Genomic DNA, 230686 nt, shown 5'->3' with positions numbered 1-230686 from the left:
GGTCCGGCTGTGGGGTCGCGATGCCGACGTCGCGCACGAGGTCACGACGTCCCGCACCAACGAGAAGTACCTGCCCGGCATCTCGCTGCCCGCGATGACTGGCACCACCGACGCCGCCGCGGCGCTCGCCGACGCGCAGATCGTCGTCGTGGCCGTGCCGTCGCAGGTGGCCCGCGCCACGCTGACCGCTCTGCGCGCGCTCGTCGAGCCCGACGCCGTGATCGTGTCGCTGATGAAGGGCGTGGAGCTCGGCACCGACGAGCGCATGAGCCAGGTCATCGTCGAGGCGCTCGATGTGCCGTTGTCGCGCGTCACCGTCGTGTCCGGGCCGAACCTGGCGCCCGAGATTGCCCAGCGTCAGCCCACGGCGACCGTGGTGGCGTGCTCCGACGAGGCCGCGGCCCGGTTCGTCGCGGACGCCTGCTCCAACGCCTACTTCCGGCCGTACACCAACGACGACGTGGTCGGCGTCGAGCTGTGCGGGGCGGTGAAGAACGTCATCGCGCTGGCCGTCGGCATGGCGCAGGGGCGCGGCTTCGGGTCGAACACCGTCGCGACCGTCATCACGCGCGGCCTGGTGGAGATCACCCGGCTCGGCCTGGAGCTCGGCGCCGACGCGGAGACCTTCGCCGGCCTCGCGGGCATGGGCGACCTGGTCGCCACGTGCACGTCGCCGCTGTCGCGCAACAACACCCTCGGCCGCCACATCGGCGAGGGGATGTCGCTCGAGGAGGCCGTCGCGGCCACCGGTACCACGGCGGAGGGCGCCAAGTCCTGCCGCTCGGTGCTCGACCTCGCCGGCAAGCACGGCGTGGACATGCCCATCACCCAGGGCGTCGTCGCCGTCCTCTACGACGGGCTGCCCGTCGAGGAGATGGCGCGCGGGCTGCTCTCCCGCCCGCAGAAGTCCGAGGGCATCGACGCCTGACACCCTTCCGGGTGCCCGGCCGTCAGTCGTCCGGCCCGTGCTCGACGTCGACGACGACGCGCGCCGGGTCCTCCAGAGCGAAGACGCGGAACGGCGGCGGCTCTCCCGCGTCGCCGTCGTCGACGCCCACGAACGCCGTGGTGTACCCCTCGAACCAGGACCGGTAGACGACCTCCTCGACCGACTCGGCGGGATCGGGGTCGATCGTCGCCCCGTCATACTCGGCCGGGCCGGTCTCCAGCTCGCCCGGCATGGCCATGCCCGAGAGGCGCACCTGCAGCACCCGGTCGCCGTCGACGGCGACCGGCTCGCCGCTGCCGTCGTCCGTCGCGGCGTCCACGTACTCCACGCTCCAGCCGGGCGTCCCCGAGCCCTCGAGGTCGAACACCACCCGGTCGAAGCCGTCGTGCGTCCCGAGCCGCACGTCCGTCACGACGAGTGCCGCGTCCCCGCTCGGGTCGTGGGTGTCCGGGGTGGCGTCGGCCGCGAACGGCACGTCGTCGGTGGGATCGTCGCCGCTGGTGTCGTCGGGCGCGTCGTTGTCAGGGTCGTCGTCAGGGTCGTCGGCGTCGTCGTCTGGGCTCGTCGACGCCGTCGCGTCGTCGTCCGCGGAGTCGCTCGGCGCGGAGCCGGGGCCGTCGACCTCAGGGCCGTTGTCCGCGCACCCGGCGAGCGCGAGGGCGAGCAGCGCCGCCGCGAGCGCCGCGGCGCCCGGACGGGTCCTGATGCTGGTCATGGCGTCTCCCGGGCGTCGGCCGCCGCGCGGACGGGTCGGCACGACCGTAGGCGCAGCCGGGCGGGTCCGCATCGCGTGCCGGCGCCTGCGTGCCGGCCCGGCATGCGTGGCGCCAGGTCCGTCGGGACGGTCGGTGCTCGTCGGTGCTCGTCGAACGGCTTCGCCGCTACGGTGGCCCCATGGCCCAGACCCGGACGGACCGTCCCGCCCTCGTGTTCGACGTGCTCGGCACACTGGTGGACCAGGCGGGCAGCCTGGCCGCCCTGGTGATCCAGGAGGCGGGCGTCGACGCCGCGGGGGCGGGCCGGGTGGTCGCACGCTGGCTCGGGCTCGTGGCGGAGCAGGAGCGGGCGGTGATCGACGGCCGGCGGCCGTTCGCGCCGAGCCACGAGCTGGACGCCGAGGCGCTGGCTGCCCTGGTCCGCGAGGGTGCCCTGCCGGCGCGCGCCGCCGAGGGCCTCGCCGCGGCGGGCGAGCGCGTCGAACCGTGGGCGGACAGCGTGGCCGGCCTCGACCGGCTCGCCCACGACTTCACCGTGATCGGCCTGTCCAACGCGAGCCGACGCACCCTCGCCGGGCTGAGTACCGGCACCGGCCTGCGCTGGCACCAGGTGCTCTCGGCCGAGGACGCCGGCACCTACAAGCCCGACCCCGCCCTCTACGCGGCGGCCGTGGCCGCCGCCCCCGCGGGGTCCGGCCCGCCGATCATGGTCGCCGCGCACGCGTGGGACCTGCGTGCGGCCGCCGCGGCGGGCATGCGGACGGCCTACGTGCCGCGGCCGCAGGGCGACCCACCGAGCTCGGACGACACGTTCGACGTGCACGCCGACGACCTCGACGACCTGCACGCCTGGCTCGCCGGCGTCGACCTCACCAAGGCGCTCCGCTAGGCGGCAGGGCGCAGCGCCCGGTCGAGGTCGGCCCAGAGGTCCTCGACGTCCTCGACGCCCACGGACAGGCGCAGCAGGTCCTCGGGCACGGTCACCGACTCGGTGGCGAACCGCCGCCGCCGCTCGAGCATCGACTCGACGCCGCCCAGCGACGTCGCGGGGAGCCACAGCCGTACCGCGGCCACGACGGCGTCCGCCGCGGCGGCCCCGCCGTGCGGGCGCACGCCGAGCACGGCGCCGAAGCCGTTCATGAGGCGGGCGGCGCGCTCGTGCCCCGGGTCGCCGGGCAGCGAGGGGTGGCGCACCTCGGCCACGCCGGGGTGGCGGGCGAGGCGCCCGGCCAGCTCGGCCGCGTTGGCGTTCGCCCGCTCCACGCGCAGGTGCAGGGTGCGCAGGCCGCGCAGGGCCAGCCACACCTCCATCGGGCCGGGGATCGAGCCGTGCAGGGTGCGGTAGGCGCGCAGTCCCGCCGCCAGGTCGTCGTCGCGCGTGACGGCGGCGCCGAGCACGACGTCGGAGTGCCCGGCCAGGTACTTGGTCACCGAGTGCACCACGATGTCCGCGCCGAGCTCGAGGGGCCGCTGCCCGAGCGGGGTGGCGAACGTGTTGTCGACCACGGACCGCACGCCGCGCTCGCGCGCGGCGGCGAGGACCGCCGGGAGGTCCGCGACCTCGAGCATGGGGTTGGTGGGTGACTCGGCCAGCAGCACGTCCGCGCCGTCGAGGGCGGCGACCACCTGGTCGGTGTCCGCGATGTCCACGCGGCGCACCTCGACGCCGTGCCGAGCGGCGAGGTCGTCGAGGTAGCCGAGCGACACCTGGTACGCGTGCCGCGGCGCGACGACGACGCCGCCCGCGGGCACGTGGCCGAGGGCCGCGATGACGGCCGCCATGCCGGAGCCGAAGACGACGCCGTGCGGCGCGCCCTCCAGCGCCGCCAGGGCCTCCTCGAACGGGTGCCAGGTCTCGGTGTCCATGCGCGTGTACAGCAGCTCACCCGGCGCCGAGATCCCCTGGTTCACGTAGGTGGAGCTGAACACGACAGGCGGGTTCACCGGACCCCCCTGCGTGCGCGCCGGCCGTCCGGCGGTGACGGCGAGGGTGGCGGGGGACAGACCGTGCTGCTGGTCGTGCGTCATGGGCGCAGATTACGTCGTCGGCTCGACGAGGCGCGCGAGCAGCTCGACCAGCAGACGCTCCACGAGCGGTGGGGGCAGCGCCTCCACGAGGGCGAGCAGCGGCGCCATCGGGCCGACGCCGGGGCTGTCCCCGGTCGCGACCCGCCCCAGCCCGATCGCGTCGAGCAGTGCGGCGGCCGTGGCCGAGTCGAGGGTGCCGCCGAGCGCGGCGCCCGCGCCCAGCGGCGGCAGCGCCCCGAGGAGGGCGGTGACGTCCGGCCGTGGCCGGCCGCGCACGTCGTGGGCGGCGGCCTCGAGCACAGGCACCAGCTCGCCCAGCACACCCTCGGTCACGGGCGTGACCGTGAGGTGGGTGGTGGGAGGCAGACGGCTGCCGTCGCCCTGGGTCAGGCCGGGCTGGGCCTGGAACGTCCAGCCCCGCGCGGCGACCGCGTCCGACCACAGGTGCGGGTCGACGCGCCGGTCGGCGGGGACGGCATCGTCGGTGGCGACGGCGAGCAGCGGGCCGACCGGGTCGCCCACCACCCGCAGTCCCTCGACGCCGTCGACGGCCTCGCGGAGGGCGAGCGTGGCCCGGCGGGCGCGGCCGGCGAGCGTGGCGAGCCCGTCCGTGCCGAGGGCGCGCAGGATCGCCCACGCCGCGGCGAGCGGGCCGCCCGACCGGGAGCCGAGGAGCGTCGGGTTGACCACCGGGTAGCCCGGCCAGCGGGTGGTGGCGAAGTACTGCGCGCGCTGCCGGTCGCGGTCGCGGTGCAGCAGCACCGACGCGCCCTTGGGGGCGAAGGCGTACTTGTGCAGGTCGGCGCTGAGGCTCGTGACGCCCGGCACCCGCAGGTCCCAGGCGGGCAGGCCGGGCCAGAAGGGCAGCGCGAACCCGCCGATGCAGGCGTCCACGTGCATGGGGACGCCGGCGGCAGCGGCGAGCGCCGCCACCTCGGCCACCGGGTCAAGGGCGGCGTGCGGGTACGACGGAGCGGAGACCACGACGAGCGCGACGTCGTCCGGGCCGTCCGGGCCCGCCGTCAGTCGGGCGCCGAGCGCGGCGGCGTCCACGACGCCCGTGGGCGGCACGGGCACGAGGTCGAGCTCCAGCCCGTACAGGTGGGCGGCCTTGTGGAACGCCGCGTGCACGGTGACCGGGGCGACCAGCCGGGGCCGGGCGGCGCCCGGTCGCTGCCCGCGCGCCGCGAGCCAGGTGTCGCGCGCCGACTGCACGGCGAGCAGGCAGCTCTCGGTGCCACCGCTCGTCACCGTGCCGACCGTGTCCTCGTCGCCGCCGAGCAGGTCGCGGGCGAACGCGACGACGTCCCGCTCCAGCGCCGCGACGGAGCCGAACGTCGTCGGGTCCAGCCCGTTGACCGGCTGCATGGCGCGCACCGCGGCGGCGGCGAGCTCGTCGAGCTCGGGGACGCCCGGGTCGTAGACGTAGCTGAGCACGCGCCCGCCGTGGGTGGGCGCGTCGTGGGCGCGCAGGGCGGCGAGGGCGGCGAGCACCGCCTCCGGCGCCTGCTCGAGGTCCAAGCGGTCGGGCGGGACGGGACGGTTCACGACGCCTCCAGGCTGTCGGTGGGTTCGGCGGGGTTGCTGCGGACGTCGATGTCGCGGCGGCGCAGCGGGTAGCGCGCGAGCGACGCAAGGCTGGCCCCCACGAGCACGGCGGGCAGCAGGCTGAAGGCGGCGACGATGCCGAGCACCGCCGCGGGCGGCTGGACGACCACCTGGGCTCCGGTGGACTCCACGTAGCCGGTCGCGGCGAGCACCACGGTCAGCAGGGTGGTGCCGAGCGCCATCCCGGTGGTCTCGCCCGCCGTCCACACGCCGCCGAAGGCGCCGGCCCGGTCCGTGCCCGTGGCCCGGGCGTCGTGATCGATGACATCGGGCAGCATCGCCATCGGGAGCGACTGCATGCCCGCGTACGCCGCGCCCGCCAGGGCGACGGGTGCGTACACCCACGCGCCGGGCCACCACGCGAGGGGGAGCAGGCCGAGGGCGGCGACGGCGAAGAGCGAGGACGCCACCGCGAACGCGCGCTCCTTGCCGGCCCGCCGCGCGAGCACCCCCCACAGCGGCGTCACGAGGAGCGCCGGGGCCACGAGTGCCCCGAAGAGGAACGTCACGGCGCCCGTGTCGTGCAGCACCCAGGTGGCGACGTACTGGGCCCCCGCGAGCATCGCCCCGGTGGCCAGCGCCTGGAGCGCGAAGGTGCCGAGCAGCGTGCGGAACGGCCGGCTCGTGCGCAGCAGGGCCAGCCCCTCGCGGTAGTGGGCGGCGATGCCGGCGCGGGGTGCGACGGGTCGCGTGGCCGCGGGAGGCCCGGCCGAACGCTCGACGGTCGAGGCCACCAGCAGGCCGGCCCCGAGCGCCGCCGCTGCCGTGGCCGCCATGAGCAGGTAGCCGAGTCGCTCGTCGCCGTCCCCGAGGTCGCGCAGGGCCGGGCCGCCGCCGCCGAACAGCAGGATCGCCGCCGTCAGTACGACGACCCGGGCGGTGAGCAGGCGGGTGCGCGCGTCGTAGGTGCCCGCCAGCTCGGCCGGCAGCGCGATGTACGGCACCTGGAACAGGCTGAAGGCTGTCGCCGCCAGCAGGAACGCCACCAGCACCCAGACGGCGCCCGCCCCCGGGGCGAGGCCGGCCGGCACGGCGAACGTGAGCGTGAAGAACACGGGCAGCGCCACACCGCCGGCCACCATGAGCCGACGGCGGCGACCGGTGCGCCGGCGCTCGCGGTCGCTCGCCGCGCCGATCAGCGGGTCGATGACGACGTCCCAGACCTTCGCGGCGGTGACGAGCAGCCCGGCGACGGCCGCCGCGACGCCGAGCGTGTCGGTCAGGTAGAAGACCAGCACCAGCCCGGGCAGCGTCGCGAAGCCGCCGGTCCCGACCGAACCGACCGCGTACCGGGCCACGGTGCCCCTGCGCAGCGTCATGACGCGGGATGCTAGCGCCTCCGCGCCCACCGAGTTGTCAGGGCCAGGGTGACGGCAACCTTCGCGTGGTCCTGACAACTCGCGATCCTGCTGAGTTGTCAGGGCCAGGGTGACGGCAACCTTCGCGTGGTCCTGACAACTTGGGTGGCGGGCTCAGTCCTCCAGCGGGCCCAGGACGGACTGCGCGACCGTCGAGTGCGCGGACTCGTCGTCGGACGGGTGGAAGATCCCGGCGAGCACGTCGCGGTAGAGGCGGCCGAGCTCGGACCGGTTGAAGTACGTGGACCCGCCCGAGCAGCGGATGGCCTCGTCCACGACCTGCCGCGCGGTCTCGGTGACGCGCACCTTGAGCCCCGCCGTCGAGCGGAAGAACCCCGCGCCTGATCCGGACTGCACGTCGACCTGGGCATCGACCTCGCCCGCCACCATGTCGAGCTGCGGCCACAGGCCGTCGAGGGCGAGCGCGGCCGTGCCGATGCGCCACCGGATGTCCGGGTCCTGCGAGTACGCCTTGCCGGTCTTCATCGACCGGCGCCTGTTCACGGCCTCGACGGCGAGGGCCAGCGCCCGGTCCGCGATCCCCAGGTAGACGGACGCGAGCAGGATCTCGAACGACGTGAAGATGCCCAGCACGTACGGGTCGAGGCTCGGGCCCGGCGCGATGCGCCGCAGCACCCGGTCCGCGGACGCGTGCGCGCCGTCGAGCACCGTGGTGCACGACTGCGACGCCCGCATGCCGAGCGTGTCCCAGTCGTCCTTGATCTCGAACCCGCCGCCGTCGCGGGTGACGAACGCGTGCACGATGCGCGGGTCGTCGGGGTCGGTGGCATCGTCCAGACCCATCACGCCCAACCGGGTCCAGCCGGGGGAGTTGGACGTGAAGATCTTGGTGCCGTGGAACGAGTAGCCGCCCTCGCCGTCGGGGCGCGCCTCCGTGCGGGAGCCGAGCAGCACCAGGTCGTTGCCGGCCTCCGAGTAGCCGAAGCCGAAGACCTCGCCGTGCGCGGTCTCCTCCAGCAGCCAGTCGAGGGAGCCGTCGCCGCGCTCGTGCAGGAACCTGGCGACGCCCACCCACACGTGATGCATGTTCACGGCCAGCGCCGTCGCAGGTGCCGCGCCGGCCAGCCGGGCCTGCTCGCGGGCCGCCTCGCGCAGCGTGAGCTCGGCGCCGCCCAGGTGCTCGGGCACCATCGCCTGCAGGTACCCGGCGGCCTTGAGGTCGGCGAGGTCGTCGGCGAAGAAGGCGTTCTCGCGGTCGTACCCCGCGGCCCGGCCGCGGATCGTCTCGAGCAGCTCGTCGGTAAGGATCTGGCGGGGCGCGTCGAACGGTGAGGGCGCAGGCATGCCCTCACCGTAGCCCGTGTTGTGGGGGCGGGGGGGGGGGGGGGGGGGGGGGGGAGGGGGGACCCAAAACAAGCCCAAAAAACAGGGATAGGGGGGGGGGGAAAGGGGGAGGGGNGTTGTGGGCGCGAGTTCGGGGACTATTCGGCCGCGAATTGTCCCCGAACTCGCGCCCACAACACTGGGCCTGGGTCAGGCGGACGCGGGGGCGGGCTGCGGCAGCAGCCGTCGCAGCACGTCGGCGAGGGTGATGACGCCCAGCGTCCGTCCGTCGCGACGCACCAGCGCGAGCTGCTCGCCCGCCCCGCGCAGCAGGGCGATCGCGGCGTGCACGGTGGTCGTCCCGTCGAGCACGAACAGTTCGCGCGCCACCGGCACGACGGGGGCGTCGTCGGCCAGCAGCAGCGTGTCGCGCACGTGCACGACGCCCCGCACCCCGTCGTCGGCCCCGCTGCCGTCCCCGTTGTCAGCCCCGTCCGCAGAGCGGAGCAGGATGCGCAGGTGCCCGGACGCGACCGAGGCCGCGCGGACGTCCGCCGCCGTCGCGCCCGCGGGCACCGTCGTCGGGCGTACCCCGGGTGGCAAGAGCGTGTCGACCGTGAGGGTCTCCAGCTCCAGCGCGCCCGCGATCTGCGACGAGTACGCCGCGTCGAGGGCGCCGACGTTGGCCGAGTGCTCCACCAGGTGCCGCAGCGTCGCCGGGTCGTGCCCGACGTCGATGTGGTCCACGGGCTCGACGCCCACGGCCCGCAGGCAGCGGTTCGCCTGCGCGTTGAGCCAGCGCAGCACGGGCCGCGTGAGCCACATGAACCCGCGCATCGGCAGCGCGAGCAGCGTCGCCGACGCCTCGGGGTGCGCGATGGCCCACGACTTCGGGGCCATCTCGCCGACCACGAGGTGCAGGAAGGTCACGAGGATCAGCGCGAGCACGAAGCCCACGACGTCGGCGATCCAGTACGGCGCGCCCCACGCCGCGAACAGCGGTGTGAGCCAGTGGTGCACTGCCGGCTTGGTGACGGCGCCGAGCGCCAGGGTGCACGCGGTGATGCCGAGTTGCGACCCGGCGAGCAGCAGCGTCAGCTCGGAGGAGCTGCGCAGCGCCGCCCGCGCGGAGCGGCTGGTGGGCGCGGCGTCCTCCAGGCGGTGGCGGCGCGCGCCCAGGAGGGCGAACTCCACCGCCACGAAGAAGGCGCTGAGCGCGATGATCACGACGGTCGCGGCGACCACGATCCAAGGGTTGCTCATCGTCCGGCCTCCTTCGTCCCGTTCGTTCCGTTCGTCCTGCCGGTCCCGGCCTCGTGCGCCGTGGACTCGACCGAGCCCTCGAACAGGCGCACGCGCACCAAGTGCGGCACGTGCCGCTCGACGGCGAGCACCTCCGCCTCGATGCGGCGCCCCACGGGCTCGTCGTGCGCGAGGTCGGCGGGGTCGGGCGGCAGCTCGACGGTGACATGGTCCCCGGCGCGGGGGAGCGCCCCGAGCTGCGCGATGAGGAGCCCGGCGACCGTCTCCTGGTCGCCGCGCGGCAGGTCGTGCCCGAGGGCGCGCTCCGCCTCGTCCAGGTGCACGTCGCCGCCCATCACCCAGGTGTCGTCGCCCTCGGGCGTGACCGTGGCGGGCTCCGCGGCGTCGTGCTCGTCCGTGATCTCGCCGACGAGCTCCTCCGCGAGGTCCTCGAGGGTGAGCACGCCCGCGAAGCCGCCGTACTCGTCCACGACGACGGCGATCTGGTTGCGGGTGCGCGTCAGCTCCGCGAGCGCGTCCGGGAGCGCCATGAGCGTCGGGAGCACGGTGACGGCGCGCATGAGGTCCGTCACGGGGGCGTCGTCGGGCAGCCCGGTGCGGAGCAGGTCCGTGAGCTGGACGACGCCGAGCGCCTGGTCCTCGCCGTCCACCACCGGGTAGCGCGAGTGGCCGCCGGCCATGAGGGTGCGCAGCTCGCCCACCGCGAGTCCGGGCTCGACCGTCCCGACGCGCGAGCGCGGGATCATCGCGTGCTCGACGTCGCGGGACGGGAAGTCGAGGATCCGGTCCAGCAGCATCGAGAGGTCGTCGGGGAGGTCGCCGCTCTCGCGGGAGTCCGCGACGATGTGCTCGAGGTCGCGGGCCGTGGCGGAGTGCTCGACGTCGTGCACCGGCTCGATGCGCAGCACGCGCAGCAGGGCGTTGGACGTCTTGTCGAAGACGGCGATCAGCCAGCCGAGGGCGGTCAGGTACGCCGTTGTCGAGCCCGCCAGGCGCAGCGCCGTCGGCTCGGGGCGGGAGATGGCGAGGTTCTTGGGGAACAGCTCGCCGAAGAGCATCTGCACCAGCGTCGACATGAGCAGCGCCGCGACGGTACCGACGGCCACGCCGACCCCGGTCGGGACGCCCACCCCGCCGAGCAGGGTGCCGAGGGAGTCACCCACGAGCGGCTCCGCGACGTAGCCCACGAGCAGGCCGGTCACGGTGATGCCGAGCTGGGCACCGGACAGCACGAACGACGTGCGTCGGGTGACGGCGAGGGCGCGCTGCGCGGTCACGTCACCGGCCTCCGCGCGGGCGGTGAGCCGGGAGCGGTCCACGGTCATGTAGGCGAACTCCTGGGCGACGAAGTACGCCGTCGCCGCGGTGATCACGAGGATCACGAGGATGCCGAGGAGAAGGGAGAGTACGGCGCTCATCTGGCGTGCACCTCCGCGCGTCGGGGCTCTGCGGAGCCCGGACTATGGCTGGGGTCGTCGGCGGGCGCGGCGTTCTCTTCCGCCGCGGGCGCCGCGAGGTCAATCGTGTCTTCCACGATGCCCGTAACGCGGTGGGTGCGCGGATGGTTCCCGGCGCTACGCTCCGGTGCACCACGGTCGACGAAGACCGTGCCGGCACGAAGGGACCGCCCGCATGGTCAACAGCAGCGCCAACAGCAGCGCCAACAGCAGCGCCAACATCAGCGTCATCCGCAGCCCGCACCCCGACGTCGAGATCCCGGACGGAAAGCTCTGTTGACTACAGCCGGCTAGAGCCCATCGGGCCTGGGAGCCAGCACCCCTGTCACCTGCTCGGCGTTCCCACCGAACACGGGCTGCATCGTGGCCAGTTCCTCATCAGTTCGTAGCAGCTCCGGTTGAGCGAGTGGCGCCAGGGCGTCGATCACATCGACCACCGGGAATTGGCGCCTCGTCACGAGCTTGCGCGCGACGTGGCGCTGGGCAGTCATCGGAAGCGCGACCTCTTTCGGCAGGTTCGCATCAGCCGCAAGGAACGCCTGGACGACCTCCCAGGCGAGATAGAAGACCTCGACGAAGGCGGCATCGTATGGAAGTGGGCAGACGACAAGGTTGCGTCGGTCGTCAAGACGGATCGCATCTGAGGCGCCCTCCTGCGACGGAACGATGCCGACGCGCAAGCCACGTGCCCCCTCGAGCTTCGCGGGGTTGATCTTGACCGTGGTGCCAACCCACCGATCGTCGAACCGGGAGCCAAGGAACAGGTCCGCTTTCCACAGGCCAGCGATGCTCTGGGGAAGGCCGTTTCGCGCACCCTGCCTCCGGAATGCCGCGGCAGCCGTCGAGAGGTGCCGCCGCAGCTTGACCGGGTGCCCACGGAGCCCGCTCATGAGCCGCGACTCCGATGTGAGCGCCTCGGCTGCCGTATCGATCAGTTGCTGCGCGCCACTTTTCTCCGCACCGAACAGGATGGACCCGACGTCTTGCGTCGAGACCTTGCACCGCTTCAGGGCATCGGCCACCCTTTCGACCGTAGACGCCTCCCCCCTGGCGATCGCATCGTGGACCGCGTACTCGAAGCAGATGCCGCAGTCGCCGTCACCAGGCCTGAGCAGGCGGGGAAGCATGAACAGTGGAACCTGCTCGTACCCACCGATGGCCGCCACCACCTCGCCCTTGAGCGAGTACAACGTGCCCTGAAGGATCGGCCTCACGATCGCCGTCAGGGCGGACACATGGTCTGCAACAGGGCTCAGTTGCTGTTCAGTGCGGATGTCCACGCCACGAGCCTAGGGCGACGGCCCTAGCTGCGGCGGGTGACTTTTCCGCGGGGCGGGGCCAGTCGGTCGCCGACGGCTCCATGTATCCCGTTCGGACGTCAGCCTGTACGACTTCCTCTTCGCCCCGCTCGACGACGCCGACGACGCCGTCCTCGACCGGGTCGCCCTGCTCGACGGCCCGAGCGGCGCCGAGACCACCTACCGCGACCTGCGCTCGCAGGTCGACGGGATCGCCGGCGCGTTCGCCGACCGGGGCCTCGGCGTCGGGGACGTGGTGGCCCTGCACAGCCCGAACGTCCCCGCGTTCGTGGCCGTCTTCCACGGCCTCCTGCGGGCCGGGATCACCGTGACCACGATCAACGCCCTGGCCTCGGCCCGGGAGGTGGGCAAGCAGCTCGAGGCGTCGGGCGCGAGGGCGCTCGTCACGGTCTCCCCGCTGCTCGCGGCCGCCGAGGCCGGGGCCGACGCCGCGGGCCTCGCTGCGGCCGACGTCGTCGTGCTCGACGGCGCGGACGGGCACCCGTCCCTGCCCGAGCTGCTGGGCGGCGGGCACCCGGCGCCGGATGTCGCGTTCGACCCGGCCACGCACCTGGCGGTGCTGCCGTACTCCTCCGGCACCACGGGCCTGCCCAAGGGCGTGATGCTCACCCACCGCAACCTCGTGGCGAACGTGCTGCAGACCGACGCGTACATCCCCCTCACCCCCGACGACGTGGTCCCGGCGGTGCTGCCGTTCTTCCACATCTACGGGATGACGGTGCTCATGAACGGCGCGATCTACCGGCGGTCCGCGCTGGTGACCCTGCCCCGGTTCGACCTGGCGGAGTACCTGCGCGTCATCGAGCAGCACCGGGCCACGGTGCTCTTCGTCGCGCCGCCCATCGCGCTGGCCCTGGCCAAGCACCCGGCGGCGGCCGGCCGCGACCTGTCGAGCGTGCGCATGCTCATGTCGGGCGCGGCGCCGTTCGACGAGCACCTCGCCGCGGCGGTCGGGCGGCGCATGCCGGGCACCCGGGTGCTGCAGGGCTACGGCATGTCCGAGATGTCGCCGGTCTCGCACATCATCCCGATCGGCCGCACCGACGTGTCGCCCGGCACCGTCGGCATGCTCGTGCCGAACATGCTGGCCAGGATCGTGGACCCGGCCACGGGCGCGGAGATCGAGCAGCCCGCCGAGGGGGTCAGCGCGCCCGGCGAGCTGCTGTGCGCGGGGCCGAACGTCATGGTCGGGTACCTCGCGGACGAGCAGTCCACCCGCGACACGCTCGAGACCGACGGCTTCCTGCACACCGGCGACATCGTGACCGTCGACGCCGACGGCGCGTTCTGTGTCGTCGACCGGCTCAAGGAGCTCATCAAGCACAAGGGCTACCAGGTGGCGCCGGCCGAGCTGGAGGCGCTGCTGCTCACCCACCCGCAGATCGCGGACGCCGCGGTGATCGGGATTCCCGACGCCGAGTCGGGAGAGGTGCCCAAGGCGTTCGTCGTGCAGGCCGACGGTGCCGAGCTCACGGCCGAGGACGTGCAGGCGTTCGTCGCCGAGCAGGTCGCCCCGTACAAGAAGGTGCGGGCGGTGGAGTTCGTCGAGCAGGTGCCCAAGTCCGCGGCGGGCAAGATCCTGCGCAAGGAGCTGCGCGCCCGCTGACCGATCCGCGAGGGCGTTCCTCCGGTAGATTGGGCGCGATGTCCGACGCCACCACCGCCTCCGTCCCGGTCGTCCCCGCGCCCGGCGACGCCCCGCGCAGGATCCGCGTCGCCGTGCTCTTCGGCGGCCGCTCCGGCGAGCACGCGATCTCCGCCTTGACCGCCAGCGGTGTGCTGCGCGCGATCGACCGCGAGCGGTACGACGTGGTGCCGGTCGGCATCACGCGCGAGGGTCGCTGGGTGGTCGCCGCCGACGACCCCGAGCGGTGGCAGATCGCCGACGGCCGCCTCCCCGAGGTCACCGCCGACTCCGGCGCCGAGGTGGTGCTCTCGCTCACGCAGGGGGAGAGCACACTGCGGGTGCTGGAGCACGGGCAGGTGCCGGGGGTGCTCGGCGAGGTCGACGTCGTCTTCCCGCTGCTGCACGGCCCGTTCGGCGAGGACGGCACCCTGCAGGGGCTGCTCGAGCTCGCGGACGTGCACTACGTCGGCGCGGGCGTGCTGGCCTCCGCCGTGGGCATGGACAAGCACTTCATGAAGCTCGTGCTGGCGGGCCAGGGCCTGGCCATCGGCCCATACGTCGTCATCCGCCCGCAGGACTGGGAGCGGGACCGCGCGGCGAGCCTCGCCGCCGTGCGGCCGCTCGGGCTGCCACTGTTCGTCAAGCCGGCGCGGGCGGGGTCCTCGCTCGGCATCACGCGCGTGGACGACCTCGCCGACCTGCCCGCTGCCGTCGAGGCCGCGCGCGAGCACGACCCCAAGGTGATCGTCGAGGCGGCGAACGAGGGCCGCGAGATCGAGTGCGCCGTGCTCGGCGGTCGCGACGGAGCGCCGCCGCGGGCGTCGCTGCCCGGCGAGATCGTCGTCGACCACGACAGCCATGCGTTCTACGACTTCGAGGCGAAGTACCTGGACGAGGCGCACGTCGACCTGCGGTGCCCCGCCGACCTGCCCCCGCACGTGCTCGAGGAGGTGCGCGACATCGCCGTGCGGACCTTCGAGGCCATTGAGGCCGAGGGGCTGTCCCGCGTCGACCTCTTCGTGACCCCCGACGAGCGTGTGGTCGTCAACGAGATCAACACCATGCCGGGGTTCACGCCGTTCTCGATGTACCCCCGGATGTGGGAGGCCTCGGGCGTCACCTACCCCGAGCTGGTGGACGAGCTCATCCAGCTCGCCCTGCAGCGCCCCACCGGCCTGCGCTGACCACCGAGGTAGTCCCGGATCCCGCGAGGTAGTTCGCATCTCCGCGAGGTAGTTCGATCGGGGCCGAGGTAGTTCGCGCTACGGCAGCACGCTGCGGCCGATGTCGCCCGGGTTGTAGGCGACCTCCCAGCGGAAGCCGTCCGGGTCCGCGAAGTAGCCGGTGTACCCGCCCCACTCGCGCTCGACCGCGTCGGCGACGCTCGCCGCGCCGGCCCGCCGCGCGTCGTCGAGCACGACGTCGACCTCCGCCGTCGTCGCGACGTTGTGCGCGAGCGTGACCGGCGGCGTGCCGCCGCGCGTGACCGCGCCGATCTCCTCGGTCGCGAACGACTCGGCCCACAGCGACAGGACGAGGCGATCGCCCACCCGGAACATGAGCACCTCGCCAGGCGCCTCCAGCTCCGGATCCCAGCCCAGCCCGTCGACGTAGAAGCGGCGGGTGGCGGCAAGGTCGCCGACGACGAGGGTGATGAAGCTCACGCGCTGGTCCATGGGCGCCACCCTTGCACGGGGCTCCGACAGCTGACCAGCGAGGTCAGGTGCATTCGGCGGTCTGCTCGACGGTGCTCACGGCCTGCGCGAGATCCCCGACGAACGACGTCGAGTGGCCGGCGGTGACCGACGGGGGCACCACGACCTCGACCGCGGGCTCGCGCCCGTAGGTGGTGAACCGCCAGGTGCCGTCGTCGCCGGCCTCGACGATCCAGTCGATGGTGCCGGAGCCCGACTCCACCTGCTGGCAGTCGGGCGACGGCCCGGGCGGCGTGACCCCGCAGCGCAGGGTGACTGCGGCGCCGGGCTCGCCCCACGCGGCGGTGGCCTGCGCGGTGGTCTCCGCCTTGTCCAGGTCCCCGGCGAGCACGTCCGGCAGCGCGAGCATGACGGGCGCGCACGCGGGGTTCGCGGCGTCCTCCGCTGGGGTGACGCCGATGGTGGTGGCGCACGCGGCCAGCGGGACGACGAGGACGCACAGCGCGGCGGCGCGGGCGGCGCGGCCGGACATCAACGGGCGGAGCACGGCGCCCACGCTACCGGGCGGGATGCGCCCGGTCACCGCCTACAGTCGTGCCCGTGACCGACGCCACCCGCCCGCTCGTGCGCGACCTGTCCGAGGACGAGCTGCTCGCCCGGATCTTCCCTCTGCTGTCCGCCGGCTCCGCGACGCTCCTCGGCCCCGGCGACGACGCGGCGGTGGTGGCCGCGCCCGACACACGGTTCGTGGTGACGACCGACGTGCTCGTGGAGGACCGGCACTTCCGGCGGCGCTGGTCCGACGGGTACGACGTCGGGGTGCGGGCGGCGGCGGCGAACCTCGCGGACGTGGCAGCGATGGGCGCCCGGCCGACCGCGCTCGTCGTCTCCCTCGTGGTCCCCGGCGACCTGCCGGTCGACTGGGTGACCGGCCTCGCGCGCGGCCTCGAGGAGACGTGCGCCCCGGTCGGCGCCGCCGTCGTCGGCGGCGACCTGTCCGGCGGCGACGCCGTGGTGGTGGCGGTCACCGCCCACGGGGACCTGGAGGGTCGTGACCCGGTGACCCGGTCGGGCGCGAGGCCGGGCGACGTCCTGGCCTATGCGGGCCGCCGCGGGCTGTCGGCCGCGGGGCTGGCCCTCCTCGACGCCGGTGCCGCGGCGCCGGCCGACGGCGCGCGGGTCGAGACCGGAGCTCCGGAGCGCGGGCCGCTCGGGGAGTGCGTCGCGGGCTATCTGCGCCCGGAGCCGCCGCTGGCGGCCGGCCCGGAGGCCGCGCGGCACGGCGCCACCGCGATGCTCGACGTCTCGGACGGGCTGCTGCGCGACGCCGGCCGGCTGGCGCGCGCGAGCGTCGTGCGGATCGACGTCGACAGGGCGGGCCTCGCAGCCGACGTGGACCGGCTGGCGCCGGCCGCGCGGGCGCTCGGTCGCGACCGCGATACGGCCCTCGCCTGGGTGCTCTCCGGAGGCGAGGACCACGGCCTGCTCGCCACGTTCGCGCCGGGCGCGGAGCTGCCGTGCGGGTTCCGCAGGATCGGTACGGTCGGGCACGCGGTGCCCGGGAGGCGCGGCGTCACCGTGGACGGCGAGGCCCCGGGATCAGCCACGGGTTGGGATCACTTCGCTGGTTGAGCCTGTCGGAACCGCTGGTTGAGCCTGTCGAAACCTGGTCTCGACAAGCTCGACCGGCGGGCATTCGACAAGCTCGACCGGCGATGCGTCAGCCTCGGCGGTAGCGGACCTCGGTCACCGGGGTGTCGCCGATGTCGTCCATCCGCTCCACGCCGTCGGGCTGGAAGCCGTGCCGACGGTAGAAGTGCCGCGCGCGCTCGTTCTGGGACAGCACCCACAGCGACATCGGGACGCCGTCCGGCACGTCGGACAGGACGGTCCGCATGAGGTCGCGAGCGACCCCGCGGCCCCACGACTCGGGGTCGAGGTAGATGGCGTAGAGCTCGAGGTCGCCGTTCTCGGCGTCCTCGTCGCGGGAGGGTCCGAAGCTCGCGAATCCCAGCAGGCGGCTGTCTCCCTCGGCAACCAGCGTCGTGCGGGAACCTTCATCGAGGATCTGCTGCCACTGCACGGCCCGCTCCGAGACGTCGAGCGAGTCGAGATACTCGGCCGGCAGCACGCTCGCGTACGCGCCCTTCCAGGACGTGACGTGCACCTGGGCGATCCGCCCGGCGTCGGACACGTCGGCGGGCCGGATCTCCACGTCGCTGTCGGTCTGCACGATCATCTGCCCAGGGTGCCACGTCCACACACCATCAGCCAAGACTGGTTGGTGAAAGCTTCACGAATTCTTTGCCGATGGCGGCGGTGGACCGGGCGGGGCACACACCAGGTGTGCGGGCACAGCGAGACGCCCGCCGGGATGATCCCGACGGGCGTCTTGCGGAAAACGTCGCAAGCACCGGGCACGGCCGGTGCGAGGCTCAGGCCTGGCGCGTGACCTTGCCGGCCTTGAGGCACGAGGTGCAGACGTTGACCCGCTTGGGGGTACCCGCGACCACGGCACGCACGCGCTGGATGTTGGGGTTCCAACGGCGCTTCGTGCGGATGTGGGAGTGCGAGATGCTGTGCCCGAAGCCCGGGCCCTTGCCGCAGACGTCGCAGTTGGCAGCCACGGTCTCTCCTGAATCGTCGTGACACGTCCCGCGCCAGGGCAGCAGGACGTGAACTCGGTAGTTTGGGGGAGCCCGGGACCACCCGGGCAACCACACAAGGGTAGCCGATCTGTGGAGTGCCCCTCAACGTGGGGCCGGTCACGGCTACCGTGGGGGCGTGCAGCAGCCCGAGCCCCTCGACGCCGCCGTCGTCCGCGCCTGGGTGCGCATCACCGTCGAGGCCCTGGCCACGGCCCGCGCCGAGCTCGACCGCGCGAACGTCTTCCCCGTGGCCGACGGCGACACCGGCACCAACATGTACCTCACGGCCCGGGACGCCGCGGCCGCCGTCCATGCCGCGCCCGCGACCGCCGGTGGCGCTCGGCTGCTGCGGTTGGCCGCGCGGTCCGCGCTCCTCGGGGCCCGCGGGAACTCCGGGGTGATCCTCAGCGAGTGGCTGCGCGGGCTCACGGTCGCCGCCACCCGGGGCGACAGCCTTGCCATCGCGCTCGACGTCGCGGCCCGGACGGCGCGCCAGGCCGTGGCCCACCCCGCGCCCGGCACGATCCTCACCGCCGCGGAGTCCGCGGCGGCCGCGGCCAGGCATGTCGAGGCGGGAGGGATGGTCGGTCCACCCGGTGCCCCGGTCTGGCTCTCCACGATCGACGCGGCGTACCGCGGCGCCCGCGAGGCGGCGCTGCGCAGCGTGGGCGCGCTGGAGCCGCTGCGCACGGCGGGGGTGCTCGACGCGGGCGCGTGCGGCCTCGTACTCGTGCTCGCCTCCCTGGCCGCGGCGCAGCGGGGCGCCGCCGAGGGCGTGTCGGAGGCTGGCGGCACCATGACGCCCGTGCTGCTGGACATCGACCTGCATATCGACGGGCACGGTCACGGGGACCCGGCTTCCGGGGGGTCCGTGCCGGGCGCCGACGAGGCATCCGCCGACGACACCGACGTGACCCACGTGGGCCACGCGGTCGGCGACGGTCCGGCCGACGACGTCGAGCTGATGTTCGTCCTGGAGCGATCGGCGTCGGCGGTCGGCTTCCGCCCGGGCGCGGTCGCCGACGCGCTCCGCGCGGACCTCGACGACGTCGGCAGCTCCGTGGTGGTCGTGGGGGGCGGCGACGAGAGCGACGACGCCGAGCGATCCCTGTGGCAGGCGCACGTGCACACCGCCGACCTCGATGCTGCGCTCGACGTGGCGCGGCGGTGGGCCTCGCGTGGGGCGGTGTCCCGCGTGTCCGTACGCCACCTCGCCGTCCCGCCGGACCGCTGGGCGGTCGTGGTCACGACGGCCGCCCCTGCGCTCGCCGCCGAGCTCGCCCGTGCGGGCGCCGTCGTGGTGCTGGACCTGGACGTCCGCCCGACCGCGGTGGACCTGGCCGCCGCGGCGCTCGGGGCGGGCGCCCCCCGCGTGCTCGTGCTCGCGCCCGAACAGCTGCTGGACGGGCTGGCCGACGGCTCGCGGGCCGAGGCCGAGGACCCGGCCGAGATGCCCGAGATCGTGCGCGTCCCCGCGCCCGTCGACGCCCACCTCGTCGCGGGGACGTCGGCGCTGGCGGCGGCGCTCGACGACACGCAGGAGGGGGACGTCGACGTCCCCGCGGTCGTCGGGTCCGTCGTCGCGGGGCTGCGGGTCGGCGGCGGCCCGGCGGTCACCGTCGGCGCGATCGTCAAGCGGCTCGTCGCGGGGTCCCCGACCGCCATCGTGACCCTGCTGCCGGACGACGACGTGCCCGATGCCACGATGGAGATGCTCGCGGTGCGGGCGGCCGAGGTGTCCGGCGGCGCGGACGTGGTCGTCATGCGCACCGGGCGCCCCGGGGGGCACGTGGCGATCGGCGTCGAGCCGCACCAGCCGCAGCAGCCGTTCGCTGCGGAGGCGACGGGGGACCGGCGGTGACCGGCCGGGAGTCGGAGGCCCTGACCAAGGTCCTGGGCGCCCGTAGCGCCGGCCCGCTCGCCAAGCTGGGGCTGACCACGGTCGGGGACCTCCTCCGCCACTACCCCCGCCGGTACGGGGACCCGGGCACGCTCACGGACATGGACCGGCTCGCCCTGGGGGAGCACGTCACGGTCATGGCGCGCGTCGCCCACGCGACCATGCGCACGATGCGCTCGCGGGCGGGGGCGATGCTGCAGGCGGTCGTGACGGACGGCCGCCACGAGCTGGCGCTGACGTTCTTCGCGAAGCGCGCCGGCGCGCTACGTCCGCACGAGGAGAAGCTGCGCCCCGGCCGGGTCGGCCTGTTCACCGGCGTGGTCAGCGAGTACCGGGGCACGCGGCAGCTCACGCACCCGGACTACGTGCTCGTGGGCGTCGATGCGGACGACACCGAGGCGGCGATGTTCGAGGCGAGCCGCCCCATCCCGATCTACCCGGCGTCGTCCTCGGTGCCGAGCTGGCGCATCCAGAGGGCCGTGCGCACCGTGCTCGACCCGCTGATCGAGGCCGACGTCGAGGAACCCGTGCCGGCCGAGGTGCGGGCCCGGCTGGGCCTGCCGGGCCGCCTCGACGCGCTGCGCGCGATCCACGCACCCGACGACCAGCCGACGTGGCAGCGGGCGCGACACCGGTTCCGCTTCGAGGAGGCGTTCGTGCTGCAGGCGGCGCTCGCGCAGCGCCGGGCCCACGCGGCACAGGAGGAGGCCACGGCCCGCCCGCCCCGGGTGCCGGGCGAGCCGAGCCTGCTGGCCGACTTCGACGCCGCGCTGCCGTTCACGCTGACGGACGGGCAGCGGTCGGTCGGCGAGGACCTGGAGCGCGAGCTCGCGCAGCCGCGGCCGATGCAGCGGCTGCTGCAGGGCGAGGTCGGCTCCGGAAAGACGGTCGTCGCGCTGCGCGCCATGCTCCAGGTGGTCGACGCCGGCGGGCAGGCGGCGCTGCTCGCGCCTACCGAGGTGCTGGCGGCGCAGCACGCCCGCACCCTGCGCACGCTGCTGGGTGACCTCGCGGAGGGCGGGCTGCTCGGCGGCGCGGCGCATGGCACCCGGGTGGCGCTGCTGACCGGCTCGCTGGGTGCGGCGGCCCGCAAGGAGGCGCTGCTGCAGGCGGCGGGCGGCGAGGCCGGGATCGTCGTGGGCACGCACGCCCTGCTCGGCGAGCAGGTGCAGTTCGCCGACCTGGGCCTGGTCGTGGTGGACGAGCAGCACCGGTTCGGCGTCGAGCAGCGCGACTCCCTGCGGGCCAAGGGCCGCGTGGCGCCGCACCTGCTCGTCATGACGGCCACCCCCATCCCGCGCACGGTCGCGATGACCGTCTTCGGGGATCTCGAGACGTCATCGCTCACCGAGGTGCCGGCCGGTCGCGCCGGGATCACCTCCCACGTGGTGCCCGCCGGCAACCCCCGCTGGATGGAGCGCACCTGGACGCGGGTGCGCGAGGAGGTGGACAAGGGGCACCGCGCGTACGTCGTGTGCCCCCGCATCCACCCCGACGCCGACCTGCCCGCCGGCGGGGCGAAGGCGCGCGACGACTTCGACGACGTGCCGGACCTGCTGGAGCTCGTCGACGCCGAGGGCGCCGCGGGCGACCGGCCGCCGCTGCGCGCCGTGCTCGAGGTCGCGGAGATGCTGCCCGAGACGCCGCAGCTCGCGGGGGTCGAGGTGGGCGTGCTGCACGGGCAGATGGCGGCCGCCGACAAGGAGTCCGCGATGACGCGCTTCGCCGCCGGCGAGGTGCCGGTGCTGGTCTCCACGACCGTGATCGAGGTCGGGGTCGACGTGCCCGAGGCGACCGTGATGGTGGTGTTCGACGCCGACCGCTTCGGCCTGTCCCAGCTGCACCAGCTGCGCGGGCGGGTCGGGCGCGGATCGGCGCCGGGCCTGTGCCTGCTGGTGTCGACGGCGCAGCCAGGCACGCCGGCAGCGGCACGCGTCGAGGCGCTCGCGGAGACGACGGACGGGTTCCGCCTCGCGACGCTCGACCTCGAGCTGCGCTCCGAGGGCGACGTGCTCGGCGCCGCGCAGTCGGGCCGGTCCAGCTCGCTGCGGCTGCTGCGGGTGGTGCAGGACGCCGACCTCATCGGCGAGGCGCGCCGCGAGTCGTCGGCGGTGGTCGACGCCGACCTCGAGCTGGGTGCCCACCCCGAGCTGCGCGCGGCAATCGAGGCGCAGCTCGACGACGAGCAGGAGGAGTTCCTCGAGCGTGCCTGACCCCGGGCGCGGGCTCATCACGTCCGGCGTGCGGCGGCGGATACGCTCGGCCGCATGACGAGGATCGTGGCCGGCCGGTTCGGCGGGCGCACCCTGCAGGTGCCGCCGAAGGGCACGCGGCCGACGAGCGACCGGGTTCGCGAGGCGATCTTCTCCCGGCTGGAGCACCTCGACGTCCTGGAGGGCGCCCGGGTGCTCGACCTGTACGCGGGCTCGGGCGCGCTCGGGCTCGAGGCGGCGAGTCGGGGTGCGGCCGAGGTCGTGCTCGTCGACGCGGCCCGCAAGGCGGCGGACGTGGCACGTCGCAACGTGGCCGTGCTCGGCCTCCAGCGAGAGGTGCGCGTCGTGGCGGACACGGCGGAGCGATTCGCCGCGGGCGCGGCCCCCGCCGTCGAAGCCGCCTCGGACCGGGGGTTCGATCTCGTCTTCCTCGACCCGCCGTACGACGTGCCCGAGGACACGCTCGCCACCGTCCTGGGCCACCTCGCCGCGCCGGGGGTGCTGGCGCCGAGGGCCGTCGTCGTCGTCGAGCGGTCGGGCCGCAGCCCCGAGCCCGTGTGGCCCGCCGGCCTGGCGGCGTTCGCCCGCAAGGACTACGGCGAGACGGCCGTGCACTACGCCGAGCCCGAGCCTCTGCCCGCAGACGGCGAGCCGACGTCAGCCCGCTGAGCGCGGGGCGTACCGCTCGTCGCCCTCCAGGGTGCCCACGGGCACGGCGGCGAGCGCCCCGGCGTCGGCGGGGTCGACCAGCGACACCGACTCCCCGGACGCCGCGTCGAGCAGCCGCCGGGTCGCCACGTCGTCGGACAGCGACCCCTCGCAGGCCGCGAGGTGCTGGGCAAGGAGCCGGCGCACGGGCTCGGCGGGGACTGCGGTCGACCCGTCCTCCCCGAGGGCGACGAGCAGCATCGCCGGGACGCGAGGCGAGCCCGCCCCGCCCATCCCCGGCTGGAAGTAGGGCAGCGCCAGCACGCGTGCGCCGTGCCGCGCATAGAAGCGCAGCCGGGCGGCGGGGTCCCCGTGCTGCTCGTGCGCGTCGTGGTGGCCCGGGTGCTCCACCTCGGCCAGCACGAGCGCCGGGCGCAGCTCGTCGCGCCAGCCGGCGACGGACCGCGACAGGAGGTGCCCGCCGACCCCGCCCCCGCGACCGCCGGGTGCGATGGCGAGGTAGTCGACGAGCAGCACTCGCGTGTCCGGCGACCACGACGCGACGATCCCGGCCACGACTTTCCCGCCGCGCACCACGCCGTAGGCGATCTGCGCGCCGGAGGTGATGCCCTCCCGCAGGTCGTCCAGGGGCATCAGCTCCGCGGGCGGGAACGACGGCGCGAGCACGTCGTGCCACAGCGAGGCGACCTGGTCCGCGGTGTCGAGGCGAACGACGTCGGGCATGCCCACATGGTGTGCCCGGATCGGGGCAGCGGCACCCCGACGGGGCTCCCCGGGATCGCGCCACCCCTGTACTAGCGTGACCGCGTGAGCATCGCCGTCTGCCCCGGGTCGTTCGACCCGATCACCCTGGGCCACCTCGACATCGTGCGGCGCGCGCGTCGCATGTTCGACGTCGTGGTGGTGGGCGTGGCCCGCAACGCCGCCAAGAACGCGTTGCTGGCGCCGGAGCAGCGGGTGGAGCTTGCCCGCGACGTGCTCGCGGCCGACCCGGAGACCGCCGACGTGCGGGTCGAGGTCGTGCCGGGACTTCTCGTCGACTTCTGCCGGGAGGTCGGGGCGGTCGCGGTGGTCAAGGGGCTGCGGGGCGGGGCCGACTTCGACTCCGAGCTGCCGATGGCACTCATGAACCGGCACCTGACCGGCGTCGAGACGGTCTTCGTGCCCGGTGAGCAGCGCTACGCGCACGTCGCGTCGTCGCTGGTCAAGGACGTGGCCCGGTTCGGCGGGCCCATCGACGACCTCGTGCCGCCCGGGGTCGCCGACGCGGTACGTGCGGCGCTGGCCAGATGAGCCGGACCAAGGAGCAGGGATGAGCGAGACGACCGAGACCACCCCGACGGGCGGTCTGCTGGAGATCCTGGACGACCTGGCAGCGTTGGTCGAGAACGCGAGGTCGGCGCCGCTGTCGACCAACGTCAAGCTCGACCGCGACCAGGCGCTGGGGCTCGTGGACGAGCTGCGCGACGCGCTGCCCACGCAGGTCGCGCGGGCGGACGAGGTGCTCGCCGCGGCCCGGGACAGGCTGGACGACGCGCACCGTCAGGCGGAGGAGATCGTCGCCTCCGCCCGCGCCCGCGCGATCGAGCTGGTGCAGTCGGAGCAGGTCGTGGTGCAGGCCGAGTCGCGGGCGGCGGAGATCGTCGCGGAGGCGGAGCGCCGGGCGGCCGGGCTGCGCACCGACGCGGACGCGTACTGCGACGGCAGGCTCGCCGACTTCCAGCAGGACCTGGACGCCCTGTCCGGCCAGGTGCAGGCCGGCCGGGAGAAGCTTGCCGAGCGCCTTGACGAGCGGTCGCCGCGCGTGCGGTGGGACGCGGTGGCCGACCCTCGTTGGCCGGAGGGCAAGCCGTCCTGAGCGCGTGCCTGACCACGAGCTCGACGGCCACGGCGTGAGAGGCGGGTCACGTCCGGGCGTGCTGCGACCCGTCGCCACGATGGCCTAGACTAGGTCGCTGGCCCGAGTTCGGGCCGCCCCCCACCTGCCTTACAGTCCCTGGAGCCTGCCATCGCCACCGCGAAGCCCTCACCGCTCGTGCTCGACACGCACGTGCTGTCGCGGCGACCCGGAACGATGACTGAGGTCGCGCGCGTCGTGCCCGCCCCGGCGGACATGGGTACCGCCGTCATCGGCGTGCCCGAGGGCGACGACCTGACCCTGGGCCTGCGGCTCGAGTCGGTGCTGGAGGGGGTGCTGGTCTCCGGCGTCGTGCGCGGCACGGCGGTGGGGGAGTGCGTGCGCTGCCTCGACCCGGTGTCCCGGCAGGTGACCGTGCACGTGCAGGAGCTCTTCACCTACCCCGAGAGGGCGCAGGCGGCGGAGGACTCCGGCGACGACGACGCCGAGGACGAGGCCGTGCTGGTCGACGACCTGGCCGACATCGAGCCGGCGGTTCGGGATTCGCTGGTGACTGCACTACCATTTCAACCGCTGTGCCGTCAGGACTGCCCTGGCCTGTGCTCCGTCTGCGGGGCGCGGCTGGCCGAGGATCCTGACCACCATCACGACCTGGTCGACCCTCGTTGGTCGGCACTGCAGACCATGCTCGAGGAGTCGAGCGTGTCCGACGAGACGAAAGAGAGCTAGCCGTGGCTGTTCCGAAGCGCAAGATGTCGCGCAGCAACACCCGGGCGCGTCGCTCGCAGTGGAAGACCACCGCGGCCGCCCTCACCACGTGCCCGAACTGCAAGGGGCAGAAGCTGTCCCACGCCGCGTGCCCCACCTGCGGCACCTACAAGGGCCGCCAGTACGCCGAGGCGCTGCGCACCGAGCACGCGGGCTGACATGCCTGCACCCGGCACCCGGCCGCGGCCGGAGCCGACCGCTCTTCTCGAGAAGCTCGGGGTCCGACTGGACCCCGAGCTTCTCGTGCTTGCCCTGACGCACCGCTCCTTCGCGCACGAGGCCGGGGGCATCCCGACCAACGAGCGCCTCGAGTTCCTCGGCGACACCGTGCTGGGGCTGGTCGTCACGGAGGCCCTGTACCGGCGCCACCCCGACCAGTCGGAGGGCGAGCTGGCGAAGATGCGCGCGGCCACGGTGTCGCAGCGCGCCCTCGCCGCGATCGCGCGCGAGCTCGACCTCGGCGGCTATGTGCTGCTGGGCAAGGGCGAGATCCGCACCCGGGGGTTCGACAAGGACTCGATCCTCTCGGACACGGTGGAGGCGCTGATCGGCGCGACCTACCTGTCGCACGGCCTGGAGCCGGCCCGCGAGCTGGTGCACCGCCTCGTCGACACCACGCTGGAGGCGGCGGCCGACCTCGGCGCCGGCCTGGACTGGAAGACGTCGCTCCAGGAGGCCACCGCCGTGCGCGGGTTCGGCGCGCCCGTCTACGAGGTGACGGGCGAGGGGCCCGAGCACGCGCGCGTCTTCCACGCCCAGGTGACGGCAGGTCCGGTGCTCGGCCTCGGCACGGGCTCCGCGAAGAAGCACGCGGAACAGGCCGCCGCCGAGGAGGCGTACCGCGCGCTGCAGGCGCTGCCGGTGCCCGCCGCTGACACCGGTGCCTGAGCTCCCCGAGGTCGAGACCGTCCGCGACGGTCTCGACCGCTTCGTCGTCGGCGCCGTCGTGCGCGCCGTCGAGGTGTTCCGCGACTACTCCGTGCGCCGCCACGACGGCGGCGCCGCCGGCTTCGCCGACCAGCTGCGCGGCCGCCGGCTCGCGGCCGCGGTGCGTCGGGGCAAGTTCCTCTGGCTGCCGCTGGTCGAGCCCGTCTCGTCGGTTGAGCCTGTCGAAACCATGCCCGGCGCGGCGCTGCTCGCCCACCTCGGCATGTCCGGCCAGCTGCTGGTGCGTGACCCCGCCGTCGCGGGGGACTGGGCGCACCCGCACCTGCGCGTCCGCCTGCATCTGACTGGCGCTCCCTCGGGCGCCACCTTCCTCGACTTCGTCGACCAGCGCACGTTCGGGCACCTGCTGGTCACGGACCTGGAGCCCACGCCCGACGGCGCGCCCGGCGGGTTCGGCAGCGTTCTGCCCGCCGTGCCGGAGCCGGTGGCGCACATCGGCCGCGACCCGCTCGACCCGGCGTTCGACCTCGACTCCGTCGTGGCCGCGATCCGGCGGCGCCGCACCGGGATCAAGCGCGCGCTGCTCGACCAGACGCTGCTGTCCGGCGTCGGGAACATCTACGCGGACGAGGCGCTCTGGCGCGCCCGCCTGCACTTCGCCCGCGCGACGGACCGGCTGCGCCCGGTCGAGGTGCGCCGGGTGCTCGACGCCGCCACGCAGGTCATGACGGACTCCCTGGCGCAGGGAGGTACGAGCTTCGACTCCCTCTACGTCAACGTCAACGGCGAGTCCGGGTACTTCGCCCGCGGCCTGGCGGTCTACGGGCGGGAGGGCGAGCCGTGCCTGCGGTGCGGCGCGCCGGTGCGCCGGGACGCGTTCATGAACCGCTCGTCGTACACCTGCCCCGTCTGCCAGCCGCGGCCCCGCCAGGGTCGCTGGTAGCCGTAGCGGCGCCGGTCAGCGCCCGACGACGTTGCGCAGCCCCGCCGCGCCGTCGGCCAGCCACGCCCGCAGCTGCGCGGTGACGAACGTGGCCGCCCCCTGCGGGCGCCCGCCCGCGACGTGCGGCGTGAGGATGAGGTGGGGCGCGTCCCACAGCGGGGAGTCGGCCGGGAGGGGCTCGGTCTCGGTGACGTCGAGGGCCGCGCCGGCGATCGTGCCGTCCCGGAGGGCCGCGACCAGCGCGTCCTCGTCGACGGTGGCGCCTCGACCGGCGTTGACGAACCGCGCGTGGGCGGGCAGCAGGCCGAGCACCCGCGCGTCGAGGGCGTGGTGCGTGGCCGGCGTGGCGGGCAGCAGCGAGACGAGCAGGTCGGTGGTGGGCAGCACCTCGTCGATCGAGTCGACCACGGGGAATCCGTAGCGTTCGCCCGCCGACGACGCCACGCCGGTCACGCGCGCGCCGAGCGCGGCGAGCAGCGGCGCCAGGACGGCGGCGATCGACCCGAAGCCCCAGATGGTCACCCGTGCGTCGTGCAGCGTGAACCGCGCCTCGTCGTTCGCCTGCTCCCGGCCCAGGTCCCGGTCCCAGACGTGCTCGCGCTGGGCGGTGAGGGTGCGGTCGAGCCGCCGCACCGACGCGAGCACGAGGGCCAGGGTGTGCTCGGCCACGGTCGCGTCGTGCAGGGAGCGGCCCGAGGAGATCGCCACGTCGGGCGCGAACCCGGCCGCGAGCGCCTGGTCGGGCCCGGCGTTGAGCGTCTGCACCCAACGCAGGCTCGTCATGCGCCGGGCGGCATCGTCCAGCACCCGCTGCGGGCTCGACCACGTGACCAGCGCATCGGCGTCGGCGTGCTCCTCGGGCACCGGGTCGCGCATGACGTAGTGCGCCACCTCCACCCCTGGGACGTCGATCGTCAGGTCGAAGGGCACGTTGCCGGGCACGAGGATCTTCACGCCCGGCGACGCTACCAGCCGGCCGTTCGAGGGACGGGCCGGGCGAACCAGCGTTCGTCGAGGGGAGGAACATCGCGACCGTCGCGCCGAGGACCGCCGCCACGTGTACCAGGCGCACTGCGGCGAACGCGGGCGCCGGCTCGCCCCCCGGACCCCGCGGCGTCGAGGAACCCGGCCCCCTGCGTGAGCCCGGCCGCGGCGGGCACCACCATGGACGCCGGCCCCACCCCGGACAGGAGGACGGCGAGGGCGACCCGCGCGAGGCGACCGCGAGCGTCTGCATGCCGCGACGCTATGCACGCGCGCCGAGGGTGCTGTCCTCCGGGCACGGTAGGGCCGGCCCACGAAGCGCTGTCCCAGGTGGTGACGCGGCGGGTGCGGCACGATGAGCCCATGACGACAACGATGTCGACCGCCGCGCAGGGCAGCACCCCCCGTACCGACGCCCGCTACGACGCCGTCGTGGTGGGCGGCGGGCACAACGGGCTCACCGCCGCCGCGTACCTCGCCCGGGCCGGGCGCAGCGTGCTCGTGCTGGAGCGGCTCGACCACGTGGGCGGCGCCGCCGTGTCCGCGCCGGTGTTCCCGGGAGTCGACGCGCGGCTGTCCCGGTACTCGTACCTGGTCTCGCTCCTGCCGCGGCGGGTGATCGATGAGCTGGCCCTGCCGATCACGCTCCGCCGCCGCCGCTACTCGTCGTACACGCCCGTCGGCGGCGCCGGCCTGCTCGTCGACACGGGGGACGACGACGCGACGCGGGCCTCGTTCGGCGCGATCGGGGCGCCGGCGGCGGACCACGACGCGTGGCGCCGGCTGGGCGCCGCCACCGGCAGCCTCGCGCGGCGGCTGTTCCCGACCATGACCGAGCCGCTGCTCTCGCGGGCCGAGGCCCGGGCGCTCGTGGACGACGACGAGACGTGGCGCGACGTCGTCGAGCGCCCGCTCGGCGCGATGCTGCCCGCTCGGTTCGCGTCGGACGTCGTGCGCGGGGTCGTCGCCACGGACGGGCTGATCGGCACGTTCGCCGACCTCGACGAGGCGTCGCTGATCCAGAACCGCTGCTTCCTCTACCACGTGATCGGCCGCGGCACGGGCGACTGGGACGTGCCGGTGGGCGGCATGGGCGCCGTCTCCGGCGCGCTGCGGGACGCGGCACTCGCGGCCGGAGCTACCGTCGTCACCCGCGCCGAGGTGACCGCCGTCGACCCGGGCAGCGACGGCGACGCGCAGGTCTCCTGGGCCGACGACGAGGGACGCACGCATGCCGCGGCCGCCCGCGTCGTGCTCTCGGGCGCGGCCCCGACGACGCTCGACCGGCTGCTAGCCGCCGCCGGCGCCGGCCCCTCGGGCCGGTCCGCCGCCGAGGCGCCCGAGGGCGCGCAGCTCAAGGTCAACATGCTGGTGCGCCGGCTGCCGCGCCTGCGCGACGGCGTCGACCCGGTCGCGGCGTTCAGCGGCACCTTCCACGTGAACGAGTCGGCCGACCAGCTCCGGACGGCGTACGCCCAGGCCGCCGCCGGCGCGATCCCCGACCTGCCGCCGTGCGAGATCTACTGCCACTCCCTGACCGACCCGACGATCCTCGGGCCGGAGCTGCGCGAGTCGGGCGCCCAGACCCTCACGCTCTTCGGCCTGCACATGCCGGCGCGGCTGTTCCGCGGCGATCCCGACGCCGCCCGGGAGCGGGCGCTCGCCGCGACGCTCGCGTCCCTCGACGCCGTGCTGGCCGAGCCGATCGAGGACGTGCTGCTGCACGACCCCGACGGGCGTCCCTGCCTCGAGGCGCGCACCCCGGTCGACCTCGAGGGCGACGTGGGGCTCCCCGGCGGCCACATCTTCCACCGCGACCTGTCGTGGCCGTGGGCGGACGACGCCGCCGACGGCGCGGGCGGGGACCTGGACGCCCCCGGGAGCTGGGGCGTGGAGACGACGCACCCGCGCGTGCTTCTGGCCGGCGCCGGCGCGCGGCGCGGCGGGGGGGTGAGCGGCGTCCCCGGCCGCGCCGCGGCGATGGCGGCGCTGGGTGGCCGCTGGGTAGCGCCCTGATTCCCCACCTGGAAGGATGCGGTCCTCGACGGCGAGCGAAGGCGGGTGCGGCTGATGGGTTGGTACGCGGCGGCGATGGGCGCTGTGGGCGCGTTTGCGCTGGCGGGAGCGATCACGGCCGTGCCGGTGCTGGTCGCGCCGCGCGTGCGGTGGCACTCTGGCTGGTTGCGGGCCGCCGTCCTCCTCGTCGTGGCGCTTCCCGCCCTCGTGGTCAGCCGCGAGGTCGGGCTCGTGCAGTACGCGCTGCCCGCCTTCGTCGGAATGAACGTCGGGGAGTGCCTTGCCTGGGCCCACATCGCCCGCGAGCATCCTCTGTTCACCGGCGAGGGGTACGGGTACCGGGGCCGGGTCCTGAGGCTCCTGACCAGGCTCGACGGCGCCTACCGGGTGACGGCCGACTACAGGGCGGCGTTCAGAGCCACGGGAGCAGACCGTCCGGTCGGCCGGCCGTAGCCGACCGCTTCTGTCGACGTTGCATTCGAAGCCGGGCTAGCGGATCTCGACCCGCAGCAGCCGCCGCATGCCGACGCGAGCGGCAGACCCACCCACAGCAGCACCCCGGTACCGAGCTGCGCTCAGCGGGCGTCGCCGGCCGCGCGCTCCTGGTCGGCCGCCCAGGCGTAGCCCGGGTCGTCGCGGAGCAGGTCGCGGTGCGGGCCGCGCGCGACCACGGCTGCCGGGCCGCCGTCCGGGGGCGCGCCGAGCAGCAGCACCTCGTCGGCGACCTCGAGGGGCGTCAGGCGGTGCGACGCGACCACGACGGCGCGCCCGGTGTCCCGGGCGTGGCTCGCGAGCGTCCCGACCAGGGCGTCGGCGGTGGTCGCGTCGAGATGCTCGGCCGGCTCGTCGACGAGCAGCACCCGCGCGGGGGCGAGCAGGGCGCGCGCGACGAGGAGACGCCGCCGCTCCCCGCCGGAGACGTCCGCCCCGTCGGGACCGAGCATCGTGTCCAGGCGGTCGGGCAGGGCGTCCAGCCAGCCGTCGAGGCCGACCGCCGTCAGGGCGTCGTGCGCCTCGGCCTCCATGACGTCGGGCCGCGCCACCCGCAGGTTCTCCAGCACGGTGGTGCCGAACAGGTGACCGTCCTCGGCGACGAACAGCGCGTCGCCGGCGTGTTCCCCCGGAGGCCGCACCGTGCCGGCGACCGGAGGCAGCAGGCCCGCGGCCGTGAGCAGCAGGGTCGTCTTACCCACGCCGGACGGCCCGGCCAGGGCGACCACCGACCCGGGGTCCAGGCGCAGCCTGACGCCGACCACGACTACGCGGTCGTCCCAGCCCGCGGCGACGTCGTCGAGGGCCAGCAGCGCGGGCGGGGGTGGCGGAGGCGAGGCCGGGGCGCCGGCGCCGGCGGGGAGCAGCGCGACGAGCCGGCGGGCGGCCTCGCGCGACCGCCGCAGCTGCACGGCGGCGGCGGGCAGGGTGGTCGTGGCCTCGAAGACGGCGAGCGGCGTGAGCACGATGACGGCCAGCTCGACCGGGGCGAGCGTCCCGGCGGCGACGGCGGGGATGCCGAGCAGGAGCGAGCAGAGCACGGCCAGGGTCTGCGCCGCCGCGTCGATCGCGGCCGAGGTGCCGGAGATCCGGGCCCCGTCGTCCGTGCTCCGGGTGAGCCGGGCGTCGGCGTCGCGCAGCGCCGAGAGCCGCGCGTCGAGCCGGCCCGCGACGCGCAGCTGCTGCCCGTCCTCGAGCAGCTCGAGCGAGCGTGCCGTCACCTCCGCGCGCGCGGCCGCGCCCCGCCGCTCCACGGAGTCGGCCGAGCGCGCCGCGAGCCACGGGGCGAGCACGCCCGTCAGCAGCAGGCACCCGAGGAGCGCGAGGCCGGCGGCGGGCAGGAACGCGCCGACGAGGATCACCGAGCCCAGGCCGACGCACGCCGCGACCCCCGCGGGGATCAACGCGCGCACGACGACGTCGCCGACGGCGTCGACGTCCGCGCCGACGCGCGCCAGCAGGTCTCCCCGGCGCAGCGCGAGCAGCCGGGTCACGGGGCCGCGCGCCATCTCGTCGTAGAGGTTCGCGCGCAGGGCGGCCATGCCGCGCAACGCCACGTCGTGCGACGCGAGCCGCTCGAGGTAGCGCAGCACCCCGCGGCCGGTGCCGAAGGCGCGCACCGCCACGACGGCGACCGAGAGCTGCAGCACCGGCGGCATCTGCGACGCGCGGGCGATGAGCCAGGCTGCGGTGGCCGAGAGCCCGACGGCGAAGCCGAGCGCGAGTGTGCCCAGCGCCACGGCGCGCGCGACCCGGGTCCAGCGCACCTCGAGCAGGGGAATCACCCGGCGCAGCGGGTCAGGGGAGCTCGTGCCGGCGCTCATCGGGCTGCCACCTCCTCGGCCTCGACGTCGACCACCTGGTCCGCGAGGGTGAGCAGCGACGCTCGGTGGGCCACGACCACGACGGTCCGGCCCGCGTCGCGCCACGCGCGCACCGTGTCGAGGACCACCTGCTCGCCGCGCGCGTCGAGATGGGCGGTGGGCTCGTCGAGCAGCACGAGCGGCGGGGGAGCGGTGCCGGGCTCCGCGCTGTCGAGCTCCGCGCTGTCGAGCAACGCGGCGGCGAGCGCCACCCGCTGCCGCTGCCCGACGCTCAGCCCGGTGCCGCCGAGTCCGACGGGCGTGTCCCAGCCCTGCGGCAGCTCCGCGACGACGGCGTCCAGGCCGGTCGTCCGCGCCGCGGCGGCGAGCGCGTCGTTCCCGACGGCGCGGCCGTCGGTCACCACGTCGCGCAGCCGCCCGGGCGCCGGCGCCGGTCGCTGCGGCACCCACGTGATCTGGGGCCACCACGTGGCGGGGTCGACGTCGGCGAGATCGGTCACCCCGTCGACGGTTCGGTCGACCGTCCCGCCTGCCGCGGCAGCGTGGGGCTCGAGCAGGACCCGCCCGGCGTCGGGCCGCAGCAGGCCGAGCAGCACGAGCGCGGTGGTCGACTTGCCGGCCCCGCTGGGCCCGCGCAGCGCGACGACGCGCCCGCCGCCGGGCAGCCCGGTGCCGAGCGGCACCCGCGCGGTCAGCCCGGCCGGCGCGGACACGCCGCGGTCGCCGGCCCGCACGCTCACGCCGTCGAGCACCAGGGTGGCGCCCGCGAGCGGGGGCGCGGCGAGCGTCCCGGCCGCGGGCACCGGCTGCTCGAGGACGGCGAACGCGCGGTCGGCGGCGGCGAGCCCGTCGGTCGACGCGTGGAACTCCGCCCCGACGCGGCGCAGCGGCAGGTACACCTCGGGGGCGAGCACCAGCACGGCGATGGCCGGCACCAGCGCGATCATGCCCTCGACGAGCCGCAGGCCCACGCCCACGGCCACGATCGCGACCGACAGCGTGGTGAGCAGCTCGAGCACCATGCCCGACAGGAACGCGACGCGCAGCGTGCCCATCGTGGCGCGCCGCGAGGCGTCGCCCAGCGCCCGTACCCGGGCACCCGGGCCGATCTCCCGGCCGAAGGCGCGCAGGGTCGGCAGGCCCGCCAGCAGGTCGAGCACCTGGGCCCCGAGCCGGGAGATGGTGCGCAGCCGCCGCTCCGACGTCCCCGCCGTCATGACCCCGACGAGCCACATGAACAGCGGCACCAGGGGCAGCGTCACGACGCAGATCACCGCCGAGACCCAGTCCAGCCCGAGCACCACCAGCACGAGCGCGGGGGTGAGGATCGCGGTGAGCAGGAGCTGCGGCAGGTACCGCACGAGGTACGGCCCCAGGTCGTCCAGCCCGCGCGTCGCGAGGGTGGCCGTGGCCGCGGCTCCCGGGGCGTCGTCGCCGGGCGCGCCGCGCGGGCCGAGGGCCACGGTGTGCGCCACGACCTGCCCGCGCAGCTCGGCGACGACCTGCGCCGCGGCCCGCTGCGCATAGCGCTCCTGCGCCCACGCGATGGCGGCCCGCACGACGAGCGCCGCGACGAGCACGCCCAGCCACGGCGCGACGTCGGACAGGGCGAGCGGCGCGCCGGCGCTGCCGGCCGTCACCGCGGGCCCGAGCGTGTGCGCGATGGCGAACGCCTGGACGACGATCACGCCGGCGGCCGCCACGCCGAGACCCGCGGTCAGGGCGACGTACCACCGGGCGGCGCGGGCGCGCTGCAGCAGCCGCGGGTCGAGGGGTTTCATCGTGGTGTATGTATACCGCTCAGAACGCCGCGTCCTTGATCTTCTGCCACGACAACCCGCCCGGCGCGGGGATGTCCTTGGTGGACAGCCGCCGTCGGAAGACCCAGTACGTCCACGCCTGGTAGGCGATGACCAGCGGCGTGAGGACCAGGGCCACCCACGACATCACGGTCAGCGTGTACGGGGTCGAGGCCGCCTCCGCCACCGTGAGCGACACCCCGCCGTCGACGGCCGGGATGACGTCCGGGTACATGGAGCCGAAGATCAGCACGACGGCGCTCGCGATGGCCACGGCCGAGAGTGTGAACGCCACCCCCTCCCGGCGGGCCCGCGTCGCGACGACGACCCCGATCAGCGAGAGGGCGGCGACGGCCACGGGCACCCACGTCCAGGCCACCGAGAACGCGACCTGCGCCCAGATTGCCCAGCCGCCCGCCACGACCACGGCGGCGACCGCCAGGCCGGACGCGAGCCGGCTCGCCCGCTCGCGGATGTCACCGTCGGTCTTGAGGGCCACGAAGACGCTGCCGTGCAGGAGGAAGAGGACGAGCGTGGTGAGGCCGCCCACGATCGCGAACGGGTTGAGCAGCGCCCAGAACCCGCCCAGGTACTGGAAGTCGGCGTCGAGCAGCAGGCCGCGTACGAGGTTGCCGAACGCAACGCCCCACATGACGGCGGGGATCCACGACCCGAACTGGATCGCGAGGTCGCAGCGGCGCGCCCACCGGGCGTCGGCGATCTTGCCGCGGTACTCGATGGCCACGCCGCGGGCCACGAGCCCGACGAGGATGATCAGCAGCGGCAGGTAGAAGCCGGAGAACATGGTGGCGTACCACTCCGGGAAGGCCGCGAAGGTGGCGCCGCCGGCGGTGATGAGCCACACCTCGTTGCCGTCCCAGACGGGGCCGATGGTGTTGATCAGGACACGGCGCTCCTTGTCGCGCCGCACCTTGTCGCCGCGCGGCAGGATCGACAGCAGCATGCCGACGCCGAAGTCGAAGCCCTCGAGCACGAGGAAGCCGGTCCACAGGACGGCGATGATCACGAACCACAGGATCGCGAGGTCCACGGGAGTCTCCAGTCTCGTTCTCGGGCGGTCAGTACGCGAAGGACAGCGGGCGGTCGGCGTCGTCGTCGTCGGTGTTCGCCTCGGGCGACTCGTCGCGCACCGAGTCCGGCACGCCCTCGATGGTGTACCGGTGCATGAGGCGGTACCAGACCACCGCGAGCACGGCGTAGATGACGGTGAGCACGATCATCGAGGTGAGGATCACGCCGGGTGGGACGGCGGTGGACACGCCGCGGTCGGTGAGCATCCGCACCTGGTCGATGCCGGTCGGGTTGGGCGCCACGACCCACGGTTGCCGGCCCACCTCCGTGAAGATCCAGCCGAACGAGCAGGCGATGAACGGCGTGGGGATGGCGAGGATGCCGAGCCTGCTCAGCCAGACGTTGTCGCTCACCCTGCCCTTCCTCGTGAGCCACAGCGCCACGAGGGCGAGCGCCGCGGAGAAGGCCGCGAAGCCGATCATCAGGCGGAACGACCAGTAGGTGACGGCGAGCGGCGGGGTGTAGGTGACCGGATCGCCGTTCACGGTCGTGTCGCCGTAGCGCTCGGTGTACTCCTCCTGCACGTCGTAGACGCCGGGCAGGAAGGACTCGGGGCCGGTGAAGTGGCCGGTGCCGAGATAGCTCGCGACGTAGGGGATCGTGAGGATGTGCCGCACGCCCTCGCAGCCTTCGTTGAGGTTGCCGATGGACAGGATGGAGAACGACGCGGCCTCCTCCCCCTCGCACAGGGCCTCGGCGGAGGCCATCTTGCCCGGCTGCTGCTCGAACATGAGCTTGCCCTGCACGTCGCCGGACCAGATCACGCCGGCGCCGGCGACGATCATGACCCACGCACCGAGGACCACGGCCGGGCGGTAGACGGTGCGGGCTCTCTCGATGTTCTCGAGCTTCTTCGTGCGGGCCAGGCGCACCATCCACCAGGCGCCGATGCCGCACACGAAGGTGCCGGCCGTGAGGAAGGCGGCGGAGATGGTGTGCGGGAAGGCGGCCCACAGCGTGTTGTTGGACAGGACCGCCCCGATGGACTCCATCTCGGCGCGCCCGGTCTCGGGGTTGTAGATCGTCCCGACGGGGTGCTGCATCCAGGAGTTGGCCGCGAGGATGAAGAAGGCCGAGAGGTTGGTGGCCAGGGCGAACAGCCAGATGGCGGTGAGATGCACCTTCTTGGACACGCGGTCCCAGCCGAAGATCCACAGCCCGAGGAACACGGACTCCACGAAGAACGCGGCCAAGGCCTCCATCGCGAGCGGCGCGCCGAAGACGTCGCCGACGAAGCGGGAGTACTCGCTCCACGCCATCCCGAACTGGAACTCCTGCCAGATGCCGGTGACCACGCCGAGCGCGAAGTTGATGAGCATGAGCTTCCCGAAGAACTTGGTCAGCCGCAGCCACCGTTCCTTCTTCGTCACGACCCAGGCCGTCTGCATCGCCGCGACCAGGGGAGCGAGCCCGATGGTCAGCGGGACGAAGATGAAGTGGTAGACGGTGGTGATGGCGAACTGCCAGCGAGCCAGCGCGAGGGCATCCACGGGATCTCCTGAAACTCGTGCGATTCGTCTTCTGACGGTAGGTCCGCCGTCCTGCGGGTGCACGACCGGGGGCCATGCCTCACGGACCATGCTCGTGAAGACCTTCACGATCTTGGTCGTGAAGGCATTCACAAGTCAAACGTGATCCGGGCGCGGCGTGCCGAGCGGGCGGTTGGTCACGCGGCGGGGAGCGCGGGATGCGATACTGGTCCGAGGCCGTCGGGGCCCACATCCCCGGGTGGCTCACGAGTTCGCAGTACTCGCGATCCGCACGCGATGCCGCAGCCGGGCGTGATGAGGCCCGGTGGCGGGCGTCCGCGAAGAACGCGATGCTGCAGCCGGAACCGAGACTTCCGTCGGCCGGTGCGCTGAGCAGCGCCGCCGTCCGATGACGACCACCGGTGGCCCGCACGTGTGGGGGCGGGGCCGCCGGAGCTGGAGCGCCTTTCGTGACGTCCGACACCCCGACCGACGCAGGATCCCGCGAGCAGGTCGAGGCCTCGACCGCCGCACAGCCGCCGCGCAAGCCCGTCCGTCGCCGCGCCACCCGCGCGGCCGCCGCCCCGAAGGCCGAGGCGGCGACCCCTGAGGCAAAGGCCGAGGCGGCGACCCCTGAGGCAAAGGCCGAGGCGGCGACCCCTGAGGCAGCTGCTCCCGAGGCTGTGGCCCCGGAAGCGGTGCCCACGCGGGCGCCGGCCGAGCCGGCCGCCACCGGCGGTGCCCCGGCGGCTGCGCCTCGCGCCGACATCGTCCTGCCGGAGCGGTCCTCCGCCCCTGACGACGCCCCCGCCGTCGCCGCGTCGCTCTCCGACATCGTGCTGCCCCATGGCCCCGGTGGCCGCGCCGACGACGCCGCGGACACGGCACCGCAGAAGCCCGCGCGCACGCGGCGCCGGGCAACCCGCACCACGGGCGCGCAGCGCACCGAGACGGCGACCTCGGCTCCCGAGACGCCCGCGGCCGCGACCCCGGAGGTCGCCCCGGACGCGGAGCCCGAGCAGCCGGCGGCCGCCCCGAAGGGCCGCAAGCGCGCGGCGACCACCCGGTCGCGCCGGGTCGCGGAGCCGGCCGAGGCGACCGCCACCGAAACCGAACCGACCACCACCGGGCCGACCACCACCGAGGCGACCACCGCCGAGCCGGTCGGCACCGAGCCGGTCGCGTCCGACGCCAACCAGGCTGGCGAGGAGCCGACCGTCCCCGCGAAGGGCGCGGCGAAGAAGGCCCCCGCGAAGAAGGCCGCCGCGAAGGGCGGCGCGCGCAAGTCCGCCGCCTCCCCGGACGTACCGGTCACCGAGACGGGCGCGGCGACGAGCGCCGCGACGAGCACCGCACCGAAGGGCCGCCGGACCACCGCGGCCGAGCCCGCGACGGACGCCACCGAGACGGCTGAGCAGACCGCGCCGCGTTCCCCGGCCGCCCGGGGTGGCGGGTCGGCGATCCCGCGGCTGGCGACGACGGCGGTCCTGTTCCAGGCGCCGGACCTCTCCGGGCGCCGCTCGCGCCGCGCCCAGGCGCCGGCGGGCCCGCCACGCCCGCACGAGACGCCCTCGTTCGCGACACCCGAGCCGGCACCCGAACACGCGCCGGTGCCGGCGGCGGCCGAGCAGGCCGAAGGAACGCCGGAGCGTCAGAGCGGGTCGGCGAAGACCGCCGGGGAGGCCCCGAGCAAGGCTCCCCGGTCCAGGCGGTCCACCAGGACCGCGTCGAAGGCCGCGCCGGCCGCCACTCGGTCCGACGAGACGCGCGGCGCCGAGGCACCCGCCGCCGAGGCACCGGCCGCTGAGGCCGTTGTCGACGAGGCCGTTGTCGAAGCGATCGCCATCGAGGCTGCCGCTGAGTCCGCGGCGGACGCGACTCTCGCCGACCTCGAGCTCAGCGAGGACGAGGTGGCCGCGGTCGACGAGGTCGGGGTCATCGAGTCCGAGCTCGTGGCCGAGGGCGTCGAGCTCGTCGACCTGGGCCCGGAGGACCTGGACGACGAGGACGCGGAGGGCGACGAGATCCGCCCGCGCCGGCGTCGGCGCCGTGGCGGCCGGGGTCGCCGTGGTGGCCGCCGCGGCGACGGCGAGTCGGAGCCGGGCGACGAGGGCTTCGACGAGCCCGCGCCCGAGGCTGCCGGCGAGGACGACGAGCCGTCGGACGAGCCCTCGGACGAGCCGTCGGACGAGCAGGGCGACGACCGGGCCGACGAGTCCGAGGACGAGGGTGGCGACTCCGCATCGGGCCGCCGCCGTCGTCGGCGTCGCCGCGGTACCCGTGCGGAGCGCGCCGAGGCCACGGTGGCGCGCACGCGCGACCGTGACGAGGTCACGGCGCTGAAGGGGTCGACGCGGCTGGAGGCCAAGCGGCAGCGGCGGCGCGAGGGCCGCGACGCGGGCCGTCGCCGGCAGATCATCACGGAGTCGGAGTTCCTCGCCCGCCGCGAGTCCGTCACCCGGTCGATGGTGGTGCGCGAGCGGGACGGGCGCACCCAGATCGCGGTGCTCGAGGACGGCGTGCTCGTGGAGCACTACGTCTCGCAGCAGTCGCAGGCGTCGATGGTGGGCAACGTCTACCTCGGCCGAGTGCAGAACGTGCTGCCCAGCATGGAGGCGGCGTTCGTCGACGTCGGCAAGGGGCGCAACGCCGTCCTCTACGCCGGCGAGGTGAACTGGGACGCCGCCGGCCTCGAGGGCCAGCCGCGCCGCATCGAGGAGGCGCTGAAGTCCGGCGACCCGGTGCTCGTGCAGGTCACGAAGGACCCGATCGGGCACAAGGGCGCGCGCCTCACCTCGCAGGTGACGCTCGCCGGCCGGTACCTCGTGTTCGTGCCCGGGGGCGGCATGACCGGGATCAGCCGCAAGCTGCCCGACACCGAGCGCAGCCGGCTCAAGAAGATCCTGCGCGACGTCGTGCCCGAGGGCGCGGGCGTCATCGTGCGCACCGCCGCGGAAGGGGCGAGCGAGACCGAGCTGCGCGCCGACGTCGAGCGGCTCGAGGCGCAGTGGGCCTCGATCGAGAAGAAGTCCGCCTCCGCCAGCGCCCCGGCGCTGCTGCAGGGCGAGCCCGACCTCGCGATCCGCGTGGTGCGCGACATCTTCAACGACGACTTCACGTCCCTGCAGATCCAGGGCGGGGCGTGGGACGAGATCTCGCAGTACGTCGACGAGCTTGCCCCGGACCTGCGCGAGCGCGTGACGAAGTGGACCGATAACACCGATGTGTTCGCCGTGCACCGCGTCGACGAGCAGCTCGCCAAGGGCATGGACCGCAAGGTCTGGCTGCCCTCGGGCGGCTCGCTGGTCATCGACCGCACCGAAGCGATGACGGTCATCGACGTCAACACCGGCAAGTTCACCGGCGCGGGCGGCACCCTCGAGGAGACGGTCACCCGCAACAACCTCGAGGCCGCCGAGGAGATCGTGCGCCAGCTGCGGCTGCGCGACATCGGCGGCATCGTCGTCATCGACTTCATCGACATGGTGCTCGAGTCGAACCGCGACCTCGTGCTGCGCCGCCTGGTCGAGTGCCTGGGCCGCGACCGCACCAAGCACCAGGTGGCGGAGGTGACGTCGCTCGGACTTGTGCAGATGACCCGCAAGCGCGTGGGCCAGGGCCTGGTCGAGGCGTTCTCCGAGACCTGCGAGCACTGCAAGGGCCGCGGTTTCATCGTGCACAGCGAGCCGATCGAGAAGGGTGGAGCCCACCAGCACGGCGACACCGAGCCGGCCGAGGGGCCGAAGCGCTCGCGTCGCAAGCGTGGTGGCAAGCAGGCCGAGCCCGCGGCCGTGGAGCACGTGGAGGTGCCGACCCTCCCCGAGGACCGGTCCGAGGCGCGTGAGGCGGTCAAGGCCACGCTGGCGACGATCGCCGCGGCCGCGGCGCACGCGCACGAGCACGACCAGAAGGACGGCGACCAGGACGGCGACCAGGACGCCGGCCAGGAGGTCGGTCAGGAGGTCGGTCGTGAGGACGGCCAGGACGGCGGGTACGACGCCGTTGCCGTCCCGGCTGGGGCCGCGCCCGAGCAGCCCGCTCGGGTCTCGCCGGACTCGGTCATCGAGCTGCCCGAGCGGGGTGACGAGCCCGTAGCGCACAAAGGAGCCGGAACCGCGTCGGTTCCTGAGCCGGGTGCTGGCGAGGCTGCGGAGCAGGGACTGACCGACAGCTGACCGGCGGCCCTGGCGACGGGGCAGACCACAGTGACGCCGGCCGAACCGGCGAGGGCGGGCGCCCGACCGAACCTGGTCGGGCGCCCGCCCTGTCACGTGCGGGGTGTCACCGGCCCGGTGTCATCGGCGGGCGGGGTCGTCCTCCGGGATGCGCCGGTAGAAGTCGCCGATCGTGGCGGAGAAGAGCTCCGGCCGCTGGGCGTTCCACAGGTGCCCGACGCCGGGGACCACCTGCAGCTCGGAGCCGCGGACCCCCGCCGCCAGCCGTCGCGCCGCGGGCAGGTTCGCCCGGTCCCGGGAGCCGCACAGGACGAGCGTCGGCATGCGGATCTCGCCGAGCCGCCCGACGGTGTCGATGCCGGCCAGGGAGCGCAGCACGGCGAGCCAGTCGCCCTTGGTCAGGCCCATGCGCGGCGGGACGCCGGGCGGCAGCATCCGGACGGCCGCGCGCTGCACCGCCATGAGCGTGCGGTTCGGCTGCACCTGGCTGCCGGACAGGACGAGCGACGCCACCCGGTCGGGGTGGTCGAGCGCGAGCTGGGTGGCCGTCATCGCGCCGAGCGACAGGCCGCAGACGTGCACGCGGTCCAGGCCGCGCGTATCGAGGTCGTCGACGAGCCCTCGTACCGCGGCGTCGAAGGTGAACGGGACCCGCTCCGCGCCCTCGATCCCCGCGATCGGCGGGGCGAACCCGGCGAACCCCGGGGGAGGGGACGTCAGCTGGGAGTCCCATGAGGACGGGCCGGAGCCCAGCGCGTGCAGGAACATGACGGTCTGTGTGGCTTCGGTCACGCCGACCAGGCTAGCCGGTGCTTGACTGGCGTCCATGGACGACGACGGACGGCAGGGGCGGCTCGAGGTGATCGCCGGCCCGATGTTCGCCGGCAAGACGGAGGAGCTCGTGCGCCGCGTGCACCGGGCGCAGGTCGCGCGCCGCGGCGTCCTCGTCGTCGCGCACGAGCTCGACACGCGCAGCGGACCCGGTCGGGTCGCGTCCCACTCCGGCCTCGAGGTGGCGTCCCGCACCGTGCGCTCGGCGGCCGAGATCCCCGGGCTGGTGGCCGACGACGCGGGCACGGAGCTGGTCGCGATCGACGAGGCGCAGTTCTTCGGCGACCCGCTGGTCGACGTCGCGGTGTCGCTGGCCGATGCCGGGCTGGTGGTGGTGGTCGCCGGCCTCGCGGTGACGTTCGACGGGCGCCCCTTCGCACCCGTGCCGGGGCTCATGGCCGTCGCCGAGTCGGTCACCAAGCTGACGGCGGTGTGCGCGGTCTGCGGGCGCGACGCGGCCTTCCACGTCCGTCGGCGCGAGGGCGGCGAGCCGGACGACGCCCTGACGCCCGTGGCCGGCCACGTGGGCGGCACGGAGTCGTACGAGGCGCGCTGCCGACGGCACCGGGGACCCGAGGAGCCGGCGACCCGTCAGTAGCCGCGCATGGACTGGCGCGCCGGGCAGTCGAACGGGTCGCGGGCGGCCAGGCCGACACGGTTGAGGTAGCGCACGACGATCACGTAGGAGCCCAGCATCGTCGTCTCCGTGTAGGGCATGCCGAGGTTCGTGCAGTGCTCGCGGACGATCAGCCGGGCGCGCGCCAGGTGGGGGCGCGGCATGCTCGGGAAGAGGTGGTGCTCGATCTGGAGGTTGAGGCCGCCCATGAGCACGCTCATCCAGGCGCCGCCCCGGATGTTGCGGGACGTGATCACCTGCTTCGACAGGAAGTCGATCCGGCTGCCCTCGGGGATCATCGCCATGCCCTTGTGGTTGGGCGCGAAGGTCGCGCCCATGTAGACGCCGAACACGGCGAGCTGCACCCCGAGGAACGCGAAGCCCAGGCCGAGCGGCAGCCACCAGAAGATCACCGCGGTGTAGATGGTCAGACGCACCAGGATGGTCACCAGCTCACGCCGCCGGGCGGCGCGGTCCTCGGGCGGCCCCGACAGCAACGAGCGCACGGACGTGACGTGCAGGTTGAGTCCCTCGAGCGTCAGGAGCGGGAAGAACAGCCACCCCTGCCGGCGCGTGAGGGCGCCGAGGAACCCGCTGTGCTCCCGTGCGGCCTCCTCGGTGAAGGAGATGACGCCGGGCGCCACGTCCGGATCCTTGCCCACGTGGTTGGGGTTCGCGTGGTGGCGGTTGTGCTTGTTCATCCACCACGAGTAGCTGATCCCGACCACGGCGTTGGCGAGGAACCGCCCGACCCGGTCGTTGGCGGGCCCGGAGGCGAAGACCTGGCGGTGCGCGGTCTCGTGCGTCACGTAGGCCAGCTGCGTGAGGATCACGCCGAGGGCGGCCGCGATGATCAGCTGGAACCACGAGTCGCCCAGCAGGACGAACCCGGTCACGGCCCCGCCCAGCGCGACAGCGAGCGCGATGCCGACGCCGAGGTAGTACCCGTACGCCCGGCGCAGCAGCCCGGCCTCCCGGACGGTGCGCGACAGCGCGCTGTAGGAGCTCGTGTGCGGTGCTCGGGCGAGCCGGTCGGCAGGCGCAGAGTCTTCGACGGCCGTGGCTGAGGTCATGCGGGCCTCGCAATGGTCGAGTCGACTTCCCAGCCGATGTGATGAGCGGTCGCTCGGTCGTGCGGATGTTTCCAGCCTACGGGGCCGTAGGTTCCGGGCAAGGGGGCTGTCCCCCGAGCGCACGGATCCGCGCGAGCAGGCGTTCCGACGTCGCGTCGTCCGCCGCGGCGAGGATCCCGCGCCCGCCGCGTACCGGGCCGCCGTCGAGGTCGGTGACGAGGCAGCCGGCGGCCTCGCAGAGCGCGACGCCCGGCAGGAAGTGCACGCTGCCGGCGGCGTCGGCGCCCGTCACGTACGCGGCCTGGCGCCCCGTCGCGACCCATGCGAGCGCGAGGGACGTGGACGCGACCCGGACCGCGAACGAGGCCCGCGCCTCGTCGTCGGCGACGAGTGCCGCGCACCCGCCTTCGTTGTCGATGTCGACGTTGAGCATCCTGCTGTCCGCCGAGGGGACGAGCTCGACGTCGAAGGCACCGTCCGTGGCGCTGCCCGGGCCCTGACGCCCGGCCCGCGTCCCGTCCGTCCAGAGCACCTCGCCGGTCAGCGGGTCGATGACCGCCGCCGCGACGACACGCTCCTCACCATCGACGCTGTCGTCGGTGCCGGACCCGGCGCGCTCGGTGAGCGCCACGTTGACGCCGAACGACGGGACGCCGGCGGCGAAGTTGAGCGTGCCGCACAGCGGATCCACGTACCAGCGCCGCCCGGAGTCCCGCCCGGAGTCCCCGGCGGACGAGCCGAGCTCCTCGCCGATGATCGCGTCGCCAGGCCGCGCCGCGTCGAGGACCGCGCGGATCGCGCGCTCGGCCGCGAGGTCCGTGTCGGTGGCGAAGTCCTGCGCGCCCTTGGCATACCGCGTCACGGGCCGCCGGAACGCGGCACGGACGACGGCCGCGCCGGCCAGCGCCGCGCTCACCGCGACCTCGGCGTCGGGGGTCTCGACGTTCGGGATCTCGCGCCGGTGTCTCGTCACGGTCGGCATCCTGGCACGACGCCGGGAGGCACGGTGCGACCTGGTGCTGCGCCGCTCAGGCCTCGTCCTCCACGAGCGGGACGAACGTGTAGGCGCCGTGCTCCGAGGTGCGCACGGCGCCGTGGTGGTCACGGGTCACGAGCAGCATGACGTGGCGCACGGGGACCACCATGCGGCCGCCGGGCGCCACCTGGTCCACGAGGTCGCCCGGCAGCCTCGTGGCCGCCGCCGACACCAGGACGCGGTCCCAGCCGCCGGGCCGTGGTGCGCCGAGCACTCCCGGCACGGCGGGCTCGACGCGGGCCCACGTCATCCCGGTGCGCAGCACGTTCGCCGCGCCCCAGGCGGCGATGTCGGCATGCCGTTCCAGGCCGAGCACCTCCCCGCCCGGGCCGACCAGCCGGGCGAGCAGCGCCGTCGTCCAGCCGGAGCCCGCGCCGACGTCGAGGACGTGCGCGTCGGCCGGCACGGACAGCAGCCGGAGCATCGCCGCGACCGTCGAGGGCTGCGAGCAGGTCTGGCCGTGGCCGATCTCGATCGGCCGGTCGTCGGTAGCCCAACGCACCCCGCCGCGCGGCAGGAACCCGCGCCGGTCGACGTCGTGCAGCGAGGCGGCCACGACGTCGGCGACGCCGCCGGCGCCCGTCGGCAGGCCGGCAGACCGTCTGCGTCCCGTCATGCCCCCATCGTGTCCCCTCCGCGCGGGCGGCACCGGGCGGGGCGAGGATCGAGGGACCCCGCGAGAGGGCGACGATGCGGAACATCGCCGGACCGTGATCGAGCACCTGCCCTCGGTCGGTGGGCCATGTCACGGTCCCGTCGCCCGGGGAGGGTTTGAACCGGCTCGCCTCGTCGCGTAGTCTTGGACGCTGGCGCGCCCTCGGTGTGCCAGTCCCGTATGCCCAGGACGCACCGCACTCGACCGCCGCGGCGGGCCGAGTTGCAGACGAAGTCGGTGACGAACGTCGTGCGGCATGCCCAGACCAGGAGAGATGAGCAGCAACGTGGTGTACGCGATCGTCAAGGCCGGTGGCCGACAGGAGAAGGTGTCCGTCGGGGACATCGTCGTCATGAACCGGGTCAAGGCCCAGGCCGGCGACATGGTGGAGCTGCCGGCTCTGCTGCTGGTGGACGGGGAGAAGGTGACCACCGACGCCGAGAAGCTGGCGAAGGTCAAGGTCACCGCCGAGGTCGTGCGGGACGAGAAGGGTCCCAAGATCACGATCCTCAAGTACAAGAACAAGACCGGCTACCGCAAGCGCCAGGGTCACCGCCAGCCGCTGTCCCGTCTCAGGGTCACCGGCATCAAGTGACTTCCCGTCGGGCCGAGCGCGACATCCCGCAGCACGGCCCGCGGTACTGATCCCTCGTTCTTCGCAGAAAGCAGGTCTGAAAGATGGCACACAAGAAGGGCGCGAGCTCCTCGCGCAACGGTCGTGACTCGAACTCCCAGCGCCTCGGCGTCAAGCGTTTCGGCGGCCAGGTCGTGAAGGCCGGCGAGATCATCGTCCGCCAGCGCGGCACGCACTTCCACCCCGGCGAGAACGTCGGCCGTGGCGGCGACGACACGCTGTTCGCCCTGCAGGCGGGCTCGGTCGCCTTCGCGACGCGTCGCGGCCGCAAGGTCATCGACATCGTCTCGGCCGAGGTCTGAACCTCACCGAAGTACTTCGACTCGCCCGAGTTTTTCGACTCACCCGAGTCCACGACGAGGGGCGCACCGTCGCGGTGCGCCCCTCGTCGCTTGCCTGAGAGGATCTGACATGGCCAGCTTCGTCGATCGCGTGGTGCTGCACGCCTCAGGCGGTGACGGTGGGCACGGCGTCGCGTCGATCCGCCGCGAGAAGTTCAAGCCGCTCGCCGGCCCCGACGGGGGCAACGGCGGCGACGGCGGCAGCGTGAAGCTCGTCGTCGACCCGCAGACGACGACGCTGCTCGAGTACCACCACTCGCCGCACCGACATGGCACCAACGGCACCCAGGGCATGGGCGACGACCGGGACGGCGCCAAGGGTGAGGACCTCATCCTGCGCGTCCCGGACGGCACGGTCGTGAAGGACCGCGACGGCGAGGTGCTCATGGACCTCGTGGGCGCGGGCGCGGAGTTCATGGTCGCGCAGGGCGGGCGCGGCGGACTCGGCAACCGGGCGCTGGCATCCCCGCGGCGCAAGGCCCCGGGCTTCGCGCTGCTCGGCGAGCCGGGCGATGAGCGCGACGTCGTCCTCGAGCTCAAGTCGATCGCCGACGCCGCCCTCGTCGGGTTCCCGAGCGCCGGGAAGTCGTCGCTGGTCGCGGCGATCTCGGCCGCGCGGCCCAAGATCGCCGACTACCCGTTCACGACGCTCATCCCCAACCTCGGCGTCGTGCAGGCAGGCGACACGCGGTACACCGTGGCGGACGTCCCCGGGCTGATCCCGGGCGCCAGCGAGGGCAAGGGCCTCGGCCTGGAGTTCCTGCGGCACGTCGAGCGCACCGCCGTCATCGTGCACGTGCTCGACTGCGCCACCCTCGAGCCTGGCCGAGACCCGGTCAGCGACCTGGACGTCATCGAGGCCGAGCTCGCCGCCTACGCGGGCGACCTGGGCATCGAGGGCGGCCGCGTGCCGCTCGCGGAGCGCCCGCGCCTCGTCGTGCTGAACAAGATCGACGTGCCGGAGGCGCGCGAGCTCGCCGAGATGGTGCGCGCGGACCTCGAGGCCCGCGGGCTGCAGGTCTTCGAGATCTCGACCGCCACGCACGAGGGGCTGCGCCCGCTGACGTTCGCGCTCGGCGAGCTGGTCGAGAAGGCCCGCGCCGCGGCGCCGAAGCCGGAGCCTGCGCGCACCGTCCTGCGCCCGCGCGGGGTCGACGAGGCCGGCTTCACGGTCACGGCGAAGCGGGAGCACGAGGGCACCTACTTCGAGGTGCGCGGATCCAAGCCAGAGCGCTGGGTGCGCCAGACGGACTTCAACAACGACGAGGCCGTCGGGTTCCTGTCGGACCGGCTCGCCAAGCTGGGGGTCGAGGACAAGCTCCTCAAGGCCGGCGCCGTGGCGGGCGACGAGGTGCGCATCGGCGACCCGCGCAACGCCGTCGTCTTCGACTGGGAGCCCACGTTCACCACAGGGCCCGAGCTGCTCGGCGTCCGCGGCACCGACCTGCGACTCGATGAGAGCCCGCGACCGACGCGCTCCGAGCGGCGTCGCGAGTTCACCGAGCGCATGGACGCCAAGACCGAGGCGCGGCGCGAGCTGTGGACCGAGCGCGAGTCCGGCCACTGGACCGACCCGGACGCCGACTGACGCCACCAGCGATGATGGGGACGTGAACGTCGCCACCTCCCGCGCCAGCGTCCCGTCGGCGCACCGCGTCGTCGTCAAGATCGGGTCGTCGTCGCTCACCGGGCCGGACGGCCACCTCGACGTGGCGGCGCTGCGCACCCTGGTCGACGTCCTCGCGGACCGCGTGGCCGCCGGCGGGCAGGTCGTGCTCGTCACGTCGGGCGCGATCTCCGCGGGCATCGGGCCGCTGGGTCTCGCCGCCCGGCCGCGCGACCTCGCGACCATGCAGGCCGCGGCGATGCTCGGCCAGGGGCAGCTCGTGGCCCGGTACACCGAGGCGTTCGCGCGGCACGGCCTCAAGGTGGGCCAGGTGCTGCTCACCGCGGAGGACACGGTGCGCCGCTGGCGCTACCGCAACGCGCAGCGCTCGCTCGAGCGCCTCCTCGCGCTCGGCGTCGTGCCGGTGGTCAACGAGAACGACGCCGTGACGACCGACGAGCTGAAGTTCGGCGACAACGACCGCCTCGCCGCGCTGGTGTCCCACCTGGTGGGCGCCGACGCGATGGTGCTGCTCACCGACGTGGACGGCCTGCACGACGCGCCCCCGTCACGGCCCGGCGCGCGCCGGATCGCGCACGTGGCCGACCTCGCCGAGGTGGCCGACGTCGAGGTCACGGCGCGCGGCAGCGCCATCGGCACGGGCGGCATGGTGACCAAGCTCGAGTCCGTGCGGATCGCGACCGGCGCCGGGGTGCCGGTGGTCCTCACCAGCGCCTCCCGGGTGCGTCAGGCGCTGGCCGGCGAGGACGTCGGGACCTTCTTCGCCGCGACGGGGCGCCGCACGTCGGCCCGCCGGCTCTGGATCGCGCACGCCGCCCGCACGCGGGGACGGCTGCACCTGGACGACGGTGCGGTGCGGGCGGTGCTCGGCGGCCGCGCGTCGCTGCTGCCCGCGGGCGTCACCCGGGTCGAGGGCGCCTTCGACGCCGGCGACCCCGTGGACCTGGTGGGCCCGGACGGGACCGTCGTGGCGCGCGGGCTCGTCGCGTTCGACTCCACCGAGCTGCCCGCGCTGTTGGGCCGCTCGACGTTCGACCTGCGCGCCGAGCTGGGGGAGGGCTATGACCGCGTGCTCGTGCACCGCGACGACCTGGTGCTCGGGCCCGGCCGCTGAGCGGCGGCTGCCGGCCCCGTCCCTCCTGGTGAGAGGGGTCTGCCGCTGCGCGCCGCAGCGTCGTACTCTCGGGGGATGACCACGACCCTCACGGAGGATCAGGCCGCCGGGAGCTCGGGAGGCGCCGATGTCGCGGCCGCCGTGCACGACGTCGCGCAGCGGGCCAAGGTCGCGTCCCGGACGCTCGCCACGGCCACCCGCGCCACCAAGGACGCGGCCCTGTTGGCGCTCGCGGCCGCGCTGGAGGAGCACGCCGACCGGATCGTCACGGCGAACGGCGCCGACGTCGCCCGGGGCCGGTCGCACGGCCTCTCGGACGGCCTGCTCGACCGGCTCGCGCTCACCCCGGGGCGCGTGGGCGCGATCGCCGACGCGCTGCGGGAGCTCGCGGGCCTGCCGGACCCGGTAGGCGAGGTGGTGCGCGGCCAGACGCTGCCGAACGGTCTGCGGCTGCGCCAGCTGCGCGTGCCGATGGGCGTGGTCGGGATGATCTACGAGGCGCGTCCCAACGTGACCGTGGACGCGGCGGGCCTCGCGCTCAAGTCCGGCAACGCCGTCATCCTGCGCGGGGGCAGCGCCGCGGCGTCGTCCAACGCCGTGATCGTGGACGTGCTGCGCCGGGCGCTGGAGGCGCGGGCGCTGCCCGCCGACCTCGTGCAGACGATCGACGCGTACGGGCGCCCGGGCGGCGTCGCGCTCATGCAGGCGCGCGGGCTCGTGGACGTGCTGGTGCCGCGCGGCGGGGCGGACCTCATCCGCACCGTCGTCGAGTCCTCGACCGTCCCGGTCATCGAGACCGGCGTGGGCAACGTGCACGTCTACGTGGATGCCACGGCCGACGTCGCCGAGGCGGTCGAGATCGTCATGAACGCCAAGACGCAGCGCGTCGGGGTGTGCAACGCGGCCGAGACGCTGCTGGTGCACGCCGACGCTGCCGACGCCTTCCTGCCCGCGGCCCTCGCCGCCCTCGGGGGAGCGGGGGTGGTGCTGCACGGCGACGCGCGCGCGGCGGCGCTCGCGCCCGAGGCCGTCGAGGTGCTCCCCGCGACCGACGCCGACTGGGCCACGGAGTACCTCGCGCTGGAGCTCGCGGTGCGCGTCGTGGACTCGCTCGACGAGGCGATCGAGCACATCCGCACCTGGTCGTCGGGGCACACCGAGGCGATCCTCACCCGCGACCTCGCCGCCTCCGAGCGGTTCGTCGCCGAGGTCGACTCGGCGGCCGTCATGGTCAACGCCTCGACCCGCTTCACCGACGGCGGCCAGCTCGGCCTGGGCGCCGAGATCGGCATCTCCACCCAGAAGCTGCACGCGCGCGGGCCGATGGGCCTGGCCGAGCTGACCACCACCAAGTGGGTCGTGCACGGCGACGGGCACGTACGGGCATGACGGCCTCTACGACGATCACTACGACGACCACCATGATGCCCGTCCGGCTCGCGCGCCCTGCGTGAGAGACTGACCCCCGACCGCACCCCGCCGCACACCACGCACAGGAGGAACCCGTGCTGCACACCGCCGTCCAGGTGGCCCAGGAGGCCACCGAGCACGCCGAGACGATCTCCCCGATCGCGATGGGACTCCTCGCCTTCGGTGGCCTCGTCGCCGCGCTCGTGGTGACGTACGCCTTCCGCAACGTGTCCAACCGCCACTGACGACCGCCGTCCGGCCAGCGTGAACAAGCCGTCGTCGCAGCCGCGTCGTCCGCGCCTGGGGGTGATGGGCGGAACGTTCGACCCCGTCCACCACGGGCACCTGGTCGCCGCCAGCGAGGCGGCGGCACTGCTCGACCTCGACGAGGTCGTCTTCGTCCCCACCGGGAAGCCGACGTTCAAGCAGCACCAGCACGTGTCCCCGGCAGAGCACCGCTACCTGATGACGGTGATCGCGACGGCGTCGAACCCCCGGTTCACGGTGAGCCGTGTCGACATCGACCGGCCAGGTCTCACGTACACCGTCGACACGCTGCGGGACCTGCACGACGAGCGCCCCGACGCCGACCTGTTCTTCATCAGCGGCGCCGACGCGATCGAGCAGATCCTGACCTGGAAGGATGCCGCCCACCTCTGGGAGATGGCACACTTCGTGGCTGTCACGCGGCCAGGGCACCAGCTCATGGTGGACGGCCTGCCCCACGACGGGGTCACGACGCTGGAGGTTCCGGCGCTGGCGATCTCGTCGAGCGACTGCCGTCGACGGGCGCAGGGCGGCCACCCGGTGTGGTACCTGGTGCCGGACGGAGTGGTCCAATACATCGCCAAGCACGGTCTGTATCGAGGTCTCGATGAGTGACAACAACCCGTCCCGCCCGCTGACCCGCCGCGAGATCCGCGAGCGGGAGCAGGCGGCCGCCGCTGCCGCCCAGGGAGGCGCGCCCGCCGCGCCGCCCCCCGGCGGCCCGCCGGCCGCCGGCTATGCGCGGCCCGCCTCTTCGGGGCCCGCGTTCGGCCCGGCCGACACGTCGTCCGCCGCGCCGGCCTCCTCCCGGTTCGCCGCGCCGGGGACGAGCGCCCCGTCGCGACGGTCGCTCCGGGAGCAGAGCCCCGGGGCCCCGTCCCCGGCTCCCGCTCCGATGGTGCGGCCGCCGTCGGCCTCGGCTGGGTTCCGTGGGCTCGACGAGACCGGTCGCCTGGCCCCGATCCAGCGCCCCACGGGCGAGATGTCCCGGGCCGTGGCTCCCGCGCCGTACGCCCGCCCGGCCGCGCCCAGCGCGCCGCCGTCCCCGGCACCCCAGGCGCCGACGCGGAGCTCGTCGCGACGCAGCTTCGACGCCACCGGCACGGGCACGTCGCTGCCCCCGCTGGCCACGCCGCCGGGCGGCGCCGCGACCCCGCCCGCGGCGACGCCGCCGGCCACCGTGGCACCCCGCCCGGACGGCCCGACGCGGCGCTCGCCCTTCACGACGCCCGGCGCCGAGTCGCCGTTCGGCAGGACGCCCGCCGCCGCCCCGGCACCTGCGGCCCCGGCCGCGTTCGCGGGTCCGAGCGCCTCGGCGCCCGCCTCGTCGGCGCCCGCGCTGCCGTGGGCGAGCACCACGGTCGACCGCCCGGCATCCGTCCCTCCCGTCCGCTCCGCCTCGGGCGCGGCCGCGGCGACCGCCGCGCCGACCCGCCCGGCGGCGTCGCCGTTCGACGCCCTGGTGGCGTCGGAGCAGCCGGTCCGGGCGCGCTCGGCGGCGCCGGTCGGCCCTGCCGTCGACGAGGACGACGAGGAGGACTGGGACGAGCCGGAGGCGTCGTACACCTGGCTGCACTACATCGTGCTCGTCGTCGTCGCCTTCGTCCTGGGCCTGCTGCTGTGGAAGCTGCTGCTCGACGGTCCGGACGACCAGGACTTCACCACCGACGCGGCCCCCGCCGCGCCCACTCTCACGCTCACGCACGAGCAGCTCGGAGCCATTGAATGACCGCAACCCCCCGCGCCGTCGAGCTGGCGGTCATCGCCGCCAGGGCCGCGTCAGACCGCAAGGCCCAGGAGATCATCGCGCTCGACGTGAGCGAGCAGCTCGTGCTGACGGACGTCTTCCTCATCGCGTCCGGCACCAACGAGCGGCAGGTCTCGGCGATCGTGGACGCGGTCGAGGAGGCGATGATCAAGGCGGGCGCGAAGCCGATCCGCCGCGAGGGCAAGTCCCAGGCGCGGTGGGTGCTGCTCGACTTCGGCGACGTGGTGGTGCACGTGCAGCACGCCGAGGACCGCGTGTACTACGCGCTCGAGCGGCTGTGGAAGGACTGCCCGACCGTCGATCTGCCGGAGGACGCCCGCGGCGGCGACGGCGCGGCGGCCGCCGCCGAGTTCGGCGACGGAACCGGCGACGGCGCGATCCGCCTGGCCGGCGACGACCTGTGACGGCTGGCACCGTCGTCCTCCTGCGCCACGCGCGCACCGCGTACAACGCGTCGCTCCGCCTGCAGGGGCAGATCGACATCCCGCTCGACGACGTCGGCCGCTGGCAGGCGACCGAGGGCGGGGCCGCCCTCGCGTCGTCCCACCGTGCGACGCGCATCGTGTCCTCCGACCTGGGCCGGGCCGTCGAGACGGCGACCGCCTACGCGGACGCGCTCGGAGGTGCCCCGGTGCACACCGACGCCCGGCTGCGCGAGCGCGGCTTCGGCGCGTGGGAGGGCCTCCTCGCCGAGGAGATCAAGGAAGGCTGGCCCGACGAGTACGCGGCCTGGCGCCTCGGCGCCGAGCCCGTGGGCGCGGGCGCCGAGTCGAAGGCTGCCGTCGCGGAGCGCATGGCCGGGGCGGTCACGGGGCTGGCGGAGGAGCTGGCGGAGGACGACACGCTCGTCGTCGTCTCGCACGGCGCGGCGATCTCGCTGACCGTCACGGCCCTGCTCGGTCTGGACCCGGCGTCCTGGCGCGGCCTGGCGGGCATGCACAACGTGCACTGGTCGCACCTGCACCGGGCGGGGGAGGGCGCGGTGCCGGCGTGGCGCCTCGTGGCGCACAACGTGGGCGCCGGATATCCCCTGGATCAGTGGCAGGCGGGCCCGGACTGGAATTTGGAACCTGGCCCGAAGTCTGCCTAAGATATCGACGTTCCAACGGGTTTGGGCCCGGCGGAATCCACCGAATCAATCGAATCGCCCGGCCGTTCCGCGGCCGCGAGAGTCGGTTCTCGGGGCTGTGGCGCAGCTGGTAGCGCACCTGCATGGCATGCAGGGGGTCAGGGGTTCGAATCCCCTCAGCTCCACCCTGAGAGAGAAGGCCCTGGTCCGCGTTCTGCGCGGAGCAGGGCCTTCGTCGTTCCCGGGGCTCGGCCGGCTCGGCGTGCGGGTGACGCGGGGCCGCGCAGACTCGGGTGCGAGGAGGCGCCCGGATGGCCTGGCAGGAGCACGACTTCGACGCCCTGTACGCCGGGGACGTCCCGCCGCCGTGGGAGATCGGGCGACCGCAGCCGGCGCTGCTCGCGCTGGTGCACCGGTCCGTGCTGGCCGACCCCGTGCTCGACGCCGGGTGCGGGACGGGCGTCCTGGCGATCGCCGTCGCGCGGATGGGGCACCGCGTCGTCGGGTTCGACGCGTCGTCGCACGGGATCTCCCGTGCCCGCGAGCGGGCCGCGGGGGCGATCCTCGAACCGCCGGGATCGGTGAGCTTCGAGGTGGCCGACGCCCGGCGCCTCGACCGGCTCGACCTGCGGCCCGGGACGGTCCTGGACTCCGGCCTCCTGCACACCCTCGACGAGGCCGGCCGCCGCGACTACGTGGCCGGGCTGGCGGCGATCTGCGACTCGGGCGCGCTCGTCGCCGTGCTGGCGATGTCCGTGGACGCCGGGCTCGGCTGGGGCCAGACCACCGACACGCTGCGGGACGCGTTCCCGGCTTCGGAGTGGACGGCGACCCAGGTCGCGGACGCCGCGATCTTGGCGCGCCCGCAGGACGAGGAGGCCCGCCTGCCCGCGCTGCTCCTCACGACCCGGCGCGCGTGAGCCCGTCGCGCTCGTGCGAGCACGTGCCGCACGTCGCGCGCGACCGTCACCGCCTCGGGGAGGCGCCGGTCGAGATCCAGCGCCTACGCGACGAGCGCCAGCTCCGCGGCGCCGCGGCGCCTCGCGGTGCCCGAGGTCCTCGGCGACGCGCTCCATCTGGGCGAACCGCATCGAGTTGTCCAGCGCGACGGCGGCGTGGGCGCCGATCGAGTCGACGACCGCCACCTCCTCCGCGCTGAAGCGCCGCGGTCGCCGCTCAGCCGCCGTGAGCGCCCCGACGACGCGGCCCGCCACCCGGACGACGTCCCGGTGGACGCGGGCGACCGTCTACGCGGACATGTGGGTGGACCCGGACGACGACCCTCGCGCCCCCGGCGGCCGGACCGTCACGGTGGGCCTGCCCGACCCCGCCGATCACCCGTGACGATCGACCGGAGACGATCGCGAGACGGTGCGGGCGCGACGGGGCCGGTGCGGTAGGAATGGTGCGTGCCGTCCTCGCCCCTGTTCCCGCTGCGCAGCGTCGTCCTGGGTGCGTTCCTCCCCACCCTCGTGCTCGAGATCGGCATCGGCGCGATGCTGCCGGTCGTGGCGGTCACCGCCACGGGCCGCGGCGCCAGCCTCACCGTCGCCGGCCTCGTGGCCGCACTGTTGCCGATCGGCAAGATCGCCTTCGATCTCCCGGCGGGCGCGCTCGCCCAGCGGCTCGGGGACCGGACGGCGATGCTGCTCGCGGGCACCGTCGCTGCCATGGCGTTCACGACCGTGGCGCTCACCTCCGCGCTGTGGGGGCTCGCGGCCGGCGTCTTCGCGCTGGGCGCGTCGAACGCCGTCTTCAACCTTGCGCGGCAGGCGTACCTCACCGAGATCACCCCGCCTCTGCGGCGGGCGCGCGTCCTGTCGACGCTCGCCGGGGTGCACCGCATCGGCCTGTTCCTCGGCCCGTTCGCCGGGGCCGCGGTCATCGCGGCGACCTCCCTGCGCGGCGCGTTCTGGCTCGGCACCGTCGCCGCGCTGCTCGCGGTGCTGGTGCTCGTGGTCGTGCGCCCGGAGGAACGGGCGGACGTCGCCGCGGACGCACGCCGCGAGGGCGGGCGCCCGCCGCGCGTGTCGATCGTGAGCGTGGCACGCGAGCACCGGCGCCTGTTTGCGTCGCTCGGGGTGGCGATCCTTCTCGTGAGTGCGGTGCGCGGCGCGCGCCAGACCGTCATCCCGCTGTGGGGCGAGCACCTCGGATTCGACGCCGAGGTGACGTCCCTGATCTTCGGCGTCTCGGGGGCACTCGACATGCTGCTCTTCTACCCGGCGGGCAAGGTGATGGACCGGTTCGGGCGGCTGTGGGTGGCGGTGCCGTCGATGCTCACGATGGCGGCCGGGCTCGCGCTGCTGCCCTTCGCGCACACGATCGCGGGCGTCACCGTGGTGGCGGCGGTGCTGGGCGTGGGCAACGGCATGGGCTCGGGCATCGTCATGACGCTCGGCGCGGACGTCGCGCCCGCCGACACGCGGCCCATCTTCCTCAGCGTGTGGCGCCTCTTCCAGGACACGGGCGACGCGCTCGGGCCGCTGGTCCTGTCCGCGGGGGCGGCGCTCGGGTCGCTCGCGGCGGGGGTGTGGGCGACGGCCGCCCTCGGCGCCGGGTCCGCCGGCGCGCTGGCACGGTGGGTGCCGCGCTACTCACCGCTCGCGAACCTCGTGCGGCGCCGCCGCAGGTCGGGCTGACGCGCGGTGCGCGCCGAGCGATGCACGCCGAGGCCCGAGCGCCCGGGCGCGACGTCCACCCGCAGCTCGCCGCGCGCGTCGTAGTCCCCGCCGTCCTGGCTCCGGTAGGGCACGTCCGGGCCGTCGGGCAGGGCGAGCAGCCGCTGGCGCAGCCCGTCGACGATCGTGGCGTAGCGCGCGTCGTCGACCCGGTTCGCGCCGGGCACCAGGACCGGCTCGGCCACCTGCATCCCCGTGTACCAGAAGGTGCCGTGCAGCAGCGGGAACAGCACCTCGGTGAGGTCGCCGTGCAGTCCGCGCGGCCCGAGCCCGGTGCCCGCACCCACGGTCACGACCGCCAGCGCGCGCCGACCCGCCAGCACGCCGTCGCCGTAGCGCCGGGTGCGGCCCGTCGGGGCGTCGCGGACGCCGTACGCGTAGCCCTGCACCAACACGCGGTCGAGCCAGCCCTTGAGGATGGCGGGTGTGCCGTGCCACCACAGGGGGAACTGCAGCACCACCGTGTCGGCCCAGGCGAGCTTGGCGTGCTCGGCCCGGATGTCGGGGGCGAGGGCGCCGCGGCGCAGCGCCCTCTCCGACGCGGCGGCGACCTCGAGCCGGTCGTCGGGGCACGCCTCCGTGCCGAAGTCCGCCGCGGTGACCACGGGGTTCCAGCCCATCGCGTACAGGTCCGACTGGACCACCTCGTGCCCGGCCCCGAGCAGCGCCCGGACCCCCTCGTCGCGCAGCCGCGCCGTGAGGGAACGCCGCTCCGGGTGGGCGAGCACCCACAGGACCTTCATCGCCCGTGCTCCTCTCGTCGGGCCCGCCGGTCGGACCGTCATGCTCAGGCTGCCCGGCCCGGCCACGAGCGACCAGTGGCCTGATTGCCACCTTGTGCAAGGATTGGGCCATGCCGACGACAACCCGATCGCGTAGGCACCTGGTCGCGGTCCTCGTGCGCGACGGCGTCATGCCGCTGGAGCTCGGCGCGGTGCACCAGCTCTTCGGCGTGGCGCGCGGCCCGGACGGCGGGCCGCTCTACGACGTGCGCACCTGCGCCGCCGCCCCCGGCACGGTGCGGACGGACGCGGACTTCGCCGTCGAGGTCGCGCACGGCCCCGAGCTGCTCGCGACGGCGGACACCGTGGTGGTGCCGGCGTCGCACGAGCTGGACGACGCCGATGACCCGGCCCCCGACGCGGCGGTCGCGCTGCTCGAAGCCCTCTCGCCGGGCACGAGGATCGTGTCGATCTGCACGGGGGCGTTCGTCCTCGCCCGGGCCGGGCTGCTGGAGGGCCGGCGCGCGACGACGCACTGGCTGTCGGCCGAGCGGTTCCGTCGGAGCTTCCCCCGGGTCCTCCTCGACCCCGACGTGCTGTTCACCGAGGACGGGCGGGTCTTCACCTCCGCGGGCGAGGCTGCGGGCATCGACCTGTGCCTCCACCTGATCCGCTCCGACCACGGCGCCGCGGTCGCGAACGAGGTGGCGCGCCGCACCGTCGTCCCGCCGTTCCGCGACGGCGGCCAGGCGCAGTACGTGGACCTCCCGGTGCCGGAGCCGGGCGGGGAGGCGACGGCCGAGGCACGGGCCTGGGCGCTGCAGCACCTGGAGGGGGCGCTGACCCTGGCGGAGCTCGCCCGGCACGCCGCGATGAGCCCGCGCACCTTCACCCGTCGGTTCCGCCGGGAGGTGGGGCTCTCGCCGGGGGCCTGGATCGCGCAGCAGCGCCTGCTCCGGGCCCGTGACCTCCTGGAACGCACCGACCTGACGGTCGACGCGGTCGCCCGCCGCGCAGGGTTCGGGACCGGCGCATCGCTGCGCCAGCACTTCGCCCGGACGCTGGGCGTGGCACCCGCCGCCTACCGGTCGACGTTCGGGCCGGGCGCGCGAAATCAGAACGTGACGAATGCTCACCCTCGAGTTCCTTGACGGGGACCGGTCCGGGCACCTACATCTTGGAGATGGAGGTCTTCGAGAAGTGGGAATCAGAGATCCGGGGCTATAGCCGCACCTACCCCACGGTCTTCGCCTCGGCGTCGAACGCGCGGCAGGTCGACGAGGCCGGACGCAGCTACATCGACTTCTTCGCGGGTGCGGGGGTGCTGAACTTCGGGCACAACAACCCGCGCATGAAACGGGCGATGATCGCCTTCCTCGAGGCCGACGGCGTCGCGCACAGCCTCGACATGGCCACCACCACGAAACGCGACTTCATCTCGGCGTTCGTCGCGACGGTGCTCGAGCCGCGCGGCATGACGATGAAGCTGCAGTTCATGGGCCCCACCGGGACCAACGCGGTCGAGGCGGCGCTGAAGCTGTCCCGGCGCGTCACCGGCCGCCGCGAGGTAGTGGCCTTCACCCAGGGGTTCCACGGCATGACCCTCGGCTCGCTCGCCCTCACGGGCAACGACGCCTTCCGCCGGGCCGCGGGCGTGCCGCTGGAGAACGTGCACCGGCTGCCGTTCGAGACGTCGCCCGGCGGCGGCCTCGCGTCGCTCGAGGCGTACCGGGCCCAGCTCGCCGACGTCTCGAGCGGGCTGCTGCCGCCCGCGGCGTTCGTCGTCGAGACCATCCAGGCCGAGGGCGGCGTCAACGTCGCCAGCGCCGAGTGGCTGCGGGCCGTGCAGCAGCTCGCGCGCGACGTCGGCGCCCTGTTCGTCATCGACGAGATCCAGGTGGGCTGCGGCCGCACCGGCAGCTACTTCAGCTTCGACGGCATGGGGCTCGACCCCGACATCGTGTGCCTGGCCAAGGGCATCGGCGGCTACGGCACCCCGCTGGCCATGAACCTCAACAAGCCCGAGCTCGACGCGCAGTGGGCGCCCGGGGAGCACACGGGGACGTTCCGCGGGCAGGGGCTGTCGTTCGTCGCCGGGCGCGAGGCGCTCACCTACTTCGACGACGACACGCTCATGACCGAGGTCCGCGCCAAGACCGAGCAGATGGAGACCGCGCTGCGAGCCCTGGCTGACGAGCTCGGCGAATCCGACGGGCGCGGCTTCGCCGTCCGCGGCCGCGGCATGATCCAGGGCCTCGACGTCGTGGACGGCGCGCTGGCGAAGGCGGTCGCGACGCGCTGCTTCGAGACGGGCCTGCTCATCGGCCCCTGCGGCAGCGGCGGGCGCGTGCTCAAGCTCATCCCACCGCTGACGATCCCCGACGACGACCTGACCGAGGGCCTGGGGATCCTCGCCACGGCGGTGCGCGACACGATCTGACGAACCCGCACCGAACACGCACCGAACACACCCCGAACCGAACTGGACCGAACCGAACCGAACCGAACCGAACCTCAGGAGGCCGGAATGCGGCAACGCGACGACATGACGTTCCCGTTCCAGGAGTACGCCCGGCGCCTGGGGGACCTGCGCCGCCGCATGGCGGACCGGCTGCTGGACGCGGTGGTGATCAGCGACCCGGAGAACCTCATGTACCTCACGGACTACCAGACCACCGGGTACTCGTTCTTCCAGGCCCTGGTGGTGCCGCTCGAGGACGAGCCGTTCATGATCACCCGCGCGATGGAGGAGTCGAACGTCCACGCCCGCACGTGGGTGGAGCTCACGCGGCCGTACCCGGACAGCGGGGACGCCATCCAGAGCCTCGTGCAGTCGCTGCGCGAGTTCGGCCTGCACACCAAGGACGTGGGGTACGAGCGCAACAGCTACTACTTCCCGGCCTACCACCAGGACTACGTGCACAGCTCGTTCCGCGAGGGGCGGCTGCTGGACTGCTTCGGGATCGTCGAGGAGGGGCGCATCATCAAGTCGCCGGACGAGATCGCGATCATGCGCCGGGCGGCGCACGCGACCGAGGTCGGCATGCGGGCGGGGATCGAGGCGTGCGTCGCGGGGGTCACCGAGAACGAGATCGCGGCCGAGCTCTGCGCGGCCATGTTCCGGGCGGGCGGCGAGTTCCCCGCCGTCATGCCCTACGTCGCGTCCGGGCCGCGCACCATGATCGGCCACGCCACCTGGGAGGGGCGCGTCGTGCAGCCGGGGGAGCACGTGTTCCTCGAGGTCGGCGGGTGCTTCCGGCGCTACCACACGGCGATGATGCGCACCGTCGTGCTCGACGAGCTGTCCCGCTCGATGCTGGTGGCCCAGGAGCGCATGAAGCTCGCCCTCGCGGAGGTCGAGGCCGCCATCCGCCCCGGGCTGACCGTCTCGGACGCGGACAACATCGTGCGGAACATCATCTCGGACAACGGGGTGCAGGCACAGCTCATCACCCGCTCCGGCTACTCCATCGGGATCGCCTTCCCGCCGAGCTGGGACGAGGGCTACATCACGAGCCTCAACCAGGGGAACCCCTCGATCCTGCGCGAGGGCATGACGTTCCACATCATCCCGTGGATGTGGGGCGTCGACGGCGACAAGACGGTCGGCATCTCCGACACGATCCACGTCACCGCCGCCGGGTGCGAGTCGTTCTTCACGCTGGACAAGGACTTCACCGCCAAGCCGGAGCACGCGGCGGCGGTCGCGCTGTCGGACGAGGAGCAGGAGCCCACGCCCATCCGCCCCGAGGTCGCCTGACCCGAGGACCGATCGATCCGTCGAAGATGACGAACAGTCGACGCTGACGAACAGGTCGACGCTGACGAACGAGGAGGTGGCACGTGCTGACCGTGACCGATCCGAGCACCGGCGAGGTGGTGCGCGAGGTTCCCGCCGCGAGCCACGCCGAGGTGGACGCCGTCCTGACCGCAGCCGAGGAGGCCCGCGCCGCCTGGGTGGACCGGGGGATCGAGGGCAGGGCGGAGGTGCTGCACGCCGTCGCCGCGCACCTGCGCGCGCACGTCGACGACCTCGCCCCGCTGATGACGCTGGAGATGGGCAAGCCGATCAAGGAGGCGCTCGGCGAGGTCGAGAAGGCGGCCTGGTGCGCGGAGCACTACGCCGACCACGCCGCCGCGTACCTGGCCGACGAGATCATCGCGTCCGACGCCACCCGCAGCTACGTGCAGCACCTGCCGCTCGGCACGGTGCTCGGCATCCTGCCCTGGAACGCGCCGTTCTGGCTCGCCCTGCGCTTCGCCGCCCCCGCGCTGATGGCGGGCAACACCTGCGTGCTGAAGCACGACCCGCACGTGCCCGGGTGCGCGGCGGCGATCGCGGACGTCTTCGCGCGGGTGCTCGAGGAGGCGGGCGCACCCGAGGGCGTGTTCGGGAACCTGCCGCTGGAGACGTCCGCCGTGGCGGACGTGATCCGGGACCGGCGGGTGCAGGCGGTGTCGTTCACCGGGTCGTCGCGCGGGGGCGGCGCCGTCGCGGCCGTCGCGGCGGGGATGATCAAGCCCGCGGTGCTCGAGCTCGGGGGGTCCGACCCCTGCGTGGTCCTGGCCGACGCCGACCTCGACGCGGCCGCCGACACGATCGCGCTGTCGCGCATCATCAACGCCGGGCAGTCCTGCATCGCGGCCAAGCGCATCATCGTCGAGGCCCCCGTCTACGACGCCTTGGTGGAGCGGCTCCGGCAGCGGCTCGCGGTGCTCAAGATGGGCGACCCGAACGACCCGGCCACCGACGTCGGCCCGATCGCGCGGGCCGACCTGCGGGAGAACCTGCACCGGCAGGTCACGGAGACCGTGGGAGCCGGCGCCCGGCTGCTGCTCGGCGGCGAGATCCCGGACGGGCCGGGGTACTTCTACCCGCCCACGCTGCTCGCGGACGTCACCGACGAGATGACCGCGGCCTGCGAGGAGACCTTCGGCCCGGTGATGGCGGTGATGCGGGCGGCGGACGCCGACGAGGCCGTCGCGATGGCCAACGACACCGACTACGGCCTTGCCGCGAGCGTCTGGACGACGGCGGAGCGGGGCGAGCGGCTGGCCCGCCGGATCGAGGCGGGCCAGGTGTCGGTGAACGGCATCGTGAAGACAGACCCGCGCCTGCCCAGCGGCGGGGTCAAGCGCTCCGGCTACGGCCGGGAGCTCGGCCCGCACGGAATCAAGGAGTTCGTCAACGCCCAGCAGGTGTGGGTCGGCCCGCGCCGAGCCTGACGAGGCCACGTCGGGGGCGGGCCCCTCCAGGTTCGTGCCGGGCGGCTCAGGGCTTGGGGATGCTCGTGACGGTGGTGAGCAGGAAGACGGTGTCCTCGAGCGCGAGGACGGCGTGGCGCTCGTGGGTCAGCACGCGCAGCTGCCCGGCGCCCACCTCCTCGTTCCCGTCGAGGGCGGTCACGCGCAGGCGGCCGTGCAGCACGAGGATCGACGCGGCGGGCGGGGAGTTGTGCTCGCCGAGCTCGACCCTCTCGACCAGGGCGAGGACGGTCTGGCGCAGCGGCCCGTCGTGCACCACGATCTCCGCGCTGCGGCCGTTCTCGGCGGCGCGAGCGTGCTCGAGGTGGGTGGCGGTGAGTGCGTCCAGGTCGACCATCGGGGCTCCATCCGTCGTGCGGCGCGGGCCGCGTCGGTGCGACCGGCCGACCTCACCGTACCCAAGCGTCCGCGCGAACGGTGCCGTGGGTGCGCGGCCGGTTCGCGACCTTGCGAGCGTCAGGCGACGCCCTCGAGCATGCCCAGCCGCGCGAACGCCTGCGCGACGCCGCCCTCGGCGGGCCCGGGGACGACGAGGTCCGCGGCGTCGAGGAGGGCGCTTGGCGCGCCCTCGATCGCGACCGCGGTGCCCGCGTACTCGAGCATCTCGACGTCGTTGTACCCGTCGCCCACTCCCACGACGTCGGCCGGCGTGATCCCCAGGCGGTCGACGACGACGGCCATCCCGACCGCCTTGTGCACCCCGGCGAGGTGGATCTCGCCGGCGTTGTCGCCGGTGTCGGCGTACGAGGAGGGCAGGATGCCGACCTCCGGCCCGAGCTCCGCGCGCAGCGCCGCGATCGGCACGGGCGAGTCGAAGTAGCTGATCTTCGCGTAGCGGACGCCGGACAGGTCGCCCGGCATCCGCAGCACGTCGAGGATCTCGTGGGGGGCGGCGTCGCCGCGGCGCGCCAGCCGCGCGTCGAGGCCGACCGGCCCGTACACGGCGTCCGGCGTCTCGAGCAGGTACGCGACGTCGTGCGCGTCGAGCACGTGCCGCACCCGGGTGGCCAGGTCGTCGGGGAACCGGAGGTCGGACGCGACCTCGCCGTCGATGCGCACGAATGCGCCGGCCGTGGCCACGATGCCGTCGAACCCGGCCTCCAGCAGGGAGGCGGGCAGCATCGACTCCGGGCGGCCGGTGCACAGCAGCACCCGGTGCCCGGCCCGGCGCGCGGCGCGGACCGCCTCGGCGTGCGCGGGCGGGACCCTCCCGTGGTCGGCGTACGTGCCGTCCACGTCCAGGAACGCCACGCGCGCCCCGCTCTTCCAAGAACCTGACACGCAGACCTCCTGCAGCTCGACGGTGTCGCGGGCACCGACGAGCCTAACGGCGCCTGTCGGTGCGCCGTGTTTGGCTTCCGACCGTGACGACGAGGACGGAGCAGGACGCGATCTGGGCGATGGTCCGCGCCGAGCGTGCCGCCCTGGCCGACGACCTGGCCGCCCTGGACGGCGACGCCTGGCGGACGCCGTCGCTCTGCGCGGGGTGGGACGTCGAGGATGTCGTCGCCCACCTGACCGCGGGGGCGAGCGTCGGGCGGTGGGCGTGGTTGCGCAGCATCGTGGGCGCCCGGTTCGACGCGGACCTGCACAACGCGCGCCGGATGGCGGAGCACCGCGGCGCCGACGCGGCGGGCACCCTGCGGCGCTTCCGCGCGGTCGTGGACAGCCGGGTCGCGCCCAGCGGGGACACGGCGGCCTGGCTCGGCGAGGTCGTCGTCCACGGTCAGGACGTCCGGACGCCGCTCGGGATCGCGACGACGCCCTCCGTCCCGGCCGCGACCCAGGTCGCGAGCTTCTTCGCGCGGCGGGACTTCACCGTCAGCAGCCGGAGCGCCGTCGCCGGCCTGCGGCTGGAGGCGATCGACGGGCCGTTCGCGCACGGCACGGGGCCGGTGGTCCGCGGCACCACCCTCGACCTGACGATGGCGATGGCCGGCAGGGCCGCTTTCTGCGACGAGCTGTGGGGCGAGGGCGTCGCCGTCCTGCGGGAGCGGATGCCCGCCGCGCGCTGACCGCGGGCGGACGCCCACCGCCGTCAGCGGCTGAGCGAGGTCTCCCCGCACAGGTGCACGGGCAGCACTACGTGGGCACGTACGTGGCCTGGGGCGTGAACAGCTCGGGCTGGTTCCAGGTTCCAGCGGCAGATCGTCGAGTCCATCAAGAACGCGGGGTTCAAGTGACGCCTCGGTGACTTCTGGGGGACTCCTTGAGATTCATCGGATCTCTGCTAGAAATGGTTCGGTCACATCGTGAGGCAAAGGGGCTTCCGCGTGAGCGCGACACCGACCCGTCCCGGGGACACCGACGCAGCCCTGCTGCGCGCCACCGGGGTCAGCAAGACCTTCCCGGGCGTGCGGGCGCTCGAGGACGTGCACCTTGAGCTGCGGCACGGGGAGGTGCTGGCGCTGGTGGGCGAGAACGGCGCCGGCAAGTCCACTCTCATGAAGATCCTGTCGGGCCTCGAGGCGCCGGACGCCGGCACCCTCGAGATCGAGGGGGAGCCGTACGCGCCGCGCGGGCCGCGGGCCGCGAACGAGCTGGGGATCAGCACGATCCACCAGGAGTTCCACCTCATGCCCGACCTGTCGGTGGCGCAGAACGTCTTCGCCGGCCGGGAGCCGCGCCGCGTCGGCTTCATCGACGACGGCGCCCTGGTGCGGCGGGCGGGCGAGCTGCTGACGCGGCTCGGCATCCCGCTCGACCCGCGCCGGCGCGTGTCCGGGCTGAGCGTGGCCGAGCAGCAGATGGTGGAGATCGCCAAGGCGCTCTCCTTCGACACGCGGGTGCTGATCATGGACGAGCCCACCGCGGCCCTCAACGACGCCGAGGTGCAGGCCCTGTTCCGCCTGGTGCGCGACTTCGTCTCGCCGCGTACCGGGGTCGTGTACATCTCGCACCGCATGGAGGAGATCAAGGAGATCTCCGACCGGATCACGGTGCTGCGCGACGGCCGGTACATCGACACGCTCGACACGCCCGCCACCAGCACGCGCGACGTCATCGCCCGCATGGTCGGCCGCGAGATCACGACCGACGTCCGCCCCGAGCCCGCCCCGCCGGACCGCCCCGTGGTGCTGCGTGTCGAGGGGCTGAGCACCAAGAAGCTGTTGCGCGACGTGTCCTTCGAGCTGCACGAGGGCGAGATCCTCGGGTTCGCGGGGCTCATGGGCGCCGGCCGCACCGAGGTCGCGCGGGCCGTCGTCGGCGCCGACCCCAGCACGGGCACGGTCGAGGTGCGCGGGCACCCGGTGACGATCCGCAACCCCGCCGACGCCGTCCGGCACGGCATCGGCTACCTGTCGGAGGACCGCAAGCGCTACGGGCTGCTGCTCGACCAGGACGTCGGGTGGAACGTCATGCTCTCCTCCCTGCGGCGCGAGACGCGCGCGGGCTTCGTGCGCGACGGGGCGGTGCGGCGCACCGCCGCGATGATGGTGGGCCGCCTCGGCATCAAGACGCCCTCGCTGCGGCAGCGGGCCAAGAACCTGTCGGGCGGCAACCAGCAGAAGATCGTGCTGGCCAAGTGGCTCGCCCGGGACTGCGACGTGCTCGTCGTGGACGAGCCCACCCGCGGCATCGACGTCGGCGCCAAGGAGGAGATCTACGCGCTGCTGCGGGGTCTCGCGGCGCAGGGCAAGTCCATCGTCATGATCTCCTCCGAGCTGCCGGAGGTGCTGCGCATGGCCGAGCGGATCGTGGTCATGTGCTCCGGCCGCGTCACCGGCGTGCTGGCCAACGCGGACGCCACCCCGCACCAGATCATGGAGCTCGCGACGCGGTTCGACGCCGACCACACCCTCGCTTCGACGGGAGACGCTCGATGACTTCCCCGACCGCCGCGCCCGACGCCGCCGTGCTGCCAGAAGGCCGCCGCAGCGGGATCGGCCCCCGCTACCGCCAGCAGGTCCAGCAGCTTCTCGCCTTCGGCGGGCTGGTGGTGATCTTCGCGTTCTTCTCGTTCGCGAGCCCGTACTTCCTCGCGTGGCCCAATATCAAGGGCATCCTGCTCGCCACCGCCGTCACCGGGATCATGGCCCTGGGCGCCACGTTCGTCATCGTGACCGGCGGCATCGATCTGTCGGTGGGCACCGGCATGACGCTGTGCGCCGTGATGACGGGCGTCTTCCTCACCCACCTGGGGCTGCCGCTCGCGGTCGGGGTGCTCGGCGGCATTGCGACCGGTGCGCTGCTGGGCCTGGTCAACGGGCTCAACGTGTCGTTCCTCAAGATCCCGCCGTTCATCGCGACCCTCGCGATGATGATGGTCGCGCAGGGCCTGTCGCTGATCATCTCGGGCACCAAGCCGATCTACTTCTCGGACGTGGCGGGTTTCTCCCAGATCGCGCTCGGCGAGCTGATCCCGGGCCTGCCCAACGCCGTGCTCCTCTTCTTCGTCGCGGCCGTCGTGGCCGGGGTGCTGCTGAGCAAGTCGCTCATCGGGCGCTACGCCCTGTCGATCGGCTCGAACGAGGAGGCGACCGCGATCTCCGGCATCCCCGTGCGGCGCTGGAAGGTGGCGGTCTACACGCTCGCGGGCGTGTTCACCGGCCTCGCGGGCGTGGTCATGGCGTCCCGCCTCAACTCCGCGCAGCCCGGGCTGGGCCTCGGCTACGAGCTGGAGGCGATCGCCGCCGTGGTCATCGGCGGCACCTCCCTGCGGGGCGGGCGGGGCACCATCCTCGGCACCGTGATCGGCGCCCTCATCATGAGCACGCTCACCAACGGCCTGCGGATCATGTCGATCCCGCAGGAGTGGCAGAAGGTCGCGGTGGGCATCGTGATCCTGCTGGCCGTGTACACCGACATCCTGCGGCGGGGCAAGGACGCCTGACCGCTCGTCACGAAGGAGCGCCATCCTGATGTTCACCCGACCGAAGTTCCCGAAGTCGGCACGGAAGTCTGCACCGAAGTACGTCGCCGCCACGGCCGCCGCCGGCCTCCTGCTCGCGCTCGGGGCCTGCAGCTCCGACGACGGCGGCGGGGGAGGCGGCGAGGGCGGCGACAGGCCGTACGTCGCGCTGGTCTCCAAGGGCTTCCAGCACCAGTTCTGGCAGGCGGTCAAGAAGGGCGCCGACGACGCCGCGACCGAGCTCGACGTCGAGGTCACGTTCGAGGGCCCCGAGACGGAGACCGAGGTGGACAAGCAGCTGTCGATGCTGCAGACGGCGCTCGACAAGAGCCCGGACGCCCTGGGCTTCGCGGCCCTCGACTCCGAGGCCTCGATCCCGCTCATGACGGACGCGCAGACGCGGGGCATCCCGGTGGTCGCGTTCGACTCGGGCGTGGACTCCGACGTGCCGCTCACGACCGTCTCGACCGACAACGTCGCCGCCGCGGCGGAGGCCGCCACGCACATGGTGGAGCTCACCGGCGGGGAGGGGAAGATCGCCGTGCTGGGGCACGACCAGACCTCGCAGACCGGCCAGCAGCGGGTCAGTGGGTTCGTGGACTACATCGAGTCCGAGGCGCCCGGCATCGAGATCGTGGACGTCCAGTACGCCGGCGGCGACCAGCTCAAGTCGGCCGACGCCGCGAAGTCGATCCTGCAGGCCAACCCCGACCTGGTGGGCATCTACGGCACCAACGAGGGCGCGGCCACCGGCGTCGTGAAGGCGGTGCAGGAGCTCGGCAAGGCGGGCGACCTCACGGTGATCGGCTTCGACTCCGGCAAGGCGCAGCTCGACGCCATCAAGGACGGCACGATGGCGGGCGCCATCACCCAGAACCCCGTCGGGATCGGCTACCAGACCGTGAAGGCCGCGGTCGCGGCGATCGACGGCGAGGAGGTCGAGCCCGTGATCGACTCGGGCTTCTTCTGGTACGACAAGGACACCATGGACGACCCGGAGATCGCCGAGGTCCTCTACGAGTGATCGGACGAGTGGTCGGACGAACGCTCAGGTGACGGCGCCGAGCTGCCACGGGATGAACTCGTCGGCCCCGAGGTCGAGCTCCTCCGAGACGGTCTGCTCGCCGGAGGCGACGGCGAGGATCTTCTCGAAGAGCTCGTCGCCGACCGCCTCGACGGACAGGCCGGTCTCCACGATCCGGCCGGCGTCGAGGTCCATGTCCTCGCGCATGCGGCGGTAGGTGTCGGAGTTGGTCGCGACCTTGATCGACGGCGACGGCTTGCAGCCCAGCACCGAGCCCCGGCCGGTCGTGAAGACGACGACGTTGGCGCCGCCCGCGACGATGCCGGTCACGGAGACCGGGTCGTAGCCGGGCGTGTCCATGAAGGTCATGCCGCGCTCGGTGACGGGCTCGGCGTACTCGTGCACGGCGACGAGGTCGGCGGTGCCCGCCTTGGCGACGGCGCCGAGCGACTTCTCGAGGATGGTCGTGAGGCCGCCGGCCTTGTTGCCGGGCGACGGGTTGTTGTCGAGCGTGCCGCCGCCGGCCGCCGCGTAGCCCTGCCACCAGTCGAGCCGGTCGAGGAGGCGCTGGCCCACCTCGCGCGAGACGGCGCGGCGCAGCAGCAGGTGCTCGGCGCCGAACACCTCCGGTGTCTCGGCGAGGATCGACGTGCCACCCTGCGCCACGAGCAGGTCGGACGCGTGACCCAGCGCCGGGTTGGCGGTGATGCCCGAGAACCCGTCGGAGCCGCCGCAGTTGAGCCCCAGCACGAGCTCGGAGGCGGGTGCCTCTTCGCGGCGCAGCGCGTCGATGCCGGGAAGCATCTCCGTGATCGCGGCGGCGCCGGCGCGCACGGTGGCGCGGATGCCGCCCGTGTCCTGGATGGTGAGGGTGCGTACCGGCAGTTCGTCGCGCAGCGTCAGCCCGTCGAGCACGGAGGCCGCGGGCAGCATCTCGCAGCCGAGGCCGACCACGAGCAGGCCCGCCATGTTGGCGTGCGACGCGTACCCGCGCAGCGTGCGGAGCGTGACCTGCGCGCCTTCGGACGTGGGCACGAGCCCGCAGCCGGTGTCGTGCGTGAGCGCGACGACGCCGTCCACGTGGGGGTACGCGTCGAGCACCGGGCCGCGGAACTGGTCCGCGATCATCCGCGCCGTGGACGCCGAGCAGTTCACCGAGGTGAGGATCCCGACGTAGTTGCGGGTGCCCCAGCGCCCGTCCGACCGGCGGTAGCCCTGGAACGTGCGGCGCCTGGCCGGCGCCGGGAGCGTGGTGCGGGCCGTGCCGAACTCGTACTCGCGGGCGGTGTCGTCCATCCCGAGGTTGTGCGCGTGCACGTGCTCTCCCGGGGTGATGTCGCGCTTGGCCCGCCCGATCGACTGCCCGTACTTGCGCACCTCGAGGCCTTCCGCCACCGGCCGGACGGCGAGCTTGTGGCCCCGCGGCAGGGTGGAGGCCGTCGTGACCTCGGCGCCGTCCGCGAGCCGCACGGTGGTCCCGGCGGGCACCTGGCGCGTCGCCACGGCCACGTCGTCGGCGGGGCGCAGCAGCAGCGCCACGTCGGCGAGGTCGACGACGCCGTCCGGCGGGGTCTCGGACGGTCCGCCGGTGGCGGCCAGCGGCAACAGCGGGTGGTGCGTGGCGGTGCTCATCGGATCACGACCTCGGGATCGGTGCGTTCGGGCAGGGCAGGGGGGCTCAGGGGTGCGGGGGCCGTCGACGCGCGGACCACGAGCTCGACAGGGAGCCGGCGGTGCACGGCACCCGTGCCGGCGTCCGGCACGGGTGCGGCGAGCAGGTCGACGGCCTCGCGCCCGGCGCGGGCGAGGGGGACCGCGACGGTGGTGAGCGCCGGGGTCACCAGCGACGCCGCGGCGACGTCGTCGAAGCCGACGACCGAGACGTCCTGCGGGATGGCCACGCCGCGGGCGTGCAGGCGGGCGAGGACGCCGAGGGCGACGAGGTCGTTGAAGCACAGCACCGCGGTGGCCCCGGCGGCCAGCGCGAGGTCGGCGGCCTGGACGCCGCCGCCGTGGGTGGGGCGGAAGCTGCCGAGGTCGAGCACGTCGCCGGAGCCGTCGGCATGGTCCCCGCCAATGTCGGCGAGGGCGGCGAGGGCGCCGCGGCGCTCGCCGTCCGACCAGGACGTGCGCGGACCGCCCGCGTAGGCGACGGTGCGGTGGCCGAGGGCGCGCAGGTGGCCCACGGCCTGCCGCACGCCGTCGGGGATGTCGAAGGAGACCGACGCCGCGCCGGGCGTCTCGCGGTTGACCAGTGCGACCCGGCCGCCGGCGACCCGGTCGCAGAGGAGCTCGCCGAGCGCGGCGGCCGGCATCCGCGGCGAGCAGAGCACGAGGCCGTCCACGCGGTCGCCGAGCCGGGTGACGACGTCGCGCTCGACGGCGACGTCCTCGTCCGTGTCGGCGACGAGCACCTCGCGGCCGGTCTCGCGGGCGCGGGCCTGCACGCCCTTGGCGACGGCGGCGAAGAACGGGTTGGCCAGGTCCGGCACCACGAGGCCCACCGTGCCCGTGCTCCCCGTGGTCAGGGCGCGTGCCGCGGGGTGCGGGCGGTAGTCGAGCGCCTCGGCCGCGCGCGCCACCTGCTCCCGGTTGGCGGGCGAGACGTGCGGCGCGTCGCTGAGGGCGCGCGACGCGGTGGCGAGCGACACACCCGCCTCGCGCGCGACGTCGCGGAGCGTGACCACGAGGCCTCCTGAGGAATCTGGGGGCTGGAACCGGTTCCAGCGCGTTCCAACCTAGCGGTTCACCGGGCGGGTCGGAAGCCTCGTGACGACGCGACGACGGCAGGTGCCGGGCGCGCCCGCCGGGCATAGTGTCGTCGCGTCGCGGCGCGAGCACAGTCGTGGCGGCGGACGACAGGCGGCGGAGGACGGGCGGTGGAGGAGCGGATCGTGACAGGTGAGGGCGTCCGGGACGACGCGGTCCTCGTGGGCGAGCGGCACCGGTTGGTCGGGCTGGCGTACCGGATGCTCGGGACGATGGCCGAGGCCGAGGATGCGGCCCAGGAGGCGTTCGTCCGCTGGTACCGGCTCGACGGGACGGAGCGGTCGGCGATCGCGAACCCGGCGGGTTGGTTGACCCGGGTCACGAGCCGGGTGTGCCTGGACGTGCTGGGAAGCGCGCGGGCACGCCGCGAACGATACGTGGGGCCGTGGCTCCCGGAGCCGGTGCCCGGCGACCTGTGGGCGCCGGACGACGCGGCGGACCCGGCGGAGCGGGCCGTCCTGGACGAGTCGGTGAGCACCGCGCTCCTGGTGGTGCTGGAGGCGATGACGCCGGCCGAGCGCGTCGCGTTCGTGCTGCACGACGTCTTCGGGTACTCGTTCGCCGACGTGGCCGACGTGCTGGGGCGCACGCCGGCGGCGGCCCGACAGCTGGCCAGCTCGGCGCGGGCCCATGTGCGGGCCGGCCGGGCGGGCGGCGTCGACGCGGGGGAGCACGACCGCGTGGTCGCGGCGTTCGCGCGCGCGGCCCGTGGCGGCGACCTGACCGCCCTGACGGCGTTGCTCGACCCGTCGGTCGAACTGCGATCCGACGGCGGCGGCGTCGTGCGCGCGGCCCTCAACCCGGTCCACGGGCCGTCGAAGGTGTCGCGGTTCCTGCTCGGGGTGCTGGCCAGGCAGGCCGACGCGCACCTGGAGCCGCGGACCACGCCGGACGGGGCGGCGCTGGCGTTCGTGCGCGACGGGCGCGTCACGGGCGTGGTGAACGTCGCCGTCGTCGCGGGACGGGTCGCCTCGGTGTGGGTCCAGTGGAACCCGGGCAAGCTGTCCCGCTGGAACCCGCCTCCCCGGCCGGCCTGACATCGCGCCCGGCTGTGTCGTCAGGCTCTCGTCAGGCTCATGAGGGCCGATCGACCGGAGGAGAACCATGCAGGCCATCGTCGTCGACGACCAGGAAGCCGGTGTGGCCGGCATGGCGCTCGCCGAGCGCCCGACGCCCCACGCGACGGAGAACGACGTGATCGTCCGGGTGCACGCGTCCGGGTTCACGCCCGGCGAGCTCGAGTGGCCCGGGACCTGGACCGACCGGGCGGGGCGGGACCGCACCCCGAGCATCCCCGGGCACGAGCTGTCCGGCGTGGTCGCCGGGCTCGGCTACGGGACCACCGGCCTCACGGTGGGCCAGCGCGTGTTCGGCCTGGCCGACTGGACCCGTGACGGCACCCTCGCCGAGCTCGTCGCGGTCGAGGCGCGCAACCTGGCCCCGCTGCCGGTGGACGTCGACCACACCGTGGCGGCGAGCCTGCCGGTCTCCGGCCTCACCGCCTGGCAGGGCCTGTTCGTGCACGGGCGCCTGCAAGCGGGCCAGAGCGTGCTGGTACACGGGGCCGCCGGGGGCGTGGGCTCGGTCGTGACGCAGCTCGCCTGCGACGTCGGCGCGCACGTCATCGGCACGGGGCGCGCCCGCGACCGGGACCTCGCGCTCGACCTCGGCGCCCACGACTACCTGGACCTGGAGCACGAGGACCTCGCGGACGTCGGGGAGGTCGACCTCGTCTTCGACGTCATCGGCGGGGACGTCGGGGTCCGCTCCGTCCCGCTGGTGCGCATGGGCGGCACCCTGGTGACCATCACCGGGCCGCCGGAGGCACGACCCGCCGACGGGCGCGCCGTCTTCTTCGTCGTCGAGCCCGACCGGGCGCAGCTTGCCGGGCTCGTCGGCCGCGTGCGGGAGGGGCGCCTCCGGACGGTGGTCGGTGCGGTCGTCCCGCTGCAGGAGGCGCCGGCGGCGTTCGCCGCCCCGCGTCGGGTCCCCGGGAAGACGATCGTGCGGATCGGCGGCTGAGCCGTACTGCCGGGCACCCGACCGGGGTCGGGCCGCGCGGGTCCCGCCGTCAGGCGGGCTCGCCGACGAGCCACCGGAACCATGCGTCGGGCACGTCCTCGTCCAGGCGGCGCACCTCGTCGCCGGCGAGGACGCCGGTGGTGACGAGCCCGGTCGCGACGATCCGCGCGACGGCGCCCGCCCCGGGCGGGTTGAAGTGGGTGTTGTCCCGGCGCCCGTCGTCGGCGTGGAAAGAAGTGGTGCAGGGTGCGCTCCGGTCCGAGCTCCTGCCACAGCGCGAGCGAGTCGCGCTGCACGTCCACCAGGGGCACGTCCTCGCGCGCGGCGAGCGCACGCATCGCGGCGGGGTACTCGCCATGGGCGGGCACGGCCCGGCCGGCGTCGTCGAACCCGCGGCGTTCCACCGACGTCGCTAGCACCGGGCGCGCCCCGGCGGCGCGCGCGGCCTCGAGGTAGCGCGCCAGGTGCTCGGTGTAGGAGGTCCACGGCTCGGTGTATCGCTCGGGGTCCGCCGCCTTCGCGTCGTTGTGGCCGAACTGCACGAGGAGCACGTCGTCCGGCCTCAGGTCGCGGGCCAGGGCGTCGAGCCTGCCCTGCACGACGAAGCTCTTGGCGCTGCGCCCGTTGCGGGCGCGGTTCGCCACGGCGACCGAGTCGACGAGGTACCAGGGCAGGGCCATGCCCCAGCCCGTCTCGGGCGCGGCGGCCCGCCCCTTGGGCGCGGCGGTGAGTCGCCGGCGATGTGGACGGTGCACGTGCTACCGGGCATGTCTCGGGTCCTCGATCCGTCGGCCACGCCGCAACCCGAGCGGGAAGCGCTTGCCGGTCACCCTGGCCCGGGGACGACACGGCCCGGCCACGCGCATTCGCGCACGTCCAGGGCGTACCGTCAGCGTGGAGCCGCCTGGTCCTGTGCCCCGTCGCGCGCCTGTCTCTCGCGTGCCTGTCTCTGAGGAGTCGAAGATGCCCCGTCCACCGTTCCCGGCCCCCGTGCTCGACCTGCTGCGCCGCCCCCAGCCCGCCGTGATCGGCGTCGTCCGTCCGGACGGCAGCCCGGTGACGGCGGCCACCTGGTACCTGCTCGAGGAGGACGGCGAGGGCGGCGGACAGGTGCTGGTCAACCTCGATGCCACGCGCAAGCGGGTGGAGCACCTGCGAGCAAACCCGCACGTGAGCCTCACCGTGCTGGACGACGACTGGTACACGCACGTGACGCTGCTCGGTCGCGTCACCGCCTGGCGCGACGACGTCGACCTCGCGGACACCGACCGCATCGCGCGCCACTACACCGGCAACCCGTACGCGGCGCGCGAGATGGCCCGCGTCACGGCGGTGGTCGACGTCGACCGTTGGACGGCGTGGGGCGCGCTGCGTGGCGCGGGTGGTGGCGCGGCCGACACCCCGTCCGACACCGCGCGCTGAGGGAGGGCGCCATGCGTCTCGGCGTCCCCCGCGCGGCGGGCGCGGACCCGCGACTCGTCGCCGTCACCCCCGACGCCGCGCGCCGGCTCGTGGACCTCGGCCACGACGTCGTCGTGGAGCCCGGCGTCGGCGACGGCGCCCGTCTGCCCGCCCACGAGTACGTGGCGGCGGGGGCCCGCGTGGCCGACCGCGCCGACGTGTGGGCGGCCGACGTCGTCGTGACGCTGCAGGCGCCCGACGCCGCCGAGCTCGACCTGCTGCGCCCCGGCGCGACGCTGGTCTCGCAGCTCGCCCCCGCGACGAGCCCGGAACTGCTCGGCGCGCTCGCCGCCCGGGGCGTCACCGCCCTCGCGCTCGACGCGGTGCCGAGGATCTCCCGCGCGCAGGCGCTGGACGTGCTCTCGGCGCTGTCGAACGTGGCGGGCTACCGCGCCGTGATCGAGGCCGCGGAGGAGTTCGGCGGCATGTTCGCCGGCCAGGTGACGGCGGCGGGCACCACGCCGCCCGCGCGGGTCTTCGTCATCGGCGCGGGCGTCGCCGGCCTCGCGGCGATCGGCACGGCCGTCAGCCTCGGCGCCGAGGTCTACGCCTTCGACGTGCGGCCCGAGGCGGCCGAGCAGATCGAATCGCTGGGGGCGCGCGTCGTGCGCGCGGCCGACGCGACGCAGCAGGTCAGTGCCGACGGCTACGCCAGCGCCCAGAGTGCGGACCAGGAGGCGGCGGCGCTGCGCGCGTACGCCGAGCAGACCGCGGCGGCCGACGTCGTCGTCACGACCGCCCTCGTGCGCGGCACCGCGCCCACCACGATCACCTGGGCCATGCTCAACGCGATGCGGCCCGGCTCGGTCGTGGTCGACCTCGCGGCCTCCGGCGGGGGCAACTGCGAGGGCACGGAGCCCGGCCGGCGGGTGGTGACCGACCGCGGCGTCGTGGTGCTCGGGTACACGGACCTGCCCGCCCGCCTGCCGCAGCACAGCTCGCGGCTGCTCGGCACGGTGGTCGTCAACCTCCTCACTCTGCTCACGCCCGGCGCGGACGGCCGGGTCGAGGTGGACCTCGACGACCCGGTGGTGCGCGGCATGACCGTGGCCACGGGCGGGCAGGTGCTGTGGCCCCCGCCGCCCGTGCAGGTCTCGGCGGCGCCCGCCCCCGAACCACCGGAGGCCGAGCCGGCCCCGGCTGCCCCCGCGGGGCTGCGCCACCGCCGCCGGACCGTGCTCGCCGCCCTGGCCGCGGTGCTCGTGGGGCTGGTGGTCGCAGCGTCGCCGCCCGACGCCGTCGGGCACTACACGGTGTTCGCGCTCGCGGTCGTCGTCGGCTTCTACGTCATCTCGAACGTGACGCACGCGCTGCACACGCCGCTCATGGCCCAGACCAACGCGATCAGCGGCATCATCATGGTCGGCGCGCTGCTGCAGATCGGCGACTCCTCGCCGGTCGTCACGACGCTCGCCGTCGTCGCCGCGGCGCTGGCGAGCGTCAACGTCTTCGGCGGGTTCCTCGTCACGCGGCGGATGCTCGGCATGTTCCGTCGCGAGGACGCGGATCCCGGTGCGGCACCGGCGGCCGACGTGCGGGGCGGGGGTGCGTCATGACGGTGACGGCGATCGCCCAGGCCGTCTACCTCGTCGCCGGCGTGCTGTTCATCCTGTCCCTCGCGGGGCTGTCCGCCCAGGAGTCGGCGCGCCGCGGCACCGTGCTCGGCATGCTCGGCATGGGTCTGGCGCTCGCCGCCACGGTCGCGCTGGCGCTCGAGCGCTCGGAGCGCCCGTGGCAGGTGACCGCCGGGCTGATCCTGCTGGTGTTCGTGGTCGGCGCGGCCGTGGGGTCGTGGCGGGCGCGGCGCGTCGAGATGACGCAGATGCCCGAGCTCATCGCGCTGCTGCACTCGTTCGTGGGGCTGGCGGCCGTGCTGGTCGGGTTCGGGTCGTTCCTCGCTGAGCCGGCGGTGGGTGCCGCGGGCGCCGGCGTGGACACCGTGCACCGCGTCGAGGTGTTCCTCGGGGTGCTGATCGGTGCGGTGACCTTCACCGGCTCCGTGGTCGCCTTCGGCAAGCTGTCCGGGCGGCTGCCGTCGGCGCCGCTGACGCTGCCCGCGCGCCACCTGCTCAACCTGGTGGCGCTCGTCGCGTGCGGCGGCCTGCTCGCCTGGTTCCTCTCGGCCGGGCCGGGGGTGGGGGCCGCCCTCGTGCCGCTGCTGCTCATGACGCTGGTCGCGCTCGCGCTGGGCTGGCACCTGGTCGCGGCGATCGGCGGGGGCGACATGCCGGTCGTCGTCTCGATGCTCAACTCGTACTCCGGCTGGGCGGCGGCCGCCGCCGGGTTCACGCTCGGCAACGACTTGCTCATCGTCACCGGCGCCCTCGTGGGTGCGTCCGGCGCCATCCTCAGCTACCTCATGTGCCGGGCGATGAACCGGTCGTTCTGGTCGGTGGTGCTCGGCGGCTTCGGCACGGGTGCCGGTACCGGCACAGGCTCCGGCACCGCTCCGGGCGCCGACGCCGGGGGCGAGGTGCGCGAGACGACGCCGGACGCGGTGGCCGGCCTGCTCACGGCCGCCCGGTCAGTCGTCGTCGTACCCGGCTACGGGATGGCGGTGGCGAAAGCGCAGCACCCGGTCGCGGACCTGGCCCAACGGCTGCAGGCGCGCGGGGTGACGGTGCGGTTCGGCGTGCACCCCGTGGCGGGGCGGCTGCCGGGCCACATGAACGTGCTGCTCGCGGAGGCGCGGGTGCCGTACGACGTGGTGCTCGGCATGGACGAGATCAACCCGGACCTGCCGGGCACCGACGTGGTGCTCGTCGTCGGCGCGAACGACACGGTGAACCCGGCCGCCCAGGACGCGCCGTCGTCGCCCATCGCGGGGATGCCGGTCATCGAAGCGTGGAAGGCGCGCGACGTGGTGGTCTTCAAGCGCTCGCTCGCCACCGGCTACGCGGGCGTGCAGAACCCGCTGTTCTTCCGGGAGAACACCCAGATGCTCTTCGGGGACGCCAAGGAACAGGTGGAGAAGATCATCCAGTCGCTGTGACCGTCAGACCCGTGAGCTCGCGCTGATCGTCAGAGCCGCGAGTCCGCCTGCGACTCGTACACCGCGGCGTCGAGCACGCCGTCGGCGTGCAGGTACGGCGTCGCGTCCGGGACGGGCGTGGCGTCGATCGTGCTGGCGTCGCCGGGGACGTCGTCGATGCTCGGCATCACGGACGCGAGCTCGGAACGCCACTTGGTGAACCGGAACGGGAAGCACTTCTCGAGCAGGTCGACCATGGCGGACGCGGCGGTCGATGCGCCGGGGGAGGCGCCCAGCAGGCCTGCGATCGAGCCCTCGGCGCCCGTGACGATCTCGGTGCCGAACTGCAGCACGCCCTTGCCGCCGGCGTCGCGCTTGATGACCTGCACGCGCTGCCCGGCGGTGAGCTTCTCCCAGTCCTTGGGGCGTGCGGCCGGCATGAACGCCTGCAGGGCCTGGAACTTGGTCTCCGGGGACGCCGCGAGCTGGCCCACCAGGTACTGGGTGAGGTCGAGGTTCTTCAGCCCCGCGCCGAGCATCGACGTGAGGTTGTGCGCCCGCAGCGAGGTGATCAGGCCCAGGTACTTGCCCTGCTTGAGGTACTTGGGGCTGAAGCCGGCGTACGGGCCGAACATGAGGTAGGTCTTGCCGTCGACCACGCGGGTGTCGAGGTGCGGCACCGACATCGGCGGCGCGCCGACGTCGGCTTTGCCGTAGACCTTGGCCTGGTGCTGCGCCACGAGCTCCGGGTCGGAGGTGCGCAGGAATTCGCCCGAGATGGGGAAGCCGCCGAAGCCCTTGATCTCCGGGATACCCGCGGACTGCAGCAGCGGCAGCGCGCCGCCGCCCGCGCCGACGAACACGAACTTGGCGGTGACGGTGCTGGTGCGGTCGACGGCGTTCCAGGAGCGGTCCTTGACGCGCAGGCGCCAGCGGCCGTCCTTGGTGCGCTTGAGGGTCTTCACCTCGTGCTGCAGCGTGAGCTCCGCGCCGTTCGCGACGAGGGCGTCGACGAGCTGGCGGGTCAGGTTGCCGAAGTCGACGTCGGTGCCCGAGGTCGACCGGGTGGCGGCGATCGGCTCGTCGGCGTCGCGGTCCGCGGTGAGCAGCGGCGCCCAGCGGCCGACGGTGGCGCGGTCGGTGCTGTACTCCAGGTCGCGGAACAGCGGGTGCACGCGGAGGGCCTCGTGGCGCCGGCGCAGGTAGTCGACGTTCTTCTCGCCCCGCACGAACGTCATGTGCGGCGTGCGGCTGAGGAACGAGTCGTCCTTGAGGCGGCCGGTGGCGAGCAGGTGCTGCCACAGCTCACGAGAGATCTCGAACTGCTCGTTGATCGCCACCGCCTTGGTGATGTCGATCGAGCCGTCCTTGCGCTCCGGCGTGTAGTTCAGCTCGCAGAGGGCGGCGTGCCCGGTGCCGGCGTTGTTCCAGGGGTTGGAGGACTCCTGGGCCACCTCGTCGAGCCGCTCGTAGATCCGGATCGACCACGTCGGCTCGAGCTTCTGGAGCAGCGTGCCGAGAGTGGCACTCATGATCCCGCCGCCGATGAGGACGACGTCGACGTCGTCCCCTTGCGGGGTCACCTGGGCCGGGAGACGGGTCGTAGCACGCGAAGTCACCGGCCCACCATACGTCGTGCGTGAAAACTGTCACAAACAGTGAGAGCAACCTCACACAGGCCTGTGACCTGCAGTGATGTAGGTCACATCAGCCTCGGATGACGGGCCAGGTCAGGGCGTCGGGGCGGTCGACGACGGCCACGGCCCGAGCTCCGGCAGCGGCACCGCGGCGCCCTCGCGAGCGGCCGAGACCGGCCCGCCCGCCTCGCGTCCGGCGAGCCAGGCGGCGACGTCGCGCATGTCGCCGACGAGCTCGACGCGCGCGCCGGCGCCCTCCGGCAGCCGGATCGACAGGAAGTCGCGTAGGTGCGCGCAGAACGCGTCGTCCCACGTGTCGTATCCCAGGGCCGACGACCCCAGGCCTGCCGTCGCGTCCACGGCGTGGATGCGCGCCTCGCGCCACCAGGCGAGCAGCGCGTCGGCGAGGGTGCCGTCGCGGTACGCGACCGGCGCCGACCAGAGCCCGTCGCCCGGCTCCGGCCAGGCGGCGGCGGCGCGGGCGCGTGCCGCGGAGAGTGCGGCGACGTGCTCGGGCATCGAACGCCTCGCCCCCGCCTCGATGCCGGCGTCGCGCCCGGCCCTGCCGCCGTCGTAGGGAGCGACCTTCTCGCCGCGGGCGGCGAACTCCGCCTGGCGGGCGAGCGCGGAGGCGACGTTCGCGACGTGCGAGAGCACGTGCCCGCGGGTCCAGCCCTCCAGCGCAGACGGCTGCGCGCCGCCGTCATCGGGGAGCGTCTCCGCGACGGCGATCAGCGCGCCGAGCGCGGCGTCGGCGTCGGACAGCGCGTGTGCGAGGGCGGCGTCGATCCCGACGTCGGGGCGGTTCACGGCCACAGCAGCTCCTTGGTCCAGGCGGGGGCGATGTCGTTCTCGGGGTTCGGGGTGCTCGCGTAGCGCAGGCGGGACTGCCCCGCGTCGTCGCTCGCCTGCCAGAACTCGACCGAGGCGGGCGCGAGTACCCAGGAGGTCCAGGTGGGCGCCGTGAGCTCGGGGTCTGCCTGTGCCTCGGCAAGCCGGTCGGCGAACGTCGACCAGTACTCCTGGCGCGAGCCGAGCGGCTCGCTCTGGTGGCCCACCAGACCGGCGGCGCGCGACCCGTCCGGACGTGCCCGGAAGTCCGCGCCGCCCGCCTCCGGACCTGCCGACGTGGCGCGGCCCGTGATGCGCACCTGGCGCCCGAGCTCCCGCCAGAAGGTGGTGAGCGACGCGTGCGGGTTCGCCGCAAGGTCGCGGCCCTTGGGGCTGGACCCGTGCCCGGCGAACCACCAGCCCTCGCCGGTGACGTCCTTGATCACGAGGGTGCGGGCGTGCACGCGGCCCTCGGCGTCCGCCGTGGACAGGGTGGCGGCGTGCGGGGCGCCGATCCCGGCGTCGAGGGCGTCGTCGAACCAGCGCGCGAACATCTCCTGCGGCGTGGCGGGCGCGGTGGCGAGGTCGTCGAGGTCGACGCCGAACGGCGGCAGGCCGGGCGGGAAGGTGGGCAGCGCGCGCAGGCGCTCACGGAAGGTCATGCGGTCTCCTGTCGTGCGGTGTCGTGCGGTGTCGTGTCGTGTCGTCCCGTGTCCGCCAGGATCGTGACGAACCCGCGGACGGCGGCGCGCATGGCCTCCGGGTCGCCGGTGGCGCGGGCGAGCACGTACCCGCCCTGCACGACGGCGACGGCGGCGTGCGCGCGGTCGCGGGCGTCGTCGTCGGGCAGCCCGGCCTCGCGGAGGGTGGCCGCGACGGTGTCGAGCAGCCGGACGAAGTAGGCGGTGACGACGTCGCGCAGCCCGTCGTCGTCCATGACCGCCTGGTCGCTGGTGAGGCGGCCGACCTTGCACCCGGCGAGGGCGTCGCGGGGCCGCTCGACGTAGGCGATGACGCGATGGAGCGCATCGCCGATGTCGGTGGTCCCGTCGCCCTCCAGGTCGCGTCGCGCCGCGGTGAGAGCCTCCTCGACGGTGGCGCCCACGGCGGCGACGGCGAGGTCGTGCTTGGTGGGGAAATGGTGGTAGAGGCTGCCCTGCCCCACCCCGCTGGACTGCAGCACCTGGCGCGGGCTGGTGGGGCCCACCCCCTGTGCGGCGAACATCTCCTGCGCGGCGGCGACGAGCCGCTCACGCGCGTCGGTCGATGTGCTCATGACATCCAACATACCTACCTCTAGGTACGTTGGCTAGGGCCAGCCTGAGACGGACCCGCGGCGCGGTCGGAACGGGTCAGAAGTAGTCGCGCACGTGCACCTGGCGCCCGCCCCACAGGGCGTCCCACACGGCGTCGTGCCCGGCGGGCCCGGTGAGCCCGCCCGCGAGCCGCAGGTTCGCCGTCGACTGCGCGCCCGCGTAGGACTGCGCCAGCCCGGCCGAGGTGAAGGTGGGCCGGTCGCCGGTGCTGGCGTCGGCGTCGGGCACGACGCGCGCGCGCCCGTCCGCGACGTCCAGGGTCCAGGCCCCCTCGAGGTCCGGGGTGCGGGGGTCGGCCACGGCGAAGGGCACGCGGGCGCTGACCGGCGCGAGCCGCGCCGCCCCGAGCGCGCCGGCCACGTCGAGCAGGCGCAGCATGTACGGGCGGCTGCTCGTGGTGGCGGCGTGGTCGGGCAGCACGAGCCGTGACACGTCGGCGCCGGACCAGGAGCCCGACGTCGCGAGCTGCACGCCGCCGGCGACGGACGCGAACGAGCCGAGCACCCGCCACAGGGCGCGGGCCGCGTCGGGGTCGAGGGCGACGAGGTCGTCCACCTCGATGGTGTTCGTCCGGTCGTACCCGGACCCGCGGGACCAGCTCGCGAAGCCGAGCACCTGCTCACCCGGCCCCGCGCCGGCGACGGCGAGGCTCACGCCCGTGTAGTCGGCGTCGGGCCCGACCATGTCGCCCGGCTCCATGGCGAACGGCGGCTCGGCGCGGGACAGGGACCCGTTCTGCGCACGGGCCCAGGTCTCGTACACGCGGGCGATCGCGGGCACGTCGGTCGCCGTCGCGCGCCGGGCCCGCACGCCGTCCGCCGGTGTGCGCACCGTGGCGAGCGCCGACATCGGGACGTGGACGTCGTCGAACGAACCGACCACCTCGTACCCGAGGCTGCGGTAGACCCCCGCCGACGTCGGGTAGAGCGTCGAGATCAGGTCGCCCTGCGCGCGGGCCTCCGCCAGGGCCGCGGCGACGAGCGGACGCAGGAGGCCCTCCCCGCGTCGCTCCGCCGCGATCGTGACGCCCGCCAGGCCGGCGGTCGGGACTCGCGCGGCGTGGAACCACGAGGTGAAGGACCGCACCCCCAGCTCGGCGACGAGCTCGCCGTCGTCCGTCACCACCCACGGCCGGCTGTTCGGCGCGGGCCAGGCGTCGGGATCAGGCGCCGGCGCCGGGCGGGTGGGGACGCCGAACGCCTCGGCGCCGAGGCGGCGGGCGGCGGGGACGTCGGCGAACGTGCTGCGGCGGATCTCGAGGGTCACGACGGCGACGCTAGCGCGGCCCGGCCAGGGCGTCACCGCGATTTGCACCGTAGCGTGGTCCGCGTGGCCGTGACCTCGCTGCAGCGGCGCGTGCTCGTCGTCGCGATCCTCGCCTCGTTCGTGTCGTTCCTCGACGGCACCGTGGTGAACGTCGCGCTGCCCGCCATCGGGGACGAGCTCGGCGGCACCGGCGAGGCGCGGCTCAGCCTGCAGCAGTGGGTGGTGGACGGCTACCTGGTCACGCTCGGCTCGCTCATCCTGCTCGCGGGCTCGCTGTCGGACCTGTACGGGCGGCGCCGGGTGCTGGTGGCCGGGCTGCTTGGCTTCGCCGCGGCGTCGGTGCTGTGCGCCCTCGCGCCGACGGGACCCGTGCTGGTGGGGGCCCGGTTGCTGCAGGGCGTGGCCGGCGCCCTGCTGGTGCCCAGCTCGCTGGCGCTCATCATCTCGACGTTCGACGGCGAGTCGCAGGGGCGGGCCATCGGACGATGGACGGCGTGGACGGGCACGGCGATGATCGTCGGCCCGTTCGTCGGCGGCGGGCTCGTGGACCTGCTGTCGTGGCGCTGGGTGTTCTGGATCAACCTGCCGGTCGTCGTCGTCACGATCGTGCTGCTGCGCACCGTGCCCGAGGTGCGGGACACGACCGGGCGCCGGCTCGACGTGCCGGGGGCGGTGCTCGCCGCGACCGGGCTGGCGGTGGCCGTCTTCGGGCTGATCGAGCGGACCTGGGCGGCCGTCGTCGTCGGCGCCGTGCTGCTCGTCGGGTTCGTGGTGTACGAGCGGCGCGCACGCGACCCGATGATGCCGCCCCGCCTGTTCGCCGCGCGCAACTTCGCGTGGGGCAACGTCGCGACGTTCGCCGTCTACGGTGCGCTCTCGCTGGGCGGGTTCGTGCTGGGGTTGTTCCTGCAGCAGGTCGCGGGGTACTCGGCCACGGCCGCCGGGGTGGCGCAGCTGCCCTCGACCGTCGCCATGCTCGCGCTGTCCACGAGGTTCGGCACCCTCGCCGCCCGCCACGGGGCGCGTTGGTTCATGACCGTCGGCCCGATCGTCGCCGGGGCCGGCTACCTGCTGCTCCTCACAATGGACGCGGACGCGACCTACCTCACGCAGGTGCTGCCGGGCATGCTGGTGTTCGGGCTCGGGCTGTCCATCACGGTGGCGCCGCTCACGTCCGCGATCCTCGGGGCGGCCCCGCCCACCGACGCGGGGATCGCGTCGGCGGTGAACAACGCCGTCTCGCGCGTGGCGGGCCTGCTGACGGTCGCGTTCGCGGGGGTGATCCTCGGCGGGGTCCTCGACGTCGCGTCGTTCCACCGAGCGTTGCTCGTCACGGCCGGCCTGCTCGTGCTCGGTGGCCTGGTGAGCATGGTCGGGATCCGGGACGTGCGACGGCCGGGCGTCACAGGGGCAGCTTGAACCCCTCGTGCGACTGCGCGTACCCGAGCGACCGGTAGAAGCGGTGCGCGTCGGGGCGCTGCTTGTCCGAGGTGAGCTGCGCCAGCACGCAGCCGCGCTCGCGGCCACGGGTGTGCGCGTGCTCCATCAGGGCGCGGCCCAGCCCCTGCCCGCGCAGGCGGGCGTCGACTCGCACCGCCTCGACCAGCAGGCGGGTGGCGCCGTTGCGGGAGATGCCGGGCACGAACGTCAGCTGCATCACGCCGACGACCTCGCCGTCGAGCTCTGCGACCACCAGCTCGTCGTTCGGGCTCGACTCGATCGCGTCGAACCCGGCCTCGTGCGCCGGCCCGTAGCTGCCGGTGCGCGCCGCAGCCACGGCGTCGTCGGCGATGAGCTCGACCACGCGCTGCAGGTCGGCGCGCGTGGCGGGGCGGAAGCGGATGCGGGCGGCGGGGGAGTCGGGCACGGTTCGGAAAACTACCAGCGCCGGCCCGCACCGGGTGGTACTTTCGGCGCTGCGCACCGGCGACGACGGAGTGCGCGCCGATGGTAAGTGTGACAACGAGGGAGGTGAGTCCGATCCGTGCGTTGACAGGTCGGGGCTCCCTCCCGCGCATCGCCTAGGGAGCGCCCGCAGAGCATCCCGAAAGGCAGGTGGCGCCATGCGCTTCCGCAGTGAGACGTCGTCGGACGGCGTCCGTGAACAGCTCTTCCTCCTCGACGACATCCCCGGCGTGCTGTGGTCGCCGGAGGTCGGCGTCGGCCCCCGGCCCGTGATCCTCATGGGGCACGGCGGCGGGCAGCACAAGCGGGCTCCGGGCGTCGTCGCCCGCGCCCGGCGCTTCGTGTCCGAGTGCGGCTTCGCCGTCGTGGCGGTCGACGTGCCAGGCCACGGCGACCGGCCGAAGGACGCCGAGCTCGATCGCATCGCGACCCGGAACCGGGAGAGCGTCGACGCCGGGGAGGACCTCGCACCCCTGGTCGCCGCGTTCCAGGCGCGCGTCGCGCGCCGCACCGTCCCGGAGTGGCGGGCCGTGCTCGACGCCGTGCAGCGGCTCGAGCAGGTGGGGCGGGGCCCGGTCGGCTACTGGGGCGTGTCGCTGGGTTGCGGCCTCGGCGTCCCGTTCGTCGCCGCCGAGCCGCGGGTGCGGGCGGCGGTGCTAGGGCTCGGCGGGGCGCTGGTGTCCGCGCAGGACGTCGGCCGGATCAGCGTGCCGGTCGAGTTCCTGCTGCAGTGGGACGACGAGCGGGTGCCGCGGGAGCAGGGGCTGGCTCTGTTCGACGCCCTGGGCTCGGCGGAGAAGACGCTGCACGCCAACCCCGGCGGGCACGGCGAGATGCCATCGTTCGAGATCGACTCCACCGTCCGCTTCTTCGCCCGGCATCTCGCGCCGGCCCAGGCCGAGGACTGGTAACGCCGGTCGTCCACCCGGACGGCGCGAGTCGGCCAGCGTGCTGACCGGTCAGCGACCGAACCGGGTCGCGAGACCGTCGAGCACGCAGTCCAGCCCGAACGCGAACTCGGCGTCGGGGTCGAGCTCCTCGGCCTCGTGGACGCGGCGGGCGAGCATCGGGTGCTCGCCCGCCGCGAGGACCTCGGTGAGGTAGGGGCCGACGCTGCGCTTCCACTGCTCCTCGGTCAGGCCGGTGCGCTGCTCGGCGCGGCGGCCGGCTTGCTGGGTGGCCACCGATCCCAGCACGAACGCGTGCACGGCGACGAGCGCCTGCGAGGCCAGGGTGATGTCGGGCGTGAGCGCGACGGCAGCCGCGAGCGCGGACTCGGTGCGCCGCAACGAGCTCGGGCCCAGCGAGGGCCTGCCCGTCAGCTCGCCTGCCAACCACGGGTGCCGCAGCAGGGTCGCGCGCGTGGCGTGCGCGAACGCGGCCAGGTCGGCGCGCCAGTCCTGCGTGGGTTCGGGGAGCGGGTCCTCGCCGTGCGCCGCGTCGACCATCAGGTCCACCAGCTCGTCGCGGTTGGTGATGTAGCGGTAGAGGGTGGCCGTCCCGGAACCGAGGTCGCCCGCGACCCGGCGCATCGACACGGCGGCCATGCCCTCCGCGTCGGCGACGGCCAGCGCGGCGGCCACGTACTGCTCCACCCCCGGCGCGCGTCGGCGCGGTGCGGGGCGCGGCCTGGTCCACACGGACGCGTGAACGGGGGAGGAATCAGGGTCGGTCATCGGGCGGTGCCTTTCCTCGTTGACCGGCATCGTACCTTCTGGCTACGTTGTAGCCATGACAGATACGGCGTATCCAGAAGTGCCGGTGCTCGTGGTCGGAGGGGGTAGCGTCGGGCTGCTCGCGTCGGCGCTGCTCTCGCACCACGGCGTCCTCGCGGTGCTCGCCGAACGCCGTCCCGGGCCGTCGATCCATCCGCGGGCCACCGGCATCGGGCCGCGCACCGTTGAAATCCTCCGCGAGCTGGGGCTGGACTCCGCCGTGGACGCCGTCGCGGTCGACCTCCGGGGGAACGCGGGCAAGGCGGTGGCGCGGACCGTCGCCGAGATCGGTGCGGGCGACGTCGCGACCGTGCCCATGGCGGCGCTGTCCTCCGCCGACGAGCTGGACACGACGCCGTTCCGGCTGCGCGGGGTCTGCGCGCAGGACCGCCTCGACGCCGTGGTGGCGGCCGACCTGGCGCGCCGCGGGGCCGACCTGCGCTGGTCGACCCGCGTGGTCGGCATCGCGCAGGACGCCGACGGGGTCGACGTCGAGCTGGAGGGGCCCGACGGCCGCTATTCGCTGCGCTGCGCGCGCGTGGTGGCCGCGGACGGCGCGCGCAGCGCCGTGCGGACCACGCTCGGCGTGGGCACCTCGGGGCCGGGCGACCTGGGCACGTCGAAGATCAACATCCTGTTCCGCGCCGACCTCCGCCGCTACCTGCGGGGGCTGTCCTTCGCCACCTGCACGATCACCACGCCGGAGGCGCCAGGCCTGCTGGTGACCGTGGACGGCGAGACGAACTGGGTCTTCCACGTCGACTGCGACGTCGACGGCGGCGAGCGCCCCGAGGATTTCACGCCCGAGCGCTGCGCCGCCGTCGTGCGCGCGGCGGTCGGCGACCCCGACCTCGACGTCGAGGTGCGCAGCGTGCTCCCGTGGCGGCCGCGGAGCTCCCTGGCCGACCGCTTCGCCGTCGGCCGCGTGTTCCTCGTCGGCGACGCCGCGCACACCGTGTCGCCCCTGGGCGCGTTCGGCCTCAACACCGGCGTCGCCGACGCCCACAACCTGGCGTGGAAGCTGGCCGCCGTCCACCGCGGCGAGGCGGGCGGCGGCCTGCTCGACACCTACGCGCAGGAGCGCGAGCCGGTCGCCGCGGCGACGGTCGCGCAGGCCGCGCTCCGGTACGCCGACCCCCGGCTGCACTGGGGTCGAGGGCCCGAGGTCGACGCCGCGAGGGCGGCGGCGGGGGTGTGGGCGGCGCCGGTGGTGCACCTCGGCCAGCGGTACGACTCGGCCGCCGTGGTGGACCCGCGGCCGGAGCTCCCGTCCACGGTGGACCTGGCGGCAGCGCTGGACGGGTCGCCGGGTTCGCGGGTGCCCCACGCCTGGGTCGACGGGGCCTCCACGCTCGACCTGGTCGCGTCCCGATGGACCCTGCTGGTGGGCGCCGCGGGCGACCGGTGGCTCGCTGCCGCGGCGGACGTCGGCATCCCGGCGCACCAGCTCTCCGCGCCGTGGCTGCCCGACGGCGGTGCCGCGCTCGTGCGACCGGACGCGATCGTCGCGATGCGGGTGACGACGCCGGTCCCGGACCCGGCGCGGTTCCTCGCCGACGTCCTGGACCGGGTGCTCGCCAGGGCGGTCACGGTACCGACCGCCGGGTCGTGAGGCTGAGGGCCAGCGCCAGGGCGACGAGGAGGAGCCCTGCCGCGGGGGCCTGGGCGAGCGCGGCGCCGGGCCCCCACGCGTCGGCGGCGCGGCCGGCGAGCGACGCCCCCAGGACCGACCCCGCGGCGCTGGCGGAGTTGTTACACGTGAAGGCCTGGGTGAGGAGGCCCGGGCGGACGGCCCGCTCCGTGAGGACGGCCAGCAGGACGAGCGTCGGGGGCACGGCCGCCCCCGAGGCGGCGGCCGCCAGGCCGAGCCAGGCAGCGGACGGCGCGACGGGGAGCTGCAGGGCCGCGCCGGTCAGGGCGGCCGTGGCGACGACGAGCTGGCGGTGCGCCGGCGCGTCGTGCCGGCGTAGCCCGTAGAGCCAGCCGGCCAGCAGGCCGGTGAAGCTCGACGCGGCGATGATCGGCGCCGCCGCGCCGGGCACGCCGTGGCCGACGGCGAAGGCGCTCACGGAGACGCCCATGGTGCCGAAGTAGAGCCCGATGGCCAGGTTGAGCAGCACGAGCAGGGCGACGGCCGGCTGCAGCAGGCCGCGCCCGCGCGCGGGCGGTTCGTCGTGCCGGCGCCGGGCAGGAGGGGCGGTGCGACGCTGCGCGGCGAGCGCTGCGCCGCCGCCGAGGATCAATGCCGTAGCCGTGGCGCTGGCCAACGGGGCGTGGCCGGTGGCGCCGAGCGACGCGGCCAGCACCGGGCCGACGAGGAAGGCCGTGGCGTTGGCGACGGACTCCAGCGAGAACGCGGTCGGCAGCTCGTCGGCCCGCTCGCCGCGCAGCAGGTGCGCCCAGCGCGCGGACGACAGGGCGCCGAGCTGGGGGACGACCGCGCCGGCGCACGTGGCCGCGACGATCGCGGCGACCGGGCTGGAGGAGGCGAGCACAGCGGCGACCGCCGCGCCGTGGGCAGCGAGGGCGAACGGGAGCACGCGGGTCTGGCCGAACCGGTCGACGAGCCGGGCGAGGAAGGGGCCGACCACGGCCTCGGCCACGGCGAACCCGGCGGTGGCGAGGCCGGCGGTGGCGAACGAGCCGGTGGTGTCGTGGAGCAGCCAGACCAGGCTGAGCCCGGTCGGCGATCCCGATGCGGCCGACGGTCGCGGCGAGGAAGAAGGCGGCGGCGCCGGGGGTGCGCAGCACGGAGAGGTAGCCGGAGGTGCGAGGCATGGCGGGTGTCCTCGTCGCCGCCCGGCGGGGCGGGGCCAGGTGAGCCGCCGGCGCCTGGTGCTGAAGGTGCGGCTCGGGCCCGCCGAGGGCGTCCAGAGCTGCGGGAGGAACGGGACACGCGCCCTCACCGCCGCCACGACACCGGGCGGAAGTACATCGCGGCCCGGACCAAGGCGGGCCCGGGCGACCGGCACCGACGCTAGCAGGACGACGCGCGCTGCGCGCCGACGCTGGGCGAGGCCGGTGGGGGTCAGCGGACCGCGTCCGCGCCCCCCGAGGCCACGTAGGCCGCCACGACGCTCCCCGGCTTGCGCGCGGCCTGGTCCCGCAGGCACCCTCCGACGAGCTCGCGGACGTCGAGACGCGGCCAGCGGGCCTCGTGGTCGGCCCGCAGGCCGGCGCGCCACTGGTCGGCGCCGCGCCCGCTGACGTCCGCGCCCGTCGACCGGGCCAGCAGGTGCCCCTCCGGCCGGTCGGCGGCCAGCAGCGTCGCGCGCACGGCGTGGTGGACGAGCGCCGGCGGGGAGAAGCGCTCCAGCACGTCGAGCGCCGCCCGCACGGGTGCGGTGGCGGGCAGGTCGCGGGTCATGGCTCCGGACACTAGCGCGGAGCGCGGCTACCGCCCTTCTGCCGCGGGCAGAACCCGTGCCGCGGGGTGTCGAGGTGCGCCAGGGTGGGGGCATGAAGCTGCTGGTGCTGGGTGGGTCCGTGTTCCTGTCGAGGGCGGTCGCGGCGGACGCCGCGGCGCGCGGCCACGAGGTGGTGGCCGTCAGTCGCGGGCGTTCGGGAGACGTGCCCGAGGGTGTGCGCCACGTGGTCGCCGACCGCGACGACGCGTTCCCGGCGGCGCTCGCCGCCGACGGGTTCGACGCGGTGGTGGACGTGTCGCGCACTCCGTCGCACGTGCGCAAGGCGGTGGCGGCACTGCCCGCCGCGCACTGGGTGTTCGTCTCCACGGTCAACGTGTACGCCGACGACGCGGACCCGGCCGGCCCGGGGGCGGGGCGCCTGCGCGAGCCCGAGGCGGCCGACGTGGACCCGGCCTCCGGCTCGGAGGCGTACGGGGCGATGAAGGTCGCGTGCGAGAACCTCGTGCTCGAGGGCGTCGCGAGCGCGGCGGTGGTGCGGCCCGGCCTGATCGTGGGGCCCGGCGACACGAGCGGGCGGTTCGCCTACTGGCCCGCGCGGATGCGCCGGGTGCTCGACGACGCGGCGACGGACGACAAGGCGACGGAGGTGCTCGCCCCCGGCGACCCGGCCGACCCGACACAGGTGATCGACGTGCGTGACCTCGCCGCCTGGATCGTCGACCTGGCCGAGCGCCGCACGGAGGGCGTGTTCGACGGCGTCGGCCCGGTGACGACGGTCGGGGAGCTGTTGTCCGAGGTGGCCCGCGGGTGCGGCGTCGAGCCCCGGTGGCGCTGGACGGACAGCGAGGCGCTCGACGCGGCCGACGTGCGCCCGTGGTCGGGGGAGCGGTCGCTGCCGCTGTGGCTGCCCCGCCCGGAGTACGACGGCATGCCGGCGCACGACGCCTCGCCGGCGCTCGCGGCGGGCCTCTCGCCGCGACCCGTCGCGGACACGGCGCGCGACACTCTCGCCTGGCTGGCGGCGACGCCCGACGCCGTCGTGACGGGCCTGACGGCGGCCGAGGAGGCCGAGGTGCTGCGCGTCCTCGGCGAGGAGCCCAAGATCCCGACCGCCTGAGTGGTTTTGGTCACGATCACGCACTCGCGAGTCGTCCGGGGTTACGGTCGAAGAGTCAGCGCCCCGACCCTCACCAGGGCCGCAGGGCGGTCGTTCGTCCCGTCAGGGCGTCGTCTCGCGTGATCCGCGTCCCCGCCCCTCGGGCGTGGTTGCGAAGGAGGGTCGGGCATGACGTTCGACGGCAAGGTGGCGCTCGTGACGGGCGGCGGTTCGGGCATCGGCGAGGCGATCAGCAAGGAGCTTGCGGCCCACGGCGCCAAGGTCGTGGTGACGGATATCCGGCTCGACGCCGCGCAGCGTGTGGCGGACGAGATCAAGGCGTCCGGCGGCGAGGCGGCGGCGTTCGAGCAGAACACCGCGGTCAAGGAGGACTCGGCCAAGGCCGTGGAGTTCGCGCGCCAGACGTTCGGCGGCCTGAACTACGCCGTCAACAACGCCGGGATCGGTGGCAAGCCGGCGCCCGCCGGCGAGACCGACCTGGACGACTGGGACCGCGTCATCGGCATCAACCTCAACGGTGTGCTGTACGGGATGCGCGCCCAGATCCCGGCGATGCTGGAACAGGGCGGCGGCGAGAGCGCCATCGTCAACATGGCCTCGATCCACGGCACCGTCGCGGCGATCGGCAGCGGCGCGTACACCGCGGCGAAGCACGGCGTCGTCGGCATCACCAAGAACGCCGCCGCCGAGTACGGTGCGCAGGGGTTGCGGATCAACGCCGTCGGCCCCGGCTACATCAAGACGCCGCTGGTCGAGTCCAGCCTCTCGCCCGAGGCGCGCCAGGCCCTCGAGGCCAAGCACGTGCTCGGCCGGCTCGGCACCGCGGAGGAGGTCGCGACGGTCGTGCGGTTCCTGCTGTCCGACGACGCGTCCTTCGTCACCGGCGCGTACTGGCTCGTGGACGGCGGATACACCGCCGTCTGACCCGCGCCCGCCGGATGCCGAACAGGCGGTTGACACCGGTTTCGGGCTGATATTTCGCTCGAAACGGTGTCAACCGCCTGTTCGGCGCTCCGGGGAGTCAGTCTCCGGCGGTGAGCTCGGCGGCGATCTCGTCGACGATGTCGAAGCCCTCCTGGACGCCGCCCTCCATGCCGGACTCCACGATCGCGTCCCGCACCTCCGAGCTCGGCGCCCGGGTGACGAGCGTGAGCGTGGTGCGACCGTCGCGCTCGGCGAAGGTGTACGTGTTGAGCGTGGCCGCCGACTCGCCGTCGGGCATGCCCTCGAACACCTCGGTGTGCACGAGCCGCTCCGTCGGCACCACCTCCTGGAACTCGCCGTGGAAGGCGACCTCGAAGCCCTCGTTCGCCTGCATCGCGTAGCGGTACGTGCCGCCCGGGCGCAGGTCGATCTCGACGCTGGTGACGGTGCCGTGCTGGCCAGCCCACCAGCGGGCGATGAGGTCGGCCTCGGTGAACACCCGCCACACGGCGGCCGTTGGGGCGGCGAACTCGCGCGTGATCTGGATGTCGGTGTCGTTCGGCAGCGTCAGGACCGCGCTGCCCCTCCGGGATGACGATGTCGTGCTGGTCATGGCTCTTCTCCTCGCTCGTGTCCGGTTGCTGGTCCCGCTAGGTGTTCCGTGATTCGTCCACCTCGTCGAGCAGCTCGTCGATGAGCTCGAACCGCTCCTCCCACAGCCGCTCGTACCGGCCGGCCCAGGCGTGGATCTCCTGCAGGGGCCGTGCGTCCGTGCGGTAGAGGCGCCGACGACCGTCGTCGCGCACCTCGACCAGCCCGACCTTCCGCAGCACCCTGAGGTGCTTGGAGACCAGCGGCTGGGCGATACCGAGCAGGTCGACGAGCTCGCCGACGCTGAGCTCGCGGGAGGCGAGGGCGTCGAGGATCTCGCGGCGCCGGGGCTCGGCCACCGCGTTGAACGCGTCTGTCGTCGTTGCTGCTCGTGCCACTCCCTCAACATATACCGATATGGGAATGTGTCAAGGGTTGCGTCACCCGGTGGGGTTGCAACGAGCCGCCATCGTGGCGATCAGGCCGACGTCGGGGCGCCACGGTTCGAGGTTCCAGGTGTCCTTGTCCGGCGCCCCGATCGCATGGCACTCGAGCTGGTCGCGCATCGTCGGGACGTCCGCCTCGGGCTCGGCGGACGTGATCTCGGACCATGCGAGGTCGACCCCGGCCTGGCCGGCCGTGCGCGCCCAGCCGGTCGGGGTGACGGCCAGCGAACGGCCGCCCTCGCGGTCGCCCCAGTCGGTGCCGTCCACCGCCCGCGTGCCGAGGACGGTCGTGACCGTGTCCGTCTCGTCGCTGCCGGTCTCGTCGCTGCCGGTCTCGTCGCTGTCGGCGCCGTCGCCCGCGGTCCCGGAAGCGCGCAGCTCCAGGTGCGTGTCGTCGACGGCGACGAGCCGCGCGCCGCGGGGGGCGGTGAGCCCGCCGACGGCCGTGTCGCCGTCGCGCACCGTGACGCTGCCGTCCGGGTTCGTCGCGAACGTGCCGCGCGAGGTCAGGGCGATCTCGGGCGCCTCCGCGGCTGCCGGGTCGGCTCCCGGCGCCATGCTCACCGTCACGGTGCCGGCATCGGGGGAGACCTGCACCCGGGGGTCGCCGGGCGTCGCGCCCGGCACCGTCACCCGCAGCTCGACGTCGCCCGCCGTCACGGCCGTGCTTGCCGCGTCATCGGCGGGCGGCGACGGGGTGGCGCTCGACGCGGACGTCGGCGTCGTCGGTGTCGTCGGGCCGGCGGACGGCGTGGCCGGGCCGGAGGTGGTGCACGCGGCCAGCGCTAGCAGCAGGGCAACAGCCCCGGCGGCGGCGCGCCTCGCGGAGGGGCGCGGCGACGGGCGGCGTGGGTGCACGTGCCCAGTGTCCGCCAGGTGTGTCCGCCAGGTGCGGTCGCGCCGGTGCGGGTCTGGCCGAGCTACTCCACCAGCACGACCTCGTGCGGCGAGGTGTTGAGCCGCACGGCCGCATCGGGGGAGTCGTCCAGGCCCGGCACCCCGGCCGGGAACGCGACGACGATGTCCTCGATGCGGACGCCGAAGTCCCCGGGCAGGTAGATCCCCGGCTCGACGGAGAAGCACATCCCCGCCTCGATCGGCGTCCGCTCGCCCTCCACCATGTAGGGCGGCTCGTGCGTCGTCAGCCCGATGCCGTGCCCGGTGCGGTGCACGAAGTACTCGCCGTACCCGGCGTCGTCGATGACGGCGCGGGAGGCGCGGTCCACGTCCTGGCAGGTCGCGCCCGGGCGGACGGCGTCGACGCCCGCCTGCTGGGCGGTGCGGACGACGTCGTGCACCTCCTGCTCGCGGTCGGTGGGGGGTCCCACGTGCACCGTGCGGGTGGTGTCGGAGCCGTAGCCGTCGGCGAGCCCGCCGAAGTCCATCACCACCATGTCGCCCTCGCGGATCACGCGGTCGCCGGCGTCGTGGTGCGGGTCGGCGCCGTTCTCGCCCGCGCACACGAGCGTGAAGTCGACCTGCTCGTGCCCGCGCTCGCGGAGCAGGGCGTCCAGGTCCGCGGCGACCTCGCGCTCGGCGCGGCCCGCGAACCGGCGGGTGACGATCTCGGCAAAGACGGCGTCCGCGCCGGCGCCGGCCGCCGCGAGGCGCGCCACCTCCGCGGGCGACTTCGCCGCGCGCAGCATCGGCAGCACCGTCGTGACCGCCGCGTATGACGACGCGGGCAGCGTGCGCTGCAGTCCCAGCACGTGCATCGCCCACGCGGCGTCGCTGATCGCGTACCGCCCGTCCGGGCGCAGCAGCCGGCCCGTGACGGCGTGCTCGTCCTCGCCGTCCGACCACGCGACCGCCTCGATGCCGCCCACCGCGCCGACCTCGAGGTCGTGCGCCTCCAGGCGAGGGACGACGGCCACGGCGTCGCCGTCGGCGGGAAGCACGAGCATCGTGAGCCGCTCGAGCTCGGCGGCGGGCGTGTAGCCGAGGAAGTAGCGCAGGTCCGGGCCGGGGGTGAGGAGGATCCCCGCGAGCCCGGCCTCGGCGGCCTGGGCGGCGGCGCGGCGGCGACGGTCGGCGTACACGGAGGCGTCGAAAGGCGTCATGCGCCCAGGGTGCCACCGCGGGGTCTCGCGAGCAGAGCGACCGGCGGCCTCAGACCCGCACGACGATCTTGCCGCGCACGTGCCCGCCCTCGCTGGCGCGATGCGCCTCGGCGGCGTCCGCGAGGTCGAACACCTGCGCCACCTCCACGGAGACCCTGCCGGCGTCGATCAGCGCGCCGAGCGACTCGAGGTCGGCCGCGGACGGGCGCACCCAGACGTAGTGCCCGCCGTGGTCGTCCCGGGCCGCGTCGTCGACGACGGACGTGATGGTGCCGCCGTCGGCGAGTACGGTGGCGCTGGTCGGGACGGCGTCCCCGCCCACGTAGTCCAGCGCGACGTCCACGCCGCCCGGGGCGAGCGCGCGGACGCGGTCGGCGAGGCCGTTGCCGTACGTCACCGGCTCGGCGCCCAGGCCGCGCAGGAAGTCGTGGTTGCCCTCGCTGGCCGTGCCGAGCACCCGGGCCCCCAGCGCGCGGGCGATCTGCACCGCGAACGCGCCGACCCCGCCGGCCGCGGCGTGCACCAGCACCGTCTGCCCCTCGCGGACGCCGGACCGCTGGATCGTCTGGTACGCCGTCAGGCCGGCGAGCGGCACCGCGGCCGCCTCCTCGAACGTCAGCGAGGCGGGCTTGCGTGCGAGGGTGCGCACGGGTGCCGCGACGAGCTCGGCGAAGGTGCCGCCCTGCACCACGTCTTTGCGCACGTAGCCGTAGACCTCGTCGCCCACGGCGAACTCGGTGGCGTCCAGGCCCACCCGCTCGACGACCCCCGCGACGTCCCACCCGGGCACGACGGGGAAGAAGGTGTCGAGGATCGCGTCCAGGTAGCCGTCGCGGACCTTCCAGTCCACCGGGTTGACGCTCGCTGCCCGGACGCGGACCAGCACCGAGTCCGGGGCGACCTTGGGGGTGGGCTGGTCGGTCAGCTCGAGGACGTCGGCGCTGCCGTACTGGCTGTAGGTGATGGCTCGCATGACGGACGCAACCCCGGCTGGGCCGCGGAACTTCCCGGGACCGGTCGGACGAGCACGTCTCAGGGCTCGACCCGGACCTCCTCGGGGCGCTTGTCGTCGCGCCAGCCCCGCCACACGGAGTGCCGCAGCCGCGGCGGTGACTCCGGGTCGCCGGGCTCGCCCGTCCAGTCGCCGTAGCTGACCTCGGCGACCCGCTCCGGGGCGGCCCACCGCGCGTGCACGGCCTCCGGCCGGGGCACGCCGTCCAAGGGCGGGTCCGCGACGGGCCGTAGGCGCCGGACCACCTCGCGTCGCTCCGACTCCTTGAACCCGGTGCCGACCTTGCCCACGTACTGCAGCGCGCCCTCGGCGTCCGGTACCGCCAGCAGGAGCGACCCGGCCACGCGCGCGTCCTCCTGGCCGGTGCCGGCGTGCAGCGGCCGCCAGCCCACCACGACGACCTCCTGCGTGCGGGCGTGCTTGACCTTCAGCCAGTCGCGCGACCGGCGGCCCGGCTGGTACGTGGACCCGCGCCGCTTGGCCACCACGCCCTCCAACCGCATGAGGCGGGACGTCTCGAGCGCCTCGTCGAGGTCGCCGTCCAGGGCGTCGGGCACGTGCACCGGGGGGCGTGGCGTCACGACCCGCTCGAGCGTGGCCCGACGCTCGGTGTACGGGGCCTGCTCGACGGACCGGCCGGCCACCCGCAGCGCGTCGAAGAGCACCAGGTCGACCGCCACCCGGCGGCGCGCCTTCTCGACGTCCCGCGGCTTGACGAGGTTCGCGCGCTGCTGCAGCCGGCGGAACTCCGGGCGCCCGTCGGCGTCGAGGGCGACCACCTCGCCGTCGAGCACCACGGGCAGGTCGTCGGCCTCGACCATGTCCGCCAGCGCCTGCAGCTCCGGGAACGTGGGCGTGAGGTCCTGCCCCGAGCGCGACGTGAGCCGCACCCGGCGGTCGCCGTCCCGATCCGTGCCGGCCGGGAACACCTCGACGACGGCGCGGAAGCCGTCCCACTTCAACTCGAACGCCCAGTCGTCCGGGTCCAGCCGGGCCAGCTCCGCGGGCGGCGCCGTCGTGGCGAGCATCGGGCGCGGCGCCTCGACGCTCGTACTGGGCTCGCGACGCCCGGTCCGCTCCGGCGCCTTCGTCCGCCCGCTCGGCTCGGCCCGCTTCGCAGGGGGCTCGTCGTCGCCCGGCTGGTCCTTGGTGCGGTGGATCAGCCAGGAGTTCTCGTTGCCGTCGCGGCCGCCGGTGCGGATGAGCGCGAGCCGCCGCGAGCCCCGCCGCTCGCTGTGCAGCGTGACGATCACCTCGGCGTCGCGCCACTTCTCGAGCTCGTACGTGCCCGCGTCCCAGATGGTCACCTCGCCGCCGCCGTACTCGCCGGCCGGGATGGTGCCCTCGAACGAGCCGTACTCCAGCGGGTGGTCCTCCGTCTGCACGGCGAGGTGGTTCTGCTTGGGGTCGGTGGGCTCGCCCTTCGGCAGTGCCCAGCTCACGAGCACGCCCTCGTGCTCCAGCCGGAAGTCCCAGTGCAGCCGGCGCGCGTGGTGCTCCTGGATCACGAACGTCGGCGCCTTGTCGGTTGAGCTCGTCGAAATCACAGCCTCGGTTTCGACAGGCTCAACCAGCGGGTTGGTTTCGACAGGCTCAACCAGCGGGTTGGTTTCGACAGGCTCAACCAGCGGATCGGTGTCGACAGGCTCAACCCCCGGCTCCGGGGTCTTGCCCGGGTCGCGCTTGGACCGGTACGTGCCCAGGCGGTCGGCAGGCGCGCGCTCGAACGTCGCCAGGCGCTCGGGCGTCGGCTCGAGCTGTGACAGGTGGCCGGCGACGAGCGGCTCCAGGAGGTCGCCGTCGCGCTCCAGCCGTTCGATCACCTCGGCGTAGGTCAGCTGCCGCAGGCCGGGGTCGTCGAGCTCGCCCCACGTGCGGGGCGCGGCCACCGTGGGCTCGTCGCGCCCGCGCAGCGAGTACGGCGCGATCGTCGTCTTGGCGCCGTTGTTCTGCGACCAGTCCACCAGTACCTTGCCCGCGCGCAGCGCCTTCTTCATGTCGCTGACGACGAGGTCCGGGTGCTCGGACTCGAGGTGCCGGGCGAGCTCCTTCGCGACGGCGGACACGGCGTCGGGCGTGAGCTCCGACGACTGCCCGACCGCGCTCGGCGTGAGCGCCGCGTACAGGTGGATCCCCTTGGAGCCGCTGGTCACGGGCAGGGGGTCCAGGCCCATCCCGACGAGGATCTCGCGGGCCAGCCGCGCCACCTCGGCGCACTCCGGCAGCCCCGCGCCGGGGCCGGGGTCCAGGTCGAGCACCAGCCGGTCCGGGGGGAGCGGCGTGCCCGTGCGCCCGAACTGCCACTGCGGCACGTGGATCTCCAGCGTGGCGGTCTGGCCCAGCCACGTGAGCGTGGCGAGGTCGTTGACGAGCACGTAGTCGTTGGTCGACGTGCGGTGCCGGATGGCGCGCCGGGGCACCCACGACGGCGTCGAGGCGTCCAGGTTCTTCTGGAAGAACATCTGCCCCGCGACGCCGTCGGGCCAGCGCTTGCGCGTCGCGGGCCGGTGCGCCGCGTGCCGCAGCAGCGCGGGTGCCACCTGCGCCAGGTACTGCAGCACCTCGCCCTTCGTGGTGCCCGTGGCCGGGTAGTACACCTTCTCCAGGTTGGTCAGCTGCAGGCGTCGGCCCTCGACCGTGACGGCCTGGGGCGGGCTCGACGACGTGCGTGCCATGGCCACATCGTCGCGCGAGGTCGCCCGGCGCGCGCCTCAGGCGGTGATCGCGGCCACCCGGTCGAGCCAGGAGCGGTAGTGGCTGCCGAACGGCTCGACGCCGTCACGCAGGGCGGTCGTCACGCGGCCGCCGCCTCGGCGTGCTCGATGACGTCGGCCGGGTAGCCGTAGCGCACCCGGTGGTCCGCGAACTCGTCCTCGTCGTCGACGAAGACGGACATGTCCTCCCGGATCCTGCACACGTCGAGGTCCAGGTCCACCATGGTCACCTCGTCAGGCCCGTCGCCGGGGCGCGACCAGGTCGCCGGGGTGGCGACGTCGCAGTAGGCGTCCAGGTGCGCCGGCGCCGCCTGGAACTCGGCGGTCCACCACGCGTCGCGGGGGACGAGCATGACCCGCGCCTCCTCGGCCGTGAAGACGCCGCGTCTGTCGCCCCTGTCGTAGGCCGTCCCGACCCGGGCGCCGAGCCAGACCCCGAACTCGTCCTCGCCGAGCCGCGTCATGGAGTAGTGCCAGTGCAGGCTGCCGTCGAACTTGCGCACCACGACCCGGACCTCGTCGTCAGTCATCGCCGGAGGCTATCGATGTCGCCTGCGATGACGGTCGGACGGCGCACCGCCGGGGGTGACAGAGTGTCCCGCGTGACGGCCGCCTACCTCTCCTCCCTGTTCTCGCTGGACGGCCGCGTCGCCGTCGTCACCGGCGGCAGCTCCGGCATCGGCCGCGCCATCGCCGGGGCGCTCGCCCGCGCCGGCGCACGCGTCGTCGTCCTGGCGCGGGGCGAGGCCGCGCTCGCGGACACCGTGGACGAGCTCGCGGCCGAGGGCTGTCGCGCCGCCTGGGTGAGCGGCGACCTCGCCACGCGCGACGGGGTGCGCGCCGCCGCCGCCGAGGCGGCCGCCGTCTTCGGCGAGCCGGACGTGGTGGTCAGCTCCGCGGGCATCAACCTGCGCCCGCCGATGGCCGAGATCGACGACGCCACCTGGGACGCGACGATGGCGGTGAACCTCGAGGCGCCGTTCCTGCTGGGGCAGCGGTTCGGCCCCGGCATGGCGGAGCGCGGCTTCGGCCGCTTGATCCAGGTGTCCTCACAGCAGGCGCACCGGGCGTTCGTGCAGTCCGGTGCGTACGGGGTCTCGAAGGGCGGGCTGGAGTCGCTCGCGCGCTCGCAGGCGGAGGCGTGGTCGTCCCACGGGGTCACGGCGAACACGCTGGTGCCGGGCTTCGTGCTGACGCCGCTCAACGCGCGCCTGCAGTCCGACCCGGCGCGGGTCGAGGCGCTCGCGGCCCGCACGATGGTGGGGCGCAACGGAGTGCCCGGCGACTTCGCCGGGGCCGCCGTCTTCCTCGCGAGCGACGCGTCCGCCTACGTGACCGGCCAGGCCCTGCACGTCGACGGCGGATTCTCCGTGCACTGACCCCCTGGGGGTATGGTGCTCGCCATGACCGACACCACCCCGACCGACCTCAATCGCCCCGCGACCCTCACCATGTACGGCGCCACCTGGTGCGGAGACTGCCGCCGCGCGAAGCGTGTGCTGGACACCCGCGGCGTGGAGTACGTGAACGTGGACCTCGTGGCCGACCCGACGCGGGCCGACGACGCCGAGGCGATCAGCGGCCGCAAGAGCATCCCGGTGGTGGTCTTCCCCGACGGCGAGTTCTTCGTCGAGCCCACGGACGCGGAGCTCACCGCCAAGCTGGACGCCGTCGGCCTCTGAGCCGTTCCTGGTGATCGTCACTTCCGGCGGATCGTCACTCCCAGCGGAACCACACCGCCGCGGCGCCCCCGGCCACGACGATGCTCGCGACGAGGCCCACGAGTGCCGACCCGGGCACGGCAGCGCCGGCCCACGCCGCGCTGAGGCCGTCCACGGCGGCCCCGAAGGGTAGCCAGCCGCCCAGCGTCGCGAGCGCGTCGGGCAGATTCTGCCGCGGCCCGAACATCCCGCCGAGCGCGGCGAGGCCGAAGAACGCGCCGAGGCCGAGCGCGACGGCGGAGCCGGGCGTGGGGGCCACCGCGGCGACCAGCATCCCGACGGCGTACATCGCCGCAACGGCCAGTGCCAGCATGCCGACGGCCGTCCAGGGCGCCGCCGGCACGGACGCGCCGAGCCAGACGAGCGCGACGCTGAGCGCCAGGGCGATCCCGAGCACGATCTGCGCCACGCCGACGAGCGCCTGCGCGCCGAGCATCAGCGCGGGGGAGGCCGGCGTGACGCCGAGGCGACGCAGGATGCCCGAGCGCCGGTAGTACGCGAGGAAGCTCGGCATGTTGATGACGCCGACGGTCGCCACGACCATCGTCAGGGTCAGCGGGATCACGTAGACGTCGAGGACGGTGCGCCCGCCCGTGCCGGGGATCACCTGGTCGACGTCGAGGGCGAGGCCGTTCATCACGAGGATGAGCAGCGGCATCCCGAGCGGGATGACCAGACCGGCGGTGTCGCGCGCGACCATCTTCGCCTCGGCGACGGTGAGGGCCAGCCACGCGCCGGGCCCCGGACGGGGCGGCCGGGCCGTGGCCCCGTGCTGCCCCTCGTGCGTGGTGCCGTCGTGGTCGTGCTGGGTGGTGACGTGGGTGGTCATGCCGCCTCCAGGGGGCTTCCGGTGAGGGCGAGGAACGCGTCGTCGAGCGTGGGGCGGCGCAGGTACGTCTCGGTGGCGAGGACCCCGGCGTTCGCCAGCGCGGAACCCACCGCGTGCAGCAGGTCGCCGTCCGGCGTGCCGGCACCGGTCACGGTGAGCCGGGGGCCGGCGGCGTCGACGTGCTCCACCCCGGGCAGCCGTGACAGGAGGACGGCCGCCGTCGGGTCGTCGGTGCGCAGGGTGACCCGCGGGCGCAGCCCGGCCCGGTCGATCAGCTCGGCGGCGGTGCCGCGTGCCACGACCCGGCCGGCGTCGAGGATCGTCACGTGGTCGCACAGCCGCTCCACCTCCTCCATGAGGTGGCTGACCAGCAGCACGGTGACGCCGTCCGCACGCAGGTCCTCGACGAGTGCCCACATGCGGCGCCGGGCCTCCGGGTCCAGGCCGGTGGTCAGCTCGTCGAGGATGACGGCGCGCGGCGCGCCCACGAGGGCGATCGCGATCGACACCCGCTGCTGCTGCCCGCCCGACAGCTTCTCGAAGCGCGTGTCGCGGGAGTCGCCGAGCCCGACGCGCTCGATGAGGAGGTCGGGGTCGACGCCCCGCCGGTAGAACGACCGGTACAGGTGCACGAGCTCGCGCACGGTGAGCGCCCCGTGCATGTCCGCGCCCTGCAGCTGGACGCCGAGGACGGCGCGCACCCGCCGCCGGTCGGCGCGCGGGTCGAGCCCGAGCACGCGGACCTCGCCGCGGTCGGGGGTGCGTGCCCCCGCGAGGAGCTCCATGGCGGTGGACTTGCCGGCGCCGTTGCGGCCGAGCACGCCGGCCACCTCGCCCGGGGCCACGGACAGGCTCACGTCATCGAGGGCGACCACCGGGGGGTGGCCGCGGCGCCGGGTGCGGTACGTCTTGCGCAGGTGCTGCGCCACGAGTGCGGTCATGGCGGCGACGCTACGGACGGGGCGGGGCCGGCCGCGCGTGCCGCTGGTCACGACCTCGATCCATGACCTGTGGCACGGTCGCGGCGGCGCCGTGCCGGATAGCGTGGGCCCATGCGCCGGCTGGGACCTGAGGAGACGTCCGGGCTGACGATCTTGGTCGTCTGCCTGGCGATCGTCGTGCCTGTGCCGTTCGTCGCGCCCTCCGACCGGTTCCTGGTGCCGCTGACCGTGTGGGTGCTGCTCGCGGTGGCATGGTTCGCGGCGACCGCCGTCGCCGTGCTGCGGCCGTCCAGAAGCGTCGGCGCCGTGACGGCGCTCGGGGCGCAGACCCTCCTGACGGGCGCCCTCGTCGTCACCGTGCCGGGGATCGGCTGGCTGCCGATCCTGCTCGTCTTCGGCGCGGCCGTGAGCACGTACGTCGGGCCGACGGCGCTGACGGTCGCCGTCATCGGTGCGAACACGGCGGCGCTCCTGGTGTCCGCCGTCGTCGCCCCGGGGCCCGTGAGCGCCATCGAGCTCGCCCTGGGCGCGGGCCTGTACCTCCTGCTGCAGGTCGCGAGCGCCGCGGTGAGCGTGGCGCTGCAGCGCGAGCAGCGGATGCGCACCGAGCTGACCGTCGCGCACACCGAGCTCGCGGCGGCGGCGGTGCTGGGGGAGGAGGCCACCCGGGCCTCGGAGCGGCTGCGGATCTCCCGCGAGCTGCACGACCTCATCGGCCACCAGCTCACCGTGCTCACCCTCGAGCTGGAGTCGGCCGCCCACCTGCCGGGCGAGCGCGGCGCGGAGCACGTCGACCGCGCGCGGACCGTCGCGCGCGAGCTGCTCGCCGACGTGCGGGCCACGGTGGGGGAGCTGCGCCGTCGTGCCCCCGACCTGCGCGAGGCGCTCGTCGCGGTGGCCGGCGCCGTCCCGCACCCGCGCGTGGAGATCGCCGTCGCCGACGACGTCGTCGCGGACGAGGAGCAGACGGCCGCGCTGGTCCGGGTCACCCAGGAGGTCGTGACCAACGCCGTGCGGCACGCCGAGATGGCCACCGTGCTGCGGATCGCGGTGCGCACGGGCGACGCCGGCGCCCTGACCCTGGTGGCCCGCGACGACGGGCTCACCTCGGGCCCCGTGCGGCTCGGGAACGGCCTGGCCGGTATCGTCGAGCGCACCGAGGCGCTCGGTGGCGGGGCGACCTTCGACGCCTCTTCGGGCTTCACGGTCGAGGCGCGGCTCGCCGGGCGGGCGGCGTCGTGAGCACGGGCCAGGCCGCGGGCGAGGGCCAGGCCGCGCGCGAGGGCCGCGTGCGCCTCGTCCTCGCCGACGACCAGACGCTCGTGCGGCACGGCATCCGCAGCCTGCTCGAGATCGCCGGCGACGTGGACGTCGTCGCCGAGGCCGAGGACGGCGAGTCCGCCGTGGAGGCCGTGCGCGAGCACGAGCCCGACGTCCTGCTGCTCGACCTGCGCATGCCCGGCCGCGACGGCATCTGGGCGCTCGAGACCCTGCAGGCCGAGGGGCCGGAGGTCGCCGTCCTCGTCCTCACGACCTTCGACGACGACGCGCTGGTGCTGCGGGCGCTGCAGGCCGGCGCGCGGGGCTACCTGCTCAAGGACGTCACGCTGGAGCAGCTCGCGGACGCCGTGCGGACCCTGGCCGCGGGCGCGACCCTCGTGCAACCGGCGGTCACGGCGCGGCTGCTCCGCGCGGTCCGCTCCGCGCCGGCGCCCACGGAGGCGGTGATCGTGGTCGACCTCACCGAGCGGGAGCGGGAGGTACTGAGGCTGATGGCGCAGGGCTGGTCGAACCGGGAGATCGCCGGCGCGCTGTACCTGGCCGAGGGCACCGTGAAGAACCACGTCTCGGCCGTGCTGCTCAAGCTGGGGGCCAAGGACCGCACCCGTGCCGTGCTGCGGGCGTTGCGGACCGGCCTGCTGGGCTGAGCAGCACTCGGGGGATACTCGGGGGCGTGGAGATCCCTGCCGTCTGGTCCGTCGTCCTGATCGTCGCCGCCGTGTGGAACCTTGTGGTGTGGCCCCAGTTCTGGCGCCGGGTGGCCAAGGACCCGCGCGCCCGCGACGACGCCGGCCGCGCCACCCGCTTCTTCACCGTGCACGCCGTCCTGGTGGGCGTCTCGGTCGTGCTCGCTGTCCTCGTCGGTGTGGTCGGGGTGCTCGGCCTCGTCGGCTGAGTCTCGCCCGGCGCTGGCGCCTTCCTGCTGGTCGCGTGACCATGGACGCATGAGGGCCATCTGGAAGGGTGCCGTGACCTTCGGTCTCGTCAACGTGCCGGTCAAGCTGTACAGCGCGACCGAGGACCACGACGTGCCGCTGCACCAGGTGCACGACGAGGACGGCGGGCGCATCCGCTACAAGCGCGTGTGCGAGCTGGACGGCGAGGAGGTGGCCTACCAGCACATCGACCGCGCGTACGACGACGGCGAGCGCACGGTGGTGCTCACCAAGGACGACTTCGCGGCGCTGCCCGCCGAGGCGAACCGCGAGATCGAGGTGGTCGAGTTCGTGCCGAGCGACCAGATCGACCCGATCATGCTCGACCGCACCTACTACCTGGAGCCGGACTCCAAGAGCCCCAAGGCGTACGTGCTGCTGCGCCGCACCCTGGAGGAGACGGACCGCACGGCGATCGTGAAGTTCGCGCTGCGCCAGCGCACGCGGCTCGCCGCGATGCGGGTGCGCGACGAGGTGCTCGTGATGCAGACGCTGCTGTGGGCGGACGAGGTGCGCGAGGCGGCGTTCCCGTCGCTCGACGGTTCGGTCAGCGTCTCGGACCGGGAGCTGGCGATGTCGGGCCAGCTCGTCGCCAGCTACGAGGACGACTTCGCGCCGGAGGAGTACGAGGACGAGTACCAGGTGCAGCTGCGCCAGCTCATCGACGCGAAGATCGAGCAGGGCGACGCGCTCGACACGTCCGAGACCTTCGGCGAGCAGCCGGAGAAGCAGGATGCGGACGTCATCGACCTGATGGAGGCCCTGCGGCGCAGCGTCTCGGGATCGAAGGGCGCGTCGAAGGGCACGGCATCGAAGAACACCGCGTCGAAGAACACCGCGTCGAAGAACACCGCGTCGAAGGGCACCGCGTCGAAGGGATCGGCCGAGAAGGACGAGGGGAAGAAGCCCGTGTCGAAGAGCACGGCGAAGAAGGCGCCCGCCAAGAAGTCGACGCCCGCGAAGAAGACCCCGGCGAAGAAGGCGTCGTCGTCGTCGACGCCGCGCCGGAAGACCGGCTGACGGGCGCTCAGGCCCCGGCGGCCCCGGAGGTCGTCGATGCGGCCCGGGCGCCGGCAATCTCGCGCACGAGGGTGAGCAGCTCGTCGATGTCGTGGTCCGCGAGGCCGGTCGCCCCGACGGACGCGAGCGCGTAGAGGCCCTCGCCCATGAGGGAGACCGCGCGGGCGAGCACCGGGTCGCCCAGCTCGTCGCGCACGGCCTCGGTCCACGCCGCCTGCGCCTCGTCCAGGACGTCGCGGGCGCGCGGGTACGGGCCCTGGGCGAGGCGTGAGACGGCGAGGTAGACCACCTCGAACTCGCCGTCGATGACGGACGAGGTGCGCAGCAGGTAGTCGGTGGCGCCCTCCTGTGCGCCGCGCATCGCGTCGACGTCGGCGGCGGTGAGCACGCCCAGATGGTCGAGGAGCCCGTCGACGAGGGCGTCCTTGGAGGGGAAGTGGTAGAGCAGCCCGCCCTTGGAGACGCCGGCCCGCTCCGCGACGGCCTCGAGCGTCGCCGCGCGCTCCCCGGACTCGACGAGGAGGTCGGCGAACGCGCGCAGGACCTTGGCGCGGGCGGCAGGGGGTGGGGGCATGTGGACAGCCTAGCGGCGGACTGTTACTGTACCGGCTGGACGGTGCGGAAGTTCGACGTCAACATGTCGCCCCGGCCGTCCCGCTGTGTGAAAGGCACCTCATGGTTCAGACCCAGGTGACGACGCACCCCACCTTCTCGGCCACGAGCCGCCCCGCCACCGCGCGCCCCGCCGGCGCCGGGCGACGCTGGGCCGCCCTCGTCGTGCTGATGCTGCCGGTGCTGCTCGTCTCGATCGACAACACGGTCCTCAGCTTCGCGCTGCCGCAGATCTCCAAGGCCCTGGCCCCCGGCGGCACCCAGCTGCTGTGGATCGTCGACGTCTACCCGCTGGTGCTCGCCGGCCTGCTCGTGCCGATGGGCTCCGTCGCGGACCGCGTCGGCCGACGCCGCCTGCTCCTCGTCGGGGCGGTCGGCTTCGCCGCCGTGTCCGCGGTCGCGGCGTTCGCCCCGACCGCAGGCGCGCTGATCGCCGCGCGCGCCGGCCTCGGCTTCTTCGGCGCGATGCTCATGCCGTCCACGCTGTCGCTGCTGCGCAACGTGTTCACCGACCGCGACGAGCGCCGTCTGGCCATCGCGATCTGGGCGGCGGGCTTCGCCGCAGGCTCGGCCGTCGGGCCGATCGTCGGCGGGCTCCTGCTCGAGCACTTCTGGTGGGGCTCGGTCTTCCTGCTCGCCGTGCCCGTGCTGGCGTTGCTGCTCGTGCTCGCGCCGGTCTTCGTGCCCGAGTCGCGCGACCCCGCGCCGGGCCGCCTCGACCCGGTGTCGATCGTGCTCGCCATGGCCACGATGGCCCCGGTCGTGTACGGCATCAAGACGCTCGCGAAGGGCGCCCTGCCGTCGCTGGGGCTCGCCGCGATCGCGGTGGGGCTCCTCATGGGGGTCCTCTTCGTGCGACGCCAGCTGCGCCGCCGCGACCCGATGCTCGACGTGCGGCTGTTCGCCGTCCCCGCGTTCACCGGCAGCGTGCTCGTCAACCTGCTGTCCGTGTTCTCGCTGGTCGGCTTCCTGTTCTTCGTCTCGCAGGACCTGCAGCTCGTGATCGGACTGTCGCCCGTGCGGGCGGGCCTCGTGCTCCTGCCCGGCACCGTGGCGATGGTGGTCGCCGGCCTGGGCGTGGTGCGCGTGGTGCGCAGCGTGCGGCCCTCGCACGTCGTCGCCGCGGGCCTCGGGCTGTCCGCCGTCGGCTACCTGATCACCGCCCTGACGGCCGGGCGCGGCGAGGTCGGCTGGCTCGCCCTCGCGTTCGTCGTGCTGGCGATCGGCGTCGGCTCCGCCGAGACCGTGTCGAACGACCTCATCGTCTCCACAGTGCCTGCGGCGAAGGCCGGGGCGGCGTCGGCGATCTCCGAGACCGCCTACGAGGCCGGCGCCGTGCTCGGCACGGCCGTGCTCGGGGGCATCCTCACGGGGTCGTACCACGCGAACGTCGTCGTCCCCTCCGGGGTCCCGACGGCGGACGCCACCTCCGCGACCGAGACGCTCGGCGGCGCCACCAGCGTCGCCGCGGACCTCCCGGCCGGGCCGGCGCAGGCGCTGCTCGACTCGGCGCACGCCGCGTTCGGCAGCGGCGTGGTCGTGACGTCCGGCATCGGGTTCGTGGCCGTCCTCCTCGCCGCCGGGATCGCACTCACGACGCTGCGCGCCGCGCGGTCCTGACCTGGTCCTGACCAGCAGGTGCAGGTGACCTGCGACACCACCGGCGGGCAGGGTGGCGCCGTGGGTCGTGTTCCGCGAGGGTGGACGCGATGAGCGACCAGCACGACGAGCCCGAGGCCGACCCCGAGGCCGACCCCGCGGCCGATCACTCCACGACCGGCCCCGCCGCGGCCGATCACCCCGCGACCGGCCACCCCGCGACCGACCGACCCGCGCGCCCTGCCCGCCGGACGCCGCCGCGCTGGGTGCGCTGGACGCTCGCGTCCGTCGCCGCGGCGCTCGCGTGCCTCACCTTCGGGGTCACCACGGCCGAGGTGACGCTGAGCCTCGGCCCGCACGAGGCCGTCTACGCCGTCGACACGGACGGCCTCGTCGTGGCTGACCTCGGCCCGCTCGGCACCCTCGAGATCGACTCGCCCCTGCCGCTCGGTCTCGGCCTGGAGGTGACGGTCAAGGAGATCCCCGCCGACCTGTCCGCCGTGGACCAGGCGGGCACGCTGGACATGCTCGCCGGCGACCTGCAGGGCTACCTCCAGTTCTTCTCCAGCCCGCAGGAGACGGCCAGCACGGTGGCGCGGGCGCTCCTGTGGGACGCCGGGCGGCGCGCCGTCGTGGCAGCGGTGGTGCTCGTCGCCGCCGGCTTCGCGCTGCGGCTGCTGCTCGGGGCGGCCCGGCGGCGCGACCTCGCCGCTCGGCTGGCGCCGCGCACGTGGGAGATCACCGCCGGGGTGGCCGTCACGAGCCTGGTCGTGGTGACCGTGGCGTCCGCCGGCGTGTCGCTGCCGTCGCAGGGGCGGCCCGCGTCGCAGGTCTTCGCCGGCACCGCCCTCGAGGGCGCCACGATCACCGGGCGTCTGGCGGGCATCGTCGACACCTACGGCGGCCAGCTCGTCAGCCTCTACCGGGAGAACGAGGCGTTCTACGCCGCGGCCGACGACGAGCTCACCGCCGCGTGGGACGCCTGGGACGCCGAGCATGGCATCGCGCCCGACGGTACGTCGCTCTCGCCGTCGTCCACGCCGTCCGTCCCGTCGACGCCGGACTCCCCGTCGGTGCCGGCCTCGGCGTCCCCCGCGGACGAGGACCTCGTCACCCTCCTGGTGGTGTCGGACCTGCACTGCAACACGGGCATGACGCCACTGATCCGCACGACGGCCGAGCGCTCGGGCGCCGACGTCGTGCTCAACGCGGGGGACACGACGACGAACGGCACGGCGGTGGAGAAGGCCTGCGTGGACTCGTTCGCTTCGGCGGTGCCGCGCGGCGTGCCGATGGTGGTGGCGGACGGGAACCATGACTCCCAGGTGACGTCGTCGCAGGAGGCCGCGCGCGGGCAGACGGTGCTCGACGGGCAGGTGGTGGAAGTCGAGGGCGTGCGGATCCTGGGCGACCGGGACGCCCTCGAGACGCGCGTCGGGGCGGGGACGAACGTCGCGCGCGAGCGGACGCCGGAGCAGCAGGCGGCGGACCTCGCCGCGGTCGCGTGCGAGGACGACGGGGTGGACCTGCTGCTGATCCACACGCCGGCGGTGGGGCTCGACGCGCTCGAGAGCGGCTGCGTGCCGTTCCAGGTCTCCGGCCACACGCACAAGCGCTCCGGCCCCGAGCAGGTGGGGCAGGGCATCCGGTTCGTCAACGGCTCCACCGCGGGCGCCGCGCCGAACCAGCCGACGGTCGGCCCGTTGCACGGCACGGCCGAGATGACGCTGCTGCGCTTCGACCCCGAGGCGCGGCGGATGGTGGACGTGCAGGTGGTGAGCGTCACGCCCGACGGCAAGGCGACGGTGGGCGACCGGGAGCCGGTGCCCGAGGTCGTGCCGCCCACCGAGGACGTGCCCGGCGACACGGGCGGCAATGAGAGCGGTGACGCGGGCGACGACTCGTCGCCCACGGTGTCGTCCCCGTAGGCCCGGATAGGCTCGGATCGTGCCCGAACCCGTCACCCCTGCTCACGCCGTCGACCCCGACGAGCTGACCCCGGTCGCCCAGGACTACCTCAAGGCCGTGTGGTCCGCGCAGGAGTGGTCGGACGAGAAGGTGACGACCGGCCTGCTCGCCGACCGGCTGGGGGTGGGCCCGTCGACGGTCTCCGAGACCGTGCGCCGGCTCACCGCCCAGGGCCTGCTGGGGCACGAGCCGTACCGCGGCGTGTGGCTCACCGACCTGGGCCGCCGGTACGCGCTGGTCATGGTGCGCCGGCACCGGGTGCTGGAGACCTGGCTGGTGCGCGACCTCGGCTACGGCTGGGACGAGGTGCACGACGAGGCCGAGGTGCTGGAGCACGCGGTCTCCGACCGGCTGGTCGAGCGGATCTCCGCCCGGCTCGGCCACCCGCAGCGCGACCCGCACGGCGACCCGATCCCGTCCGCCGACGGCCGCGTGGTGCGCCCGGCGGCGGTGCCGCTGGTGGACCTCGAGGCCGGCACGGGCGGCGTGGTGGCACGGATCTCGGACGCGGACCCCGAGGCGCTGCGCTACCTCGCCGGCCTGGGCATCGACCTCGACCTGCCCGTCACGCTGACGCAGCGGCGGGACTTCGCCGGCACCGTGGGCGTGGCCTGGGAGGCTGCGGGCGCGCCCGTCTCCGTGGACCTGGGCCTGCTGGCGGCGTCGCGCATCTGGGTCGTGCCCGCGTAGGCTGTCCCGGTTCCCCGACGACGTGTGCGCGATGATTCGCGCCACGTCGTCGAATCGTTTCGAGCCAAAGGCCCACGACGTTGACCGAGACGACCACGGCAGCGCGCACGAGCCGCCGCGTGCCCCGCCCCGAGCACGTCGGCGCGGCGCTCTTCGCGCTCGCGCTCGGCGGCTTCACGATCGGCACCACCGAGTTCGCGACGATGGGGCTGCTGCCCCAGATCGGCGCGGACCTGCACGTGAGCGACCCCGTGGTGGGGCACGCGATCACCGCGTACGCCGTGGGCGTGGTCGTGGGCGCGCCGCTGCTGACCGTGGCGGCCGCGCGGATGTCGCGCAAGCGGCTGCTGCTGTGCCTGATGGCCGCCTACACGGTGGCCAACGTGCTCTCGGCGGCCGCCCCCAGCATCGAGACGCTCGTCGTCGGGCGGTTCCTGGCCGGGTTGCCGCACGGCGCCTTCTTCGGCGTCGGGGCGGCGATCGGCGCCGCGGTGGCAGGGCCGGGCCGCCGCGGCCATGCCGTGTCCATGATGATGACGGGGCTGACGATCGCGAACGTCATCGGCGTCCCCGTCTCCACCGCGGTGGGCCAGCAGCTCGGCTGGCGGGTCGCGTTCGTCGTCATCGGGGCGCTCGGCGCCGTCACCCTGCTCGGGATCTGGCGGTACGTGCCCGAGCACGGCCCGGTGGACTCCAGCGTCCGGCGGGAGCTGGGCACGCTGCGCAACGGGCCGCTGTGGATCTCGTTCGCCGCCGGCGCGATCGGCTTCGGCGGCCTGTTCGCGGTCTACACCTACATCGCCCCGACCGTCACCAAGGTGGCGGGGATGTCCGCGAGCGCCGTGCCCTGGGTGCTCGCCGTCTTCGGCGTCGGCATGACGGTCGGCACCCTGCTCGGCGGTCGGCTGGTCGACCGGAACGTGCTGCGCACCGTCATCTGGGGGTTCGTCGCCACGGCCGCCTCTCTGGTGGTCTTCGCCCTCGTGGCGTCCTCGCCGGTGCCCGCCGTGCTCGCGCTCTTCGCGCTGGCCGTGACCTCCCAGCTGCTCGGCCTCGCCATGCAGACCCGGCTGATGGACCTCTCGCCGCAGGCGCAGTCCCTCGGTGCCGCGCTGTGCCACTCCGCACTGAACGTCGGCAACGCCACCGGTGCGTTCTTCGGCGGGCTCGTCATCGCCGGCGGCTGGGGCTACGTCGCCCCCGCGTGGGTCGGCCTCGCGCTGACGCTCGTGGGCCTGGCGATGGTGGCCGCGTTCGGGCGGCAGCGGGTGGCGCACGCGTCCTGAGCTCGCCTGGGCCGTTGCGACCGAGGTCGTTCCGCCCAGGTCTGTGCGGTACGGTCGCGCCCGTGAGCCCGAGCGTGCGCGACGAGACCCACGACGACGATCTTGCGGCCGAGGCGGTGCCCGGCCCGCGCGGACTCTCGTCCCGCACCTACGGGGTGCTGCTGACCGTGCTGGGCGGGATCGGCTTCGGCGCGGCGACGTGGCTGGCGATCGAGGAGTACCTCAAGCTGCTGGACCCGAACCGGGTCACGAGCTGCAGCTTCAACGTCTTCCTCGACTGCGGCGTCGCCATGGCGTCGTGGCAGGGCACGCTGCTCGGCTTCCCCAACCCGTACCTCGGCGTCGCCGCCTTCCCCGTGGTCATCACCACGGGGGTGGTGCTGCTCGCGCGCGCCAGGCTGCCGCGGTGGTACCACCTGAGCCTGCTCGCCGTGACGGCGCTGGCCCAGCTGCTGATCTTCTTCCTCATGTGGTCGAGCTTCTACGCCCTCGTCCGGCTGTGCCCCGCGTGCATGGTCGTCTGGACGATCCTGTGGCCGCTGCTGTGGTTCCAGGTGGTGCACGCCGTGCAGGAGCGGCACCTGCCCGCCGGCGAGGGGCTGCGGCGGGCCGTCGTCGGCAACCGCGGCCTGGTCCTGATCATCGGCTATGTCGTGGCCGTGGCCTGGATCCTGCTCGCCGTGGGCGGCCCCCTGGTGGAGTCGTTCGGCCTCTGATCGTCAGGGTTCCGGGCGCCCCCGCGGCCGGTGGAAAACCGGGCGGTCCGGGCACCGCCGGCCGGTAGACTCGCGCGGGTGAGTACGCCCGACACCGCCTCCCCCCGATCCGAGGCTCCGACCGAGCCCACCCACCGCTACACGCCTGCCCTCGCGCAGCAGATCGAGGAGCGCTGGCAGGACCGCTGGGAGGAGCAGGGCACCTTCTGGGCGGCCAACCCGACCGGCGCGCTCACGGACGGCGACGGCGAGCACGGCACGGGCAACCCGTTCTTCATCATGGACATGTTCCCGTACCCCTCGGGGGCCGGGCTGCACGTCGGGCACCCGCTGGGCTTCATCGCGACGGACGTGGTGGGCCGCTTCCGGATGATGAACGGCGACAACGTGCTGCACGCACTGGGCTACGACGCGTTCGGCCTGCCGGCCGAGCAGTACGCCGTGCAGACCGGCCAGCACCCGCGGGTCACCACCGAGCAGAACATCATCACGATGAAGCGCCAGATGCGCCGACTGGGCGTGGCTCACGACGAGCGCCGCACGTTCGCCACGATCGACCCCGAGTACGTGCGCTGGACGCAGTGGATCTTCCTGCAGATCTTCGACTCCTGGTACGACGCCGAGGCCGACCCCTCGAGAGGCTCAGGACGGCGCGGCGGCAAGGGCCGGGCCCGCCGCATCGGCGAGCTGCGCGACGAGCTCGCGGCCGGCACGCGCGCCGTGCCGGGACGCGACGGGGACAACGCCGGCGGCGTGGTCTGGGCGGCGCTGTCCGACGACGAGCAGCGGGACGTGCTGGACACCCAGCGGCTGGCCTACGTCGACGAGTCGCCGGTCAACTGGTGCCCGGGTCTGGGCACGGTGCTGGCGAACGAGGAGGTCACGGGCGACGGCCGCTCCGAGCGCGGCAACTACCCGGTCTTCCAGCGCAACCTGCGCCAGTGGAAGATGGGGATCACCGCCTACGCCGACCGCCTGACCGACGACCTGGAGCTCATCGACTGGCCGGAGAAGGTCAAGTCGATGCAGCGCAACTGGATCGGCCGCTCCACGGGCGCCAATGTCCGGTTCGACGTCGTGGGCACCGGCGACGACGACGCGGCGGGCGCCGGCGCGCAGGTCGAGGTGTTCACCACCCGACCGGACACGCTGTTCGGCGCGACGTTCATGGTCGTGGCCCCCGAGCACCCGCTGCTGGACGAGGTGCCCGCGGCCTGGCCCGACGGCACCCACGGCGTCTGGACCGGCGGGCACGCGACCCCCGTCGAGGCGGTCGCCGCCTACCGCCGCGACGCGGCCGCCAAGACCGCCGTCGAGCGCCAGGCCGACGCCGGCAAGAAGACCGGCGTGTTCACCGGCCACCTGGCCGTCAACCCCGTCAACGGGGCCACCGTCCCGGTGTTCACGGCCGACTACGTGCTGATGGGTTACGGCACCGGCGCCATCATGGCGGTGCCGGGCGGCGACCAGCGCGACTTCGACTTCGCCGAGGCCTTCGAGCTGCCGGTGATCCGTACCGTGGAGCCCGCCGGCGGGCTGCCGGAGGACTTCGCGGGGGCGTACACCGGCGACGGCGTGACGGTGAACTCCGCGAACGACGAGGTCAGCCTGGACGGGCTGGGCGTGGCCGAGGCCAAGGAGCGGATCGTGGCGTGGCTGCAGGCCCGCGCCGCCGGCGAGGGCACCACCACGTACCGTCTGCGCGACTGGCTGTTCAGCCGGCAGCGCTACTGGGGCGAGCCGTTCCCGATCCTGTGGGACGCCGACGGCCGTCCGGTCGCGATCCCGGCCGAGATGCTGCCCGTCGACCTGCCCGACGTGCCGGACTACGCGCCGCGCACCTTCGACCCGGACGACGCGAACTCCTCGCCCGATGCGCCGCTGGGCCGCAACGACGACTGGGTGTACGTCACCCTGGACCTGGGCGACGGGCCGAAGACGTACCGCCGCGACACCAACACCATGCCCAACTGGGCCGGGTCGTGCTGGTACTACCTGCGCTACCTGGACCCGACCGACTCGTCCGACGGCCCCGCCGCAGGCACCGCCGTCGTCGACCCGGAGCTCGAGACGTACTGGATGGGCCCGCGCCACAACGCCACCTCCGGGCCGGCCGGCGGCGTCGACCTGTACGTCGGCGGCGTCGAGCACGCCGTGCTGCACCTGCTGTACGCGCGGTTCTGGCACAAGGTGCTGCTGGACCTGGGCTACGTGTCCGCCCTTGAGCCGTTCGGCAAGCTCTTCAACCAGGGCTACATCCAGGCCTACGCGTACACGGACGCCCGCGGGCAGCACGTGCCCGCGGCGGAGGTCACCGAGGCGCCCGGCGCCGACGGCGAGCCCGTGTACACCTGGCACGGCGAGATCGTGCACCGCGAGTACGGGAAGATGGGCAAGTCCCTCAAGAACGTCGTCACGCCCGACGAGATGTACGAGCAGTACGGGGCCGACACCTTCCGCGTGTACGAGATGTCGATGGGCCCGCTGGACCAGTCGCGGCCCTGGGAGACGCGCGCGGTCGTCGGCGCGCAGCGCTTCCTGCAGCGGTTGTGGCGCAACGTCGTGGACGAGGAGACGGGCGCGGTCACCGTGACCGACGACGAGCCCGACGTCGCGACCCTGCGCGCGATGCATCGTGCGATCGCCGACGCGAACGCCGAGATGGAGCACATGCGGCCCAACACTGCGATCGCGAAGCTCATCACGTACAACAACCACCTGACCGGCCTGGACCGGGTGCCGCGCGCTGCCGTCGTGCCGCTGGTGCTCATGGTCGCGCCCATCGCCCCGCACGTCGCCGAGGAGCTGTGGGAGCGGCTGGGGAACGACCGCTCGCTGTCCCGCGAGCCTTTCCCGACGGCCGACCCGCAGTACCTGGTCGAAGACACCGTGACCTGCGTGGTGCAGGTCAAGGGCAAGGTGCGCGGTCGCCTCGAGGTGCCGCCGTCCATCTCGGACGCCGACCTGGAGGCCGCGGCGCTCGCCGAGCCGAACGTGGCGCGGGCGATCGACGGCGCCGCGGTGCGCAAGGTGATCGTGCGCGCGCCCAAGCTCGTCAACATCGTTGTCTGAGGCGGAGGTGCAGCGGCGGTCGGGGGCCGCGCGCAGCGAGGCACGCGGCCGCAGCGGAACCGCAGACTCGGACGACCACGGGCGGAGCGTCTGAGGCGTATGTCTTCCTCCCGCATCGAGGGCGCCCTGGCCCGCAGCCAGGGCGCCTTCGGCACGCCCGCGCTCGCCCTCCTGCACCGCAAGGAGGGCCCGCTCGTCGTTGCGGTGCTGTCGCTGATCTTCACGCCCGGCCGGTCCACCGTGCCCACGGAGCAGATGCACGTGGAGGTGGAGGACCTGCTCGCGGAGGCGCGCGGCACGGGCCACGACGTGCCCGACGAGCCCGTCCGTGCGCTGTGCTCGCGCTGGGTGGCGGGCCGGTGGCTGGTGCGCTTCCTCGACGACGAGGGCGCGGAGCAGTACCAGGTGAGCTCGTACGCGGCCGAGGCGCTGGCGTTCGTCGACCGGACCCAGGGGACGCGATCACTGGTCAGCGAGTCGCGCATCCGCACGTTGCTGGTGGCCCTGGAGGGGCTGGCCAGGGACGCGCGCCCGGACCGCGAGTCCCAGCAGGCGGCGCTGCGCGAGCAGGTGGCCCGGGCGAAGGACGAGATCGCCCGCGCCGAGGCGGAGCTGGCGCGCCTCGGCGGCGGCGGCCCCGTGGTCGAGGCGCCCGTGGAGGTCCTGGTCGAGCAGTTCGACAACGTCGCCGCGCTGGTGCGCGAGCTGCCGGCGGACTTCGCCCGCGTGGCGGAGTCGATCGCCGACCTGCAGCGCAGCATCATCAACGGCCTCCGGCAGGACGTGCGCCCGACGGGTGAGGTGCTCGGCGCCTACCTCGACGCGTCCGAGTCCCTGATGCAGCGCACGCCTGAGGGGCGCGCGTTCTCGGGGGCGATGGAGCTGCTGCGCGACCCACAGCTGCTCGGCCAGGTGGACGAGCGGGTGCGGGCGGTGCTGGCGCACCCCTTCGCCGACGACCTCCCCCCCGACCGTCGCGAGGCCGTGCGGGCGCTCTACGCGCAGCTCCTCGCGTCGGTCGACGCGGTGCTCGACGCGCAGGCGCGGGCCTCGCGGACCGTCACCCAGCAGCTCACGGTGCACAACCCGTTACGCGACCGCGAGCTGGACGCCGCCCTGCGCGAGGCCACCGCCGCGATGGCCGACTGGTTCCCCGCGTCGGGCCGGGCGGCCCGGGTGGAGCCGCTGCGCTGGCTGGAGCGCGCCCGGCTGGGGCGGTTCCGGGCCCAGCTGCACGACCTGCACCCCGACGCCCTGCCCGACCCGCTCTCCGACCTCGACGATCCCGGCCTCGACCCGGACGGAGACCCGAGGGAGCTGCTCGGCGGTCTGCTGGGCATGGGCGGCCCGCGGTACGACGAGACGACCGCGCACGCGGCGCGGGTGCTGCGCGAGCGCGGCGCGGCCACCGTGGACGAGGTGTTCGCCGCGGCGCCGGCGGAGCTGCGCCGACCGGTGGAGCTGCTCGGCTACCTCGAGCTCGCCGCAGAGGGCGCCCTCGAGGATGCCATCGCCGACGGTGACGTGCCCGCCGCCCGACTGCGCCGGGTCACCGCCGAGCGTGCCGACGGCAGCACCCGCGAGCTGGTGCTCCCGGCCGTCCTGGTCGCGACGCCCGGCGCGGCAGCTCCCGACGAGCCCACCGACGAGATGGAGACCCCCGCATGACTGAGGTCGCCCCCGCACCCGGCACGTTCGTCGAGGTGACGGCCATGGAGGACGACGACGCCGCGCTGTTCGCCGGCGACACCGGCGTGCTGCCCTACGACGCGCGCCGCGCCCTCGCCCTCGTGCTCCAGCGGCGCTACCTGTCCGCCGCGGCACACCCCGCGGAGTGGAAGGCACTGCTCGCGCACCAGAACCTGCTCTCCTCGCGCTGCCACGACATGTTCGTCGAGCTCGTCGTGGACCGCGACTACGAGATCGCCTACAAGCGGCAGGTCCGCGAGGCGGGGCTGAGCATCCCCGTGCTGCTCAAGGACGAGCCGTACAAGCGGGTCGAGACCCTGCTCATGCTCTTCGCGCGCAACCGCTTCCGGCAGGAGCAGGGCGCGGGGGAGCGGGCCGCCCACGTGGACGCCGAGGAGCTGGTGGACTACGCGCTCGGCTTCCTGGCCGCGGGCGAGACCAACCTCGCGGCGCGGCGCCGCGAGATCGACAACGCGATCGGCGCGCTGGTGCGCGAGCACGTGCTCGACGAGGTCGCGGACGGCCGGTACCGGGTGCAGCCGGTGGTGGAGATCCTGCTGCCGGTCGAGCGGCTGCGGGCGCTGACGGCGTGGCTGCGCGACCCGTCGCCGGTGGGGCCTGTCGAAACCACGGAGCCTGTCGAAACCACGGAGCCCGTCGAGACCATGGCCGACGACGAGACCGACGACGAGACCGACGACGTGGACGAGGTCGACGAGGACGAGGAGGCCCGCGCGTGACGATCACGAGCGACCCGGCGGAGCAGGTTGCCGCGCCGCGCATGCAGCAGTCGTTGTTCGGGCTCATCCCGACGGCATCGGACGGACGCCAGTGGACGGCCCGGTCCATGCAGCTGGTGAGCTGGGGCGGCTACCACGGGTACCACGAGGTGCGGTTCGCGGGCACGACGACGCTGCTCACGGGGGCGTCCGGGTCCGGCAAGTCGACCCTGCTGGACGCGTACATCGCGCTGATGATGAGCCACACCACCCCGTTCAACGGCGCCTCGAACACGGCGACCAGCGGCCGTGCGCGGGGGCAGGAGCAGCGCAACGTCGTGTCGTACGCCCGCGGCAAGCTCGACGAGCAGCGCACCGCCGGGTCCGCGACGGCCAGGGACCGGGTGCTGCGCGGCGAGACGTCGGACACCTGGTCCGCGATCGCGATGACCTGGTCGTCGCAGGCCGGCGAGCGGTTCACCGCGCTGCGTGCCTGGTACGTGCCCCGGGGTGCCCAGCGCGCCGACGAGACCGTGGCCGTGCGCGCCGTCGCCGACCGCGACGTCTCCCTGCGCGAGCTCGAGCCGCTGGTGACCCAGCGCTTCGCGAAGCCCGGCCTCACGGCGGCGGGCCTGACGACGTTCGACACGGACAAGGCGTTCGCCACCCGCCTGCACGTGGCCCTCGGCATCGGCGCGGCCGGCGACGGGGAGAAGGCGATGCAGCTGCTGGGGCGCATCCAGGCCGGCCAGCAGATCACCACCGTCGACGCCCTGTACAAGGCGATGGTGCTCGAGGAGCCGGAGACGATCCGGGTGGCCGAGCGCGCCGTCGAGCACTTCGACGAGCTCAGCGAGGTGCGCGCCGAGATGGACACCGCGCAGCGGCAGGTGGACATGCTGCGGCCCATGCTGGAGCACCGTGCGGCGATCGACGCCGCCGTGGCCGCGCGCAGCGTCGTCGGCTCGCTCGGCGTCGGCGTCGGCGGTGCAGGCGTTGCCGGTCATGGGGCCGACGACGCCCCGACGCCCTTCACCTCGTGGCGCGACCGCACGCAGCTGGACCTGCTGCGTGCCGCCGAGGCCGAGAACCGGGCGCAGCACAAGGCCGCGGCCGAGCGCGTCGCCGTCGCCGAGGAGCGGCGCACCACCGCCGACGCGGAGCTCGACCAGGTGCGGTCGGACCAGCGCCGCAACGGCGGCGACGCTGTCGAGGCCGCCGAGCGCGAGGTACGGATCGCCGAGCAGCGGCTCGCCGAGGTGCGGCGTGCCCGCGCGGAGCTCGAGGGACACCTGGCGCCGCTCGAGCGCGAGGTCGGCACGCGGCGGGAGCTGGAGGCGTTGCACGCCGACGGTCGTCGTTACCTCGAGGAGCGCGACCACCACACGGACGCGCTGACCGAGGCGGTCGTCGAGGCCAGCGCCCGCGAGAAGGAGGCGATGCGCGCGCTGGCCGAGCTGGAGCGCGAGGAGGCCTCGCTCAAGGCCCGCCGGGGCAACGTGCCGCGCGAGCTGCACGAGGCACGCGAGGCGCTCGCGCGGGCCGCGGGCCTCCGGGCCGACGACGTACCGTTCGTCGGTGAGCTCCTGGAGGTGCGCGGCGAGTACGAGCCGTGGCGCGACGCGCTCGGGTTCGCGCTGGGCGGGTTCGCCGTCACGATGCTCGTCGACGAGTCGCGGCTGGACGCCTTCCGGGCGGCGGCCGACGACGTCCGGTCGCCGGTGCGGGTGCACTTCGAGGGCGTCCCCACCGGCCTCGCGCTGCACGAGGAGACCGACCGATCGCTGCTGCCCGGCCGGCTCGAGATCAAGGCCGGCCCGTTCGGCGGCTGGCTCGCCGGCAGGCTCGCGGAGCGTTTCGCCTACGTGTGTGTCGACGACCCGGCCGACCTGAACCGCCACGACCTGGCGCTCACCCGCGCCGGCCAGACGGCCCAGGGTCGCCGCGGCGCGCACGGCGGCCAGGGGCGGGCCTCGGCGCTGGGCTTCAGCAACCACCGGCGCCTCGAGCAGCTTGCCGAGCAGATCGCCGCCTCCCACCAAGAGCTGCGCCAGGCCGCCGAGGCGCTCGCAGGCACGCGGCTGCGGCAGAAGGGCGAGGCTGACCACTTCGTGGCCTACAGCCAGGCCCTGCGCGCGGAGTGGGACGACGTCGACCTGCGTGGCGCGGAGGAGAAGTTCGCCGACCGGCGCGAGCGGCTCGAGGCGCTCGTCGCCGGCTCCGACGTGCTGCGCGCGCTCAAGGCGGACGAGGACGCGCTGAAGGCCCGGGTCGACGAGCTGTACCGCGAGCGCGCGGCGGCGCAGCACCGCGTGACGGAGCTCGGCGCCGGGTGGGAGCAGATCAGCGACCTGGTGGACCAGGTGGCCGACGCCGTCGAGCGCGCCGACGCCGACGGGATCGAGCCGACGGCGGAGCAGGCCCGGCGCCTGGCCGAGCTGATGGCGCAGGTCGGCTGGTCGGGCGCAGTGGGCGGCACCGCGGGCAGCGGCCTGGCGGACCTCACGACCGCCGTGGCGGCCGTCGTGCGTGAGCTGCAGCACGAGCAGGAGTCCGCCCAGGAGGCCGAGCTCGCCGCGCGCGCGGCCCTGTCGGCGCTGTTCGAGCGGTTCAACGACACCTGGCCCGACCCGAACCGTAGCGCCGACCCCGACGCCGCGTACGCCGACTTCCTGCGGATCTACGAGGAGCTGGAGTTCCAGCAGCTCTACCGCCTGCGGGACAAGTGGTCGGCGCACCTGCGCCAGATGTCGGGCGACCAGCTCACCCGCCTCAACAACGGCATCGCGCAGGCGGTCGCGGAGATCCGCGACCGCATGGAGCCCGTCAACGCCATCCTGGCCACGCTGCCGTTCCGCGACGACGACCACCGGCTGCGCATCACCGCCACGCCCGCCGAGGGCAACGACGTCGCGTCGTTCCGGCGTCTGCTGCGCGAGCTGGCGACCACCCCCGCGGGCGACGTGCCGCTGGCGGAGCACGAGCGCCGCTACGCCCGCATGACCCGGCTGATCGACCGGATCCGCCCGGACAGCCCGGAGCGGCGCCGGCTGGTGGACGTGCGCGACCACGTGCGCATCAGCGCCGAGTGCGTGGACCTCGCGGGCAACCACGTGAGCGTCTACGACCACATCGCGGGCAAGTCCGGCGGCGAGTCGCAGGAGCTCGTCGCGTTCATCGTCGGGGCGGCGCTGCGTTACCAGCTCGGTGACTCCGGGGCCGAGCGCCCCCGGTACGCGCCCGTCTTCCTCGACGAGGCCTTCATCAAGGCCGACGCCCGGTTCGCCGGCCGCGCCGTCGGCGCGTGGCGGGGCCTCGGCTTCCAGCTCGTGGTGGGCGCGCCGCTGGACAAGGTGAGCGCGTTGGAGCCGCACGCCGACGTCGTGCTGCAGGCCATCAAGGACGCGACCGGCAGGACGCGGCTGGTGACGCTCGTGGGGGAGTGATCTGCTGCCTGTGCCGACGCGGCCGACAGGGTCATGGACGACCTCGAGGGTGTCTCGTGGGGGGAGGAGCACCGGGACACGTCCCGACGTCCACTTTGCTCGACGTGGGATGCGCCGTCGCGGTGTTCCTGGGGCTGACCGCTGGGCGCGTGTGTACTGTCGTGACGTGACCGAGACCACGCCTCTGATCACCAGCCCGGAGCACTCCGTCGAGGGGTTCGTGCGCGAGTACCTGCGCGAGCTGAACTTCTCCCAGGGCACGATCCTGGAGCGCGCCACGGCCAACGACGAGTACCTGGCGCTGGCGCGCACGGTGCGGCACTACCTGATGGCGGGGTGGATGCAGACCACCGTGGACCAGTACCGCACGCAGGCCAAGGCGGTGGCGTACCTGTCGGCGGAGTACCTGCTGGGCCGCCAGCTCGACAACGCGCTCCTCGCGACCGACCTCGAGGCGATCGCCGCGGAGGCGCTGGCGAGCCTGGGCATCGACCTCGATGAGCTGCGCGAGGTGGAGGTGGAGCCCGGCCTCGGTAATGGCGGGCTGGGCCGCCTGGCCGCGTGCTTCGTCGACTCCCTCGCCACGATGAGCGTGCCCGCGATCGGCTACGGCATCCGGTATGAGTACGGCATCTTCCGGCAGACGTTCTCCGGCGGCCGGCAGGTCGAGGAGGCGGACAACTGGCTGGCTGGAGGAGCACCGTGGGAGTTCGCTCACCCCGAGCACGAGGTCACGGTGGGCTTCGGCGGGAGCACCGAGAAGTACAGGGACGACGACGGTCGCGAGCACACGCGGTGGGTACCGGGCTGGCGGGTGCTCGGCGTGCCGTACAACTACATGGTCCCCGGCTACCGGAACGGCCGCGTCAACACGCTGCGGCTGTGGAGCGCCCGAGCCACGCACGCCTTCGACCTCGAGATCTTCAACAACGGCGACTACGCCGACGCGGTGCGCTCGCAGACGTTCGCGGAGAACATCTCCAAGGTGCTGTACCCGGAGGACTCCACGCCCCAGGGCAAGGAGCTGCGGCTGCAGCAGCAGTACTTCTTCGTCGCCTGCTCCATCCGCGACTTCATCGACCAGCTGCTGCCGCCGGGCTTCGACCTGCACGACCTGCCCGACCGCATCGTCTTCCAGCTCAACGACACCCACCCCGTCATCGCGATCCCGGAGCTCATGCGGATCCTCGTCGACGAGAAGGGCTTCGACTGGGACGACGCCTGGCAGGTCACGCAGCGCTGCTTCGCATACACGTGCCACACCCTGCTGCCCGAGGCCCTCGAGGTGTGGCCGGTCGAGCTGGTCGGGCGCCTCCTGCCGCGCCACATGGAGATCATCTACCGGATCAACGACGAGTTCCTCGACCAGGTGCGCGAGCGCTCGGGCGGCGACGAGGTGCTGGTGCAGCGCATGTCGATCATCGCCGAGCACCCGGAGCGCGCCGTGCGGATGGCGTACCTCGCGACGGTAGGCGGGATGAAGGTGAACGGCGTCGCGGAGCTGCACTCCCAGCTGCTGCGCGACCGCGTGCTGGCCGACTTCGCCGCCCTCTGGCCGGAGAAGTTCACCAACGTCACCAACGGCGTCACGCCGCGGAGGTTCCTCAAGCAGGCCAACCCGGGCCTGTCGGCGCTGGTCACGGAGGCGATCGGCGACGGCTGGGTCACCGACCTCGACCGGCTGCGCGAGCTGGAGCCGCTGGCCGACGACGCGGAGTTCCGGCGCCGGTTCCGTGAGGTCAAGGCCGCGAACAAGGGCCGCCTCGTACAGATGCTGGCGGCCCGGGACGGCATCGAGATCGACCCGGCCACGATGCTCGACGCCATGGTCAAGCGCCTGCACGAGTACAAGCGCCAGCTCCTCAAGCTGCTGCACGTCGTGACGCTCTACGACCGCATCACGGCGGGGGTGCTCGCGGTCGAGGACGTCACGCCGCGCACCGTGGTCTTCGGGGCCAAGGCCGCGCCGGGCTACGTGATGGCGAAGGAGATCATCGCGCTGATCAACCACGTGGGCGCCGTGGTGAACGCGCACCCGGACGTGTCGCGGGTGCTGCGCATCGCGTTCCCCGCGAACTACAACGTCACCGTGGCCGAGACGCTGATCCCCGCCGCGGACCTGTCGGAGCAGATCTCCCTGGCCGGCAAGGAAGCCTCGGGCACGGGCAACATGAAGTTCGCGCTCAACGGCGCCCTCACGATCGGCACGGACGACGGCGCGAACGTCGAGATCCGCCAGCTCGTGGGCGACGAGAACTTCTTCCTGTTCGGGCTGACCGAGCCCGAGGCCAGCGCGATCGCGGAGGCCGGGTACCGGCCGGCCGCCTACTACGAGGAGAACCCGTCCCTGCGGCGGGCGCTGGACCTGATCGCTAGCGGCGCGTTCTCCGGCGGCGACGCCGCGGCCTTCGAGCCGGTCGTGGCCAACCTGCGGGACGAGGACCGGTTCATGGTGCTGGCCGACTACCAGTCGTACCTCGACGCGCAGGACCGCGTGGAGGCGGCCTACGCGGACCCCGACGCGTGGAGCCGGTCGGCGGTGCTCAACGTGGCCCGCTCGGGCTTCTTCTCCTCCGACCGGTCGATGCGCGACTACCTCGAGCGCATCTGGCACGCCGCGCCGCTGTCGTCGTCCTGAGAACCGTTCTCATATCTGCTTCACTGCCGCGCACAGGGGAATGATTCCCATGTGATCTTCAGTCGTTCGAGCCAGAGAGAGAGACGCATGCCTTCCCTCACCCGTATCCCCGAGCCCACGTTGACCGACGACACCCTGATCGTCACCGAGGGCACGGAGGAGTAGCGGTCCGGCATGCGCGTCCTGGACGCCGACGGGAACGAGGCCGCGGCCAGCGACGAATACCCCGGCGTGTACGGCGAGGCCGTCGTCCTGGGCTGCGAGGACGGGGCGCTCGTCCAGGCGGGCGGAGAGCTCACCGAGGTCGCCGTGCCGGACTCCTACGGACGCATCGGCAACCAGGCCGGTTCAGAGGTGTCGCCGGTCGTCCTCGGCGACTACTAGGTGGACCCGGACGCCGAGCTGGAGGAGCCCGCGCGGGTCTCCCTCGTCGACACGCGCGCGGGTGAGCTCTCTCTCGTCGACCTGCCGTCCAGCTACACGTTCCGGTCGCTCGCGCGCGGTGACGACGGCGAGGCGCTGGTGCTCGGCACTGACGGCGCGCTGCACGTCATCGAGCCCGAGAGCGGCGTGCTGGAGAAGTCGATTCCCGTCATCGACGCGTGGGAGGAGCCGGTGGACTGGCAGCAGGCCCGGCCGGCGGTGCTGGCGCTCGACGGCTCGGTCTACGTGACCGACCCGGAGAACAAGGCCGTGCACGCGGTCGACCACGAGCACGACGAGTGAGCGGCGACGCCGCCCGGGTGCCACACGGTCTCCCGGGCGGCGTCGGTAGACTCCAGGAGCCATGCCCATCGATCGCCCCACGGTCCGCGTCGTGACCGACTCGACCGCCTGCCTGCCGCCCCCCGGCGGCGTCGGCGCGCCCGTCGTCGTCCCGCTCCGGGTGGTCGCCGGCGACGACGCGTGGCGCGAGGGCGTCGACATCACGCCCGAGGAGGTCGCGACCCGGATCGCGGGCGCCGAACGGCTGAGCACGTCCCAGCCCCCGGCGGCTGAGCTCGGCGCGGTCTACCGGGACCTCGCCGCCGACGGCGCCAGGGCGGTGGTGTCGGTGCACATCTCCGGGGACCTCTCCGGCACCGTGGACGCGGCCGCCGCCGCGGCGCAGCGCAGCATGATCCCGGTGCAGACCGTCGACTCGCGGACCGTCGCGATGGCCCTGGGTTTCGCCGCGCTGGAGGCCGCACGGTGCGCGGTCGAGGGGCACGACGCCGGCCAGGTCGCGGCACGGGCGCGCCAGGTGGCAGCCTCGAGCAGCACGTTCTTCCTGGTGGACTCGCTGGAGCACCTGCGGCGCGGGGGGCGGCTGTCCGCGCCCGCCGCCGCCCTCGGGACCGCGCTCGGCGTGCGCCCGATCCTCACGGTCCGCGACGGGCGCATCGAACTGGCCCAGCGGGTCCGCACGCGCAGGGCGGCGACGGACCGGCTGGTCGAGCTCGCGCTGCGCTGCGCCGCCGACTGCGAACGCCCTGGCGTCGCGGTGCACCATCTCGGCGTGCCGGACAGGGCGGCGGAGCTCGCCGACCGGCTCCGGGAGGGGGCCGGTGTCGAGCCCGTCGTGACGCCCGTCAGCGCAGTGCTCGGCGCGCACGCCGGGCCCGGCGCGCTCGCGGTCGTCGTCGCCGATCTGGGCGGCCACCGCCACGACGGTCCGCGCTGACGACGCTGCCCCCAGGTTCCTGCTGTCCACAGGCGGGCCGCGAGGCCGCCCGCCCGGGGAACGCCGCGACCTAGCGTCGCCGCGTGACCACGACGCTCCCCCACGAACCCGCAGGATCCGACGGCGCGCTGCCGCCCGGACCGGCCCTCGGCGGCCCGCCGGGATCGGCACCGGCGCGCGGATCGATGCCGGCACCCGGATCGACGCCGGCACCCGGATCGACGCCGGCACCAGGGTCGGCTCTGGACGAGGCCGCGGCGCGGCTGCACGCCTGGCACGCCACCTGGCACGCGGTCAGGGACGACGCCCCGCGGTCGCCGGCCGGCGGCGCACGGGACGTCGGCGCATGGGACGTGGGTGTCGGGAACGTGGGTGCCGGTGACGTCGGTGCGGGGGAGGTCGGTGCCGGGGACGTCGCGGCGCCGGACGACGAGCTCGCCGAGCGGCTGCGGGCCCGCCGCTCGGCGCGGCACGTGGCGGCCGCCTACGCCGCGGCGCACGGCCACCCGCTCGACGAGGCACACGACCGGGGCGGGTCCCGCCGCTGGTCGCTCGGGCTGCGCCTAGCGGTCGTGGCGTCGATGGCGGTGCTGCTGGTGGCCGTCGTGGTGGCGGTCGTCGCGACGGTGCGGCCCGACGGGGTGACCACCCTCGTGGCCGGGGACGCCTCGTCCGGGTCGTCGATCGAGCCGTCGGCAGAACAGTCGGCAGAGCCGACGGCGAGGTCGTCGGAGGCCTCGTCGGCGGGGACGCCGGCCGAGCAACCTGCCGCGCCGGCGTCCGACCCCTCGGCGGCCGGCGTGGTCGTGGTGCACGTCGTGGGCGAGGTGAGCGAGCCCGGCCTGGTCACCGTGCCGGTCGGGGCCCGGGTGGCCGACGCCGTCGCAGCGGCCGGTGGCACCACGCGGCGCGCGGACACGGCGGCCGTCAACCTCGCCCGTGCGGTGGTCGACGGCGAGCAGATCCGGGTGCCGCGCCCGGGGGAGGCACCGCAGGAGGCGGCACCCGCCGCGAGCGGTGCGCCCGCGGCGGGGGACGGTGGCGCCGGCGGGGTGGACCTCAACACGGCATCGGCCGCCCAGCTCGAGGAGTTGCCGGGCATCGGGCCTGCGCTCGCCGAGCGCGTCGTCGCGTGGCGGGACGAGAACGGGCCCTTCACCAGCGTCGACGAGCTCGACGAGGTGTCGGGGATCGGCCCGTCCGTGCTGGAGCAGGTCCGCGACCTGGTCCGTCTGTGAGCGCGGTGCCGGTCGTCATGCCGGTCGATGCTCGGGTGGACTCTCGGGTCGATGCTCCGGCCGAGGCGTCGGCCGTGGCACTCGCCACGACGCCCGCCACGACGCCCGCCACGGCGGCGGCCGTCGCACCTCGACGGCACGTCGACCTGCGGCTCGTCCCCGCGGCGGTCGTCACCTGGGCGGGGGCCTGGGCGCTCACGGGGCCGGCGCAACCGTGGGGGCGGGTCGTGGCGGTCGCGAGCGTTGTCGTGCTCGGGCTGGTCGCGCTGGGCTTGGTGACGATCAGGCTGGTGACGACCGGGCTGGTGACGACCGGGCTGGTGACGACCGGGCTGGTGACGACCGGGCGGGTCACGACCGGCCTCGTCACGGGCAGGCTCGCCGCGGCCGGCCGTGGAGCCGCCCCCGTCCGGCACCGGGCCGGGTGGGGGCGGTCCGCCGGGGCGCACGCGGTGCTCGCCCTGGTCTGCCTCGCTGCGGTGGCGCTGGGGGTACAGGCCCAGACAGCACGCCAGGTGCCGCTCCTGTCGCTGTCGGCTCAAGGGGCGCACGCGACCGTCGTCGGGCGTGTCGCGTCCGAGGCACGGCCCGCGGTTTTCGGCGACGGGGTCCGATGGGTGCTCGCCGTCGAGCAGCTGACGGCGCGGGGGGTCGGCGCGCCGGGCGGCGGGCTCGTCGAGGTGACCGCCGATGGACCCGCCCCGCGCTACGGCGCCACGGTGGCGGTCTCGGGGGTGCTGCGGTCGGTCGGCGACGGCGACGGGCCCGTTGCCAGACTGACCGGCGCGGGGCAGGTGGCCGAGCGCGAACCGCCCGGCGCCCTGCTGCGCACGACCCACGTGCTGCGCGCGGCGCTCCTGGACGTCACGGCAGGGCTGTCCCCGCAGGCGCGCGGGCTGGTGCCGGGGGTGGCCGTGGGCGACACGAGCCGGGTGCCACCGGAGATCGACGAGGCGATGCGGGTCACGAGCCTCACGCACATCACGGCCGTCTCCGGTGGGCATTTCGCGATCGTGGTGGCCACGCTCACCGGCCTGTGCGCGCTCGCCCGGGTGCCGCGCGGCGTGCGGGTCGCGGTGATCGCCGCCACGGCCGCGGCGTTCGTGCTCCTGGTGCGCCCGGAGCCGAGCGTGCTCCGGGCGGCGTGGACCTGCGCGGCCGCGCTCCTCGGCCTGGCGCTCGGGCGGCCCTCGGCGGGCGCCCCCGCGCTGGCGGCGGCCGCGACGGCGCTGCTGGTCGTCGACCCGTGGCTCGCCCGCTCGTACGGCTTCGTCCTTTCCTGCGCGGCGACCGCGGGGCTCGTGCTCCTCGCGGGCCCGCTGGCGCGCCGCCTGGCGCCGTGGACGGGCCGGCCGCTCGCGTTCGCCCTCGCGGTGCCGTGGGCGGCGCAGGCGGCCTGCGGCCCGGTGCTGCTGCTGCTCGACCCGCACGTGCCCCTGACGTCGGTGCCCGCGAACCTGCTGGCGACCCCCGCGCTGGTCCCGGCCACGGTGCTCGGGCTCGTGGCGACGCTGCTGGCTCCGTGGGCGCCCGGGTTCGCCCTGCCCGTCGCGTGGCTGGCCGGCCTCGCCACCGGGTGGATCGCGGGTGTGGCGCGGTGGTTCGCCGACCTCCCGGGAGCGAGCGTTGCTTGGCCCGGCGGCCTGGGTGGTGTCGCCGCGCTCGCGCTGCTCACCGCCGCCGCGCTGGCGGCCGTGCTGCGCCGGCCGCCCGGCGAGGGCTGGCGGCGCGAGTGGCGCGACGCCGCGCCACGTACCCTGCGTCAGGTTCGCCGGGGCGTCCGGCGCCGGGTGCGCCGTACGGTCCTGCGGCACGGCCGGGCGCGGACCGCGGTCGCCGCCGGGCTCGCGGGCGCCGCGCTGCTGGCGGTCCTGGTCCTGGCCGTGCCCAGGCTCGCGGGCGCGGGCGCCGGCGCCGCCGTCCCGGACGACTGGCAGGTGGCGGCCTGCGACGTCGGGCAGGGCGACTCGATGGCCGTGCGCACGGGCGCGGCCTCGGCGATCGTCATCGACGTCGGCCCGGCGGGGGACGACGCGGCCCGCTGCCTCGACCGCCTCGGCGTGACGAAGATCGACCTCCTGGTGCTCAGCCACTTCCACGCCGACCACGTCGGCGGGCTGGAGCCGGTGCTGCGGGATCGACGCGTCGACGCCGCGCTCGTCTCGCCCCTCGCGGAGCCGGCCGCCCAGGCCGCCGACGTGCGCGACGGTCTCGCCGCGGTGGGGGTACCAGTGCAGGTCGCGGGCGTCGGGGACGAGGGCGAGTCGGGCTCCGCGACGTGGCAGGTACTCGGGGCGTCCGGCGCCGGCGGCTCGGGGACGGACGCGGGAGCGGAGGGGGACGGGGCGAACGACGCCAGCGTGGCGCTCCGGGTGCACACCGCGGGCGGCCTCGACCTGGTCGCGCTCGGCGACCTGGAGGAGCCGGCCCAGGACGCGCTGGCGGGCGTGCTCGCCTCGTCGGGCATGTCGTCGAGCGAGGCGGCGGACGTGGACGTCGTCAAGATGGCGCACCACGGCTCGCGGTCGCAGTCCGCTGCCCTCGCCCAGCTGCTCTCCCCGCGGGTGACCCTCGTGAGCGTCGGCGCCGACAACACGTACGGCCACCCGACCGATGCCGCGCTGGCGCTGTACGGCTCGGTGGGCTCCGCGGTGGTGCGGACCGACGAGTGCGGCACGGCGGTGCTCGTGCAGCGCGGCGAGGAGATCGGGCTCGCGTGCGGGTAGGCGGGCGACAGGGGGGACGTCTCCGCCGCCCGGCCGCGGCTCGGCCCGGGATGCGGGAGCGTCGGCGGTTCGTGGCAGGCTGGGCGCGTGCCTCCCGCCCCGACGTCCCGTCAGTCCCGAGCGCCTCGTCGAGGCGGCGCCACGACGAGCAGGGCGAACAGCCGTCCGTGGGACGACCCGACCCTCGCCCCCGTGATCCTGGTGCGCGGGCCCGAGGGGCTGCTCACCGAGCGCGCGGTGGACGGCATCGTCCACCTGGCGCGGGAGCGGGACGCCGAGACCGAGAAGACCGAGCTCGACGGCGGCACGTACGCCGCAGGTCAGCTCGCCGTGGCGGCGAGCCCCTCGCTCTTCGGCGAGCCGAGCGTGGTGGTGGTGCGGTCGGCCGAGGCGGCCACGGAGGAGCTCGTCGCCGACGTCGTCCGCTACGTGGGTGCACCCGACCCGGAGACGGTCGTGGTGGTGGTGCACGGCGGCGGGCAGCGGGGCAAGAAGATGCTCGACGCGATCGTCGCGAGCGGGGCGCCGGTGCTCGAGTGCGACCCGATCAGCAAGGACGCGGACAAGGTGCAGTTCGTCACGGGCGAGTTCCGCGCCGCGCGGCGGCGCGCCGACGCGGCGGCCGTCCGCGCCCTGGTCGACGCCCTGGGCACCGACCTGCGCGAGCTCGCCTCCGCGTGCGCCCAGCTCGTGGCGGACACCGCGGGCACGATCAGCGAGGGCGTCGTCGACCGCTACTACGGCGGCCGGGTCGAGGCCACCGGGTTCAAGGTCGCCGACGCCGCGGTGGCGGGCGACGCCGGCGGGGCGGTCGCCCTGCTGCGGCACGCGCTCGCGACGGGCGCCGACCCCGTGCCGATCGTCGCGGCGCTCGCGCTGCGCCTGCGCACCCTGGCCCGGGTCGCGGCGATCCGGGGCGGTGCGGCCACCGCGCGGCAGCTCGGGCTCCAGGACTGGCAGGTCCGCAACGCCCAACGGGACCTCTCGCGCTGGACACCCGAGGGCCTCGCCACCGCGATCGGCGCCGTCGCGCAGGCCGACGCGGACGTCAAGGGCGGCGGTCGCGACCCGGTCTACGCCGTCGAGACGGCCGTGCTCGCGATCGCGCGGTCTCGGCGCGGCTGAGCCCCCGCACCCACAACACCCAGCGGGCCCACATCATCCGGGTCCGGACGCACGAAGGGCGCCGCACCCGGGGGTGCGGCGCCCTTCGGAGCCTTGCCGGTCCGCCGTCAGGCGGACGGGTCGCGACGAATCAGAGCGCGTCGACCGACTTCGCGATGGACGACTTGCGGTTCGCGGCCTGGTTGACGTGGATGACGCCCTTCGAGACCGCCTTGTCGAGCTTGCGCGTCGCGGTCTGCAGAGCCGCGGTCGCGGCCTCCTTGTCGCCCGCGGCGACGGCCTGACGCACCTTGCGGATGTGCGTCTTCAGCTCAGACTTGACGGCCTTGTTACGCAGGCGCGCCTTCTCGTTCGTCTTGATGCGCTTGATCTGGGACTTGATGTTTGCCACGTGTGGACTTCCTGGTGTGTTCGCCTGCCGGCGAGCGGATAGGTCGTAGAGGGCGGCCGCAGCTCCGGGACTGGGGTGGGGAACCCGTGGAGAGGAACCGCGGCTGTGCCCGCCGACCTGGGCGGACACGCAAACATCAACGATAGCAGAGGCTGCGGTGCGACAGAACCGTGCTCAGCATGCCGCCATGTGAGATGCGCTTCGGGCATTCGTATCAGATCGTGGAGGTCGTCATCCCGGACAGGTGCACCACACCGTCGTGTCACACCGGCCGCGCCCGAGCAACCGGGCGCCCTTCGAGGAGTATCCATGCGCCGCTCGTCGCTCGAACGCCCGTCTGCCCGCAGGTCCGCACGCCGCACCACCGCCCTCGTCCTGTCGTCCGTCACCGCCATCGCCCTGGCCGCGTGCTCCTCCGGGGGCTCCGACGCCTCGGGCGGCGACCTCCAGGGGGAAGGGACCGGCGAGGAGTGCGCCATCGCCGACCCGGTGCCCGTCGGCGCGGCACTCTCGCTGACCGGGCCCGCGGGCAGCTACGGCGAGTCGCAGCGCAAGGGCCTCGAGCTGGCCGCCGACGCGCTCTCCGACGACGGCGTCACCTACGAGCTCGCGATCGAGGACGACCAGACGGACCCGCGCCAGGGCATCACCGTCTTCGAGAAGCTCGCCGCCGACGGGGTGAGCGCCATCATCGGGCCCACCCTGTCCACGGTGGCCTTCCAGGCGCAGCCGATCGCCCAGGAGGAGGGCGTCCCGGTGGTCGCCATCTCCAACACCGCGGACGGCATCACCGAGCAGGGCGAATACATCCACCGGGTCTCGCTCACGGAGGGCCAGGTGATCCCGCAGACGGTGGCCGCCGCCGTCGCCGAGCACGACCTCAAGGACGTGGTCGTCATGTACAGCGACGACGACGCGTTCACCGACTCGGGCTACCAGGTGTTCGCCGAGGCACTCGAGGCCGAGGGCGTGAACGTCTCCGAGACCCTGACGTTCTCCGTCTCGGACACCGACTTCCGGCCTCTGCTCACCGAGGCGAAGGCCGCCGATCCGGACGCGATCGTCGTCTCCGCCCTCATCGAGGCCGCCGTGCCCCTGGTCGCCCAGGCCCGCGAGCTCGGCATCGACGTGCCGATCATCGGCGGCAACGGGTTCAACAACCCGCAGCTCATGGCCGACGCCGGGGACGCGGCGGAGGGCGTGATCGTCGGGGCGGCCTGGAACTCGGCGGCCACCGACAACGCGCAGAACGCCGAGTTCCTCGAGGCCTACGAGGAGGCCAACGACGCCGCGCCCGACCAGTTCGCCGCCCAGGCGTACGCGGGCCTGGAGGCGATCGACGCCGCCGTGCGGGCCGGCTGCTCGGCCGAGCCCGACGACGTCCGCGACAACCTCGGCTCGGTCCAGGACCTCGACACCGTGCTCGGCACCCTGAGCATCGACGAGAACCGCGACGCCGTGCACGAGGGCGTGGTCCAGGTGGTCACGGACGGCCAGTTCGTCGCCCTCGACTGACGCCGCCGGTCATGCAGCAGCTGCTGAACGGCCTGTCCATCGGGTCGATCTATGCGCTCTTCGCCATCGGGTTCACGCTGGTCTTCGGCATCCTGGACCGGCTGAACCTCGCCCATCCCGCGGTGTTCGCCGCGGGCGCGCTGGTCGGCATCGAGCTCGTCGACGCCGCCGGGCTGTCGATCTGGCTGGCACTGCCCCTGGTGGCGGTGGTCGGCGGGATCCTCGGCCTGGTGGTCGAGCGGGTGGCGTTCCGCCCGCTGCGCCACCGCCCCGACGCGCACTTCGCCGGCCTGATCGCCTCCATTGCCCTGGGCGGCATGCTCGTGGCCCTGCTGCAGTGGCGGTACGGCCCGGACACCCGCCGGTTCCCGGCCGGGGCGTTCCCGGAGCAGGGCTACCAGGTGCTCGGGGCCCGCGTGACACTGGTGCAGGTGGTCATCCTGGTGATCTCCGTGGTGCTCATGGTGGGGCTCACGGTGCTGGTGTCCCGCTCCGGCCTGGGACGCAGCATGCGCGCCGTCGCGGAGAACCCCCGGGCGGCCCGGGTGGTGGGCGTCGACGTGGAGCGCGTGACGTCGACGACGTTCGCGATCTCCGCCGCGCTGGGCGCTGTCGCCGGCGCGCTGTTCGCGATGAACGTCAACAGCGCGCAGCTCGACATGGGCGCCGCGATCGAGCTCAAGGGGCTCGCGGTGATCGTCGTGGGGGGCATGGGCTCCCTGCCGGGCGCGCTCGTGGGCGGGCTGCTGCTGGGTCTGGCCGAGGTGTTCGCCGTCCAGTACATCGGGTCGAGCTGGCGCGACCTCGTGGCGTTCGCGCTGCTGTTCCTGCTGCTCGTCGTGCGCCCGCAGGGGCTGTTCGGCAAGAGCAGGGTCAGGGAGGTGTGATGCTCGGCGAGTCGACGCTCGTCTTCGTGGCCCTCGCCGGGCTGTTCGCCTACTCCTTCTACGCCGTGCTGGTGGCCGGCCAGCTCAGCCTGGGTCAGGCGGGCTTCGCGGCCGTCGCGGCGTACGTGTCGGCCACGCTGGCCCCCGACCCGGAGGCGGTCGGCGACGGCGTCGCCCTCGTGGTCGCCCTCGGGATCGGTGTGGTCGTCGGGGCGGTCGCCGCGGTCGTGCTGGGCCTGCCGACCATGCACCTGCGCGGCGTCTTCCTGGCGATCGCGACGCTCGGCTTCGCCGAGGCTGTGCGCATCGTGCTGCTCAACGCCGACTGGAGCGGCGGCCCCCAGGGCCTGAGCGTGCCCAAGCTGCTGGAGCCGTGGATGGCCTGGGCGCTGCTCGCCGTCGTCGCCTACGCGTTCTGGCGGCAGGGCCCGAGCCGGTTCGGGCGGGCGCTCGCGGCCATCCGCGAGGACGAGCTCGCCGCCCGCGCGACGGGGATCGACGTCGGGCGGCACCGGCTCGCGGCGTTCGTCACGGCCGGGGCGGTCGCCGGGGCGTACGGGGTGCTGTGGGCGTACTTCGTGCGGTTGGTCGTGCCGTCCGACTTCGGGTTCACCGCGGCGATCGACGGTCTCGTGACCGCCGTCGTCGGCGGGTCGACCATGTGGCTCGGCCCCGTCCTGGGCGGCGCGTTCCTCACCGTGGTCCCCGAGGCGCAGCGCGCCCTCGGCGTCGAGGCGGGCTGGGTGCGGCCGTTCCTGGCCGGCCTGCTGCTGCTCGTCGTCATCCTGTTCCGGCCCGGCGGGCTGGCGAGCCTCCTGCCCCGACGGCGGCCGCGGCTCGTGGGGGTGTCCGACGACGAACGGCCACCCGCCGCCGGTCCCCGGCCCGACACCCCCGGGTCGGGCGAGGTCGTGGCGGCGCTGCGCGGCGTGTCGAAGGACTACGGCGGGGTGCACGCCGTGCGCGGCGTGGACCTCGAGCTGCGCGCGGGCGAGGTGCTGGGGCTGATCGGGCCCAACGGCGCCGGCAAGACGACGCTGGTGAACATGATCAGCGGCCTCGTGGCCCCGTCCTCGGGCCGGATCGACGTGCTGGGAGTCGACCCGGCCCGCACCCCCGTGCACCGGGTGGCCGCCGCGGGGATCAGCCGCACGTTCCAGCAGGCCAAGCTGTTCGGCCGCATGACCGCCCTGGAGAACGTGCTGGTGGGCGGCCACCTGACGACGCGGCCCACGGCCCTGCGCCGCCTCGTGTGGGCGCCGTCCGCGCGCCGCGAGGAGCGGGCGGCCGTCGTGCGCGCCGGCCGCTGCCTCGAGCGGGTCGGGCTCGCGGCGTCCGCCCGGACGGACGCCGCCGCCCTGTCGTACGGGGACCAGCGGCGCCTGGAGATCGCGCGGGCGCTCGCCGCGGAGCCGTCGCTCCTCGTGCTCGACGAGCCCGCCGCGGGGATGAACGCCGTCGAGGCCGAGTCGCTGTCGGCGCTGATCGCCTCGCTCGCGGACGACGGGCTGACGGTGCTGCTGATCGAGCACGACGTCGCGATGGTGATGCGCACCTGCGACCGGGTGGTGGTGCTCGACTTCGGGGCCGTCATCGCTGCCGGCCCGCCGGACGAGGTGCGCCGGGACCCGCGGGTGGTGGCGGCGTACCTCGGCACGGAGGAGAGCACGGAGGAGAGCACCGAGGACGACGCCGCGCAGGAGCAGCAGGGGGAGGGGGCCCGATGAGCGCGCCGCTGCTGTCGGTGAAGGACCTGCAGGTGAGCTACGGCCGGGTGCGCGCGGTGCGGTCGGTGAGCCTCGAGGTGCCGGCGGGCGGGCTGGTCACGCTGGTCGGGGCCAACGGGGCGGGCAAGAGCTCCGTGATCAACGCGGTGAGCGGCATCGTGCGCCCTTCGGGCGGCCGGGTGCTGCTCGACGGGCGGGACGTCACCCGGGCGCGGGCGCACCGGCTGGTGCGGGCCGGGCTGGTGCAGGTGCCCGAGGGGCGGCAGGTGCTCGCCACGCTCACGGTCGAGGAGAACCTGCAGCTCGGCGGGCGGCGCGAGCCCGGCCGCGTCGAGGGGGTCTACGACCGGTTCCCCGTCCTCGCCGATCGGCGTCGGATGCCGGCGGGTGCCCTGTCGGGCGGGGAGCAGCAGATGCTCGCCATCGGCCGGGCGCTGGTGACCGAGCCGCGGATCGTGCTGCTCGACGAGCCGTCGATGGGGCTGGCGCCCCGCGTCGTCGACGAGGTCTTCGCCGTCATCGCGGAGATCCGGGCCGCCGGGGTGGCTGTGCTGCTGGTGGAGCAGAACGCGCGGCGCGCGCTGCGGGCCGCCGACCACGGCTACGTGCTGGCCGACGGGCAGGTGGTGCAGGAGGGCCCGGCCGACCGGCTGCTCGCGGACGAGGCGGTCGTGGCGGCTTACCTGGGGGTCAGCGGCGGGCCTTCGCCATCGCGGCGGCGACCCGGTCGAACGTCCGGCGGTCCATGACGGCGCCCTCGCGCCGCACGGCGTGCGGGGCCACGCGGACCACCCGGTTGAGGCGAACCTCGCTCGGCCGGCCTTGCGCGTCCCAGGCCCCGGTCCCGATGTCCATCCAGAGGCGACCCCAGCGGGCCTCCTGAGCGGCGTCCCGGTCATGGTCCTTGCTCGTGAGCTGGAGCGCCAGGAGCCACGGGCCGTCGCGCCCGATCAGCAGGACGGGACGGTCCTTTCCACGTGGGTTGCTGACGTTCTTCTGGTCCTCCTCGTACGGCACCCAGGTCCACACGACCTCGCCCGGGTCCGGGTCGCCGTCGAGCTGCGGCGCGTAGACGGGCTGCACCGTGCCGGTAAAGTCGCCCGGGTAGCCGGTCGTCGGCGCCGTGGTGCGCGTGGTGCGCGGGGTGCTCGTGGGGCGTCCGGTGCCCGCGGCGCGGCCGGGTCGCGTCGGGGAGGTGCGCCGGGACGGGGCTTTCGCCGAGCGCAGCACGTCGACCAGCAGGTTCAGCCATCGGTTCGCCACGGCCGACAGCCTAAGGGCTCAGCCCAGGACGAACCGGGCCAGCCGGGCGGCCATCGCCTCCGGGTCCCAGGTATGGTCGGCGCCCGGCACGGTCTCGGCCGCGCCCCGGGGCACGGCCGCGGCCAGGCTCCGCGCGGCGGTCGCGGTGGTCGCGGTGGTCGCCGTCGTGCCGGACCGGCTGGTGTCGGATGCCGTGGCGGGTGGACCCGCCACGGTGTGCGGACTCATCGGTGCCGGTGCGGCCTCAGGGCACGATCGGGGCAGCGAGGGTGCGCCGGGCCGCGGCGGCGTCGCCGTCGACGGTCGCGCCCGCCTCGGCGAGGTCGAGCCGGCCCCAGAGCAGCAGCGCGAGCCCGTGGGCCGGTGCCGCGACGGTCGCCATCGGTTCGTCCTCCGACCCGCCGTCCACCCCGCTGTCAGCTCTGCCGTCTTCGTGGGCGCCCAGCGTCCACGACCAGCCCAGGTCGGAGGCGACGACGCGCACGAGGTCGCGCAGCGGCGACATCCGCCCGAGCCGGACCTGCCGGGGCTGGAACATCGTGACCACCTCGTCGGCGGCGTCGGCCCACACCTCGGGCGCGACGCCGACCGCGCCCTCCTCGACGGCCGCGGGCCCGGAGCCGAGCCGCGCGGCGTGCAGGTCGTGCAGGTGCACGAGCGTCTCGTACCCCTGCCGGCGCCACCAGAACGACGCGGGTCCGTCGCCCACCAGCGTGCGCGCCGCGCCGTCCGGCCCCACGGCGGCCAGCGTCGACCGCAGCTCGGCCGCGTGCTCCCGGTAGAGCGCCGCGAGCGCGGGCCGGTCGCCGTCGGGGGCGGGGAGGTCGGGCCGGGTGAGGTCGGGCCGGGTGAGGTCCTCGGAGCGCGAGGTGTCGCCCACGGCCATGCCGGCCGCCCAGTGGTGGACGCCGGCGAGGTGCACGACGAGCTCGCGCACGCGCCAGTCGCCGCACGCCGGCACGAGGGCGTCGGGGTCGGTGCCCGGGACGGCCGCGGCGAACGACTCCTGGAGGCGCGCGAGGAGGGCGAGGCGGTCCGGCTCACGACCGCCGTCGGTGCGGCGTCCCGTGCCCGGGTCGACCTCGGGCCGGAGCTGCGCGGCGGGCAGCGTGGACGGCTGCGCGGCGGGCAGCTCGGACGGCAGCTCGATCGGCATGGCGCCGAGGCTAACGTCCGGTCGTCTGCTCACCCAGCACCGCGTCGACCTGCTCGAGGAAGTCGTCCAGGTCGTCGGGGGTGCGCGAGGTCACCAGCGGGAACCCGGCACCGTCGTCGCGCACCACCGAGCGGTCCACCCACGTGCCGCCCGCGTTGCGCACGTCCGTGGCCAGCGACGGGTACGAGGTGAGGGTCGCCCCCGCGACGCGGCCCGCCTCGACGACGGCCCACGGGCCGTGGCAGATCGCGGCGACCGGGAGCCCGCGGCGGGCGAAGTCGTCGACGAACCCGACGGCGGCGTCCTGCAGGCGCAGCGTGTCGGCGTTGAGCGTGCCGCCGGGCACGAGGAGCAGGTCGACGCCCGCGGTGTCGACCTGGTCGTAGGTGGCGTCGGCCGGCACGTGACGGCCGGGGTCCTTGTCGCCGACGAGGGTGCGCACGTCGCCGGGCTCGTTCGACGCGACGACCACGTCGGCGCCCGCGGCGCGCAGGTGCTCCAGCGGCACGAGCAGCTCGTCCTGCTCGACGCCGTAGCTCGTCACGATCGCCAGCACTCGCTTCCCGGTCAGGTCGGCCATGGCGGCTCCTCTCGTCGTCCCGGCAGCTCTCGTCGTGCCCGGTCCACGACCGTAGGCAGGGACGGGCGACGCCCGCACGGTGGGCGGGGAGGCCGGGGGCAGCAAGGCGGGCGCAGGGGCGGGCGGCAGGGACATGGCAGGGGCGGGCAGCGGACGTGGGCGTGGGACAATGGCCGGACCCTCCACCCCACCCCAGCCACCCTGACGGAGCGAGATCGCGTTGCCCATTCCTGGACCCGCGCTCAGTGCGCGCATCGAGCCGAACGCCACGGCGCCCGAGCTCATCCGCAACTTCGGCATCATCGCGCACATCGACCACGGCAAGTCGACGCTCGCCGACCGCATGCTGCAGCTCACGGGCGTCGTCGAGGCGCGGGCCATGCGGGCGCAGTACCTCGACCGCATGGACATCGAGCGCGAGCGCGGGATCACGATCAAGTCGCAGGCCGTGCGCATGCCCTGGAGCGTGGTGGACGAGGCCGGCCTCGAGACGCCGTTCGCGCTCAACATGATCGATACCCCGGGCCACGTCGACTTCACGTACGAGGTCTCCCGCTCGCTCGCGGCGTGCGAAGGGGCCGTGCTGCTGGTCGACGCCGCCCAGGGCATCGAGGCCCAGACGCTCGCCAACCTGTACCTGGCGATGGAGAACGACCTCGAGATCATCCCGGTCCTGAACAAGATCGACCTGCCGGCCGCGCAGCCGGAGAAGTACGCCGAGGAGATCGCAGGGCTCGTCGGCGGCGACCCAGCCGACGTCCTGCGGGTCAGCGGCAAGACCGGCGCCGGCGTCGAGACGCTGCTCGACCGCATCGTCGAGCGGGTCCCGGCCCCGGTCGGCGACCCCGACGCCCCGGCCCGGGCCATGATCTTCGACTCGGTCTACGACACCTACCGCGGCGTCGTCACGTACGTGCGGGTCGTGGACGGCAGCCTCAGCCCGCGCGAGCGCATCGTCATGATGTCGACGCGCGCGACCCACGAGCTGCTCGAGATCGGCGTCATCTCGCCCGAGCCGAAACACACGAAGGGCCTCGGCGTCGGGGAGGTCGGCTACCTCATCACGGGCGTCAAGGACGTGCGCCAGTCCAAGGTGGGCGACACCGTCACCAACGCGAGCAAGCCGGCACCCGCCGCGCTCGGCGGGTACAGCGAGCCCAAGCCGATGGTGTTCTCCGGGCTCTACCCGGTGGACGGGTCCGACTACCCCGCACTGCGCGACGCCCTCGACAAGCTGAAGCTCAACGACGCGGCGCTCAACTACGAGCCCGAGACGTCGGTCGCCCTCGGCTTCGGGTTCCGCGTCGGCTTCCTCGGGCTGCTGCACCTGGAGATCGTGCGCGAGCGGCTCGAGCGCGAGTTCGACCTCGACCTCATCTCCACCGCCCCCAACGTCGTCTACGACGTCACGCTCGAGGATGGTACGCCCGTCAAGGTGACGAACCCGTCGGAGTTCCCGGGCGGCAAGATCAAGGAGGTCCGCGAACCCGTGGTGCGTGCGACCATCCTCGCCCCGAGCGAGTTCGTCGGCACCGTGATGGGCCTGTGCAACGACCGCCGCGGCCAGATGCTCGGCATGGACTACCTGTCCGAGGACCGCGTCGAGCTGCGCTTCACGCTGCCGCTCGCCGAGATCGTCTTCGACTTCTTCGACCACCTCAAGTCCCGCACGCGCGGATACGCGTCGCTCGACTACGAGGCGACCGGCGACCAGGCCGCCGACCTCGTCAAGGTCGACATCCTGCTGCAGGGCGACCAGGTGGACGCGTTCAGCGCCATCGTGCACCGGGAGAAGGCCTACGACTACGGCGTCACGATGACGGCGAAGCTCAAGGAGATCATTCCCCGCCAACAGTTCGAGGTGCCGATCCAGGCCGCCGTCGGCGCGCGCGTCATCGCCCGCGAGACGGTGCGCGCAATGCGCAAGGACGTGCTCGCCAAGTGCTACGGCGGCGACATCAGCCGTAAGCGCAAGCTGCTCGAGAAGCAGAAGGAGGGCAAGAAGCGCATGAAGAACATCGGCTCCGTCGAGGTCCCGAAGGACGCCTTCATCGCCGCGCTCTCCTCCGACGGCAACGCCGGCAAGGACGCCAAGGACAAGAAGAAGTAGTGCCCACGCTGCCCGAAGCGCGGGGTCTGGGCGGCATGGCCGTGCCCGCGGACGGCGCGCTGCCCTTCTCGCTGGTCGAGCCTGTCGAAACCCCGCCTTCGCTGGTTGAGCCTGTCGAAACCCCGCATTCGCTGGTTGAGCCTGTCGAAACCACCGCGGAGACCCGGCCCTTCGGCGTGTACGTGCACGTGCCGTTCTGCTCGGTGCGCTGCGGCTACTGCGACTTCAACACCTACACGGCGTCGGAGCTGGGCGGCGGGGCCAACCAGGCCGCGTACGCGACGACGGCGCTGCGCGAGGTCGGCCTCGCGGCCCGGGTGCTCGACGACGCGGGCCTGGGCGACCGACCGGTGTCCACGGTGTTCTTCGGCGGCGGCACCCCCACGATGCTGCCGGCCGCGGACCTGGCGCGGATGCTGCGGGGCGTCGACGACGTCTGGGGGCTGGCCCCCGGCGCCGAGGTGACCACGGAGGCCAACCCGGACTCCGTCACGCCGGAGAACCTGCGGGTGCTCGCCGACGCCGGGTTCACTCGGGTCTCGTTCGGCATGCAGTCCGCCGTCCCGCACGTGCTGGCCACGCTGGAGCGCACCCACGACCCGCGCCGCGTGCCCGACGCCGTCGCCTGGGCCCGCGACGCCGGCCTCGACGTCTCGCTCGACCTCATCTACGGCACGCCGGGGGAGTCCGTCGACGACTGGCGCACGTCGCTGGAGTCGGTGCTCGCGACCGGCGTCGACCACGTCTCGGCGTACGCGCTGGTCGTGGAGCCCGGCACCAAGATGCACACCCAGGTGCGGCGCGGGGAGCTGGCGCTGCCGGACGGGGACGACCAGGCCGCCAAGTACGAGCTGGCCGACGACCTGCTCACGGAGGCCGGCCTGGGCTGGTACGAGGTGAGCAACTGGGCCCGCGGGGGCGACCACGCGTGCCGGCACAACCTCGCCTACTGGCGCGGCGACGACTGGTGGGGGATCGGGCCGGGTGCCCACTCCTACGTGGCCGGGCCCACCGACGGGGAGCATGCCGGCGTGCGCTGGTGGAACGTCAAGCACCCGCGCCGCTACGCCGCGCTGCTGGAGGCCGGCACCTCCCCGGGCGCCGGGCGCGAGCTGCTGACTCCCGCCGAGGCGCAGCTCGAGCGTGTACTCCTCGGGGTGCGCCTGCGCGAGGGCTTGGACCTCGACGTCCTCGACCCCTCACGGCGCACGGCGGTCGCCGGGCTGGTGGCGGGCGGGTTGCTCGACGGCGTCGCGGCCGTGCGCGGGCGCGTGGTGCTCACGCGCCAGGGGCGGCTCCTGGCCGACGCCGTGGTGCGCGAGCTCACCCCCTGACGCTCCGAGGCTCAGGAGACGACGCGGATGTTGACCGGGTACCGGTACGCCTCGTGCCGGTTGACGGCGACGGCGGCGATGATGCCGAACACGATCGACAGGATCCAGACGACGGGCAGGATGACGAGCCCGATGAAGGCGAGGACCGTGATCCAGCCGATCGCGTAGCCGATGAGCAGCGTGATCTGGAAGTTCAGCGACTCCTTGGCCTGGTCGGCCACGTACGCGCTGCGGTCACGCAGGAACAGCCAGACGAGCAGCGGCGTGAGGAAGCCGAGGATGCCGAAGCTCAGTACCGCCAGCACGGGCGGTCCCAGGTGCGCGACCATGGCCCATGTCCGCTCGTCCGCCGGCGTGAGCGGCCGCGGCGCGTAGCCGGGCGGCCCGTACGGGGGCTGCTGCGGCGGAGGTCCGTACGGGGGCTGGCTCATGGGTCCATCTTTGCGCAACTGCGGTGGTCACGGGCACTCGAGCGGTGGCGCGCTCCCTCCGCGGCCGCGAGAGTGGGAGCGGGAGGGGCCGACCCTGCCGGGTGCGTCCCCTCGACGACTCAGGAGGAACGATGAGCGAGAACACGCCGCGTGAGCCCGGCGATCCGCAGGAGCCGCCGTACCAGCCGCCACACCAGCCCGAGGGCCAGCCGACGCAGCCGTACGGCCAGCAGCCGCCGTCCGCGCCGCCCCCGCACGGCGGGCAGCCGCCCTACGGCGACCAGCCGTACGCGCAACCGCAGCAGCCCTACGAGGGTCAGATGCCCGACCCGGGTCTCTACCCCGGGTCCGAGTACCCGCCGGACCGGTCCGCGGCGGCGCTCCCCCCGATCGGAGCGGTGGGGGGCAACTTCTTCGGCGCGCTGTTCGACTTCTCGTTCAGCCGGTACATCACGCCCACGGTGGTCAGGGTCGTCTACATCATCGTGGTCGTGATCACCGCGATCTACTGGCTCGGCGGCCTGATCGCGTCGTTCGCCCAGGACTGGTGGGTCGGCGTGCTCTTCCTGCTCTTCGGCTGGATCCTCGCACTCCTCTACCTCGCCTTCGCGCGGATCGTGCTCGAGTGCTTCGTCGCGCTCATCTCGCTCTCGCAGAAGGTGAACGCCTACGCGAAGCGCGACGGCATCGCCTGACGCTCACGCGGTGACGAAGTCGATCAGCTCCTCGACCCGGCCCAGCAGGGCCGGGTCGAGGTCGCGGTAGTCGCGCACCGTCCCCAGGATCCGCTGCCAGGCCAGGCCGACGTCCTGGGCCGACGACGCCGGCCAGCCGAGCTCGCGCAGGATGCCGCGCTTCCACTCCGTGCCTCGATCGATCGTCGGCCACGCCTCGAGCCCGACGCGCTCGGCCTTCACGGCCTGCCACACGTCCACGTACGGGTGCCCGAGCACCAGCACCGTGCCACGCGGCACGCGGCGCAGGGCGTCGGCGGCGATGCGCTGCTCCTTGGAGCCACGCACCAGGTGATCCACCAGCACGCCCACGCGGCGTTCGGGGGTCGGGTCGAAGTCGTCGAGGGCATCGGCGAGGTTGTCCACGCCGTCGAGCATCTCCACCACGACCCCCTCGACGCGCAGGTCGTCGCCCCACACCTTCTCGACCAGCTCCGCGTCGTGCTTGCCCTCCACCCAGATGCGGCTACCGCGCGCCACGCGGGCCCGCTGCCCGCGCACCGCGACCGAGCCGGACGCCGTGCGAGTGGGCTGCGCCGGGGCCCGCGTCGGCACCGGCGCGGTGAGCTCCACGGGCTGCCCGTCCACCCAGAAGCCGGGCCCGAGCGGGAACGACCGGGTGCGGCCGCGCCGGTCCTCGAGCACCACGAGATGGATGCCGCCGGACTTCTCCACGCGCACGACGGCGCCGACCCACCCGCTGGTCACCTCCTCGACCACGAGCCCCCGCTCGGCGGCGGTCGGCCGCGAGACGGGGCGGCGGCGATGGTGCGCGGAGCCGTCCGGCGCGCCGGGGACGGGGGCGGAGGACAGGACGTCGGAGCCGTAGCGGTCGGACACGGGCGCGAGCCTAGGCGCGGCCCGAGGCCGCGCGGTGCCCGACACGCGGTGCCAGACACGCGCTGCTCGGCCAGGCCTCAGAACTGGCTCGGACCCGGCTCAGCCCTTGCCGTCGGTGGAGCGCGCCAGCACCGCGGCCTCGGTGCGGCCGGCCACCCCGAGCTTGCGCAGGATCCCGGAGACGTGCACCGACGCGGTCTTGCGGCTGATGAAGAGCCGCTCGGCGATCTGCCCGTTGGTCAGCCCCTCGGCGACCAGGTCGAGCACCTGGCGCTCGCGGTCGGTCAGGGCACGCTCGGCGCCGGCGACGGCGGCCCGGCCGGTGCTCCCGCCCTTCGCGAGGCCGGCGCCGTCGAGCAGCGCCCGCGCCTGGCCGGCCACCAGGCCGCACCCGATCGCGTCGGCCGCACCTGCTGCCTCCTCGAGCCGCGCCCGGGCGGCGGAGCGGTCGCCGGCGGCGAGCAGGGACTCGCCGTCCCGGTACAGGGCGTAGGGGCGCAGGTACGCCGGGCCCTCGGCCGCGGCGACCGCCTCCCACGAGCCGTCGCCCAGCTCGGCGGCGAACAGCGCCGCCCACATCGGGTACGTCGGCCACACGGTGCAGGTGGCGAGCGCCTCCCGGTAGGGGGTGACGTCGACCGCGCGCCCGGCGGACCGGGCGCGGCCGAGGACCCGTGCCGCGACGCCGAGCGTCGTCAGCCGGTAGAACGGCGAGAGGGCGTCCGGGTCGATCGCGATGGTGACCAGGTCGAGCGCCTCGTCCAGGTCGTCGCGCAGCAGCGCGAGCTCCGCCAGCGTGCCCGCGATACGCGCGCGGATCTGCTCCTCCACCTGCCCGAAACGTTGCCACGTGGCGCGATGGGCACGCGCCCGCGCCTGCGCCCTCTCGAGGTCGCCGCGCCACATGGCGAGCCAGGTCCACCGCTCGCCGAGGTAGACGGCGTAGTCGCTGGGATCGATGAGCGGCACCGACCGCTCGTACCAGGCCTCGGCGTCGGCCCACCGGCCCTGCCCGATCCACGCCTCGGCGACGTTGCCCTCGAGCATCGCCCGCGTGGCCCAGCCGGCGCCGAGCGCGCGAGCCAGGCGCGCGCCCGACTCGGCGAGGTGCTCCGCCTCGGCGTACCGGCCCAGCTTGAGGCGGGAATCCGAGGCGTTCGTGTAGTAGTGGCACTGGGCGCGCCAGTCGTCGCCCGCCACCTCGTGGGAACGCTCGAGCTCCGCGAGGGCGTCGAGGTCCCCGCCGCTGAGGCGGCTCATCGCCCGGAGGTTGAGGGCGATCGAGGCGTTCTGGTGGTCGCCCGCCGCCGTCGCCGCGTCGAGCGCCGCGCCGGCGGCGGCGATCGCCTCCTCGTCGCGCTGGTCCATCATCGCGTTGCGCGCCTTGAGCCGCAGCAGGGGCGCTCGCCCGGCGTGGTCGTCGTCGGGCAGCAGCGCCAGGGCCTCGTCCAGGAGGGCGTCGGATCCCGGGTCGCCCGCCTTGGCGCGGATGTGCGCCAGGGTGTGAAGGGCCAGCGCCCGGCCGCCCGGGTCGTCGGCGGGCCACTCCGCGACGGCCTCCCGCGCGAGAGCGTCCGCCCGGTCGACCTGCGCGGCGTCCTGGAGCGCGACCGAGACGACGCGGAGCAGGGCGGCGTGGTGCATCCCGGCGACCTGCTCGGCGTCCTGGACCAGGTCCCACAGCTCCAGCGCGCGCTCGCCCGCCGCGACGGCCGTCGACGTCGCGCCGTCGGACTCGGCCGCCGTGACGACCTCCACCGCGGAGGCGAGCGCGCGGTCGGGCACCCTGGCCCGCCACCAGTGGTCGGCCGCTGCTGCCACGTCCGCGAGCCTCCGGCCGCCCTCCTCGAGCGCGCGGGCGCACGCCGCGTGCAGCCGGCGTGCCTCGCCCGGTAGCAGCTCGTCGTCGACCGCCTCCTGCATGAGCGCGTGGCGGAAGCGGTAGCCGTCGGCGTCCGTGACGAGCACGTGCGCCTCGACCGCCTCGCGCGCCGCGGTCTCGGCCCGGTCCAGCCCGTCCGCGCCCAGCATGGCGGCGAGCAGCTCGTGCGGGGCGCGCTGGCCGGCCGCGGCCACCGCGCGGCAGAACGTCTGGGCGGCGTCGCTGAGGGTGGAGTAGCGCAGGAGCAGCAGGTCCCGCAGGGAGTCGGGCATCGCGTCGCCGGCGAACTCGGCAAGCTCCTCGGCGTAGAAGGGCACGCCCTCGGCGCGCTCGACGAGCTCGCTGAGCAGCGCGCCCGGCAGCTCCGGCGTCCGCCCGTGGGTCGTGACGAGCGTGGTGACGAGGCGGGTGGTGTCCGTGGCGTCCAGACGCGGCACGTCGACGCGGGTCGCCAGCCGGGACCTCTCGAGCTCGGCGAGCGTGGTGCGCAGGGGGTGTCGCCGGCCCACGTCGTCGCTGCGGTAGGTGGCGACCACCAGCATCGTCGCGCGCGGCGCGGAGCGCGCGAGGCGGACGAGGACGGTGCGGGTGATGTCGTCCGACCAGTGCAGGTCCTCGAGCACGACGACGACGGGCCGGTCGGCGGCGAGGGCGGACGTCAGGTCGCTGAGCACCTCGGGCAGGCGCCCGGTGTCGACGTCGCGCCGCACGTCCACCAGGCCCGGGGTGACGAGGCCCAGCGCATCCGCCGCGGGCCCGGCCGCCTCGAGGGTCGCCGCCGGCCCGACGGCATCGACGGCGTCGGCCAGCACGCCCCCGAGGCCGGCGTAGGGGATGGGCCCGGACCCCGAGTCGGAGCACTGGCCGCGCAGCACGAGGGCGTCCCCCTGACCAGCCTGTCCGGCCTGGCCGGAGAGCGTGGCGAGGAACTCCTCGACCAGCCGGGTCTTGCCGATGCCCGCCTCGCCGCCGACGACGAGGGCGCCGCCCGCCCCGTCGAGCGCCCTGGCGTACGCGTCCCGCAGGGCGCCGAGCTCGGCGTCCCGCCCGACCATCGGCGGGCGAGAACCGGGCGGGACGGTCGGACGGCGGGTGGTGGAGACGGGCACGTCGCTATCGTGCCAGGCCACGTGCCAGGCCATCGCCGGATGCGGCGATGGCCTGGTGTCTGGTGCTGCTTCCGGTGCTCCGTCCGACGATGTGTCGGCCGGGGCGGGCGCCAGCGGCGGGTCGGCGGGCGCCACGGCCGTCACGTGGGCCACGCCCGGGTGAGATCGGCGGGCAGCCCCCAGATGCGGCGCTCGGGCCGGCGGCGCGGGCGCCGGCGGTCACGGGGCCGCCGGCCCCCCAGGTCCTCGCCCCGGGCCCGTCGGAGGGCTGCCACGCGCTCGGCGCGCCGTGCGGCCTCGTCCGCCCGCTGCCGGTGCTCCTCGTAGTACAGGAACTCGCTCATGACCGTCCTCCTTCGCCGCGGGCCCCGATGACCCGGCGGTGAATCCAGCCTGCGCGGATGAGGTACCTCCGCGGATCGGTCATGTGCCGCATCTTGCGGGCGCCGGGTACCTCAGGGCGGGGCGGGGGCACCTCAGGCCGGGCGTAGGTCACGGCGGGGCGACCCGCGGGCACGCCGCGGCGCCGCGTAGGATGGCACTCGGGGTACGAGAGTGCTAAGTGAGAGCGCCCAGTGAGAATGTCCGGTGCAGCCGCAGGGCACCTGAGGACCAACGGCACGAGGAGGGGCGAGTGAGCGAGGAACGTCGCCTGGCCGTGCTGCGCGCGATCGTGGAGGACTACGTCCACACGCGCGAGCCGGTGGGGTCGCGCATGCTCACGGAGCGGCACGGGCTCGGCGTCTCGCCCGCCACGATCCGCAACGACATGGCCGCGCTCGAGGACGCCGGGTACATCGCCCAGCCGTACACCTCGGCCGGCCGGATCCCCACCGACAAGGGGTACCGGCTGTTCGTGGACCGGCTCGCGGAGGTCCGCCCGATGACCAGCCCGCAGCGCCGGGCGATCGAGACCTTCCTTTCCGAGGCGGTCGACCTGGACGACGTGCTCGGCCGGGCGGGGCGGCTCATCGCCCAGCTCACCGGCCAGGTCGCCGTGGTGCAGTACCCCTTGCTGCGGCTGTCCGGGCTGCGGCACCTGGAGCTCGTCCCCGTCGGCGGTGCGCGGCTGCTCGTCGTCGTGATCACCGACACCGGGCGCGTGGAGCAGCGGTTCCTCGACGTCGGCGCCGAGCCGGGCGCGGAGCCGGCCGTCGTCGTGGCCGACGCCCCGCCGGGCCAGGACGACGACCCCGACGCCCTGGCCGAGGGCACCCTCGGCGAGCTGCGCGCCCGTCTGAACGCCGCCGCGGCCGGCAAGCGGCTGTCCGAGCTGCCCGACGCCTTCGGCCGTGTGGTGGCCGACGTCGACCCCGGGCTCGCCCCGCTGGTCCGCGGCATCGCCGATCTCGTGGTCGACACGCTCGGCGCGCAGCGCGAGGAGCGCATCGTGCTGGCGGGCACCGCCAACCTCGCCCGGGCCGAGATGCGGTTCGAGCAGGGCCTCAGCCCGGTCCTCGAGGCCCTCGAGGAGCAGGTGGTGCTGCTGGGCCTGCTCACCGAGCTGGCGGCCGACCCCCGCGGCGGCGGCGTCGGCATCCGCATCGGCCACGAGAACCGGCTCGACGGGCTCGCGGAGACCTCCGTCGTCGCTTCCGGCTACGGCAGCGACGGGGATACGGTCGCCATCCTCGGCTCGATCGGCCCCACCCGGATGGACTATCCGGGCACGATCGCCTCCGTGCGCGCGGTCGCTCGCTACCTGTCCCGCATGCTGCCCAACTGACCCCAGAAGCCCCCGACCTGACCGTGCCAGTCACCGACACGTCACCGAAGAGAGACCTGTGACCGACTACTACGAGATCCTGGGTGTCCCCCGCGACGCCTCGGCAGAGCAGATCAAGAAGGCATACCGCAAGCTCGCCCGCGAGCTGCACCCCGACGTCGCCGGCGAGGCCGGCGAAGATCGCTTCAAGGACGTCGCCCGCGCCTACGAGGTGCTGTCCAACCCGGACAAGCGCCAGCAGTACGACATGGGCGTGGACCCGAGCTCGCCATCCGGCGGCGGGGGCGGTGCCGGGTTCGGCAACGGGTTCGGCTTCCAGGACATCTTCGAGACGTTCTTCGGCGGCGGTGGCGCCCCCTCCGGTCCGGTGCCGCGCGCCCGCCGCGGCCAGGACGCCCTCGTGCGCATGGACATCGACCTCGCGGAGGCGGCGTTCGGTGCCAAGCGCGAGCTGCAGGTCGACACCGCCGTGGTGTGCGGCACCTGCGGCGGCAACGGCTGCCGGCCCGGCACCGACCTCAAGACGTGCGAGGTCTGCCAGGGCCGCGGCAACGTGCAGCGCGTGGCGCGGTCGTTCCTCGGCCAGGTCATGACGACGGCGCCGTGCGCGGCGTGCCAGGGCTTCGGCACCGTGATTCCCGAGCCGTGCGCCGACTGCTCCGGCGAGGGCCGCGTCCGCTCGCGTCGCACCCTCTCCGTCAACGTGCCCGCCGGCGTCGACACCGGCACGCGCATCAAGCTCACCTCGCAGGGCGAGGTCGGTCCCGGCGGCGGGCCCGCCGGCGACCTGTACGTCGAGATCCGCGAGAAGCCGCACGAGACGTTCGTGCGCCGCGGCGACGACCTGCACTGCACGCTCCAGGTGCCGATGACGGCCGCCGCCCTCGGCACCGTGCTCGACCTCGAGACGCTCGACGGCGAGCAGGAGATCGACCTGCGTGCGGGTACCCAGCCGGGCCAGGTCGTGACGCTCAAGGGCCTCGGCGTCGGGCACCTGCACGCCGGCGGCCGCGGCGACCTCAACGTGCACGTCGAGGTCCAGGTCCCCACCGCCCTCGACGAGGAGCAGACCGAGCTGCTGCGCTCGCTGTCCGTGCTGCGCGGGGAGGAGCGGCCCGAGCCGCGGCTCGCGTCCGCGCACCCCGGCGTCTTCTCCCGGCTGCGCGACAAGCTGAGCGGCAAATGACGTGAGCGCGAGGAGCCCCCGCGGAGGTACGCCGAGGTACGAGGTGTGCCGGAGCGAGGCACCGCAGGGCGCACGTGAAGGGAGCATGACGTGAGCACGAGGAGCCCCCGCGGAGGTACGCCGAGATACGAGGTGTGCCGGAGCGAGGCACCGCAGGGCGCACGTGAAGAGAGCATGACGTGAGCGCGCCCGTGTTCCTGGCCGAGGGTGGGGCGCTCGCCGCGCTCGGCCGCGGCGACGTCTACGTGCTCGACGGCGCGGAGGGGCGGCACGCGGGCGTGGTGCAGCGGCGCGGTCCCGGCGAGCAGCTCGACGTGGTGGACGGCGCGGGGACGCGGCTGCGGTGCGTGGTCGACGGGGTCGAGGACGGCGAGGTGCGGCTCCGGGTGGACGAGGTGGTGGTCGAGCCGGCCCCCGGCGTCGTCCTCACCCTCGTGCAGGCGCTCGCGAAGGGCGACCGCGACGAGCTGGCCGTGGAGGCGGCCGTCGAGGTCGGTGTCGACGGCGTGCTCCCGTGGCAGGCGGAGCGGTCGGTCGTGGTCTGGCGCGGCGAGCGCGCGACGAAGTCGCGCGCGAAATGGGTGGCCACGGTGCGCTCGGCGGTGAAGCAGGCGCGGCGGGCGTGCCTGCCCCCGGTGGCCGAGCCGGTCACGACCCGCGAGCTCGCCGGCCGGGTGCGCGACGTGATCGCGGCGGGGGGCGCCGTCGTGGTGCTCCACGAGGAGGCGAGCATCCCCCTGGCGGCGGTCGGGCTGCCCGGTGCGGTCGGCACCGCGGCGGTCGAGCTGCTGATCGTCGTCGGGCCGGAGGGCGGCATCTCGGACGCCGAGGTCGCCGCGCTCGCCGACGCGGGGGCGGTGGCCGCCCGGCTCGGGCCGCACGTGCTGCGGACGTCCACCGCGGGACCGGTCGCGGTGGCCCTGCTCAGCGAGCGCCTCGGCCGCTGGGCCTGACCCAGTGCCTGACCCGGTGCCTGACCCGGTGCCCGCACGGCACCGGCCCGGTAGCGTGGCGCTCATGCCCAGCTCCGATGCCAGCACCGACTGCCTGTTCTGCAAGATCGTCGCCGGCGACGTGCCCGCCGACGTGGTCGCCACGTCGGACCACGTCATCGCGTTCCGCGACATCAACCCGCAGGCTCCGGTGCACGTGCTGGTGGTGCCGAAGGAGCATCACGGCGACGTCTCCGTCCTGGCCGCCGCCGACCCGGCGCTGCTGGCCGAGGTGGTCGAGATGGCGGACGGCGTGGCGCACGACCTGGCCGACGGGCAGTACCGGTTCATCTTCAACTCCGGCCCGCGCGCCGGCCAGAGCGTGTTCCACGTGCACGGGCACGTCATCGCCGGGGCCCAGCTCGGGTGGACGCCCGCCTGAATCCGCGTGCCTCCGGACCCGCCCGGTCGATAGACTCGTGACCCTCAGTTCCTCGTCCGTCTCGCATGAAGGAGGGTCCCGGCGGTCAGCCGGCCCATGACATCGACACCCAGCACCGCACCCGGCAGCGCCCCCGCGGGCGGCACTCATGCCGAACGGTCCACGGAGCACCGCATCGTGGTGCCCACCCACGTGCCGATGGTCGCGCTGCTCGGCAGCCGGGACTCGGTGCTGCGGGCCGTGGAGGACGGGTTCCCCGCCGTGGACGTGCACGCGCGCGGCAACGAGATCGTCGTCAGTGGCCCGGCCGGCGAGGTGGCTCTGGTCTCGCGGCTCCTCGACGAGCTGGTCGAGGTGGTCGAGTCCGGCACGCAGCTCACCCCCGAGGTGGTGGCGCGGTCGGTCGAGATGCTCACGGCCGCACCCGCGCAGCGCCCGGCCGAGGTGCTGACGTTCAACATCCTGTCGAGCCGCGGGCGCACGATCCGGCCCAAGACGATCGGCCAGAAGCACTACGTCGAGGCGATCGACGCCAACACGATCACGTTCGGCATCGGCCCCGCGGGCACGGGCAAGACGTACCTGGCCATGGCCAAGGCGGTGCAGGCGCTGCAGGCCAAGCGGGTGAACCGCATCGTCCTGACCCGCCCGGCGGTCGAGGCGGGGGAGAAGCTCGGGTTCCTGCCCGGGTCGCTGAGCGACAAGATCGACCCGTACCTGCGCCCGCTGTACGACGCGCTGCACGACATGATGGACGCCGAGGCGATCCCGAGGCTCATCGAGGCCGGGACGATCGAGGTGGCGCCGCTGGCCTACATGCGCGGCAGAAACCTTAACGATTCTTTTATTATTCTTGACGAGGCGCAGAACACCTCCGCCGAGCAGATGAAGATGTTCCTCACGCGCCTGGGCTTCGGCTCCACGATGGTGATCACGGGCGACGCCACGCAGGTGGACCTGCCCGGCGGCACGACGTCGGGCCTGCGCGTGGTCGAGGACATCCTCACGGGCGTGGACGACGTCGAGTTCTGCCGCCTCACCTCCGCCGACGTGGTGCGCCACCGGCTGGTCGGGGACATCATCGACGCCTACGGGCGCTGGGACGTCGCGACGTCGCGCGGCGAGGCCGCGGAGCGCCGGTCCGGTCACTCCGGACGCGACAGCCACGAACGAGGAGCACGCAGGTGAGCATCGAGGCCGCGGCGAATGGACGGGGCGAGCGCCCATGAGCATCGAAGTAGCAAACGAGTCCGGCATCGAGGTGGACGAGGCCGAGTTCGCCGCGCTCGGACGGTTCGTGCTCGACACGCTGCACGTGCACCCGCGCAGCGAGCTGTCGATCATGTTCGTCGACACGACGGTCATGACCGAGCTGCACGTGCAGTGGATGGACGAGCCCGGGCCCACGGACGTGCTGTCCTTCCCGATGGACGAGCTGCGCCCCGGCCGCGAGGGCGAGGAGACGCCGCCCGGCACGCTCGGCGACGTCGTGCTCTGCCCGGAGGTCGCGGCGCAGCAGGCGGTCGTCGCGGGGCACTCCACGGCCGAGGAGCTCATGCTGCTGACGACGCACGGGATCCTGCACCTGCTCGGCTACGACCACGCCGAGCCGGAGGATGAGAAGGAGATGTTCGCGCTCCAGCGCCGACTCCTGCTCACCTTCCTCGCCGGACGGTGAGGGCGGGGTGATCTGAGTGGACGGACCCGAGCTGCTGCTCGGCCTGGTGGTCGCCGTCGCGCTGGCGCTGGCCGGGACGCTCTCCGCGGGGGAGGCGGCGGTGCTGCGCGTGACCCGGACGTCGGTCGCGGACGCCGTGATCGAGGCGGAGACGTCCGACCAGCTGACCGCGACGGCGCGCCGCACCCGGCTCGCGCGGCTGCGGTCCGTGCAGGGACTGGTCGTGGACCCGCCCGCGGCGGTGGCGACGTTCGCGCTGGTGCGCGTCTTCGCCGAGACCGTGGCGCTGGCCGCCGCGACGCTGATGATCGCGGACTGGTTCGACACGTGGTGGCAGGTCATGCTGGCCGCGGCTGTAGTGGGCCTCGCCGCGGGCGTCGTCTTCGTGCGGTTGAGCCCGCGCGCGCTCGGGCTGCGGCGGCCGCTGCCGGTGCTCGTCGCGCTCGCCGGGCCCCTGGCCGCCGTGCACCGCGCCGCGGCCTGGCTCACCGAGCGCACCACCGATCGCTCCAACGGGCGCTCGGGGGAGCGGGACGGCGAGCACGACCCGGGCGAGGACGCGCTGCGCGAGATGGCCGAACGGGTCCGCGACAACGACGCGATCGAGGACGCCGAGCGCGAGCTCATCCGGTCCGTCGTCGAGCTGGGCGACACCCTCACCCGCGAGGTGATGGTGCCCCGCACCGACATGGTCACGGTGGCGGCGACGACGCCGCTGCGCAAGGTCATGCGGCTCTTCCTGCGGTCCGGGTACTCCCGGGTCCCGGTGGTGGGCGACGAGGTCGACGACCTCGTGGGTGTGGCGTACCTCAAGGACGTCGCGCGCGTGCTGGAGAGCGAGCCGGGCAGCGACGACCGTCCCGTGGTCGAGGTGGCCCGGGACGCCGTCTTCGTGCCCGAGTCCAAGCCCGCCGACGAGCTGCTGCGCGAGATGCAGGCGTCCCGCTCCCACATCGCCGTCGTCGTCGACGAGTACGGCGGCATCGCCGGGCTCGTCACGGTCGAGGACGTCATCGAGGAGCTGGTCGGGGAGCTGACCGACGAGCACGACACCGCCCTCGCCGTCGAGCCCGAGGACCTTGGGGACGGCACGTTCCTCGTGTCCGCGCGGATGCCCGTGGACGAGCTCGGCGAGATGTTCGACCTGCGGCTCGACGACGACGACGTGGACACCGCGGGCGGCCTGCTGGCCAAGGCGCTGGGGAAGGTGCCGCTCACCGGCTCCACCGCGGACGTCGGGGGCCTGCACCTCGTGGCCGACCGCGTCGAGGGCCGCCGCAAGCAGCTCGCGACGCTCCGGGTGAGCCGCGCCGCGCCCGGGGACGACGACGACACAGCAGCGGACGACCATGTCGTACCGCCGGACCAGAAGGAAGCACACGCATGACCACCGAGACCTCGCACAGCCCCGCCGACCACCGATCGGGCTTCGCCTGCTTCGTCGGGCGGCCCAACGTCGGCAAGTCGACCCTCACCAACGCGCTCGTGGGCGAGAAGGTCGCCATCATGTCCGCCCGGCCGCAGACCACGCGGCACACGATCCGCGGCATCGTGCACCGCGACGACGCCCAGCTGGTGCTGGTCGACACCCCGGGACTGCACCGCCCGCGCACGCTGCTCGGCGAGCGCCTGAACGCACTGGTGCAGGACACCCTCGGCGAGGTCGACGTGATCGCGTTCTGCCTGCCGGCGGACCAGAAGATCGGCCCCGGCGACAAGTACATCGCGGGCAAGCTCGCACCCCTGATGGAGGGCCGCCGGGCCGTGCCGGTGGTGGCCGTCGTCACCAAGGCGGACCTCGTGGACCGCGGCCGGCTGGCCGCGCACCTGATGGCCGTCGACGAGCTCGCCCGGTCGGTGGACCGCGACTGGTCCGCCATCGTGCCGGTCTCGGCGAAGGACGGCTACCAGGTGGACGAGCTCACCGACGTCCTGGTCGCGCACCTGCCCGAGGGGCCCGACCTCTACCCGGGCGGCGAGCTGACGGACGAGCCCGAGCAGGTCATGGTGGCCGAGCTGGTGCGCGAGGCGGCGCTGGAGGGTGTGCGCGACGAGCTGCCGCACTCCCTGGCCGTGGTGGTCGACGAGATCGTGGAGCGCGAGGGCAGCGGCGACGAGGCGAAGGGCCGCCCGCCGCTGCTCGACGTCCGCGTCAACCTGTTCGTCGAGCGCGAGAGCCAGAAGGCGATCATCATCGGCAAGGGCGGGTCGCGGCTGCGCGAGGTCGGCACCAACGCCCGGGTGGGGATCGAGAAGCTGCTGGGCACGCGCGTGTACCTCGACCTGCACGTCAAGGTGGCCAAGGACTGGCAGCGCGACCCCAAGCAGCTCCAGCGGCTCGGGTTCTGACGGGTCCCGGGGGACATCCCCCGAGGCAGCCGGAGGTTTTCCGCGGCGTCGTCGCGGGGCGGCGCCGAGTAACATCGCTCCGTGGTGTTCCGGACTATTGCGACGACAGCGGCGATTCTCGTGGGCCTGGCCCTGACCGGGGCGGTCGCCGGGCCCCAGTGGGACCCCGTCCCGGTGACCGACCACCTGGTGCCCGCGACCTCCGACACGGCGATCGGCGGGGTCGACCCGGACGACACCGCCGTCGGTGAGGTGGGCGAGTTCGAGGTCGGCGAGACCCAGGTCACGATCCCGCTCGGCGACGGCGTCGTGGTGGGCGGCCTGCTGCGGCAGCCGGTGGGGGACGACGGCGCGCTGCTGCCCGACCGCCCGGGCGTGGTGTACGTGCACGGCGCCGGCACGGGCAAGTCCAGCGAGGCGTTCACCGAGTCGGCCACCGCGCTGGCCAGCGCGGGCGTCGTCACCCTGGTCCCGGACAAGCGCCTCGACACCTACACGACGCGCGACCGGGACTACGTCGCGATGGCCGCGGACTACCAGCGTTCGGTGGACCTGTTGCGCACCATCGACGGCGTCGACGCCGACCGCGTCGGGGTGTACGGCGAGTCCGAGGGCACGTGGATCGTGCCCGTGATGCAGGCGCAGGACCCCGCGATCGCGTTCACGGTCCTCGTCTCCGCGCCCGTGGTGCCGCCGCGCCAGCAGGCCGCGTTCGCCGTGGACAGCTACCTGCGCAACACGGGCGTGCCGGAGCAGGTCTTCCGCGCCATCCCGCGCGCGGTCGGCATGCAGCTGCCGGGCGGCGGCTTCGAGTACGCCGACTTCGACGTGCGGCCGTGGCTCGAGCAGCAGACGGCGCCGGTGCTGGTCGTCTACGGCACCGCCGACCCCTCCATGCCGATCGAGCAGGGCGCCCGGCAGGTCATCGCCGACACCGCGGTGGGCGGCGACGACGCGCCGGTGACGGTGCGCTACTACGCGGGCGCCAACCACGGGATCAACGTGCCCACCGAGCAGCCCGGCGGCGGCACCGAGCTGCACCTGCACCCCGGGTTCGCGACCGACGTCGCCACGTGGATCCTGGGCCTGCCCGCCACCGCGGTCGCCGAACCCCGGATCGCCGGCGACACGCCGAACCAGCTGTACCTCGCCTCCGCCGTCCCGCAGCCGCGGTGGTGGGGCAACGGCGACATCGTGGTGGGCGCCGTGATCGCGGGGGCCGGGCTCCTGGTGCTCGGGCCGCTGGTGTGGGGTGTGCATGCGCTGGTGCGGCGTGTCGCGCGCCGGCGGTCGTCGGCGGGCGCGCCGCGGCTCGCGCGGGGCCTGCGGTGGGCGCTCGTCGGCCTCGGGCTCGGATCCGTCGCGACCATGGCCGCCCTCGTGGCCTACCTGCTGGCCGTCGCCAGCCTCGCACTCGACTACCAGCGTGACGGCCTCGTGGTGCAGGGCGGGTGGATCGCGGTGCGCCTGCTCGGGGTCGCAACGGCGGTGGCCGCGGCGCTCGTGATCCGGCGGGTGACGGACGTGCGGGCCGAGCGGCGCGCGGGGGCCGATGTCGCCGTCGCGCGGGGGTGGCCGGCCGTGCTCACCTTCTGGTGCACCATCGCCGGCGCGACCGCGCTCCTGTGCACGCTGGCCTACTGGGGCGTGTACCAGCTCGGCATCTGAGGGCATCCTCGAGCGGGCGCCGACGGCCCGTGTGACCAACGCGCCCGCGCGGGACCCGACGTCGGGGCCTCGCGTCGGGTAGAAACGATGCGGACGCACGTTCGCCCCGTACTTGGAGCACCAGCATGGAGACGCACGCATGACCGATCCCGACGCCCTCGACGCACCCGCGGAGCGACGCTCGCCGTTCGCGGGCGTGCCGGTTCGCGACCTCGTGCGCGACGTCGTCGCAGCGTTCGCGCTCCTCGTGGCGCTCCCGCTGCCGTGGGACCACGCACACCGCGGCAGCGACCGGCTCGAGGTGGTGCTCGTCACAGTCATCGCGCTCCTCGCCCTGGCCGCGCCGTACCTGCGTCGCGCCGGCGTGGGCCCGGCGTCGTGGGACGGTCTGACGTCGCGCCGGACCGTCGCCCTGGGCTGCATTCCCTACGCGGTGGTCGCGATCGTCTACCTCGCGCTGGACGTTGCAGGCCCCGCGGACGCCTCGGGCGGCGTGGGGGCGGGTCTCGCGGTCGGCCTCGCGGGCGCCGCCCTGGCAGTGGCGCCCCGCTGGGTGCACGCGCCGGCCGTCGTCGCGGGAGTGGTGGCGCTCGGCACCCTCGCCACTCCCGTGGCGTCCCTCGTGCAGGGGGGCGCGTGGGCCACCACCGTCGTGGGCGCCCTCAACGCGCTCGTCGTACTCGGCGTCCTGTGGTTCACCGTCGGCGACTACCTGCGGTCCGGGGACCTCGCCGCCGGCTACGTGCTGCTCGGCCTCGGCGGCGCCGTGGCGCTCGAGCTGGTGCTGTTCGCCGGGGGCAACCTGAGGCCGTGGTTCGAGAGCGTGCACGAACAGCGCCTGGGCCTGCTGCTGCTCCCGGTGGTCGCCGCCGTCACGGCTCACCGCGTGGTCGACGACGCGGCCGCCACCGTCGACGACCCCGACCCGGTGCGGGCGGAGCGCTGGATCGCGGTGGCGGTGCGCGCGTTCTGGCTCGTGGCGCTCGTCGCCGCGTTCGTGGCCCTGGTGGCGCTGGTGCGGATCGTGAGCGACGGCGTCGCGGTGAGCCTCGTGCTCCGGCTGATCGTCGGCGTGCTCATGACGGGCGTCGCGATCGCCGCGCGTCGTGCGCTGGCCCGCGACCCGCGTGGCGGTCACGTCACCGCCGTCGGTGCCGCCTGCGTGCTCGTGGTGCTGGGCCTGGTGATCGTCGTCGCGCGGGCGGGCCTGGGCACGCAGTCCAACGTGGAGGAGCTGCTCGTGGCCTTCGGGCTGCCGGCGATCGCCCTGGCTGTCCTGCTCGTGCCGCCGTCCGTGCGCGAGCTCGTCCAGAGCGTGCCGGAGCCCGCCGAGGCGGAGGCCGGACCGGCGGAGCACGCACCCGCCGGGAACGCACCCACCGAGTACGCCGCGCCGCACGACGGGCAGCCCGTGGAGGACGCCGTCGAGCCCGCCGCCACGGTGCCGGTCGCGTCGGAGCCCCTCCCGGCGGCCGCGCCGCGGCGGACCTGGACGGCCGCCGCGCCGTCGACGCCGAGGACGGCACCGGCGTCGCACTCGCCGACCCTCACGCCCTCGCCGTCCGCCTCGCCCGCGCCGGCGGCGCGCCCCGCGGTGGACGCGACCCAGCAGATGGCGCCGGTGCGGGAGCATCCGGCGCCCGCCTCCCGGGCTCCGGACTCCACGCAGGTGCTGCCGCCGGTCCAGGGCCCGCCGCCGGTGCAGGCGCAGGCGCCGGGGTGGTCGGCGGCCCAGGCGATCGACCCGACCACGCCCCTCGCCGACCTCGCCCGCATCGCGGCGGAGGCGCCGCACCTGCGCGCGCACGTCGCCGCGAACCCGGCCACGTACCCCGCCCTGCTGGACTGGCTGGGCGCCCTGGGCGACCCGGCGGTCGACGCCGCGTTGCGGTCGCGCCGCTGATCCACGGGGCCCGGACGGGCCCGGACGGGACCGCTCCGGACCGGCCTGGGCCGCGCCGCGCGAAGGTGTACGGTGACAGCGTGCATCGCACGGTGAGGCTCCTTCTTCGGTGCCGCGGCGGGGCCTACTAGGCCGGATCCCCGTCGCGGAGGTTCTGGCGCGCCGGCCGACTGGTCATGACCGTCGGACCCGACCCGGGGACGCGGCCACCGAGCCCCCACGAAGGACGCACACCATGCAGAACCCCCACCCCCACGGCATCGCCGGCGCCAACCCGCAGCGCCCCTCCGGGATGCCGTACACGCGTTACGTCCCGTTCCACGAGCAGATCAAGGTAGACCTGCCCGACCGCACGTGGCCGGACAAGCGGATCTCCCAGGCGCCGCGCTGGTGCGCCGTCGACCTGCGTGACGGCAACCAGGCGCTTATCGAGCCGATGGACGCCGAGCGCAAGCTGCTCATGTTCGACCTGCTCGTGCAGATGGGCTACAAGGAGATCGAGGTCGGCTTCCCGTCCGCGTCCCAGACGGACTTCGACTTCGTGCGCCGGCTCATCGACACCGACCGCATCCCGGACGACGTCGTCATCCAGGTGCTGACCCAGTGCCGCGACCACCTGATCGAGCGCACCTACGACGCGATCCGCGGCGCCAAGCAGGCCATCGTGCACATCTACAACTCGACGTCGATCCTGCAGCGCGAGGTCGTGTTCCGCAGCGACATGGACGGCATCGTCGACATCGCCCTGCAGGGTGCGCGGCTGTGCCGAAAGCTCGAGGAGACCGTCCCCGAGACGACGGTCTACTACGAGTACTCGCCCGAGTCGTACACGGGCACCGAGCTCGAGTTCGCCGCCCGCATCTGCAACGAGGTGCTGGAGGTGCTGGAGCCCACCGCCGAGCGACCCGTGATCGTCAACCTGCCGGCGACGGTCGAGATGGCCACGCCCAACGTGTACGCGGACTCCATCGAGTGGATGAACCGCCACCTGGCGTTCCGCGAGAACGTGGTGCTGTCGCTGCACCCGCACAACGACCGCGGCACGGCCGTCGCCGCCGCCGAGCTCGGCTACCAGGCCGGCGCGGACCGCATCGAGGGCTGCCTGTTCGGCAACGGCGAGCGCACCGGCAACGTCGACCTGGTGACCCTGGGCATGAACCTGTTCGGCCAGGGCATCGACCCGCAGATCGACTTCTCCGACATCGACGCCATCCGCCGCACCGTGGAGCACTGCAACCAGCTGCCGGTGCACGAGCGGCACCCGTACGTGGGCGACCTCGTCTTCACGGCGTTCTCCGGCTCGCACCAGGACGCCATCAAGAAGGGCCTCGAACACATGGCCGTCCGCGCCGAGACCGAGGGCAAGCCGGTCGACGCGCTCACCTGGGGCGTGCCGTACCTGCCCATCGACCCCAAGGACGTCGGCCGCTCGTACGAGGCCGTGATCCGGGTCAACTCGCAGTCCGGCAAGGGCGGCATCGCCTACCTGCTGTCCACGGAGCACTCGCTGGACCTGCCCCGTCGCCTGCAGATCGAGTTCTCCGGCGTCGTGCAGCGGCACACCGACGCCCGGGGCAGCGAGGTCACCGGGGCCGACATCTGGCGGATGTTCAGCGACGAGTACCTGCCGGTCGAGGAGCACGACGCGCGCGGCCTCGAGCCGTGGGGCCGGCTGCGCCTGCGTGAGACGCGGACCGCCGCGTCCGAGGGCGGCGCGACCACCCTGTCGGTGGACGTCGTGGACCACGGCGTCGAGCTGACGCTCGAGGGCACCGGCAACGGCCCGCTCGCCGCGTTCGTCGACGCGATCGCGAAGGTCGGCGTGGACGTGCGCGTGCTCGACTACGCCGAGCACGCCCTGTCCGAGGGCGGCGACGCCCTCGCGGCCTCGTACGTCGAGTGCCAGGTGGGCGACGACGTGCTGTGGGGCGTCGGTGTCGATCCGTCGATCACCACGTCCTCCCTCAAGGCGATCGTCTCGGCCGTGAACCGGGCCGCGCGGGTCTGACGAAGGTCGCGGTTGAGCCTGTCGAGACCCGGCCTCGCTGGTTGAGACTGTCGAGACCCGGCCTCGCTGGTTGAGACTGTCGAAACCCGGCCTCGCTGGTTGAGCCTGTCGAAACCCGGCCTCGCTGGTTGAGCCTGTCGAAACCCGGTTTCGACAGGCTCAACCAGCGAGCCGCGTGAGCGTCGCCTCGTACGACCCCGGGGCTCGCGCTGGGTGTGGGTCGTCTCGTCGCAGGTGTGGTCCAGGTCGGGCCCGGGTCGGCCGCCGGGGTAGAGGTCTCGGTCAGGCCCAGGAGCCCGCGGTCGACCGACGCGTCCGAGCGGCCGACGTCCGCGAAGTGCAGGCCGCCGTCGCCCGTCGCGACCGTCTCGGTGGACGTGCCGCTCCACGTGTCCACGATCTCGCCCGCGGGCATCGTGCCGCGCACCGGCTCCGCGCCGTCGTAGCGGATCACCTCGGTGCCGTCCTGGCGATCTCGAGGACCCGGCCGTCCCACCCCGTGACGTCGACCGACTCCCCGGGCAGGTTCCACGCGTCCGTCATGGACGCCTGCTCCCACCGACCTACGAGGCAGGGGTCGAGGTCGCCGGCTCCGGCCCCGTCGGCGGCGTCGTCGGTGAGCGTGGTGGACGGGCTCGGTTCGGTGCTCGACTTCGTGCTCGGGAGCGGGCCGCTGGGCCGCCCAGCTCGCGTGGGTCGTCCGGCTCCAGGAGGGAGGTGCCGGTGGGCAAGGTGTCGTCGTCCTGCGTGCGGAAGGACAAGGCATAGCTCTTGGTCGTACGGCGGTCCCGGGCGGTGGTCGGGGCCGGTGAGGCGGCGCTCAGCTACCCGGTCGACCCCGCCCGGACGGGTTGTCGTCCGCCGCGGGAAATGCCCCGCGCGGGGGCCGTGTCTGTCGGGAGCACCTGGGACAATAGGGCCGTGCCCTTGTACCGAGACGACGCGATCGTGCTGCGCACCCACAAGCTGGGTGAGGCCGACCGCATCGTCACGCTCCTCACCCGCGAGCACGGCAAGGTGCGTGCGGTGGGGCGGGGCGTGCGCCGCACGTCGTCGCGCTTCGGTGCGCGGCTGGAGCCGTTCATGGTGGTGGACGTGCAGCTGCACACCGGGCGCAACCTCGACACCGTGACGCAGGTCGAGACGGTGGGGCCGTACGCCCGCGCCATCTGCGAGGACTACGCGCTGTACACCTCCGGCGCCGCGATGCTCGAGGCCGCGGACCGCCTGGTCGCCGCCGAGCACGAGCCCGCGGTGCAGCAGTACTGGCTGCTCGCCGGGGCGCTGCGCGCGATGTCGGAGCGCACGCACGCGCCGGGCCTCGTGCTCGACTCCTACCTGCTGCGAGCGCTCGCCGTCGCCGGCTGGGCGCCGTCGTTCACGGAGTGCGCCCGGTGCGGTGAGCCGGGGCCGCACCACGCCTTCTCCGTGGGGCAGGGCGGCGCGGTGTGCTCGCGCTGCCGCCCGCCGGGCTCCACCGCCCCCGCGCCGGAGACGTTCGCCCTGCTCGGCGCCCTGCTCGGCGGGGACTGGGAGACGGCGGATGCCGCGCTGCCCCGGCACCGCACGGAGGCGTCGGGCCTGGTCGCGGCCTATGCGCAGTACTACCTGGAGCGCACGTTGCGCTCGTTGCGCATGATCGAGAGAGAGGCCTGATGTCCCCCACTCCCGCTTCCCGGGACCCCCGGTACGCCGAGCCCTACCCGCACCCGTCGGGGGCCACGCCGCCGGCGATCCCCGCGCAGTTCGTGCCGAACCACGTGGCGATCGTCATGGACGGCAACGGCCGCTGGGCCAACGCGCGGGGCCTGCCGCGCGTGGAGGGTCACAAGCAGGGGGAGAAGTCGCTGCTCGACGTCGTGGCCGGCGCCGTGCAGGTGGGCGTCAAGCACGTCTCCGCCTACGCGTTCAGCACCGAGAACTGGAAGCGGTCGCCGGACGAGGTGAAGTTCCTCATGAACTTCAACCGGGACGTGATCCGCCGCCGTCGCGACGAGATGTCCTCCTGGGGGGTGCGGATCCGCTGGGCGGGCCGCCGGCCGCGCCTGTGGGGCTCGGTGATCAGGGAGCTCCAGGTCGCCGAGGAGATGACCAGGGACAACGACCGGTGCACCCTGACGATGTGCGTCAACTACGGCGGCCGCGCCGAGATCGCGGACGCCGCCGCCGCGATCGCGCGCGACGCCGCAGCGGGCAAGCTCAACCCTGCGCGGGTCACCGAGAAGACGGTGCAGCGCTACCTCGACGAGCCCGACCTGCCGGACGTCGACCTGTTCCTGCGCTCGTCCGGCGAGCAGCGCACCTCGAACTTCATGATCTGGCAGGCGGCCTACGCGGAGATGATCTTCCTCCCGGAGCCGTGGCCGGACGTCGACCGGCGCCACCTGTGGCGCGCGGTCGAGGAGTTCGCGCGGCGCGATCGGCGCTACGGGGGAGCGGTCGACAGCGTCGAGACCGCTGGTTGAGCCTGTCGAAATCCAGGTTTCGACAGGCTCAACCAGCGCGTGGCGTGGTTTCGACAGGCTCGTCCAGCGACGCTCAGTCCGCGAGGACCTCGGACATGGAGTCGACGAGGGCGGGGAAGCCGTCCTCCCAGTACACGGACAGCGCGGTGGGCGGCGACACGGACGAGGTCTCGACGGTGCCGACGACCTGCGCGACGTTGCCCGCCTTGACGGCCGGGATGGCCTGCAGCTCCTTCTTGGTGAGGAACGCCTCGGCGTCCTCGGGCGTGTAGGCGTAGTCCACGATGAAGTCGGCGTCGAGCTGGTCGAGCTCCTCGTAGGACAGGGCGTAGAAGAAGCCCCCGTTCGAGGTGTCGAGCTCGGCCACCGACGGCGCGACCTCGACCCCGAGGCCCTCGAGGAACCCGGCCCGCGGGTCGAGCGCCGGGTACACGTACACCTGGCCCTCCGTCGGCGAGTCCACGACCGCGGCGAACGTCTTGCCCACGAACTCGGGGTGCTCGGCGGCCTTCTGGGCGACGAAGTCGCCGATGTCGGCGAGCACCTGCTCGCCCGCGTCGGAGCGCCCGAGCGCGTTCGCGGTGAGCTGGATCGTGTCGTCCCAGGACGTGGTCCAGGCGGCGTCCGGGTAGGCGACGACCGGGGCGATGTCGCTCAGCACGTCGTACTGCTCCTGCGTGATCCCGGAGTAGGGGGCCACGATGAGGTCGGGGTCGGCCTCGACGAACTCCTCGTAGGGCACGGAGGAACCCTGCTCCGGGTCGGACAGGATCGTTGGCTTCTCGGCGCCGGCCTTGTCGTAGGCGTCCTTGACCCACGGCAGCAGCGCGTCCTCGCCCACGGTGAAGACCTGCTCGCCGACCGCGACGGGGTAGACGCCCACGGCGATGGCGGCCTCGGTGGAGCCCCAGCCCCAGGTCGCGACCCGCTCGGGCGCCTCCTCGACGACCGTCTCGCCGAGGGCGTGCTCGATCGTGATCGGGAACTCGTCGGTGGCGCCGGACGCCTGACCGCCGGAGCCCTCGTCCTCGGGGGCGTCGTCGGACGCGCAGCCGGCGAGGGTGAGGGCGGCGGCGGCGGCAAGGGCGGCGCCGGCGGTGAGCGGACGGCGAAGACGCACGGGTACTCCTCGGTGGGTTCGCGCGGAGGCGCGAGGGGATATTGAGTGAGGCAAGCCTAACCTACGCGTCGGGCATGCCGTGCCGTCGATCCAGGGGTACGACGAGTGGCGTTCCCGACACCGGGTCGGGGACCACCCGGGACCGCAGGCCGAACGCGGCGTGCACCGTCGCCTCGGTGAGCACGTCGCCCGGTCGGCCCTCCGCCACGACCTGCCCGGCGCTCATCACCACCAGGTGGTCGGCGTACCGCGCGGCGAGGTTCAGCTCGTGCAGCACCATCACGACGGTGGTGCCGCGGGTGCGGTTCAGCTCGGCGAGCAGGTCCAGCAGGTCGACCTGGTGGGCGACGTCGAGGAACGTCGTGGGCTCGTCGAGGAGCACCAGGTCCGTCTCCTGGGCCAGGACCATCGCGATCCAGACGCGCTGCCGCTGCCCGCCGGAGAGCTCGGCCACCGGCCGGTCGGCGAGATCCGCGGTGCCGGTCGCGTCGAGGGCGCGCAGCACCGCCGCGTCGTCGGTGGAGCTGTGGCGCCCGAACCAGCCCTGGTGCGGGTACCGGCCGCGGCCCACGAGCTCCGCGACCCGCACGCCGTCGGGGGCGATCGAGGTCTGCGGCAGCACGGCGACGCGCCGGGCCAGCTCCTTGCGGGACAGGGCGGCCACGTCCTCGCCGCCGAGGGTGACCACGCCGCCGTCGAGCGGGTGCAGGCGGGCCAGGCCGCGCAGCAGCGTGGACTTGCCGCACGCGTTGGGCCCCACGATCGCCGTCACGCTGCCCGCGGGGAGCTCCAGGTCGAGCCCGTCGATCACGCGCCGCCCGTCGTAGCCGAGGCACACGCCGTGGGCGCGCAGGGTGACGTCGGTGGCCGGCGCGAACGCCGGGTCGGCGGGATCCGGCCCGCCGGCACCGGCCTCCGCCGGGGCGGGGCGGTGGACGTCGGTCATGCCAGGGACTTCCTTCCGTCGGTGGCGAGGAGCCACAGCAGGTACGGGGCGCCGACCAGGCCGGTCACGATGCCCGTGGGCGCCTGGATGCCGAAGAGCAGGTGCTGGCCCACGACGTCGGCCGTGAGCACGAGGAGCGCGCCCGTCAGGACCGAGGCGGTGAGCGCTGGGCCGCCGTCGTCCACGAGCCGGCGCGCGATCGCGGGGGCGACGAGCGCGACGAACGCGAGCGGCCCGACGAACGACGTCGCGACGGCCACCAGCCCGACCGCGAGCAGCAGGGAGACGACGCGAGCGGCGTCCACCGGCACCCCGAGGGCGCGCGCGTTGTCGTCGCCGAGCGCGAGCGGGCCCTGCCAGCGCGAGGCGACAGCGACGGCGGCGCCGAGGACGAGCACCGTGACGGCCAGCGTGAGGAGCTCGGCGCCCCGCACGTCGGCCACGCTGCCCACGGTCCACACGAGGGCCGCCTGCGCCTCGCGCACCTCGGCGCTCGCGAGCAGCCACGCCAGCAGGGACGAGCAGAGGTAGGCGAACCCGACGCCGACCAGCACAAAGCGGATCGAGTGCAGGCCTCGCCGCCAGGCGAAGAGCCAGATCGCCAGCGCGACGGCGAACGCACCGGCGAAGGCCGCGCCCGAGATGGCGAGCCCGGTGAGTCCCGCGACGAGCATGGCCGTCACGGCGCCGAGGCTGGCGCCGCTCGCGATGCCGAGGATGTCCGGGCTGGCCAGGGGGTTGCGCAGCGTCGTCTGGAAGAGCGCCCCGGCGAGCCCGAATGCCGCGCCCGCGAGCACGGCCGTCTCGATGCGGGGCAGGCGCAGACGGTGCACCACGAACACGTCGGCGTCCGAGCCGGAGCCGAAGAGCGCGGCGAGCGCGCGCCCCGGCGGCAGCGACGCCTCTCCGAGGGTGAGGGCGAGGGTCGCGACGGCGACCATGAGGACGACGAGGGCTGCCAGCACGACCGCGAGCCGGCGCCGGCGCCGGCTGCGCAGCCCGATGACAGTGGTGACGGGTGCGTCGGCCGGGGCGGCGGCGGGAGAGAAGGTGCTCACGTCACACCCCCGCCACGGACTTGCCGCGGGCGACGGCCACGAGCACCGGCGCGCCGATCGCGGCGGCCACGACGCCCGCCTCGAGCTCGGAGTGCGGCAGCACGAGGCGGCCGAGCACGTCGGACCCGAGCAGCATCACGGGCCCGAGCAGGGCGGTGAGGGGCACGATCCAGCGGTAGTCGGTGCCCACCAGGCGACGGGCCGCGTGCGGCACCGCGAGCCCGACGAGCGCGATCGGGCCGGCGAGGGCCGTCGCCGCGCCGGCCAGCAGCACGACGGCGGCCGCGGTGAGCCCGCGGGTGAGGCCGATGCGCTGGCCCAGCGCCCTGGCGACGTCGTCGCCGAGCGCCAGCATCGACAGCCGGTGGGCCAGCAGCAGCGCGAGCACGATCCCGACGGCGACGAAGGGCCACAGTCGCTCGAGGGTCTCCATGCCGCGGCCTGTGAGCGAGCCGACGGCCCAGAACCGGTAGAGGTTGAACGCCGTCGGGTCGCGCAACAGCACCAGCGTGATCAGCGGGGTGATGAGGGCGGCCACGGTGGCGCCCACGAGGGCCAGTCGGACGGGCTGCCCGGCGCCGATCGAGAAGACGAGCAGGGAAGCGGCCGCGGCGCCCGCGAACGCGAACCACACGAAGCCGAGCGGCGCGGTGATGCCGAGCAGCGAGACGGCGACCACGACCGCGAGCGACGCGCCTGCGTTGAGGCCGAGGAGGCCGGGGTCGGCGATGGGGTTGCGCGTGACGCCCTGGATGAGGGTGCCCGCGATGCCGAGGGCCGCCCCCGCCGCGAGACCGATGAGCGTGCGCGGCACGCGCTGGTCGCGCACCACGTCGTGGTCCACGTTCCCCGCCACGGGATGGGTCAGCGCCTGCCAGACGGTGCCGAGGTCGAGGTCGCGCACCCCGAGCGTCAGGCTGGCGACGACGACGAGCGCCAGGACGACGAGGGCCAGCGCGCACACGAGCAGCCGGCCGCGGGTGCGCCGTGCGACGAGGTCGACGGCGGGGCGCGGGGCGGGGGCGAGGGCGGCGGCCGCGGTCACCGGGCGGCGCCCGGACGGCTGGGGCGGCCCGGGCGGACCCCCGGGCGAGAGGTAAGCATTGCCTAAGTCTGGCACAGGCCCGCCGGTGGGTGGGGCCGCCCCGGGCCTCGGATCAGGCGTCCGGACCGGCACTCACGCGACGGGTCAGCCGGTAGACGACCCAGGCGACCAGCGCCACGGCGCCCACGCCGACCACGACCAGCGTGACGGGATGGCGCAGGCCGATCGCGATCGCGCCGTTCACCGCCGCCGTGCCGATCGTCGTCCAGATGCCGGCCCACACGGCGCACCCGGCCAGCAGCGCCACCAGGTAGCGGCCGAACGGCATGCGCAGGTACCCGGCGGAGAGGTTGACGAGGGTCTGCACGCCCACGGTGAAGAACGACAGCGTGACCGCGGGCGGGCCCCAGCGGTGCACCCGTCCGATGACCGCCGCGGCGCGGGGCCGGGCCAGGACGTCGGCGAACCGGCCGCCCGCGGTGCCGCGGGCCACGCCGCGGCCCGCCCAGTACGTGGCCTGCGCGCGCACGAGCACGATGCCGAACGCCGCGGCGTAGACGACCCAGAACGGCACGCCCGCGACGGTGAAGACGCCCGTCGGCTCGGCGCCCTGGGACACGTCGGCGGACACGTTGGCGAGCGCAGCGGCGAGCGCAGGGGCCATGGGCACGGCCTCATTCTGCCCCGTCGAGGTATGGCTGTCCTAACTCGTGGCTGACCTACCTCGGTCGGCCCCGGCGCGGCAGGCGGCGCAGGTGCCCCAGAGCTCGACGGTGTGGTCGATGTCCGCGAAGCCGTGGGCCGCGCCGACGGCGGCGGCCCAGGTCTCGACCGTGGGGCCGTCGATCTCGACCGCGCGGCCGCACGCGCGGCACACCAGGTGGTGGTGGTGCTCGCGGCGCTCGCAGCGGCGGTACAGGCTCTCGCCGTCCTCGCCGCGCAGCACGTCGACGTCGCCGCCGTCGGCCAGCGCCTGCAGGGTGCGGTACACGGTGGCGAGCCCGACGGCGTCGCCGCGCGAGCGCAGCCGCTCGTGCAGCTGCTGCGCGCTGCGGAACTCCTCGCTGTCGCCGAGCGCGTCCGCCACGGCCGCGCGCTGGCGGGTCATGCGCGGCGCGGTCCGCTGGGCGGTGTCGCTGTCATGGCGTGTCGCGTTCACGGGGTGCACTCCTCCTGCGGGGTGCCCCGGTCGGCGCCGGCGGGGGCCACCGCGACGTCGTCGGGGATGTCGGGATGCGGGTCGGCCGGCGAGCGCCGGCGCGCGAGCAGGGGGTGCAGGGCCGCGACGACGGCGTACAGGCCGATCGCGAGCACCACGATGAGCGCGCCGGGCGACACGTTGTGCCAGTAGGTGATCGTCAGGCCCGTGACGCACACGACCACTCCGACCACCGACGCCACCAGCATGGTGCGCCGGAACGAGTGGGTCACGAGCTGGCCGATCGCGACGGGCACGATCATCAGGGCCGAGACCAGGATCAGGCCCACGACGCGCATCGCGACGGTCACGGTCAGCGCGGCCAGCACGGCCACGGCCATGTTCAGGGCCCAGACCGGCAGGCCCGAGGCGATGGCGAACTCCTCGTCGTGGCTCACCGAGAACAGCGCCGCACGCAGGCCCAGGCCCACCAGCAGGATCAGCCCGCACAGGGCGACGGTGACCCACACGTCGGAGGTCGACACGCTGGAGATGGAGCCGAACAGGTAGGACATGAGGCTGCCGGACGACCCGCCCGCGAGGCCGATGAGCAGCACGCCGCCCGCGATGCCGCCGTAGAACAGGATGGCCAGGGCCAGGTCGCCCGACGTCCGGCCGCGGCGGCGCACCACCTCGATGAGGACTGAGCCGGCCACCGCGGCGACCACCGCGCCCGGCACTGCGAGGACGTCGTCGGGCACGAGGCCCATCGCCGCGCCCACGAGCCAGCCCAGCGCCACGCCGGTCAGCGCCACGTGTCCGATGCCGTCGCCCAGCAGGGCGAGCCGGCGCTGCACCAGGTAGGTGCCCACGACGGGCGCGCTCACGCCCACCAGCAGCGCTGCGATCAGGGCGCGCTGCATGAACGGGTCGGTGACCATCTCCCACAGGCCGGTCACGGTGCCACCTCGTCGTTGTCGTTGCTGTCGGAACCCCGGTTGAACCCGTCGTCGCGGGGCGACTCGAACGGTCCCTCCGCCAGCCGCACGTCCTGCGCGCGCTGCAGCGTGCGGGAATGCGCGTGCGGGTGCAGGTGCTCGTGCGCCTCGCCGCCGTGGCCCGGCTGCGGGGTGGGCGGGGCGCCGTCGTGCACCACGCGGCCGTGCCGCAGCACGACGCAGCGCTGCACCAGCGGGGCCAGCTCGCCGAGCTCGTGCAGCACGACGAGCACCGTCGTGCCGTCGGCCACGAGCCGCGTCATCGTCGCGGCGAAGGCCGCCTGGCTGGGCCGGTCGACGCCGGCGACGGGCTCGTCGAGCACGAGCAGGTCGGGGCGGCGCACCAGGGCGCGGGCGATGAGCACCCGCTGCTGCTGGCCGCCGGAGAGCTCGTGGGTGGCGCGCCGGGCGCGGTCGGCCAGGCCGACGAGCTCGAGCGCCTCGCGGGCACGGGCGCGCCAGCCGCGGGGCAGGCGCAGCGTGCGACCGTGCAGCAGCCCGGACGCGACGACCTCCTCGGCCGTGGACGGGACGCCGGCCGCGGCGCTCACGCGCTGGGGCACGTAGCCCACACGCGCCCAGGGCACGCCGTCGCGGAGCGGGCGGCCGAGGAGCCGCACGCTGCCGGTCGTCGCGGGCAGCACCCCCACGAGGGTGCGCACCAGCGTGGACTTGCCCGAGCCGTTGGCGCCGAGGAGCGCGACGACCTCGCCCTGCCGCACGGTGAGGTCCACGCCGCGCAGCACGGGGCTGGAGCCGAGGCGGACGTGCACGTCGCGGGCCTCGATCGCGGGAGTGCCGTCCTCCGCGGGCGGTGCCGCGACCCCGCCCTGGGAGTCGGTGGTGAGCGTGGTCATGAGCACTGCAGCCCTTCGGTGAGTGCGGCGAGGTTGTCCTGCATGACGGAGACATAGTCGCCGCCCGCCTCGACGGCGTCCTCGGACAGGCCCTCCAGCGGGTCGAGGACGGCGGTGGTCACGCCGAGGTCGGTCGCGAGGGTCTGGGCCACCTTGGGGCTGGTGAGGGTCTCCGTGAAGATCGTGCCGACGCCGTTCTCGTCGACGATCGCACCGACCTCGCGCAGCCGCGCGGGGGACGGCTCGGCCTCCGGGTCGAGCCCGACGACGCCGACCTGCTCCAGGCCGTACCGCTGCGCGAGGTAGCCGAACGCCTCGTGCGAGGTGACGAGGGTGCGCGACGCGCACTCCTCGAGGCCGGCTGAGTAGTCGGCGTCGAGGTCCTTCAGCTTCTGCTCGAGCTCGCGGGCGTTCTCCGTGTATGCGGCGGCGTGCTCCGGGTCCGCCTCGCCGAGCGCGGCGGCGACGGCGTGCCCCACGGGGATCATGAGCGTGGGGTCGAGCCAGAAGTGCGGGTCGAGGGTGCCGTGATCGTGCCCGTCCTCGTCCTCCGAGGCGCCCCCCGGCGTCCCCGGGTGCTCCTCCAGCGTCACGACGTCGCTCGTGTCCACGACGTGCTCCGGCGCGCGCGCCTCGACCGCCTCGTCGACGGCCTCCTGGAACCCGGAGGAGTACACCACCAGGTCGGCCGTGCCGATCTCGCGGACCTGCGCCGGCGAGAGCTCGAGGTCGTGCGGCTCGGCGGCGGGCGGGGTGAGGTTCGAGACGGAGACCAGGTCGCCGCCCACCTGCTCGGCCACGTACTGCAGCGGGTAGTACGACGCGAGCACCTCGAGCGTGCCGTCGGAGCCGCCGTCGCCGCTGGAACACCCGACGAGGATCGCGGGCAGGGCGAGGGCGGGCAGGGCGGCGAGGGCCGCGCGTCGGCGAAGCATGAGAACGATTCTCATTAGATTGAGAACGGTTGTCAACTCGGCTCAGGTCGGTGAACGGGGCCGGGGCGAGTATCGGGCGTCAGGACGACAGGTACCCGCGGGCGAACGCGGTGGCGACGGCGGCGGCCCGGTCGTTCACGCCGAGCTTCGCGTAGACGTGCAGCAGGTGCGTCTTGACGGTCGCCTCGCTGATGAACAGCTGTCTGGCGGCCTCGCGGTTGTTCGCGCCGCGCGCCGTCAGCTGCAGCACCTCCAGCTCGCGCTGGGACAGCGATCCCGGGCTCGGCCGGCGCACCTGCCCCATGAGCCGGGTGGCGACCGTCGGCGAGAGCACGGCCTGCCCCTCGTGCGCCGCCTGGACCGCGCGGAACAGCTCCTCGCGCGGGGCGTCCTTCAGCAGGTAGCCGGTGGCGCCGGCCTCGATGGCGGGGAGCACGTCGCGGTCGGTGTCGTAGGTGGTCAGCACCAGGATCCGGGCCGTGACGCCGCGCTCGGCGAGCTCTTTGATCGCCGTGACGCCGTCGCCGCCGGGCATCCGCAGATCCATCAGGATCACGTCCGGGCGCAGCCGTTCGCCGGCGGCGACGGCCTGGGCACCGTCGGCGGCCTCGCCGACGACCTCGAAACGGGGGTCGGCGCTGAACATGCCACGGAGCCCGTCACGCACGACGGGGTGGTCGTCGACGACCAGCAGCGAGATCACGAGGCGGCCGTCGCGGGGATCGCCGGCACCGCCGCCGAGATCGCCGTCCCGGCACCGGGCTCCGACTCGATCTCCAGCCGTCCCGCGAGCCGTTGCACCCGTTGCCGCATCCCGATCAGGCCGAACCCGCCGACCGTCGAACCGGCGGCGCGCGGGGCGTCCGGCTCGAAGCCGACGCCGTCGTCCCGTACGTCGAGGGTCACGATGTCGTCCATGTACGACAGGGTCAGGCCGACCCGACGGGCTCGCGCGTGCTTGGCCACGTTGGCGAGCGCCTCCTGCGTGGTGCGCAGCAGGGCGACCTCGATGTCGGTGTGCATCGGCCGGGGGTCGCCGGTCGTCGTGAGGGCGACGTCGATGTGGGCATCGTCGGACCACCGCCTGGTCAGGTCCCGGATCGCGTCCGGGAGGGCGGCTCGCTCGAGCACGGTCGGCTCCACCGCGTGCACGGTGCGGCGCGCCTCGGCGAGACTCTCGCGAGCCAGCTCGGTCGCGGTCGAGAGGTGCCGGCGCAGCGAACGCTCGTCGTCCACCCTCTGGTCGGCGGCCTGCAGCTGGGTGAGGATGCCGGCCAGGCCCTGGGCGAGGGTGTCGTGGATCTCCCTCGCCATCCGCTGGCGCTCGTCCAGCACCCCCGCCTCCCGCGCCTGGGTCAGCAACTGGGCCTGCAGGTCGGCGTTCTGGGCCAGCGCGCGCTCGAGTCGCACGTTGGCCTCGTGCACCTCGGCCAGGGCTCGCTTCTGCTGACCGGTGTGTCGCACGAGCTGCTCGGCGAAGAAGAAGAACCCGACGGAGATCACCGCGGAGACCACGCTGACGCCCAGCCACTCCCACCAGAGGTCGTCGGCCGCGATGCCGATCGCGCCGCCGAGGAAGGCCGCCGCCTGGATGATCCCGGTCGCGACGGCGCCGATGTACCGCCATCGCCCGTGCAACGCCGCGAAGGCCTGCGGGTAGCCGAAGAAGGCGAAGAAGCCGTACCAGGGGGCGAGCGCCACCAGTGCGGCGGTCAGCACCATCAGCCCCGCGTAGTACAGGCCCATCCGCCTGCGGCCGGCCTGCCACTGCGGGTGCAGCGTGGAGAACCAGAGAAGCCACAGTGCTGCCACGACCGAGAGCGCGAGCGCCACCAGCAGGCGTGCGGACGGTGCCGAGATCAGCTGGACCACGGTGACCACGACGCTGACGGCCAGCAGGAAGTAGGGGAAGACCTTGAAGGCCAGGGGATCGTCGCCCTCGAACAGGGCGCCCTCCGCACCCCGCGGACGCTCGGTGCTCATCACTCACTCCCAGCGGAAGTATCGCGCGGCCAGCCCCCCGGCCACGATCGCCCAGGCCAGCATGACGGCGATCTGGAGCGGTGCCGGCCAGGCCCCGGCGGCCGCGTTCTGGAGCGACTGTACGCCGGCGCCCAGCGGCGTGAGGTCGCTGATCGTCCGCAGGACGTCGGACATGTCGCGGCGCGGTACCCAGAGGCCGGCGAAGAACACCAGCGGGAAGAACGCCAGGGTCCCGACCGCGGTGGCGCTCCGGGCGCTCGGCGCGATCGACGCGACGAGCAGGCCGACGGCGAACATCGCCAGCGCCAGCAGCAGGTAGCTGATCACGAACGCCGGGAGCTGCGGAGGCAGGCGTACGCCGAACGCCAGCCGGCCGATGGCGAGGATGGCCAGCGTCGTCACCACGGACAGGATCGTGGCCATCACCAGCTGCGCCCCGATGAGGAGCCCCGGCTCGACCGGGGTGGTCCGCATGCGTCGCAGCACGCCCTTCTCCCGGTAGGAGGCGAACAGCGGGGGAAGTCCGGTGAGCGCGAAGAGCGCGATGCCCATGGCGATGACGATCGGCAGGAACAGGTCGATGGGTCGGAGGTGCTCGGCACCGACGTTGCCGTCGAGCATCCCGGGCATCAGGCCGACGACGACGAGCAGGGCGGGGGCGAACGCGATCGTGAAGAACACGACGGCCGGTTCGCGGAAGAACAGTCTGGTCTCGGTGGCGGTGAGCCGGTACAGGACGGACATCGTGGTCTCCTCAGGTCTCGACTCAGGACTCGACGGGGTGGCCGGTGAGCGCGACGAACGCGTCGTCGAGCGTGGCCTGCTCGACCCTCAGCTCCGTCGCGCTGATCCCGGTGCGGCCGAGCGCACCGGTCACGGCGAGCAACAGGTCTCCCGTGCCGGTCACGACGACCTGGTTCGCGGCCCGCTCGACGGCCGTGACCTCCGGCAGGACGGTGAGCACGGCGTCGTCCAACGGTCCGGAGGGCCGGAAGCGGATCCGCTGTCGGCCGTCGACCGCGGAGACCAGCCCGGCGGGGGTGTCCACGGCGATGACGCGTCCGGCGTCGATCACGGCGACCCGGTCGCAGAGGCGCTCGGCCTCCGCCATGAAGTGCGTGACCAGCAGGATCGTCACGCCCCGGTCCCGGATGCACTCCATCAGGTCCCACACGTCACGGCGGGCCTGGGGGTCCAGGCCCGTGGAGAGCTCGTCGAGCACGGCCACCCTCGGGCTGCCGATCAGCGCGAGCGCGATCGACAGCCGCTGCTTCTGGCCGCCCGACAGCCGCCGGAACTGCGTGCGGTGCTTGCCGGCGAGGCCCAGGATCTCGGCCAGCTCGCGCCAGTCGGCCGGTGCGCGGTAGAAGGAGCTGTAAAGCTCAAGGGCCTCGCCCACCGTGAGCTTGTCGGGCAGCTCGCTCTCCTGCAGCTGTGCGCCGAGCAGCTGCCGAAGCTCGCCGTCGTGCGCGTGCGGGTCGAGGCCGCAGACGCGGATGGTGCCGCCGTCCGGGGTGCGCAGCCCCTCGATGCACTCGACGGTCGTGGTCTTGCCGGCCCCGTTCGGGCCCAGGATGCCGAAGATCTCGCCCTCGTCGACCGTGAACCCGACGCCGTTCACGACGGTGTGGTCGCCGTACCTCTTGACGAGATCTTCTACCTCGATGATTGCCATGCCTGCAGCCTCGCCGGCCGGCCCCGCGCGCCGGATCGACTACGCGGCTGCACCTGACGAGGGTCCGGGGGATGCGCGCATCAACCGATCGGTGGAGGGGTCCCGGTCCCGCGAGCCTCGCCGCCGCCTGTTTGGAGACCGACGTGCGCCGCCCGACCTCGGAGACGGACCCGGCCCCCTCCGCGACGGCGCGCAGCGCGAAGTCATGGGCGGCTGGTTGTCTTATCGTCGTGCCGGGAGGCCTATGAGCTCCGACCACGCCACCGTCGCGGGCGTCCGGCACGGCACCGCAGCGGTGAACGGCACGCGGCTCCACTACGTCGCGCAGGAGGCCCCGCAGCGGCTCGCGGACGTGACGTCCTCCTCGCCGCATTCGCCGCCCACGCTGCCTGGTCCGGAGGGACGACCTTCACCCGCTCGTGCGGACCGCGTCGCGGCGGGACTCCAGGTACTCGCGCGGGGCCGGGTCCTGGGTCAGGGCGATCGCCCGGTCGTAGGCGGCCACGGCGTCGTCCGCGCGGCCGAGCCGGGCGAGCAGGTCGGCGCGGGTGGCCCAGGCGGGCTGGAAGCGGGCCGCCGCGGCGGCCCCGTGGTCGAGGTCGTCGAGGCGGGCGAGGCCGGCGACGGGGCCGTCGGCCTCGGCGACCACCGCCGCGAGCGCCACCGCCCCGCCGAGCGACGGAGCCACCCGCTGCAGCGCCTCGTGCAGCCGGCGCAGGGCGGCCTGGGTGGCCTGGTCGGGTGGAGCGCCGACGCGGCGGGCGCAGTGCACGGCCTGGATGGCGGCCTCGAGCTGGAACCGGCCCACCGTGCCCTGCGCGTGGGCGGCGCGCAGGTGCTCGTGCGCCCGGGAGACGAGGGTGCGGTCCCAGCGGGCCGGGTCCTGCTCGGCGAGCGGCACGAACCGTCCGTCGTCGTCGGTGCGGGCGGGGGCGCGCGCCGACGACAGGAGCACCAGCGCGGCCAGGCCGCGGGCCTCCGGGTCGCGGGGGACGAGGCGGGCGAGGATCTCCGCGAGCTGCAGCGCCTCGGGCGGTAGCCCGCGCGGCTCGGGCGCGGCGGTGGACCACTCGACGACGTACGCGCCGTAGACGGCCTCGAGCACGTCGGCCGTGCGGCCGGGCAGGGCGGAGCGGTCGGGCAGGTCGAACGGGATCCCGGCGTCCTTGATGCGGCGCTTGGCCCGCACCAGCCGGGTGGCCATCGTGGCGGTGGGCACCGAGAACGCGGGCGCGATCTGCGCGGCGGTGAACCCCAGCACCGTGGTGAGCATCAGCGGCGTGCGCGCCGGGGGCGCGACGGCGGGGTGCGCGCAGGCGAGCAGCAGCTCGAGGCGCCGGTCGCCGACCGAATCGGGGTCGACGTCCTCGAGCCGGGCGGGCGCGTGCCGCTCCGGCTCCAGCGACGTGGTCCGCCGCACCTCGGCCGAGCGGTGCCGGTCGCGCAGCCGGTTCCGGGCCACCGCGAGCAGCCACCCGGCGGGGTTGTCCGGCACCCCCGACGCCGGCCAGGTGCGCAGGGCGCGCTCGAGGGCGTCGCCCAGGGCGTCCTCGGCGGACTGCAGGTCGCCGTCGCCGGCGGCCAGCAGCGCGACGAGGCGGCCGTAGCCGTCTCGTGCGGCTGCGGCCGCCGCGTCGTACGCGGCGTCAGGTGTGTCGTCGTTCACGTCGGGTCTCGGCAGGATCGACCGGCGGTGTCGGCTCGACCGGTGGCCTACTCCGCCGGGCCGGGTGCGGTCCACGCGCCGTCGACGACGGACGTGGCGACCGGCCGGACCTCGACAGAGCCGTAGGAGGCGCCGGGGCACTTCTCCGCCCAGGCGATGGCGGCGTCGGCGTCCGGGACGTCGATGACGAAGACGCCCGCCAGCGCCTCCTTGGTCTCGGCGAACGGGCCGTCCTGGATCTGGGTGGCCCCCGTGCGGCGCGTGACGGTGGTGGTCGCGTGCGAGAACTGCAGGATCTCGGCCGCGACGAGCACGCCCGCGCTCACGAGCGCGTCGGCGTACTCGCCGAACAGCCGTTCCATCTCCGCGATGCCCTCGGCCGGGATCTCGCCCGGGCCGGGCTCGGGGTTGTGCAGCAGCAGTGCGTAGCGCATGGTCCCTCTCCTCATCTCTCAAGGTCGTCGATCGTGTACCCCTGTGACGATCGAACGGCTCCCGAATCGTCACCTCGACCCTGAGGTGCCGCCCGGTAGGCTGGGGCCACCGCAGCCGGTCCTCGTCGGGTCCCGACGTGCCGCCCGGCTGCGCCGTTCCCACCCGGCCCCACGAGCCACGTGGCGGCCCGACACCCAGGAGTGATCCCGTGGCAGCACCGTCCCCCAGCGCCAAGCTCGACGCCGTCGTCTCCCTCGCCAAGCGGCGAGGCTTCGTGTTCCAGTCCGGCGAGATCTACGGCGGTACGCGCTCCGCGTGGGACTACGGGCCCCTCGGCGTGGAGCTCAAGGAGAACATCAAGCAGCAGTGGTGGCGCGCGATGACGCGACGCGACGACGTCGTGGGCCTCGACTCCGCCGTCATCCTGCCGACCCCCGTGTGGAAGGCGTCGGGCCACCTCGGCGCGTTCAACGACCCGCTGACGGAGTGCCTCAGCTGTCACAAGCGGTTCCGCGAGGACCACATGATCGAGGAGTTCGAGGAGAAGAAGGGCCGCGCCCCTGAGGGTGGCCTCGCCGAGATCGCCTGCCCCCACTGCGGCACCCGCGGCCAGTGGACGGAGCCGCGCGACTTCAACATGATGCTCAAGACGTACCTCGGTCCGGTCGAGGACGAGTCCGGCCTGCACTACCTGCGGCCGGAGACGGCGCAGGGCATCTTCGTGAACTTCTCCAACGTGGCGACCGCCGCGCGCAAGAAGCCGCCCTTCGGCATCGCGCAGATCGGTAAGTCGTTCCGCAACGAGATCACGCCGGGCAACTTCATCTTCCGCACCCGCGAGTTCGAGCAGATGGAGATGGAGTTCTTCGTCCAGCCCGGTACCGACGCCGAGTGGCACCAGTACTGGATCGACACCCGCATGGCCTGGTACACGGACCTCGGCATCGACGCGGACAACCTGCGCCTGTACGAGCACCCGGCGGACAAGCTCTCGCACTACTCCACCCGCACGGTGGACATCGAGTACCGCTTCGGCTTCACCGGCAGCGAGTGGGGCGAGCTCGAGGGCGTCGCGAACCGCACGGACTTCGACCTCAAGACGCACTCGGAGCACTCGGGCAAGGACCTGTCGTTCTTCGACCAGGCCACGAACGAGCGCTGGCTCCCGTACGTCATCGAGCCGGCCGCGGGCCTGACCCGCTCGCTCATGGCGTTCCTCGTCGAGGCGTACGCCGAGGACGAGGCGCCCAACACGAAGGGCGGCGTCGACAAGCGCACGGTCCTGCGCCTCGACCCGCGCCTCGCGCCCGTCAAGGCCGCCGTCCTGCCGCTGAGCCGCAACGAGGCCCTGTCGCCCAAGGCGCGGGACCTCGCGGCGGAGCTCCGCCGGTCGTGGAACGTCGACTTCGACGACGCCGGCGCGATCGGCCGTCGCTACCGCCGTCAGGACGAGATCGGCACGCCGTTCTGCGTCACGGTCGACTTCGACACGCTCGACGACGACGCCGTCACCATCCGCCACCGCGACACGATGGCGCAGGAGCGGGTCGCCCTCGACAAGGTCACCGGATACCTCGCGGAGCACCTCGCCGCGTTCTGACGCAGATCTTCGGACGCAGGTCTCCGCGGGAGCGACGGCGGTCACCACACGTGTCACCACACGGGTCACCACACCGGGCGCGCCGCGCCGTCGTCTCCCGTGAGCCTGCCGTGCACCACGGCCTCGACCACCGCGATGAGCGCGTCGACGGCCGGGCGGCGCGGCACGGCGCTCGGCTCGAGCAGCACGATCTCGCGCTCGACGAGGTCGCGCAGCGTGCTCGGGTGCAGGTCGCCCGCCGGGCGCAGGGTGCGCATCATCGGGGTGGCGAGCGCCACGCCCAGCCCCTGGGCGACCAGCGCGAGGGTGGTGGACGTGTCGTTGACCTCGTGTGCCGCGCGCGGCTCGAACCCGGCGGAGCGGCACGCGCGGCGGACCGCGGCCCCGTAGTGGGTGGGCATGGGCGGCAGGATCCACGGCACGTCGGCGAGGTCGGCGAGACCGAGCCGGTCGGCCAGGTCCGACGTCGGCGCGGAGACGACGGCGAACCGCTCCGTGCGCAGCGGGCGCAGGGTGGTGCCCGGCACGCGCGGGATCGGGGCGCCGGGGTAGTCGAGGCCGAGGCCGAGGTCGACGTCCCCGCGGCGCACCGCGGCGGCGACGTCGTCGACCGTCAGCTCGTACCCCTCGAGGCTCACCCGGGGGTGTGCGGCGGCCAGGGCCGTGACCAGGCGGGGCAGCATGCTCGCCGCGACGGTGGCGAACGCTCCCACGCGCACGGTGCCGACCGCGTCGCGGGTGGCCGCGCGCGCGGCGTCGACAGCGTCGCGCTGGGCGACCAGCAGCTCCTCCGCCCGCGCGGCGAGCACCGCGCCGGCCTCGGTGAGGGCCACCCCGCGGCCGTGCGGGCGCACCACCTCGGTGCCGAGGTGGCGCGCCAGGAGGGCGAGCTGCTGGGACACCGCCCCGGTCGTGTAGCCCAGGGCGGCCGCGGCCGCCGTCATCGTGCCGTGCTCGGCCAGGGCCTGCAGCGCGCGCAGCGCGGGCCACGGCAGGTCGCGCGAGGACGTCTCCATCTCGGTACCTCAATCCTTCCCTTCGACTCTCCACCGCGGGCGTGCCGGCTGCGACGCCGCCCGCCCGCCTGACTGTATAGAACCTCTGCATGATCGATGGGACCAATCTTCGATGGTCCTGGACGCTCACGCTCGGCACGATGAGAGCGGGCGGCGGGGCGGCCGTCCGGGATCAGCAAGGTCAGCCGAGCGAGGGAGGTCGGGTGCCGGGACGCGCGGAGCCATTGCCGGGGTCTTTGCCGGGGTCGGCGGACGTCGTGGTGGTCGGGGGCGGGGTCATGGGGGCGTCGGTCGCGTTCCATCTGGCCGAGTCCGGCGCCGACGTGCTCCTCGTGGAGTCGGGTGAGCTGGGCCGGGGGAGCTCGGGCAAGCCCATCGGGGGCGTGCGCGCGCAGTTCTCGGACCCGGCCAACGTGGACCTCGGGCGCCGCAGCCTCGAGCTGTACGAGGACTTCCGGCGTCGGCCGGGCGCCGACATCGGGCTCCGGCAGGCCGGCTACCTCTTCGCGCTCCCGACGGACGACGACGTCGAGCTGTTCGGCCGGTCGGTCGCGATGCAGAACGCGCACGGCGTCGGCAGCCGGCTGCTGACCGTCCGCGAAGCGCGTCGTCTCAACCCGTACCTGTCGGCGACGGCGTACGCGGGGGCCGCGTACGCGCCGCGGGACGGGTGGGCGCACCCGGCCGCCGTGGTGGCCGGGTACGTCGACGGCGCGCGCCGGCGGGGCGCCACGGTCGTCACCCGCGCCGCCGTGACCGCCGTCGAATCTCGCGCTGCGCACGAGCCCGACAGGCGACTGACCGTCGTCACCTCCCGAGGCCGGGTCACGACTCCCACGCTCGTGGTGTGCGCCGGCGCCTGGTCGCGCGCCGTCGGCGCGATGGCGGGCGTGGACCTGCCGGTGGACCCGGTGCGGCGGCAGATCGCGCTCACCGCGCCGCTGGAGCGGGTGCCGCCCACGATCCCGTTCACCATCGACTTCGGTACCACGTACTACCTGCACAACGCGGACGCGCGCGGCACGCTGCTGCTCGGCGCGTCCGAGCCGGGTACGCCGGTCGGGTTCGACACCGCGTACGACCCCGGCTGGGAGCCGTACCTGCGGTCCCTCGTGGCGCAGGCCACCCCCGCGCTCGCCGAGGCTCCGTTCATGGGCGGCTGGGCCGGGCTGTACGAGATGACCCCGGACCACGACGCCCTGATCGGCGAGGCCCCCGGCGTCGGCGGCGGCGCGGGAGACGCCCGCGTGCTGTACGCCTGCGGGTTCTCAGGCCACGGGTTCCTGCAGGCGCCCGCTGTGGGCGAGGCCGTCGCCGACCTCTACCTGGGCCGCGCCGGCACGCCCGCCGCGCGGGGCGTGGACGTGTCGGCGTTCGACGCCGGCCGGTTCGGGGCACGGCGGGCGCGCACCGAGGCCAACATCATCTGAGGAAGGAAAGACCGTGAGTGACGCATTCGATTCATTCCACGAACCGTGGCGGCTGCGGGCGGCGTTCGCGCGCTCGCTGTCCGACATGTACGGCCGGGAGGTGCCTGCGTACACGACGCTGCTCGAGGTGTCCCACGAGGTCAACGCCGACGTCGTGCGCGCCCGCGGCGCCGACGCCGAGCGGCTGGGCTCGATCGACCGCGTCACGGCGGAGCGGCACGGCGCCATCCGGGTGGGCACGCCCGCGGAGATCCAGCAGGTGGCCCGGATCTTCGGCGCGATGGGGATGCACCCCGTGGGCTTCTACGACCTGCGCGACGCGTCGACGTCGTCCGTGCCGGTGATCTCCACGGCATTCCGGCCCGTGGACCGCGCCGAGCTGGCCCGCAACCCGTTCCGCGTCTTCACGTCGATGCTCGTGCCCGGGGACCGGCGGTTCTTCAGCGCGGACCTGCAGGCGCGACTCGAGACCTTCCTCCAGAGGAGGTCCCTCTTCGGGCCCGAGCTGCTGGCGCTCGCGGACCGCGCGGAGGCGGACGGAGGCCTGACCGACGACGACGCCGCGACGTTCCTGCGACTGGCCACCGAGGCGTTCGAGCTGTCGCACGAGCCCGTCGACCAGGCGTGGTACCGCGAGCTGGAGGCCGTCTCGGCCGTGGCGGCCGACATCGGCGGCGTCGCGTCCACGCACATCAACCACCTCACGCCGCGCGTGCTCGACATCGACGACCTGTACGCCCGGATGGAGGCGCGCGGCATCACGATGATCGACGCCATCCAGGGCCCGCCGCGGTGGGAGGGGCCGGACGTGCTGCTGCGGCAGACGTCGTTCCGGGCCCTCGCCGAGCCCCGCACGTTCCGCACCCCGGACGGCCAGGTGGTGCAGGACGCGTTGCGCGTGCGCTTCGGCGAGGTCGAGGCGCGCGGCATCGCGCTCACCCCCCAGGGCCGGGCGCGCTACGACGCCGCCATCGCGGCGGGCACAACTCCGGAGGTCTGGCGCGAGACGTTCCCCGCCACGGAGGAGGGCCTTGTCGAGCAGGGGCTGGGCTACTTCACCTACGACGTCGACCCGTCGGTCGAGCCTGTCGAGACCACGTCCGGCCGGACCCCTACCGTGCGCCGCGAGCCGATCGTCTACGAGGACTTCCTGCCCCGCTCCGCGGCGGGCATCTTCCAGTCCAACCTCACCGAGGAGGGCTCCAAGGACGCCACGCAGGCGGGCGCGGAGCGCGACGCGGACTGGATGTCCGGCGCCGTCGGGCGCGAGCTGTTCGACCCCTTCGACCTGTACGCCGCCCAGGTGGAGGCGTCGCGCGACCGCGCGGCGAGCCGCCTCGGCGTCGACCCCCACCACCTCGAGCGATCCTCGACCGACCAGGGAGCCCAGGCATGACCACCCAGACCACCACCCCGCTCACCACCGACCTGCGCGACGCGGCCTTCGCCGCGCTGCGACGGATCTCGCCGGTTGAGCTTGCCGAAACCATCTCGCTGGTTGAGCCCGTCGAAACCATCTCGCTGGTTGAGCCCGTCGAAACCCGGGTCTCGACAGGCTCGACCAGCGGGGTCTCGACCCTTCGACAGGCTCAGGACGGCGCAAGCTCAACCATCGATGTCGTCTCGCCGCTGTCGGGGGAGGCGCTGCTCACCCTGCCGGAGGCGGACGCGGCCGACGTCGACGCGGCGATCACCGCGGCCGCCGCCGCGTTCCGCACCTGGAAGTCCGTCCCCGGGCCCGTCCGCGGCGCCGTCGTGCGGCGCCTCGGCGAGCTGCTCACCGAGCACAAGGCGGACCTGGCCGAGCTGGTGACGATCGAGGCCGGGAAGATCACCTCCGAGGCGCTCGGTGAGGTGCAGGAGATGATCGACGTCTGCGACTACGCCGTCGGGCTGTCCCGGTCCCTGGGCGGGCGTACGATGCCGTCCGAGCGGCCCGGCCACCGGCTCATGGAGCAGTGGCACCCGATCGGCGTGGTCGGCGTGGTGAGCGCGTTCAACTTCCCCGTCGCGGTGTGGTCCTGGAACACGGCCGTGGCCCTGGTGTGCGGGGACACCGTGGTGTGGAAGCCGAGCGAGAAGACGCCGCTGAGCGCGCTCGCCTCGAACGCGCTGCTGCGCCGCGCGCTGATGGAGGCGGGTTTCCCGGAGACGGTGAGCACCGTCGTCGTGGGCGGGCGCGAGGCGGGGGAGGCGCTCGTCGCGGACCGCCGCGTGGCGCTGCTCTCGGCCACCGGGTCCGAGCGCATGGGGCAGCAGGTGGCACCGGCCGTCGCCGCGCGGGGCGGGCGGTACCTGCTGGAGCTCGGCGGCAACAACGCCGCGATCGTCGCGCCGTCGGCGGACCTGGACCTCGCCGTGCGCGGCATCGTGTTCGCGGCCGTCGGCACGGCCGGGCAGCGGTGCACGTCCATGCGCCGGCTGATCGTGCACTCGTCCATCGTCGACGACGTGGTGGCCCGCCTTGAGCGGGCCTACGCGGGGCTGCCGATCGGCGACCCGCGTGCCGGCGGCACGCTCGTCGGCCCGCTGACCGACGCCGCCGCGAGCGAGCGCATGCGCGCCGCGCTGGACGAGGCACGCGCGGACGGCGGCACCGTCGTCGTCGGGGGAGAGGCGGTCGAGGTCGACGGCGCGCCCGGCGCCGCGTACGTGTCGCCGGCGCTGGTGCGGATGCCGGGCCAGACCGACGTGGTGCGGCGCGAGACGTTCGCCCCGATCCTCTACGTCCTCACCTACGAGACGCTGGACGAGGCGATCGCCCTGCACAACGACGTCCCGCAGGGCCTGAGCAGCGCCATCTTCACGCTCGACGTGCGCGAGGCCGAGACGTTCCTGTCGGAGGTCGGGTCCGACTGCGGCATCGTCAACGTCAACATCGGCACCTCGGGCGCCGAGATCGGCGGCGCGTTCGGCGGCGAGAAGTCCACCGGCGGCGGTCGCGAGTCCGGCTCCGACGCGTGGAAGCAGTACATGCGGCGCGCCACCAACACGGTGAACTACTCGACCGAGCTGCCTCTCGCGCAGGGGGTCAGCTTCGGCTGAGCGTTGTCGCCGGTCGAGCCTGTCGAGGCCCTCGGGCTTGGTCTCGACCCTTCGACAGGCTCAGGACGGCGCAGGCTCGACCGACGTGGCCATGACAGATGTCATGCGAGGGTCGTGACAGGCGGCCCTGCTGGTCAGCGGCCTGGACCGCCAGGATCGAGACATGACCTCGACAACCACACCCACCCCCGCGCTGAGCCTGCGCGGGCTGCGCAAGGAGTTCCCTTCGCCGTCCGGCCCCGTGCGCGCGGTCGACGGCATCGACCTGGAGATCGCGCCCGGCGAGGTGGTCGCCTTCCTCGGCCCCAACGGCGCCGGCAAGACCAGCACCATCGACATGGTGCTCGGCCTGAGCACTCCGACGTCCGGGAGCGTGCAGGTGTTCGGCACCGACCCCGCCGCCGCGATCGCCGCCGGCCGGGTCGCGGCCGTCATGCAGACGGGCGGGCTGCTGCGCGACATCACGGTCGCCGAGACCGTCTCCCTCACCGCGGCGCTCTTCGGCAAGACCGGCTCCCCGGCGCCCTACCTCGAGCGCGCGGGCATCGCCGAGCTCGCCGACCGCATGGTCGGCAAGTGCTCCGGCGGCCAGCAGCAGCGGCTCCGGTTCGCGATGGCGCTGGTCTCCGAGCCCGACCTGCTCCTGCTCGACGAGCCCACCACGGGCATGGACGTCGAGGGCCGCCGCGAGTTCTGGGCGGCCATCCGCGCCGACGCCGCCGCCGGCCGCACGGTCGTCTTCGCCACCCACTACCTGGAGGAGGCCGACGCGTACGCGGACCGCGTCGTGCTGGTCAGCCAGGGCCGCGTCGTCGCGGACGGCTCCACGGCCGAGGTGAAGAGCCTCGCGTCCGGGCGCACCGTCAGCGCGCGCCTCGACGACGACGAGCGCGCCGATGTCGCGGCCTGCCTGCGCGACATGCCGGCCGTGGACGCCATCGACCACCGCGGCTCGCGGCTCGTCGTACGGACGGCCGACTCCGACCTCGTCGCCCGCTATCTGCTCACGCAGACCGCCGCGAGCGACCTCGAGGTCGCCTCCGACAACCTCGAGGACGCCTTCGTCGCCCTCACCACCGCCGCACCGACGACCACGGACGGAGCTCTCCGATGAGCACCCTGACCACGACGCCCACCCCCTCCCGCACGGCGGGCCCCAGGCCCCGCATCCGGCCCGCGACGGCGGTGCGCATCTACCTCGGGGTCGAGCTGCGCCGCTCGCTGCGCAACCGGCGCTCCCTCATCTTCTCGATGGTGATGCCGCCCGTCTTCTTCCTCATCTTCGGGCTGCAGGGCGACTACGCGAACCAGAGCGCGGGCAACGGCAACGTCACCGCGTGGATCGCCGTCTCGATGGCGCTCTACGGGGGGATGGTCACCGCGACCGGCGGCGGGGCGAGCGTGTCGGTGGAGCGCGGCCAGGGCTGGACCCGCCAGCTGCGGCTGACGCCGCTGCGGCCCGCCGTCTACGTGGGCGTGAAGCTCGCGGCCGCGATGGCGCTGGGCGCCGTCTCGGTGGCGGTCACGCTGGTGGTGGCCGCCGTGGCCGGGGCGCAGATGCCGGCCAGCGCCTGGATCCTGTGCTCGGTGCTCGCCTGGGCGGGCTCCCTCGTCTTCGCCGCGTTCGGGCTGTTCGTGGGCTACCTGCTGCCCGCCGAGAATGTCATGCAGATCCTCGGGCCGGTGCTCGCGCTCCTGTCGTTCGGCGGCGGGCTGTTCATGCCCCTCGGCGACGGCTGGTGGGCAGGCGTGGCGCAGTTCTTCCCGACGTACGGCCTGGCCGAGCTGGTGCACGCACCCCTGGGCGGCGACCTCGGCGTCGCGGCCGTGGTGAACGTGGTGGCGTGGGCCGCCGTCTTCTCGGTCGGCGCGGCATGGCGGTTCCGCAAGGACACGGCGCGGGCGTGAGCGTCGGTGTACCGGCACCCGTCGGATCACATGGCACGGTGGGGGACGTGAACTCCACGTCCCCCGCCCCGCTCGGCGGGATCCCGCGCGTCGGCCCGGTCCTCGCGATCATCTGGGTGGTCTTCCTCGTCGAGCCGTTCCAGGCGTCCCTCGACGCGCCCACCGCGACGCTGCGCGTGGTCGGTGTCCTGGGCGTGCTCGGGGTCGCAGGGATCTTCGCCATGACGTTCCTGGGGTTCCGGCGGCGCCCCGCGTTGCGCCCGCGCACTGCGGCGCTCCTCCTGACCGCGCAGTGCGCGTGCGTGGCGCTGTCCTGCCTGGCCGCGCACCAGCACGGGCTCGTGGGGCTCGTCTTCGTGTGCGTCACGGGCATCTACCTCCTGAGCGGGCGGGCCGCGCTGGTGCTCGTCGGGGGCAGCATCGTCGTGATGGTCGTGCTGCCGCGCCTCGTGCCCGGCTGGCAGACCGAGGACGGCAACGTCGTCGGCGCCCTGCTCGCCAGCGCCGCTGTGTACGGGTTCACGCAGGTCATCGAACGCAACCGGCGGCTGCGCGAGGCGCAGCAGGAGGTCGCCGACCTCGCCGTTGCCCGGGAGCGCGAACGCATCGCCCGCGACATTCACGACGTGCTCGGGCACTCACTCACGGTGATCTCCGTCAAGGCGGAGCTGGCCGCCAAGCTGCTGCGGGCGGACGCCGCCCCGCTGCCGGAGGGGTCGCCGGGGGCACGGGCGGTCACCGAGGTCAGCGACATCCAGGACCTCGCCCGCGGGGCGCTCGCGGACGTGCGGGGCATGGTGGCCGGGTCCAGGCAGGTGACGCTGGCCGGCGAGCTGGCGGCCGCCCGCTCCGCGCTGGACGCCGCGGGGATGGCGGCCGACCTGCCGGGCGCCGTGGACGTCGTCCGGGCCGACCGGCGCGAGCTGTTCGCCTGGGTGCTGCGCGAGGGCACCACCAACGTGCTGCGGCACTCGGGCGCCTCGCGCGTGGCGGTGACGGTGGAGGCCGACGGCCTCGTCGTGGACGACGACGGGTCCGGCGCGGACCCCGGCGAGCGCAGCGGGGGCAACGGGCTCACCGGGCTGACGGCCCGCGCCCGCGCCGCCGGCGCGGTGCTGGAGACCGGGCCGAGCCCGCTCGGGGGCTTCCGGCTCGCGGTCACCGTGCGGCCGGATGCCGACCGGCCCGCGGCGAGTGCCAGGATCGACGCGTGATCCGACTGCTGCTGGCCGACGACCAGGCCCTCGTGCGCGGCGCGCTCGCCGCGTTGCTCGACCTCGAGCCCGACCTGGAGGTCGTGGCCCAGGTGGGCCGCGGGGACGCGGTGCTCGACGCCGCCCGGGCGTCCGCGGCCGACGTCGCCCTTCTCGACGTGGAGATGCCCGGCATGGACGGCATCGCCGCCGCGGCGGCGCTGCGGGAGGCGCTGCCCTCCTGCCGCACCCTGGTCGTCACGACCTTCGGGCGCCCGGGCTATCTGCGCCGGGCCCTGGACGCCGGGGCGAGCGGCTTCGTGGTCAAGGACACCCCCGCCGAGCAGCTCGCCGACGCAGTGCGCCGCGTGCACGCCGGGCTGCGCGCCGTCGACCCCGACCTGGCAGTGGCGTCGCTCACCGTGGGCGCGAGCCCGCTGACCGAGCGCGAACGGCACGTGCTGGCCCTCGCCGCGGCCGGCGGCACGGTCGCGCAGGTCGCGGCCGAGGCGTTCCTGTCCGAGGGCACGGTGCGCAACTACCTGTCGGCGGCGATCGGCAAGACGGGCGCCCGGACCCGCGCCGAGGCGGTGCGCATCGCGCAGGAGAACGGCTGGCTGTAGCGGTCCCCGACGTTTGCGACAATGGGGGACGTGACTTCCACCCTCGATTCCGTCAGCACGTCGGCGCCCGGCGCTCCCGGCCCTCGCGACGATGCCGCTGCGCGCGTGCTCCCGCCGCTGCAGATCGGGCCGATCACCGTGGACACCCCGGTGGTGCTGGCGCCGATGGCGGGCGTCACCAACCGCGCCTTCCGCACGCTGTGCCGCGAGGCCGGCGCGTCGCAGGGCTTCGACCCCGGGCTCTACGTGGCCGAGATGGTCACGAGCCGCGCGCTCGTGGAGCGCAACGTCGAGTCGCTGCGCATCGTGACGTTCGGCGACGACGAGACCCCGCGGTCCGCGCAGGTGTACGGCGTCGACCCGGCCACGGTCGGCGCCGCGGTGTCGATCATCGCGGGGGAGGACCGCGCCGACCACGTCGACCTCAACTTCGGCTGCCCGGTGCCCAAGGTCACGCGCAAGGGCGGCGGCTCGGCCCTGCCGTGGAAGCGCCAGCTCTTCACCGACATCGTGCGCGCCGCGGTTGAGGCCGCCGAGCCGCACGGCGTGCCCGTGACCGTCAAGATGCGCAAGGGCATCGACGACGACCACCTCACCTACCTCGAGGCGGGCCGCATCGCGGAGTCCCTCGGCGTGGCCGCCGTCGCGCTGCACGCGCGCACCGCCGCCGACTACTACTCGGGAACCGCCGACTGGACCGCGATCGCGCGGCTCAAGGAGGAGGTGCGCAGCGTGCCGGTGCTCGGCAACGGCGACATCTGGTCGGCCGAGGACGCGCTCCGCATGGTCCGCGAGACCGGGGTGGACGGCGTCGTCGTCGGACGCGGGTGCCAGGGTCGGCCGTGGCTGTTCGCCGACCTCGCCGCCGCGTTCCACGGCTCCGACGCGCGCGTGCGCCCCGGGCTGCGCGAGGTCACCGACATGATCTACCGCCACGGCCAGCTGATGATCGACTACTACTACGACGGCGACGAGGGCAAGGGCATGCGCGACCTGCGCAAGCACATGGCCTGGTACCTCAAGGGCTATGCGGCCGGGGGAGACTCGCGGCGCGCGCTGGCGATGGTCTCGACGCTCGCCGAGCTGCGCGAGCACCTGGACTCCCTCGACCTGACGCTGGGCTACCCGGGCGAGGACGCCGAGGGCCCGCGCGGCCGGGCCGGGTCGCCCAAGCAGCCGCACCTGCCCTACGGGTGGCTGGACTCACGCGACCTCAATGCGGAGTTCGAGGCGAAGCTGCGCGAGGCCGAGCTGAGCGTCAGCGGCGGCTGACCGCACATCGCTGGTTGAGCTTGTCGAAACCACGTTCCGGGTTTCGACAGGCTCTACCAGCGAAGGGTTTCGACAGGCTCAACCAACGAACGGTTTCGACGGGCTCAACCAACGAACGGTTTCGACGGGCTCAACCAGCGAAGGGTGCCGTCAGGCGCGGAGCCAGACCGTCGTGTCCGCGGGGACGCGCACCTGCGGGTCGGACGACCGGTCGCTGAAGGTCGGGCCGGACGCGAGCAGCACCTCGGCGCCCCGCGGCAGCACGACGGGCCGCGTGCCCAGGTTCGCCAGCACGACGACGTCCTGGTTGCGCAGCGCGATGACGTCGTCGGAGGCAGCGAACGACTCGATCCAGGCGAGCCCGCCGTGGCCCAGGCCCTCGGCCCGGCGAAGCGCGAGCGCGGCGCGGTACGTCTCGAACGTCGACCCCGCGACGCCGTACTGCACGTCCGCGGCGTAGCGCGCGAACGAGTCGGGCTGCGGCAGCCAGGGCTCGCCCGCGGGCCCGAAGCCGAAGCCGGGCTCGCCGGCCGACCACGGCAGCGGCACGCGGCAGCCGTCGCGACCCGCCTCGGCGCCCCCGGTCCGGAAGAACGCCGGATCCTGTCGCACGTCGGCGGACAGCGCCGTGTGCTCCGGCAGCCCGAGCTCCTCGCCCTGGTACAGGTACGCGGACCCGGGCATCCCGAGCATCAGCAGGCTCGCGGCGCGGGCTCGGCGCAGGCCCAGCTCCTCGTCGGGCTGCGGGTCGGTGGCGAAGACGCCGTTCGGCCGCACCGACGGGTCCGCCGAGCCCAGCCGCGAGGCGTGCCGCACCACGTCGTGGTTGGACAGCACCCAGGTGGTCGGGGCGCCGACCACGTCGTTCGCCCGGTACGACGCCGCGATGACGGTGCGCAGGGCGGGGGCGTCCCAGCCCGTGGTGAGGAACGAGAAGTTGAACGCCTGGTGCATCTCGTCGGGGCGCACGTAGCGCGCCAGCCGGGACAGCGGCTCCACCCACGCCTCGGCGACCAGGGCCCGGTCGCCGTCGTACTCCGCGAGCACGCGGTGCCAGGCGCGGTACACCTCGTGCACGCCGTCCTGGTCGAACATCGGGCCCTGGTTGCCCGCGCCGGTGGAGCCGTCCTCGGGCGCACCGGGCTCGACATCACCGGGCTCGACATCACCGGGCACGCCGTCCGCCTGCTCGTCGCTGCTGCCCGTGACCATCTCGACGTGGCCGTCCCAGTCGGGCAGGCCCTCGGCCTTGATCAGCCCGTGCGCGACGTCGACGCGGAACCCGTCGACGCCCCGGTCGAGCCAGAAGCGCAGCACCTGCTCGAACTCGGCGCGCACCTCGGGGTTCTCCCAGTCGAGGTCGGGCTGGGTGGAGTCGAAGAGGTGCAGGTACCACTGGCCGGGGGTGCCGTCGGGCGCGGTGAGTCGCGTCCAGGCCGGGCCGCCGAAGATGGACTGCCAGTTGTTCGGCGCCTCGTCGCCGGCGGGGCCGCGGCCGTCGCGGAAGACGTACCGGGCGCGCTCGGGCGAGCCGGGGGCGGCGGCGAGCGCCTCCTGGAACCACGCATGTTGGTCCGACGTGTGGTTGGGCACGAGGTCGACGATGACGCGCATGCCGCGCGCGTGGGCGCCGGCGAGCATGTCGTCGAAGTCGGCCAGGGTGCCGAACAGCGGGTCGACGTCGCGGTAGTCGGCCACGTCGTAGCCGGCGTCCTTCTGCGGCGAGCGGTAGAAGGGCGAGAGCCACACCGCGTCGACGCCGAGCGTCCGGAGGTGGTCGAGCCTCGACGTGATGCCCGGGATGTCGCCGATCCCGTCGCCGTTGCCGTCGGCGAAAGAGCGCGGGTAGACCTGGTAGATCACGGCGTCCCGCCACCACTGCCGGGCGGTGTCGCTCCCGGCGTGCACGACGGCGCCCGCACGCAGCGGATCGGCGCCTGCAGGCGCCCCCTCTGCGGTCGTGGCGGGGGTGTACGGCTGGGTGGACGTCATCGCTGGCTTCCTCACCTTGCTGGGGACACCGTGTCCGGGCCCTGGTCGGTCGGCACGAGGCGCAGGAGTGCCACGTGGGTACGGCCATCGAGTGTAAGCCTTGCTGCAACGGTTACAGAAAAACCTGATCGCCGGACGCGGATCAGTCCCGCGGGACGGCCCCCGTCGAGCCGCGGACGACGAGCTCCGGGGCGAAGAGCAGCTCGGTGCGCGGGGCGCGCTCGCCCTGGATCTCGGTGAGCAGCGCGCTCACGGTGGCGCGGGCCATCGCCTCGACCGGCTGGCGCACCGTGGTCAGCGGTGGGTCCGTGAAGGCGATCAGCGGCGCGTCGTCGTAGCCCACGATCGACACGTCGTCAGGCACCCGCAGGCCCCGCGACCGCGCCGCGCGCACGGCGCCGAGCGCCATCAGGTCCGACGCGCAGACGATCGCCGTGTGCCCGGTCTCGAGGAGCTCGGCGGCCGCGGCCTGCCCGCCCTCGAGCGTGTACAGGCTCGAGCGCACCTGCTCGCGCGCGGCGGCCTCGTCGTCGGCGAGCCCGCACCGCACCAGGGCCGCGACGAAGGCGTCGAGCTTGCGGCGGGACGGGACGTATCGCTCCGGGCCGATCGCGAGGCCGATGCGGCGGTGGCCGAGCGTGACCAGGTGCTGCACCGCGACGTCGACGCTCGCGGCGTCGTCGGGGGAGACGAAGGGCGCGTCGATCCCCGGCGCGTAGCCGTTCACGAGGACGATCGGCACGCCCTGGCTCCGCAGCATCCCGTAGCGGGTGTGGTCCGCGCGGGTGTCGGCGTGCAGGCCGGAGACGAAGACGATCCCGTCGACGGAGTGGTCCACGAGCGTGCTGACGTACTCGTCCTCGGTGGTGCCCCCGGGGGCCTGGGTGCACAGGAGCGGGGTATATCCGCGCTGGGCGAGGATCGATTCGATGGCCTGCGCGAACGCGGGGAAGACCGGGTTGGTCAGCTCGGGCACGATGAGGCCCACGAGGCCGGCGGAGCGGCCGCGCAGGGCGGAGGGGCGCTCGTACCCGAGTACGTCGAGGGCCGCGAGCACGGCCTGCCGGGTGGAGCTCGCAACCCCGGGCTTGCCGTTGAGCACGCGTGACACGGTGGCCGTCGACACGCCTGCCTGCTCTGCCAGGTCGCTCAGTCGGGTGCGCACCCGAGGAATCGTAGGGGACACGGGACCTCCTCGTCCTGAGTGGGTCGCCCGGGCGTGGTCGACACCCGGGCGGCGCGCGTGGCGGCCGTTTGCCACGCGTTGCTGAAAAGTTATCGCAAGATCTTGCATCGCGCTGCAACGGTCCGTACGTTGTGGGCATTCAAGGTCCGGCGGCAAGACCGTCGCGGGGCCGTCCACCGATGACAGCTGGGAGACACCACGATGCGACGGAGCATCCTTCTCGCCTCGGCCCTGGCCACCACCCTGGCCCTGGCGGCGTGCGGCAGCGGAGAGCCGAGCGGCGGATCCTCCGCCGACTCCGACACGGGGAGCGCGGCGCCGTCGGCGTCCGGCTCGCTCACCGTGTGGGTCGACGAGACCCGCGAGGCGGCGGTCCAGGCGGCCGCCGAGGCGTACGAGCAGGAGTCGGGCGTCGACGTCGAGATCGTCCAGAAGAACTTCGAGGACATCCGCGCGGACTTCCTGGCCCAGGTCCCCACGGGCGAGGGCCCCGACATCACCGTCGGCGCGCACGACTGGCTCGGCGAGTTCACCGCGAACGGCGTGGTGCAGCCCATCGAGCTGGGCGACAAGGCCGACGACTTCCTCCCGGTGTCCGTGCAGGCGTTCACGCAGGACGGCCAGGTCTACGGCCTGCCCTACGCCATCGAGAACATCGCGCTCATCCGCAACACGGAGCTCGCCCCCGAGGCGCCCGCCACCTACGACGACATGGTCGCCGCGGGGAAGAAGGCCGGCACCAAGTTCCCGTTCCTCATCCAGTCCGACGGCGACAAGGGCGACCCCTACACGTACTACCCGTTCCAGACGTCGTTCGGCGCCCCCGTGTTCGAGCAGAACGACGACGGTTCGTACCGCCCCGAGCTCGCCCTCGGCGGCAAGAACGGCGAGGCCTTCGCCACCTGGCTCGGCGAGCAGGGCGACGCGGGCAACCTCAGCACCGACATCTCCTACGACATCGCCGTCGAGGCCTTCGCCAAGGGCGAGTCGCCGTTCGTCATTGGTGGCCCGTGGATGCTCGAGCAGTTCAAGGACCTGAAGCTCTCGGTCGACCCGATCCCCGCGCCGGGCGACCAGCCCGCGCAGCCGTTCGTCGGGGTGCAGGGCTTCTTCGTCAGCGCGCAGAGTGAGAACGCGCTGGTGGCCAACGACTTCCTCGTCAACTACCTGTCGACCGCCGAGGCGCAGACGGCGCTGTTCGAGGCCGGCGGCCGCCCGCCGGCGCTGCTCGAGGCGGCGGACAAGGCGTCCGAGGACCCGCTGGTCGCGGGCTTCCGTGAGGTCGGTGCGTCGGCCGTGCCGATGCCGTCCATCCCGGAGATGGGCTCCGTGTGGTCCTTCTGGGGCGTCACCGAGGCGAGCATCATCTCGGGCAAGGCCGACGACCCGGTGAAGGCCTGGAACAAGATGGTCTCCGACATCGAGGGTGCGCTCGGCTGATGTCGCGTGCCCGCTACAAGGGCGCCGTCGCCGGCTCCGGGACGTTTTCCGGAGCCGGCTTCGCCGTCAAGCTCGTGCTCATCGCGCTCGTGGACGCCCTCGGGGTGTTCGGCGTCCTCGCGGCGTGGCGCGCCGGGTCGTGGGGGATCCTCGCGGCCATGGTGGCGCTGCTCGTGGTCGCCAACTGGGTGTACTTCACCAAGCGCGCCCTGCCGCTGAAGTACATCCTTCCCGGGCTGGCGTTCCTGCTCGTCTATCAGGTCTACGTGATCGGCTACACCGGCTACGTCGCGTTCACCAACTACGGCGACGGCCACAACTCCACCAAGGAGCAGGCGATCGACGCCCTCCTGGTGCAGAACGAGCGCCGCGTCGAGGGCTCGCCCGCCCAGCCGCTGACGGTCGTGGAGTCGGACGGCGGCGACCTCGGGTTCGCCGTCGTCGACGACGAGGGCGTGGAGGTCGGCACCGCCGAGGAGCCGCTCGCCGCCGCGCCCGACGCGACGGTCTCGGGCGGGGCCGTCACCGAGGTGCCCGGCTGGACGGTGTTGGACCGCGCGACGGTGCTGCAGCGCCAGGACGAGGTCACCACGCTGCGGGTGCCCGTCTCGGACGACCCGGCCGACGGCTCGGTGCGCACCCAGGACGCCCGCACGGGCTACGTCTTCCAGCCGGTGCTGGAGTACGACGAGGCCGCCGACACGATGACCGACACGACGACCGGCGTGGTCTTCACGCCGAACGACGAGGGCCAGTTCGAGTCTGCGGACGGCGAGGCGCTGCCCGTCGGCTGGCGCGTCACCGTGGGCTTCGAGAACTTCGCGACGGCGTTCGGCGACGACCGGTACGCCGGCCCGTTCATCAAGATTCTCGCGTGGACGTTCGCATTCGCCGTGCTGTCGGTCGTCACGACCTTCGCGCTGGGCATGTTCCTCGCGATGGTCTTCAACGACCCGCGCCTGCGCGGCCGCAAGGTCTACCGCACCCTGACGATCCTGCCGTACGCGATGCCCGGCTTCCTCGCGGCCCTGCTGTGGTCGGGCATGCTCAACAAGAGCTTCGGCGTGATCAACCAGGTGCTCCTGGGCGGGGCGGCTATCCCGTGGCTCACCGACCCTTGGCTGGCCAAGCTGTCGGTGCTGGGCGTCAACCTGTGGCTCGGTTTCCCGTACATGTTCCTCATCTGCACGGGCGCCCTGCAGTCGCTGCCGGGCGACGTGTACGAGGCCGCGCGGATCGACGGCGCCGGCAAGTGGCGCACCTGGAAGTCGATCACGATGCCGTTGCTGCTGGTCGCCACGGCGCCGCTGCTCATCTCGAGCTTCGCCTTCAACTTCAACAACTTCACGCTGATCAAGATGTTGACGAACGGCGGCCCACGGTTCGACGACGCGTCCGTGCCGCTGGGGCACACCGACATCCTCATCTCGATGGTCTACAACGTCTCCGGGCTGGACGGCTCGGCGCCCCGCGACTACGGCCTGGCCAGCGCCCTGTCCATCGTGATCTTCGTGGTGGTCGGAGTCATCTCCGCGATCGCGTTCCGGCAGACCCGCAAGCTCGAGGAGCTGAGCTGATGACGACGCCGACCGAACGGCCGACCGAACAGCCGACCGGGCAGACCGCACGCCCCGACGCGCGCACACCGCAGCAGCTGCGCCATCGCATGCCCGCTGGCCGGTGGGCACGGGAGCTGGGCTGGCGGCACGTCGTCGGGGTGCTGGCGGTGCTCTACGCCGTCTTCCCCATCGTGTACGTGCTCTCGGCGTCGCTGTCGCCGTCGGGCACACTGACCGGGTCGAACGACCTGTTCGCGCAGGTGAGCGGCGCCAACTACGCCGCCCTGGCGGACACGAAGTTCTGGACGTGGATGGGCAACACCCTGGTGATCGGCGTCGCGACGGCCGTGGGCACCGTGCTCATGGGCGCGGCCGCGGCGTACGCGTTCTCCCGCTTCCGGTTCGCGGGCCGGCGGCTGGGGCTGACCTCGCTGCTGATCATCCAGATGTTCCCGCAGATGCTGGCGTTCGTCGCGATCTTCCTGCTGCTCATCTCGCTGGGCGAGGTGGTGCCGGCGCTCGGGCTGAACTCGAAGCTGGCGCTGATCTGCGTGTACCTGGGCGGGGCGCTGGGCGTGAACACGTTCCTCATGTACGGGTTCTTCAACACCGTCCCGCGTGAGCTGGACGAGGCGGCCAAGATCGACGGCGCCTCGCACGCCCAGGTGTACTGGACGATCATCCTGCGCCTGGTGACGCCGATCCTGGCCGTCGTGGGGCTGCTCAGCTTCATCAGCACGTTCGGCGAGTTCATCGTCGCGCGGGTGGTGCTGCAGTCGGAGTCGAACTGGACGCTGGCCGTGGGGCTGTACGGCTGGGTGTCGTCGCTTCTCGAGGCCAACTGGGGCCTGTTCGCCGCCGGGGCGGTGCTGTCCGCGATCCCGGTGCTCGCGCTCTTCCTGTTCCTGCAGAAGTACATCGTGGGCGGGCTCACCGCGGGGTCCGTCAAGGGCTGATCGCGGGGCCGATCCCCGGGCAGGTAGACGGTCGTCACGAGGACCACCCGCGATCCTTGTGGCGGCCGTCACACCAGGGTCCTAGCCTGTGCGTCATGACCGACGACACGCGCACCTACGTCCCGGACCTCGCGCGGCTCACCGACGCCGCCGACGACTCGTTCTCCGTGCGCCGCGCATACGGCGAGCCCTATGAGCACCAAGGCCAGCTGATCGTCCCCGTCGCCAAGGTGTGGGGCGGGATCGGCACCGGTGCGGCCGGCGGAGCCGGGAACGGCGTTGCAAACGGCGCCGGCAGCGGCACGGGCAGCGGGTCCGGGCGGGGCACGGGGGACGGGACCGGGTGGCGTCGGTCGTTCCGGATCGGCACCGCGGCGACCGACGAGGGCTCCGGCGACGCCGGGGCGGACGCTCCCGCCGACAAGGGCGCCCCGGGCTCCGCGCACGGCGACGCGACGGGCGACGCCAAGGGCGAGGCGCAGGGCGAGGCCCACGGCGAGGGGCAGGGCGAGGGCGGCGGAGGTGGCGGGGGCTACGGCCTGCGCGTCAAGCCGCTGGGCGTCTTCGTGGTCTCGGCCGAGGGCACCTTCTGGAAGCCCGTGCTGGACCTCAACAAGGTGATCCTCGGCGGACAGGCCGTGGGGATCGCGATCGCGCTCGCCGCCGGGTGGGCGATCGGGCGCCGCCGCCGCTGAGCCGCCGTGTCGGCCTGGCCGACCTTCGGCTGTGGAAGCATCGGAGTCGTGGCTCGCAACCTGGAACGCATCGCCGTGCTCTCCGACGTGCACGGCAACCTCGGCGCGCTCGAGGCGGTGCTCGCCGACGTCGCGGCCCGGGGGATCGCGCGCGTGATCAACCTCGGCGACGACGCCGGCAAGGGGCCGCGGGGGAGCGCCGTCGTGGATCGGCTCGCCGAGGTGTGCGAGGCGGACGTGCGGGGCAACTGGGACGACTTCCTGGCGCAGATCCCCGACGACGGCTCGGCCGAGATGGTCTGGTGGCGCGACGAGCTGCGTCCCGACCAGCTGGCGTGGCTCGCCTCGAAGCCGCTCAGCTACGACCTGGTGCTCTCGGGTCGGCGGGTCCGGCTGTTCCACGCCTCGGCGGCGAGCGTGCACACGCGCGTGCACTTCCACCACACGCCCGAGGAGTTCGCGGGCATGTTCGCGACGACGGAGCTCACCGGGTCGGGCCCGGAGCCGACCGTCGTCGGGTACGGCGACGTGCACGACGCGTACGTCGAGACGTACCAGGGCCGCACGCTGTTCAACACCGGCAGCGTCGGCAACCCGTTGGACGAGCCGACGCCGGCCTACGCGATCCTCGAGGGCGTTCCGGACGGCGAGGAACCGGCGCCGTTCTCGATCCAGCACGTGCGCGTGCCGTACGACGTGGAGGCCGAGCTCGCCGCAGCCAGGGACCTCGGCATGCCCTGCTTCGCCGAGTGGGAGCGGGAGCTGCGGACCGCCGTCTACCGGGGGCGCGTGGTCCCCGCACCCTGATCGATGCCGTGACCTATGCCGTGATCCAGCCCGTCGCCGGTCGTGCACGGTCGGGCATGGGTGGCGCTCGCTAGGCTGCACCCCGTGCAGACGTTCGAGCAGGGCGCATTCGACCCGACCGTGGTCGGGACGTACCCGCGCCCCGCGCCGGGCGAGGAGGGCACGCCCTCCTACACCGACCACGACGTGCAGCGCTGGTTCGCCGAGCCGCCCAAGTCCAAATTCCGCACGCCGTTCGAGCGGGACCGGGCTCGGGTGGTGCACTCCTCCGGGCTGCGCCGGCTCGGCGCCAAGACGCAGGTGCTCGGGCCCGGCAGCGACGACTTCGTGCGCACCCGCCTCACCCACTCGCTCGAGGTGGCGCAGGTGGGCCGCGAGATGGGTCGCGCGCTCGGCTGCGACCCCGACCTCGTGGACACCGCGTGCCTCACGCACGACCTCGGCCACCCGCCGTTCGGGCACAACGGGGAGCGCGCGCTCGCGGAGATCGCCGAGCCGATCGGTGGCTTCGAGGGCAACGCGCAGACGCTGCGCCTGCTCACGCGGCTGGAGCCCAAGATCTTCGCCGAAGATGGGTCGCCGCGCGGGCTCAACCTCACGCGCGCGAGCCTCGACGCGAGCGTCAAGTATCCGTGGGCGCACGGGGCGGGCCCGGCCCGCCCGGACGGCGCCGCCACGCCCAAGTTCGGCGTCTACCCCGACGACGCACCCGTCTTCGGGTGGCTGCGCGAGGGCGCGCCGCAGGGGATGCGCTGCATGGAGGCGCAGGTCATGGACCTCGCCGACGACATCAGCTACTCGGTGCACGACGTCGAGGACGCGGTGGTGGGCGGCCGCCTCGACCTGCGGGTGCTGGGCGACCCGGACGAGCGGGCGCGGGTCGCCGGGCACGTGCGCTCCTGGTACGGCGACTGGCACGACCCGGACGCCCTGGACGCCGCCCTGGTGCGGCTGCGCGACACCGGCTACCTCGTCACCGATTTCGACGGTTCGCGCCGCGCCCTCGCGCGGCTCAAGGACGCCACCAGCCAGCTCATCGGCCGGTTCAGCGGGTCGGCGCAGGCCGCGACGCGCGAGGTCTTCGGCGACGGCCCCCTGACCCGGTACGCGGCGCGGCTCGTGGTGCCGCCCGAGACGGCCGACGAGATCCTGGCGCTCAAGGGCGTCGCGGTTGCGTACGTGATGGCGCCGCGCGAGGCGGAGCCGGTGTACGGCGAGCAGCGCGAGCTCATCGCGGAGCTCGTCGAGGCGCTGCTCGACCGGGGCCCGGACGCGCTCGAGGCGCCGTTCGCGGCCGACTGGCGCGACGCGGCCGACGACGGCGCGCGGCTGCGCGTCGTCGTCGACCAGGTGGCGTCGCTCACCGACGTGTCCGCCACGCAGCTCCACGCACGGCTGGTGCGGAAGGCCCGCTAGCTCAGGCCTGCTGGGCCATCCACGCGTCGCTGGCGCGCTGGACGTCCGCCGGGGTGACGTCGTCGGCCACTTGCGCGAAGAACCACCGGTGCCCCGCCGGGCAGCGCACGGCCGCCTGCCGGAAGCCCGGGAACCAGTCGCCGGGCTCCTGCGTGCTCTTGGCGCCGGCCGCGACCGCGCGGGCGTGCGCGGCGTCGGCGTCGTCCACGTACAGGGTGAACGAGCCGGTGGTCGCGCCGTCCGCCCCCGGGGCCACGGCGCCCTCCGCAGGGAAGGACGCGGCCACCGTGAAGGTGGACGTCCCCCGGTCGGTGACGATCCGCAGGTCCGAGTGGATGATCGCGTCGCCCGCGATGATGGTGTCGATCACCTCGGCCCCGAGTCCCGCGACGTAGAAGTCGATCGCGGCGCGCGGGTCGGTGACGGTGAGGTTCGGGTGCAGCGGGGACATGTCGGACAGGTCCATGGGTCTCTCCTCCTGGGTCGTGTGGCCGGGTGCGTCCGGGCGCGCTCACCATGCTCGTGTCGGTGCACTGCGGCAGTCTTGGAGGAATGCGACAGGTGTTCGAGCCCGCACCCACCGCGTCGACCGCGTCGACCCGTGGGATCGTCGACCCTGCCGCGGCCCGCGGCGGGTTCGACCTCGTGCGGCTGGACCCGGCGCCTGACCTCGCGGACCTCGTCGAGCGGCACTGGGTGGTGCGGTGGGACCTGGCGCCGGGCGCCGAGTTCACGCAGGTCGTCATCCCGCACCCGCATGCGAACGTCGTGGCCGAGGCGGGCGGCTTCGCCGTGCACGGCATCCCGGCCGGGCTGTTCACCCGGACGCTGCGCGGCTCCGGCGCCGTGCTGGGCACCAAGCTCCGGCCCGGCGCGCTGCGTGTGCTGCGCGACCGGCCCGACATCGTGCGGGCGGGGCTGGTCGTGCCGGCCGTCACCGTGCTGGCCGGCGCCGCGGCCGACGAGCCGGGACCGGCTGACATCGAGGAGGCGGGACGCCGCGCGGTGCGCGCCGTGCAGCAGGGCGACGACGCCGCGGCGGTCGCCGCCGTCACCCCCGTCCTGCGGGCGGCGGCGGCCCGGGGCCGCACCCCGCGCTCGGCCGACGCGCTGGCCCGCGTGGCGGGGGTGCTCGGCGCCGTCGTCGGCGGCGAGCTCGGCCCCGACGCCGGCGTCTCCGACCTCGCCGAGCTCGCCGGCACGACCGCGCGCTCGCTGCAGCGGTTGTTCGCCGGCTGGGTCGGGGTGAGCCCCAAGTGGGTGCTCCAGCGCCACCGCGTGCACCTGGCGGCCGACCTGCTCGCCGCCGACCCGGGTCGGCCGCTCGCGGACCTCGCCGCCGCCGTCGGCTACTACGACCAGGCGCACCTCAGCGTCGACTTCGCGCGGGCCCTCGGCATGCCGCCGGCTGCCTACGCCCGGCGTTGTGCGACGTCGCGCGGCGCGGCGTCGACGGGCGTCCTGACCCCTGCCGGGCACGCATAGACTCGGCCCGTGGCAGGGCTGATCAAGCGGGAGGACGTCGAGGCCGTTCGCGAGCGCGCACGGATCGAGGAGATCGTCTCGGCGCACGTCACGCTCAAGCCCGCCGGCGTCGGCTCCCTCAAGGGCCTGTGCCCCTTCCACGACGAGCGGAGCCCGTCGTTCCACGTGCGCCCCGGCGTCGGCCGGTGGCACTGCTTCGGCTGCGGCGAGGGCGGCGACGTCATCTCCTTCGTGCAGAAGATCGACGGGATGAGCTTCACCGATGCCGTCGAGTACCTGGCCGACCGGGCCGGGGTGCAGCTGCGCTACGAGGACTCGCGCACGGGCGCCGCGGCCGACCGCGGGAAGCGTGAGGAGCCCGGCAAGCGGCAGCGGCTGATCGAGGCGCACCGCGTCGCGGCGGAGTTCTACGCCGAGCAGCTCTTCGGCCCCGGCGCCCAGGCAGGTCGCGCGTTCCTCGCGGAGCGCAGCTTCGACCGCGCGGACGCCGAGCACTTCGGTGTCGGCTACGCGCCCACAGGCTGGGACGCCCTGCTGCGCCACCTGCAGGGCCGCGGGTTCACGCAGGCGGAGCTGGTCGCGTCGGGCCTGGTCAGTCAGGGGCAGCGCGGCATCTACGACCGGTTCCGCGGGCGCCTGGTCTGGCCCATCCGGGACGTCACGGGCGCGGTGATCGGCTTCGGCGCGCGGCGTCTGTACGACGACGACCAGGGGCCCAAGTACCTCAACACCCCGGAGACCTCCCTCTACAAGAAGTCGCAGGTGCTCTACGGGATCGACCTCGCCAAGCGGGCGATCGCGCAGGGCAAGCGGGTCGTCATCGTCGAGGGGTACACCGACGTCATGGCGGCGCACCTCTCCGGCGAGGAGTCAGCCGTCGCGACGTGCGGCACCGCCTTCGGCGCGGACCACGCCAAGGTGGTGCGCCGCCTGCTCGGCGACACGACCGCCGGGGGCGGGCTGCAGCTCGCCTCGGGCGCGTCCCTCGGCGGCGAGGTGATCTTCACGTTCGACGGCGACGCGGCCGGGCAGAAGGCGGCGGTGCGCGCCTTCGGGGAGGACCAGCGCTTCCACGCCCAGACCTTCGTGGCCGTCGAGCCCGGCGGCATGGACCCGTGCGAGCTGCGCATGGCCCGCGGCCCTGAGGCGGTCCGCGCGCTGGTGGACGGCCGACAGCCGCTGTTCGAGTTCGTCATCCGCACCACGCTGGACTCCTACGACCTCGACACCGTCGAGGGCAGGGTCGGCGCTCTGCGCGCCGCGGCTCCACTCGTCGCCGGCATCCGCGACCGGTCGATGCAGCTCGGCTACGCGCGCTCGCTCGCCCGCTGGATCGGGATCGACACGGAGGACGTGCGCAGGGAGGTGGCGCGTGCCGCCACGGCGCCGGCGCGCGCACACGGTGGTGACCAGCGGAGGGGCCAGCGGGACGCCCGGTCGGACGCCCGACCGGACGGTGACGCCGGTGCGCCGGGGGTGCCCGTGCTGGCCACCCCCGACCCGCGGGACCCGGTCGCCCGCCTGGAGCGCCAGGCGCTGGTCGTCGTGCTGCAATACCCGCAGCACGTACCAGCGTCGTTCGACGAGCTCGGCGACGTCGCGTTCGGGGTCCCGGCGTGGCGGGCCGTGCACGACGCCGTGCGCGCCGCGGGCGGCGTCGCGACGGGCCGCGAGCTCGGCGGCGGCCGATGGGTCGAGGCCGTCGCGGAGCAGGCGCCCGAGACGGTGGCGCCGCTGGTGACCGAGCTGGCGGTCGCGCCCGTGCCGGAGGACCGCGAGGATGCCATCGGGGCGTACGTGGCGGACGTCGTGCGGGCCCTGGTGGACCTGGGCCTCACCCGGCGCATCGCGGATGCGAGGAGCCGGCTGCAGCGCCTGGACCAGGAGAAGGACCCGGCCGCCTTCCAGCAGGCCTTCACGGACCTGCTCGCCATCGAGCAGCAGCGCCGCGCCCTGCGCGAGGGCTGACGACCCACGACCGTGGCCGGCGCCCGCAGGGCCGCGATCAGCGGGGTCCGAGCGTCCCGTGCACCATGGCGCGGGCCAGGCGCCGGGTGGTCTCCGCGTCGACGTCGACGTGCCCCGTGACCAGCGTGAGCAGCGCCCCGCCGTACAGGAGCACGAGCGTGGGCACGGCCGCCGGGTCGACGTCGAGCCCGGTGTCGGCGTGCATCACCGCCGTGAGGTCGGAGGCCTGCGTCGCCAGCCCGGCGAGGGCGGCGGCGAGCGCGGGACGGCGGCGCGCCTCGAGCTGGAGCTCCGCGATCGCGAGGTAGCGGTCGCGGTGCCGCGTGGCGGCGTCGAGCAGCGACGCGGCGATGAGGTCGGTCATGCGGTCGAGCGTGAGGGCTTGGTCGCGCGCTGTTCGTCGGTCGAGCCTGTCGAGACCCACCGGCGACGCCCCGACGGATGCCTCGGTCGCCTGCCGTGCGTCGGCGAGGTGCAGCTCGACGATCCTCGTGGCGACGGAGACGAGCAGCTCCTCGCGGCTGCGGAAGTAGTTCGCGGCCGTGCCCGCCGGGAGCCCCGCCGCGCGCTCGGCCGCCCGGTGCGTCAGCCCGTGCACGCCCTCGTCCACCAGCAGCGTGATCGCGGCGTCGGTCAGGTCGCGGCGTCGTTCGGGGTTGGTCCGGGGCACGCGGTCAGTATGGCAAGATGAATACCACTACGCACGTAGTGGTACCGGGTTGGCTCTCGGCTCGCGGAGGTTCGGCATGGCGACACACACGGCGATCGTGGTCGGCGGCGGCATCGGAGGTCTCGCGTCGGCCGTCTCCCTCGCGGAGGCGGGATGGCGGACGACGGTGCTGGAGCGGACGCACGAGCTCGGCGAGGTCGGTGCCGGGGTGGCGCTCACCCCCAACGCGGTGGCGTCCCTGGCCGGGCTGGGGATCGACGGCGCCGCCGTCGCCGCGCTCGGGCCGCAGACGTGGGCCACCGGAACGCTTGACGCCAGCGGCCGCCCGATCATGCGGCTCCCGGATGACCCGGGCGAACGCGCGATGACCGTGCTGCGCGGCGTCCACCGTGCGCGCGTGCACGCTGCGCTGCTGGCCCGCGCCCGCGACCTGGGGATCGAGGTCGTCACCGACGCCCGCGTGACGTTCCTCGACGCGGGCGACCCAGACGGCGCGCCCGCCGTCGTGCGCCACGCGGGCCGGGACGGCCGGGCTCACGAGCGTGCGGCGGAGCTCGTCGTCGGGGCCGACGGGGTGCGCAGTGCCGTCCGGGTGGCGGTCTTCCCCGGCCGCGAGATCGCGTACAGCGGCTACTCGAGCTGGCGGGCGATCGTGCCGCAGCAGGCGGCCGACCCCGGACTCGTGCAGTACTGGGGTGCGCACGCCGAGTTCGGTATCATGCCGGTGGGCGCGCGGGAGACCTACTGGTACGGCTACGTCCGGATGCCGGAGCGCACCCGCCTGGACGACGAGCTCGGCGCCGCGCGCGAGCGGTTCGCCGGCTGGGCGGGCCCGGTGCAGGAGCTGCTGGCGCAGACCCCGCCGAGCGCCGTGATGCGGCACGACGTGCACCACCTGCCCGGCGGGCTGTCGCGCTACGCGCGCGGCCGCGTGGTCATGGTGGGCGACGCGGCGCACGCCACGCTGCCCACGATGGGTCAGGGGGCGGCGACCGCCCTGGAGGACGGCGTGTGCGTGGGCCGTATCGTCGCGGGCGGCATGGCCGCGGGCTCGTCGCTCGGCGAGGCGCTCGCCGCCTTCGACTCCGTGCGGCGCCCTCGGTGCCGTGCGCTCGCCCGCGCGTCGGTGGCCAGCGGCCGCTTCGGCTCGCACCTGGGGCCGCGGTGGCAGGGGCTGCGCAACGCCCTGATGCGGGCCTTGCCCGCGGCGGCCGTGAGCGGGGGAGTGAAGGGCGTGATGGGCTGGACCCCGCCGGCGCTGCCCTGATGCGCGCCGGGTCAGGACTCCGCGGCCTCCTGCATGCTCGCGCGACGCTCCTGCGCGGCCTGCCGGTCGGCGGGCATCAGCGCGGCGAGCACCACCAGCACCGCCGCGACGCAGACGAGCAGCACGAAGACGAGGTGCAGCGCCGGCATCAGGCCCGCACCGGTAGGGGTGCCGTCCGGGCCGAGGGTGGTGCGGGCGTTGACGATCGCGCCGCACACCGCCACGCCGACGGCCGACCCGAGGGAGCGTGCGAACATGTTGGTGCCGGTCACGGCGCCGCGCTCGGTGAACGACGCCTGGGACTGCGCGGCGATGAGGGTGGGGACGGCGGTGAGGCCCATGCCCGCCCCGATGACGAAGCATGCGCCCGCGACGGCGAGCACGGGCGTCGCGTCGCCGAGCAGCAGCGTGAGCGCGGTGCCGACCACCACGAGCGAGGTGCCGATGACGGCGGTGAGCCGGAAGCCGATCCGCAGGTAGAGGTGTCCGGCGTTCGACGCCGACAGGGGCCAGCCCACGGTCATCGCGGCGAGGGCGAAGCCCGCCACGAGCGGACCCGTGCCGAGCACGCCCTGGGCGTAGATCGGCACGTAGGTGGACAGGCTGAGCACGACCACGCCCACGAGCAGGGAGACCGCGGTGGAGACCCCGACGACGCGGCGCCGCAGGATGGCGAGGTCGACGATGGGGTGCCGCGTGCGCCGCCCGTGGACGGCGAAGGCCACGAGCAGGAGCACCGCGACCGCGAAGATCGCGACGGAGGCGAGCGACCCCCACGCCCACCGGGTGCCGCCCTCGAGCAGGCCCAGCAGCAGCATGGTGCTGCCCGCCGCGAGGAGCGTGGCCCCGACGTAGTCGATCGGCTCGCGGGCGCCGTTGCGCGCCGGCTCGTGGTAGCGGCGCGCCAGCATCCAGGCCGCGATCGCGCACAGGGGGATGTTCACGAGGAAGATCCACCGCCAGCTCGTGAACTCGGAGAACACGCCGCCCAGGGTGGGGCCGACGACGGCCGAGATGGCCCACACGGACGCCAGGTAGCCCTGGGTCTTCGCGCGCTCCTCGAGCGTGTAGATGTCCGCGGCGATCGTCATGGACACGGGCATCACGGCGCCGGCGCCGAGGCCCTGCAGCACGCGCCCCACGATGAGGATCTCCATGGTCGGGGCGACGCCGCAGAGCATCGAACCGAGGAAGAACAGGCCCACGCCGGCGAGCATCAGCCGCTTGCGGCCCAGCACGTCCGCCAGGCGCCCGAAGACGGGGGTGCTCACCGCCTGGGCCAGCAGGTACGTGGAGAAGAGCCAGGGCAGCTGCTCGAAGCCGCCGAGCTCGCTGGCGATGGTCGCCGACGCCGTGGCGATGATCGTCGCGTCGAGCGCGACGAGCGCCGTCGCGAGCATGAGGGACAGGAGGATCGGGCCGCGCTCGGAGCGCAGCCCGACGGAGACACGAGCGGTCGTGGGCACGTGAGGAACAAGTCGGGCGCCCAAGGCAGGTATTCCCGGTGGGGGAGACTTGTCCTCGCTCCCACGACATCGAAGGACTTTCCGTGACCCTGCCTGCTCCGTCTGTACCGTTCGCCGCCCCGCTCTACCTCGACTGCGACACCGGGGTCGACGACTCGCTCGCCCTCGCCTACCTGCTCGCCTCGCCGGAGGTCGACCTCGTCGGCGCGGGCAGCGTCAGCGGCAACATCGACGCCCGGCAGGGCGCCGTCAACACCCTCGACCTGCTGGCGCTCGCGGGCCGCGGCGACGTGCCGGTCGCCGTCGGCGCGCACGACCCGCTGGCGGGCGCCTTTGCCGGCGGGGCGCCGGGCGTCCACGGCCGCAACGGCGTCGGCGACGTCGTGCTCCCGCCGTCGGGTCGCGCGCCCGTGGGGGAGCCGGCGGTGGAGCTGCTGCTCCGGCTGTCCCACGAGCACGCCGGGGCGCTGCGGGTCGTGGCCGTCGGCCCGCTCACCAACCTGGCCCTCGCGCTCCGCGAGGACCCGACGCTGCCAGGCCGGGTGCGCGACCTGACCATCATGGGCGGCGCCGCCCTGCACCCCGGCAACGTCTCGCCCGTCGCCGAGGCGAACATCGCGAACGACCCCGAAGCGGCGGCCCTCGTGCTCGCCGCCGACTGGGACGTCACCCTCGTGCCGCTCGACGTGACGATGGCGAACCTGCTCGAGGAGACCGACCGCAAGACGCTGCTCGAGGCGGGCACCGCGGTGGCGCCGTGGCTCGGCGAGGTCCTGGACCTGTACTTCGACTTCCACGTCCCGACCTTCGGCCGCCGCTGCTCCGCGCTCCACGACCCGCTCGCCGCCGCGATCACGGTCGGCGGCGTGGCGCCAACGCTCGCGCCGCGCGTGCACGTGTCCGTCGACGACTCGCGCGGCCCCGGCCGCGGGCAGACGCTCTGCGACCTGCGCGGCATGTACTCGGGCTACCCCGACCAGCCGGGCGCCCGCACGCGCCTGGTCCTCGCGACCGACGTGCCGCTCGCTCCGCACCTGGTCGAGCGGCTGCTCACGCTCTGACCGGACGACGAGGCTCCTGCCCCGCGGGCGCACGCACCACGGTCAGGTCGCTGCGGTCCGCTGCGCGGGCCGCTCGCCGGACCTCATGGCCGACGTGCGGGTCGAGGCTTCGGCAGCGTCGTCGGCTGGATGCCCGGCACCAGGCGGTCCATCATTCGCAGCAGTAGCGGGGCCTGATACACCTCGGAGCGCCGGAACCGTCCGCCCGACGGCTCCAGCACCTGGACCTCGACGAGATTGTCGATGACCTTCCGCGCCGTGACTCGGGAGACGCCCAATGCCTGCTGAAGGTAACGGGCCGTGACGACGGGCTGTTCCGCCAGGACGCGGAGGGCGTCGTGCACCTTCGAGTCGGAGCGGAAGCGGGACACGCGCTCGTTCCAGTCGTCCTGCACCTCGGCCGACTCTTGCATCACGCGCTCGGTCTCCTCGCAGGAGCCGGCCAGGACGTCGGCGAAGTAGGCGACGAACTGACTGACGGCCTCAGGCCTGGTGGCAGGGTCGCCGTGCCGGAACTCCGTCAGTCGCCGCACGTACTCGTCGGTGTCGCGTCGCAGGACCACGGACAGCGGCAGGACGCCCTGGTCGAGAGCTCCAGCGCGGGCGAGGTAGCCGTGTACCAGGACGCGGCCGGTGCGACCGTTACCGTCCTCGTACGGGTGGATGGTCTCGAACTGGGCGTGGATCAGCGCCGCCTTGATGAGCGGGCTGTCGGGGCTGCGGTTCGCGTAGTCCACCAGGTTGGCCATCAGCGCGGGCACCTTGTGGGCAGGGGGAGCGACGTACGCGGCCGTCAGTTTTGACGAGCCGCCGATCTGCACGTCGACGTCGCGGTACCCGCCGTCATGGACGTTCGGAGCGATGGTGCGGTGGATATCGTGGATGGGCTGGTCGTCCCACGGTGCGCGCAGCGACTCGACGCCGTGACGAATGGAGTCGAGGTTGCCGAGGATGGCTTGGGCTGTGTCCATATGCTCGAACTGGTAGCCCTCCATTCCGGGATCACGGTCCTTCAACTGGGCAACCATGATGTTGCGTGGGGTCTCGCGCAGGCCCTCGACCCAGGAGGATGAGATCGACTCTGAGCGCACCAGCGTGGAGTAGAGGATCGGCTGCGGTCGGTCTCGCAGTCTCTGGGCGATGCGGGCGACGGCGACCGAGATGTCGGTGATGGACTCCATCGCGTCGGCATCGAGGAGGGGTGCCATCCGCTCATCGAGTCCGACGGGGAAGTACCGTCGGTATGAGCCGCCGCGACGATCGGCCGACCGCATCGCCCCGAGGTTCGGTGGCTGGACCTCGCGCACCCACAGGGTCGGTTCGTCGGGTGCAGCGACTGAGTCGCCCCGCTTCTCGGTGGCAGCCACATCAGGCCTTCCTCTGAGTTCCTACAGTTAAGTCTAGTGACCTAACCTTAACTGTAGCGCTCGAACGGTGAAGTTTCCGGTGGGGTTCACACGTGAGGTGGGGGGTCCCACTGATCCGTAGCGGGGGCTACCCCTCACTACAGCAGGTGTTCCAGCACCAACCGAGAGGGAGCATCACGATGGACGCCGACCAGTACCCGCGCTTCCACGCCGAACTGGGCTCCCGAACCCGTCACCAAGATGTCCGAGTTGGCGGGGAGCGCCGCCTGCTGATGCGCGGCTACGACGTCGACCTGGATCGGCGGTCATGGAGGGCACCTCTCGCGAGGTTCGACGGTGAACCGGGGGTCAGTTACACGCATGTTGCACGCCGCCGAAAAGACGAATGCCCCTGACCTGCATGACTGCAGGTCAGGGGCATTCTTTGTCTGAGGCTCCCGCGGTTGGACTTGAACCAACGACCGTCCGATTAACAGTCGGATGCTCTGCCAGCTGAGCTACGCGGGATCGCATGATCACCCGGCCGTGCGGCTTTCGGATCGGAAGGAACATTACCAGGCTCACAGGGGTAGGCCGGACGCTCCCCGCACCCTGGACTCCGTGGCGTCCACCACTCGGGCGACGTCCGGCCGGGCGAGGTCGACGCCCGGTCCGGCCAGGGCCTGGGAGAACAGGCCGCCGTCGGCGGAGCGCCGCACGGCGACCTTGACGTCGCCGCCGCCGGGGACGCTCACCGTCTCGGCGAGCACCACCGACCACTCCACGCGCTCCCGCAGGGTCAGGGGGAACGGGGTGCGCTCGGCGTCCACGAGGCGCAGCACCGTGTCGGGCACGGCGTCCACCCACGTGACGACGAGCTCGGACCGCTCGGGGTCGAACACGCCGCGGTCCACGTCGCACCACGGGCGCCGCACGACGACGTCCTGCGGGTCAGGCCCGACGACGACGAGCCGGGCGGTCGTGGCCACGGCCCACCGGCCGTCGGCGAGCTCGGCGGGCGCGAGCACGCGCTCCCCGCGGGCGAGGGGAAGCGCGCGGCGCACGTCGTCGGGCAGGGGAGAGCGGCGGAACAACATGGCGTCACCGTACCGACTTCGCACCTGCGTGCTGCCGATGTCAGCCGGCGGGCGTCGCGCCCTGCCCGCCCTCGTCGGCGGCGGAGGGGCGGTACTCCTCCGCCCGCTCTCGCTTGAGTCGGGCCTGCTCCAGCAGCCAGCGCATCTCGGGATCGTCGTCCGGGTGGTCAGGGACGTCGTTTTGCTCCCACGTGCGACGGCGCCCGGGGTACTGGGCGGGCGCGACGGGACCGGCGGGGAAGCCGGTCCGGGGCGACGCGCGGCGACCCGCGCGGGCGCGCCGGCTCACGACGAGCCACGCGATCGAGCCCGCGAACGGCAGGAACACGATGAGCAGGATCCAGAAGCCCTTCTGGATGCCGCCGCCGTCCTCCTCGTCGGACTGGACGACGTCGACGAGCGCGTAGACGACGAGCGCGAGGTAGGCCAGCATCGGCAGCACGCGGAGCATGGCGGGAGCGTAGCGGCTCGGCCGCCTCGCGTGCCGCAGCCGTCACGGGTGCCCCGTGTGGGACTTGAACCCACGACCGAGAGATTATGAGTCTCCTGCTCTGACCAGCTGAGCTAACGGGGCGCGCGGCGAGCATATCGGCCCGACGCCCCCGCGCAGCGCGTGCATCCCGGCCGGAGGCGCGGTGTCATGGGGTGGTGACCGTCGACGTCAAGCGCGTGTACGACCCGCCCGGGCCCGACGACGGCGCGCGGGTGCTCGTGGACCGGCTGTGGCCGCGAGGGGTGTCGAAGGAGGACGCCCACCTGGACGCGTGGCGCAAGGATCTCGCGCCGACGTCCGACCTGCGGACCTGGTTCCACCACGAGCCGGAACGTTTCGCGGAGTTCGAGCGCCGGTACCGGGCGGAGCTGGACGGCAACCCGGCCGTGGCGGAGGTCGCCGCCCTGGGCGCGGGCGACTCCCGGCTGACCCTGCTGTACTCCGCGCGAGACACGGAGCACAACCAGGCGCTCGTGCTGCGCGACGTCCTGCGGGACTACCTCGAGGAGACGGACTCGGGCTCGCGCGCCTGAGCCGGCAGGGCGTCCCGACTCGAACGGCCGAGCACGCGACCCGTGCGCTCCAGGTCGCGTGCCACCGCCCGGCGTAGTCGTGGCCCCAGCGGCCGCTCCACGAAGCGGTGCACAAGGTAGGCGACGGCAAGCATCGCGGCGGTGACGAGCACGAACGTCACGGCGACGGGCAGGTGCGGGCTGGCCGCACCGATGATCCACTCTCCCCACGACGAGTGCAGCAGGTACAGGGGATAGGTGAGCGCACCGACCACGGTCAGCCACTTCCACGACAGCCGGTCGAGCCGGGTGAGCGCGACGGCGGCGACGAGGGCGAAGCAGACGACGATCGCGACCCAGTACGTCTCCGGCCCCACGGTGATGTCGGTGCTGTTCGCGATCCGCAGCGACTGGGAGCGGCCGGAGACGACGCCGGCAAGGGCGACGTTGAGCCCGAGCACCAGCCACAGGACGAGGGAGCGTCGCTCCTTGGTGAGCAGGAAGAGCATCATCCCGCCGGCGAACAGCGGGGCGTCGCTGCCCACCAGCACGGTGGACCATAGGTCGCTGTCGCTCCGCACGGCGATCGCCGCCAGGACCGGCCAGACCGCGGCGAACGCGATGAGCCGGTTGCGGGTCATGCCGACCGCGAGCAGCACGGCCATGAGCACGTAGAACCGGAGCTCGGTCCAGAGGGTCCAGTACACGGGCTCGATGTCCTGCACCCCGAAGGCGCGCTGCACCATCGTGAGGTTCGCGGCCGTCTCGGCGAGCCCGACGGTCTTGCGTCCGGGGTTCACCAGCACGAGCAGCGCGACGACGGCGGCCACGGAGAACCAGTAGGCAGGGAACAGCCGGCCCACGCGGGACGCCGTGAACGAGCGCACGTCGCGCCCCCAGGCGGACATCAGGATGACGAACCCGCTGATCACGAAGAACAGCTGCACGCCGAAAGACCCGTACGCCACCAGCGGCTGCAGGTTCGGGAACGACACGTCCGTCCGCGGACCCCAGGCGTGGTGGTTGACGGCGACGTAGTGGTAGGCGAGCACCGCCATCGCGGCCAGGAAGCGGAGCCCGTCGAGCGCGGCCAGCCGGGGCCGCGGCGTCGTGGGTGCGGGCGTCGTCCCGGTGCCGGGGGCGAGTGGTGTGATTGACTCAGTCATCCGTTGAAGCATCGCCCCGCACGTTATCAAACCGTGATAATCGGCGCTGTCAGGCGTCCGCGACGTGGGAGAATGCGCCGCATGGCGATGCGAGAGATCCGGGTGCTGCCCGACCCTGTGCTGCGCACACCGTGCGACGAGATCACTGCTGTCGACGACCGCGTCCGGTCCCTCGTGGAGGACCTCGTCGAGACGGTCGACGCCGACGGCCGGGCGGGGCTAGCGGCCAACCAGATCGGTGTCAGCCTGCGCGCGTTCTCCTGGAACGTCGAGGACGAGATCGGCTACGTGCTCAACCCGCGGATCGTGGAGCTCTCCGAGGAGTCGCAGGACGACGACGAGGGCTGCCTCTCCGTCCCGGGGTTGTGGTACCCGACGACGCGCGCCTGGTACGCCCGCGTGGTCGGCACGGACCTCGACGGCGCCGAGGTGGTCGTGGAGGGCACCGGGCTCCTGGCGCGCTGCCTCCAGCACGAGTGCGACCACCTGGACGGCAAGCTCTATCTCGATCGCCTCGAGCGCGGCGCGCGCAAGAAGGCGATGCGCGAGCTGCGCGAGCGGCTCTGAGTCCCTCAAGGGCTGCTCAAGTCCGCGCTTCCTCTCGCACGGCAGCCCGTCATCGGGCAGGATGTGTCAAGACGACACACCGTCGGAGTGCAGCGACCAGCAGGCCTACCGGTTCGAGGACGTAGGGGAAGACGGACCTCGGAACCAGGGAGGACAACATGGCTGGCGCGATCACCTGCGGTGTGCTGTTCGTGCACTCGGCACCCCGAGCACTGTGCCCTCACCTCGAGTGGGCGGCGGGCAACGTGCTCGACAGCCGCGTGTCGCTGGACTGGACACCCCAGCCGGCGTCGCGCGGTCTTTACCGCGCGGAGTACTCGTGGCAGGGCGCCCAGGGGACGGGTGCCCGGCTGGCTTCTGCCCTGCGGGGCTGGGACCACCTGCGCTTCGAGGTGACGGAGGACGCGAGCCACGGCGCCGACGGCGCCCGCTGGTCGCACACACCTGACCTCGGCATCTTCCACGCCATGACCGACGTGCACGGGAACGTCGTCGTGCCCGAGGACCGCGTGCGCGCCGCGCTGGAGTCCGCGCACGACCCGCGCGCCGTCCGCGACGCGCTCGATCTCGCCCTCGGCACGGCCTGGGACGACGAGCTCGAACCGTTCCGGTACGCCGGGGCCGGCGCCCCCGTGCGCTGGCTGCACCGGGTCGGCTGACCCGACGACAACGCCGGTTGAGCCTGTCGAAACCCAGCACGCCGGTTGAGCCTGTCGAAACCCAGCACGCCGGTTGAGCCTGTCGAAACCCTGTGACGGGGTTTCGACAGGCTCAACCGGCGTGGTGAGTCTCCGACAGGCTCAACCGGCGTTTCGCGTCGGTGGACCGTCTGTCAGGCGCTGGTGACCGTGAGCGCCACGTTGTGGCCGCCGAAGCCGAAGGAGTTGTTGATCGCGACGAGGTCGCCGTCGGGCAGCTTCTCCGGGGTGCTGCGCACCAGCGGGACCTGGAGCTCCGGGTCGGGGTTCTCGACGTTGATCGTGGGCGGGGCGAGCCGCTCGGACACGGCCTTGACCGTGAAGAGCGTCTCGAGCGCACCGGCGCCACCCAGGAGGTGTCCCGTCATCGACTTGGTGGCCGAGAGCCGCACGTGGTCGGCCTCGCCGCCCATGAGCTTGCGGATGGACGCCGTCTCGGTGAGGTCGCCCACCTTGGTGGACGTGGCGTGCGCGTTGACGTGCGCGACGTCGCGCGACGTCACGCCGGCGTCCTCGAGCGCCCGGCGCATGGCGGAGACCTGGCCGGTGCCCTCGGGGTCCGGCGAGGTGATGTGGTAGGCGTCGGACGACAGGCCGAGCCCGGCGAGCCGGGCGTAGATGCGCGCGCCGCGCGCCGCAGCGTGCTCGGCGCTCTCGAGCACCAGCACCGCCGCGCCCTCGCCGATCACGAAGCCGTCGCGGTCGACGTCGTACGGGCGGGAGGCGCCCTGCGGGTCGTCGTTGCGCAGCGACAGGGTGCGCGAGGCCGCGAAGGCGGCGATCGGCATCGGGTGGATCGTGGCCTCGGTGCCGCCGCACACGACGACGTCGGCGCGGCCGGCGCGGATCATGTCCATGCCGTAGCCGATCGCCTCGGCGCCGGACGCGCAGGCGGATACCAGGGCGTGTGCCCCGGCCTTGGCGCCGAACTCGAGCGACACGTAGGCGGCGGGGGAGTTCGGCATGAGCATCGGGACCGTCATGGGGAGCATGCGCCGCGCGCCGCGCTCCCGGAGCGTGTCCCAGCCGTCGAGCGTCGTCCAGATGCCGCCGATGCCGGACGACACGACCACGCCGAGACGCTCGCCGTCGACCTCGGGCGCGCCCGAGTCCTGCCAGGCCTCCCGGGCGGCGACCATGGCGTACTGCGTGGACGGGTCCATGCGCTTGGTCTCGGGCCGCGAGAGCACCTGGTCGGGGGTGACCTTAATCGTCGCGGCGAACGTGACCGGCAGGCCGTACGTCTCCGCCCAGTCGTTGTCGAGGGTGCGCGCGCCCGACTCTCCCGCCAGGGCGGCCGCCCACGTGCTGGGGGCGTCGCCGCCCAGCGGTGTGGTGGCTCCAAGGCCGGTGACGACGACGTCGCGCGAGGCAGGTGCGGCAGTCATGGGTGGTCACTCCTGGTGTGGGACGGGGTGCGGCGAGGTGCTGCTCGGTCAGGATGCCGGGCGGGCCGGGGTGACCGGCCCGCCCGTGCGGCGGGGCGAGGGCCCCGCGGCGTCACGCGGCCTGCGCACCCTCGATGTACGAGACGGCGTCGCCGACCGTCGTGAGGTTCTTGACCTCGTCGTCGGGGATGCGGACGCCGAACTTGTCCTCGGCGTGGGTCACGATCGTCATCATCGACAGCGAGTCGATGTCGAGGTCGTCCGTGAACGACTTCTCCGACACGACCGCGTCCGTGGGCAGACCGGTCTCCTCGGCGACGATCTCGGCAAGACCCTCGAGGATCTCCTGGGAGGTGTAAGCCATGGGGTACGTCTCTCCTTGTACGGGGTACCGGCCCTCCGGCACCGTGGGGTGTTGCGGTGCGATTGTCCCGCACCACGGGGGTCCGTCTCGACCTCGGGCGGCGAACCGGCCGATGGGGTCAGCAACGGGGCTTGACTAGGGCAGCACCACGACCTGGGCCGCGTAGACGAGACCGGCGCCGAAGCCGATCTGCAGGGCGAGGTCGCCCGGGTGCGCCTGATCCTCGGCGAGCAGGCGCTCCGTGGCGAGCGGGATGGATGCCGCCGACGTGTTGCCGGTGTCGGCGATGTCACGCGCGACGACCACCTCGTCGGGCAGCCGCAGCTGCCTGACCAGCTGGTCGATGATCCGCATGTTCGCCTGGTGCGGCACGAAGACCTGGATGTCCTGCGCCTCGACGCCGGCCTCCGCCATGGCCTTCGCGGCGATCGGCGCCATCTGGAAGCTGGCCCACTTGAACACGCTCTGGCCGTCCTGGCGCAGCGTCGGCCAGCCGGCCGTCGGGTCCTGGCGGAGGTCGGACCACGGGTGCGTCTGCCGGATGGATTGCGCTTTCGCGCCGTCCGAGCCCCAGACCGTCGGGCCGATGCCCGGCGTGTCCGAGGGGCCCACGACGGCCGCCCCGGCGCCGTCGCCCAGCAGGAACGAGATGGAGCGGTCGGTCGGGTCGATGAAGTCCGACATCTTCTCGGCGCCCACCACCAGCACGTTCCGCGCGGCGCCGGAGCGCACGAGGGCGTCGGCCTGGCCGATGCCGTAGGCGTACCCGGCGCAGGCGGCCGAGACGTCGTAGGCCGCCGCCGGGGTGGCCCCCAGCCGCTCGGCGAGCAGGGCGGCGCCCGCGGGCGTCTGGTGGAAGTACGTCACCGTGGACAGGATCACGACGTCGACGTCCGCGCCGGTGAGGCCGGCCGCGTCGAGGGCCTTGCGGGCGGCTGCCTCGGCCAGGTCGAGCACGCCGACCTCGGCATCCGCGCGGCGCCTGGTCACGATGCCCGTGCGCTGCCGGATCCACTCGTCGGAGGAGTCGATGGGGCCGGCGACGTCGTCGTTCGTCACCACCCGCGAGCCGCGCTCGCCCGCGACGGACAGGATCCGCGAGTGCGGGACCGGCTCCGCCTGGCGCAGCGCCCTGCGTGCCGTGCTCACGCGGCGGCCCCGCCGGCGACGGAGTGCCGCGCGATCAGGTCGCGCGCCGCGTCGACGTCGTCCGGGGACTTGACCGCGACCGACTCGACGCCCTTGAGAGCCCGCTTGGCCAGGCCGGTCAGCACCCCGCCCGGGGCGAGCTCGAGGATCGCCGTCACGCCGCGCTCGGCGAACGTCGCCTGGCACAGGTCCCACCGCACGGGCGTGGTCACCTGGGCGGCCAGGCGGGCGAGCACGTCGGCGGCGGTGCCGTGGCCGTTCGAGCCGGGCGCGAGCGTGTCGTACGAGGCCCCGTCGGCGTCCGACAGCAGCGGCAGCCGCGGGTCGGTGGCGAGCCAGCCGGTGGCGACCTGCTCGAAGGCGACGCGGGCGGAGTCCATGAACGGCGTGTGGAACGCCCCCGCGACCTGCAGCGGGATCACCCGGGCGCGGGTCGGGGGCTCAGCCGCGAGGGCGGCCAGTCGCTCCGGGTCGCCCGCGGCGACGACCTGGCCGCCACCGTTCACGTTCGCGGGGAACAGGCCTGCCGCCTCGATGGAGGCCAGCACCTCGTCCGGGTCTCCCCCGACGACGGCGCTCATGCCCGACGGCGCGGCCGCGGCGGCCTCCGCCATCGCGCGGGCGCGGTGGGAGACGAGGCCGACCGCGCCCGCGTCGTCGAGGGCCCCTGCGACGGCGGCGGCGCTGAGCTCGCCGACCGAGTGGCCCGCCGTGACGTCCACGACGTCGGTCGCGGGGCGACCGTCGAGGATCGTGCGCAGCGCGAGCAGCGATGAAGAGACGATCAGCGGCTGGGCCACGGCGGTGTCGCGGATCGTGTCCGCGTCCGACGTCGTCCCGTGCTGGGCAAGGTCGGTCCCGGCCGCGGCCGAGAAGGAGTCGAGCAGGTCGGCGGTGCCGGGCAGCTCCAGCCAGGGGCTGAGCATCCCGGGGGTCTGAGAGCCCTGTCCAGGGCAGACGACGGCAAGCACGGAACCACGGTGCCACCCCGCCCGCCGGACACGTCGTCGCGACCCGCACGAACCTCGCGGAAGGCGATTGTGGGAAACCTCCAAGCCGTGCGCTGGTCGAGCTTGTCGAGACCTGGTTGCTCTCGTCGGTCGAGCTCGTCGAGACCCGGTTGCTCTCGTCGGTCGAGCTCGTCGAGACCCGGTTTCGACAGGCTCAACCGGCAGATGCGGTGGTTCCCTCGAGCTGCCCGAGCGCCAGGGCGATCTGCAGCACGAACGACTCGCGGGCGTCGAGCGGGTCCCAGCCGCTGATCTCGGAGACCTTGCGCAAGCGGTAGCGCACCGTGTTGGGGTGCACGTACAGGCGGCGCGCCGCGGCCTCGAGGGACCGCCCCGTGCCCAGGTACGCGGAGAGGGTCTCGAGCACGGAGCCGGACGCCTCCTGCAGCGGCCGGTACGCCTGGGCGACCAGCGTGCGCCGCGCGGTGACATCGCCGGTCAGCACGCGTTCGGGCAGGATCTCGTCCGCGAGGACGGGCCGCGGGGCCTGCGGCCAGGCCGGGGCGGCGGCCAGCCCCGCGAGCGCCGCCGTGGCGGAGGCCGCCGCCTCCGAGACGTCGGGGACGACGCCGCCGATCACCACCGGGCCGGGGCCGAAGCGGTCGAGCAGGGAGGATGCGGCGGCGACCAGGTCGCCGCCGCCGCCGAGGACCAGCACCAGCCGGTCGCCGTGGATGCCGACCAGGGCGTCGCCGGCGGCACGGCGCGCCAGGCGGCGCAGCTCGGCCGTGCGGACGTCGTCCAGGCGGGTCGTGGCCTCGCCCACGACCACGAGCGCCTGACCACGACCGCTCCAGCCCAGGGCCGAGACGCGGGAGCGCAGCGAGTCGTCGCCGTCGCCGCGCACCAGCGCGTCGACGACGAGCGCCTCGAGCCGGGCATCCCAGGCGCCCCGCACCTCGGCGGCGCGCGCGTAGACCTCGGCGGCGGAGAACGCGATCTCGCGGGAGTAGCGGAGCACCGCCTCGCGCAGCTCGCGCTCGTACCCCGGGGCGGCGATCTCGTCGGAGTGCTGTTCGACGACGTCGACCATGAGGCGGACCAGCTGGAGCGTGTGCTGCAGGGAGATCGACCGCGTGAGCTCGGGCGGCGCCGCGGCGAACATCTCGCCCACGCCGTGCGGCGTGGGCGTGGGCTCGGCGAACCAGCTCACGAAGGCGTTGATGCCGGACTGGGCGACCAGCGCCACGTACGAACGGTCCTCCGCCGGGAGCTGCCGGTACCAGTGCACCTCCTCGTCGAGCCGCCGCATCGCCGCCGAGGTGAGCACGCCCACGCCCTCGCGCACGCGCTGCACGTTCTCGCCCCGCGAGACGGGGCTCTCCTCCTCGCCCGCCGCTGGGCCGGGGGAGCCCTCGCGGGCGGGCGTCCCGCTCGCCGCGGACGTCGGGGTGCCGGTGGTGGTCATGGGTCGAGGATACGGGCGGTGTTGTGGGGAGTGCACAAACGGGGTCGGCGTCCGTGCCCGCCCCGGACGCCGGAGAGGTCATTGGATAGGGTCGAGGACATGGCCCTCATGCCTCGGCTCCGGCAGCTGCTGCGCCGCCCGTTCTCCGCCTCCACGGTGGGTACGCGCCGGCCGTCGCGCTCGCAGCGCGGGGACACGGTGCAGGAGGACGCGCTGCGGGCGATGCTGGCCGACGACCCCAACGACGCCCGGGCGTTCTACGCCCTCGCCGAGGTCGTCCGACGCCGCGCGGCCGAGTCGCCGAGCCCGGACGACCCGCTCAGCGCCCCGTCCGACGAGGTAGCCAAGCAGCGGGCCGCGGACCTTGCGGTCTGGTCGCTCGCCGAGGAGCTCGCCGGGCACCCGCGGGGCTGGCGGCCGCTGCTCGAGCTGGGGCGGCTGTCCGTCGCGGACGACCCGGAGGGCGCGGTGCGCCGGCTCAGCACGGCGTCCGAGCGCGAACCGGAGGGGGAGGCGCTGGCGGAGGGGCTCATGATCCTGCGCGACGCCGGGATGCCCACCGAGGCGTTGGGGCTCGGCATCGGGCACTGGCGCGCACGCGAGCACACCCCGGAGGTGGGCCGCCAGCTCGTCCTCGCGGCGCTGGAGGCCGGGCGTGTGGCCGAGGCGAGGCAGCACCTGCAGTCGCTGGCGCTGCACCCGGGCACGGGGGAGCTACGCGCCGAGCTGGAGCGTGTGGTCGCCGCGCGCGAGCAGTCCACGCCGAGATAGAGAACCCCACGCGCCGAGATAGAGAACCCCGAACCGCGAGATAGAGAAGCTCGGACAAGGCCGCACCTGGTGCGGCCTTGTCCGAGCTTCTCGCGGTTCGGGGTTCTCTATCCCGCGGAGGTCAGCTGTCCCCGCCGGCGATGCCGGAGGTGCCCGCGTTGACGTCGAACAGGCGGTACTTCTCGACCGCCTTCGCGACGACGTCCGCCGGGACCTCGCCGCGGCGGGCGAGCTGCTGCAGCGTCCGCACGACCATCGACGGGCCGTCGATGAGGAAGAAGCGCCGCGCCGCGGCGCGCGTGTCGGAGAAGCCGAAGCCGTCCGCACCGAGCACCGCGTAGTCGCCCGGCACCCACGCACGGATCTGGTCCGGCACCAGGTGATCGAAGTCGCTCGTCGCGACGAACGGGCCCTGGGCGCCCGACAGCTTCTGCGTGACGTACGGGGTCCGCGGCTCCACGGTGGGGTTCACCAGGGAGTCGTGCTCGGACGCCAGCGCGTCCCGACGCAGCTCGTTCCAGCTCGTCACCGACCACACGTCGGCCGACACGCCCCAGTCCTTGGCGAGGAGCTGCTGCGCCTCCAGCGCCCACGGCACGCCCACGCCGGACGCGAGGAGCTGGGCCTTGGGGCCGTCCCCGTCGCCGGTCGAGATGCGGTGGATGCCGCGCAGGATGCCGTCGACGTCGACGTCCTCCGGCTCGGCCGGCTGGATCATCGGCTCGTTGTACACCGTGAGGTAGTACATGACGTTCTGGTCGCGGCCGTCCGACCCGTCGCCGTACATGCGCTCGATACCGTCGCGCATGATGTGCCGGATCTCGTACCCGAAGGCGGGGTCGTACTGCACCATCGCCGTGTTCGTGCCGGCGATGATCGGCGAGTGCCCGTCCGCGTGCTGCAGGCCCTCGCCGGTCAGCGTGGTGCGGCCGGCGGTGGCGCCGATGATAAAGCCGCGGGTGAGCTGGTCGCCCGCCGCCCAGAACTGGTCGCCGGTGCGCTGGAAGCCGAACATCGAGTAGAAGATGTAGACCGGCACCATGGTCTCGCCGTGCGTCGCGTACGACGTGCCCACGGACTGGAAGGCCGCGGCCGACCCGGCCTCGTTGATGCCGGTGTGCATGATCTGCCCGGTCTCGGACTCCTTGTAGCTCAGCATGAGCTCGCGGTCCACGGCGAGGTAGTTCTGCCCCTGCGTGTTGAAGATCTTGGCGCTCGGGAAGATCGCGTCCAGACCGAACGTGCGGGCCTCGTCCGGGATGATCGGCACGATGCGCTTGCCGAACTCCTTGTCCTTGATCAGGTCCTTGAGCAGGCGCACGAAGGCCATCGTGCTGGCCACGTGCTGGGTGCCGGAGCCCTTCTTGAGGATCTCGTACGACTTCGGGTCCGGCAGGGTCAGCGCCTTGGGCGACGACCGGCGCTCGGGCAGGAACCCGCCCAGGTGGCGACGACGCTCCAGCAGGTACTGGATGGTCTCGTCGTCCATGCCCGGGTGGTAGTACGGCGGCAGGTACGGGTCGGCGTCGATCTGCTCGTCCGTCAGCGGGATGCGCAGGTTGTCGCGCAGCGCCTTGAGGTCCTCGTTCTTGACCTTCTTCATCTGGTGCGTGGAGTTGCGGCCCGCGAAGCTGGATCCGAGCGCGTAGCCCTTGACCGTCTGCGCCAGGATGATCGTCGGCTGGCCCGTGTGGGCGCGCGCGGCGGCGTACGCGGCGTAGATCTTGCGGTAGTCGTGGCCACCGCGCTTCATGTTCCAGATGTCGTCGTCCGTCATGTTCTGCACGAGCGCCTTGGTCCGCGGGTCGCGGCCGAAGAAGTGCTCGCGGATGAACGCCCCGGACTCCGCGCGGTACGTCTGGTAGTCGCCGTCAGGCGTGGCATTCATGAGGTTCACCAGGGCGCGGTCCTTGTCCGCGTTGAGCAGGGCGTCCCACTCGCGGCCCCAGACCACCTTGATGACGTTCCAGCCGGCGCCCTTGAACTGGGCCTCCAGCTCCTGGATGATCTTGCCGTTCCCGCGCACGGGGCCATCGAGGCGCTGCAGGTTGCAGTTCACCACGAAGGTCAGGTTGTCGAGCGCCTGGTGCGCCGCGAGCTGGATCATGCCGCGCGACTCGGGCTCGTCCATCTCGCCGTCGCCGAGGAACGCCCACACGTCCTGCTGGCTCGTGTCCTTGATGCCGCGGTTGTGCAGGTACTGGTTGGTCCAGGCCTGGTAGATCGCCGACGCCGGGCCGAGGCCCATCGAGACGGTCGGGAACTCCCAGAAGTCGGGCAGCATCCGCGGGTGCGGGTACGACGGCAGGCCGCCGCCGGAGTGTGACTTCTCCTGGCGGAACCCGTCGAGCTGCTCGGCGCTGAGCCGGCCCTCGAGGTAGCCGCGGGCGTACTGCCCGGGGGAGGAGTGGCCCTGGAAGTACACCTGGTCGCCACCGCCGGCGTGGTCCTTGCCGCGGAAGAAGTGGTTGAGGCCCACCTCGTACAGCGTCGCGACGGACGCGTAGGAGGAGATGTGGCCGCCGACGGACACGTCGGGACGCTGGGCGCGGGTCACCATGACGGCGGCGTTCCAGCGGATCCACGAGCGGTAGCGACGCTCCATCGCCTCGTCGCCCGGGAAGTACGGCTCGTCGTGCACGGCGATCGTATTGACGTACGGGGTCGCCACCGATGCGGGGATGTGCACGTTGCGCTCCCGCGCGCGACGGAGCACGTTGAGCATGACGTACCGGGCACGCGGGCCGCCCTTGTCGTCGATCAGGCCGTCGAGCGACTCGACCCACTCCGACGTCTCGGCGGGGTCGATGTCCGGGACGGCGCTGAGCAGGCCGTTGATCAACGGTCCGGTCTCCTCGTACGAAGCCACCAGCAACCTCTCTCATCTTCGGGCGGTGGCGGCACATGGTCGCCGCCCCGGGCCCGTGTCAGGCATCCCGTCGTAGGGGCACCGCGACGCGTGGTCGCGACGGTGCGACCACGAACGGGTGGTCATCACTCATTGTGTCCCCAGATGAGGCGGGGGGACACACCATCGGCCGGTCAAGGATCCGTGATCTACGTCATGCCAGGGCGCCGGTGTCGCCGAGATCGCGGCGGGTGAACGCCGTCCCGCAGACCGGGACGCCCCGGGGGGTTGCCGGGCGCGCGCGCTTCCGGTGGACTACGTTGGCGCACACGGGTCATGAGGGCCCCGAGTGCGCCCTTGTACGTCATACGGAGAGGAACGAAGGTCCAACGTGGGTAAGCAGGCGGAATCCCCGGCAGCACGGTTCGGGTTCGGCACCGGGCAGGTGGTGCAGGAGTTCGGGTGGGGAGAGGACGTCGACGACGCGCTGCGTGCGGACATCGAGGCCGTGGTCGGCAGCGAGCTGGTCGACGAGGACTATGACGACGTCACCGACGGTGTGATCGTGTGGTGGCGTGACGACGACGGCGACCTGACGGACACGCTCGTCGACGTCCTGACGGTGCTCGACGACGGAGGCCTCATCTGGCTCCTCACGTTGAAGCCCGGCCGGGACGGGCACGTGGGCCACGACGAGATCCAGGAGGCCGCGACAACCGCCGGCCTGCATGCCACGAGCACTTTCGCCGTGGCGCCGGACTGGTCGGCCACGAAGCTGGCCAACCGCGGTCGTGGCCGCTGAGCCGGTGACGAGCGGGGCCCCGGAGGCGCGGGGGCGCGCGGGCGACCCCGCGCCGGACTTCACCCTGCCGGACACGCACGGCACCCCCGTGCACCTGGCTGACCTGCGCGACGACCCGGCGCTCGTCGTCTTCTTCCCGTTCGCGTTCTCGGGCATCTGCACCAGCGAGCTGTGCGAGCTGCGCGACAACATCGAGGACTTCGAGGCGGCCGGGGTGCGCCTGCTGGCGGTGTCGACCGACCCGGTGTTCACGCTCAAGGCGTGGCAGGAGCAGGAGGGTTTCGGCTTCGACTTGCTGAGCGACTTCTGGCCGCACGGCGCCGCGGCCGACGCCTACGGCGTATTCGACCCGGGTAGCGGTCATGCGCTGCGCGGGTCGTTCCTCGTCGACGCCGACGGGATCGTGCGGTGGTCGGTCGTCAATCCGCGCGGTCAGCGGCGCGACCTGGAGGCGTACCGCGAGGCGCTCGCGGAGATCTGACGCGTGGAGCTCCCCGACGTGCGGGGATCCGGCGTGAGGCGCGCGGCGTCGAGCGATGGCTCCGGCGCCCGGTATTCTTGCCTGCGCTGCCAGGGCCTGTAGCTCAGCTGGTCAGAGCGCCACGCTTACACCGTGGATGTCGGGGGTTCGAGTCCCTCCGGGCCCACCACCAGGGGATTTTGTCCTTCTGACCTGCATGTTCATCGCCTGTCGTCGTGGACCGACGAGGACCTGAAGGGCTCGAGAAGGACTCTCTCAGGCCCGCCACAGGCCCGCGAGAGGCCCGCCAGAGGCCCGCGAGCCTCACGGATCGACCCGCACACCTTGCTGCCGGAGGGCGGTGAGGAGCATGGGCGCGAATCGATCGTTCGGTGACGTCCAGCCGCGGCGGAGCAAGACGGACAACCGGATCGTCAGCTGGCGCGCCCGCTACTGGGGGCCAGACTCCCGCCGCTACTCCGCGAGCTTCGGTGACAAGCTCTCGGCGCAGATGTGGCTCGTCGAGGAGCGCAAGCTGATCGACCGGGGGGAGTGGCGCCCGCCGGACCGGCGCGACGTCGTGCGGCGGCTGACGGTGGCGGAGTGGGCGTCCGAGTACGTCGAGTCCCGGTCGCTGGCGCCGTCGACGTACCGCAACTACACACGGATGGTCCGCGTGTACGTGGAGCCGACGCTCGGGCGCCAGTACCTGCACGACGTCACGATCACCGACGTCGCTGTCTGGCACGCCCAGCTCAAGGCCGACCTGCGCAAGCGGGCGAAGGCCAAGGGCCGCACCAACGGGGACGGCGCGGGGGAGGCGGCACAGGTCTACAAGTTCGTCTCCGGGGTGTTCCGCGCCGCCGTCAGCGCGGGCCTGATCGACACCTCGCCGGTGCGGATCACCGGCGCCGGCCGGTACCGCCGCCATCGCACCCCCGTGGTGCTGACGCCCGAGGAGGTCGAGGCGCTGGCTCGCGCGCTGCCGGAGAAGTACCGCGCCCTGGCCGACGTGATGTCCTGGACCGGGCTCCGCATCGGCGAGGTGCGCGCGCTGCGCCGGCGCGACGTCGACGTGCGCGACCCGGACGACGCCACGATCACCGTTGCCCAGAACGTCTCCCAGGGCGGCAGGGGAGTGGGGGCCGTCGTCGGGCGCCCGAAGACGGAGGCGGGCTCGCGCACGATCGCCATTCCGCGCGTCGTCGCCGAGTCGCTGGCCGAGCACCTGGGGAGGTTCGCGCAGCCGGGGCGTGACGGGCTCGTCTTCCCCTCTCGGACCGGAACGGTGCTGTCCGAGGGCACCTGGCGGTACGCGTGGATCACGGCCCGTGAGAAGGCCGGTCTGCCGGACGTCAAGACCCACGACCTGCGGCACACGAGTCTCACCATGGCGGCCCGGGCCGGCGCGACGACCGCCGAGCTCATGCACCGCGGAGGCCACACCGAGGCGCGCATCGCGATGATCTACCAGCACGCATCGGCCGAGCGTGACCGCATGATCACCCAGCGCATGGTCGAGCTGCGGCGCGCCGACGAGCTCGCCGCACGGCGGGCGCGCAAGCGCGGCGAACCGGGAGACGACGACAGCCGTGAACTGCACTGAGCCGGTCCTCGCGTTCCTCACGAGGACTCGCTCGCACACCTCACCAGTGACAGTCACCGATAGCCAGGAGGTCGACATGGCCACGCAACGACGACAGCCCGCGCGGCCGCCCACCGGCAGGCTCGTCCCTCTCGTCGAGGCCGCCCAGGAGTTCAGCATCTGCACCAAGACGATCCGTCGTCGCATCGCCAGCGGCACCATCACCGGCTACAAAGTCGGCCGCGTGATCCGCGTCGACCTCGACGAGCTCCGCCGTCAGCTCGTCGTCCAGATGCCCTCAGCGCGGAGTGCACGGTGACGGAAGCCTCCCGCCCGTCCGGGCGTGGGACGGCCGAACCACCCACGAAGCGTCGCCAGGTCGTGGCCGGCGTGTGCCCGCGCTGCGGGAGTGCCGTGCAGCGCCGGAAGACGGGCCGGCCGGCGACCTGGTGCTCGCAGGTCTGCCGGCGTGCTGCGTACGAGGAGCGCCGCGCGGCACGCTCGGGGGCCGTGGCGCTGGAGTTCGTCGACCGAGTGCGGGTCGAGGGGATACAGCACTCACGGGACGACTGCCTCGCGACGGTGCTCGCCTCGCCGGTGGCGACGTCGAGGCTCCTCGAGGCGCTGCTGCGGAAGCTTGCTCTCGACGGGGAGCTGTGGGAGCCGCGCTGGGAGCGGACCTGCGACGCGTTGTCGAGGTGCGGGTGGGTCATGGAGGGCGCACGCGGCGCCCGACGATGAACCTCCATGACCGGCCGACGGCGAGATCAGCGGTGGTCCCGAATCGGGACCAACGCTTTGCGTCAATTGTCTGAACTGGTGTCGCGCCGAGGCGAACGGTGTGACCCGGCGCGTTGAGCCCGAATCGGGCGCAACGCCTTCGTCCTGTATGCCCGGTTGAAGTCCGAGTCCGCGCCGATGTCCATGCGCCGGTCGCGCAGTGTCGACCTGAAGTTCGGCCGAAGTCTCCTTGTGTAGTTCGGCTCCTGCTGGTGGTGTCCCGAAGGGCCGACATAGCCCGTGTTGTTCGGCTCCGCCGAGGACCGTGGGCCGACGCGCGCCGCCGTGCAACGGCGCTCCAGGTGGGTGTCCATGCCCGCCACGCTGGCAGGCGTGCGTCCCACTTTTCGTATCCCCGCGGTGCGTATCCCCTCAGGGACGTGGCCGTATCGGCAGGTCAGCGGCGTCTCCCCGGTAATTCTCCTGGAAGGTGTGACCTGCATCGCTTCGACCTGACGACCGCCTGCACTGTAGACGCTTCAGAAACCACCGATTCTGAGGCACGCCAGAATCGGGTTCTGGAGGTTTCGAAACTGGGCGGTCCAGGGGCAGGCCGGGCTGGCGAGGGTGGCGAGACTTAGGACTCTCTCGCCACCCTCGCCGTTCGTTTTAGATGATGTGGAGCAGCACCAGAAGGGATAGGAAAGCGTAAGGTACCGAACCCACGACGAACCCGAGGCCCAGCGCAAGTGGCACGACCGTGCGGTGCGTGAACCAGAACACCGATCCGATTAGGGCAATTGCCACTCCTGCCATCGGAACACTCCAGAAGAGCCACGGGGAAGTGATGAGCGCTGCACCCGCAGAAATCCAGAAGACCCAGGATCTAAGCAACGTCTCCCAGAATCCAACCGTCCGGCTTTCGTGCCGGTCGAGCTGCATCTCGGCCATCCTTGGAGTCTACAGCGCTGCCTTCTTGGCGAACGTGCCTCGACGGAGCAAGGACGCGCAATCGCCGCTCTTCGAGCCCGACGCGGCGTAGGTCCACGTGCCGTTCGTCCGGCCTGTGACGCTCGCACGGAGACTCGTGTAGGTCGCCTTCGACGGGTTGCAGAACCACGTGTTCTTGAAGGACCCCCATGTTGTCGTCGTGAAGCCGGCGTGCGAACTGCCCTTCGAGGTCCTTGACCACCCCGGATCCATCCATGACCATCGGTGATACCAGCTGTTCCGCTGCGTGGTGTTCCACCTGACCTCGGCATCCGTGCTGTTGACCTTCAGGGCTGGCGGGTCCATGTACCAGGTGTTGACGGCAGCGAACCAACGGGCGGCGGCGAGAGGTGCTACGTCCGGCCCGGACTCCTCGTCCGTAAGGTCGCCCGCCGCGGGCACTCCGCCTGTGTCGACGACCTCGGGCACGGCGTCAGCGGGGTAGATGGCGCGAGCGACCTTGAGGGTGCAGGTCGTGGGGTCATAGGTGAGCTCGATGCTGGCTTCGGCAGTGTTGTCCGCGGGGCCAGGGCGCTCCTGGTTGAACTCGCACCCTGCCACGTTCTCGGGCGGGTGCGGGTTCCAGGGATCCTCTACCAGAGTGGTCGGGAGAGGTGTACCCGCTACCTGCTCGACGGTGAAACCGGGTAGCTCGGAAGGATCGAAGTTGTAGTGAACGACCCCTTGGCCGTCAACATATGTCTCATCGACGGGAGTGCCAGGAGCCGGCTCGGCAGCGGTTGCGAATTGAGTCACAGAGCCCGAGATAAGTAGAGATATTGCGGCTATCTGGGTCGCGCGCCGGAGAGCTTTCTTGTCCAGGGCCATTCCTGGACCTCCTAAGGGAGAGAAGGGCGAGCGCTCGCCACCTTCTGAGCGCGTGGTTCGAAGCGTAGGAAGCATTCCCCGGGCCGGCGACCGGGGTAGAGGGTGAATTTGACCCCTTCAGTCAGGGGCCGTCAGAGGCCAACTGTGAGCCCCCCGCTCGGGGCATCATCGGACCCTGTCAGGCGCGCGTAGCGGGGCTCTACCGAGTCGCTTTGATGAGACGGCGTAGCCCTAGACAGGGACTCGCGCGAGCACGCCTCCCCGCGACTGCGTGTTGGACTTCGACAACAAGGCGCAGGGCATCAAAACTGACCGATTCTGATGCGACCCCCCCGCGGGCTCGACGCGCCGGCGACACGCCGCTCAAGGACCCGCTTCAAAACCCCTGCCGGTTCATAACCACCGGCGGGGTTTTCGCGACGGTCGCAGCATGGCGATCACCTCCGGCTATGCGCGGGCCTGGGCGTCGACGCAGGGCCCCGACGCACAGCGCGATGCGCTCCTCGAGCTCAGCGCCTGACGCCAGCCGCATCACGGAGCGCTTAACCACCAGCGGGAACTTGACCGGTGGCGACCTCGACTGCGCCACCGGTGGCCCCGCCTGACCGGTAGACCCGGCCCGCAGCCGCGCGGCGTCGGGCGGGAGAAGTCGAATCGCCCGCATCCCGACCCCGACGAGTCGTGGTCCGAACGGCGCCGGTGAAGCCCAGCTCCTGACCAGGTAGACACCATCGCCACCCGCCTCAACGAGGTCACCATCGTGCTCCACAGCGAGGAGCAAACCTCACCTGCGAGCGAGCTACGCACGCCTGGACTCGTGTATCCCCCGGGGGGCCTCCGCGCAGAATCGAGCGGTCACACGTCTTGCAGTTGAGGTCGCGAGTTCCGTCTGTGCGGAACGGAGTCGTCTCGCGTCGTTAGGGAGCCGTCGAACTGGCTCCGGCCCTCCTGAGTCTGTGCCCGGGCTGGCGGACAGGCGGCACGCTCCACGGTCTCACGGGACCAAAAAAGAGCCTGCAGTTCCACCGTGTCGGTGGTCATCGGCATACTCGTAGCCGGTGCACTCGCTGGTCGCGCGCGCTTCGAAGATTCTTTGAGCGATCGGAGCGAGTTGACCTACGAGGATGCCGCGGCGGTCGGCCGTGACCGGTACTTGCTCGCGCAGGTGCGCGAGTCGTTTGGTCGCGTGGCGTACGCCCACAAGACCCACGAGAAGCAGGCGGACATCTGCTTCGCCAAGCACCGCCTGCAGCAGGCTGTGCTCATCGCGCTGACGGCGATCAGTTCGGGCACGTTCCTGGTCGCGGTGATGAGCCAGTTTGCCAGCACGACGGTGACCAGCTTCGTGACCTCCACCGTCGCGGTCCTGGTCACCTGGGTCACGCTCGGGGCGAAGACGTTCCGGTTCCACGAGGAGGCCGAAGGGCACCGAGACAGCGCGTCCCGACTGTGGGGCGTGCGCGAGTCCTACATCTCGCTCATCGCCGACCTGATGTCCGGCGAGATCACGGACGCTGATGCCAGGGCTCGCCGCGACGAGCTGCAGGAGGCTGCCCGCGCGATCTACTCCGGGGCATCGCGGACGAGCAGCAAGGCGTACGACAGGGCCAAGGAAGGGCTGAAGAACAACGAGGAGCTGACGTTCAGCTCCCGCGAGCTGGACCTCCTGCTCCCCGAGGCTCTGCGGCTCAACGGAGACGAGGTCTGACGATGGAGACCGGCGAGATCTTCGACGGGCTGCTGGCGAACCTCAAGGTGGGGGACAAGGTCACGACGATCCGCACCCGCCGGGACGAGATCACCAAGGCCCTGAACAAGAATTTTCGCGACAAGGACGCGTGCGTTGACTACAGGCTGATGATCGGCTCGTTCGGACGGCACACGGCGATCAAGTCCATCTCCGACCTCGACATGATCTTCATCCTGCCGGCGGGGCTGCGCGACGACTACGACGACGCCAACGGACCGCGCCGGATGCTCGAGCGGGTGCGCAACGTACTGAAGGCGCGATACCCGAACACCGACATCCGCGTCGACCAGTGCGTCGTGCGCTTGCAGTTCACCTCCAACTCATTCAAGTTCGAGGTCCAGCCGGCTTTCGAGAACGCCGACGAGAGCTTCAACTACCCCGACACCAAGGCCGAGACCTGGAAGACCACCAAGCCGCGCGCGGAGATCACGGCCACGAAGGAGTGCAACGACCGCACCTCGGCCAACATGCGCCACCTCGCCCGGATGGCCCGAGCCTGGAAGAACACGAACGGCGTGAACATCGGCGGTCTGGTAATCGATACGCTGGTCTACAACTTCTTCCAGCAGACCAGTGCGTACGACTCGGCAAACACGGGCTCGTTCGACCTGATGTCCCGTGACTTCTTCGAGTTCCTCAAGGACGAGCCCGAGAAGGACTACTACCTGGCCCTCGGAAGCCGCCAGCGTGTCCACGTCAAGGCCAAGTTCAAGGCCAAGGCGAAGAAGGCCTACAACCGCTGCGTCTCCGCGATCGAGAACGAGGGCAAGTCCGCGGCAGTCAAGAAGTGGCGCGAGGTCTTCGGCACCAGCGTGCCGCTGACGGTTGCCGAGGCTGCTCTAACTGCATCGACCTCGTCCAGGAGCACCGAGAAGTTCATCGAGGACCTGAACCCGGTCGACATCCGCGAGACGCTGACCATCGACTGCGAGGTCACTCAGGATGGCTGGCGGCCGGTGTGGCTGCGTGCGATGAGCCGCGTTGGGATGCCCCTCCTGGCGGGTAAACGATTGAAGTTCAAGGTCACCAGCTGCACGGTCGAAGAGCCGTACACGCTGAAGTGGAAGGTGCTGAACCGCGGCGAAGGGGCCGAGCGGCGACATATGACCCGCGGCGACATCATCTCCTCGACGGGTCCCGACACTCGCATCGAGCACTCGAGCTTCCGAGGTGAGCACCTAGTCGAGTGCTTCGCCATCAAGGACGGGGTCGTCGTCGCCCGAGACCGCATCGACGTGCCGATCACCACCAACCGCGCGGACTGACGCCGGCGCGAGCACGCGTGACCGAACCGTCCGGCGAAGCCGACGCCGGACGTCGTCGGCGTGTAGTTCGACGTCGCCCCCTGTGTCTTGATCCGGGCGGGTCGTGTTCCTGCCGTGCTGTGCGCGCGGGTGATCGTCGCGTCCACCGACACGTTCCAGTCGACCTGGCCGGCCACGTCGGCCTCGGCCAGCAGGACCGCGAGAACCCGGTCCCAGGTTCCGTCCCCGACACACCGGCGATACTGGCTTCCAGACCGCCTTCCACGGCCTGAACTCCTCACGCGGCAGCTCGCGCCACCGGATCCCGGTCCAGTGCCGGTAGATGGTCGCCTCGACCACCCGCCGGTCGTCACCGAACGGGCGACCCCGCCGCCCGACGTTCGAGGGCAGCACTGGCTCGATCCGCTCCCACTGCCCGTCCGACAGCGTCCGGTACCGCGAAGACGTCACCTCGACAGTCTGCTGCGCGCCTCACCGACAATTTGGGAGACATGTCCTGACCCTGGACCCGCAGGCACGCGGTGCGGGATGATGACCTGAACCGGGGAGGTGCGCGTGGCCAAGGGCTTCAAGATCAACGAGCGTGGCATGCGGCAGATGGAGCGCGAGCTGCAACGGAGGGTCGACAAGATGTCGATCAAGGTGCCGGTCCAAGCAGGCACGAAGGGTGTCGCCTCCGCCGGCTGGGGTTCGACCGTAGTGAACAACTACCACGCGCCGGTGGTCACGGTTAATGGCGACCACGCGCAATTGGCCTGGAACAGCGAGTCCGTGAACCAGACACAGACGTCTGATATCGCCGACGGGTACACGCCGCTCGCCGCGGCGGTCTCCGAGCTGCTCGCCTCGCTCGAGACTCTGGGCCTTGAGGCAGACGACGCGAAAGTGGTCCGGGCAGAGAGTGCCGCTGTCCTCGCAGAGGTGACGAAGCCCAGCCCCGATGCCATGGTGATGAAGGGCAAGGTCGTGACCCTCCGCGGCCTTCTCGCGCCCGTCCTGATCGGTCTCAGTAGCGCGGTGACCAGTGAGACGGCGGACACGGCCCGCGACCTGCTCGAGAAGCTCACGACCTCTCTCGGGTCCTGACACCGGCCGATCGCGAAGAGCCGGCCGCCGGTCACCCTCGGGACTCTAGGGCGTCTCCTAAGAGCGTTATTCACGGGCTCGGGGTTAGCCATGGGTATGTGATGGCCTGACCTACATCGTTGCTGGTCAGA

General features: G+C 73.7%; 210 protein-coding genes, 4 tRNA genes and 2 pseudogenes (1 of these 216 cut by a window edge). 124 read left to right on the top strand and 92 right to left on the bottom strand.

Annotated features, from left to right (window positions below):
* On the top strand, positions 1-928 hold the 3' portion of the coding sequence (locus AC1C2W_RS13245; RefSeq protein WP_495413403.1) for an NAD(P)H-dependent glycerol-3-phosphate dehydrogenase. 26 nt of this gene lie to the left of the window's left edge; only the last 928 of its 954 coding nucleotides appear in the window; its start codon lies beyond the left edge, outside the window; its stop codon occupies positions 926-928.
* Between the two features lie 22 nt (positions 929-950).
* On the opposite strand, the gene AC1C2W_RS13240 is transcribed toward AC1C2W_RS13245, so the two are convergent.
* A complete protein-coding gene (locus AC1C2W_RS13240) occupies positions 951-1664 on the bottom strand; it encodes an AMIN-like domain-containing (lipo)protein (protein ID WP_495413321.1) in 714 nt (237 codons plus the stop codon).
* 179 nt (positions 1665-1843) lie between these two features.
* Here AC1C2W_RS13240 and AC1C2W_RS13235 point away from each other — a divergent pair, with 179 nt between their 5' ends.
* Positions 1844-2554 (top strand): haloacid dehalogenase type II, encoded by a 711-nt coding sequence (locus AC1C2W_RS13235; protein WP_495413320.1) that lies wholly within the window; start codon positions 1844-1846, stop codon positions 2552-2554.
* On the opposite strand, the gene AC1C2W_RS13230 is transcribed toward AC1C2W_RS13235, so the two are convergent.
* The 7 genes from AC1C2W_RS13230 to AC1C2W_RS13200 form a co-directional block, all read right to left on the bottom strand.
* The gene (locus AC1C2W_RS13230) at positions 2551-3693 is read right to left on the bottom strand and encodes a trans-sulfuration enzyme family protein (RefSeq protein ID WP_495413319.1); all 1143 of its coding nucleotides are present in this window, start codon (positions 3691-3693) and stop codon (positions 2551-2553) included. The two genes, AC1C2W_RS13235 and AC1C2W_RS13230, sit on opposite strands and share 4 nt — an antisense overlap.
* Before the next feature lie 9 nt (positions 3694-3702).
* On the bottom strand, positions 3703-5241 hold the full coding sequence (locus AC1C2W_RS13225; protein ID WP_495413318.1) for a pyridoxal phosphate-dependent decarboxylase family protein: 1539 nt from the start codon (positions 5239-5241) through the stop codon (positions 3703-3705).
* Positions 5238-6620, bottom strand: coding sequence for an MFS transporter (locus tag AC1C2W_RS13220; RefSeq protein WP_495413317.1), 1383 nt, complete (start codon positions 6618-6620; stop codon positions 5238-5240). Before AC1C2W_RS13220 ends, AC1C2W_RS13225 begins: the two co-directional genes overlap by 4 nt.
* Positions 6621-6773: 153 nt before the next feature.
* The gene (locus tag AC1C2W_RS13215) at positions 6774-7964 is read right to left on the bottom strand and encodes an acyl-CoA dehydrogenase family protein (protein WP_495413316.1); all 1191 of its coding nucleotides are present in this window, start codon (positions 7962-7964) and stop codon (positions 6774-6776) included.
* A 189-nt stretch (positions 7965-8153) separates the two neighbouring features.
* Entirely contained in the window at positions 8154-9206 is a 1053-nt protein-coding gene (locus AC1C2W_RS13210; protein WP_495389681.1) for a CNNM domain-containing protein, read from the bottom strand.
* Complete coding sequence (locus AC1C2W_RS13205; RefSeq protein WP_495413315.1) at positions 9203-10624, bottom strand: hemolysin family protein; 1422 nt, start codon at positions 10622-10624, stop codon at positions 9203-9205. Before AC1C2W_RS13205 ends, AC1C2W_RS13210 begins: the two co-directional genes overlap by 4 nt.
* Before the next feature lie 329 nt (positions 10625-10953).
* A complete protein-coding gene (locus AC1C2W_RS13200) occupies positions 10954-11943 on the bottom strand; it encodes a hypothetical protein (protein WP_495413314.1) in 990 nt (329 codons plus the stop codon).
* Between the two features lie 103 nt (positions 11944-12046).
* Here AC1C2W_RS13200 and AC1C2W_RS13195 point away from each other — a divergent pair, with 103 nt between their 5' ends.
* Together AC1C2W_RS13195 and AC1C2W_RS13190 are read left to right on the top strand one after the other, a co-directional pair.
* Entirely contained in the window at positions 12047-13588 is a 1542-nt protein-coding gene (locus AC1C2W_RS13195; RefSeq protein ID WP_495413402.1) for an AMP-binding protein, read from the top strand.
* 38 nt (positions 13589-13626) lie between these two features.
* On the top strand, positions 13627-14793 hold the full coding sequence (locus AC1C2W_RS13190; protein WP_495389678.1) for a D-alanine--D-alanine ligase family protein: 1167 nt from the start codon (positions 13627-13629) through the stop codon (positions 14791-14793).
* 78 nt (positions 14794-14871) lie between these two features.
* Here the strand turns inward: AC1C2W_RS13190 and AC1C2W_RS13185 are convergent, their stop codons facing one another.
* A complete protein-coding gene (locus tag AC1C2W_RS13185; protein ID WP_495389677.1) occupies positions 14872-15285 on the bottom strand; it encodes a VOC family protein in 414 nt (137 codons plus the stop codon).
* Positions 15286-15328: 43 nt separating this feature from the next.
* A complete protein-coding gene (locus AC1C2W_RS13180) occupies positions 15329-15811 on the bottom strand; it encodes a DUF3515 family protein (RefSeq protein WP_495413313.1) in 483 nt (160 codons plus the stop codon).
* A gap of 53 nt (positions 15812-15864) precedes the next feature.
* On the opposite strand from AC1C2W_RS13180, the gene AC1C2W_RS13175 reads away from it, so the two are divergent.
* Positions 15865-16896 carry a thiamine-phosphate kinase gene (locus AC1C2W_RS13175; RefSeq protein ID WP_495413312.1) on the top strand — a complete coding sequence of 344 codons (1032 nt, stop codon included), beginning with the start codon at positions 15865-15867 and terminating at the stop codon, positions 16894-16896.
* A gap of 88 nt (positions 16897-16984) precedes the next feature.
* On the opposite strand, the gene AC1C2W_RS13170 is transcribed toward AC1C2W_RS13175, so the two are convergent.
* Together AC1C2W_RS13170 and rpmB are read right to left on the bottom strand one after the other, a co-directional pair.
* Positions 16985-17503: a GNAT family N-acetyltransferase gene (locus tag AC1C2W_RS13170; protein WP_495389674.1), complete on the bottom strand. Its 519-nt coding sequence runs from the start codon at positions 17501-17503 to the stop codon at positions 16985-16987.
* Positions 17504-17699: 196 nt separating this feature from the next.
* Positions 17700-17891 (bottom strand): 50S ribosomal protein L28, encoded by a 192-nt coding sequence (gene rpmB / locus AC1C2W_RS13165; protein WP_069984843.1) that lies wholly within the window; start codon positions 17889-17891, stop codon positions 17700-17702.
* Between the two features lie 157 nt (positions 17892-18048).
* Between rpmB and AC1C2W_RS13160 the strand changes: the two genes are divergently transcribed.
* From AC1C2W_RS13160 to rsmD, 3 genes are read left to right on the top strand one after another with little or no spacing between them, the layout of a single operon-like run.
* Positions 18049-19773, top strand: a complete 1725-nt coding sequence (locus AC1C2W_RS13160) for a DAK2 domain-containing protein (protein WP_495413311.1) — start codon at positions 18049-18051, stop codon at positions 19771-19773.
* Positions 19770-22025, top strand: a complete 2256-nt coding sequence (locus AC1C2W_RS13155) for an ATP-dependent DNA helicase RecG (protein WP_495413310.1) — start codon at positions 19770-19772, stop codon at positions 22023-22025. The genes AC1C2W_RS13160 and AC1C2W_RS13155 overlap by 4 nt, the downstream gene beginning before the upstream one ends.
* 54 nt (positions 22026-22079) lie before the next feature.
* Entirely contained in the window at positions 22080-22694 is a 615-nt protein-coding gene (rsmD, locus tag AC1C2W_RS13150) for a 16S rRNA (guanine(966)-N(2))-methyltransferase RsmD (protein WP_495389671.1), read from the top strand.
* On the opposite strand, the gene AC1C2W_RS13145 is transcribed toward rsmD, so the two are convergent.
* Positions 22683-23417 carry a hypothetical protein gene (locus AC1C2W_RS13145; protein ID WP_495413309.1) on the bottom strand — a complete coding sequence of 245 codons (735 nt, stop codon included), beginning with the start codon at positions 23415-23417 and terminating at the stop codon, positions 22683-22685. The two genes, rsmD and AC1C2W_RS13145, sit on opposite strands and share 12 nt — an antisense overlap.
* 84 nt (positions 23418-23501) lie before the next feature.
* Here AC1C2W_RS13145 and coaD point away from each other — a divergent pair, with 84 nt between their 5' ends.
* The 6 genes from coaD (at position 23502) to mutM (ending at position 27151) form a co-directional block, all read left to right on the top strand.
* Positions 23502-23987 (top strand): pantetheine-phosphate adenylyltransferase, encoded by a 486-nt coding sequence (gene coaD / locus AC1C2W_RS13140; protein WP_495389669.1) that lies wholly within the window; start codon positions 23502-23504, stop codon positions 23985-23987.
* Positions 23988-24006: 19 nt separating this feature from the next.
* On the top strand, positions 24007-24552 hold the full coding sequence (locus AC1C2W_RS13135; RefSeq protein ID WP_495389668.1) for an ATP synthase subunit B family protein: 546 nt from the start codon (positions 24007-24009) through the stop codon (positions 24550-24552).
* A 216-nt stretch (positions 24553-24768) separates the two neighbouring features.
* The gene (locus AC1C2W_RS13130) at positions 24769-25281 is read left to right on the top strand and encodes a YceD family protein (RefSeq protein ID WP_495389667.1); all 513 of its coding nucleotides are present in this window, start codon (positions 24769-24771) and stop codon (positions 25279-25281) included.
* A 2-nt stretch (positions 25282-25283) separates the two neighbouring features.
* On the top strand, positions 25284-25478 hold the full coding sequence (rpmF, locus tag AC1C2W_RS13125) for a 50S ribosomal protein L32 (protein ID WP_495389666.1): 195 nt from the start codon (positions 25284-25286) through the stop codon (positions 25476-25478).
* Position 25479: 1 nt separating this feature from the next.
* Positions 25480-26208, top strand: a complete 729-nt coding sequence (rnc, locus tag AC1C2W_RS13120) for a ribonuclease III (RefSeq protein ID WP_495389665.1) — start codon at positions 25480-25482, stop codon at positions 26206-26208.
* Positions 26201-27151, top strand: a complete 951-nt coding sequence (gene mutM, locus AC1C2W_RS13115) for a bifunctional DNA-formamidopyrimidine glycosylase/DNA-(apurinic or apyrimidinic site) lyase (RefSeq protein ID WP_495413308.1) — start codon at positions 26201-26203, stop codon at positions 27149-27151. Before rnc ends, mutM begins: the two co-directional genes overlap by 8 nt.
* Positions 27152-27166: 15 nt before the next feature.
* Here the strand turns inward: mutM and AC1C2W_RS13110 are convergent, their stop codons facing one another.
* Positions 27167-28105: an NAD(P)-dependent oxidoreductase gene (locus AC1C2W_RS13110; RefSeq protein WP_495413307.1), complete on the bottom strand. Its 939-nt coding sequence runs from the start codon at positions 28103-28105 to the stop codon at positions 27167-27169.
* Between the two features lie 393 nt (positions 28106-28498).
* Here AC1C2W_RS13110 and AC1C2W_RS13105 point away from each other — a divergent pair, with 393 nt between their 5' ends.
* Positions 28499-30151, top strand: a complete 1653-nt coding sequence (locus AC1C2W_RS13105) for a phytoene desaturase family protein (protein WP_495413306.1) — start codon at positions 28499-28501, stop codon at positions 30149-30151.
* 54 nt (positions 30152-30205) lie between these two features.
* Positions 30206-30604: a hypothetical protein gene (locus AC1C2W_RS13100; protein ID WP_495413305.1), complete on the top strand. Its 399-nt coding sequence runs from the start codon at positions 30206-30208 to the stop codon at positions 30602-30604.
* Between the two features lie 122 nt (positions 30605-30726).
* Here AC1C2W_RS13100 and cydC read toward each other — a convergent pair whose 3' ends face one another.
* Genes cydC through AC1C2W_RS13080 form a run of 4 tightly spaced genes read right to left on the bottom strand, consistent with a single transcriptional unit; the run spans position 30727 to position 36847 of the window.
* Positions 30727-32466: a thiol reductant ABC exporter subunit CydC gene (cydC, locus tag AC1C2W_RS13095; protein ID WP_495413304.1), complete on the bottom strand. Its 1740-nt coding sequence runs from the start codon at positions 32464-32466 to the stop codon at positions 30727-30729.
* Positions 32463-34247, bottom strand: coding sequence for a thiol reductant ABC exporter subunit CydD (gene cydD, locus AC1C2W_RS13090; protein WP_495413303.1), 1785 nt, complete (start codon positions 34245-34247; stop codon positions 32463-32465). Before cydD ends, cydC begins: the two co-directional genes overlap by 4 nt.
* Before the next feature lie 19 nt (positions 34248-34266).
* Positions 34267-35316: a cytochrome d ubiquinol oxidase subunit II gene (gene cydB, locus AC1C2W_RS13085; protein WP_495413302.1), complete on the bottom strand. Its 1050-nt coding sequence runs from the start codon at positions 35314-35316 to the stop codon at positions 34267-34269.
* Between the two features lie 28 nt (positions 35317-35344).
* The gene (locus AC1C2W_RS13080) at positions 35345-36847 is read right to left on the bottom strand and encodes a cytochrome ubiquinol oxidase subunit I (protein WP_495389657.1); all 1503 of its coding nucleotides are present in this window, start codon (positions 36845-36847) and stop codon (positions 35345-35347) included.
* Between the two features lie 449 nt (positions 36848-37296).
* Between AC1C2W_RS13080 and AC1C2W_RS13075 the strand changes: the two genes are divergently transcribed.
* Entirely contained in the window at positions 37297-41001 is a 3705-nt protein-coding gene (locus tag AC1C2W_RS13075; protein ID WP_495413301.1) for an Rne/Rng family ribonuclease, read from the top strand.
* A 120-nt stretch (positions 41002-41121) separates the two neighbouring features.
* Here the strand turns inward: AC1C2W_RS13075 and AC1C2W_RS13070 are convergent, their stop codons facing one another.
* On the bottom strand, positions 41122-41793 hold the full coding sequence (locus AC1C2W_RS13070; protein ID WP_495413300.1) for an alpha/beta fold hydrolase: 672 nt from the start codon (positions 41791-41793) through the stop codon (positions 41122-41124).
* Positions 41794-41827: 34 nt separating this feature from the next.
* Between AC1C2W_RS13070 and AC1C2W_RS13065 the strand changes: the two genes are divergently transcribed.
* Positions 41828-42430 (top strand): thymidine kinase, encoded by a 603-nt coding sequence (locus AC1C2W_RS13065; protein ID WP_495413299.1) that lies wholly within the window; start codon positions 41828-41830, stop codon positions 42428-42430.
* Here AC1C2W_RS13065 and AC1C2W_RS13060 read toward each other — a convergent pair.
* The 3 genes from AC1C2W_RS13060 to AC1C2W_RS13050 form a co-directional block, all read right to left on the bottom strand.
* A complete protein-coding gene (locus tag AC1C2W_RS13060) occupies positions 42424-43521 on the bottom strand; it encodes a fatty acid desaturase family protein (protein ID WP_495389653.1) in 1098 nt (365 codons plus the stop codon). The two genes, AC1C2W_RS13065 and AC1C2W_RS13060, sit on opposite strands and share 7 nt — an antisense overlap.
* Before the next feature lie 76 nt (positions 43522-43597).
* Positions 43598-44494 carry an inositol monophosphatase family protein gene (locus AC1C2W_RS13055; protein WP_495413298.1) on the bottom strand — a complete coding sequence of 299 codons (897 nt, stop codon included), beginning with the start codon at positions 44492-44494 and terminating at the stop codon, positions 43598-43600.
* A gap of 55 nt (positions 44495-44549) precedes the next feature.
* Entirely contained in the window at positions 44550-45173 is a 624-nt protein-coding gene (locus AC1C2W_RS13050; protein WP_495413297.1) for a protein-L-isoaspartate O-methyltransferase family protein, read from the bottom strand.
* Positions 45174-45486: 313 nt separating this feature from the next.
* Between AC1C2W_RS13050 and rplU the strand changes: the two genes are divergently transcribed.
* The 14 genes from rplU (at position 45487) to AC1C2W_RS12980 (ending at position 56084) form a co-directional block, all read left to right on the top strand.
* Positions 45487-45807, top strand: a complete 321-nt coding sequence (gene rplU, locus AC1C2W_RS13045; protein ID WP_495413296.1) for a 50S ribosomal protein L21 — start codon at positions 45487-45489, stop codon at positions 45805-45807.
* 83 nt (positions 45808-45890) lie between these two features.
* Positions 45891-46148, top strand: coding sequence for a 50S ribosomal protein L27 (gene rpmA, locus AC1C2W_RS13040; protein WP_495389650.1), 258 nt, complete (start codon positions 45891-45893; stop codon positions 46146-46148).
* A gap of 109 nt (positions 46149-46257) precedes the next feature.
* Positions 46258-47775 carry a GTPase ObgE gene (gene obgE, locus AC1C2W_RS13035; RefSeq protein ID WP_495413295.1) on the top strand — a complete coding sequence of 506 codons (1518 nt, stop codon included), beginning with the start codon at positions 46258-46260 and terminating at the stop codon, positions 47773-47775.
* A 22-nt stretch (positions 47776-47797) separates the two neighbouring features.
* The gene (gene proB, locus AC1C2W_RS13030; RefSeq protein WP_495389648.1) at positions 47798-48928 is read left to right on the top strand and encodes a glutamate 5-kinase; all 1131 of its coding nucleotides are present in this window, start codon (positions 47798-47800) and stop codon (positions 48926-48928) included.
* Positions 48929-49003: 75 nt separating this feature from the next.
* Positions 49004-50317: a glutamate-5-semialdehyde dehydrogenase gene (locus AC1C2W_RS13025; protein WP_495413294.1), complete on the top strand. Its 1314-nt coding sequence runs from the start codon at positions 49004-49006 to the stop codon at positions 50315-50317.
* Positions 50318-50433: 116 nt separating this feature from the next.
* Positions 50434-50583: a hypothetical protein gene (locus AC1C2W_RS13020; protein WP_495389646.1), complete on the top strand. Its 150-nt coding sequence runs from the start codon at positions 50434-50436 to the stop codon at positions 50581-50583.
* Between the two features lie 19 nt (positions 50584-50602).
* Positions 50603-51220, top strand: coding sequence for a nicotinate-nucleotide adenylyltransferase (gene nadD, locus AC1C2W_RS13015; RefSeq protein ID WP_495389645.1), 618 nt, complete (start codon positions 50603-50605; stop codon positions 51218-51220).
* Positions 51213-52334, top strand: a complete 1122-nt coding sequence (locus AC1C2W_RS13010; protein ID WP_495413293.1) for a hypothetical protein — start codon at positions 51213-51215, stop codon at positions 52332-52334. The genes nadD and AC1C2W_RS13010 overlap by 8 nt, the downstream gene beginning before the upstream one ends.
* Complete coding sequence (gene rsfS / locus AC1C2W_RS13005; RefSeq protein WP_495389643.1) at positions 52331-52777, top strand: ribosome silencing factor; 447 nt, start codon at positions 52331-52333, stop codon at positions 52775-52777. The genes AC1C2W_RS13010 and rsfS overlap by 4 nt, the downstream gene beginning before the upstream one ends.
* Positions 52774-53463: a histidine phosphatase family protein gene (locus AC1C2W_RS13000; RefSeq protein WP_495413292.1), complete on the top strand. Its 690-nt coding sequence runs from the start codon at positions 52774-52776 to the stop codon at positions 53461-53463. The genes rsfS and AC1C2W_RS13000 overlap by 4 nt, the downstream gene beginning before the upstream one ends.
* Positions 53464-53554: 91 nt before the next feature.
* Positions 53555-53627 (top strand) — tRNA-Ala (locus AC1C2W_RS12995).
* A 126-nt stretch (positions 53628-53753) separates the two neighbouring features.
* On the top strand, positions 53754-54362 hold the full coding sequence (locus tag AC1C2W_RS12990) for a class I SAM-dependent methyltransferase (protein WP_495413291.1): 609 nt from the start codon (positions 53754-53756) through the stop codon (positions 54360-54362).
* Positions 54363-54627: 265 nt separating this feature from the next.
* Complete coding sequence (locus AC1C2W_RS12985; RefSeq protein ID WP_495413290.1) at positions 54628-54786, top strand: hypothetical protein; 159 nt, start codon at positions 54628-54630, stop codon at positions 54784-54786.
* A 65-nt stretch (positions 54787-54851) separates the two neighbouring features.
* A complete protein-coding gene (locus AC1C2W_RS12980) occupies positions 54852-56084 on the top strand; it encodes an MFS transporter (protein ID WP_495413289.1) in 1233 nt (410 codons plus the stop codon).
* On the opposite strand, the gene AC1C2W_RS12975 is transcribed toward AC1C2W_RS12980, so the two are convergent.
* On the bottom strand, positions 56036-56866 hold the full coding sequence (locus AC1C2W_RS12975) for an NAD(P)H-dependent oxidoreductase (protein WP_495413288.1): 831 nt from the start codon (positions 56864-56866) through the stop codon (positions 56036-56038). The two genes, AC1C2W_RS12980 and AC1C2W_RS12975, sit on opposite strands and share 49 nt — an antisense overlap.
* Before the next feature lie 110 nt (positions 56867-56976).
* On the opposite strand from AC1C2W_RS12975, the gene AC1C2W_RS12970 reads away from it, so the two are divergent.
* The 4 genes from AC1C2W_RS12970 (at position 56977) to AC1C2W_RS12955 (ending at position 62071) form a co-directional block, all read left to right on the top strand.
* Positions 56977-57996, top strand: a complete 1020-nt coding sequence (locus tag AC1C2W_RS12970; RefSeq protein WP_495389638.1) for a GlxA family transcriptional regulator — start codon at positions 56977-56979, stop codon at positions 57994-57996.
* Positions 57993-59285, top strand: a complete 1293-nt coding sequence (locus AC1C2W_RS12965; protein ID WP_495389637.1) for an aspartate aminotransferase family protein — start codon at positions 57993-57995, stop codon at positions 59283-59285. The genes AC1C2W_RS12970 and AC1C2W_RS12965 overlap by 4 nt, the downstream gene beginning before the upstream one ends.
* Positions 59286-59372: 87 nt before the next feature.
* Positions 59373-60605 (top strand): ectoine hydrolase, encoded by a 1233-nt coding sequence (gene doeA, locus AC1C2W_RS12960; protein ID WP_495389636.1) that lies wholly within the window; start codon positions 59373-59375, stop codon positions 60603-60605.
* A gap of 83 nt (positions 60606-60688) precedes the next feature.
* Complete coding sequence (locus AC1C2W_RS12955) at positions 60689-62071, top strand: NAD-dependent succinate-semialdehyde dehydrogenase (protein ID WP_495413287.1); 1383 nt, start codon at positions 60689-60691, stop codon at positions 62069-62071.
* A 46-nt stretch (positions 62072-62117) separates the two neighbouring features.
* Here the strand turns inward: AC1C2W_RS12955 and AC1C2W_RS12950 are convergent, their stop codons facing one another.
* Entirely contained in the window at positions 62118-62447 is a 330-nt protein-coding gene (locus tag AC1C2W_RS12950) for a cupin domain-containing protein (protein ID WP_495389634.1), read from the bottom strand.
* Positions 62448-62566: 119 nt separating this feature from the next.
* The gene (locus AC1C2W_RS12945; protein WP_495413286.1) at positions 62567-63391 is read right to left on the bottom strand and encodes an HAD hydrolase family protein; all 825 of its coding nucleotides are present in this window, start codon (positions 63389-63391) and stop codon (positions 62567-62569) included.
* Between the two features lie 83 nt (positions 63392-63474).
* Here AC1C2W_RS12945 and AC1C2W_RS12940 point away from each other — a divergent pair, with 83 nt between their 5' ends.
* From AC1C2W_RS12940 to AC1C2W_RS12925, 4 genes are all read left to right on the top strand, one after another.
* Positions 63475-64125, top strand: coding sequence for a maleylpyruvate isomerase family mycothiol-dependent enzyme (locus tag AC1C2W_RS12940; protein ID WP_495413285.1), 651 nt, complete (start codon positions 63475-63477; stop codon positions 64123-64125).
* Positions 64126-64383: 258 nt separating this feature from the next.
* Complete coding sequence (locus AC1C2W_RS12935; RefSeq protein ID WP_495413284.1) at positions 64384-65937, top strand: sugar ABC transporter ATP-binding protein; 1554 nt, start codon at positions 64384-64386, stop codon at positions 65935-65937.
* Positions 65934-66944 carry an ABC transporter permease gene (locus AC1C2W_RS12930; RefSeq protein WP_495413283.1) on the top strand — a complete coding sequence of 337 codons (1011 nt, stop codon included), beginning with the start codon at positions 65934-65936 and terminating at the stop codon, positions 66942-66944. The genes AC1C2W_RS12935 and AC1C2W_RS12930 overlap by 4 nt, the downstream gene beginning before the upstream one ends.
* 28 nt (positions 66945-66972) lie before the next feature.
* On the top strand, positions 66973-67986 hold the full coding sequence (locus tag AC1C2W_RS12925) for an ABC transporter substrate-binding protein (protein WP_495389629.1): 1014 nt from the start codon (positions 66973-66975) through the stop codon (positions 67984-67986).
* A gap of 24 nt (positions 67987-68010) precedes the next feature.
* On the opposite strand, the gene AC1C2W_RS12920 is transcribed toward AC1C2W_RS12925, so the two are convergent.
* Together AC1C2W_RS12920 and AC1C2W_RS12915 are read right to left on the bottom strand one after the other, a co-directional pair.
* On the bottom strand, positions 68011-69618 hold the full coding sequence (locus AC1C2W_RS12920; RefSeq protein ID WP_495413282.1) for a UxaA family hydrolase: 1608 nt from the start codon (positions 69616-69618) through the stop codon (positions 68011-68013).
* Complete coding sequence (locus tag AC1C2W_RS12915; protein ID WP_495389627.1) at positions 69615-70673, bottom strand: LacI family DNA-binding transcriptional regulator; 1059 nt, start codon at positions 70671-70673, stop codon at positions 69615-69617. The genes AC1C2W_RS12920 and AC1C2W_RS12915 overlap by 4 nt, the downstream gene beginning before the upstream one ends.
* Positions 70674-70880: 207 nt before the next feature.
* Between AC1C2W_RS12915 and sigJ the strand changes: the two genes are divergently transcribed.
* From sigJ to AC1C2W_RS12900, 3 genes are all read left to right on the top strand, one after another.
* The gene (gene sigJ / locus AC1C2W_RS12910) at positions 70881-71792 is read left to right on the top strand and encodes an RNA polymerase sigma factor SigJ (protein WP_495389626.1); all 912 of its coding nucleotides are present in this window, start codon (positions 70881-70883) and stop codon (positions 71790-71792) included.
* A 67-nt stretch (positions 71793-71859) separates the two neighbouring features.
* Positions 71860-72777 (top strand): NADP-dependent oxidoreductase, encoded by a 918-nt coding sequence (locus AC1C2W_RS12905; RefSeq protein WP_495389625.1) that lies wholly within the window; start codon positions 71860-71862, stop codon positions 72775-72777.
* A 140-nt stretch (positions 72778-72917) separates the two neighbouring features.
* Positions 72918-73193: a hypothetical protein gene (locus tag AC1C2W_RS12900; protein ID WP_495413281.1), complete on the top strand. Its 276-nt coding sequence runs from the start codon at positions 72918-72920 to the stop codon at positions 73191-73193.
* On the opposite strand, the pseudogene AC1C2W_RS12895 reads toward AC1C2W_RS12900, so the two are convergent.
* Positions 73092-73457 (bottom strand): annotated as a pseudogene (locus AC1C2W_RS12895) (GDSL-type esterase/lipase family protein); the annotation flags it as partial. The gene AC1C2W_RS12900 and the pseudogene AC1C2W_RS12895 overlap by 102 nt on opposite strands.
* A gap of 283 nt (positions 73458-73740) precedes the next feature.
* Here AC1C2W_RS12895 and AC1C2W_RS12890 point away from each other — a divergent pair.
* Genes AC1C2W_RS12890 through pntB form a run of 3 tightly spaced genes read left to right on the top strand, consistent with a single transcriptional unit; the run spans position 73741 to position 77230 of the window.
* Entirely contained in the window at positions 73741-74199 is a 459-nt protein-coding gene (locus tag AC1C2W_RS12890) for a pyridoxamine 5'-phosphate oxidase family protein (protein WP_495389623.1), read from the top strand.
* A gap of 11 nt (positions 74200-74210) precedes the next feature.
* Positions 74211-75794, top strand: a complete 1584-nt coding sequence (locus AC1C2W_RS12885) for a Re/Si-specific NAD(P)(+) transhydrogenase subunit alpha (RefSeq protein ID WP_495389622.1) — start codon at positions 74211-74213, stop codon at positions 75792-75794.
* Positions 75791-77230, top strand: coding sequence for a Re/Si-specific NAD(P)(+) transhydrogenase subunit beta (pntB, locus tag AC1C2W_RS12880; RefSeq protein ID WP_495389621.1), 1440 nt, complete (start codon positions 75791-75793; stop codon positions 77228-77230). The genes AC1C2W_RS12885 and pntB overlap by 4 nt, the downstream gene beginning before the upstream one ends.
* A gap of 29 nt (positions 77231-77259) precedes the next feature.
* On the opposite strand, the gene mqo is transcribed toward pntB, so the two are convergent.
* The 5 genes from mqo to AC1C2W_RS12855 form a co-directional block, all read right to left on the bottom strand.
* Positions 77260-78828: a malate dehydrogenase (quinone) gene (gene mqo / locus AC1C2W_RS12875; RefSeq protein ID WP_495389620.1), complete on the bottom strand. Its 1569-nt coding sequence runs from the start codon at positions 78826-78828 to the stop codon at positions 77260-77262.
* Positions 78829-78939: 111 nt separating this feature from the next.
* Positions 78940-79662 carry a maleylpyruvate isomerase family mycothiol-dependent enzyme gene (locus AC1C2W_RS12870; protein WP_495389619.1) on the bottom strand — a complete coding sequence of 241 codons (723 nt, stop codon included), beginning with the start codon at positions 79660-79662 and terminating at the stop codon, positions 78940-78942.
* Positions 79653-80339, bottom strand: a complete 687-nt coding sequence (locus AC1C2W_RS12865) for a pyridoxine/pyridoxamine 5'-phosphate oxidase (RefSeq protein ID WP_495389618.1) — start codon at positions 80337-80339, stop codon at positions 79653-79655. Before AC1C2W_RS12865 ends, AC1C2W_RS12870 begins: the two co-directional genes overlap by 10 nt.
* Positions 80336-80953, bottom strand: a complete 618-nt coding sequence (locus AC1C2W_RS12860) for a TetR/AcrR family transcriptional regulator (RefSeq protein WP_495389617.1) — start codon at positions 80951-80953, stop codon at positions 80336-80338. Before AC1C2W_RS12860 ends, AC1C2W_RS12865 begins: the two co-directional genes overlap by 4 nt.
* 76 nt (positions 80954-81029) lie before the next feature.
* Complete coding sequence (locus AC1C2W_RS12855; protein ID WP_495413280.1) at positions 81030-82259, bottom strand: GNAT family N-acetyltransferase; 1230 nt, start codon at positions 82257-82259, stop codon at positions 81030-81032.
* Between the two features lie 63 nt (positions 82260-82322).
* On the opposite strand from AC1C2W_RS12855, the gene AC1C2W_RS12850 reads away from it, so the two are divergent.
* On the top strand, positions 82323-83678 hold the full coding sequence (locus AC1C2W_RS12850; RefSeq protein WP_495389615.1) for an MFS transporter: 1356 nt from the start codon (positions 82323-82325) through the stop codon (positions 83676-83678).
* Here the strand turns inward: AC1C2W_RS12850 and AC1C2W_RS12845 are convergent.
* On the bottom strand, positions 83662-84126 hold the full coding sequence (locus AC1C2W_RS12845; RefSeq protein WP_495389614.1) for a GNAT family N-acetyltransferase: 465 nt from the start codon (positions 84124-84126) through the stop codon (positions 83662-83664). The genes AC1C2W_RS12850 and AC1C2W_RS12845 overlap by 17 nt on opposite strands.
* Positions 84127-84322: 196 nt before the next feature.
* On the opposite strand from AC1C2W_RS12845, the gene AC1C2W_RS12840 reads away from it, so the two are divergent.
* A complete protein-coding gene (locus AC1C2W_RS12840; RefSeq protein WP_495413279.1) occupies positions 84323-85075 on the top strand; it encodes a dienelactone hydrolase family protein in 753 nt (250 codons plus the stop codon).
* Between the two features lie 48 nt (positions 85076-85123).
* Here AC1C2W_RS12840 and AC1C2W_RS12835 read toward each other — a convergent pair whose 3' ends face one another.
* Entirely contained in the window at positions 85124-85840 is a 717-nt protein-coding gene (locus tag AC1C2W_RS12835) for a TetR/AcrR family transcriptional regulator C-terminal domain-containing protein (RefSeq protein ID WP_495413278.1), read from the bottom strand.
* 55 nt (positions 85841-85895) lie between these two features.
* Here AC1C2W_RS12835 and AC1C2W_RS12830 point away from each other — a divergent pair, with 55 nt between their 5' ends.
* Entirely contained in the window at positions 85896-87491 is a 1596-nt protein-coding gene (locus AC1C2W_RS12830) for an FAD-dependent monooxygenase (protein ID WP_495413277.1), read from the top strand.
* Here AC1C2W_RS12830 and AC1C2W_RS12825 read toward each other — a convergent pair.
* Entirely contained in the window at positions 87466-88785 is a 1320-nt protein-coding gene (locus AC1C2W_RS12825; protein ID WP_495413276.1) for an MFS transporter, read from the bottom strand. The two genes, AC1C2W_RS12830 and AC1C2W_RS12825, sit on opposite strands and share 26 nt — an antisense overlap.
* A gap of 122 nt (positions 88786-88907) precedes the next feature.
* A complete protein-coding gene (locus AC1C2W_RS12820) occupies positions 88908-89246 on the bottom strand; it encodes a hypothetical protein (protein WP_495389612.1) in 339 nt (112 codons plus the stop codon).
* Positions 89247-89338: 92 nt separating this feature from the next.
* On the opposite strand from AC1C2W_RS12820, the gene AC1C2W_RS12815 reads away from it, so the two are divergent.
* Both AC1C2W_RS12815 and AC1C2W_RS12810 read left to right on the top strand, forming a co-directional pair.
* On the top strand, positions 89339-90364 hold the full coding sequence (locus tag AC1C2W_RS12815; protein WP_495413275.1) for an NAD-dependent epimerase/dehydratase family protein: 1026 nt from the start codon (positions 89339-89341) through the stop codon (positions 90362-90364).
* A 168-nt stretch (positions 90365-90532) separates the two neighbouring features.
* Positions 90533-91288 (top strand): SDR family NAD(P)-dependent oxidoreductase, encoded by a 756-nt coding sequence (locus AC1C2W_RS12810; protein WP_495413274.1) that lies wholly within the window; start codon positions 90533-90535, stop codon positions 91286-91288.
* 97 nt (positions 91289-91385) lie between these two features.
* Here AC1C2W_RS12810 and AC1C2W_RS12805 read toward each other — a convergent pair whose 3' ends face one another.
* From AC1C2W_RS12805 to AC1C2W_RS12775, 7 genes are all read right to left on the bottom strand, one after another.
* Complete coding sequence (locus AC1C2W_RS12805) at positions 91386-91901, bottom strand: SRPBCC family protein (protein ID WP_495389609.1); 516 nt, start codon at positions 91899-91901, stop codon at positions 91386-91388.
* Positions 91902-91938: 37 nt separating this feature from the next.
* A complete protein-coding gene (locus AC1C2W_RS12800) occupies positions 91939-92277 on the bottom strand; it encodes an ArsR/SmtB family transcription factor (RefSeq protein WP_495389608.1) in 339 nt (112 codons plus the stop codon).
* Positions 92278-92319: 42 nt separating this feature from the next.
* Positions 92320-93183: a DUF2599 domain-containing protein gene (locus tag AC1C2W_RS12795; RefSeq protein ID WP_495413273.1), complete on the bottom strand. Its 864-nt coding sequence runs from the start codon at positions 93181-93183 to the stop codon at positions 92320-92322.
* Positions 93184-93245: 62 nt separating this feature from the next.
* Complete coding sequence (locus AC1C2W_RS12790; RefSeq protein WP_495389606.1) at positions 93246-94385, bottom strand: M24 family metallopeptidase; 1140 nt, start codon at positions 94383-94385, stop codon at positions 93246-93248.
* 49 nt (positions 94386-94434) lie between these two features.
* Positions 94435-95358 carry an NADP-dependent oxidoreductase gene (locus AC1C2W_RS12785; RefSeq protein ID WP_495389605.1) on the bottom strand — a complete coding sequence of 308 codons (924 nt, stop codon included), beginning with the start codon at positions 95356-95358 and terminating at the stop codon, positions 94435-94437.
* A 59-nt stretch (positions 95359-95417) separates the two neighbouring features.
* Entirely contained in the window at positions 95418-98072 is a 2655-nt protein-coding gene (locus AC1C2W_RS12780; protein ID WP_495413272.1) for an ATP-dependent DNA ligase, read from the bottom strand.
* A gap of 119 nt (positions 98073-98191) precedes the next feature.
* Positions 98192-98641, bottom strand: a complete 450-nt coding sequence (locus tag AC1C2W_RS12775; RefSeq protein ID WP_495413271.1) for a DUF402 domain-containing protein — start codon at positions 98639-98641, stop codon at positions 98192-98194.
* A gap of 72 nt (positions 98642-98713) precedes the next feature.
* Between AC1C2W_RS12775 and AC1C2W_RS12770 the strand changes: the two genes are divergently transcribed.
* Positions 98714-99490: an SDR family NAD(P)-dependent oxidoreductase gene (locus tag AC1C2W_RS12770; RefSeq protein WP_495389602.1), complete on the top strand. Its 777-nt coding sequence runs from the start codon at positions 98714-98716 to the stop codon at positions 99488-99490.
* 24 nt (positions 99491-99514) lie between these two features.
* Positions 99515-99793, top strand: a complete 279-nt coding sequence (locus AC1C2W_RS12765) for a glutaredoxin family protein (RefSeq protein ID WP_495413270.1) — start codon at positions 99515-99517, stop codon at positions 99791-99793.
* Between the two features lie 34 nt (positions 99794-99827).
* Here AC1C2W_RS12765 and AC1C2W_RS12760 read toward each other — a convergent pair whose 3' ends face one another.
* Together AC1C2W_RS12760 and AC1C2W_RS12755 are read right to left on the bottom strand one after the other, a co-directional pair.
* Positions 99828-100661, bottom strand: a complete 834-nt coding sequence (locus AC1C2W_RS12760; RefSeq protein WP_495389600.1) for an ABC transporter permease — start codon at positions 100659-100661, stop codon at positions 99828-99830.
* The gene (locus tag AC1C2W_RS12755; RefSeq protein WP_495389599.1) at positions 100658-101602 is read right to left on the bottom strand and encodes an ABC transporter ATP-binding protein; all 945 of its coding nucleotides are present in this window, start codon (positions 101600-101602) and stop codon (positions 100658-100660) included. Before AC1C2W_RS12755 ends, AC1C2W_RS12760 begins: the two co-directional genes overlap by 4 nt.
* 111 nt (positions 101603-101713) lie before the next feature.
* Here AC1C2W_RS12755 and AC1C2W_RS12750 point away from each other — a divergent pair, with 111 nt between their 5' ends.
* From AC1C2W_RS12750 to ku, 4 genes are read left to right on the top strand one after another with little or no spacing between them, the layout of a single operon-like run.
* The gene (locus AC1C2W_RS12750; RefSeq protein WP_495389598.1) at positions 101714-102844 is read left to right on the top strand and encodes a sensor histidine kinase; all 1131 of its coding nucleotides are present in this window, start codon (positions 101714-101716) and stop codon (positions 102842-102844) included.
* Positions 102841-103530, top strand: a complete 690-nt coding sequence (locus AC1C2W_RS12745; protein ID WP_495413269.1) for a response regulator — start codon at positions 102841-102843, stop codon at positions 103528-103530. Before AC1C2W_RS12750 ends, AC1C2W_RS12745 begins: the two co-directional genes overlap by 4 nt.
* Before the next feature lie 26 nt (positions 103531-103556).
* The gene (locus AC1C2W_RS12740; protein ID WP_495389596.1) at positions 103557-103778 is read left to right on the top strand and encodes an SCO4848 family membrane protein; all 222 of its coding nucleotides are present in this window, start codon (positions 103557-103559) and stop codon (positions 103776-103778) included.
* 49 nt (positions 103779-103827) lie between these two features.
* Positions 103828-104838: a non-homologous end joining protein Ku gene (ku, locus tag AC1C2W_RS12735; protein WP_495389595.1), complete on the top strand. Its 1011-nt coding sequence runs from the start codon at positions 103828-103830 to the stop codon at positions 104836-104838.
* 7 nt (positions 104839-104845) lie between these two features.
* Here ku and AC1C2W_RS12730 read toward each other — a convergent pair whose 3' ends face one another.
* Entirely contained in the window at positions 104846-105412 is a 567-nt protein-coding gene (locus tag AC1C2W_RS12730) for a TetR/AcrR family transcriptional regulator (protein WP_495389594.1), read from the bottom strand.
* A 101-nt stretch (positions 105413-105513) separates the two neighbouring features.
* Here AC1C2W_RS12730 and AC1C2W_RS12725 point away from each other — a divergent pair, with 101 nt between their 5' ends.
* From AC1C2W_RS12725 to holA, 16 genes are all read left to right on the top strand, one after another.
* Positions 105514-107070, top strand: coding sequence for an MFS transporter (locus tag AC1C2W_RS12725; protein ID WP_495389593.1), 1557 nt, complete (start codon positions 105514-105516; stop codon positions 107068-107070).
* 89 nt (positions 107071-107159) lie between these two features.
* Positions 107160-108977: a metallophosphoesterase family protein gene (locus AC1C2W_RS12720; RefSeq protein WP_495413268.1), complete on the top strand. Its 1818-nt coding sequence runs from the start codon at positions 107160-107162 to the stop codon at positions 108975-108977.
* 19 nt (positions 108978-108996) lie between these two features.
* Entirely contained in the window at positions 108997-109707 is a 711-nt protein-coding gene (locus AC1C2W_RS12715) for a metal-dependent transcriptional regulator (protein ID WP_495389591.1), read from the top strand.
* A gap of 80 nt (positions 109708-109787) precedes the next feature.
* On the top strand, positions 109788-110993 hold the full coding sequence (locus tag AC1C2W_RS12710; protein ID WP_495389590.1) for an MFS transporter: 1206 nt from the start codon (positions 109788-109790) through the stop codon (positions 110991-110993).
* A gap of 62 nt (positions 110994-111055) precedes the next feature.
* Positions 111056-111709: a vitamin K epoxide reductase family protein gene (locus AC1C2W_RS12705; RefSeq protein ID WP_495389589.1), complete on the top strand. Its 654-nt coding sequence runs from the start codon at positions 111056-111058 to the stop codon at positions 111707-111709.
* 78 nt (positions 111710-111787) lie between these two features.
* Positions 111788-114781, top strand: coding sequence for a leucine--tRNA ligase (gene leuS / locus AC1C2W_RS12700; RefSeq protein ID WP_495389588.1), 2994 nt, complete (start codon positions 111788-111790; stop codon positions 114779-114781).
* A gap of 99 nt (positions 114782-114880) precedes the next feature.
* A complete protein-coding gene (locus AC1C2W_RS12695) occupies positions 114881-116449 on the top strand; it encodes a DUF3375 family protein (RefSeq protein WP_495413267.1) in 1569 nt (522 codons plus the stop codon).
* Entirely contained in the window at positions 116446-117210 is a 765-nt protein-coding gene (locus AC1C2W_RS12690; protein WP_495413266.1) for a DUF4194 domain-containing protein, read from the top strand. Before AC1C2W_RS12695 ends, AC1C2W_RS12690 begins: the two co-directional genes overlap by 4 nt.
* On the top strand, positions 117207-120635 hold the full coding sequence (locus AC1C2W_RS12685) for an ATP-binding protein (protein ID WP_495413265.1): 3429 nt from the start codon (positions 117207-117209) through the stop codon (positions 120633-120635). Before AC1C2W_RS12690 ends, AC1C2W_RS12685 begins: the two co-directional genes overlap by 4 nt.
* Positions 120636-120801: 166 nt before the next feature.
* Positions 120802-123273, top strand: coding sequence for a glycogen/starch/alpha-glucan phosphorylase (locus AC1C2W_RS12680; protein WP_495389584.1), 2472 nt, complete (start codon positions 120802-120804; stop codon positions 123271-123273).
* A 174-nt stretch (positions 123274-123447) separates the two neighbouring features.
* Entirely contained in the window at positions 123448-123657 is a 210-nt protein-coding gene (locus AC1C2W_RS12675; protein WP_495413264.1) for a hypothetical protein, read from the top strand.
* Positions 123658-123999, top strand: a complete 342-nt coding sequence (locus AC1C2W_RS12670) for a hypothetical protein (protein ID WP_495389583.1) — start codon at positions 123658-123660, stop codon at positions 123997-123999.
* 91 nt (positions 124000-124090) lie between these two features.
* Positions 124091-124936 (top strand): DegV family protein, encoded by an 846-nt coding sequence (locus tag AC1C2W_RS12665; RefSeq protein WP_495389582.1) that lies wholly within the window; start codon positions 124091-124093, stop codon positions 124934-124936.
* A gap of 83 nt (positions 124937-125019) precedes the next feature.
* Complete coding sequence (locus AC1C2W_RS12660) at positions 125020-126174, top strand: ComEA family DNA-binding protein (protein WP_495413263.1); 1155 nt, start codon at positions 125020-125022, stop codon at positions 126172-126174.
* A 74-nt stretch (positions 126175-126248) separates the two neighbouring features.
* The gene (locus tag AC1C2W_RS12655) at positions 126249-128900 is read left to right on the top strand and encodes a ComEC/Rec2 family competence protein (RefSeq protein WP_495413262.1); all 2652 of its coding nucleotides are present in this window, start codon (positions 126249-126251) and stop codon (positions 128898-128900) included.
* Positions 128901-129092: 192 nt separating this feature from the next.
* Positions 129093-130025 carry a DNA polymerase III subunit delta gene (gene holA / locus AC1C2W_RS12650; RefSeq protein WP_495413261.1) on the top strand — a complete coding sequence of 311 codons (933 nt, stop codon included), beginning with the start codon at positions 129093-129095 and terminating at the stop codon, positions 130023-130025.
* Positions 130026-130155: 130 nt separating this feature from the next.
* On the opposite strand, the gene rpsT is transcribed toward holA, so the two are convergent.
* A complete protein-coding gene (gene rpsT / locus AC1C2W_RS12645; RefSeq protein WP_495389578.1) occupies positions 130156-130416 on the bottom strand; it encodes a 30S ribosomal protein S20 in 261 nt (86 codons plus the stop codon).
* A 309-nt stretch (positions 130417-130725) separates the two neighbouring features.
* Between rpsT and AC1C2W_RS12640 the strand changes: the two genes are divergently transcribed.
* Genes AC1C2W_RS12640 through AC1C2W_RS12625 form a run of 4 tightly spaced genes read left to right on the top strand, consistent with a single transcriptional unit; the run spans position 130726 to position 135294 of the window.
* The gene (locus AC1C2W_RS12640) at positions 130726-131931 is read left to right on the top strand and encodes an ABC transporter substrate-binding protein (RefSeq protein WP_495413260.1); all 1206 of its coding nucleotides are present in this window, start codon (positions 130726-130728) and stop codon (positions 131929-131931) included.
* A gap of 11 nt (positions 131932-131942) precedes the next feature.
* A complete protein-coding gene (locus AC1C2W_RS12635) occupies positions 131943-132818 on the top strand; it encodes a branched-chain amino acid ABC transporter permease (protein WP_495389576.1) in 876 nt (291 codons plus the stop codon).
* Positions 132818-134545, top strand: coding sequence for a branched-chain amino acid ABC transporter ATP-binding protein/permease (locus AC1C2W_RS12630; RefSeq protein WP_495413259.1), 1728 nt, complete (start codon positions 132818-132820; stop codon positions 134543-134545). The genes AC1C2W_RS12635 and AC1C2W_RS12630 overlap by 1 nt, the downstream gene beginning before the upstream one ends.
* Positions 134542-135294, top strand: coding sequence for an ABC transporter ATP-binding protein (locus AC1C2W_RS12625; protein WP_495413258.1), 753 nt, complete (start codon positions 134542-134544; stop codon positions 135292-135294). The genes AC1C2W_RS12630 and AC1C2W_RS12625 overlap by 4 nt, the downstream gene beginning before the upstream one ends.
* Here AC1C2W_RS12625 and AC1C2W_RS12620 read toward each other — a convergent pair.
* The 4 genes from AC1C2W_RS12620 to AC1C2W_RS12605 are packed head-to-tail and all read right to left on the bottom strand — an operon-like array spanning position 135236 to position 137544.
* A complete protein-coding gene (locus tag AC1C2W_RS12620) occupies positions 135236-135808 on the bottom strand; it encodes a type II toxin-antitoxin system PemK/MazF family toxin (RefSeq protein WP_495389573.1) in 573 nt (190 codons plus the stop codon). The genes AC1C2W_RS12625 and AC1C2W_RS12620 overlap by 59 nt on opposite strands.
* Before the next feature lie 18 nt (positions 135809-135826).
* Entirely contained in the window at positions 135827-136021 is a 195-nt protein-coding gene (locus AC1C2W_RS12615; RefSeq protein WP_495413257.1) for a hypothetical protein, read from the bottom strand.
* Positions 136022-136052: 31 nt separating this feature from the next.
* Entirely contained in the window at positions 136053-136964 is a 912-nt protein-coding gene (locus tag AC1C2W_RS12610; RefSeq protein ID WP_495413256.1) for a maleylpyruvate isomerase N-terminal domain-containing protein, read from the bottom strand.
* Between the two features lie 10 nt (positions 136965-136974).
* Entirely contained in the window at positions 136975-137544 is a 570-nt protein-coding gene (locus tag AC1C2W_RS12605) for a DJ-1/PfpI family protein (protein WP_495389570.1), read from the bottom strand.
* Positions 137545-137764: 220 nt separating this feature from the next.
* On the opposite strand from AC1C2W_RS12605, the gene lepA reads away from it, so the two are divergent.
* Together lepA and hemW are read left to right on the top strand one after the other, a co-directional pair.
* Positions 137765-139654 (top strand): translation elongation factor 4, encoded by a 1890-nt coding sequence (lepA, locus tag AC1C2W_RS12600; RefSeq protein ID WP_495389569.1) that lies wholly within the window; start codon positions 137765-137767, stop codon positions 139652-139654.
* Positions 139655-139662: 8 nt separating this feature from the next.
* Entirely contained in the window at positions 139663-140988 is a 1326-nt protein-coding gene (gene hemW / locus AC1C2W_RS12595; protein WP_495413401.1) for a radical SAM family heme chaperone HemW, read from the top strand.
* 11 nt (positions 140989-140999) lie between these two features.
* On the opposite strand, the gene AC1C2W_RS12590 is transcribed toward hemW, so the two are convergent.
* Positions 141000-141419 carry a DUF4870 domain-containing protein gene (locus AC1C2W_RS12590; protein WP_495413255.1) on the bottom strand — a complete coding sequence of 140 codons (420 nt, stop codon included), beginning with the start codon at positions 141417-141419 and terminating at the stop codon, positions 141000-141002.
* 131 nt (positions 141420-141550) lie between these two features.
* On the opposite strand from AC1C2W_RS12590, the gene AC1C2W_RS12585 reads away from it, so the two are divergent.
* Positions 141551-142114, top strand: a complete 564-nt coding sequence (locus AC1C2W_RS12585) for a DUF4282 domain-containing protein (RefSeq protein WP_495389566.1) — start codon at positions 141551-141553, stop codon at positions 142112-142114.
* Positions 142115-142117: 3 nt separating this feature from the next.
* On the opposite strand, the gene AC1C2W_RS12580 is transcribed toward AC1C2W_RS12585, so the two are convergent.
* The 3 genes from AC1C2W_RS12580 to AC1C2W_RS12570 form a co-directional block, all read right to left on the bottom strand.
* A complete protein-coding gene (locus tag AC1C2W_RS12580) occupies positions 142118-142993 on the bottom strand; it encodes a DUF3097 domain-containing protein (RefSeq protein WP_495389565.1) in 876 nt (291 codons plus the stop codon).
* A gap of 99 nt (positions 142994-143092) precedes the next feature.
* A complete protein-coding gene (locus AC1C2W_RS12575) occupies positions 143093-145984 on the bottom strand; it encodes a helix-turn-helix transcriptional regulator (RefSeq protein ID WP_495413254.1) in 2892 nt (963 codons plus the stop codon).
* A 140-nt stretch (positions 145985-146124) separates the two neighbouring features.
* Complete coding sequence (locus AC1C2W_RS12570; RefSeq protein ID WP_495389563.1) at positions 146125-146328, bottom strand: hypothetical protein; 204 nt, start codon at positions 146326-146328, stop codon at positions 146125-146127.
* Positions 146329-146618: 290 nt separating this feature from the next.
* Between AC1C2W_RS12570 and AC1C2W_RS12565 the strand changes: the two genes are divergently transcribed.
* The 13 genes from AC1C2W_RS12565 to AC1C2W_RS12505 all read left to right on the top strand — a co-directional run bounded on the left by AC1C2W_RS12565 (position 146619) and on the right by AC1C2W_RS12505 (position 162341).
* Positions 146619-147710 carry an HrcA family transcriptional regulator gene (locus tag AC1C2W_RS12565; RefSeq protein WP_495389562.1) on the top strand — a complete coding sequence of 364 codons (1092 nt, stop codon included), beginning with the start codon at positions 146619-146621 and terminating at the stop codon, positions 147708-147710.
* 58 nt (positions 147711-147768) lie between these two features.
* A complete protein-coding gene (dnaJ, locus tag AC1C2W_RS12560; RefSeq protein ID WP_495389561.1) occupies positions 147769-148896 on the top strand; it encodes a molecular chaperone DnaJ in 1128 nt (375 codons plus the stop codon).
* A gap of 179 nt (positions 148897-149075) precedes the next feature.
* Complete coding sequence (locus AC1C2W_RS12555) at positions 149076-149849, top strand: 16S rRNA (uracil(1498)-N(3))-methyltransferase (protein WP_495389560.1); 774 nt, start codon at positions 149076-149078, stop codon at positions 149847-149849.
* 64 nt (positions 149850-149913) lie between these two features.
* Complete coding sequence (locus tag AC1C2W_RS12550) at positions 149914-150270, top strand: HIT domain-containing protein (RefSeq protein ID WP_495389559.1); 357 nt, start codon at positions 149914-149916, stop codon at positions 150268-150270.
* A gap of 96 nt (positions 150271-150366) precedes the next feature.
* Positions 150367-151458, top strand: coding sequence for a PhoH family protein (locus AC1C2W_RS12545; protein WP_495413253.1), 1092 nt, complete (start codon positions 150367-150369; stop codon positions 151456-151458).
* 37 nt (positions 151459-151495) lie between these two features.
* Positions 151496-151948, top strand: a complete 453-nt coding sequence (gene ybeY / locus AC1C2W_RS12540) for an rRNA maturation RNase YbeY (RefSeq protein WP_495389557.1) — start codon at positions 151496-151498, stop codon at positions 151946-151948.
* Positions 151949-151964: 16 nt separating this feature from the next.
* Entirely contained in the window at positions 151965-153335 is a 1371-nt protein-coding gene (locus tag AC1C2W_RS12535; RefSeq protein ID WP_495413252.1) for a hemolysin family protein, read from the top strand.
* Complete coding sequence (gene era, locus AC1C2W_RS12530; RefSeq protein WP_495389555.1) at positions 153332-154297, top strand: GTPase Era; 966 nt, start codon at positions 153332-153334, stop codon at positions 154295-154297. The genes AC1C2W_RS12535 and era overlap by 4 nt, the downstream gene beginning before the upstream one ends.
* An 81-nt stretch (positions 154298-154378) precedes the next feature.
* Positions 154379-155965, top strand: a complete 1587-nt coding sequence (locus AC1C2W_RS12525) for an alpha/beta hydrolase family protein (RefSeq protein ID WP_495389554.1) — start codon at positions 154379-154381, stop codon at positions 155963-155965.
* Between the two features lie 139 nt (positions 155966-156104).
* On the top strand, positions 156105-157868 hold the full coding sequence (locus tag AC1C2W_RS12520) for a DUF7937 domain-containing protein (protein ID WP_495413251.1): 1764 nt from the start codon (positions 156105-156107) through the stop codon (positions 157866-157868).
* A gap of 235 nt (positions 157869-158103) precedes the next feature.
* Positions 158104-159876: a 2-isopropylmalate synthase gene (gene leuA, locus AC1C2W_RS12515; RefSeq protein WP_495389552.1), complete on the top strand. Its 1773-nt coding sequence runs from the start codon at positions 158104-158106 to the stop codon at positions 159874-159876.
* A 921-nt stretch (positions 159877-160797) separates the two neighbouring features.
* Entirely contained in the window at positions 160798-161532 is a 735-nt protein-coding gene (recO, locus tag AC1C2W_RS12510; protein ID WP_495389551.1) for a DNA repair protein RecO, read from the top strand.
* Positions 161532-162341, top strand: coding sequence for an isoprenyl transferase (locus AC1C2W_RS12505; protein ID WP_495413250.1), 810 nt, complete (start codon positions 161532-161534; stop codon positions 162339-162341). Before recO ends, AC1C2W_RS12505 begins: the two co-directional genes overlap by 1 nt.
* A gap of 73 nt (positions 162342-162414) precedes the next feature.
* On the opposite strand, the gene AC1C2W_RS12500 is transcribed toward AC1C2W_RS12505, so the two are convergent.
* The 15 genes from AC1C2W_RS12500 to AC1C2W_RS12430 all read right to left on the bottom strand — a co-directional run bounded on the left by AC1C2W_RS12500 (position 162415) and on the right by AC1C2W_RS12430 (position 176196).
* The gene (locus tag AC1C2W_RS12500) at positions 162415-163461 is read right to left on the bottom strand and encodes an iron-siderophore ABC transporter substrate-binding protein (RefSeq protein ID WP_495389549.1); all 1047 of its coding nucleotides are present in this window, start codon (positions 163459-163461) and stop codon (positions 162415-162417) included.
* Positions 163462-163522: 61 nt separating this feature from the next.
* Positions 163523-164407 (bottom strand): ABC transporter ATP-binding protein, encoded by an 885-nt coding sequence (locus AC1C2W_RS12495; RefSeq protein WP_495413249.1) that lies wholly within the window; start codon positions 164405-164407, stop codon positions 163523-163525.
* The gene (locus AC1C2W_RS12490; protein WP_495413248.1) at positions 164404-165465 is read right to left on the bottom strand and encodes a FecCD family ABC transporter permease; all 1062 of its coding nucleotides are present in this window, start codon (positions 165463-165465) and stop codon (positions 164404-164406) included. The genes AC1C2W_RS12495 and AC1C2W_RS12490 overlap by 4 nt, the downstream gene beginning before the upstream one ends.
* Position 165466: 1 nt before the next feature.
* Positions 165467-166510: a FecCD family ABC transporter permease gene (locus AC1C2W_RS12485; RefSeq protein WP_495389546.1), complete on the bottom strand. Its 1044-nt coding sequence runs from the start codon at positions 166508-166510 to the stop codon at positions 165467-165469.
* Positions 166511-166622: 112 nt separating this feature from the next.
* Positions 166623-167174, bottom strand: coding sequence for a DedA family protein (locus AC1C2W_RS12480; RefSeq protein WP_495413400.1), 552 nt, complete (start codon positions 167172-167174; stop codon positions 166623-166625).
* Between the two features lie 39 nt (positions 167175-167213).
* Positions 167214-167618 (bottom strand): Fur family transcriptional regulator, encoded by a 405-nt coding sequence (locus AC1C2W_RS12475; protein ID WP_495389826.1) that lies wholly within the window; start codon positions 167616-167618, stop codon positions 167214-167216.
* Positions 167619-167665: 47 nt separating this feature from the next.
* Positions 167666-168589: a metal ABC transporter permease gene (locus AC1C2W_RS12470; RefSeq protein ID WP_495389825.1), complete on the bottom strand. Its 924-nt coding sequence runs from the start codon at positions 168587-168589 to the stop codon at positions 167666-167668.
* Positions 168590-168603: 14 nt separating this feature from the next.
* On the bottom strand, positions 168604-169503 hold the full coding sequence (locus AC1C2W_RS12465; RefSeq protein WP_495389545.1) for a metal ABC transporter ATP-binding protein: 900 nt from the start codon (positions 169501-169503) through the stop codon (positions 168604-168606).
* Positions 169500-170438, bottom strand: a complete 939-nt coding sequence (locus AC1C2W_RS12460) for a metal ABC transporter substrate-binding protein (RefSeq protein ID WP_495389544.1) — start codon at positions 170436-170438, stop codon at positions 169500-169502. The genes AC1C2W_RS12465 and AC1C2W_RS12460 overlap by 4 nt, the downstream gene beginning before the upstream one ends.
* A 79-nt stretch (positions 170439-170517) precedes the next feature.
* Complete coding sequence (locus tag AC1C2W_RS12455; protein ID WP_495389543.1) at positions 170518-171141, bottom strand: response regulator; 624 nt, start codon at positions 171139-171141, stop codon at positions 170518-170520.
* A complete protein-coding gene (locus AC1C2W_RS12450) occupies positions 171138-172421 on the bottom strand; it encodes a sensor histidine kinase (RefSeq protein WP_495389542.1) in 1284 nt (427 codons plus the stop codon). The genes AC1C2W_RS12455 and AC1C2W_RS12450 overlap by 4 nt, the downstream gene beginning before the upstream one ends.
* Positions 172422-172424: 3 nt before the next feature.
* Entirely contained in the window at positions 172425-173165 is a 741-nt protein-coding gene (locus AC1C2W_RS12445; protein ID WP_495389541.1) for an ABC transporter permease, read from the bottom strand.
* Positions 173166-173187: 22 nt separating this feature from the next.
* Entirely contained in the window at positions 173188-174096 is a 909-nt protein-coding gene (locus AC1C2W_RS12440) for an ABC transporter ATP-binding protein (protein ID WP_495389540.1), read from the bottom strand.
* Between the two features lie 409 nt (positions 174097-174505).
* A complete protein-coding gene (locus AC1C2W_RS12435) occupies positions 174506-175762 on the bottom strand; it encodes an RNA polymerase sigma factor (RefSeq protein ID WP_495389539.1) in 1257 nt (418 codons plus the stop codon).
* Between the two features lie 47 nt (positions 175763-175809).
* Positions 175810-176196 carry a YciI family protein gene (locus AC1C2W_RS12430; protein ID WP_495389538.1) on the bottom strand — a complete coding sequence of 129 codons (387 nt, stop codon included), beginning with the start codon at positions 176194-176196 and terminating at the stop codon, positions 175810-175812.
* Between the two features lie 209 nt (positions 176197-176405).
* Here AC1C2W_RS12430 and AC1C2W_RS12425 point away from each other — a divergent pair, with 209 nt between their 5' ends.
* On the top strand, positions 176406-177797 hold the full coding sequence (locus tag AC1C2W_RS12425; protein ID WP_495413247.1) for a glycine--tRNA ligase: 1392 nt from the start codon (positions 176406-176408) through the stop codon (positions 177795-177797).
* A 65-nt stretch (positions 177798-177862) separates the two neighbouring features.
* On the opposite strand, the gene AC1C2W_RS12420 is transcribed toward AC1C2W_RS12425, so the two are convergent.
* A complete protein-coding gene (locus tag AC1C2W_RS12420; RefSeq protein ID WP_495413246.1) occupies positions 177863-178813 on the bottom strand; it encodes a LysR family transcriptional regulator in 951 nt (316 codons plus the stop codon).
* Between the two features lie 257 nt (positions 178814-179070).
* On the opposite strand from AC1C2W_RS12420, the gene AC1C2W_RS12415 reads away from it, so the two are divergent.
* From AC1C2W_RS12415 to dusB, 8 genes are all read left to right on the top strand, one after another.
* Positions 179071-180243: an NAD(P)/FAD-dependent oxidoreductase gene (locus AC1C2W_RS12415; protein WP_495413245.1), complete on the top strand. Its 1173-nt coding sequence runs from the start codon at positions 179071-179073 to the stop codon at positions 180241-180243.
* 13 nt (positions 180244-180256) lie between these two features.
* A complete protein-coding gene (gene hglS, locus AC1C2W_RS12410; RefSeq protein WP_495413244.1) occupies positions 180257-181639 on the top strand; it encodes a 2-oxoadipate dioxygenase/decarboxylase in 1383 nt (460 codons plus the stop codon).
* Positions 181636-183288 (top strand): L-piperidine-6-carboxylate dehydrogenase, encoded by a 1653-nt coding sequence (amaB, locus tag AC1C2W_RS12405; RefSeq protein WP_495389533.1) that lies wholly within the window; start codon positions 181636-181638, stop codon positions 183286-183288. Before hglS ends, amaB begins: the two co-directional genes overlap by 4 nt.
* Before the next feature lie 163 nt (positions 183289-183451).
* Complete coding sequence (locus tag AC1C2W_RS12400; RefSeq protein WP_495413243.1) at positions 183452-184402, top strand: ABC transporter ATP-binding protein; 951 nt, start codon at positions 183452-183454, stop codon at positions 184400-184402.
* A complete protein-coding gene (locus AC1C2W_RS12395) occupies positions 184399-185196 on the top strand; it encodes an ABC transporter permease (RefSeq protein ID WP_495413242.1) in 798 nt (265 codons plus the stop codon). The genes AC1C2W_RS12400 and AC1C2W_RS12395 overlap by 4 nt, the downstream gene beginning before the upstream one ends.
* 47 nt (positions 185197-185243) lie before the next feature.
* The gene (locus AC1C2W_RS12390) at positions 185244-186410 is read left to right on the top strand and encodes a sensor histidine kinase (RefSeq protein WP_495413241.1); all 1167 of its coding nucleotides are present in this window, start codon (positions 185244-185246) and stop codon (positions 186408-186410) included.
* Positions 186407-187012 carry a response regulator transcription factor gene (locus AC1C2W_RS12385; RefSeq protein ID WP_495389530.1) on the top strand — a complete coding sequence of 202 codons (606 nt, stop codon included), beginning with the start codon at positions 186407-186409 and terminating at the stop codon, positions 187010-187012. Before AC1C2W_RS12390 ends, AC1C2W_RS12385 begins: the two co-directional genes overlap by 4 nt.
* Before the next feature lie 21 nt (positions 187013-187033).
* Entirely contained in the window at positions 187034-188284 is a 1251-nt protein-coding gene (gene dusB, locus AC1C2W_RS12380; RefSeq protein ID WP_495413240.1) for a tRNA dihydrouridine synthase DusB, read from the top strand.
* A 150-nt stretch (positions 188285-188434) separates the two neighbouring features.
* On the opposite strand, the gene AC1C2W_RS12375 is transcribed toward dusB, so the two are convergent.
* The gene (locus AC1C2W_RS12375; protein ID WP_495413239.1) at positions 188435-190276 is read right to left on the bottom strand and encodes a glycoside hydrolase family 13 protein; all 1842 of its coding nucleotides are present in this window, start codon (positions 190274-190276) and stop codon (positions 188435-188437) included.
* A gap of 142 nt (positions 190277-190418) precedes the next feature.
* Positions 190419-191441 carry a LacI family DNA-binding transcriptional regulator gene (locus AC1C2W_RS12370; RefSeq protein ID WP_495389527.1) on the bottom strand — a complete coding sequence of 341 codons (1023 nt, stop codon included), beginning with the start codon at positions 191439-191441 and terminating at the stop codon, positions 190419-190421.
* Positions 191442-191663: 222 nt separating this feature from the next.
* Between AC1C2W_RS12370 and AC1C2W_RS12365 the strand changes: the two genes are divergently transcribed.
* From AC1C2W_RS12365 to AC1C2W_RS12340, 6 genes are all read left to right on the top strand, one after another.
* The gene (locus AC1C2W_RS12365; protein WP_495413238.1) at positions 191664-192902 is read left to right on the top strand and encodes a sugar ABC transporter substrate-binding protein; all 1239 of its coding nucleotides are present in this window, start codon (positions 191664-191666) and stop codon (positions 192900-192902) included.
* Positions 192902-194479, top strand: a complete 1578-nt coding sequence (locus AC1C2W_RS12360; protein WP_495413237.1) for an ABC transporter permease subunit — start codon at positions 192902-192904, stop codon at positions 194477-194479. Before AC1C2W_RS12365 ends, AC1C2W_RS12360 begins: the two co-directional genes overlap by 1 nt.
* Entirely contained in the window at positions 194479-195417 is a 939-nt protein-coding gene (locus tag AC1C2W_RS12355; RefSeq protein ID WP_495389524.1) for a sugar ABC transporter permease, read from the top strand. The genes AC1C2W_RS12360 and AC1C2W_RS12355 overlap by 1 nt, the downstream gene beginning before the upstream one ends.
* A 95-nt stretch (positions 195418-195512) precedes the next feature.
* On the top strand, positions 195513-196112 hold the full coding sequence (locus tag AC1C2W_RS12350; protein ID WP_495413236.1) for a hypothetical protein: 600 nt from the start codon (positions 195513-195515) through the stop codon (positions 196110-196112).
* Between the two features lie 48 nt (positions 196113-196160).
* Entirely contained in the window at positions 196161-196919 is a 759-nt protein-coding gene (locus AC1C2W_RS12345) for a metallophosphoesterase family protein (RefSeq protein ID WP_495413235.1), read from the top strand.
* A gap of 120 nt (positions 196920-197039) precedes the next feature.
* A complete protein-coding gene (locus AC1C2W_RS12340) occupies positions 197040-198335 on the top strand; it encodes a deoxyguanosinetriphosphate triphosphohydrolase (RefSeq protein ID WP_495389824.1) in 1296 nt (431 codons plus the stop codon).
* 1 nt (position 198336) lies between these two features.
* Here AC1C2W_RS12340 and AC1C2W_RS12335 read toward each other — a convergent pair whose 3' ends face one another.
* Entirely contained in the window at positions 198337-198801 is a 465-nt protein-coding gene (locus AC1C2W_RS12335; RefSeq protein WP_495413234.1) for a VOC family protein, read from the bottom strand.
* Positions 198802-198887: 86 nt separating this feature from the next.
* On the opposite strand from AC1C2W_RS12335, the gene AC1C2W_RS12330 reads away from it, so the two are divergent.
* Both AC1C2W_RS12330 and dnaG read left to right on the top strand, forming a co-directional pair.
* Entirely contained in the window at positions 198888-199820 is a 933-nt protein-coding gene (locus tag AC1C2W_RS12330) for an AraC family transcriptional regulator (protein ID WP_495413233.1), read from the top strand.
* Positions 199821-199829: 9 nt separating this feature from the next.
* The gene (dnaG, locus tag AC1C2W_RS12325; RefSeq protein ID WP_495413232.1) at positions 199830-201788 is read left to right on the top strand and encodes a DNA primase; all 1959 of its coding nucleotides are present in this window, start codon (positions 199830-199832) and stop codon (positions 201786-201788) included.
* A 37-nt stretch (positions 201789-201825) separates the two neighbouring features.
* On the opposite strand, the gene AC1C2W_RS12320 is transcribed toward dnaG, so the two are convergent.
* Complete coding sequence (locus AC1C2W_RS12320; RefSeq protein WP_495413231.1) at positions 201826-202458, bottom strand: TetR/AcrR family transcriptional regulator; 633 nt, start codon at positions 202456-202458, stop codon at positions 201826-201828.
* Between the two features lie 76 nt (positions 202459-202534).
* On the opposite strand from AC1C2W_RS12320, the gene AC1C2W_RS12315 reads away from it, so the two are divergent.
* Positions 202535-203725, top strand: a complete 1191-nt coding sequence (locus AC1C2W_RS12315) for an FAD-dependent monooxygenase (RefSeq protein ID WP_495413230.1) — start codon at positions 202535-202537, stop codon at positions 203723-203725.
* A gap of 11 nt (positions 203726-203736) precedes the next feature.
* On the opposite strand, the gene AC1C2W_RS12310 is transcribed toward AC1C2W_RS12315, so the two are convergent.
* Positions 203737-205191: an MDR family MFS transporter gene (locus AC1C2W_RS12310; protein WP_495413229.1), complete on the bottom strand. Its 1455-nt coding sequence runs from the start codon at positions 205189-205191 to the stop codon at positions 203737-203739.
* Positions 205192-205274: 83 nt separating this feature from the next.
* Here AC1C2W_RS12310 and AC1C2W_RS12305 point away from each other — a divergent pair, with 83 nt between their 5' ends.
* Complete coding sequence (locus tag AC1C2W_RS12305) at positions 205275-206252, top strand: nucleoside hydrolase (protein WP_495413228.1); 978 nt, start codon at positions 205275-205277, stop codon at positions 206250-206252.
* A gap of 83 nt (positions 206253-206335) precedes the next feature.
* Here the strand turns inward: AC1C2W_RS12305 and AC1C2W_RS12300 are convergent, their stop codons facing one another.
* The 5 genes from AC1C2W_RS12300 to AC1C2W_RS12280 all read right to left on the bottom strand — a co-directional run bounded on the left by AC1C2W_RS12300 (position 206336) and on the right by AC1C2W_RS12280 (position 209269).
* On the bottom strand, positions 206336-207619 hold the full coding sequence (locus AC1C2W_RS12300; protein WP_495413227.1) for a Fic family protein: 1284 nt from the start codon (positions 207617-207619) through the stop codon (positions 206336-206338).
* A 434-nt stretch (positions 207620-208053) separates the two neighbouring features.
* Positions 208054-208126, bottom strand: a tRNA-Asn gene (locus AC1C2W_RS12295).
* 53 nt (positions 208127-208179) lie between these two features.
* Positions 208180-208695 carry a hypothetical protein gene (locus tag AC1C2W_RS12290; RefSeq protein WP_495413226.1) on the bottom strand — a complete coding sequence of 172 codons (516 nt, stop codon included), beginning with the start codon at positions 208693-208695 and terminating at the stop codon, positions 208180-208182.
* Positions 208696-208735: 40 nt separating this feature from the next.
* Positions 208736-209146, bottom strand: coding sequence for a PLD nuclease N-terminal domain-containing protein (locus tag AC1C2W_RS12285; protein WP_495413225.1), 411 nt, complete (start codon positions 209144-209146; stop codon positions 208736-208738).
* A 49-nt stretch (positions 209147-209195) separates the two neighbouring features.
* Positions 209196-209269, bottom strand: a tRNA-Ile gene (locus AC1C2W_RS12280).
* A 74-nt stretch (positions 209270-209343) separates the two neighbouring features.
* On the opposite strand from AC1C2W_RS12280, the gene AC1C2W_RS12275 reads away from it, so the two are divergent.
* Positions 209344-209721: a DUF488 domain-containing protein gene (locus AC1C2W_RS12275; protein WP_495413224.1), complete on the top strand. Its 378-nt coding sequence runs from the start codon at positions 209344-209346 to the stop codon at positions 209719-209721.
* Here AC1C2W_RS12275 and AC1C2W_RS12270 read toward each other — a convergent pair.
* Positions 209685-210866 (bottom strand): acyltransferase family protein, encoded by a 1182-nt coding sequence (locus tag AC1C2W_RS12270; RefSeq protein WP_495413223.1) that lies wholly within the window; start codon positions 210864-210866, stop codon positions 209685-209687. The two genes, AC1C2W_RS12275 and AC1C2W_RS12270, sit on opposite strands and share 37 nt — an antisense overlap.
* Positions 210867-210947: 81 nt before the next feature.
* Between AC1C2W_RS12270 and def the strand changes: the two genes are divergently transcribed.
* A complete protein-coding gene (gene def, locus AC1C2W_RS12265) occupies positions 210948-211433 on the top strand; it encodes a peptide deformylase (RefSeq protein ID WP_495413222.1) in 486 nt (161 codons plus the stop codon).
* 158 nt (positions 211434-211591) lie between these two features.
* Complete coding sequence (locus AC1C2W_RS12260; RefSeq protein ID WP_495389507.1) at positions 211592-212092, top strand: DUF3145 domain-containing protein; 501 nt, start codon at positions 211592-211594, stop codon at positions 212090-212092.
* A 173-nt stretch (positions 212093-212265) separates the two neighbouring features.
* Here AC1C2W_RS12260 and fabF read toward each other — a convergent pair whose 3' ends face one another.
* From fabF to AC1C2W_RS12235, 5 genes are all read right to left on the bottom strand, one after another.
* Positions 212266-213519 carry a beta-ketoacyl-ACP synthase II gene (fabF, locus tag AC1C2W_RS12255; RefSeq protein ID WP_495391302.1) on the bottom strand — a complete coding sequence of 418 codons (1254 nt, stop codon included), beginning with the start codon at positions 213517-213519 and terminating at the stop codon, positions 212266-212268.
* 112 nt (positions 213520-213631) lie between these two features.
* On the bottom strand, positions 213632-213883 hold the full coding sequence (locus AC1C2W_RS12250; protein WP_079574895.1) for an acyl carrier protein: 252 nt from the start codon (positions 213881-213883) through the stop codon (positions 213632-213634).
* A gap of 135 nt (positions 213884-214018) precedes the next feature.
* Positions 214019-215032: a beta-ketoacyl-ACP synthase III gene (locus AC1C2W_RS12245; RefSeq protein ID WP_495391303.1), complete on the bottom strand. Its 1014-nt coding sequence runs from the start codon at positions 215030-215032 to the stop codon at positions 214019-214021.
* A complete protein-coding gene (locus AC1C2W_RS12240; RefSeq protein WP_495391304.1) occupies positions 215029-216003 on the bottom strand; it encodes an ACP S-malonyltransferase in 975 nt (324 codons plus the stop codon). Before AC1C2W_RS12240 ends, AC1C2W_RS12245 begins: the two co-directional genes overlap by 4 nt.
* Before the next feature lie 193 nt (positions 216004-216196).
* On the bottom strand, positions 216197-217450 hold the full coding sequence (locus tag AC1C2W_RS12235) for a PucR family transcriptional regulator (protein WP_495391305.1): 1254 nt from the start codon (positions 217448-217450) through the stop codon (positions 216197-216199).
* A gap of 99 nt (positions 217451-217549) precedes the next feature.
* Here AC1C2W_RS12235 and AC1C2W_RS12230 point away from each other — a divergent pair, with 99 nt between their 5' ends.
* Positions 217550-218221, top strand: coding sequence for a hypothetical protein (locus AC1C2W_RS12230; RefSeq protein WP_495391306.1), 672 nt, complete (start codon positions 217550-217552; stop codon positions 218219-218221).
* Between the two features lie 121 nt (positions 218222-218342).
* On the opposite strand, the gene aceE is transcribed toward AC1C2W_RS12230, so the two are convergent.
* A complete protein-coding gene (gene aceE / locus AC1C2W_RS12225; protein WP_495413221.1) occupies positions 218343-221090 on the bottom strand; it encodes a pyruvate dehydrogenase (acetyl-transferring), homodimeric type in 2748 nt (915 codons plus the stop codon).
* Positions 221091-221460: 370 nt separating this feature from the next.
* On the opposite strand from aceE, the gene AC1C2W_RS12220 reads away from it, so the two are divergent.
* The 5 genes from AC1C2W_RS12220 to AC1C2W_RS12200 all read left to right on the top strand — a co-directional run bounded on the left by AC1C2W_RS12220 (position 221461) and on the right by AC1C2W_RS12200 (position 224235).
* Complete coding sequence (locus AC1C2W_RS12220; RefSeq protein WP_495413220.1) at positions 221461-221871, top strand: DUF3052 domain-containing protein; 411 nt, start codon at positions 221461-221463, stop codon at positions 221869-221871.
* Between the two features lie 4 nt (positions 221872-221875).
* A complete protein-coding gene (locus AC1C2W_RS12215; protein ID WP_495413219.1) occupies positions 221876-222352 on the top strand; it encodes a peroxiredoxin in 477 nt (158 codons plus the stop codon).
* A gap of 92 nt (positions 222353-222444) precedes the next feature.
* A tRNA-Val gene (locus AC1C2W_RS12210) sits at positions 222445-222521 on the top strand.
* Between the two features lie 180 nt (positions 222522-222701).
* On the top strand, positions 222702-223937 hold the full coding sequence (locus AC1C2W_RS12205; RefSeq protein ID WP_495413218.1) for a tyrosine-type recombinase/integrase: 1236 nt from the start codon (positions 222702-222704) through the stop codon (positions 223935-223937).
* A gap of 76 nt (positions 223938-224013) precedes the next feature.
* Entirely contained in the window at positions 224014-224235 is a 222-nt protein-coding gene (locus tag AC1C2W_RS12200; protein ID WP_495391311.1) for a helix-turn-helix domain-containing protein, read from the top strand.
* 1070 nt (positions 224236-225305) lie between these two features.
* Here AC1C2W_RS12200 and AC1C2W_RS12195 read toward each other — a convergent pair.
* Both AC1C2W_RS12195 and AC1C2W_RS12190 read right to left on the bottom strand, forming a co-directional pair.
* Entirely contained in the window at positions 225306-225587 is a 282-nt protein-coding gene (locus AC1C2W_RS12195; RefSeq protein WP_495391312.1) for a hypothetical protein, read from the bottom strand.
* A 9-nt stretch (positions 225588-225596) separates the two neighbouring features.
* A complete protein-coding gene (locus AC1C2W_RS12190; protein ID WP_495391313.1) occupies positions 225597-226454 on the bottom strand; it encodes a hypothetical protein in 858 nt (285 codons plus the stop codon).
* Positions 226455-227565: 1111 nt separating this feature from the next.
* Here AC1C2W_RS12190 and AC1C2W_RS12185 point away from each other — a divergent pair.
* Entirely contained in the window at positions 227566-228162 is a 597-nt protein-coding gene (locus tag AC1C2W_RS12185; protein ID WP_495391314.1) for an SLATT domain-containing protein, read from the top strand.
* Between the two features lie 2 nt (positions 228163-228164).
* Positions 228165-229469: a nucleotide-binding domain-containing protein gene (locus tag AC1C2W_RS12180; protein ID WP_495413217.1), complete on the top strand. Its 1305-nt coding sequence runs from the start codon at positions 228165-228167 to the stop codon at positions 229467-229469.
* Between the two features lie 78 nt (positions 229470-229547).
* Here AC1C2W_RS12180 and AC1C2W_RS12175 read toward each other — a convergent pair.
* A pseudogene (locus AC1C2W_RS12175) lies at positions 229548-229919 on the bottom strand (transposase); the annotation flags it as partial.
* 105 nt (positions 229920-230024) lie between these two features.
* Here AC1C2W_RS12175 and AC1C2W_RS12170 point away from each other — a divergent pair.
* Complete coding sequence (locus AC1C2W_RS12170) at positions 230025-230555, top strand: hypothetical protein (RefSeq protein WP_495391315.1); 531 nt, start codon at positions 230025-230027, stop codon at positions 230553-230555.
* Positions 230556-230686 lie beyond the last annotated feature (131 nt).

The sequence above is a fragment of the Isoptericola sp. Y581 genome (assembly GCF_059445475.1).
This window is presented reverse-complemented; position numbering and strand designations above follow the sequence as displayed.

Coding starts and splice junctions, on each gene's coding strand:
- AC1C2W_RS12785 (WP_495389605.1), bottom strand. CDS start 95,358: ATGCGAGCCATCACCTACAGCCAGTACGGCAGCGCCGACGTCCTCGAG.
- AC1C2W_RS12475 (WP_495389826.1), bottom strand. CDS start 167,618: ATGACCCGCCAGCGCGCGGCCGTGGCGGACGCGCTCGGCGACAGCGAG.
- rnc (WP_495389665.1), top strand. CDS start 25,480: ATGCCTGCACCCGGCACCCGGCCGCGGCCGGAGCCGACCGCTCTTCTC.
- def (WP_495413222.1), top strand. CDS start 210,948: ATGGCGATGCGAGAGATCCGGGTGCTGCCCGACCCTGTGCTGCGCACA.
- AC1C2W_RS12720 (WP_495413268.1), top strand. CDS start 107,160: ATGAGCGACCAGCACGACGAGCCCGAGGCCGACCCCGAGGCCGACCCC.
- AC1C2W_RS12975 (WP_495413288.1), bottom strand. CDS start 56,866: ATGAAGGTCCTGTGGGTGCTCGCCCACCCGGAGCGGCGTTCCCTCACG.
- AC1C2W_RS12695 (WP_495413267.1), top strand. CDS start 114,881: ATGTCTTCCTCCCGCATCGAGGGCGCCCTGGCCCGCAGCCAGGGCGCC.
- AC1C2W_RS13185 (WP_495389677.1), bottom strand. CDS start 15,285: ATGGACCAGCGCGTGAGCTTCATCACCCTCGTCGTCGGCGACCTTGCC.
- AC1C2W_RS12335 (WP_495413234.1), bottom strand. CDS start 198,801: ATGGACCTGTCCGACATGTCCCCGCTGCACCCGAACCTCACCGTCACC.
- AC1C2W_RS12470 (WP_495389825.1), bottom strand. CDS start 168,589: ATGGTCACCGACCCGTTCATGCAGCGCGCCCTGATCGCAGCGCTGCTG.
- fabF (WP_495391302.1), bottom strand. CDS start 213,519: ATGACTGCCGCACCTGCCTCGCGCGACGTCGTCGTCACCGGCCTTGGA.
- rpmA (WP_495389650.1), top strand. CDS start 45,891: ATGGCACACAAGAAGGGCGCGAGCTCCTCGCGCAACGGTCGTGACTCG.
- AC1C2W_RS12250 (WP_079574895.1), bottom strand. CDS start 213,883: ATGGCTTACACCTCCCAGGAGATCCTCGAGGGTCTTGCCGAGATCGTC.
- AC1C2W_RS13010 (WP_495413293.1), top strand. CDS start 51,213: ATGAGTGACAACAACCCGTCCCGCCCGCTGACCCGCCGCGAGATCCGC.
- AC1C2W_RS12365 (WP_495413238.1), top strand. CDS start 191,664: ATGCGACGGAGCATCCTTCTCGCCTCGGCCCTGGCCACCACCCTGGCC.
- AC1C2W_RS12820 (WP_495389612.1), bottom strand. CDS start 89,246: ATGACCCGCGACCTGCCCGCCACCGCACCCGTGCGGGCGGCGCTCGAC.
- AC1C2W_RS12445 (WP_495389541.1), bottom strand. CDS start 173,165: ATGTCCGTCCTGTACCGGCTCACCGCCACCGAGACCAGACTGTTCTTC.
- rplU (WP_495413296.1), top strand. CDS start 45,487: ATGAGCAGCAACGTGGTGTACGCGATCGTCAAGGCCGGTGGCCGACAG.
- AC1C2W_RS12590 (WP_495413255.1), bottom strand. CDS start 141,419: ATGAGCCAGCCCCCGTACGGACCTCCGCCGCAGCAGCCCCCGTACGGG.
- AC1C2W_RS12610 (WP_495413256.1), bottom strand. CDS start 136,964: ATGCCGATCGAGCTGCCGTCCGAGCTGCCCGCCGCGCAGCCGTCCACG.
- AC1C2W_RS12885 (WP_495389622.1), top strand. CDS start 74,211: ATGCGTCTCGGCGTCCCCCGCGCGGCGGGCGCGGACCCGCGACTCGTC.
- AC1C2W_RS12585 (WP_495389566.1), top strand. CDS start 141,551: ATGAGCGAGAACACGCCGCGTGAGCCCGGCGATCCGCAGGAGCCGCCG.
- AC1C2W_RS12930 (WP_495413283.1), top strand. CDS start 65,934: ATGACTTCCCCGACCGCCGCGCCCGACGCCGCCGTGCTGCCAGAAGGC.
- AC1C2W_RS12605 (WP_495389570.1), bottom strand. CDS start 137,544: ATGGCCGACCTGACCGGGAAGCGAGTGCTGGCGATCGTGACGAGCTAC.
- AC1C2W_RS12920 (WP_495413282.1), bottom strand. CDS start 69,618: ATGAGCACCGCCACGCACCACCCGCTGTTGCCGCTGGCCGCCACCGGC.
- AC1C2W_RS13145 (WP_495413309.1), bottom strand. CDS start 23,417: ATGCCCGACGTCGTTCGCCTCGACACCGCGGACCAGGTCGCCTCGCTG.
- obgE (WP_495413295.1), top strand. CDS start 46,258: ATGGCCAGCTTCGTCGATCGCGTGGTGCTGCACGCCTCAGGCGGTGAC.
- AC1C2W_RS12495 (WP_495413249.1), bottom strand. CDS start 164,407: ATGACCGACGTCCACCGCCCCGCCCCGGCGGAGGCCGGTGCCGGCGGG.
- AC1C2W_RS13220 (WP_495413317.1), bottom strand. CDS start 6,620: ATGACGCTGCGCAGGGGCACCGTGGCCCGGTACGCGGTCGGTTCGGTC.
- rsmD (WP_495389671.1), top strand. CDS start 22,080: ATGACGAGGATCGTGGCCGGCCGGTTCGGCGGGCGCACCCTGCAGGTG.
- AC1C2W_RS13235 (WP_495413320.1), top strand. CDS start 1,844: ATGGCCCAGACCCGGACGGACCGTCCCGCCCTCGTGTTCGACGTGCTC.
- ybeY (WP_495389557.1), top strand. CDS start 151,496: ATGAGCATCGAAGTAGCAAACGAGTCCGGCATCGAGGTGGACGAGGCC.
- doeA (WP_495389636.1), top strand. CDS start 59,373: ATGCGGCAACGCGACGACATGACGTTCCCGTTCCAGGAGTACGCCCGG.
- pntB (WP_495389621.1), top strand. CDS start 75,791: ATGACGGTGACGGCGATCGCCCAGGCCGTCTACCTCGTCGCCGGCGTG.
- cydC (WP_495413304.1), bottom strand. CDS start 32,466: ATGAGCGCCGGCACGAGCTCCCCTGACCCGCTGCGCCGGGTGATTCCC.
- AC1C2W_RS12675 (WP_495413264.1), top strand. CDS start 123,448: ATGCGCGTCCTGGACGCCGACGGGAACGAGGCCGCGGCCAGCGACGAA.
- AC1C2W_RS12420 (WP_495413246.1), bottom strand. CDS start 178,813: ATGGAGACGTCCTCGCGCGACCTGCCGTGGCCCGCGCTGCGCGCGCTG.
- AC1C2W_RS12195 (WP_495391312.1), bottom strand. CDS start 225,587: ATGGCCGAGATGCAGCTCGACCGGCACGAAAGCCGGACGGTTGGATTC.
- AC1C2W_RS12230 (WP_495391306.1), top strand. CDS start 217,550: ATGGCCCTCATGCCTCGGCTCCGGCAGCTGCTGCGCCGCCCGTTCTCC.
- AC1C2W_RS12860 (WP_495389617.1), bottom strand. CDS start 80,953: ATGAGCACATCGACCGACGCGCGTGAGCGGCTCGTCGCCGCCGCGCAG.
- leuA (WP_495389552.1), top strand. CDS start 158,104: ATGCAGAACCCCCACCCCCACGGCATCGCCGGCGCCAACCCGCAGCGC.
- AC1C2W_RS12260 (WP_495389507.1), top strand. CDS start 211,592: ATGGCTGGCGCGATCACCTGCGGTGTGCTGTTCGTGCACTCGGCACCC.
- AC1C2W_RS12925 (WP_495389629.1), top strand. CDS start 66,973: ATGTTCACCCGACCGAAGTTCCCGAAGTCGGCACGGAAGTCTGCACCG.
- AC1C2W_RS12375 (WP_495413239.1), bottom strand. CDS start 190,276: ATGACGTCCACCCAGCCGTACACCCCCGCCACGACCGCAGAGGGGGCG.
- AC1C2W_RS12360 (WP_495413237.1), top strand. CDS start 192,902: ATGTCGCGTGCCCGCTACAAGGGCGCCGTCGCCGGCTCCGGGACGTTT.
- AC1C2W_RS12235 (WP_495391305.1), bottom strand. CDS start 217,450: ATGACCACCACCGGCACCCCGACGTCCGCGGCGAGCGGGACGCCCGCC.
- AC1C2W_RS12905 (WP_495389625.1), top strand. CDS start 71,860: ATGCAGGCCATCGTCGTCGACGACCAGGAAGCCGGTGTGGCCGGCATG.
- AC1C2W_RS12865 (WP_495389618.1), bottom strand. CDS start 80,339: ATGACCTTCCGTGAGCGCCTGCGCGCGCTGCCCACCTTCCCGCCCGGC.
- AC1C2W_RS12775 (WP_495413271.1), bottom strand. CDS start 98,641: ATGACTGACGACGAGGTCCGGGTCGTGGTGCGCAAGTTCGACGGCAGC.
- AC1C2W_RS13060 (WP_495389653.1), bottom strand. CDS start 43,521: ATGACCTCAGCCACGGCCGTCGAAGACTCTGCGCCTGCCGACCGGCTC.
- AC1C2W_RS13215 (WP_495413316.1), bottom strand. CDS start 7,964: ATGCCTGCGCCCTCACCGTTCGACGCGCCCCGCCAGATCCTTACCGAC.
- AC1C2W_RS12760 (WP_495389600.1), bottom strand. CDS start 100,661: ATGACCACCCACGTCACCACCCAGCACGACCACGACGGCACCACGCAC.
- cydD (WP_495413303.1), bottom strand. CDS start 34,247: ATGAAACCCCTCGACCCGCGGCTGCTGCAGCGCGCCCGCGCCGCCCGG.
- AC1C2W_RS12180 (WP_495413217.1), top strand. CDS start 228,165: ATGGAGACCGGCGAGATCTTCGACGGGCTGCTGGCGAACCTCAAGGTG.
- rsfS (WP_495389643.1), top strand. CDS start 52,331: ATGACCGCAACCCCCCGCGCCGTCGAGCTGGCGGTCATCGCCGCCAGG.
- ku (WP_495389595.1), top strand. CDS start 103,828: ATGAGGGCCATCTGGAAGGGTGCCGTGACCTTCGGTCTCGTCAACGTG.
- AC1C2W_RS12200 (WP_495391311.1), top strand. CDS start 224,014: ATGGCCACGCAACGACGACAGCCCGCGCGGCCGCCCACCGGCAGGCTC.
- AC1C2W_RS12400 (WP_495413243.1), top strand. CDS start 183,452: ATGACCTCGACAACCACACCCACCCCCGCGCTGAGCCTGCGCGGGCTG.
- AC1C2W_RS12465 (WP_495389545.1), bottom strand. CDS start 169,503: ATGACCACGCTCACCACCGACTCCCAGGGCGGGGTCGCGGCACCGCCC.
- era (WP_495389555.1), top strand. CDS start 153,332: ATGACCACCGAGACCTCGCACAGCCCCGCCGACCACCGATCGGGCTTC.
- AC1C2W_RS12725 (WP_495389593.1), top strand. CDS start 105,514: ATGGTTCAGACCCAGGTGACGACGCACCCCACCTTCTCGGCCACGAGC.
- AC1C2W_RS12625 (WP_495413258.1), top strand. CDS start 134,542: ATGAGCGCGCCGCTGCTGTCGGTGAAGGACCTGCAGGTGAGCTACGGC.
- AC1C2W_RS12780 (WP_495413272.1), bottom strand. CDS start 98,072: ATGGCACGCACGTCGTCGAGCCCGCCCCAGGCCGTCACGGTCGAGGGC.
- AC1C2W_RS12430 (WP_495389538.1), bottom strand. CDS start 176,196: ATGCGCTACGCACTGCTGCTGCACAACCCCGAGCCCGGCCCGGGCGAG.
- AC1C2W_RS12815 (WP_495413275.1), top strand. CDS start 89,339: ATGAAGCTGCTGGTGCTGGGTGGGTCCGTGTTCCTGTCGAGGGCGGTC.
- AC1C2W_RS12450 (WP_495389542.1), bottom strand. CDS start 172,421: ATGAGCACCGAGCGTCCGCGGGGTGCGGAGGGCGCCCTGTTCGAGGGC.
- AC1C2W_RS12990 (WP_495413291.1), top strand. CDS start 53,754: ATGGCCTGGCAGGAGCACGACTTCGACGCCCTGTACGCCGGGGACGTC.
- AC1C2W_RS12440 (WP_495389540.1), bottom strand. CDS start 174,096: ATGGCAATCATCGAGGTAGAAGATCTCGTCAAGAGGTACGGCGACCAC.
- AC1C2W_RS12330 (WP_495413233.1), top strand. CDS start 198,888: ATGCGACAGGTGTTCGAGCCCGCACCCACCGCGTCGACCGCGTCGACC.
- AC1C2W_RS13050 (WP_495413297.1), bottom strand. CDS start 45,173: ATGACGGGACGCAGACGGTCTGCCGGCCTGCCGACGGGCGCCGGCGGC.
- AC1C2W_RS12840 (WP_495413279.1), top strand. CDS start 84,323: ATGCGCTTCCGCAGTGAGACGTCGTCGGACGGCGTCCGTGAACAGCTC.
- AC1C2W_RS13240 (WP_495413321.1), bottom strand. CDS start 1,664: ATGACCAGCATCAGGACCCGTCCGGGCGCCGCGGCGCTCGCGGCGGCG.
- AC1C2W_RS12505 (WP_495413250.1), top strand. CDS start 161,532: ATGTCCCCCACTCCCGCTTCCCGGGACCCCCGGTACGCCGAGCCCTAC.
- AC1C2W_RS12545 (WP_495413253.1), top strand. CDS start 150,367: ATGACATCGACACCCAGCACCGCACCCGGCAGCGCCCCCGCGGGCGGC.
- AC1C2W_RS12315 (WP_495413230.1), top strand. CDS start 202,535: ATGGCGACACACACGGCGATCGTGGTCGGCGGCGGCATCGGAGGTCTC.
- AC1C2W_RS13105 (WP_495413306.1), top strand. CDS start 28,499: ATGACGACAACGATGTCGACCGCCGCGCAGGGCAGCACCCCCCGTACC.
- AC1C2W_RS12205 (WP_495413218.1), top strand. CDS start 222,702: ATGGGCGCGAATCGATCGTTCGGTGACGTCCAGCCGCGGCGGAGCAAG.
- AC1C2W_RS13100 (WP_495413305.1), top strand. CDS start 30,206: ATGGGTTGGTACGCGGCGGCGATGGGCGCTGTGGGCGCGTTTGCGCTG.
- AC1C2W_RS13135 (WP_495389668.1), top strand. CDS start 24,007: ATGAGCGAGACGACCGAGACCACCCCGACGGGCGGTCTGCTGGAGATC.
- amaB (WP_495389533.1), top strand. CDS start 181,636: ATGACCACCCAGACCACCACCCCGCTCACCACCGACCTGCGCGACGCG.
- AC1C2W_RS12970 (WP_495389638.1), top strand. CDS start 56,977: ATGCCGACGACAACCCGATCGCGTAGGCACCTGGTCGCGGTCCTCGTG.
- AC1C2W_RS12755 (WP_495389599.1), bottom strand. CDS start 101,602: ATGACCGCACTCGTGGCGCAGCACCTGCGCAAGACGTACCGCACCCGG.
- AC1C2W_RS12810 (WP_495413274.1), top strand. CDS start 90,533: ATGACGTTCGACGGCAAGGTGGCGCTCGTGACGGGCGGCGGTTCGGGC.
- AC1C2W_RS13210 (WP_495389681.1), bottom strand. CDS start 9,206: ATGAGCAACCCTTGGATCGTGGTCGCCGCGACCGTCGTGATCATCGCG.
- AC1C2W_RS13190 (WP_495389678.1), top strand. CDS start 13,627: ATGTCCGACGCCACCACCGCCTCCGTCCCGGTCGTCCCCGCGCCCGGC.
- AC1C2W_RS12730 (WP_495389594.1), bottom strand. CDS start 105,412: ATGCCCCCACCCCCTGCCGCCCGCGCCAAGGTCCTGCGCGCGTTCGCC.
- AC1C2W_RS12630 (WP_495413259.1), top strand. CDS start 132,818: ATGCTCGGCGAGTCGACGCTCGTCTTCGTGGCCCTCGCCGGGCTGTTC.
- AC1C2W_RS12350 (WP_495413236.1), top strand. CDS start 195,513: ATGACCGACGACACGCGCACCTACGTCCCGGACCTCGCGCGGCTCACC.
- AC1C2W_RS12570 (WP_495389563.1), bottom strand. CDS start 146,328: ATGAGCGAGTTCCTGTACTACGAGGAGCACCGGCAGCGGGCGGACGAG.
- AC1C2W_RS12790 (WP_495389606.1), bottom strand. CDS start 94,385: ATGACGCCTTTCGACGCCTCCGTGTACGCCGACCGTCGCCGCCGCGCC.
- AC1C2W_RS12395 (WP_495413242.1), top strand. CDS start 184,399: ATGAGCACCCTGACCACGACGCCCACCCCCTCCCGCACGGCGGGCCCC.
- AC1C2W_RS12690 (WP_495413266.1), top strand. CDS start 116,446: ATGACTGAGGTCGCCCCCGCACCCGGCACGTTCGTCGAGGTGACGGCC.
- AC1C2W_RS13065 (WP_495413299.1), top strand. CDS start 41,828: ATGGACGACGACGGACGGCAGGGGCGGCTCGAGGTGATCGCCGGCCCG.
- AC1C2W_RS12830 (WP_495413277.1), top strand. CDS start 85,896: ATGACAGATACGGCGTATCCAGAAGTGCCGGTGCTCGTGGTCGGAGGG.
- AC1C2W_RS13025 (WP_495413294.1), top strand. CDS start 49,004: ATGACCACGACCCTCACGGAGGATCAGGCCGCCGGGAGCTCGGGAGGC.
- AC1C2W_RS12640 (WP_495413260.1), top strand. CDS start 130,726: ATGCGCCGCTCGTCGCTCGAACGCCCGTCTGCCCGCAGGTCCGCACGC.
- dusB (WP_495413240.1), top strand. CDS start 187,034: ATGGGGGACGTGACTTCCACCCTCGATTCCGTCAGCACGTCGGCGCCC.
- AC1C2W_RS12835 (WP_495413278.1), bottom strand. CDS start 85,840: ATGACCGACCCTGATTCCTCCCCCGTTCACGCGTCCGTGTGGACCAGG.
- AC1C2W_RS13230 (WP_495413319.1), bottom strand. CDS start 3,693: ATGACGCACGACCAGCAGCACGGTCTGTCCCCCGCCACCCTCGCCGTC.
- AC1C2W_RS13170 (WP_495389674.1), bottom strand. CDS start 17,503: ATGATCGTGCAGACCGACAGCGACGTGGAGATCCGGCCCGCCGACGTG.
- AC1C2W_RS13205 (WP_495413315.1), bottom strand. CDS start 10,624: ATGAGCGCCGTACTCTCCCTTCTCCTCGGCATCCTCGTGATCCTCGTG.
- AC1C2W_RS12890 (WP_495389623.1), top strand. CDS start 73,741: ATGCCCCGTCCACCGTTCCCGGCCCCCGTGCTCGACCTGCTGCGCCGC.
- AC1C2W_RS12765 (WP_495413270.1), top strand. CDS start 99,515: ATGACCGACACCACCCCGACCGACCTCAATCGCCCCGCGACCCTCACC.
- AC1C2W_RS12520 (WP_495413251.1), top strand. CDS start 156,105: ATGACCGATCCCGACGCCCTCGACGCACCCGCGGAGCGACGCTCGCCG.
- AC1C2W_RS12950 (WP_495389634.1), bottom strand. CDS start 62,447: ATGGTCGACCTGGACGCACTCACCGCCACCCACCTCGAGCACGCTCGC.
- AC1C2W_RS12355 (WP_495389524.1), top strand. CDS start 194,479: ATGACGACGCCGACCGAACGGCCGACCGAACAGCCGACCGGGCAGACC.
- AC1C2W_RS12460 (WP_495389544.1), bottom strand. CDS start 170,438: ATGCTTCGCCGACGCGCGGCCCTCGCCGCCCTGCCCGCCCTCGCCCTG.
- AC1C2W_RS12635 (WP_495389576.1), top strand. CDS start 131,943: ATGCAGCAGCTGCTGAACGGCCTGTCCATCGGGTCGATCTATGCGCTC.
- AC1C2W_RS12290 (WP_495413226.1), bottom strand. CDS start 208,695: ATGTTGTTCCGCCGCTCTCCCCTGCCCGACGACGTGCGCCGCGCGCTT.
- AC1C2W_RS12270 (WP_495413223.1), bottom strand. CDS start 210,866: ATGACTGAGTCAATCACACCACTCGCCCCCGGCACCGGGACGACGCCC.
- AC1C2W_RS12750 (WP_495389598.1), top strand. CDS start 101,714: ATGCGCCGGCTGGGACCTGAGGAGACGTCCGGGCTGACGATCTTGGTC.
- AC1C2W_RS12805 (WP_495389609.1), bottom strand. CDS start 91,901: ATGACCAGCACGACATCGTCATCCCGGAGGGGCAGCGCGGTCCTGACG.
- AC1C2W_RS13130 (WP_495389667.1), top strand. CDS start 24,769: ATGACTGAGGTCGCGCGCGTCGTGCCCGCCCCGGCGGACATGGGTACC.
- AC1C2W_RS12480 (WP_495413400.1), bottom strand. CDS start 167,174: ATGGCCCCTGCGCTCGCCGCTGCGCTCGCCAACGTGTCCGCCGACGTG.
- AC1C2W_RS12550 (WP_495389559.1), top strand. CDS start 149,914: ATGCCCAGCTCCGATGCCAGCACCGACTGCCTGTTCTGCAAGATCGTC.
- AC1C2W_RS12285 (WP_495413225.1), bottom strand. CDS start 209,146: ATGCTCCGCGTGCTGCCGATGCTGGCCTACCTCGCGCTCGTCGTCTAC.
- AC1C2W_RS12190 (WP_495391313.1), bottom strand. CDS start 226,454: ATGGCCCTGGACAAGAAAGCTCTCCGGCGCGCGACCCAGATAGCCGCA.